We start from the raw sequence: 192,852 nt of genomic DNA, 5'->3' as shown, positions 1-192,852 counted from the left end.
TCACAGTCACAAACCACCATGATTGAACCGTCTCGGATGTCTCCGAACACCTGTCTCGGATGTCTCCCGTCTATACACCCCGGCGGGGAGAGGTCGACCGGAGCGCAGCGAGGGGCGGGAGAGGGGGCGACGCGCTCGACGAAAATGCACCATGCGAAGCGCGCAAAGCCGTGTTCTGAATGCTCAACGCCCTCTCTCCCGGCGCCATAGCATCGAGCGAACACGAGATGCGTTCGCACTCGCTATTCGCGCCGACCTCTCCCCGCCGGGGAGAGGTGAGGGTGGTTCCGGCGCGAGATCTCAAAGAGCCACGCATTCAGGCTCCCTGAAAAATGCCTGCGAAAGCTCCCTCCCTGCCCGACGGCCTCGCGCAAAAATGGCGGCCGGCGCAATTCGCGCTTGCGTCTTATATATAAGGCATACATGCTCCGGTTCCTGGGAGGGGCAGGTGGCGATGTCGCATGATGAGCCACGATGGGGCAGGGCGCCGCGCGGCCGTACGGCGGCGGAAGAGGTTTATCTGGCGCTGCGCGACGACATCGTTTCGCTCGCCCGCAAGCCCGGCTCCCAGGTCAATGAAAAGGCCATTGCGCTCGCCCATGGCGTCAGCCGCACACCGGTGCGCGAGGCCATCTTGAGGCTCGCCGGCGAAGGCCTGATCGATGTCGTCTCGAAGGCCGGCACCTATGTTTCGCGTATCAGGCTGTCGGCGCTCGCCGAGACCATCGTCGTGCGCAAGGCTCTCGAAGAGGTGACGGTGCGGGCCGCCGTGGCCAATGCCACGGCCAGCCAGATCATCGGCCTGCGCGCCATCCTGACGCGCCAGATCGAGGCCTCGGCCGCCGGCGACCAGAACGCCTTTCACAGCGCGGACGAGGCCTTTCACGAGGCCATCGCACGGGCCGGCGGTTTTCCGGGGATCTGGACGCTGGTGCAGAACGTCAAGCTGCAGGTCGATCGCTACCGCCGGCTCACCTTGCCGCAACCCGGCCGCATGGCGCTGGTCATCGACGAACATAAGGCCGTGCTCGACGCCATCGAGGCGCGTGCCGCCGATGCCGCGGCCGAGGCCATGGGCCGGCACATTGCCGGTCTCGACGTCAACCTGGCGGAGATCCGCCGGATCAACCCCGATCACTTCGAGGAGGATGCGGCGGCCATCGAACGCTTCGTCGCCTGATTCATGCCGAGCGCCCCGCAGAGGGCGCCGTGCACCGAGAGGCGGGAAAACCGCCCCAGGCCAAGAATTCAAGCCAAGAAATTCAAGCCAAGAAATTCCAGGCAGGAAACCCAAGGGAGGAACCCTCATGACCGTCACACGCCGCAACGCGCTCATCGCCGGCGCAGGCCTTGCCACTTTCGCCGCGACGCCGCTGCGCGCCCAAGCCACCAAGCTGAAATGGGCGCATGTCTACGAGACCAACGAGGCCTATCACACCGAGGCGCAGTGGGCCGCCCAGGAGATCGCCAAGCGCACCAACGGCAAATACCAGATCGACGTCTTCCCGGCGTCCCAGCTCGGCAACGAGAACCAGATCAACGAGGGCCTGAGCCTCGGCACCGTCGACATGATCTATACCGGCGTGGCCTTCGCCGGCTCGATCCACAAGCCGATCGCGATCACCAACGCGCCCTATGTTCTGCGCGACTACAATCACTGGAAGGCCTATCGCGACTCGCCGCTGTTCCGGCAGATCGCCTCCGGCTACGAGGGCCGTACCCGCCACAAGGTGACCTCGCTGACCTATTACGGCGCCCGCCACGTCACGGCCAACAAGGCGATCAACAAGCCCGAGGACATGCGCGGCATGAAGCTTCGGGTGCCGCCGGCGCCGCTGTTCCTGATGTTCACCAAATCGGTTGGCGCCAACGCCACGCCGATCGCCTTCGCCGAGGTCTATCTGGCGCTCCAGCAGGGCACGGTCGACGGCCAGGAGAACCCTTTGCCGACCATCATGGCCAAGAAGTTCTACGAGGTTCAGAGCCATATCATGCTGACCGGCCACATCACGGAATCACTGGTCTCGGTCGTCGGCAGCCATGTCTGGAGCAAGCTCAACGATGCCGAGAAGGCGACCTTCCAGGAGGTGCTGATGCAGGCCGCGGCGCGCGCCTCGGAGGCGATCCGGACGTCCGAAAGCCAGTTGGCCGAGGAGTTCAGGAAGCTCGGCAAGACGGTGATCGAGCCGGACCGCGCGGCCTTCCGGGCGGTCGCCGTGCCGCTGCACAACGACGCCGCGGCGGGCGCGGGCTGGTCGCGCGCCGAATATGACGCGTTGCAGGCGCTTGCCCCGTCGAGTTGACGCCGGCGCGTCGGAGCGGCGGTCCGCCGCCGCTCCGGTGCCGCTGCGCGCAGAGCGGCCGGCCTGTCTCGTGCCGCCGCCCTCAGCCCCTTGACGCATGCCGATCCCAGGACTGCCGCCATGACAGATGTCGCGAAAGTGACGGATCTCGCGAGAGCGCCGTCGGAGCCCACCGAGGACGTCCATCTGATCGTCGCCGAGGACGAGGAGGTGACGGTCGAATATTTCCTCGAGGATTGGCTGTCGATCGCCCTGTTCTGGGCGCTCGCCTTCATCATCTTCCTGCAGTTCTTCACCCGCTACGTGCTGAACGACAGCCTGGCCTGGACCGAGGAGATCGCGCGCTACCTGCTCATGATCCTGGTCTTCGTCGGCGGCGCCATGGTGATGCGGCGCAACACCAATATCTCGGTCGAGCTGGTGATGAACGTCATGCGCGACGGCTGGCCGCGGCGGGTGCTGATCGCGGCGGTCGAGATCACCAAGCTCTTCTTCGTCTCGCTGCTCGCCTATTTTTCCGTCCTGATCACCGAGCGCATGCACGGCCTCTACATGACCGTCATCGATTGGCCGATGTCGCTGGTTTATGGCGGCATCGCGATCGGCTGTTTCCTGATGGTGTTCCGTCAGGCCATGAACCTGCTGCGCGAGGCCCGCAACGGCTTCCGGCGTCCATCCGCCCATTCCATTCCCGACGTCGATTGAGCGCGGCACGCCATGACCATCATCATCTTCATCTTCCTGGCCGCCCTCATCGCCGGCCTGCCGGTGTTCATCGCGCTGGCCGGCTCGTCGCTGGTCTACACGCACTTCATCGCGCATATCCCCGACTTCGTGGTCCTGCACCGGATGGCCGGCGGGCTGGATTCCTTCCCGCTGCTCGCCGTGCCCTTCTTCATCCTGGCCGGCAACCTGATGAATTCGGCCGGCATCACCAACAAGATCTATGACTTCGCGGTGGCCATCGCCGGCTGGATGCGTGGCGGCCTGGCGCAGGTCAACATCATCGGCTCGGTGATCTTTTCCGGCATGTCCGGCACGGCCATCGCCGACGCCGCGGGGCTCGGCACGATCGAGATCAAGGCCATGAAGGACCATGGCTATTCGACCGAGTTTTCGGTCGGCGTGACCGCGGCCTCGGCGACGCTCGGGCCGATCATTCCGCCGTCCTTGCCCTTCGTCATCTATGGCATGATGGCCAATGTCTCGATCGGCGCGCTGTTTCTCGGCGGCATCATTCCGGGCCTGGTCATGACCGTCTTCATGATGGCCTATGTCTGGTGGTGCGCGCGCAAATACGGCATGGGCCGCGACCAGGCCTTCCGTTGGCGGGTGCTGGGCTACACTTTCATCGCGGCGGTGCCGGCCTTGATGACGCCCGTCATCATCATCGGCGGCATGACCTTCGGCTGGTTCACGCCGACGGAAGCGGCGATCGCCGCCTGTGCCTGGGCCTTGATGCTCGGCGCCTTCCTCTATCGCTCGCTCAGTTGGAAGCAGCTCTACAAGGTCACGCTCGACACCATCGAGACCACGGCCGGCGTGCTGCTCATCGTCGCCGCGGCCTCGCTGTTCGGCTGGGTGCTGACCACGACGCGGCTGACCGAGCAGGCGGCCGACGCGCTGCTCTCGATCACCACCAATCCCTATATCATCCTGGTGCTGGTCAACCTGCTGCTGCTGGTGGTCGGCTGTTTTCTCGAGACCATCGCCGCCATCAGTATCCTGGTGCCGGTGCTCATGCCGATCCTCCTGAAGGTCGGCGTCGACCCGATCCATTTCGGCGTGGTCATGACGCTCAACCTGATGGTCGGCCTGCTGCATCCCCCGCTCGGCATGGTGCTGTTCGTGCTCGCCCGCATTTCCGGGCTCTCGGTCGAGCGGACGACGGTGGCGATCCTGCCCTGGCTCATTCCGCTGATCCTGTCGCTGGTGGCCATCACCTTCATTCCGGAACTGACGCTCTGGCTGCCACGCTATATGGGCATGCTGAAATAGCGTGGAGGAAACGCGTGAGTGGAGACGCGCGACGGGTTTTGACCTATCCATGCCGGCCATGCCTCACGCGAATGCCCGACCAATGGCCGCGGCCCTGACCGACAAGGCCGGCGCCGGCCCGCACCGGCACCGCGATCTCGCCGCGCTCCTCGCAGGCGAGATCGCCGCCGCCGTCTATCCGCTCGGCGGCCGGTTTCCGACCGAGCAGGAATTGCAGGCCCGTTTCCAGGTCGGCCGCCACACCGTGCGGGAGGCCCTGAAGATCCTGACCGAGCAGGGCCTGCTCGGCCGTCGCCGCAAGACCGGCACGGTGGTGCTGTCGAGCCGGCCGGTGGCGCATTACGCCCATAGCCTGCGCGACCTGCGCGGCCTGCTCGATTTCGCCGAGAACACGCTGCTCGACATTCGCTACGAGAGCTTCGTCTCGACGGCCGAGCGCGGGCCGGAGGAATTGCAGGGGCTGCCCGACACGCGCTGGCTCAGGATCGCCGGGGTCCGCTCGACCCGCAGCAACGGCCAATTGCTGTGCTGGTCGGAAATCTACGTGCCGGACCGCTTCGCGCCGCCGCGCGACCGGCTCCGCGAGCCCGATCGCGCCATCTACGAGCGCGTGCTGGAGCAGCATGGCCTGAAGCTCGAATATGTCGAGCAGGATGTCGGCGCGGCCGTTTTGCCGGGGCCGATCGCGGAATTGCTCGGCGCCGAACCGGACAGCCCGGCGCTGATGGTGACGCGCCGCTATGTCGCCCATACCGGCGCCACTTTCGAGGTCTCGCGCAACCTCTATCCGGCCGGCCGCTATTCGCTGCGCAGCATGCTCCGCCAGCGGGCCTGATCCGCCGAGCGGCCGATTGCGGTTCCCATCACCTGCCATTAAGTTCGAACAAATAGGCGGTTTGCGCATCGGCCGATCGCGCCGGGACCATCGGGGCTGACTGATCCAATGCTCGAAAGCATTTTGTCCGGCGTAAAGGTGGTCGACTTCACGCAGAATGTCGCCGGTCCGTTCTGCACGCAGATCCTCGGCGATCTCGGTGCCGAGGTGATCAAGGTGGAGCGGCCCGGGCGCGGCGACGATACGCGCGACTGGCGACCGCCGGAGATTGGCGGACAGTCGTCGACCTTCCTGGCGCTCAACCGCAACAAGTCCAGCATTTGCGTCGATATCGACCAGCCGGACGGGCAGAAGGTGCTGCGCGACCTCGCGGCGACCGCGGATGTTTTCGTGCACTCGATGAAGCCGGGCAGCGCCGAGGCGCGCGGGCTCGGTTTCGACGACCTCAAGAGCCGCAATGCAGGCCTCGTCTATTGCGCCATCAGCGCCTTCGGGCAGGTCGGACCGCTGAAGGGGCTGCCGGGCTACGATCCGCTCATGCAGGCCTTCACCGGCATCATGAGCACGACAGGCAGCCCGGGCGACGATCCGGTGCGCGTCGGCGTGTCGCTGATCGACATGGGCACCGGCATGTGGGGCGCGCTCGGCATCATGGGGGGCCTGATGCACCGCGCCAGGTCCGGTGCGGGCATGCTGGTCGAGGCGAGCCTGATGGAAACCGGCATCAGCTGGATGACGGTTTTCGTGGCGAGCTATCTGGCCACCGGCAAATTGCCGCAGAAGCTCGGCTCGGCCATGGCGATGACCGCGCCCTACGAATTGTTCGGCTCGGCCGACGGCCATGTCTTCATCGCCGCCGGCAATGATCGCCTGTTCGACAAGGTCTGCGCTGGCCTCGACTGTCCGGACCTGGCGCGTGATCCACGCTTCAGCACCAATCCGCAGCGTGTCGCCAACAGGCAGGCCCTGAAGGCGGCGCTGGAGGCGGTCACGGCCACGCGGACCACCGCCGTCATCGTCGCCGCGCTGCGGCAGGCGGGTGCACCGTGCAGCGAGATGAACGACGTGGCCGGGATGCTCGGCCATGAACAGGTTCGGGCCGCCGGCATCATCCAGGACATGCCGATCGAAACGGCGGCGCATCATCGGGTCGTGGCTCTGCCGCTGAAGGCCAATGGCGCGCGCAGCCGCGCCGGCGCGCCGCCGCCGGCGCTCGGCGCCGACACTGGCCGGATCCTGGCGTCGCTGGGTTATGACGCGGCCGAAATCGAGCGGCTGCACGGCCGCGGAGCGGTCGGCTGATGCAACCTCGCCAAATTCTCGCCCGCCAAGTTTCGGCCCGCCAAGTCCCGGTTCACGCCATGGAGAGAGCCATGCCCGCTCAGGCCGCCGCCCGCCCGCCGCTCGGCGGCGAGGATCACGAGATGCCCCTGACCGGGCGGCTCTCGGCCTTCATCCAAGAGGCCGAGGTCGACGACGCCACGCGGCGCCGTGCGGTGGCCGCGATCCTGGACACGCTCGCGGTGACGGTCGCCGGCGGGGCCGAGCCGGCGGTCAGGCGTCTCGCGGCGACCCTGGATCCGCGCCAGGACGGCGAGGTCGCCTCGTTGTGGGCGATGGCGGCCTATCGCGCCGACGATGCGGCGCTGCTGTTCGGCATGGCGAGCCATATTCTCGACTATGACGATGTCAGCATGCTCTCGGTCTGCCATCCGACCGCGCCGGTGCTCAGCGCCGCGCTCTGCGCGCTGCCCTGGCCGGACCTGTCCGGCCGGGATCTCGTCGATGCGGTGGCCATCGGCACCGAGGTGATGATCCGGCTGGGGCAGGCCATGGGTTTTCGCCACTATGCGCTCGGCTTTCACGCAACCGCGACGCTCGGCACCATTGGCGCGGCGGCCGCTGCCGCCCGGCTGATGCGTCTCGACCCTGCCGCCACCGCTCACGCCCTGGCGATCGCGGCGAGCCTTGCCTCCGGCCTGCGCAAGAATTTCGGCTCGATGGTCAAGTCGCTGCATGTCGGCATCGCCGCGTCGAACGGCCTGAAGGCGGCGCGCTGGGCGGCCGCCGGCATCGAAGGTGCGGCCGAGGCCTTCGAGCAGGAGGGCTTCCTCAAGGCCTTTTCCGGCGGCGAGACCGAGCGCTGGCCCGGGCATCTGGTGCTGGGCTCGCCTTTCGTGCTCAGCGAGCCGGGCTTCGAGCAGAAGCGCTATCCCTGCTGCTACCTGCTGCACAAGATGATCGAGGCGACGCTCGGGCTGGTGCGCGAGGCCCATGTCGACCTTGCCGATGTCGCCTCGGCCAGGGTCGACATGCCCCCCGGCGGCACCAAGCCGTTGATCCATCCGTTCCCACAATCGGGGCTCAACGCCTTGTTCAGCGCGCCCTATGCGGTGACGGCGAGCCTTGCCGACGGCCGCATCGACCTGAAGAGCTTCACCGACGCGGCCGTCTTGCGTCCCGAGATCCAGGCGCGCCTGCGCGACGTCATGGTGGTCGAGGCCGCCGGCACCTCGCTGCAGGGCGCCGATGTCGGCGGTGCGCCGGTCACCGTGACGCTGACGCTGCGCGACGGCACCAAGCACGCCAGGACCGTCCAGGCTTCGCCCGGTTCGCTGCAGGATCCGCTGACGCCGGAACAGCTCGCGGCGAAATGGACCGACTGCCTGCAGCGGGCAGCGCCCGGCATCGACGGCGGCCTTGCCCTGCGGCTGTTTGGCCAGGGCTCGGATCTCGCCGCCTTGCCGCGGGCCGGCGATTGGCTGCTTGCTTTGAGAAGCGCTGTCTCAGCGGCCTGATCGTCTTATGCTGCGAGGCTCCACCAGACCCTTCTCGAACGACCCGATGCGGGAGCGACGGCTGCCATGACGGACCTGAAAGCGGCGGGGCTTCTCGCGGCGGATTTCGAAACCCTGCGTTTGTCGGCGCCGCGCGACCATGTCGTCGTCGTGCAATTGCACCGCCCGGACGTGTCGAACGCCCTCAACACGCAGATGGGCCGCGACCTCGTGCGCTGTTTCGAGACTATCGCGCTCGATCCCGGCGACATCAGGTGCGTCGTCCTGACCGGCGCCGGCGCCAAGGCCTTTTGCGCCGGCGGCGACCTGAAGGAGCGCCGGGGCATGACCGATGAGGCCTGGACGCGCCAGCACGTCATCTTTGAGCGCATGGCCCGCGCCATCCTGGATTGCCCGGTGCCCATCGTCGGCGCGGTCAACGGCGCGGCTTATGGCGGCGGTTGCGAGATCGCCGCGGCCTGCGATTTCCTCTATGCGGCCGAGACGGCCCGTTTCGCGCTGACCGAGGTGACGCTCGGTATCATGCCGGGCGCCGGCGGCACCCAGACCCTGGCGCGCGCGGTCGGCGAGCGGCGCGCCAAGGAGCTGATCCTGACCGGCAGGCCGTTCAGCGCAGCGGAGGCCGCCGGTTGGGGGCTGGTCAACGACGTGCTGGCCGACACCGACCTGCTGATGGAAGCGGCGCTGAACACGGCGGCGGTGATCGCGCGCAACGCGCCGATCTCGGTGCGCCAGGCCAAGCAGTCGATCCATCGCGGGCTGCAGATGTCGCTGCGCGACGGCCTGACCTTCGAGATCGAGGCCTATAACCGCATGGTGCCGACCGAGGACCGGCACGAGGGCGTGCTCGCCTTCAACGAAAAGCGCCGGCCGGTCTTCAAGGGGCGTTGACCGGCGCCTCGCCGTGGAGATTTCGTACCGAGAGTTCGACCAAGACAAAGAACGGTTCCGCGGCCGCCTCGGGCGCCGGACAGAGCCGGGGTTCAGGGAGGGACGTCATGCATCGCCGTGATCTGTTGCAGGGGCTGGCGCTCACGCCCTGGCTCGCGCCAATTCTCACTTCCGCCGCGCGCGGCGCCGGCGGCTATCCCGACCGGCCGCTGTCGATCATCAACGGCTATGCGCCGGGCGGATCGACCGATGTCTCGGCCAGGCTCCTGGCCCAGGCCCTGTCGGTCGAGCTCAACGGCGCCTCGGCGGTCGTCGAAAACCGTCCCGGCGCCAGCGGCACGCTGGCCAGCGACTGGCTGCGGCGCCAGGCCGCCGACGGCTATACCCTGATGCTGTCGGAATCCTCGTCCTTCGCGATCTGGCCGAGCATGCATGTCGACGGCACGCGCTATCGGCCGGTGGAGGATTTCACCTGGATCTCGACGGTCTGCACCTCGCCGCTGGTGCTGATCGTCAGCCCCGATTTTCCGGCCAGGACCTTGCCCGAAGCGCTCGACGTGCTGCGCTCGCCGCGTTCGGAAAGCCTGAGCTTCTCCAGTTCCGGGGCTGGTTCGATCCCGCATATCGCGGCCGAACTGCTGCGCCATACGCTCGGGCCCGGCGCGAAATCGCCGCATATTCCCTATCGCGGCGGCGCGCCCGCGGTGCTGAGCGTCGGCAAGAACGAGACGGCCTGGGGCGTCGCTTCGCTCGGCTCGGCGGCCGGCCTGATCGAGGGCAAGATGGTGCGTGCGCTGGCGGTCACGGGGCCGACCCGGTTCTCGCAATTCCCAGATGTACCGAGCTTCGTCGAGGCCGGCATGCCCGAGATGGAACTGAACATCTATTACCTCCTGCACGCGCCGGCCGGCCTGCCCGCGCCGGTGACCGCGGCCCTCAACCAGGCGGCCGCCAAGGGCATCCTGCAGGACGGGCTGAAGCAGCGTTTCGTCGGCGCCGGCATGGAAGCCTGGACCGGCCTCAACACGCCGGAGGCGGCGGTGCGGCTGGTCGAGACCGAGCTGAAACGCTTCAAGGCGATCGCCGAGCGCACCGGCATCCGGATTTCGGGTTAGTCCCACCGCCCAGCGGTTAGGACGGGTTGGCCTCGGCGCAAACAAGTTGCGGATATCAGGCGCAGACAGGGCGGGATGATATTGGACCCGATGCTGTGCCTGGCCACGGTGCCGGGCCGGCGTCCGGTCGATCCAGCACCAAACGCTCCCAGGAAAGGTCTCGTCTTGGCCGGGCTTGTCCCGGCCATCCACGACGTCATTGCCATGGCCGGTCAAATTCGTGGATGCCCGGGACAAGCCCGGGCAAGACGAGAAAGGCCGTCGAGCCAGCACGCTGGCTCCACCGTCGCATGACACGTGCCGTGGCGGAGGACGGCGTGAAACCCACACATCGTCTTGTCCGGACTTGCCCCTGATATCCACGGCTTGGCCGCACTGAAATCGGTCGATCCGTGATCGAGGTGCTCTGGCACCGAGCCGATCAGGCGGTCAGGCGCTCGCCGCGCATACCGGCGTCCGCCCGCCCGGCCGTCGCCCGGAAGTCGTCGAACATCCGGCGGATGCTTTTCGAGCCGCAGGCGACCAGCTCGAAGTGCTGGTCGAAATGCAGCCACTCCATGACGATGCCGCAGACCAGCCAGTCGAAGGTCCGGGCGGCGGTCTCGGCCGGCCAGGACGGGCTCAGCTGCCCCTTCTCGGCGGCCAGCGTGAAGGCGCTGACGAACAGGGAACGCTGCCGCTTCATCGCCTCCTGCTGGCGATCGAGGACGCGTGCCAGGTCCCCCTGATATTCGCAGCGCGTCATGATCCGGTAGATGCGCTGGCGCCGCAGGTCGCTGGCGAGCAATTGCAGGCTTTCCAGCGCGATGCTTTCCAGCAGCGCCAGCGGGTCCGGATGACCCTCGACCACGGCGCGGGCGATCACCTCCTCCTGCAGCAGCGACACGCTGTCGTGCATCGCCATGAAGAGTTCGGTCTTGTTGGCGAAATACCAGTAGATGGCGCCGCGGGTGACGCCGGCCTCGGCGGCGATCTGCTCAAGCGAGGTCACCGCCACGCCATTCGCGAAGAACAGGCGTTCGGCGGCATCGATGATGCTCTGCCGCGTCTCTCCGGCATCGGCCTTGGTCCTGCGCACGGCGCCGTCCTGTCTCCGCCAAGCGGTCTAGAGGGGCAGTTCATCTCTGCTTGCGCGCGGGCGGCCGCCTGTGGCGGCCGCCTCGGGGCAATGCTGGCCCGAACCTCAGTGGTTCGAGGTCGGCGCCGGCTGCCCGGCGCCCGTGGCCGGTTGTTCGGCTGGCGCGCGGGGAGGCTCGCCCGTGGCCGGCGCGCCGCCCTTCGCCTTGTCGCCGCCACCGAACAGGGTGGAGATGACGACGAAGAAGATCGGCACGAAGAACACCGCCAGCACGGTTGCGGTGATCATGCCGCCGAGCACGCCGGTACCGATCGCCTGCTGGCTGCCGGCGCTGGCGCCGCTGGCCAAAGCCAGCGGCAGGACGCCGAGCGCGAAGGCGAGCGAAGTCATGATGATCGGCCGGAAGCGCAGATGGGTCGCTTCGATGGTCGCATCGAACAGGCTCTTGCCTTCGGCACGCAGGTCCTTGGCGAACTCGATGATCAGGATGGCGTTCTTGGCCGAGAGGCCGATGATCGCGATCAGGCCGACCTTGAAATAGACGTCGTTCGGCATGTCGCGCATGGTCACCGCCAGCACCGAGCCGATGACGCCGAGCGGCACGACCAGCATGACGGCGATCGGGATCGACCAGCTCTCATAGAGTGCCGCCAGGCACAGGAACACCAGGATGCAGGACAGCGCGATCAGCAGCGGCGCCAGCGAGCCCGACTGGATTTCCTGCAGCGACTGGCCGGTCCACTCGTAGCCGAAGCCAACCGGCAGTTCGGCCGCGAGCCGCTGCATCTCGGTGATGGCGTCGCCCGACGAATAGCCGGGAGCCGCCTGGCCGCTGATGCGGACGGAGGGATAGCCGTTATAGCCGATGATCTGGGACGGGCCGCGCTGCCACTCGATGCGCGCGAAGGCCGACAGCGGCACCATGCCGCCATTGGTGTTGCGCACATTCAGCGTCAGCAGGTCGGCGGTCTGCATGCGGCTGGCCGCCTCGGCCTGAACCAGGACGCGCTGCTGGCGGCCGCCATTGGGGAAGTCGTTGACATAGGCCGAGCCCAGATTGGTGGTCAGGGTGGCGTTGATGTCGGCGAAGGTGACCCCGAAGGTATTGGCCTTTTCACGGTCGATGATCAGGTTGACCTGGGCGGCGTCCGGCAGGCCTTCGACGAACAGCTGGCTGAGGATCGGGCTCTTCTGGGCCGCGCCGAGCAACTGGTCGCGCGCCTCGGCCAACTGCTGCTGGCTCTGGCCGGCACGGGCCTGGAGCCGGAACGCGAAGCCGTTGGAATTGCCCAGGCCCTGGATCGGCGGCGGCGACAGGCCGAAGACGATCGCGTCACGCACCTGCGACAGCGCGATACTGCCGCGCATGGCGATGGCCGCGGCACTGTCGTTCGGACCGCGTTCGCTCCAGTCCTTCAAGGTGACGAAGGCGAGCGCCGCGTTTTGGCCGGTGCCGAAGAAGCTGAAGCCCGAGATCGCGATGATCCGCGCCACTCCCGGTTCGGCCAGGAAGTGCTTTTCCGCCGCCTTGATGGCGTCGAGCGTGCGGTTGGCGGTGGCATCCGACGGCGCCTGGAAATTGACGATCACATAGCCCTGGTCTTCATTCGGCAGGAAGGCCGTCGGCAGCCGGACGAACAGATAGCCGAGCCCGGCGAGCAGGGCGGCATAGATGATCATGTAGCGCCCGGCGCGCCGGATCAGCTTGCCGACGAAGCCGCTATAGGCATGCGAGGTCCGGTTGAACGAGCGGTTGAACCAGCCGAAGAAGCCGCGCTTCTCGTGATGGCCCGGTTTCACCGGCTTGAGGAACGAGGCGCAGAGCGCCGGCGTCAGGCTGAGCGCCAGCAGGGCCGAGAACAGGATCGACACCACCATGGTGATGCTGAACTGCTTGTAGATGACGCCGACCGCGCCGGGGAAGAAGGCCATCGGAATGAACACCGCGACCAGCACCAGGGTGATGCCGATGATGGCGCCGGTGATCTGGCCCATGGCCTTCTTGGTCGCTTCCTTCGGCGACAGGCCTTCCTCGGCCATGATGCGCTCGACGTTCTCGACCACGACGATGGCGTCGTCGACCAGGATGCCGATCGCCAGCACCATGCCGAACATGGTGAGCACGTTGATCGAGAAGCCGAAGGCGAGCATGGCCGCGCAGGTGCCGAGCAGGGCCACCGGCACCACCAGCGCCGGGATCACCGTGTAGCGGAAGTTCTGCAGGAACAGGAACATCACCAGGAAGACCAGCAGCATGGCTTCCGCAAGCGTTTCCATCACCTTCTCGATCGACACCTTGACGAAGGGCGAGGTGTCGTAGGGCACCGAGAATTCGACGCCCGGCGGGAAATAGGCCGCGAGCTCCTTCAGGCGCGCCTTGACCGCTTCCGACGTCGCCATGGCGTTGCCGGTCGGCGACAGCTGGACGCCGATGGCCGCGCTCGGCTTGCCGTTCAGGCGCGACGAGAAGCTGTAGGACAGGCCACCGACCTCGACACGCGCGACGTCGCGCAGCCGGACCGCCGAACCGTCGGGATTGGCACGCATGACGATCGCGCCGAACTCCTCCGGCGTGGTCAGCTGGCCCTTGACCAGCACGGTCGCGGAAATCTGCTGGGTGATCGGATTGGGCAGGGCGCCGATGCTGCCGGCGGCAACCTGGGCGTTCTGCGCGGTGATCGCGGCGACCACGTCGCCGGCGGTCATGTTGAGGCCGACGAGCCGGTCCGGATCGATCCAGATGCGCATCGACCGCTCGGTCGCGAACAGCTGCGCCTTGCCGACGCCGGGGACGCGACGGACCTCGCCGATGATGTTGCGCATCATGTAGTCGCCGAGACCGATATCATCGACCGAGCCGTCGGACGAGGTCAGCGAGACCACCATCAGGAAGCTCGAGCTCGCCTGTTCGACCTGGACGCCCTGCTGGGCGACCGAGCGCGGCAGGCGCGGCTCGACGCGGCGAACCCGGTTCTGCACGTCGACCGCGGCCTGGGCCGGATTGGTGCCGGGCTGGAAGGTGGCGGTGATGTCGACCGAACCCGACGTGTCCGAGGTCGATTCGAAATAGAGCAGGCCGACAATGCCGTTCAGCTCTTCCTCGATCGGCCGGGTCACGGCCTGATAGACGTTTTCAGGCGAGGCACCGGGATAGCTGGCGGAAATCGAGATCTGCGGCGGCGCGACGGTCGGATATTGCGCGATCGGCAGCAGCGGGATGGCGATCGCGCCGGCCAGCATGATCAAGAGCGCGACGACCCACGCAAAGATCGGGCGTTCGATGAAAAATTGGGGCATGAGGTGCCGACCTTACTGAACGGTGCTGTTGCTGGCCGCGGCGGACGTCTGGGCCGGGGGCACCCAGGCCGTCGCCTTGACCTTGGCGCCGGGGCGCAGGCGCTGGAAGCCGTCGACCACCACCCGCTCGCCGGCCTTCAGGCCCTCGTTGATGACCGAGCGGCCATTGACCACGCGATTGGTCGTGACGGTGCGCAGCTCGGTCGTGTCGTCTTCCTTGACGACATAGACCTGCGCCCGCCCGGCATTGTCGCGCTGCACCGCCTGCTGCGGGATGGCGATGGCGCCGCGCTGGACGCCCTGCTCGATCTGCACGCGGACATAGAGGCCCGGCAGCAGGTCACCGTTCGGATTGGGGAATTCGCCGCGCAGGGTGACCTGGCCGGTGGTCGTGTCGACGGTTGCTTCCGAGAACAGCAGGCGGCCGGGATGGGGATAGAGGCTGCCATCGTCGAGCAGCAGCCGGACCCGGGCTTCGTCCTGGCCGGTGGCGGTCAGCGCGCCGGCCTGGAGCGCCCGGCGCAGGCGCACCAGGTCGGTCGCCGACTGGGTGAAGTCGGCATAGACGGGATCGAGCTGCTGGATGATCGTCATCGGCTCGGCGCCGTTGGCGGCGACCAGCGCGCCTTCGGTCACCAGCGCCCGGCCGGTCCGGCCGCGGATCGGCGCGGTGATATTGGTATATTGCAGGTTGAGCTGGGCGGCGGCGAGGCCTGCCTTGCCGCTGGCGACATCGGCGTCGGCCTGGGCGAGGGACGCCACCGCGCTCTCATATTGCTGGGGGCTGGCGACATTGCGCGCGCGCAGCTGCTCATAGCGCTCGGCCTGCTGCTGGGCCTGGATGCGGGTCGCTTCGGCGCGCTGCAGGGTTGCCTGGGCGCGCTCCACCTCGACACGGAACGGCGCCGGATCAATCCGGTAGAGCACGTCGCCCTCGTTCACCGCCGTGCCCTGCTGGAACACGCGCTCGACCACGATGCCGGAGACGCGGGGCCTGACCTGGGCGATGCGCGTCGGCGCAATGCGGCCGGGCAGCTCGTTGGTGATCGGGATATCCTCGGGCGCCGCGGTGAACACCGCCACCGGCGCCGGCGGCATGGCATGGCCCTGGGCCTGCTGGCCATCCTTGCACCCGACCAGCACGAGGCTGAGCGAGAAGGCGATCGGCATCATGATTCGCGAGGGTTGAAAGCGCATGGTGGATCCAGGAAAGGGCGCGGGCGCGCGGTTTGACGGGCAAAAGACGAAAAAGCCGCTCGTTGCACGGGCGGCTTGAAAAGGCGGGATCGTCTCGCGGTCGTGAGAATGACAGGCGCGGGACGTGATATACAGACACGTATGTATGTATATTGCGGTGCAATAGTCAAGCTGGGCGGCTCGCCGCGCCGGGGAGCGTTACTGACGGAGGCCTGCGTTCGTGTCGTGTTCGGCGCGGCGACGGATCGTCGCGGGGGCCGGTTTGCGGCGCCGCTGCCGGTCAATTCCGCGGTGGAAGCGCGAGCCTCAGGTGCTCGCTTGTGTCGGATCGAGGCGCCGCATCAAGGGCAGGCCGGCCGTCGAGACACATCCAGACATGCGGCTGAAGTGGTGGATGGCCGGGACAAGCCCGGCCAAGACGATGTGTTGCTCGCATGGCGGGCCGGGCCACGGCGCGGCCCCCGCATGCGCTCGGTCCGGCGCTCGTCGCTCCAAGGACAATTCTCGTCTTGCCCGGGCTTGTCCCGGGCATCCACGACTTCGCTTCCGCCAAGGCCTGCCGGTGCCACACCGGCCAGGCGCGGATCAGCCGAATTTCCGCGCCGACAAAAGCTCGCGAAAAGCCCCCAGGCCTAGCCGGCGATGCCGGCGCGGCACATCATGGCCGCACCCGCAACCAGCGCTTCATCAACCGGCTCAGACGATCTCCGACACCACCTTGGCGATCAGCGCGTTCGACAGGATCACCGGCAGCCCGCTCGCCGCCGAGACCATGCGGCGATGCCGCTCGACGAAACCCATGCAGTCCATCAGCACGATATCGGCGCCGCGCGCGGCGAGATCACGCGCGGCGGTTTCCAGCGCGCCCTGATCCGCGGCATAAGGCGAGGCGGCGGCATAGATCGGCTGGCGCGGCAGGGCCGCCCATTTCACCGCTTCACTGCCGATCTGCTCGGCCAACGGCACGATGATGCCGACCTGGGCGTCCTGGATCGCCGCGGCGACGGTGGGTGGCAGGATCCGGTCCGGCTCGACCAGCCGCGCCCGCTCGCAATGCAGCGTCTCGAAGGCCCCGGTGCAGAGCATCAGGATCGTCGTGCAGCCTTCGGCCTCGAGCGTGGCGAGACGGCCCCGGGCGGCCGCCTCGGTCGCCTGCTTGTCGATGATGACGGTGCTGCCGTCGAGCATCTTGGTGATCAGCACGGGCGCGCCCGGTCGCGGCGCGAATTGTTCCGCGACCTCGCCCCGGGTCAGGCCGTCGAGTACGCCGGCGTGAATGCGCGGCAGCGCGCCGTCGACATGGGCATCGAGGATCGGCGTGATGTCGGCGCGCGGCGCCTGGCCGATGGTGAGCGTTCCGAGCTTGCGATGGGTCATGATCTCTTGCCTCAACCTTGCCGCTTCTGCAGATGCGCCAGCGAGCCGTAGAGTGCGATCAGCCGCTCATATTCGGCGGCGTCGTGGAAATGGCAGGTGCCGCGGGTGAATTCCTTGGCGACCTCGACCGCGAATTTCACCGCGAGCGCGATATCGACCTCATGGCTGGCACCGGTGCCGCAGCCGGGCACCACGCTTTCCGCCGCGATGGCGACGCCGACCACTGGCGCCGCGGTCGCGATCGACGGCTGCAGGATGCTGTTCAGGTGGTAGACGCCATTGCCATAGGGCGTGATGTCCTGGGTGGTGATCGGAAAGGTCACGGCCGGTCGGCCGGTGGTCATTTCCATGATCCGGACGAGATCCTCGGCAACCCGCAGGATGTAACCCTGCTTCACCGTCGGCGAGATGGCGATGCCCTTGTGATTGAGGATGCGATTGCCCTTGGTGGTGTCGATCGACAGCACCGCCGCCATCTCGGGCAGGATCTCCTGGGCGTTCATGTCCTCGGTCTCGATGGGCGAGTCCATGAAATCGACCGGCTGGTGCGGCCGGGTCGGGGCGTCCGGGCAGACATGGGTGGTGACGATGACGTCGCCGGGCAGCGCGTCGCCCTTGGTCTGCATGTCGGCGAGCTTCAGCGCGGTGGCGACCGCCGCGATCGCGCCGTCGCCGTCCGAGACCAGGCCGATCCGGCTCGGCCTTGCGCCGATGCCGCCGAGCCGGCCGACCACGCCGAGCGTCGGCGTCGTGCCGCCGCGGGTCAGGCCGGTCGCGCCCGGCAGCACGATCTTGACGAAGTCGGTCTTGCCCTTCGGTCCGCTGATCTCCCGCACGCTGACCTGGGCGTCCGGGTAGCGCGCGAACAGATCGATCACGGTCTGGCCCGAGGCGAAGGCGCTGTCGAAGGCGTCGAACACCTGGAGGGTTTGCGAAAGGCTCATCGTTCGTTCCTTGGCGGTTGGAAGCGTTGGGGGTCGAGGCTCAGCGCCGGAAGTTCTTGATCACCGAGTCGAAGAAGCTGAACAGGGCGTCGCCGGCGATGGTGCCGGCGGCGAACACCTCCATGTCGCCGTCGCTGTCCTTGCCGCGCAGCCGCTCCCAGACGAGCCGCGCAGCGATGCCGGCGGCAACGGCCCAGCCGGCCATCGGGAAATTGATCAGGAGGCCGGTGGCGAAGAGAACGCCGATCTGGCGCTTCGGTCCGCCGACGAATTGCAGGATGGCGCCGGGGATCGCCCAGAGGAACAGCGACCAGGCGACGCCAGGGGCGACGCCGGCCTTGATGGTCGCGACATAGACCCGGTCGACCGGCGGGATCAGTCCTTGCGCGAAATAGGTCTGGTAGCTGAAATAGACGACAAGGCCGGCGACCGCGAAGGCCAGCATGGCGGCGAACAGCTGCTGGCGGCGTCCGTCACGTTCGAAGGCCGGATCGGCGCCATTGCCGCGCAGCAGATAGCCGGCCTTCAGATCGTAGCCCATGTCGGCGAAGGCGGGGCCGGTGGCGGCCGAGAAACCGACGAGCAGCGCCAGCGCCGGCATCGGAAAGCCGATGAGCATGCCGATGATCAGGGTGATCAGCGCCACCGCGAAGGCCGGGAACCAGCCGGAATGCATGGCGGCGAGGCCGACGATCAGTTCATGCACATAGGCCGCGAAAGCGGCGTAGAGCACGAACAGGACCAGCATGCCGAACGGCATGTGGCTGGCAAGCCCGCCGGCGATCGCCAGGAACACCGCGATGGCGAGATAGCCCGCGGTGCCGAGGCCGAGCGCGCGCCGGACCTCGGTATCGGGCCGGCCCGCGGTCTCGGCCGCCGCGGCGCTGTCGCGATGCATCAGGAGCTGGCCGACCTGGATCAGGGCGACGATGCCGGCGCCGATCATGAAGCCGTGCGGGATATAGGCGGCCATCAGGTCGCCGCGCGGGATGAGCGTCGCGAACAGCGTGTTGTTGAACAGGTCGCCGGAATAGCCGCGCAGCAGCAGGCCGATGCCGAACATGCTGAGCGCCCAGATATTGCCGATGAAGGCGACGCCGAAAGCCGACATCGGGATCTTGAAGAAGGCGCCGACCACGCCGAACGCCACGCCGATGCCCATCAGGACCGCCTTGCGGCCGCCCTCGTCGCCAGCCTTGATCGCCTCGGCCGCGGCGACGCCCGGAGGCCAGGCGCCGGTGGCCGGAAACACCCGGCTGTCGAACATGCGGTAGAGCAGGTAGCCGTCGAGCAGCATGGCCAGGAACACGCCGATGAACATCGGCAGGATCAGCTCGGGCATGCCGAGCAGGAACGGCACGCCGATCGGCAGCAACAGGCTGTTGGCGGCGCCGAAGGTCGCCGAGGAAATCGCGCTCTGCGCCAGGTTCTGCACATGGATCGAGCGATAGCGCATGAACAGCCCCACCGGCACGCGGGCCAGCGCCATGGCGGCCATGGCGCCGATCAGCGAGGTATTGGCGGTGACGCCGAGCGAGACCAGCAATTGCATGCCGATGATCGCGCCGAAGATCGAGAGTATGCCGATCAGCACGAAGGTCGCCGGGTCGAACAGGCTCGGGTGGCGCTGGGAGGTTTCTCCCGGCGCCGGCTGTTGCGTCTCGTTCATCTGGAAGATCCCCTGGTCTTTGTCTTGATGGGCCGATCGCGTCTGCGCGCGACCGGCCGGTCTCATGCTGGCTGCCGATGCAATGGGACTGCCTGGCTATTCTGCGGCGACCGCGCGCCGCGGCTCGATGCCCTCGGCGCCATAGTCGCGCCGCGCCGCTTCCGGCGTGACCAGCCCGAGCGCCACGTCGTCGGCGACCGCCTCGCGCGACCGCTCGGCCGGATCGCCATAGCCGGCGCCGCCGGCCAGCATGACCTCGACGATCTCGCCGGGCTTGTTGACCTGGACCAGCTCGCCGGTACCGCAATCCTTGATCAGGCGGCCGGTGTCGTCGAGCACGCGACCGGACGCGCCGCCGCCGGCCTTGCCGCCGAACAGGCCGGGGATCGGGTTGTTGACGCCTTCCGGATAGACCGAGACCAGGGTCGGCAAGCCGTCATCGACGAGCTTGCGCAGCTTGACCGTCTGGCCGAGGCCGCCGCGATGCCGGCCGGCGCCGCCGGAATCGGCGACATAGGTCTTTTCGATCACCAGCACCGGCACCCGCGCCTCGAAGGTCTCGATCGAGGTATTGGCCGCCGAGGTCGGGTAGAGCAGGCCCGACTTGCCATCACCATGGGCCGAGCCGCCCTGGCCGCCGCCCATGAACAGCATGTCGGAGTAGGTGTCGCCGGCGCGGTCGCGGCCATAGACGTTGGCCGCGACGGGCAGGCCCGTGAAGGCCTGGACCTGGGTGGGGGCCGCCTTGGACAGCGCCCGGAAGATGTTGGGCGCGATGTACCAGCCGGTGCGGGTGCGCAGATTGACCGCCATCGGCTTGTCGCAGTTGAGGATCGAGCCTTCGGGCGCCTTCACGGTGAAGGCGCGGTAGCAGCCGGCATTGCCGCGGACATTCGGCGTCAGCATGCATTTCAGCGGATAGGTCGCATGCGCCGTGGTGTAGTTCAGCGTGCAGTTGAGGCCGCCCTGGGCAAGCTGGGCCGGTGCTCCGGCGAAGTCGAGCTCGATGGTCTCGCCTTTCACCGTCAGCGCCAGCGGATAGGTCATCGGCGTGCCCAGCGGGTTGTTGGTGACCGTGCCGTGATAGGTGCCGTCGGGCAGCGCGGCGATGGCATCGCGCATCGCCTTTTCCGAACGGTTCTGCACCACCGAGGCGAGCGCCCGCAGGTCCTGCATGCCGTAATCGGCCATGAAGGAGGCCAGCCGCTCGGCGCCGATGGCATTGGAAGCGACGAAGGAGTGCAGGTCGCCCAGCACCTGTTCGGAATTGCGGACGTTTTCGCCGAGCAGCCGGAGCAGGGTGTCGTTCGGCCGTCCCGCCTCGTAGAGCTTCATCGGCGGGATCTGGAAGCCCTCTTCGTAGATCTCGCGGGCGCGCATGCTGTCCTTGGTGCCGCCGATATCGGAGACATGGCCGACGGTCCCCATCAGGCCGACCACGCGGTCGCCCATGAACACCGGCGTCACGACGGCGATGTCGAACAGGTGGCCGGCGCAGAGCCAGGGATCATTGGTGATCAGCACGTCGCCGGGCTTCAGCGTCTCGGCCGGGTAGCGCGCCAGCAAAGCCTTCACCGCGCGCGGCAAGGTCAGGTTGAACACCGGCATGGCGCGCGGGCTGTGGGCCAGCGTCTCGCCTTCCGGATCGAGCAGCTCGCAGGCGAAATCCTGGGCTTCCGAAATGACCAGCGAGAAGGCGGTGCGGCAGACGGTCAGCCACATCTCCTCGACGACATTGACCAGCCGGCTCCACATGATCTCGAGCGCGATCGGGTCGGCCTCGATGCGGCGGGCGGCTTCCGCCACCGGCATGTCGGCCGTGATCACCGTTTCCACCGCGTCGGCCTGGCCGATGGCGATGATCAGGTCGAGCACGTGGTCGACCGTGACCGTGTCGCCCGGCGGCACGATGGTGGTGGCTTCGCGCTCCTCGATGATCGCCGGCCCGGCGAGGCTGTCGCCCGGGCGCAGCGCGTAGCGGTCATAAACGGTGGCCTCCTGCCAGCCGCCGTCGAACCAGGCGCGCCGCGTGCCTTTCACCTTGGCGCCGGCATCGCCGCCACCGGCCGCCCCCGACAGCGACAGGGTCGCGGCGGGACCGGCGCAGCGGACGCGGAAATTGATCGCCTCCAGCCGGGCGCCCTCATAGACCGAGGTATAGCGGGCCGAATAGACGGCCGAGAAAGCCTCGCGGATGGCGCCGAGGCTCGCGGCGCTGATCGGGCCGCCGGGCAGCGGCACGGCGATGTCGTGCATCTGGCCGACCAGGCGCATGTCGGCGCTGCGCTCGACCGTGATGTCGGCGGCCTTGACGCCGGCCGCGATCAGGTGGCGCCGGCCCTCGGCCTCGAGCTCGGTCAGCAGGGTGTTGACGCCGGGGGCGTCGAAACCGTCGGAGAACTCCACCGGCAGCGAGCGCACCATGTCGAAGGAGAGCGGCGCCACCAGGAAGCCGAGGGCGGAGGCCGCCCCCGAGGCCGGCGGAATGATCACTTCCTTGACGCCGAGCACGCGGGCGACGTCGGCGGCATGGGCCGGGCCGGCGCCGCCGAAACCGACCATGGCGTAGCGGCGCGGATCCTTGCCCTTCTCGACCAGATGCACGCGGGCGGCCGCGGCCATGCTTTCGACCACCACCTTGTGGATGCCCCAGGCGGCCTCTTCGACCGACAGGCCGAGCGGCTTGGCGACCGTCTTGATCGCCTCCGCGGCAGCCTTGGCGTCGAGCGCCATGCGCCCGCCGAGGAAGAAGCCGGGATCGTAATAGCCGAGCGCCAGATTGGCGTCGGTCACCGTCGGCCGCGTGCCGCCCATGCCGTAGCAGGCCGGGCCCGGATCGGAGCCGGCCGAATGCGGGCCGACCTTCAGCAGGCCGACCTCGTCGATCGCCGCGATCGAGCCGCCGCCGGCGCCGATCTCGATCATGTCGATGACCGGCGCCTTGATCGGCAGGCCCGAACCCTTGGCGAAACGGTTGACCCGGCCGGCCTCGATCATCTGCGTGACCTCGGCGCGGCCGTTCTCGATCATGCAGGCCTTGGCGGTGGTGCCGCCCATGTCGAAGGAAATCACGTCCTTGTGGCCGGCGAGCTCACCGAACAGGGCGGTGGCGAGACCGCCACCCGCCGGGCCGCTTTCCAGCAAGCGGATCGGGAAGGTGCGCGCGGTTTCGGGCGAGACCAGGCCGCCGGCCGAATGCATCAGGCGCAGCGCGCCGCCGAACGCGCGGGCCTCCAGCTCGCGCTGCAGGCGCGCCAAGTAGCTGTGCATCAAGGGCTGGACATAGGCATTGGCGCAGGTGGTGACGAAGCGCTGATATTCCCAGATCTCGGCCACCACCTCGCTCGACAGCGACACGGTCAGCTCGGGGAAGGCTTCGCGCACGATGCGCCCGGCGGCCTGTTCGTGGGCGGGGTTGCGATAGCTGTTGAGGAAGCAGATGGCGATCGCCTGGCAGCCGGCCGCGGCGAGCCGCCCGGCCTCGGCGCGCACCGCCGCCTCGTCCAGACCGGTGACGATCTGGCCGTCGCGATCGATCCGCTCGTCGACCTCCAGCCTGAGGTCGCGGGCGACGAAGGGCTCGGGAAAGGCCAGGAACAGGTCATAGATGTCGTAGCGCTGCTCGGTGCCCATTTCCAGGATGTCGCGGAAGCCGCGGGTGGTGATCAGGCCGAGCTTGGCGCCCTTGCGCTCGATCACCGCATTGGTCACCAGCGTCGTGCCGTGGACGATCTCGGAGACCTGGCCAAGCGTGATGCCGGCCATGGCGACCAGCTCCTCGAGGCCGATCAGGGCGGCTTCCGAGGGGTCGTGCGGCGTCGTGAGCCGCTTGTGCAGGCGGACCGACTTCTCGGCGTCGTCATAGAGGATGAAATCGGTGAAAGTGCCGCCGATGTCGAAGCCGATGCGCCAGCGCTGGGTCATAAGCTCTTCTCCTCAATAGGAAATCTCACGGGAATGAAACGCTTGTCGCCGATCACCGTGGCGATCTCGGCGGCCCCCTCGCCAAGCGCGGCGATGATGGCGGTCCGCTCGTGCGGCGTGACGGTCGAAGCCGGATAGGAAATGCACAGCGCCGCCTCGTCGCCGGTGACGGGATCGCCGACCGCCACCGAGATGGCGCCGACGCCGCGCACGGCCTCGTCATGGGATTCGGCAAAACCGGCCCGGCGGATCGCGCCGAGCCGGGTGATCAGGTCGTCGAGCGTCTGCGGCGCGGTGGCCGACGGCGGCACGAAGCCCTGGGCATAGAGCTTGCGCACCTCGTCGTCGGGCAGCCGGGCGAGCAGGGCGCGGCCGGTGCTGCTGGCAAAGGCCGCGATGCGGTCGCCAATGGTGGAAACGACGCGCAGGATGTTGCGTCCCGGATGGACGGTGATGCCGACCACCTCGCCGCCGCGGCGCATGCTGATATAGCCGGTATGGCCGATCTCGCCCGCGACCCGCGCCACCACAGCGTCGGTCCGGTCGATCAGCGATGTCGCGAACCGATAGATGTGGCCGGTCTGGTGCAGGAGCAGGCCCGGCCGGTAGCGCTTGGTCTCGCCCACCGTCTCCAGAAAGCCGGCATCGCGCATGGCGCGCAAGAGCCGCGACACATTGCTCTTCGGCAGGCCGAGCACCAATGACACTTCGGTCACCGTCAGCTCGTTGCGGGTGACGGAGAAACAGCGGAGCACGTCGGCGGCGCTGGAAAGGATGGACATGCGGACCACGCCCTTCTTTGTTCCATAAATTGGAACTTGAGTTGTATAATATGAAATTAATGTGGATATCACCGCGCTGTCAAACGCTGGATGCCGTCTCCGGATTTGTTCGTATGGTCGCGCGCTTGCAGCGGGATGGGCATGCAACCGGGCCCGGATGCGCCAAATGACCGCCAAAACGCGCGGTTTCGATCGCGCGGGCGTTCAGGCGATGGTGGAATGTCCGCTGCGGCGCCGCGGAGGCGCGGCTCAGCCGATGCTGAGGCGTTCGGCTTCCATGGCGGCGGTCGCGCGCGCCACCATCTCGCTGCCGCTGAGGCCGGGCGGGATCGTCGGCAGATAGGAGACGATAATGGTGCCGGCGCGCTTGGGTCCGCCGGAAATGCCCCAGAAATTGCCGGAATTGATCACGACCGGCAGCACCGGCACGTTGAGCTTGGAATAGATCATCTCGACGCCGCGCTTGAAATCGATCGGCTCGTCCGGCGCCTTGCGCGTGCCCTCGGGAAAGACCAGCACGGGGCGGCCCTCGGCGAGCGCGGTCTTGGCGCCATCGATCATCCGGCGCAGCGCCTGGGTGCCGAGCTCCCGGTCGATGGTGATCATCGGCTGGTTGCGCAGGTACCAGCCGAACACCGGCACCCTCAACAGTTCGATCTTGGCGACGACGGCGACCTCGGGGAACAGTACGTTGGCCGCGAGCGTCTCCCAGGTCGACTGGTGATTGCTGAGCACGATGCAGGGATCGGCGGGAAGGTTTTCCCGGCCGCGCTCGACATAGTCGAGGCCAACCACATGTTTCAGCAGAAACAGCGCGCCGCGCACCCAGGCCCGCGACACCGCCCGCACCAGGCGCGGCGAGCGGATAAGCATGAGGACCGGAATGAAGGTGCCGAACAGGGCCGTCCAGAGGGCGAAAAGAATGTCGAACGTCTTCGAGCGAATGGTGAGCATCTGTCCCGACCGAGCTTCGACCCGCCGGATCGGCAGAGTGCCACACGTGAAGCGCCACCCATAGGCAGGCAGACACGCTATGTCACTGGCGATTTCGGCATGGGCAAGGCGGATGGGCGAGATTCGGGGGATGGGAAGGGTTGGCACCTTCGAAGCCCCGTACCGGACCAGCGATTCCGCCTCGGCCCCGACGGAAGAACTCATGTGCGGCATTGCCGCCCCATCCGTCATGGCCGGCCTTGTGCCGGCCATCCACGAATTGCCTTGGTCGCGAAAGTCGTGGATGGCCGTGACAAGCACGGCCAGGACGAGGTGGAAAGCGGTGTGCCGGCAATGTGCCGCCGGCGGTTCCGTGAAGAGAGAGGCCTGGGTCGCGCACCCTCCATGTGGAGGTGCCCGCCTCGGAGTTCTGTCTACTGCCCCGCGTCGATGGTGATCTCGGCGAGCGCTTGGGCTTCCAGCCCGTGCTTCTTCAGGAGCGTCGCATAGGTGCCGTTGGCGATGAGCCGCGTCAGCGCCGCCGCGACCGCGTCGCGCAGGGCCGGATTGCCGCGCGGAAAGGCGAGGCCCGAGAGGTTGCGGCCGATCGGCGCACCGACCGCCACGAAGGCGCCCGGGTTCTGCTGGCGCAGATAGGTGACATATTCGGCGCCGAGCAGGGCGGCGTTGGCGCGGCCCTGCTGCAGGTCGGCGCGGCTGGCGGCGGCGCCAGCGGTGCCGATGACCTGCATGGGCGGCCGGCCGGCGGCGACGCAATTGGCCTCGCTCCAGGCCTGCGCCGTCGGGAAATAATTGGTGGTGCGCGGGGTGGCGATCGACTTGCCGCACATGTCGAGCGGATTGGCGATGCCGCCCGCCTGCTGGCTGGTGGTGAAGATCTGCGGGCCGGTCGAGATGTAGTCGACGAAGCTCAGTCTCTCGCGCCGCGCCGGCAGGTCGGTCATCGAGCTGCCGCTGAAATCGACGCGCCCGGCGGTGATGCCGGTGATCAGCTGCTCGAAGGTCATTTCCTCCCACTGGATGGCGACGTTGAGCTCCTTGGCGATGGCCGTCACCAGATCGACGTTCAGGCCGCGGCGCTCATTGGTCGCCGGGTCCTTGTAGGCCATGGGCGGATAGGTCGCCTCGATGCCGACCCGAATGGTGCCGGCGCTGCGGATGGCATCGGGCAGCGGAATCGGCGCCTGGGCCTGCGCCATGACGGGCGCGACATGGCCGAGAAGCAAGGCGGCGCCGGCAAGGGCGAGGCGCGACAGAATGCTGGTCATCAAAGGTCCCCACGGGCCTGGCCGGACCGTCCGGGCCAGGCAGCCGCCGGGAATGCTAGTCGAGGCCCGCCGCCGCGGCCAGTCTCCGGCCTGCGTCAATTTCAACCAGCCGGCACATGGCTCGCCACCGGTGCGAGTGCGCCGAGATAGGCCCGCACCGCGCCGTCGCGAACGATGTCGCCGTAGCTGGCGAACCCGCTGACCCCGCCGCCCGCCACGAACAGGAAGCGGTCGCAGATCTCCTCCAGGATCTCCAGCTGGAACGGCGCTGTCGGATGCAGGCAGAGGAACACCAGCCGCCCCTCCCGCTTCAGCCGGCGGAAGAAATCCAGCATGAAGCCGATATAGCCGTCCTGGGTGTTGAACTGCGGTTCGTCGAACAGATGGACGAGCGGATAGGGGCTATGGGCCCGCTGCATCAGGAAGCCGGGCCTGGTCCGGGCGAACCGCCGCACCTGATAGGATTGGTGATAGTGAATGGCGAGCCGGTCGCGCTCGCCATGGCGCACCTCATGAATGTCGCGGCCGGCGATCCGGACATGGCCGGCGGTCGGCGTGTTGGACCCCGCGATCATCTCGAACAGCGTGGTCTTGCCGGCGCCGTTCGGTCCCATCACGCCGATGATTTCGGGTTCGTCGAACGACATGTCGGCGCCCAGCCGGAATGCCGGTGTCCTGGCGATGAAGCCGCGGTGGTAGACCTTCTCGACGCCGTCGAGGGCGAGCAGCGGCGCGGCGCTCATTGCACGCCTCCGATCAGCGACAGCTTCAGCCGGGCGTCGGCCTTGAGCGCGGCCGCCTCTCCGCTCCAGGCCACCTGGCCGCGCCGCAGCACCACCACCCGGTCGGCGACCGACAGCGCCACGTCGGCATTCTGCTCGACCACGATCGCCGCGATGCCTTCGGCCTTGAGGCGGCCGATCACGGCCATCACGTCGTCGACGATCTTGGGCGCGAGCCCCTGGCTCGGCTCGTCGAACAGCACCAGTCCCGGACTGCCGAGCAAGGCGCGGGCGATCGCCACCATTTGCATCTCGCCGCCGGACAGGGTCTCGGCCTCGCGGCCCATCAGGTGTTTGAGCGGCGAAAAAATCTCGGTCACCTCGCCGAGCGTCCAGGGCCGGAACGCCGTGCGCTTCTGGCCGAGCGCCAGGTTCTTTTCGACGGTCAGGGTCGGGCAGAGCCGGCGGTCGTCCGGGACCCAGCCGATGCCCTGGCGGGCGATCTCATGGGTCGGGCTGGCGATGACGCTCCGGCCGCGAAACCGGATCTCGCCGCGCCGCGGCCGGGTCAGCCCGAGGATCGAGCGCAGCAGCGTCGTCTTGCCGGCACCATTGGCACCGAGCAAGGCCAGGACCTCGCCGTCGCGCAGGTTCAGCGACACGCCGAACAGCGCCTGGGTCTCGCCGTGAAAGGTGTCGATCGCCTGGACGTCGAGCATCAGTTGAGCTTTCCGAGAGCGGAGGACTTGACCCAAGGGTTGGCCATCAGGTCCGCCGGCGCGCCGCGCGCGATGACCTGGCCCCAATGAACCACCGAAATCTCGTCGGCCAGCGAGAACAGGAAATCCATGTCGTGCTCGATGATCACGATGGTGACCGAGCCTTTCAGCGAGCGGATCAGGTCGGCGAGCCGCGCCCGGCCGTCGCTGCCGAGACCAGCGGTCGGCTCGTCGAGGAACAGGAGCTTCGGCCGCGAGGCGAGTGCCACCGCGATTTCGAGCGCACGCCGGGCGCCATAGGGCAGCGCCTTCGCCGGATCGTCGGCGCGGCGCGCCAGGCCGACACGCTCCAGCACCGCCATGGCCTCGGCGACGACGGCCGGGTCGCCATAGGCCTGGCCGAGCGGATCATGGACGCGGCCGCGGCTGGCCGGCAGCGCGATCGCGACATTCTCGAACACGGTGAACTCGTCGAACAGGTTCATCAGCTGGAACGACCTGGCGATACCGAGCCGGGCGATGCGGTGCGGTTTCAGGCCGGTAATGTCCCGGCCGTCGAACAGCACCTGGCCGCGATCCGGCTTGTAGCGGCCGGTCAGCACGTTGAAGCAGGTGGTCTTGCCGGCGCCGTTGGGGCCCATGATGCCGGAAAGCGTGCCGGCCTCGAAGGCGAGCGAGATATTCTCCAGCACCACCCGGTCGCCGAAACGCAGATGCAGGTCCCTGGCTTCGAACAAGGCCATGGCTCAGGCCTCCCTGGCATCGGGTGCGGCCACCGGCGCCGGCGGCGGCTTGCGGCGCCAGCTGTCGAACAGGCCGGCGAGACCTTCGGGGCGGAACAGCACGAGGACGATGAACAGGAGGCCGAACCACAGCATCCAGCTGACCGTCAGCGCACCGATCAGGTCGCGCGCCAGGAAGAACACGACGGCGCCGATCACCGGACCCCAGAACGACACGAGTCCGCCGCCGACCAGGGTCATCATCACAATGTAGCCGGAATAGTGCAGGCTCATCACATCGGGAAAGGCCGAGCGCTGGGCCATGGCGAACAGCCCGCCGGCGAGGCCCGAGAGCGCAGCCGACAGCACGATGACCGCGAATTTGCAGGCCCAGACGTCATAGCCGATGAAGCGGGCGCGCTCCTCGTTCTGCTTGATCGCCTTCACCGCCCGGCCGAACGGCGAATGGACCAGCCGCCACAGCCCGAGCGAGACCAGTATGAAGACGGCCAGCACGCCGTAATAGAGCGCGACATTGGTCTCGAGCGGGATCGAAGCGAAACCGAGATCGACCGGCAGCCGGGCGATCTTCAGCAGGCCGTCCTCGCCGCCGGTGATCGCGTGGGCCTTCATCGCGACGAACCAGAACACCTGGCCGAAGGCGATCGTCATCAGCGAGAAATAGATGCCGCGCCGGTGCGAGATGAACAGGGCGACCAGGGCGCCGGCGAGCGCCGTCGCCAGCACGGCGGCGATCAGGCAGACCCAGAGGTTCGGCGCGACGGCGAATTGCGCGAGCCCGAAGCCATAGGCGCCGATGCCGAAAAAGGCGCCGTGGCCGAAGGAGGGCAGGCCGGCATGGCCGAGCACCAGGTTATAGGCGAGTGCATAGGTGGCGAAGATCAGGATCTCGATGCCGAGATACTGGTAGAGGCCGATGCGCTCGATCCAGAACGGCAATGTGGCGAAGATCGCCCATGCGACGAGCATGGCGGGCGTCAGCGTCGGAACGGTCCGGCGGGCGTCCATCTCAGGCCTCCAGCACGCTCTTCTTGCCGAACAGTCCGCGGGCGCGGAAGGTCACGACGAGAATGAGCAAGAGATACATCGAGAGCAGCGACCATTCGGAGGCATAGGCGCCGGCGAGGCCGACCACCATGCCGACCATGAGGCCGGCGATGACCGCGCCCCAGAAGCTGCCGACACCGCCGAGCACGATGATCAGGAAGGCCGGCACCACGGCGTCGACGCCCATATGCGGGCGGATGCCCCAGATCGGCGCGAGGATGACGCCGGCCAGCGCCGCCAGCATGGTGCCGAACACGAAGACGCCGGTGCGCAGCTTCTTCAAGTCGATGCCGAGCGCCTGGACGATCTCGCTGTCATGGGCGCCGGCCTTGACCATGGCGCCGAAGCGGGTGCGCTCGACCACCACCCAGACGATCGCGATGGCGGCGACGGCGAAGGCCGCCGCCCAGAAGCGGTAACGCGACCAGATCAGGTCGAGAAACAGGAAGCCGCCGGAAATGTCGCGCGGCACCGGCAGGACATAGTCGCGGGTGCCCCAGACGGCGCGGATCAGGTCCTCCAGCACCATGGCGATGCCGAAGGTGAGCAGGAGGCCGTAGAGCGGGTCGCGGCCATAGGTGCGCCGCATCATCCGCTCGATGATCAGGCCGAACGGCGCGACCAGGATCGGCGCGACCAGCAAGGCCGCGCCGTAACGCCAGCCGAGCGGGACGCCAGCCCAGGCCTTCAGCAGGTCCGGCGGCAAGGGCAGCCGCGGCGTCGCGATGGCGAAGGCGAAATAGGCGCCGAGCGCGAACAGCGAGCCATGGGCGAGATTGATCTGCTCCATCAGGCCGAGGATCAGCATGAAGCCGAGCGCGATCAGGGCGAACAGGAGGCCGAGCGTCAGGCCGTTGACCAGATGGGGCAGGAGATCCAGGAGACTGAAGGCCATGTCCGACCAATCGCTTGCGGAGGGGGCGGGGCGGCGGCTCGGCCGCCCCGTCGATGGCGTCCGGACAGGTCACATCTCGTAGGTCGGCACCTTGTCGAAAGGCGTCAGGCTGCATTTGCCAGGCGCCGCGTCGTCCATGGCGTTTGCCGGCTCGGTCTGGCTCAGGATCTCGAACAGGTCGGTCGGATCGGCGGGCCTGGCATTGCGGCGCGCCAGATAGATCGTCTGCTGCACCTGATGGGTCACCGGGTCGATCACCGCATCGAAATGCTGCATGCGGTCGGCTGCCGGCATCTTCAGGCCTTCCAGCTGTTTGATCACGGCGATGTTGTTGGTCGAGCCGGCCCGCTCGATGGCCCGCAGCAATTCGCGGGTCGCCGTATAGCCGTTATAGGAGACATTGCCCGGCACCGGGATCGGCGATTGCGGGTAGGCCGCCTGCCAGCGCTTCACGAAATCGGCGACCCCCGGCAATGGCAGCTTGTGATACCAGGTCGTGCCGAACACCCCGAACAGGCTTTCCGGCGCGCCCCAGATGTCGGGCCAGTCCTGCTGGTTGTTGATCCAGGCGGTGCGCTCCTCCAGCTTCAGGTCGGTGACCTGCTGGCGCAGCGCCTTGATGTCGTCGCCACCGATGGCGGTGGCCACCACGTCCGGCCGGGTCTGCTGGATCTTCAGGAGATAGGAGGTGAAGTCGCGGGTGTTCTGCGGCACCAGCAGATTGTCGATGATCTGGCCGCCAGCGGCTTCGACAAGAGCCTTGGTCGCGGCGGAGGTGGTGTGGCCCCAGACATAGTCATTGGTGAGCAGTAGCCAGCGCTTGCCGACCTTGTCGACGGCGTTGCGCACGGCGGCCTTGGAGAAATTGGTGCCGTTGCCGTCCCAGACGAATTTGATCCGCGAGCAGTTCTCGCCCGCTTCGCTCGGCGCCGAGGAATTGGTGTTGATATAGACCGTGCCATATTTGGCGGCGACCTGGGTGATCGCATTGGCGACGCCGGAATGGACGGCGCCGATCAGGAAGCCGCATTGCTCCTGGGCGATGAAGCGCTCGGCGACCCGGGTGGCGGTCGCCGGATTGGTCTCGGTATCGGTGGTGATCCATTCGATCCTGCGCCCAGCGATGCCGCCCCGGGCGTTGAACTCGTCGATGGCGAGCCGCATGCCGAGCAGGTCGTCCTGGCCGCTATTGCCATATTGGCCGCTGGCGTCGCAGGTTAGCCCCAGCTTGATCGGCTTCTTGGCGCCCTGGGCCCAGACCCGGTTGGTCTTCCACGGACCGAAAAAGCCACCCGTGCCGGCGAGCGCCGCCGCCATCAGACTGCCATGCACGACGCTGCGCCGAGACATGCGCGGCAAGATGCGCCCCTGGGTCATCGTTTCCTCCTGGTTTCATTTTTCTGTTGGATCTGATTTTTTCCCGATCCTTGATGATAGAATGAACATTCCATTTGTGCCTGTAAAGTGGAATATATGATCCATGGCGCCGACGCGGACTGCGTCGACGCGAGGCACGGCCAAGGAGGCGGCATGAACGAGGTCTGGCCGACCGGGGCGACCTATGACGAATTGCGCAGCGCGATCGCCCAGCGCCATGGCGACCTGTCGGGCCGCCTGCAGCAGATCGCCGAATTCGTCCTCGACCATCCCACCGATGTGGCGCTCGGCACGGTCGCCGAGGTGGCGGGGCGGGCGGGCGTGCAGCCCTCGGCCATCGTCCGTTTCGCCCGCGCGCTCGGCTTCGGCGGCTTCACCGAGATGCAGCAGGTGTTCCGCTCGCGGCTCGTCGCCGGCGTCGCGCCGAGCTACAAGGCGCGGCTCGCCCGCATGAAGCGCGAGGAAAAGTCGACGCTCGGCCGCAAGCCCGCGGCGGTGCTCGGCCGCTTCGTCACGGAGGCTCATTCGGCGCTCGATACGCTCAGCCAGTCGGTGCACGAACGCGATCTCGATGCCGCCATCGCCATCCTGCAGCCGGCCCGCGACATCTACCTGCTCGGTCTCGGCGGCTCCTATCCGGTCGCCGCCCATCTCGCCTATGTGCTGCGCAAGCTCGGCCGCCGCGTCGTCATGCTCGACGGCATCGGCGGCAGCATCGGCGAGCAGTCGCACGCGGCAGGCCCCGAAGATGCCCTGGTCGCCATCAGCTTCCGCAATTACTACCCCGACACCGCCCGGCTGTTTCCGCAAATCGTCGCCCAGGGCGTGCCGGCGATCGCCATCACCGACAGCCTGCTCGGCCCGATCGTCAAGGACGCCCGCGTGGTGTTCGAGATCCAGGACATGCCCGAGGCGGCGCTGCGCACGCTGGTCGCGCCGATGTGCCTGGTGCAGGCTCTCGCCATCGGCCTCGACCTGGCCGCGGATTGAGATGGGACATCAGGGAGAACGACGATGACAGCGCAGCAGGCGACGCGGCCGCTCGGCGGCAAGGTTGCCCTGGTGACGGGGGCCGGCCGCGGGCTTGGCCGGGCCTTTGCCGAGAAGCTCGCCGCCATGGGCGCTGATGTCGCGATCCATGGCATGCGCGAGAACGGTCCGGCCGAATATGGCGAGGGCACCACGCTCACCGCCGTCGCCGAGGAGGTCGGCCGTGCCCATGGCGTGCGCACCATGCGCGTGCTCGGCGATCTCACCCGCAGTGACGAGATCGCGCGGGTGGTGGCGGCGGCGACCGAGGCGCTCGGGCCGATCGACATCCTGGTTCACAATGCCGGCGGCGATATCGCGGCCAAGGGCGGCAAGCCGGATCCGAACGATGCGGTCGGCATCGCCGAGGAGGACGTGCGCGCCGTGCTCGACCGCAATCTCCTGAGCACCATCCTGACCTGCCAGGAGGTGGCGCGCGGCATGATGGCGCGGCGCAGCGGCCGCATCGTCACGCTCGGCTCGATCGCCGCCTTCAAGGGCCGCTCCAACGGCGCGATCTATGCGGTGGCCAAGGCCGGCGTGACCCACTACACGCGCTGCCTCGCCGACCAGCTGCGCGCCTATGACATCGCGGTCAATTGCATCGCGCCCGGCGACACCCGCACCGGGCGCTTTCTGGGCACCCGCGCGGTCGATCCGGCGCGCCTGGCCGAGGACGGCACGCTCGACCGCATCGCCACCGTCGACGAGGTGGCGCGTGTCGTCGAGATGTTCGCCGGCCCGCTCGGCGCCTTCGTGTCGGGCCAGGTGCTCAGGGTCGACGGCGGCGGCCAGTGCTGGCCGGGCTGACCGGTCACGACCGCCGCGACGCGGGAGGCTAGGGCCGCGGCACGCCGGGGACCGGGGTTGCCCGGTCATCCGCCGCGGCGAGGCCCGCCGGCGGCGGCTCCTTGTAGAGCAGGAAACCGACAATGCCGACCGCGGCGGCGAAGAAGACGTAATAGACCGGCGCCAGCTTGTTGCCGGTGGTGCTGACCAGCCAGGTGTTGATGAACGGGGCAAGGCCGCCGAACAGCATGACCGCCAGGTTGTAGACCAGCGACACGCCGGTCGAGCGCAGCCGGACCGGGAAGATCTCGGTCATCGCCGCCGGCGCCGGGCCGGCCAGCACGCCGAGCAGCAAGGCGCAGGCCTGGACGTAATAGAGGTTCTGGATGGTCGGATCGGCGACCAGCCGCGACAGCATCAGGTAGAACATGATGCAATAGCCGATGACCGCCGGCAGCAGCACGTTGCGCCGGCCGATCTTGTCCGACAGCGCGCCCGAAAGGACCACCACCACGGCATTCAGCGCGCTGAACACGATCAGGCCGAACTGGGCATCGGCGAGATTGAGCTTCAGCTCGGTCACCGCATAGGTGGTGATGTAGACGCCGGCGACATAGTTGATCGCGGTGCCGGCGGCGATGATGCAGAACGCCGTCACCAGCTCGCGCGGATATTGCTTGATGACGTCGCGCAGCGGCGAATTCTCGACCGTCGTGCGCGACGCCATCAGCGCCTTGAACTCCGGCGTCTCGTCGATGGCACGGCGCAGGTAGAAGCCGATCGGGCCGATCAGCACGCCGAGAATGAAGGGCACGCGCCAGCCCCAGCTGTCGAAGGCTTCCGGCGAGAGGCGCGAGGAGAGCACATAGGCAAAGCTCGCGCCCATGGCGAAGGCGAGCATCTGCGACACCATTTGCCAGGAGCCGTAGAAACCGCGGCGGCCGGGCGGCGCGAATTCGATCAGCATGGCGCTGGCGCTGCCGAACTCGCCGCCGGCCGAGAAGCCCTGGATCAGGCGGGCGATGAGCACGCAGATCGGCGCGGCGATGCCGATCGCGGCATAGGTCGGCAGCACGCCGATCATGCCGGTGCCGACCGCCATCATCATGATCATCACGATCAGCGCGCGCTTGCGGCCGAACTTGTCGGCATAGATGCCGAAGACCAGTCCGCCGATCGGCCGGGCCGCGAAGGCGATGCCGAATGTGGCGAAGGTCAGCAGCAGCGAGTTCGAGGGATCGTTCGACGGGAAGAAGTGCTTGGCGATGACGCCGGCGAACAGGCCGAACACGGTGAAGTCGAACCATTCGAGGGCATTGCCGATGGTCGAGGAAATGACCACCCGGCGACGCATCGCATCGCTCACTGGCTGAGGGCTCGAAGCGTTCATGGCGTTCTCCGCAGGGCGCATATCATGCCTAGTCTGCGGCAAAGATCGACGCTGTCACCAAACTGTCAACGCCGGGGCGGTGTTGGAGCTCCTGTTTCGACGATTTTGGCCGGACATGTCTGCAATGCGGTGGAAAACTCCGGGTCCGGCGCGCAAAGCCGCAGCCCGCTCACTCGCTGGCCAGCACCATGTTGCGAACGATCGGATAGACCTGACCGTCCCATTTGCGGCCGCTGAACACGCCGTAATGGCCGACGCCGGCCTGCATGTGATGACGTTTGCGGAACGGCTTGAGGCCGGTGCAGAGGTCGTGGGCGGCGACCGTCTGGCCGAGTGCGCAGATGTCGTCGCGCTCGCCCTCGACGGTCAGCAGCGCGGTCCTGGTGATCGCGCCGGGATCGACCCGGCGGCCGCGATAGGTCAGCTCGCCCTTGGCCAGCAGCGCGCGCTGGAACACCTTGTCGATCGTCTCGAGGTAGAATTCGGCGGTCAGGTCGAGCACCGCGAAATATTCGTCGTAAAAGCTCCTGATCGCCTCGGCCTTGTCGGTCTCGCCGGCGGCGATATGGCCGTGCAGGTCGAGATGGGCCTTCACATGGCGCTGCTGGTTCATGGTCATGAAGGCGATGAGCTGCAGGAAGCCCGGATAGACCCGGCGGCCGGCGCCGGCATTGGGCAGCGGCACGGTCGAGATCAGGGTGTTCTCGAACCATTCATAGGGGTGCTGGAAGGCGAGTTCGTTGACCTTGGTCGGGTTGATCCGGACGTCGACCGGGCCGGCCATCAGGGTCATGCTGCGCGGCTGGGCGGGGTCGCCGGCCTCGGCCATGACGGCGGCCGCGGCCAGCGCCTGGACGCAGGGCTGGCAGACCGCGACCACATGGGCGCCGGGCCCGAGCACCTGCAGGAATTCGATCAGGTGCGCGACATAGTCGTCGAAGCCGAAAGCGCCCTCGGTCCAGGGGATGTCGCGAGCGTTGTGCCAGTCGGTAATATAGACGTCGTGGTCGGCGAGCAGGGTCCTGACCGTATTGCGCAGGAGGGTCGCGAAATGTCCCGACAGCGGCGCCACCACCAGCACCCGCGGCTGGGTCACCGGCGTGTCCTTCTTGAAATGCAGCAAGGTGCCGAAGGCGGTGCTGTGCGCCGCGACCTCGGTCACCGGCACCTCCCGGTTGCCGACGGTGACATGGTCGATGCCGAAGGGCGGCCGGTGATGGGTGAAGCCGGCGCGCGCGATCAGCTCCCAGCTCGCCAGGAGTTCCCGGCCCGGCCGCTGGTCCAGGCCGTTGAGCGCCGGCCCAAAGGCGGCGATCGCCCATCGGGCCATATCCCGCACCGGAGCAAAAAGCATGCTCTGGGCTTCGAAGGCTTGATAGATCATCGGCCGACCCGCTGCGCCATGACAGCCCCCTGGAGGGCCCGTCAAAAAAAGCTAGTGCACTTTTTGCTGCACTGCGAGACTATTCTTTCTGAAGCTTTGCTGCAGGACAGCAGCGACGGCCCCCGGGAGGCACGACGATGGCGAAGGCTGAGCTGACCATCTCCAGCAAGAACTACTCGTCCTGGTCGTTGCGCGGCTGGCTGTTGTGCCGGCTGGCGGGGCTCGATTTCGACGAAGTGGCGGTATCGATGGACGATCCCGGCATGCGCGCCGAGCTTTTGCTCCTGTCGCCGTCTTTCCTGGTGCCTTGCCTGACCGATCAGGGCATCAAGATCTGGGACACCTGGTCGATTGCCGAATATCTGGCCGAGACGATGCCGGAGGCCGGGCTGCTGCCGGCGACGCCGGCGGCGCGTGTTCATTGCCGATCGGTCTCGGGCGAGATGCATTCCGGCTTCCACAACCTGCGCTCGGCTTTGCCGATGAACCTCAAGGGCCACTACCCGGGCTTCAAGATCTGGGCCGGCGCCCAGCCCGACATCGACCGCATCGGCACGATCTGGCGCGATTGCCTGACCACCTATGGCGGGCCGTTCCTGTTCGGCACCAGGCCGACGGTGGCGGACGCCATGTATGCGCCGGTCTGTACCCGCTTCGTCACCTATGATGTCGCGCTCGACGCGGCCTCCCAGGGCTATTGCCGGACCATCATGAGCTGGGCGCCGATGGCGGAGTGGGTCGCGGCGGCCAAGCGCGAGCCGGACGAAATGGACGAACTCGACGTCGAATTCTGACGGCGGCGGCTCGCGGACCCGCGCTTCGGCAACGAAAAACCCCGCCGAGGGTGTCGGCGGGGCAGGACGTGCAGGCCGCCGGCCGCCGGCTCAGTCGCGGAGCGTCTGCTGGAACTGCTTGAAGGCGCTCGCCTTGGGTTCCGCCTTGAGCTGCTCCTCGAACTTGGCGAAGTCGGCGACCTCCCAATGTTCGGCGAGCTTGCCGGCGGCGACGCGATACATCTGGAAAGCCTTGATATCGACGCGGTTTCCGGTCGCCTTCATCGCACCGAAGTCGTGCAGATGCGTGCCGGTGACGCGGTTGATCACGGCGACCCGGTCGCCCTCGGCGATGATCTGCTCGATCGTCCAGGCGAAATCGGGAAAGCCCGCCTTCAAGCCCTCGAGATAGCTCCGGATCACCGCGATGCCGCCCGACTGGCCTTCGAGCCGGTCCCCATAGTCCTGGGCGAGGACCTCGCTGAGCCGATCCAGCTCGCCGGTATTGAAGATCTCGAAATAGCGGCGGACGATGGTCTTGTTCACTTCGATTTCCGACACGGCCGTTCTCCTGTCCCTGATGCCGCGCGATCGCGCGGCGGGCGTTTCAGTGGGGTGATGAGATCTTTGGGCTTGCGCGCCGGGCTTACGCCGGTGCCGGCAGCAGGACATGCTTGGCCGATCGGTCGCCATTGGCGACCGCCTCATAGGCCGCGACGGCCTGGGCCAAGGACCATGTCCGGATCGGCGAGGGGCGCAGATCGCCCTGCGCGAAGCCCGGCCTGAGCGCGTTCATGATCGCCGCGATCTCGACACCGGTCAGTTTCGCCGTGTCGACGCCGATCAGCCGCTGGCGGTTGTGATAGAAGTCGGCCAGATCGAAACTGACGCGCCGGCTGCCGACGCTGGTGATCGCCACCTGCCGGCCATCGAGGCCAAGCGATTTCAGGGACGGTTCGAACATCGGGCCACCGACCGCGTCGAGCACGAGGTCGGCGCCCTTGCCGTCCGTCAGGGCTTTGACCATGGCGGCCAGGTCCTTGTCGCGCGTGTCGATCAGGACATCGGCGTCTGAGACGCCCTCGGAAATATCGGCGCCGATGACCTTGGCGGCCTTCCAATGGGCAATCTGGGTCGCGGCCCGCCCGACGGCGCCCAGGGCGCCGGTGATCAGCACGGTCTCGCCGGCCTGCAGCCTGCCGGCCGCGATGAGCGCCGACCAGGCCGCGAGATAGGGCACGCCGACCGCGGCGGCTTGCGCCATGGACAGATGGGCCGGCTTCTCGGAAAGCCAGTCCGTGGGCACGACGACGTAGCGCGCGTGAGCCCCGTCGCGGCTGACGCCGAATCCAGCCCCGCTGCCCCAGACCTCCAGCCCCGGCCGGCCGTCGCCGGCGACCACCACGCCGGCATAGTCCCGGCCCGGCACCCGCGGCAAGGTTGCGCCGAACAGGCCGGCGACGTTCTTCACGTCGCTGGGATTGATGGCCGAGGCATGGACCTCGATGAGCGTCTCTCCCGGTTTCGGTTCGGGGACAGGCAGCTCCCGCAACGCCAGCGAGGATGGCGGCCCGTAACTTTCGAAACGCAGCGCATTCATCCGCCGCATGGCCATGCTCTTAGCTCCTGTTGCCGCCGAAGGCACCGTCACGAGAGTTCGAAACCGCCGATCGTCATGCCGCCGTCGACCACCAGCATTTGCCCGAAGACGTAGCTGGCCTGCGCCGAGCACAGCCAGACGGCGGCGGCCGCCACTTCGTCGGGCTGGCCGCCACGCTTGGCCGGGATCGCCGAGCGCGCCAGCCGGGCGAAGTCCGGGTTCTGGGCGCTGTTGGCCACCACCATCGGCGTTTCGGTCCAGCCCGGCGCCAAAGCGTTGACACGCACCCGATGCGCCGCGTTCTCCATCGCGGCGACGCGGGTCAGGCCGTGGATGCCGTGTTTCGAGGCCGCATAGGCGCACATCCCGCCGGGCCCGGTCAGGGCCGCGACCGATGCCGTGTTGCAGATCGCGCCGCCGCCGCTGCGCTTCATCAGCGGCAGCTGGTATTTCATGCCGAGAAACACGCTGCGCAGATTGACCCGCAGGACATGGTCGAAATCGGCCGACGGATAGTCCTCGAGCCGGTGGGTGCCGCCGGTGACGCCGGCATTGTTGAAGGCGGCGTCCAGCCGGCCCGTTTCGTCGCCGATGCGGGCCAGAAGCGCCGCGACGTCACCTTCGTCGGCGACATCGACATGGGCCGTACGGGCTCGCCCGCCGGCGCGCTCGATCAGGTCCCGGGTCTCCGCCAGGCCCTGGTCGTTGATATCGGCGCCATAGACCAGCGCGCCCCGGGCCGCGAAGATGCCTGCGGCCGCCTGGCCTATGCCGGAGCCGGCGCCGGTGACCAGCACGACCTTGCCGTCGAAATCGCCGGGCATGGCCTTATCCTTCCCTGTCAATCCGGAGTGGCGCCGTCCCGGATCCGTCTCCGGACGGCTGGCACCGCCGGCCGCGGCGCGGCCGGCAGCCTTCAGGTGGTTCGCGTCGCCGCGTCAGACGCCGGCGCCCGGGCGGCCATTGAGCAACTGCAGCTCCCAGGCCAGATTGGTGGCGCTGGCGCCGCCATGCTCGAGAATGATCTCGGCAAGCTTGCCGGCGGTCTCTTCCCGCGCCCAGTCGCGCTGCAGTTCGGCTCCGAAGACGCCCCAGGTCAGCGGCATGGCGCCGGCCTGGATCATCCGCTGGATGCCCATTTCATGGGCCTCCACGCTGGTTCCACCGGACGCATCGGTGACGAAATAGACCTCGTAGCCGTCGCCAAGCGCATGGATGACCGGGAAGGCGAGGCAGATTTCGGTCCACAGCGCCGCAATGACGATCTTCTTGCGCCCGGTATTGCGCACCCACTGGACGCAGCGTTCGTCTTCCCAGGTGTTGATCGTCGTCCGGTCGATCGGGACCTGCTCGGGAAACACATCCTGCAAGGGCTTGATCAGCAGTCCGCCGCGATCCTTGACCACGGTGCTGAGCAGCGTGGGGACACCGAAGGCCTTGGCCGTCTTGGCGAGCCCGACCACGTTGTTGATCATCAGGGCGACGTCGATGTTCTTGACGCCGCTGACCTGAAACGGCTGGTGGTCGACCAGGATGAGGACGCAATTGTCGGGCGTCAGCATAGCCTCGAGGCCGACTTTGACCGGCTTGGAAGTCGTCATGATGCAATCCTTTTTTTCGCTTGTCCGAAGCGCGGCGACGGTCCTGCATGACGCCGTGGCGGCGGCCCCGACGGGCCGCGCCAGGTCATGCTTTCGGTCGGCGGCGACGACGAAATTGGCCGCGATCCGGCGACCGGAACAGCCGGATACGCTCGACGATGACGTTCGACGGGATTGGCAAGTGCGTGGTCGGGGCTACCGCCCGGTCTGGCTGGCAAACCGCGCGACGAGCCAGGAGGCGGCCGGGCCGGGCGGCTCGTCGGTCCGGTAGATCGCCTCGAAGCGATAGGAGCCGCCGACGCAGTCGGGCAGGTCGAGGCGGACGAGGCGGCCGGCTTCGATATCCTCGCGCACCATCGGTTCCGGCATATTGCCCCAGCCGATGCCTTCCTTCAGCAGCATGTGCTTGGCACCGAGATCGACGAGCCGCCAGGTCCGGGTGCCGACCACGGCGAAGTCGAGATCCCGGGTCAGGGCGGAGCGATCGGCCAGCACGAGCTGGACGTGATCGCGGGCTGCGCCCGGGTCGTTCCGGCCATGGCGCGCCAAGGGATGGTCGGGATGGGCCACCGGCATCAGTTCGACGCTGCCGACGCCGATCCGCTCGATGCCGTCGATTCCGGCATCGCCCGGAAGCGGCCCGCTGACGCCGATGCCGGCCGTCCGGTCGAGCACCATCTGCGCGACCGCTCCCAGGGCTTCCGTATAGAGCCGCAGCGAAACCGTCGGGAATTGCTCGCGGAACGCCTTCAGCGCGTCGGTGACGCGTATCGCGGGCAGCATCACGTCGAGTGCCACCCGCACCTCGGCTTCGAGCCCCTGGTGCAGGCGTTTCACCTTGGCGCGCAGGCCGTCTATGCCGCTGGCGATGGTGCGTGCCTCCGACAGCACGGTGCGCCCGGCATCGGTCAATTGGGGCTTGCGCGTCGTGTCGCGATCAAACAGCGATACGCCGAGCTGCGCCTCCAGATTGGCGATCGAATAGCTGACCACCGAGGTCGCGCGCCGAAGCCTGCGCGCCGCGGCTGCGAAACTGCCCTCGTCGACCACGGTCAGAAACACCCGCACCTGGTCGAGCGTGGGCGTGCCGGGTTCAGACATATCGATTCCCTCGAACGTTTCGGATCATCATATGCGGGTTTCGATGACCCACCAGCGAGCCTAAATGCTCCTCACCCGCAACAAGGAAAGCCGGAGGCCTCGTCGTGACCCATGCAATCATCGGTTCGGGAGCGATCGGAAGCGCGATCGCCCGCCAGTTTTCCCGGAATGGCGTCAAGGCCGGCATCGCCAACAGCCGCGGTCCCCAGTCGCTCGCCGATCTGGTCGGCGAACTCGGGCCGAACATCGCCGCGATCTCGGTGGAGGCGGCCCTGCAGGCCGACATCATCATCCTGGCGGTGCCGTTCACGGCCATTCCCGGCATCGTTCGGACCGCCCCCGGCTGGAACGGCCGGATCGTCATCGATGCCAGTAACGCCATCGACTTCCCCGCCTTCACGCCGACCGATCTCGGTGGCCGCCCGTCCAGCGAGATCGTGGCCGAGGCGGTCCCCGGCGCGCGGCTGGTAAAGGCGTTCAACACCGTGCCGGCCGCCGTTCTGGCGACCGAGCCGCGACAGCATGGCGGACGCCGTGTCCTGTTTCTCTCGGGCAATCACGCGGAGGCCAATGCGCAGGTCGCGGGCCTGATCGAAACCCTCGGTTTCGCCCCGGTCGATCTCGGCGGGCTGTCGGAAGGCGGCCGGCTCCAGCAGTTCGGCGGGGCCCTGCCGGTGCTCGATCTGATCAGGATGGGCTGAGCGCGGGCCCGCGCGAGCCCCCGGCGGCTTCAGGAGAAGCCGGCGGCGTCGCGTGGCGCTCGCCGAAAACCAGTTTGATCGGGGACGGTGGCGCGTGAAGGCTTGAAACCCGTGTCCTGCTGGGCGAGGTTCGGTCGCGCTTCGGGGGCGCGTGGAGCGGCGATGATCCGGCATTGGCATTGGCTGGGAGTGGTGGCGGCCATCGGGCTGCTGCCGCCTCCGGTATCGGCGGAACCGGTTCTGCGCCGGGACGCCTGCGAAGTCCCGGTCTATGGCGACACGCCCGCCGCCGCGCCCGCCGCCTCCGATGACGGCGACGACGGGAGTTCCGCCGAAGAGCCGGACACGACGCTCTACGCGCCGCTGCCGGGCGGCGGCTGCCTCTCGGTGAACAGCTGGGCCAGCGCCATCGTGGTCGCCACCGACCGCCGGTTCGACGATTCGCGGCTGCGGGCGATAGCGCCGAGCTATGTGGGCTCGCTCAATGCCGGCGCGGAGACCACGGTCGCCACCGGCTGGAAGACCAACGGCCTGTTCGTCGGCACCACCCTCGTCTTCGTCGCCGGCGTTCGGCTGCCGTCGAGCGGCGGCTTCGTCAAGGAAGCCTCGCTGCGCGTCGACCGGCTGCTGGTGGGCTACGCCCAGTCGACCTTCAACTATTGGAACGTCGACGATTTCGCCAATGCGGTGTTCACGCCGCAGCGACGCACGGCGCTCATCGCCTTCGATCTCGTCAAGCCGTCGCCCTGGTCGGTGACGCTGGCCTTCGAGCAGGCCGCCATACGCCCGGCAGTCACCGTGCCCACGGTGCCCTTGCTCCCGGGGCTGACGCCGCTCGACGAGACGGTGTCGAGCGCCCCCGACATCGTGTTGCGCTCGCGCTACCAGACCGACAGCCTGGCCTTCCACGCGGCCTTCGCATTGCGGCCGACCGTGCCGGGCAGCGGCGCGCATCCACGATCCGGTTTCGCCGCGACCGCCGGGGCCAAGTGGGTGACCACGATCGCCAACGTCCAGCACACCTTTTCCGGCCAGCTGTCCTATGCCCGGGACATGCCGACCTATCTCGGCACGCCCGTCGATATCGGCACGCTCGCGTCCTTCCTGCAGCCGACCGACGCGACGCGGGGCTACAGCGCGGTGCTCTCGGTCAGGCAGGATTGGACGCCGAAACTCTACTCGGCCTTCTATGTCAGCCATATGAGCTTGACCTTTCCCACCATTGCCTCGCGCCACGGCCGCGCCAGCGTCAACCGGGCGGCGGCCAACATCACCTACAAGACCTCGGCGCAGTCGAGCCTGGCGCTCGAGCTCGGTTACGGCTCGGGCTCGATCGACCTGCCGGACCGGCAGACCCCGTTCTTCGATCTGGGCGGCCGCGCCACCAGCCTGACGCTGACGGCCTCGGCCTGGTTCTGACGCCGGCGGGCGCGCGGCGAATAGCGCCTGCCCGCCGTTGGGACTGCCGCGGCCCGTCTCTTGCTGGTAGGCACGGCCGAATGCTCTCGCCGGAAAGCGCCCGCCGCCCATGACCGAAGCCCGCCTTGCCGATCTCGAAGCCCGCATCCGGAGCGATCTCGCCCGGATCGCCCATCCACATGCCGAATGGCTGACGCCGCGGACCGCGCCGGATGGTGCGAAGGCGCTCGACGTGCTGATCATCGGCGCCGGCCAGTCGGGCATTGCCGCGGCCTTCTGCCTGAAACGCAACCGGGTCGACAATGTCCTGGTCATCGACAAGGCGCCTTATGGCGAGGAGGGCCCCTGGGTCACTTATGCCCGGATGAAGACCTTGCGCAGCCCGAAGGACTTCACCGGCCCCGACCTCGACATTCCCTCGCTCACCTACCAGTCCTGGCACGAGGCCGCCTATGGCGAGGCGCATTGGCAGGCGCTCGACCTGATCACCCGGCAGGACTGGAACGACTATTTGCTGTTCGTCCGGCGGGTCACCGGGGTCGAGGTGCTCAACGACACGGCGCTCGTCGGCCTCGACGATGGTGGCGACCTTGTCCGCGCGACGATTGACGGGCCGGAGGGGCGGCGCCTGCTGTTCGCGCGCAAGGTGGTGCTCGCCACCGGCCAGGAATCGACCGGCCGCTGGTGGATGCCGGATTTCGTCGCGGCGCTGCCGAAACATGTGCGGGCGCACGCCGCCGATCCCATCGACTTCGCGGCCCTGAAGGGCAAGGTGGTCGCGGTGCTCGGCGCCGGCGCCTCGGCCTTCGACAATGCCGCGGTGGCGCTCGAGGCGGGCGCGGCCGAGGTCCACCTGTTCTGCCGGCGCGCCGAGGTGCAGGTGGTCCAGCCCTATCGCTACATCACCTTCCGCGGCTTCCTGAAACATCTCGGCGATCTCGACGATGTCTGGCGCTGGCGCTTCATGGCGCGCGTGCTTGGCCTGCGCGAGGGCTTTCCGCAGGCGACCTATGACCGCTGCGGCCGCCATGCCAATTTCACGCTGCATACCGACGCCGCCTGGACCGGCGCGCATGTCGCTTCCGGCCGGCCGGTGGTCGACACCCCGCATGGCGCCTTCGCCGCCGATTTCCTGATCTGCGGCACCGGCATCGCCATGGATTATGCGGCGCGGCCGGAGCTTTCGGCCTTTGCCGGCAATATCCTGACCTGGGCCGACCGTTACGACCCGCCGGCGGACGAGCGTGACGAGCGGCTCGCGGCCTTCCCCTATCTCTCCGCCGATTATGCCTTCATGGAGCGGCAGGAGGGGCTGACGCCCTGGATCGGCAATGTCCACCTGTTCACCATTGCCTCGACCATGAGCTTCGGCCCCTCGGGCTCGTCGATCAACGCCATGACCACGGCGATCCCGAAACTGGTCGACGGCGTCACGCGCGGCCTCTTCGCCGGCGATGTCGAGGCCCATTGGCAGGCCTTCCTCGCCTATGACGTGGCGCAGGCCAAGGTCGGCACGACCGTCACGGGGCTCGGGCAATCTCAGGGCGAAGGGAAAGTCGGCTCCGGTTAGCAAACGCACCGGCCGCGGCGCGGCTTCGCCGGACGAGACGAGCCTGTCATCGCGCGCGGATCGACCTATTGCATCAGCCTCGTGCATCGGGAGTTGGGGGCGTAGGGCAACGTGGACCAGAGGCAGGTGACTTCGGTCCGGGCCCCACGGAAGATCAACGAGAGCCGCCTCTTTCAGTGGGAGAAAGTCGTGGATGCCCGGGACAAGCCCGGGCAGGACGATGTGTTGACCTCACTGCGTGCAGGGCCACGGCGCGGGTTCTGCACTCAGTCGATCCGGTCCCTGTCGCTCCAAAGACAATTCTCGTCTTGGTCGGGCTTGTCCCGGCCATCCACGACTTCAATCCGCCTGCTCATGGGCGGTGGTCCATTCAGGCTCATTGCCGCGCAATCACACCTCGCCACGCGCCCGGCTCACGACGCCAGCGCCGCCGATCCCTTGTCCGATGGGGCGCGCCCCGCATTCGGGTCGAAATGCGGGATCGCCGCGATCAGCTCGGCCGCATAGGCCGATTGCGGCTGGGCGAACAATTCGGCGCTGCGGCCCTCCTCGACGATCCGGCCCTTCTGCAGCACGATGGTGCGCTCGCACATCATGCGCACGACATTGAGGTCGTGGCTGACGAACAGGTAGGACAGGCCGGTTTCGCGGCGCAGCCGGTCGAGCAGGTGCAGGATCACCGCCTGGACCGAGACGTCGAGCGCCGCGGTCGGTTCGTCGAGCACCAGCAGGCGCGGACCGGCGGCGATCGCGCGTGCGATGCCGACCCGCGCCTTCTGGCCGCCGGACAGCTGGTGCGGGAAGCGGTCGAGGAATTCTTCCGGCAGCCCGACGCGCGCGGCGCATTCGCTCACCTTGGCGCGCAGCTCCCCGGCATCGGCCATGCCGGCCAGCAGCTTCAAGGGATCGGCGATCGAATCGAAAGCCGAGAAGCGCGGATTGAGGCTGTCGCCATGGTCCTGGAAGACGATCTGGATATCGCGGCGAAACCGCGAGCGATGGAACTCGCGCGTCGGGATCTTGCCGATATCCTGGCCGTCGAAGCTGATGTCGCCGGCGCTATGATCGATCAGCCGGCAGATCAGCCGGGAGATCGTGCTCTTGCCCGAACCGGACTCGCCGACGAGGCCGAGGCTTTCGCCCTGGCCGAGCGTGAACGAGACGTCGTCGACCGCCTTGAAGTCGTCGCCATAGCGCTTGACCAGGTTGTCGACCCGCAGCAGCGGCCCCGCCGACCTGCGCTGGAGGACGGCGGGCGCCGGGCCCGGGCCGGCGCCGCCGTCGACGACCAGGCTTTCGACCGTCGAGGTGCGGGTCGGTGAAGCCGCGACGAGCCGCTTGGTATAGGCGTGCCCGGGCCGGCCGAACAGGATTTCCGGCGGCGCCGCCTCGACCACCAGGCCCTTTTCCATCACCGCGACGCGCCGGCAATATTGCGCGGCGAGGCCGAGATCATGGGTGATCAGGATCATCGCCATGTCGCGCCGGCGGGTGATGTCGGCGAGCAGGTCCATCACCGTCTTCTGGGTGGTGACGTCGAGGCCGGTGGTCGGCTCGTCGGCGATCAAGAGGCTCGGTTCGCAGGCGATCGCCATGGCGACCATGACGCGCTGGCACATGCCGCCGGAAAGTTCGTGCGGATAGGCGTCGAGCCGGCCGACCGGATCGCGGATCAGCACCGCCTCCAGCAATTCGACGGCGCGGTCGCGGGCCTGCGCGCGCGACAGGTCGCCATGGGCGCGCAGCACGTCGGCGATCTGCAGGCCGACGGTACGGATCGGGTTGAGGGCCGCCCGCGGGTTCTGGAAGATCATCGACATGGCCGCGCCGCGCAGCGGCTGCAGCATGGAACGCGAGGCGCGGGTGATGTCCTGGCCGCGAAAGGTGATGCGGCCATGGGTGATGCGGCCGGCGCGGTCGAGCAATTGCATGACCGAAAAGGCGGTGACCGACTTGCCCGAGCCGCTCTCGCCGACAATGCCCAGCGTCTCGCCGGCGGCGACGGCGAGCGAGATGCCCTTGATCGCCTCGACCTGGCCGTGGCGGGTCGAGAACGAGACACGCAGGTCTTCGATGGACAGCAGCGGCGGCGTCATGTCCGCATCGGTCATGTGCGCATCGGTCATGTGCGCATCCTCGGGTCGAGAATGTCGCGCAGGCCGTCGCCGAGGAGATTGAAGCAGAGCACGGCGGCCATCAGCGCCGCGCCCGGGAAGACCACCAGCCACCATTTGCCGGTCGTGATGAAACGTGCGCCCTCGGCGACCATGATGCCCCATTCCGGCGTCGGCGGCTTGACCCCGAGGCCGAGGAAGGAGAGGCCGGCGGCGTTCAGGATGGCCCAGCCGAGATTGAGCGAGATCTGCACCGCCATGGCCGGCAGCACATTGGGCAAGAGGAACAGCATGACCACGCGGGCATGGCTGTTGCCGGAGGCGCGCGCCGCCTCGACCCAGCCGGCGCCGCGCCGGACATTCACCTCGGCGCGGGCGAAGCGGATGTAGAAGGGCAAGTTGATGATGGCGGTGGCATAGATGATGTTCTCGACCCGGTTGCCGAGCGCCGCCACCATGGCCATGGCCAGCACGAACAGCGGGAAGGCCATCAGCACGTCGACGAAGCGGCCGACCCAGCGGTCGAGCGAACCGCCGGTGTAACCGCAGAAGCTGCCGATCAGCGCGCCGATGGCAAAGGACAGGGTCACGGCGGACGCGGCGATCATCAGGTCGAGGCGGGTGGCGACGATCACGCGGCTGAACACGTCGCGGCCGAGCTGGTCGGTGCCGAACCAATGGGCCGCGCTCGGCGGCTGCAGCGCGATTGGCACGTTCGAGGCGATCGGGTCATAGGGCACGATCCAGGGGCCGACGATCGCCAGCAGCACGAGCAGTGCCGCGCCGATGCTGGCGACCAGCGTCATCGGATTGCCGCGCAGGATCCAGCCGGTATGGCGGAGGGTTGCCGTTATCATTCGATCGAAATCCGGGGATCGGCGAGACCGTAGAGCACGTCGACGGTGAGGTTCACCGCGACGAAAATGGTCGCCATCAGCAGCACGAAGCCCTGCACCGGGGCATAGTCGGAGGAGAGCAGGGCGTCGAGCGCGTAGGAGGCGACGCCCGGCCAGGAAAACACCTTCTCGACCAGCACATTGGCGCCCAGCATGGTGGAGAACACGATGCCCATGATGGTCAGCACGGGCAGGAGCGCGTTGCGCAGCGCATAGACCAGCACGACGCGCCGGCGCGACAGGCCGAGCGCCTCGCCGGTACGGACGAAATCGCTGGTCAGCACCGCCAGCATCGAGGCGCGGGTCATGCGCGCGAGCGGCGCCAGCACGAACAGCGCCATGGTTGCCGCCGGCAGCACCAATTGGCTCGCGGCCGACCGCCAGGCCTCCCAGTCGCCGGCAAGAGCCGCGTCGATCAGCAGGAAGCCGGTCACGGCCGGCGGCTGGCTGGCGAAAATATCGATCCGCCCGGTCGGATCGGGGGCGATGCCGAGCAGGTAATAGAAGGCGAAGATGAACAGGAGCCCGGAGACGAAGGTCGGCACGCAGACCCCGAGCGTGCACAGGAAGCGCACGGCATTGTCGACGATCGAATTGGGTTTCAGCGCCGCCAGGATGCCGAGCGGCAGCGCCAGCGTGAGCGCCAGGATCAGCGCGACGAAGGTCAGTTCCAGCGAGGCCGGCAGCCGGTTCTTCAGGTCGGCCAGCACCGGCTGGCCCGTCGTCATCGAGCGGCCGAGATTGCCGGTGGCGATGTCGCGCAGATAGAGCGCCAGCTGTTGCGGGATCGGCTTGTCGAGCCCCATCTGCTCGCGGATCTGCTCGATCTCGGCCTGGCCGGCATTCGGGCCGGAGGCGAAGAAGATGGCCGGATCACCCGGCAGCACGCGCATCAGCAGGAAGGTGAAGATCACCACCCCGAGCAACGCGGGCAGCGACGAGACGATACGCCGTCCCGCCCGCCGCGCGATCACACCTGCAAGACCCATTTGCCCGCTCACACGCGCTTCATGTCGCGATAATCGACCTGGCGGTGATAGCCATAGACATAACCGTCAATGGTCTTGGCCATGACCGCGTCCTGGTTCGGCTGCCACAGCATGATCATCGGCACCTCCTCGGCGAGCACCGCGATCATCCGCTTGCACAGCTTCTCATAGGTCGCCGCATCCTGCTCGAAGCGCGCCTGGGCGGTCAGCGCGTTGATCTCGGCATTGTTCCAGGACGAATAGTTCCAGCGCTGGTCGCCGGTGAAGAAATTGCGGAAGAAATAGTCGGTCGAGGGCAGCCAGGCGATCGAGGTCTCGGTCAGGAAGGGCAGCTTCTTTTCGGTGACGAGCGTCGATATCTGGGCGTCCGGCAGCTTCTGGATGTCGACCCGGATGCCGATCTTGCCGAGCGATTCCTTGATCAGGGCGGCCATCGGCTCGCTGACCGCGGCCGAGCCGACATTGAACGAGAAGGTGGTGTCGAGCCCGTTGGGGAAACCGGCTTCGGTCAGCAATTGCCTGGCCTTGGCGAGATCGGTCTTCAGCGGCATCGGCTGCGGGAACACCGCCTTGTCGGGATCCCCGGTCCAGGTGCCGCCGAACAGAGCCGCGCCGCGCTCGAACAGGGCAGCCTTGAAGATGTCCTGATAGGGCATGGCGGCGGCCACCGCCTGGCGCAGCTTCACATTGTTGAACGGCGCCATCTGGGTGTTGAAGGCGACCATGGTGAAGGCGTTGAACTGCGGCGTCGACACCACCTTGATTCGCTCGCGGGTCGCCAGCGTCGGCACGTCGCTCGCCTGCAGGTCGATGGCGATATCGGCATCGCCCTTCTCGATCAGGCTGGCGCGGGTGGCGGCTTCCGGAATGGTCTGGCAGATGATCCGGCGGAAATGCGCCGGCTTGCCGTCCTCGCCGCCCTTCCAGTTGTCGTTGCGGCGCAGCACCACCTGCTCGCCCGGCTTGAAGCTCTCGACCATATAGGCGCCGGAACCGGCCGCATTGTCCTTCAGCCAGGCCTGGGCCCAGGGGTCCTGCGCGGTGAGATGCGGCTTCACCAGCTTGGTGTTGATGATGATGCAATAGAGCGTGCAGAGGTTCGGCAGCGCCAGCCGGTCCGGCTTGTCGACCTTGGCCTCGACGGTCAAGGCATCGATGATCTTGAACTGTTCGGGCCTGGTCCAGGACCCGGTCTGGATCTGGGCGGCGGCCAGCGATCTGGCCGAGACGGCGCGGTCGAGCGACCATTTCACGTCTTCCGCTGTCACCGGCGAGCCGTCATGGAACTTGGCGTCGCGGCGCAGGTGGAAGGTGAAGGTCATGCCGTCGGGGCTGGTGACGACGCGCTCGGCCAGTTCGCCGCGAATCGTGTCGGGATCGAACACCCAGCCATTGCCGAGCTTCTTCTTGCCGAAGGAGACCAGCCGGTCATAGACGTTGACGCTGACCCCGAAGGCCTCGCGGGTCGAGCCTGGCATGGTCGGATCAAGCGTATTGACCGCATTGCCGGTGACCTGGCGCAGCGTCTCGGCGCGCGTCTGGGCCGAGGCCGGCCCGCCCATCGTCGCGGCCGTGGCCAGGGCGGCCGAACCGGCGAGCACATTCCGACGCGTGATTGTCATGACACCCTCTCGATTGCTTGTTCAGCCCGCGGTTGCCCAACCTGCCGGCTGTTTCAGGTCATGGTGGCATCGAAGCAATCCACGTACCAGCATCCCCACGTAGCGAATCTTCTCCTTCTCCACGTTCAGGCGACTCATTTGTTTCAAATGCCGGTCCCGGACGGTCTGGTGCGCAGACAGGTCGTAGAACCGCCGCTTGCCGGAATTTTGTGCAGCCTGCCTCAGCCGGCGAGCCAGCCGCCATCGACCGCCAGCGTGGTGCCGGTGGTAAAGGCGGCGGCATCGCTCGCCAGGAACAGCACGGCCTCGGCGACCTCGTCCGGCAGGCCCAGCCGATTGAGCGGATGGCGCGCACGCGACGCGTCTTCCGCCGCCCGTGGATCCGGCTTGCGGTTGAAGCTGCGCCGGAGCATCGGCGTGTCGATGGCGCCCGGCACCAGCGCATTGACGCGGATGCGGTCGGCCGCGAAATCCAGCGCCATGGTCCGGGTCAGGCTGAGAATGGCGCCTTTCGCCGCGATATAGGCGCTGTTGCCGGCGCCGCCGGCAAGGGCGAGCTGGGAGGCCGTGGTGACGATCGCGCCGCCGCCCTGGCGCTGCATGAACGGCACGACGGCGCGGGCCCAGAGCCAGGTGCCGCCGACATTGGCGCGGAACACCGCGTCCCAGTCCTCCGGACGGGTGGTCAGGACCGTGCCGCCGACGGAAAAGCCGGCAGCCGTGAACAGCACGTCGATCCGACCGTAGCGTTCATGGATCACCGCGGCATCCTGATCCGCCGTGCCGACTTCGCCGACATCGGACACCCGTACCAGCGCCGCGCCGCCCGCCTCGGCGATCATCCCGGCGGTCTCGCGGACGCCGGTCTCGTCCCGGTCGACGAGCGCCAGCCGGGCGCCTTCCCGCGCGAAGACGACGGCCGTCGCCCGGCCGATGCCGGAGCCGGCTCCGGTGATGATGGCGACCTTGTCCTTCAGCCTCACCGGCGCATGTCCTTCTGCCGCAGATGCGTTCCCGCCCGGATCATGGTTCAGGACGCCACGCGGGCGAGCGCCGCAGTAATCGACGCCTTCAGCGTCTCGATCATCTGGTCGATCTCGCCGCGCGAGATGATATAGGGCGGCGCCAGGATGACGTGGTCGCCGTTATAGCCGTCGACCGTGCCCGGCGAGGGATAGCAGAGGAGCCCGCGGTTGAACGCCTCCTCCTTGACCTTGGCCTGCAGGCCGAGCGCCGAGGCGAAAGGCGCCTTGGTCTCGCGGTCCTTGACCAGTTCGAGGGCGACGAAGAAGCCGCGCCCCCTGATGTCGCCGACATGCGGGTTCTGGCCGAAGGCCTCACGCAACGCCCCCATCAGATAGTCGCCGTCGGTCCGGCATTTCTCGACCAGGCCGTCGCGGATGATCACCTTCTGCACGGCCAGCCCCGCGGCGCAGGCGGCGGTATGGCCGGAATAGGTGTGGACGCTGGCGATCGTGCCGAAGGTGTCGGCGATGGTCCGATAGACCTCCTCGGTCATCAGCGCCGCGCCGAGCGGCGCGTAGCCGCCGGCCAGGCCCTTCGCCGTGTACATCACGTCGGGCGCGACGCCGTCATGGGCGAGCGCGCGCCAGGTGCCGCAGCGGCCGACCCCGCACATCACCTCGTCGGCGATCATCAGGATGCCGTAGCGCGTGCAGATCTCGCGCATCTTGCGGGCATAGCCGTCGGGCGCCGGCACCGCGCCGCCGGCGGCCCCGACGACGGGCTCGAAGAACAGGGCGGCGATACGCTCGGCGCCGATCCGGTGGATCTCGCGCTCGAACTCGGCGGCGAGATGGTCGGCGAGCGCATGGGGCGCGACCCCGGCCGGCGGGCGATAGGCATTGGCCGGCGAAAGATGGGTCACCGGCATGAGCGCCCCGGCATAGGGCTTGCGCCGGGCCGGATGGCCCGACAGCGCCAGCGCGCCGAACGTATAGCCATGCCAGGACTGCCGCCGGGCGAAGAAATGGGTGCGGCCCGAATGGCCGCGTGCGACGTGATATTGCAGCGCGATCTTCATCGCGGTTTCGGTGGCTTCCGAGCCGCCGGAAACGAAGCTGACCCGGCTCATGCCGCCGCCGGCCTGGTCGATGATCGTCTCGGCGAGCTGGTCGATCGGATCGGAGGTGAAGTTGGACGAATAGCCGAAGGACAGCTTGTCATATTGCGCCTTGATCGCCTCGATCACCTCGCGATGACCATGGCCGAGGCAGAACAGCGCCGGCCCCGAGGACCCGTCGAGATAACGTCGGCCGGCCTCGTCGATGACATAGATGCCTTCGCCGCCGACCGCCTTGGGCAGCCTTTCGCCGACCTTGTGCTGGTTCAACCAGCGGTGACCGATATCGTCCATGATGAGCCCTCGCAGCGGCAGGCTAGGGGCCAGTGGAGCGAGCGGTCAAATGCGCAATACGCATGCCGCCGAAGGGCAGGCGCGGGGTTGCGTGACTGGGGCTTCGGTGGTTCTGTAGCGTCCCCAGCGGAGCAAGGCGGTTTTATGCAATCGGCGTGTTCAGTCGTTTGCCTGGACGTCGCTCGCCCCGCGAAATCTCGCGCCAGAACCAACCCACAAGCCCTCTCCCTCTGGGAGAGGGCTTGTTCAGGCCGCCGCGCTCAACCCGCCTTCTCGAGCCAGTCCAGATAATCCGGGATCGCGGTCGCCAGGTCGAAGCGCGGCTTGAAGCCGGTGGCCGCCTGCAGGCGGATGAAATCACTCGGCCGGCGGTCGGCGGGCAGCTGGAAGCGGATGTTGGGATCCTCTTCGTCGATCCGGTAGGTCCAGCCGGGCAGGCGCTCGGCCAGCGCCTGGCAGAAATCCAGCACCGAAAACACCTCCTGGCCGCCGAGGTCGAAAACCGCCGGCGGTTCGGTGAACTTCTTGTCGATCAGCGCCACCAGGGCGGCGGCCGCGTCGCGCGAATAGAGCCAGCCGCCGAAACCCGGCCGCGACAGGCGCACCTCTTCGCCGCGCCGCGCCAGGGCGACCACCTGGGCCTGCGCCGACAGGATCTCGCGCACACCGCTGTCGCGCTCGAACGGGCCATAGACGGCCGACAGCCGGACGATCGGCAGGCACAGGCCGTAGACGGCCGCGAGCCGGATCGCGATCTGCTCGGCGGCGAGCTTGGTCATGCCGTAGAGCGCCGCCGGCGCCGGGGCGTCGACACGCGCGTCGAACCGGCCTTCGCCGTTCTTGTCGAGCGGATAGACGCTGCCGGAGGAAGCCAGGATCACCTTCTTGACGCCGCTCTCGGCGGCCGCCCGCAGCACCGCCGCGGTGCCCGCGACATTGACCGCGACCACGCGTTCCGGCGCGCGCCGTTCCTGCTCGGGACCGGCGGTCATGGCGGCGGCGTGGATCACCGACGTCACCTTCTCGGCGGCCATGGCCGCCTTCACCTGTTCGGCATCGGTGACGTCGCCGATGATCTCGACAGCCTGGTCGGGAAGCCAGCCCGCCGGCGCCGGATGAGCCGCGAAGGCGACCGCGCGCCGCCCCATGCGCGCCAGATGATCGGCGACCGCGACGCCGACGAAGCCCGTGCCACCCGTGATCATGACCGTCATAGCGCCGCACCCGTTTCGATCGCCGTACCCCGTTGCCCGTCATTGCCGTGCCGGAGGTTGGCACCTGGGCCCGGCGAACAGAAGCGCGGGCCGGTCATCCCAGGTCTGCCGGCAGGGGTCAGGTGGCTGTCATGCGCTGGCGCATTGCCGCTCCGGCGATCGCCGGCGCCCAGGTCCTGCTATGGCCTTCGGTCGGTCGCCAGGCCCGATTTCTCCTGGACGAGCAGCGCGACCGCGATCCAGTCGCCGTCGGCACCGCCAGTGGCCACCAGTTCGGCCAGCGTTTGCCTGGCAATGCCGGTGACCGGCGCGTGAACGCCGCTTGCGGCCAGCGTCGTCGTGGCGATCCCGAGGTCCTTTTCCATCAGCGTCGCGCGGAAGCCGGGTTTCAGGTCGCCATCGAGCAGTTTCTTCACGTGGCGTTCCATTACCACGCTCTTGGCGGTGCCGCCGAGCAGGGCGGCGCGGACGCGCGCCGGATCGACGCCCATGCTGACCGCCAGCGCCAGCGCCTCGGCGGCGCCCATCATGGCGGCGGCAACGCAGATCTGGTTGCAGGCCTTGGTGATCTGGCCGGCCCCGACATCGCCGACATGGACGAGCGTCGTGGCGAAGGCGTCGAACACCGGCCGGCAGCGGGCAAGAGCCGCCTCCGAACCGCCGACCATGCAGGAGAGCGTGCCGTCGACGGCGCCCTTCTGGCCACCGCTGACCGGAGCATCGAGGAAGTCGATGGAATGGCCCGCGAGCGCCGTGGCGATATCGCGGGTGGCGGCCGCGTCGATGGTGCTGGTGTCGATGATCACGGCACCCGGCCGGAGCCGCCCGGCCAGGCCGCCGGGGCCGAGAAGCACGGTACGGACGTCGTCGGTCGCCGGCAGGCTGAGCACCACCGCCTCGAGATCGGCAGGCATGTCGGCGAGCGCGGCGGCGGGCTTTGCCCCCAGTGCGACAAGCGGCGCCATGCCGGCCGGACTGCGATTGTGGACGACGACGTCATGGCCCTTGCGAACGAGGTTCGCGGCCATTCCCGAGCCCATGACGCCGAGCCCGATGAAACCGATGCGCATGTCTTTCTTCTCCCGGTTGCGGCCCCGATGACCGGGCCGCGATTGCCTCGACGACTCGATCGCGTTCCGGCTTCAGTCGCGCCTGGCGGCCAGAACCGACTGCGACGTATCGTCCATGGCCTTCTTGAAGTCGGCGCCGTCGAGATAGGCGACCTCGACATTGGTGCGCTCGGCGAGTTCGCGCATGCGCTGGCTCTCGATCACCTGCCGGAACAGGTCGTCCAAGGCCCGGATGATCGGGTCGGGTGTCCGGGCCGAGACCATCAGGCCCTTCATGTTCTCGATATTGACGGCATAACCCAGCTCCCGCAGCGATGGCACCTCGGGCAGGATGGCGCTGCGGTTCGACGTGGTCGCCAGGATATGGACATTGCCGGCATCCGCCTGGCCTTTGGCCTCCGCCGGCGTCACCAGCGTCATGTCGAGGCGGCCGCCCAGGACATCGCCCAGCGCATGAGCGCCGCCGCGATAGGCGACATGGTTCATCTGGATGCCGGCCGCCTTTTCGAAGGCCTGGAACGTCGCATGCAGGATGCCGCCCATGCCCGACGAGCCGTAGGAGATCTTGCCCGGCTCGGCCTTGGCGGCGGCGACCAGCTTCTCCACCGTATCGAGGCCGCCGCCGCGGCGCGTCACCAGCACCATATGTTCGCGGTTGACGCGGGCGACGCCGCGAAAGTCGCCGAGGGTATAGTTGAGGCGGTTGTAGTGCGGCAGGGTCGTGCTCTCGCTGCCGCCGCCGATGAGCAGGGTATAGCCGTCGGCCTCGCCGCGCGCGACCATTTCGGCGGCGATCGCGCCGGCCGCGCCTGGCCGGTTCACCACGATGACCGGGACCGGAATGATGCCTTCCGCGGCCTGCGCCACCAGGCGCGCGGTGACATCCGTGCCGCCGCCGGCCTGGAAGCCGACGATCAGCTGGATCGGACGGTCGGGCTTCCACTGGGCGGAAGCCTCCGGCGCGCCGAAGGCAAAGGCTGCAAGGACTGCCGCCAGGCAGGTCAGGCGTTTCATCATGGGCGTCCTCCCGGGACATGCAGGCAAGGGTCGCACGGCGCTCGGGCGCCGTCGGTCTTCGATGCGGCTCAGACGGCGAGGCCCTTGGCCCGCAAGGTGGCGTCGACCCAGCTGCGGTCGACGGTTCCGTCGGCGATCGCGGCAAGGGTCGCCTCCTCGCGCCGGATCTGCTCGCGTGCCAGGGCGGCGATTGCCAGCGCGGCACCGCGCGGGACGGCAAGCACGCCATCGGCGTCGCCAACGATGACGTCGCCGCTCGCGACCACCTGGCCGCCGACGCGAACCGGCCCGTTGATCTCGCCCGGTCCGTCCTTATAGGGGCCGCGATGGGTCACGCCGCGCGCGAAGACGGGCAAGTCGCCCCGGGCGATGGCGTCCAGGTCGCGGATCGCACCATCGATCACGAAGCCGGCGATGCCGCGCTTCTGCGCCAGCGTCAGCATGATTTCGCCGATGATCGCATTGGTCAGGTCGCCGCCGGCATCGACGACGATGACATCGCCCGGGCCCGACAGATCGATCGCCTTGTGGACCATCAGGTTGTCGCCCGGCCGGGTCAGCACCGTCACGGCGAAACCGAGCAGCGGCGTGCCGCGATGCATCGGCCTGAGCGCAGGTCCGGCGGCGAACAGCCGGGACATGTTGTCGCTCAGCAAAGGTGTCGGAATGCCGCCGAGGGCTTCCAGAAGCGCGGCGTCATTGGCGGCGGGGCGGGGATGAATGGCGAAGCCGATGGTCATGGGATCATCTCACGAGGGTTTGGCGGGAAGGGCGCCGGCCGCCCGGCGATCGTGTCGTCGAGCAGGAAGGGTGCGCCGGCGGCGGACGCGATCTGCCGCAGCGCTTCGGCCAGCGCCGGCGCGATCGGAATGCCGCGGGCGAGACGGTCTTCGCGGGCCTGGCGCTCGGGTTCGCCGGGAAGCAGGACCGGCTGCTCGGGCGCGGCGGGCTTGGTCGCGTGCAGGCGGTCGACCAAACCGTCCATGTCGGCGGCGAAGTCGTCGAACGGCCGGAATACCTTGGGGTCGATGACCATGAAGAAGTGGCCGATATTGTCCGGCTCGCCCGGCTTCTGGGTCAGGTTGCGGATCGGCGAGAACGAGCCGCCGCCCAGCGTTCCCGCGAGGATCTGGGCGAATACCGCCAGGCCGTAACCCTTGTGGCCGCCGAGCGTCGTGCCGTCGCCGCCGATCGGGGTCAGGCCGCCGTCCGGCATGTCGAACAGCATGCGATAGGCCTCGGCGGAATTGGTCATGGTCCGGCCGTCGCCGTCGACGACCCAGCCGGCGGGAATATCCTTGCCGTTCAGCGCATAGACTTTCACCTTGTTGGCGGCGACCACCGAGGTGGCGATATCCAGCGTCACCGGCGGGTGCCGTCCGGCGGGCGCCGAGAAGGCGAAGGGATTGGTGCCCAGGATCGGCTCGGCGCCGAATGTCGGCACCAGCGTGCAGAGCCTCGTGGTCGAGGACACCAGGGCGATCAGCCCTTGTGCCGCCGCCAGCTCGGCATAATAGCCGGCCGCGCCGAAATGGTGCGAGTTGCGCACCGAAACGACCCCGGTTCCACCGGCCCTGGCCTTGGCGATCGCAAGCCGCATCGCCATGACCGAGGCCGGATGACCCAGCCCGGCATCGCCGTCGACCAGGGCGGTCGCGGCGTTCTCGCGCAGGATCCGTGGCGTCGCGCGCAGGTTGATCTGCCCGGCGCGCTGCATGACGTCATACATCAGCAGCATCGACACGCCGTGGGAATCGACGCCCATCAGGTCGGTCTCGATCATCACCTCCGCCGTGGTCCGCACCTTGTCCGCCTGCATGCCCCAGGCCGCCAGGATGGTTTCGATCTGCCTTCTGACGAGATCGGCCGGATGGTGGGAGGCGTCGGTTGGCATCGGCGGATCTGTCTCGATATGGCGGGCGGGTGGTGCGAGGCCGGACGAGCGGCCAGCCGGCAGGCGTAGCCATAATGTCAGTTTCTGAAGAAAAGATATATGATCTTGTCAAATCAGATATTATCATACAGAATTGACCATCATGAATATGCTGAATGAGGCAACTGGCCCCAACGAGCCGCAGGAAGTCGGTTATGTCCGGCTGCGCGACGCCATTCGCGTCGACATCATCACCGGCGTCTTCGAGTCCGGCGTGCGTTTGAAGATTCCCGAGCTCTGCCGCCGCTATGACGTCAGCGCGATCCCGGTCCGCGAGGCGCTTCAGCAATTGCAGGGCGAGGGACTGGTCGTCATCACGCCGAACCGGGGCGCGGTCGTCCGGTCGGTCGATGAGGTCTTCATTCGCGAGATCTACGAGATCCGGGAAGCCATCGAAGGCGTGCTGACCCGCCGCTTCGTCGAATATTCCACCGCCGAAGCTCTCGAGCAGCTGGACGCGATCCAGCGTGAGCTGGAGGCCTGCGAGGCGGCCGGCGACGTGCTCGGCCGCCATCAGGCCGACCGGGATTTCCACCGCATCGTGCTGGGTGGCGCGCACAATGCCCAGGCGCTCGAGATCATCGAGCGGCAAAACAACATCATCAACACGCTGCGTCTGAAATTCGGCCAATCGGATGCCCGCAAGCGCCAGGTCCGCCAGGAGCACCACGCGCTGATCGACGCCTTCGCCGATGGCGACGCCGACCGTGCCGCCCAGGTCGCCTCGCGGCACCAGCGCAATGCCCGCAACGACCTGATCGCGCAGATGCGGCGCGGCGGCCTGAAGAGCGGCGACTGAGCGCGCCGCTTCGGCCGGCGGACGCCACGGAGCCTGCCGGCTTCCGATAGACAAGGGCTATCGCATTCCGAACTGTTTGGGCTTGCGGCGGTGTCCCCGTCGTCAATGGTGGCGCCTGTGGCGCGATGGCTGCGTCCGCCGATCGGCAAGAGGCAAGGGCGGACACGCGAGCAATCCAGCACATCGGGCCAGCACATCCGGCCAAGAACCGGACGCCGGCGACCCGTGGGAGGGCGACCATGACGACACGACGGATGGCCAGTGCATTCATCGGTGCGACGCTGGCGGCGCCCATCCTGTCGCGGATCGCCGCGAGCCAGGCGACCTGGGCGCCGAGCCGGCCGGTGCGCCTCATCGTCGCCTATCCAGCCGGCGGCGCCACCGATGCCATCGCGCGCATCGTCGCCAACCATATTTCGACGCCGCTCGGCCAGAATGTCATCGTCGAGAACGTCGCCGGCGCCTCGGGCGCGCTCGGCACCCGCCAGGTCGCTCGGGCGGAACCCGACGGCCATACCATCACCTTCGGCAACAACCAGTCGCACGGCACCAACATGTTCCTGATGCGCACGCCCGGTTATGACGCGGTGAAGGACTTCGCCGCGCTCGCCGGGGCCGGCGCCTTCGAAAACGTCCTGGTGGTGCGCAACGACCTGCCGGTGACGTCGATCGCCGAATTCGTCGCCTATGCCAAGGCGCGGCCGGGCGAGCTCAATTTCGCCTCGACCGGCCCCGGTTCGGGATCGCATCTGTCGGCCGAGCTGTTCATGATCCGCACAGGCACCCGGTTGATCCATGTTCCCTATCGGGGGCTCGCCGCCATGGCGCAGGACCTGGTCGCCGGCCGGATGGATTTTGCCTGCGCCGTGCTGCCGAGCGTGGTGGCGCAGATCCAGGCCGGCCAGGTCAAGGCGCTCGCCATGCAGAGCGCTACGCGTAACCCGATGATCCCGGATGTGCCGACGCTGAGCGAACAGGGCGTGACCAATGCCGACCTGTCGTCCTGGACCGGCTTCTTCGCGCCGGCGACCGCGCCGCCGGCTTCGGTCGAGCGCATGTCGCGCGAGATCGTCGCGGCGCTCGGCGCACCGCCGGTGGTCGAGGCGATCGGCCGGCTGGGTTTCGCCATCGAGATACGCGATGCCAAGGCCTTCGCGGCCTATCAGGTGAGCACCATGGCGGTGCTCGCCGACCTCATCAAAGCCGCCAATATCAAGCCGGAAGACTGATGCCGGCGGGGATTTCGGGAGAAGGCGCAATGAGCCGCGGGGACGATTATGATGTCGTGGTGATCGGCGGCGGCTCCGCCGGCGTCGCGGCGGCCGTCGGCGCGGCCCGCGGCGGCGCGCGGACCCTGCTGGTCGAGCGCTACGGCTTTCTCGGAGGTGCTGCGACCAATGCCGCGGTGCTGTCCTATTGCGGCCTGTTCGCGCAAGGGCCCGATATCGTGCCGGTGGTCGGCGGCGTTGGCGCCGAGCTGCTCGATCGTCTCGGCGGCCTCGGCCTCGATCCGTGCCCGATCCGCAGCGCCTCGGGCAATCTGATCGTCATGCTCGACCCGGAAATCCTCAAGCTCGCACTCGACCAGCTGGTCGTCGCCAGCGGCGCCGAGCTCGCGCTGCATGCCTCGCTGGTCGGCGCGACGAGCGAGGGCGGGCGCATCACCGGCGTCACCATCCAGGACCATGCCGGCCCGCGCGCGATCCGGGCCGGGGCATTTGTCGACGCCAGCGGCGAGGGCGATCTCGCCGCGATGGCAGAGGCTCTCGTGCCGGCCGCGGCGATCGCGCCCGGGCAGCACCTGCAGCCGGCCTCCTATCCCATTCGCATCGGCGGCGTGGCACCCGACCTCGCCTTCTCCAGGACGGTGATGAGCACGGCGGTCGCCGCCTATAATGCGACCGCGCGCGATCCGATCCACCGGCTTTCCGGCGGCGTCGGCGCGCGCCTGCCGGTCTCCGGTGACCTCTGGTGGCTGGTGATCGATCTCGACACCGACGGCGTCAGCGCGGCGAGCCTCACGGCGGCCGAACTCAAGGGCCGCGACATGGCCCATGGGCTGGTCCGGGCGCTGCGCTTCACGGCGGCCGGTTTCGACAAGGCCTTCATCGTCTCCACCGGCCCGCAGGTCGGCATCCGCCAGTCCCGCCGGGTGCTGGCGCGCGAGAGCCTTGCCGGCGATGCGGCCGAAGCGGGCATCGTGCGCGCCGACGGCATCGGCCGTGGCGGCTGGCCGGTCGAGATCCATCACGGGCCGGGCCGGATCGAATTCCGCAACATTGGCGGCAAGGGCTATTTTGACGTGCCTTTCGGTGCGATCCATGCGGCGCGGCAGGACAATCTCTGGCTCGGCGGCCGGCTCGTCGGCTGCGACGATATCGCCTTCGCCTCGGTTCGCGTCATGGGCACGGCCTTCGCCACCGGCCATGCCGCGGGTCTGGCCGCGGCGCTGCAGGCCGGTGGCACCGAGGCCGTCGATGCCGAGGCGGTGCGCGCGGCGCTGCGCGGCCAGGCGGCGATCCTGTGATAGGCTCGCCCACCCGCCGCTCCGCCTGATGTCCATGACCCTGACTTTGCGCCAGATCGAAATGTTCCGGGCCGTGATGACGGCCAAGAGCTTCGTCGGCGCCGCGCGCCTGCTGCGCGTCGCCCAGCCCACCGTGACCAATGTCATTGCCCGCATCGAGGATCGCCTGGGCGTATCCCTGTTCCTGCGCCAGGGCGGCCGCATCTATCCGACGGCGGAAGCGATCAACATCCTCGCCGAAATCGACCGTGCCTTCATCCAGCTCGAACAGGCGGTGATGCGGGTCGACAAGGTGGCCAGGCGCGAGGCCGCGACGCTCAGGCTCGGGTCGGCGCCGAGCGTCGGGCGCAGGCTCATTCCCGAGGTGCTGAAGGCGCTGGTCTCGCGCCACCAGGGCCTCACTGTCCATCTCGAGATCCTGTCGGTCGCCCAGGTGCTCGACTATGTCCTGGGGGGGCCCGGCGAATGCGCGGTCTCGGTCTTCCCGATTGCCCATGGCGCGATCCGCAGCACCCGGCTTGGACAGGCCCGGCTGGTCTGCCTGGTCCCTCATGAGCTTGCCGGGCGCTTTGCTGCGCCCGTCGCACCCGCCCATCTGAAGGACGAGACCCTGATCGTCTTCGAGCCGCACACGGTGCACGGCCAGGCGATTGCGCGGTTCCTCGGCTCGGCCGATGTCAGCCTCGGCCGCACCCATCAGGCGCGTTTCGCCGAAACGGCCGTCGGTCTCGCCGAAGCCGGCCTCGGCATTGCGCTGGTCGACGAGTTCAGCGCGCTGTCGGCCGACCAGGGCCGCGTCGCGGTGAGACCGGTCGCCTTCGAGCCGGCCTTCGACATCTTCCTGCATGTCAATCACGAGCGGCCGGTCAGCCATTTCACCCAGCTGTTCCAGCGCGAGCTGAGCCGCCAGCTGACAGCCATTGCCGCCGAGGCGCCCTGCGCGACGGTCCGCTCCGCGTCGCGATAGCCCGGCACTATTGGCGAGCCCAGGATCTGCGCTTGCGATGACGCGGCCGCCATCCACTATCGCCCGGAGCCGACAGTCCTAAGCGGCGGTCGAAGGGGATGGACGCCATGCGTGAAGCGATGCCGGATCTTGATCCGATCGCGGCTGCCGACGAGCTCGGCGGCGGAACCGCCTTTCTGTTCCAGCGCTTCGACCTGGCGACCCGCCGGCTGATCCGTACGGTGGTCGGCCTGGAGGTCGAGGCCGTTGCCGGCGCGGGCGATTTCGCCGGCGCGCTCCGCGCCGGCCTGGGCCGGCCCGGCGGCAAGGTCGCGGGCCCTGGCCTGGTGCTGGTCTTTGCCGGTTTCGAAGCGCTGCTCGGCGGGCCGCCGGGCGAAACCCCGGGCCTTCCCGGCCATCTCGTCGCGTGCGTCCGGGAGGGTTTCGACATCGACCACGTCAGCGGTGGGCTCACGCTGGTCTCGGCCGACGAACAAGGGCTGTATCGGCGGCTCCTTGGCCTCACTCCACCCGAAACGCGACCAGTGGCCGCGATGCCGCGCGCGGATCTCTCGGACTGGACCGCGGATCTTGGTTTTGCCGACTATGCCGGCGGTGTCGAGACCATCAAGCGGGCCGTCGCCGCCGGCAGGGTCGAAGGCGCGGTGCTGTCGCTCGGCCTGTCCAAGGTGACCGAGGCGAACCCCTTTGCGCTCTACCGCGAATTCGTCGCGGCCAATCCATCACCTTATGGTTTCGTGCTGAGGCATGGCGGCAACGCCCTGGTCGGCAGCTCGCCGCTCGCTTATCTCACCCTCCGCGCGGGCCGGCTGCATCTGGAGACCGATGCCGGCACGCGGCCGGTCACCGGCAATGCCGTCCTGGACGATGCCGCCGAGCGCGATCTCCTGGCCGATCCCAAGGACCAGGCCGAGCACCGCGTGGTGGTCGAGGCCGAACGCGATGCCCTCACGCCGGTCGCGCGGGGCCGGACGGTCGAGACGGTGATCGACCGCCAGGTCCGCCGTTTCTCCCATGTCATGCATCTCTATTCGGCACTGGAAGCGGAGCTTGCCGAAGGCCTCGACATGGCCGATGCGATCCTTGCGCTGGCGCCGGCCGCCGCCGTGTCGGGACGCCCGAAGCGGGCCGCGGTGGCGCTCGGCCTCGCCGAGGAAGGCGGCCCGCGCGGTCCCTATGGCGGGGTGATCGGCATCGTCGACCAGGACCTTGCCGATCTCGCCGTGGTCATCCGCTCGTTGTGGCTCAGCGAGGGCCGCGCGGCGTTGCGGGTCGGCGGCAAGGTGGTCGAAACCTCCACCGCCGAGGCGGAATATCACGAGGCCTTGTCGAAGGCGCGTTTCCTGATCGACGGGGTTGCCAGGGCAGAAGCGCGCGCACGCCGAGCTCCGGCTGTTTCGGCCAAGGCGGAGCGGGCGGCGACGTCGGCCACGGCCCGCCCGTCGCGCTAGAACCGCAGGCTGAAATTCGCCTTGGCGCCGTGCTGCTGGGCGCCCGAGGCGATCTGCCCGGAATAGGACAGGCCGAAGGTCGCCGCCGGCGACAGGGCGAGGTCGAGCCCGGCCTCCACGACGGTGGCGTTTTTGGCGATCGGCACGCCGGCGACCGTGAAGGCACTGCTCCCGGCGAAGGCCAGGGTGGCCAGCGGGTTGATGTCGCCGAAGGCATGGCGCCAGCCGAGCGTTGCCCGCGCGGTGGCGCGAACGCCGGCGAGATCGAAACCGGTCGCGGCGCGCAGGCCGAGCGTGGTGAAGGTCGCCTGTGTCGTCTGGCCGGAACCGCTGAGCGCCGCCGCGCCGCCCCGCTCGGTGAAGCCGGAGCTCGCGAGGCTGACATGGGCAATGTTGGCGAAGGGCTCCAGGGCCGCGGCCGCGAGCAGCTCGACCCGGTAGCCGAGTTCGCCGAAGGCCTGGAAGGTGCCGGCGTTGTAACTGGCCTTCAGGCTGTCGTTGAAGCCGGGAATGAGGACGCTGCGACCGGTCGAGACGGCGTGCCACGTATAGGCGAGACCCGAGCGGAAGCCGAGCTGGCCCCATTGGGTGCCGGCATAGAGACCGAGATGGTAGTTGTCGCTGCCGCCCGACGACGCGCGGTCGCGCGCGGCGAAGGTGGTGCGGCTATAACCGGCGAGCAGGCCGACCCGCCAGACGTCGAAAACCGGCGCGTCGGCGCCGAGGAAAAAGCCGCCGGTGGAACGATCGAGGCGGGCGGCATTGCCGTCGCTGCGGGTGTTGCCCCAGGCGCCGAAGCCCTGGCCCCAGACGGCCAGGCGATCGGTGGCGGCGGCCACAGGGATCGGATCGCCGCCGGCATAGGCCATGACCGGGAAGGTCGCGGCGGCGACCGCGCCGAAGGCTGAACGCAGGCGGTCGGTCGCGGCCTCGCGGACGAAGCGGCTGTCCTCGATCAGCGCCGTCTTGGCCGAGGCATGGATCTCGCCGGAGAGCTGGTCGAAGCTCCGGCGCACGATGTTCGGGTCGCTCGACATCGCCACGGCCTGCCAGATCGGATTGCTATTGGGCAGGCTCTCGATGCCGCCGGCGGTGGCGATCTGGTTGCGGGTGAGGGCGACGCTCGAGAAGCTGGCATCATTGCGTGTCAGCTGCAGCGTCACGTCATTGCCGTCGCCGCCGGAATAATTCAGGCTCAGGTTCAGAAAGAGCAGGTTGTTGGTGACGGTGCCGAACGTGCCGGTCACGGCACCGGCGCTCTGCTTGTCGATCAGGGTGTAGGGGCCGTTGAGCAGGTTCCAGCTCGCCGGGGTCGCCGGCGACAGCACCAGGTTGAGTGTCGCGCCCGCTATGTCGACGCTGCCGGCGACCACGATCTTGTCGGTCCCTGCAGGGGTTCCCTCGACCACGAGCGTGCCGTGATTGACATAGTTCCCGGCGATGATCTGGGTGCCGACGGAATTGCCCGGCGCGTGCACGCCGCCGGCAGCGATGGTCACTGTGGAACCGAGGCTCCCCACCGTGCCGGTGCCGGCGAGCGTCGCGCCGGACTGCACCGTGAGCGTGCCGCCGAGGGTGCCGTTGACGGCGAGCGTGCCGGCCTCGACGGTGGTCGTGCCGGAGAAGCCGCCGCTATTGCCGGTCAGGTCGGTGAGGCCGCCGCCCATCTGACGGATCGCGCCGGCCCCGGATATCACGCCGGCAAAGGTGATGGCATCGCTGCGGTAGAAGGCGAGCGTCGCGTTGTTGACGACATTGCCGATGATCGAACCCGAGGTGGTGCCATTGCCGATCTGCAGAAGGCCCGTGCTGATGGTGGTGCCGCCGGCATAGCTGTTCGCGCCGGTAAGGGTCAGCTGGCCCGCGCCGGTCTTGGTGAGACCGCCGGCGCCATCGATAGCGTCGGACAGGACATGGTCGCCAGCCTGGATCTCGAGGGTCGCGGCGGCGCCGGTCAGCGTTACGCTGCGGGTGCTGGCAAAGCCGCTGGTGACGCGCAGCGTGCCGTTGCCGATGGTCAGGCCGCCGGCGATATTGCCCAGATTGGCCTCGGTCGCCACCTGCAGCACGCCGCCGACGATCGTCGTGCCGCCGGAATAGCTATGGGCACCAGCGAGGATCGTCGTGCCGGCGACCTGGCGCACCTGGCCGGCCCCGACGATCGTCGGGGCGAAGCTGTAGGCCGCCTCGGTATGGTTGAACACGAGGCGGCTCGCGGCGTTGAGGTCGACGGTGCCGACCTGCAGCGTGCCCGCCGCGGCCGCCGCCGATGCCTCGGCTGCGCCGATATTGATCGTGCCGCCCGCCGCGCCGCCGACGAAGCCGGCGGTGATCGTGCCGGTTCCGGTGTTGCCGACCCGGAGGATGCCCTGGTTGGCAACCGTCAGCGACCCCGCATTGGAATGGCCGACATAGAGGTTCACGCCATCGCCCAGCCATTGCGAACCGGCGCCGGTAATGACGACCTCGCTTGCGCCGCCGCTGCCGACAATGCCGACGGTGCCGCTGCCCGAGCCGCTCCTGACCGTGCCGCCGGCCTCGATCCTGAGCGTGCCCGAGCCATGTTCGCCGACCCGCATCTGGCCGTAGGTTTCCCAGGCCGAGCCGGTGCCGGTGACGATCGCGACGGCGCCGTTGCTGATATAGGCCTGGCCCGAGGTCGCCGCGCTGCCGAGCTTGCCGCCGCCTTCGATCCTGAGCGTGCCGCCATGCACCCATGTCCGGCCGAAATAATTGGCCGAACTGTCGCCGGTCAGCACCAGCGTGCCGTCGCCTTGCTTGAAGAAACTGGCGCTGCCGCCGGTGGTGATCGCGCCGGACAGGGTCAGCGTCGTGCCGAGATCGGTCTCGATGCGCCCGCCGAAAGAGGTGAAGGCCACGCCTCTGCTGCTCGAGAACGTGGCCGTCGTCCGCAAGATCGCGTCGGCGCCGGTGGCCGCGCCGCCGACGACGGTCGTATTGGCAAAGGTGATGCCGCCGCCGGCCGCGCCGAGATTGCCGTCATTGGCGACCTGTATCGTGCCGGCGACGATCCGCGTGCCGCCCGAATAGGTATTGGCTCCGGTCAGGATCGTCACCGAGGCCGCGTTGCCGTTCTGCACGACGAAACCGCTGCCGGAAATCACCGGGGCGAAGGTCTGCGTGCCGGTTGCGTTGAATTCGACGCTGGAGGTGGCGTTGCGCAGGTCGACCACCGCCGCGGCCAGCGTGCCGGCGCCCGTGGCATCGCCCATCTTGAGCGTGCCGGTGCCCCCGCCCGCCGTGCCGACATAAAGCGTCCCCGCGCCGCCGCCGACATTCACCAGGCCACCGCCGCGGATCGTCAATGTGCCCGTGCCGGCAGCGCCGATCACCGCCTGGCTGGTGACGTTCAGCGTGCTGCCGGCACCGGAGACATTCACGACGCCGCTGCTGCCCAGGGCATTGCCGACAAGCAGGCCGGCTGTGGTGGCGACGGCGCCGCCCTCGACGCGCAGCGTGGACAGCGCCGCGTTGACGGTCGTGCCGAGCAGGATGTTGGTGCCGACGCCCAGCGTGGCATTGTTGTTGAGGATGAGCTGCGCATTATCCTGCAGCTCGATGCTTTGTGCGACACCCGCGCCGCCGAGCGTTGCGGTCACGGCGCCGCCGCTGCCGTTGAGAAGAGCCCGGTCAGCGGATGTCGGCGGGCTGGCCGGCGACCATTGGGCGCCGTCGGTCCAGCTCTGGTTGCCGACACCGATCCAGGTCACGTCCGCGGCACTCACCGGCCCCGGCCCGGCCAGCGCCACCAGGCCGGCCAGCGCGAGCGACAGCGATGAGCCGACCGGCCACAGCGAAGCGCCATGGCGCTGCGACGAGGCCGCTGCGGGTACGCCATGCCGGCGAGCGCGGCGCGTCGTGACGTCGCTCTCGCCTGCCGGTACGGGCGAGCGGGCGAGCCTGGCCAGCAGCGATCCTGCCAGCGCGGTCGAGCTCAGGAAGCGATTTCGGCGGACTTTGGCAATCATCGAGGAGGCTCGCGCCATGATTGTGATGCGGGGTCGCATCGCCTGGCTTTTTGTTCGCGAGAGCCGAAACGAAGGCAAGCGCGGCGGAAAAACACGACATGCCGGTTCGGCGAATTGACAGAAATCCAGAATTTTTTCGTTGATACCGGCTTGTTCGGCCGCGGGACGTGGTTGTTTCCGGTGGCAAGGCGGTCAAACGCCGAGCCGCGACCGCAGTTCCGCCCGATAGGGACGAGACACCACCCAGAGCGTGTTGAGCGTGCGCAGGCGTAACTCCCAGCGTTCGCGTAGCCGACCGGCATGACGGTCGAGCACCTCGACATGCGGAAGGTTGACGATGGCGGCGCGATGGATGCGCACGAATGTCGCCTTCGGCAACATGCCGGCCCAGATCGACAGCGTCCGATGGTCGGTCAGCCTGGAACCGTCGACCAGCCAGACATCGGTGTAATCGCCCGCGGCGCGCAGGCCGAGGATCTCCTCGGGGACAATGCCGCGGCTGCGGCCCTGCAGTCTCAAATGGATCAAGGGCGCGAGCGGGCTCGACGCCGCCTGAACACGGGCTGTGTCGCCGGTGCTCCGGTCGGAATAGCGGGCAAGGCCGATCAACCGCGCGCAGTGGAACAGCGTGTCGATCGCCTGCCCATCCCAGCGGCGTAGCCGCGTGGTCGCATCGAAGCCGATGCAGCCGCGCAGGACGTCCCGATGGAACAGCGGGACGTTCAGGACGCTCTTGTGGTTCCGCCGAAGCATTTCCGCCTTCAGCGACCTCGCCGTCCGGGGAAGCCCCGCGACATCGTTGATCATCACCGCCTGGCCCTGAACCAGGAACTGATGCAGCCACGCGATCATCGTGACGGGCGCGTCCTGCAGATCCTCGGCGTGCTGGCTCACCCCGATGCGGTCCCATCGATGGGTGTTGCGAAACCGCAGCAGGCTTTCGTCATATTCGAACATCCAGGCGCGATCCGCCCCGGCCAGCTCGCCGAATTCCGCCAGAATGGCTGATATCGCCCGGTCGATCGGCAGGGCGAGCAGATGGACCGCGGCGCGCAACGCCCAGCCGGAACCATCCGCGGCGCCGTCCTGCCCGGTCGCGACGCTCGGCGATATCACCTCGTATGAAGGATATGGGCCGTTCAGCGGTCGGCTCCTTTTTTTCGTCCCACCAACATTCAAGAATCGGTTCGATTCGTGGCAGCATTTCAATCGGAAAAATGCATGGATACTTCAACGTGGCATCATTTTGAATTGCAATGACGGAATCGAACACGCGTTCGATAAGGGATAGAAACGATCATTGCCATATTTGCAATCGGTTCGTAAGGTTCAATTCTTATTCGCAGGCGAACGGTTGTCTCTTACGTTACGGGATAGAAAATGCGGGAGATTTGCGTGCAATGATCTGGCCATGCCGGCGGATGGCGCCGAGACCGCTCGCCGGATCATTGGCGCCGGGAGCGCCGCATTGTGCCGTCGAGCGGCGATATTCACGTGGCGGACCCGATCGGATATGTCCGGGTTGAGGGCGCTCATGCCCTTCGCGAGGGCGTCGGGCGTTTGTCGAGATTTGCGTCGAGCGCCCGTTCCACAGCGCAGTGGCGGGGGCCAGAGGAAGCCTCGTCAGGCGCCGGACGAGGGTCGCGGGCGTCGGGGACCGTCACAGAGACCGACAGGCATTCGTGGCGGCTGTGTCTGCGTCGTCTTGGCCGGGCTTGTCCCAACCATCCGCGCATGTCTGAGACGGGGGTAAGACGCCGATCTCAGCGACGAGCCCGGTCGGGGCCAGGTGCGGGGCATGCGAGGTCAGGCCAGGGCCGGATCAATCCGCTTGTGCATGCCGGTCCTGCCCGATCTGCCGCGGCACGGCGCGAAGCCTCACTCCCCCGAACGCGCCAGCCCTGGAACATGGGCCAGGATGGAGCTGGCGAAACCGCCATCGACGCGGATCGCTTCGCCGGTGACATAACGCGCGTCGCGGCTCGCCAGGAACGCCACGACATCGGCGACATCCTCGGGACGACCAACCCTTTGGAGTGGCACGATCCTGTCCCGCAGTGCGGCGATATCGGCATCTTGATAGATGGGCTCGGTCATCGGCGTGCGGATCATGCCGGGGCAAACGGCATTGACCCGGATGCCGGCCGGGCCCCATTCCTGCGCCAGTTGCCGGCACAGCATGATGAGCGCCGCCTTGGACGCGGAATAGGCGCCGTGTCCGACATGCGGTTCCAAGCCGGACATTGAGGCGATCGCCACATAGGCACCCCGGCTGCCGGCGAGCGCGGCACGGGCGGCCTGGGCGAGCAGCCAGGGCGCGCGGCTGTTGATCGCAAAGAGCCGGTCCCATTGGTCGAGCGTGAGGCCCGCAAGCGGCGCGGGCGCGGTGATGCCGGCATTGCAGACGAGCGCGTCGAGCCCGCCGCAGAAAGCCAGCGCCTCGTCGACGAGGCGCTGCGGCGTCGCGGCATCGGCAAGATCGCCGCTTACCGGCAGTACCCGGATGCCGAGCGCGGTGATCTCCGCGGCGATCGAAGCCAGTTCGGCCGATGGCCGGTTGGCCGCAACGACGATCGCGGCATCGCTCGCCCGTGCCGCGGCGTCGCGAGCAAGCCGGAGCGCGATGGCGCGGCCGATGCCGCGACTGGCGCCGGTGATCAGCGCTTTCATGCCGCCGCCCGCCGGGCCGCTGCCGCGGCAACCGTCGCTTTTGCCGCGGTGAGCGTCCGGCGCGCCCATTCCTCCGGGCCGAGCTGCGGCGCCCGGCTCTCGCTCGGCAATTCGACGCTGACGGGCAGATCCGCGGGCAAGGTCGCGAACAGGCCGACGAGATCGATGCCGCCTTCGCCCGGCAACTGGCGTTCGCAGCGCGCGACATGGATCAGGTCCTCGATCGGTGCCGTGCCCGCCGGTCCGTCGCAGATCTGGGCGTAATGCAGCCATTGGCGCGGGATCGCCGCGACATCGGCGAGCGTCGAGTTCGACCGGCCATAATGCAGCCCGTCGACCAGCACGCCGCCATTCGGCTGGTCGGCGCCGGCGACGATGCGCAAGGCGGAGGGTGCATCCGGCACCTTCGTCCAGGGCATGAATTCGAGATCGCAGGAGAGGCCGAAGGGCGCCGCGGCTTCGCAAAGCGCGGCGAAATTCGCCGTCATGCGGGCTTCATCGGTGTCGTCGCCGGCCACCAGGATTGCTTTGGCACCGAGCTTCCGGCCGACCTCGAAGAAGCGAAGGTATTGGCCTGGGTCGAAGCCTTCGCCGACCCGGATGATCTCCAGGTCGAAGACGCCGACGCCGGTATCGGCGATTACGCGCAGCGTTTCGCGCAGGGCCGCCGGGTCCTCCATCAAGGAATAGGCCACGCCGCCCGGAGAGGCCGGCAGCAGGCGGATGCCGGCGAACTGATAGCCGGTCGCGGCCGCCACCTTGACGATTTCCGGTGGCGTCAGGGCGAGCACGGTCAGATGGGCGAGCGAATAGTCCGGCGTCATGGTCTCTCTCCCTCAGGCGAGCGGCGAGATCGCGGTGGGCAGGCCGATGGTCGACTGCATGTCGCCGGTCAGCCAGTCCGGTCCGCCCTTCGGCGGCCAGACGCCCTTGGCGACGGATTCGGCGCGCACGGCGGCACGCGCGTCGAGGCTCGCATAGGGCCAGATATGGGTGAAGCGCTGCGGCCCGTCGAGCGCATACATGGCAATCGTCAGGGGCGACAGCTTGGCGCGTTCCGGCATGGCGGCCTCCCAGGCGGCACTGGTCGGGCCGACGCCGCCGAGCTTCAGGGCATAGGTGCGGATCTCGTAGACGCCGCCGAATGTGCCCGGCGCGACCGGCGGCAGAAAGGAAAACGGCGCATAGCTCTCCAGGCGCAAATGGCTGAGCGCCTCGCCGCAATGGAACGGATTGGTGGTGCCGAGCGTGCGGGTCCGTTCCGCGGCGAGCTCGGTGGCGTCGGCGAAGCCGCGCAGCACGATCAGCCGGTTGAGCTCGCCGATCTCGCTTGCCCAGCAGCCGAGCAGGCGGCCCTTGGCGGCCGGATCCTTCACATAGCTGTCGATGCCGGCAACCGCCTTGGCGGCGGTTCCAAGTCGGATGGCGAGCGTGGCGAGTTCATAGAGCATGGGTCGGCTCCGGGGTTGAAGAGGGGCGGTCAGGATCTTGCGGCAGCGGCGTGCCGCTGGCGTGATGGGCGGCGATGAAGCCGAAGGTCATGGCCGGGCCGAGCGTGATGCCGCCGCTCGGATAGTGGCCGCCCATGATGCTCGCCATGTCGTTGCCGACCGCATAGAGGCCGGTGACCGGCTGGCGGTCCGGGCCGAGCACGCGGGCATATTCGTCGGTGACGAGGCCGGAAAAGGTGCCGAGGCTGCCGGCGACGACCTTTACCGCGTAGAACGGCGCCTTGATGATCGGCGCGACGCTCGGGTTGAGCGGGTGGGCCGGCTCGCCCTGCACCCGGTTATAGGCGCTCTCGCCCCGGTGAAAGAGCGGATCGCGTCCCTCGGCCGCGTGATGATTATAGACGGCGAGGGTCTCGTCGAGGCCGCTGGGGTCGATGCCGCAGGCCGCGGCGAGCGCGTCGATGGTCGCGCCGCGCTTGAGGTAGCCGCTGGCAAGCCAGCGGCCGAGCGGGAAGGGGCGGGGGCGGGCGTGGCCGAGGCCATAGCGGCGCTGGAACCGGTGATCGCAAATGAGCCAGGCTTCCGGCGCCTCCCCCCCGGGTGTGGCGGCGAACAAGGCGCTCATCATGTCGTGGTAGGAATCCGCCTCGTTGGTGAAGCGCCGGCCGTCGCGACGCACCGCGATGAGCCCGGGCTTGGCCCGTTCGATCAGGTGCGGGAAGTGACCGAAGGAGCCATCAGGGCGTGGCACCAGCGATACCGGCGCCCAGGCGCCCGCCGTCGCGAGATCGCGGCTTACCGTACCGCCGGCGCTCTCGCCGAGCCGCAGTCCGTCGCCGGTATTGCTCGCCGGTGCCGCGGACCAATGCTCCCGGCCGCTCGGCGCATGGGGGAACAGCGCGGCCTTGCGCGCGACGTCATGGGGAAAGCCGCCAGCCGCCAGCACCACGCCGCGCCTTGCCCTGATCTCCACCATCCGCCCGTCGCTCTCGACCTTGACGCCGACCACCGCTTCGCCCTCCCGAACAAGCGCGCGCACCGGCGCCGCCGTCAGGATCCGCACCTTGAGGTCGTCGGCGGTCTTCAGCAGGGCCGCAACCAGCGCATTGCCGTTGACGAGCTGCATGCCGCGGCCGTTCAGCGCGATGTCGCGTCCATGGCGGATGAGGCGTCTCGCCACATGGCAGAACGAGGCGAAGGACGTGGTGGCATTCAGGAAATGCTTGATGTCGTCGCCCGCCGCGATGCCCATGCCGAAGGGCGAGATCTCCTGAAGCGGCGGGCGCAGGTCCTTGATCCGGGCGCCGAGCCTGCGGCCGTCGAAGGGCGCGGCGCAGACCGAGCGCCCGCCGGGGGCCGCCGCGGGGTTGTCGCTGTGGAAATCCGGGATCGTATTGCCGGCGATGAAGGCGAGCGCGCTGTGCTTCAGGAAGAAGGACACCATGCGCGGCCCCTGGTCCAGGAACATGTCGGCCAGGCGCGCGTCGTAGCGGTTGCCGAGTTCGTGGCGCAGATAGTCGCGCGGCCGCGCCGGGTCTTCGTCGATGCCCGCGGCGAGCGCCAGCGGATTGCGGGGTATCCAGAGCCAGCCGCCCGACCAGGCGCTGGTGCCGCCCAAGACCGGCTCCTTCTCGACCAGTACGACGTCGAGACCGAGAAAGGCAGCGGTCACCGCGGCCGAGAGCCCGGCGGCGCCCGATCCGACGACGACGAGGTCGCAATTGACCTCATGGCTCTCTTGCTCCGGGATGATCATGGTCGGCACGCCGTCAACTGGTTTCGCCATGGAGGGCGTGGCGGATGGCGCGATAGGCGAAGGTGATGGCGGGACCGATGGTGATGCCGGGGCCGGGATAGGTGCCGCCCATGATCGATTGCATGTCGTTGCCGCAGGCATAGAGGTGGCGGATCGGCTGGTTGTCGCGGTCGATCACCTCGGCCTGCTCGTTGGTGACGAGGCCATTGGCTGCGCCGATATCGCCGGGATAGAGCTTCACCGCATAGAAGGGCGCGGTGGCGATCGGGCCGAGCGTCGGGTTCGGCTGCTGGCCGGCATCGCCATTGACCCGGTGATAGGCGGTGGTGCCGCGGCCGAATTCGGTGTCGATCCCGGTCTTGGCGTAACCGTTCATGGCGGCGATGGTCTGGGCCAGCGCCTCGGCGCCGATGCCAAGCTGGCCGGCGAGCGCGGCAATGGATGGGGCTTCGGTCAGATAGCCGTCGGCGAGGTAGGGTTTCAATCCGCGGCCGCCCGGCCGAACCATGCCGAGCCCGTATTTCCGCAAGGCTTCGGCATCGGTGATCAGGAAGGCGGGAATGCAGGGCGCCTGAGGGTGGGTCTCGAACATGGCGCGCGAGAACAGGTGGTAGGAGACGGTTTCGTTGACGAAGCGGCGGCCGAGGCTGTTGACCGCCACCGTGCCGGGTTTGCTCCGGTCCAGAACGAAATGCGGGAACACCGCGGTCGAACCGTCCGCGCGCTTGCGTATCGAGACCGGCGCCCAGAAGGCATTGTCGAGATTGCCTTCGCCGAAGCGGGCGCCGAGGCCGAGCGCCAGGTCCTGCAGCTCGCCGGTATGGCCGGGCGCGCCCGGGCTGAACTGCGGGGTCGGCTGGTGCAGCATTTCGGCGCGCCGCGTCTTGTGGCGGTTGAAGCCGCCCGACGCCATGACCACGGCGGATCGCGCCGTGACATGCCGGGTCGTGCCCTGGCCGGCGAGCACGACGCCGGTGACCGTGTCGCCCGCGGCGGTGAGTTCGGTGACCGACGTCTCGAGCACGATATCGACCTGGCGTTTCTGCAGCGTCAGCAGCATCCGGCCGATCAGCGCATTGCCCATGACCAGGCGCGTGCCGCGCGGTCCGCTCAGCCGGTCGAGCCCATAGCGGCCGAGGATCCCGGCCGCATGGCGAAGCGAGACGGTCGAGCGGGTCAGCTTCAGCAAATGGCCGATATCGGTGCGGTCGACCATCATGCCGCCGAACAGGGTGAATTCCGGGATCGGCGGCCGCACCAGCGCCAGGGCCTCGCCGAGTTGCCGGCCGTCGAAGGGCAGGGGTTCCAGGGCGCGGCCGGTCAGCGTCGCGCCCTCCGCCTCCTGGACATAGTCCGGATGCAGCGCATAGGGCCGGAACCTGACGTCGGAACCGGCCTCGATCGCGGCGATCGCCTTGGGCGCGCTGCGCAGGAAGGCGCGGCGCATGTCGAGCCTTGAATGGTTGCCGACGACATTGGTCAGGAACCGGTCGGCCTTTTCGAAACTGTCGCCGGAACCTTTGGCGTGATGGCTGTTCGGCGCCCAGGTGGTGGCGGCCGAGAGCGCTGTCGTGCCGCCGAGATAGTCGGTCCGCTCGACCAGCAGGACGCGCTTGTCCTCGATCGCGGCGAACAGCGCCGCCGCCATGCCGGCGCCGCCCGAGCCGATGACCACCACGTCATAGGTCGCGCCGTCCTGAAGCCTGTCGAGCTTGCCGATCATCCGTGCGCACTCGCGTCCAGGCCGGATCCGGCGAGCAGGAATTCCAGCATCAGCTGCTGCTCGGCTGAATACATGTCGCCGCCGACCGAGGTCTTGCAGCCGATCGCGCGGGCGGCTTCCACCATGGGCGAGACGGCCGGCGCGGTGATCACGCAGCCGACGAACATGTCGGGCGTGAAATGCTCGACCAGAACCGGCAGGGGATCGCCGGGCCGCATGCCGGCGGGCGTCGCATTGGCGATGAGCTCGAAGCCGGCCGGATCGGGCGAGCCGACCCTGACGGGTGTCGCCGTGACCGCGGCCAGCCGCTTGATCAGCGCGTCGCGCCGCGTGCCGTCCTCGTCATGAATGGCGAGTTCGCTGACGCCGGCCTCGACCAGGGCCAGGGCAATGGCCGAGCCGGCGCCGCCGGCGCCGACCAGCAGGGCGCGTTTGCCCTTGGGCTCGCCGCCCCGCGCGCGCATGCCGCCGACGAAGCCGAGCCCGTCGAACATCTCGCCGAACCAGCCGCCATCGGCCGTGCGCCTCAAGATGTTGACTGCGCCGAGGAAGTGCGCCCGCTCGGTGGCGCTGGTGCAATGGGCATAGCAGGCGAATTTATGCGGCACGGTGACGATGATGCCGTCCATGTTCTGCGCCAGGCTCGCGCCGGCGAGCAGGTTCGGCAGATCCTTGGGCGCGACATGGATCGGCACGCAGAGCGCGTTGCGGCCATGCGCCGCGAAGGCCGCGCTCATGCCGGCCGGCGATTTCACCTGGGCGATCGGGTCGCCGACAATGATGTGGAGCCTGGTCGCTCCGTCGACTGTCACGGTCATGCTTGATGCTCCATCCCTTGTCGGGCTGTCGGGTCCGGTTTCAGTGTACGGGTTCGGGCGCCGGTTCGGCCTGGACGACGCCGAGCAGGCGCGCCTGCAGCTTGTGGTCCTGTTCGAGCAGCGCGGCGTCACCTTCGAAGGCGATGCGGCCATTGACCAGCACATAGGCCCGGTCGACCATCGGCAGCACGGTTTCGGCATGGTGCTCGACGATGACCATGGCGACCTTGCCGCGCAAACGGACCAGCGCCTCCATCACCTCCTTGACGACGGCGGGCGCCAGGCCCTCGAACGGTTCGTCGAGCAGGATCAGCTTGCTCGGCATGACCAGGGCGCGCGCGATCGCCGCCATCTGACGCTCGCCGCCGGACAGGCTTTCGGCCTTGGCGCGCTGGCGCGTCTTCAGGCGCGGGAACAGCTCGAACACGTCGTCGAAGGAGAGCCCGCCCGGCCGCGCGGCGATCTGCAGGTTCTCCATGACGGTCAGGTTGGGGAACAGGCGCCGGCCTTCCGGCACCAGGGAGATGCCGAGCCGGTTGATCTCATAGGTCCTGGCCGCCGTGATGTCGGTGCCGTCGAAACGCATCGTGCCGGAACCTATCGCCAGGCTTCCCGTCAGCGCGCGCAGCGTGGTGGTCTTGCCGACGCCGTTGCGGCCGAGCAGGGCCACCGCCTCGCCCTCGCGGACGATCAGGCTGAGATCGTCGAGCACCGAGGAGCCGCCATAGCCGACCGCGACATTCTCCACCACCAGCAGCGGCTTCGACGCGGTCGCGTCGGTGCGCGCCACGGCGGGCGCGGCGGCCACCGCCTCGCCGTCCCGGGCGGCGCCGAGATAGGCGGCGATGACTTCCGGATTGGAGCCGACCTCGGCCGGCGGGCCATCGGCGATGAGGCGGCCCTGATGCAGCACGGTGATCCGGTCGGACAGCGCCAGCACCCGGTCGATGTCATGCTCGATGAGCAGCACCGCGTGCCGGTCGGCGAGCTTGCGGATCAGCGCCGCCACCACCTGGCGGTCGGCTTCGGCAAGGCCTGCGAGCGGCTCGTCGAGCAGCAGCAGCTTGCAGTCGGTGGCGAGCGTCACGGCGATTTCCAGGAGCCGCTTGGCGCCATGCGGCAGATTGGCCGAAGCTTCGGCCGCCTGGTCGGCGAGGCCGACCGCATCGAGGATCGACCAGGTCCGGTCGTTGATGTCGGTGAGCGCATAGGCGTCGCGGATCAGTCCGCCGATGCCGTGGCGCTGCGCCTGCACCGCGACCCGGACATTCTCGAACACGGTGAGGTTCGGGAAGATCGACAGGATCTGGAACGACCGGCTGATGCCGAGGCGCGCCCGCGCATACATCGGCAAGCCCGTGATGTCCCGGTCCTGGAAGGTGATGCTGCCGCTGTTCGGCGGCAGCACGCCGGTCAGCATGTTGAAGAAGGTGGTCTTGCCGGCGCCGTTCGGCCCGATGATGCTGTGGAGGCGGAAGGGCAGGACGTCGAGGTCGATGTCTTTTGCCGTGACCAGGCTGCCGAAGCTCTTGCTCAAGGCCCGGACCGACAGGATCGGCCTGTCGGCATCGACCTCGATCGAGGCGCTTTCGTAAGGTGCGATGACGGCCGGGCGCTGCGGGATCGCCGCGCGCGTCAGCGTCCAGCGCTCGCGGCGCAGGAGCCTTTGGGCGAGGCCCTGAATGCCTTCCGGCGACAGCAGTGCGAAGGCGATGATGATGGGAGCGAAGATCAGCCACCAGTTCTCGGTCAGCGCCGAGAGCCGGTTCTCCAGCACGATGAAGGCGATGGCGCCCCAGAGCGGCCCGAGGAAATGGTGGACGCCGCCGAGCACGGTCATCAGCAGGGGATCGCCGGCATGCTGCCAGCTGAGATTATTGGCATAAACACCCTGCAGCATCAGGGTCAGAAGCCCGCCAGCATAACCGATGACGCCGGCCATCAGCGTGAACGAGCCGAGCTTGATCCAATAGGTGTTGTAGCCGAGGCTCGCGGCGCGCTGCTCGTTGTCGCGCACCGCCTGCAGAACGCGGCCGAAGGGAGCATGCACCAGCCGCCAGAGGAACCACAGGCCGGCGACCACGCTCGCCACCGTGAAGACGTGGAAGGCCATGTCGCTGCCGAAGGACGGCCGGGGAATGCCCTGGATGCCGTTCTCGCCGCCGGTGACGCTGGTCCATTTGAACGCGAGTTCAAAGGCGATTTGGGAGAACGCGAGGGTGAGCAGCGAGAAATAGAGGCCGCGGCGCCTGAGAATGATCAGGCCCATGGCGAGCGCCATGACCATGGAGAAGACGACGGACAGCGCGAGGGCGGCGAATTCATTGCCGACCACGCTGACGATGGCGAAGGCGACCGCATAGCTGGCGCAGCCGAAGAACACCGAGGCGCCGAACGGCACCAGGCCGGTATAGCCGATCAAGAGGTTCACGCCGGCGCCATAGAGCGCATAGATGGCGATCTGGGTGACCAGCGAGATCGGTGCGCCGAGCGTGGTCCACAGCACGGACAGCCCGGCCAGGACGGCGGCGGCCCAGAGGACCGGATGGGTCAGGAGCGAGCGGGCCTTCATTCGAATCTCTCCCAACGCTCGCCGAACAGGCCACGCGGCCTGACGAGCAGGATGATCGCCATCAGCACGTACATGGCCGCGCCCGAGGCTTCCGGTTTGAACTGGATGGTCATGGCCGTGACGATGCCGACCAGCAGGCCGGCGATGATCGCGCCGTTATAGGAACCGAGCCCGCCAATGGTGACGATGACGAAGGCCGGCATGATGGCGCCGGCGGCCATGGACGGATTGACCGTCCAGAGCGGCGCGGCGAGCATGCCGGCGAGCCCCGCGAGCAGGCAGCCGAGGCCGAATACGCCCGACAGCACGCGCGGCAGGTTGATGCCGAGCAGGCCGACCATTTCGCCGTCGCGCGAGCCGGCGCGCAGGATCCGGCCATAGGGGGTGTAGACCAGGAAGGCCCAGAGTCCGATCAGCGCCGTGACCGTCGTGCCGAGCACGAACAGCCGGTATTTGGTGATCAGGATCGGGCCATATTCGACGAAGCCGGAGAGGAAGCGTGGTGCGCTGAACGGCACCGGCGCGCCGCCATAGGCAAGCCGCAGCAGGGCCTCGATCAGCAGCGCCAGCGCGAAGGTCAGGATCAGGCCGAGCAGTGGCTCCTTGCCGTAGAGCCTGCGGATCAGCACGAATTCCACGACCATGCCGACGAGGCCGGTCAGAACAGGCGCCAGCCAGATGGCGGCCCAGCCGAACTGGCGCGACAGCGACAGCGCGAAATAGGCGCCGAGCGCGAAGAAGGCGCCATGGGCGAAATTGACGATGCCGAGCAGGCCGAAAATGATCGACAGGCCAATGGCGATGAGCACGTAGAGGAAGCCGAGCACGAGGCCGTTGACGGCTTGGGACAGGATCATGTCGAGCATGGGGCACCTTCCGGGGCGACGACACCGGCGGAGACGGCCGGTGTCGTGCCTGGCTCGCTATCGAGCGGTCATGGTGTCGCGAAGGGATCGGACGGGGTTGAGCGCCGTCAGAGTCCGTCCATGGTGCAGCCGATCTGCTGGGGCGTGCCGAAGATCGCGTCCATTTCGGCGGCATTGCGCGGCAGCGAGGCCTTGGCGTCGAAGAAATCCCACCGGTCGGTGATTTGCGGCTTGGTCTCGACGACCAGCGTCCGGCGCAGCATCTGGTGGTCGAAGTCGCGGAACTTCGAGGCGTGGTCGCCCTCCATGAACGACCAGCGCTCGAGGCCGCCGACGATCGCGGCGGGCTCGGTCGACTTGGCGAGCTCGATGGCGCCGAGCAGAGCCCGCATGCCGGTCCAGCCCATCCAGGCTTTGTCGGCCGCCGGCCGGTTGTGCTTCTTCTGGTAGGCCGCCGCGAAGGCCTTGTCTTCGGCCGAGTTGTCGGGGTTGTTGTAGTACCACATCTTGGTGAAGACGCCGGTCGCCGCCTCCGCGCCGACGCCCCAGATGTCGGTGTCGCCAATGGCGATCTCGGCGAAGGGGATGCGCCCCTTCATGCCCAGTTCGTTCCACTGCTTGAGGAAGGTCGTCAGGTCGCCCGCCGCGATGCCGCCGATGACGGCGTCGGGCCTGGCCTGGCGGATCTTCAGGATGAACGAGGAATAATCAGGCGTATTGACCGGCACCTCGTCCGCACCGACCACGGTGCCGCCGGCCTGTTTCAGGTAGTCGGCGAAGGCGTTCCGGATGTCCTGGCCGAAGGCATAGGAGGCGGTCAGCAGGTACCATTTCTTGCCATAGGTGAGCACATGCGGCGCCAGGATCCGCGACTGGACGTCGACCGGCGGCTGGGAGCGGAACGTATAGCGGTTGCAGGCCTTGCCGGTGAGGTCGGCGGCCGCCGCATTGGCCGCGACGAAGGGGATCTTGGAGCGCTTGGCGACCGCCGAGATCGCCAGCGCCGTCGATGACAGCGCGCCGCCGATCAGGCCGACCACCTTGTGTTCGTCGATCAGCCGCTGGGCGTTCTGCTGGGCGCCCTGCGGATTCGGCTCGTCCAGCCAGACGATTTCGGCGGGCCGGCCGAGCAGCGTGCTGTTGATCTGCTCGAGCGCCAGGACGCCGCCCTGGGCGAGATATTCCGACTGGTCGACAATGGTGCCGGTCTTGGCCCAGAGCATGCCGATCTTGATCGGCTCGGCGGCGCGCGCATCACCGATATAGGGCGCGGCGAGCCCGGTCGCGGCGAGGCCGCCGGCGCCGATCAGCAGGCTGCGCCGGCCGATCAGGCGCGGCTTGGTCAGGTCTTTCGGCATGTCACTCATGGGTGTCCTCCCGAGGCTGGTCTGTTGTTCTGCGGCATGCCTGCCGGTGACCGGCGCGTCCGTCTGTTGGCGGAGCTATAGATCAAACTGGAATCGCATTCCAGTAGAATATTTGAAACTGGAATCCGGTTCTGGTATTGCAATTCGGGCCGGATGGAGTTGAGTCCTGCTGCAGCCCGGATGGAGGGACCTCGCGCCATGTCGAAAGTCAGGATCGCAATTGTCGGGGCCGGAGCGATCGGCCGGGCTCATGCCGAGGTGATCGCCACGGGCGAGGTGGCGGCGCTGGCGGCGATCGTCGATCCCACGGAAGCGGGCAGGGCGGTCGCCGGCCGCCATGGCGTGCCGTGGTTCGCCGACCAGGACGCCCTGCTGGCGGCGGGCGGGGTGGATGCCGCCCTGGTCGCGACGCCGAACCAGACCCACCTGCCGGTTTCACTTGCCTTCATCGCGCGCGGCATTCCCGTGCTGGTCGAAAAGCCCATCGCCAGCACGCTCGCCGAAGGCCGGGCGCTGACCGAGGCCTCCGAAAAGGCCGGGGTGCCGGTCCTGGTCGGCCATCACCGCCGGCACAATCCGATCGTCAAACGGGCCCGCGAACTGGTGCGCTCGGGCGCGCTCGGCCGCCTGACCTCGGTCTCGGTGCTCTCGACCTTCCTGAAACCCGACAGCTATTTCGAACTGGAATGGCGGCGGCGCGCCGGCGGCGGTCCGGTGCTGATCAATCTCATCCACGAGATCGACCTGATCCGCTTCGTCTGCGGCGAGATCGATGCGGTGCTCGCGGTCACCTCGAACAAGGTCAGGGGCTTCGATGTCGAGGACGGCGCGGCGGTGATCCTGCGGCTGGCCGGCGGCGCCCTGGTGACGGTCAATGTCTCGGACACCGCGGCCGCCCCCTGGAGCTGGGACATGTCGTCGCGCGAAAGCCCGCTTTATCCGGCGCTGCCGGCGCCGGTGAATTCGCATTACCTGTCGGGCACGGCGGCGTCCCTGTCCCTGCCGCAGCTCGAACTCTGGCGCTATCCGGGCAAGGCCGGCTGGCACGAGCCGATCGCGCGCGAAATCGTCGAGGTCGTGCGCGCCGACCCCTATGCCGAGCAGATCCGCCATCTCTGTGCCGTCACCCGCGGCGAGGAGCAGCCGGTCATCACCGCGGCCGACGGCACACGCACGCTGGAGGCGACCCTTGCCGTGCACGAGGCCGCCAGGATAGGAGCGCCCGTTGCCCTGAGCTATGGACAATAGCTGTGCTGAACGGAGGATCGCAGATGGTCGCGGCGCAAGATGAAGGCACCGGCCCGTCCGGACTGCTGGAGAGAACGCTCGGTGTCCTCGAGATCCTGGCGCTGAACGCCCATGGCATGCAGCTCTTCGAAATCGCCGACAAGCTGCACATTCCGCGCAGCGCCACCCATCGTGTCCTGACCAGCCTGGTCGAGCATGGCTATGTCCGCCAGGAGCGCTATCACGGCGCCTATCTGCTGACCGCCAAGATCGCCTCGCTCGCCTTCACCTTCCTGTCCGAGAGCGGCATCACCGATCTCGCCCAGCCGATCCTCGATCGCCTGGCGCGCGAGACCGGCGAACTCATCCGCCTCGCTCTGGTCGACGACCAGCGGCTGATCTGGGTCGCCAAGTCGCAGGGCGCCCAGTTCGGCCTGCGCTACGACCCGGACATGGGCCGCGAGGGCAGGCTGTCCTGTTCGTCGAGCGGGCATGCCTGGCTCTCCACCATGAAGGAGGAAGACGCGCTCGCCATGGTCGCCAGGCAGGGCTACGGCTCGCGCGAGGAATATGGCCCGCGTGCACCGCAGACCCCGCAGGCGCTGCTCAAGCATCTGAGGGCCGCGCGCAAGCGTGGTTATGCCTTCGTCGTCCAGGCCTTCACGCCCTGGATGAACGCCATGGCGGCGATCATCCGCTCGCCGGTGACCGGCGAGGTGACCGGCACGGTCAGCATTGCCGGCCCGCATGTCCGCCTCACCGAGGCACGCATGCAGGAGCTCGCGCCGCTGCTGCTGGCCGCGGCCAAGGAATTGTCGCTGGCGAGCGCCGCCTCGCCGACCCTGTCCGGCCGCGCCGGCGGCGAGCCGCGCGAAGGCCTGGTGCCGCTGATCTGAACCGCATCGGCCCGCCCGGTGCCCGAACAAGAACTGCCCGGGAGGCATTCGACATGCGTGTACTCGTCACCGGCGGCAAGGGGTTCCTCGGCGCCTGGATCGTCCGCCGCCTGCTGCGGCGGGGCTGCGCCGTCAGGGTCTTCGACGTCGCCGAGGACCGGCGCCTGGTCGAGGCGATCGGCGGCGCCAGGGCGGCCGAAGTGGCATGGCGGATCGGCGATATCGTCGACGGCGGCGCGGTCTCGGCGGCGGCCGCCGGCTGCGACGCGATCGTCCACCTCGCCGGCATCCTGACGCCCGCCTGCCAGGCCGACCCGGTTCGTGGCGCCGGGATCAACCTGATCGGCACGCTGAACGTTTTCGAGGCCGCGCTCGCCCACGGCATCAGCCGGGTGGTCTATACCAGCAGCGCCGGCGTCTATGGTCCCGACGACGGCATGACGCCGCGTCCGACGACCCATTACGGCACATTCAAGCTCGCCTGCGAGGGCAGTGCCCGGGCCTATCTCGCCGATCGGGGCCTCGCCAGCATCGGCTTCCGGCCCTTCATCGTTTACGGCCCCGGGCGCGAGACCGGCCTGACCGCCGGGCCGAGCCTCGCCTGCAGGGCCGCGGCGCTCGGCCAAAGCTATCGCATCCCCTATGGCGGCAGCGCCGGCCTGGTCTTTGTCGACGATGTCGCGGCCGCCTATGAAAGCGCCATCCTGCGCGATCCCGCCGGCGCTCATGTCTTCAACCTGGTCGGCACCACTGTTTCCAATGACGATGTCATCGCCGCCATTCACGCGGCGATCCCGGATGCCGCCATCACCGCCGGCGGCCCGGCCTTGCCTGTTGCCGCCGATGTCGATCCGGGCGGGGTCGACGACATCCTGCCGGGCTTGCCGCGGACCAGTCTCGCCGAGGGCATAGCCCGCACCGTCGCCTTCTACCGGCAGGGGGAGCGGCTCCCATGACCTTGCCGCGGCTTGGCGCCCATACTTTCGGCTTCGCCTGGGATCGCGATGCCGAGGCCACCTTCGAGGCTCTCCTGGCCGCGGGCTTTTCGACCTTGCAACTGATGGCCGCGCCGCCGCATTACGACCCCTGGGTCAACGACCCCGCCTTGCAGCACCGGCTCCGCGCGCTCATCGACCAGGCCGGCGTCGAACTGCTGGCGCTCGATCTCGCGAGCAGCGACGTCAATCTCGCCAGCCCGTCGCGCGCCGTGGTGGATTTCGCCGTCGATGCCTATGGTCGGGCGATCGATCGCGGCGCCGAGCTCGGCGCGCGCGGCATCTGCGTCGCCTCCGGCCGCCGCCATGCCCTGGCGCCACAGGCGAGCGACCGGCTGCTCGATATCTATCGCGACGCCTTCGAGCGTATCCTGTTGCGCGCTGAGGAGGCCGGCCTCGGGGTGGTCCTGGAGAACCATCCGAGCGGCCTGCTGGCCGAAGCCGCAGCGATCGAGCGCTTCCTGGCCGAAGGCGGCTATGACGGCGTTTCGGTCGCCTATGATGTCGCCAATGCCGCGGCCATCGGCGAAGACCCCACGGCCGGCCTGAAGCGGCTCCTGCCGCGGCTCGGCATCGTCCATCTCTCGGACGCGCCGCGCGGCCAGTGGCGGCATGACCCGGTCGGATCGGGCGACATCGATTTCGCCGCGATCGGCGAAACGATAGGCCAGCTCGGCTTCGCCGGCCCGGTCGTGCTCGAGATCATTTCGGGCCAGCCGCTCGACGATGTCGTCGCCGGCCGTGAAAGGCTGCTGCTCGCCGGCTGGCGTTTCGCCGGTCCAGGCCCGGTCAGCGCTTCAGGTTGACCAGCACCACGCCGCCGAGCGCCAGCGCACCGCCGGCGAGGCCCAGGGGGCTCGGCACCTCGGCGAGCCAGAGGAAGCCGATCAGGGTCGCCACCGGCGGGATGCAATAGAGGAAATTGGCGGCGCGTGCCGCCGGCAGGCGCGACAGGGCGGTGGCCCAGGCGGCATAGGCGATGAGCCCGGGCACGATGGCGAGATAGACGACCGCGAACAAGGCGGCCGGGCTCGCCTGCAATGCCTGGGCAAGACCGTGGGGCAGGCCCGGCGACAGGCAGAGCGCGCCCAGGATCATGTTGCTGGCGGCGACCGTCAGCGGCTTATGGCGGGCGAAGAGCGGCTTCTGGACGATGGTCGAGACCGCCGTGCAGACCGCCGCGCCGAGGATCATCAGGGCGCCCATGCCGAAATTCAGGCCGTCGCCCTCGCCGAGCGCGATCAGCCCGACCCCGGCAAAGGAAATGGCCGTACCGAGCCAGGCCAGCGGCGAGAAACGCTCGCCGAGCAGCAGTGTCGCCATCGCGGCGGTCATGACCGGACTGACATTGATGATGAAGCTTGCCGCGCCCGACGGCACCGTCTGCTCGCCGGCATTGAGCAGCAGCGTATAGAGCGCGACGAAGACGAGGCCGCCGAAGCCGAAACGCCAGGCCTCGCCGAGCGTCGGCCAAGCCGGCCGCATCACCGCCAGGAACAGCGCCGCCGGAACGGCGGCCATGGCGAAGCGGACGGCACCGAGTTCGAGCGGCCCGAAACCGGCAAGGCCGGCACGGATCGCCGGAAACGACGAGGCCCAGCCGATCACCGTGATGGCCACCGCCGCCATGCTGATGCCGTCGACCTGCGGTCGCAAGGAGGTGCTGGGGGTCATGCTGCTCATTGGTCGGCCCATGGTGATCGAACCCTGGGCTTGTCGGGCGGCCGGGCCCGATTGACAATCGAATAGAGCGGGGCTCAGCTGTGAGTATGGATCACAGCTTGAGCCCGCTTCCGCCACTCGACACCTTGCGCGCCTTCGAGGCGGCGGCGCGCGCCGGCAGCTTTTCGGCGGCCGCCGAGGCCTTGAATCTCACCCATGGCGCGATCAGCCGGCAGATCGCCCGGCTGGAACATTGGCTCGGCCAGCGGCTGTTCGAGCGGGAGGCGCGTGGCGTGTCGCTGACGCCCGAGGGCGAGCGGCTGTTCGACAGCACGACCGAAGCCTTCGCCCTGATCGCCGAGACCTCGGACCGCTGGAGCGAGCCGCGCGGCGGCGCCACGGTGCGGCTGAATTCTCTGCCGTCGATCTGCGGGCTCTGGCTGATGCCGCGCCTGGCGCGGCTGGAAGCGGGCGATCCGCCGGCGCGCATCTCGTTCCGGATCGACCAGCGGCAGACCGAGCTCGGCGAGGGCAGCGATCTGGCGCTGCGCTGCGGCCGCGCCGGCGTGCCCGGGCGGGTCTCGGTCCAGCTGTTCGAGGAATGGTGCTTTCCCATCGCTTCGCCCGAGCTCGCCGGCAAGCTCGGCGGCACTGGGCCCGGGCGCATTCTGGCGGCGCCGCTGATCCATGATTCCTGCGCCTCGGCCTGGCGCGCCTGGCTCGGCAGCCAGGGCCTCGACTACCGGCCGCGCCCGCAGGACCGCCGTTTCGAGGATTACAGCCTGGTGCTCGACGCCGCCGCCCATGGCCTCGGCGTGGCGCTCGCCCGGCCGCCGCTCGCGCAGGCGCTCATTGATAGCGGCCGCGTGGTGGTGGTCGACCGTCAAACCGCACTCAACCCGTTCTCCTACTGGCTCGACCGAGCCCCCGGCGATGTCCGGCCCGCGGCCGCCGCCGTCGCCCGCCGGATCGGCGAAGAGGCGGGTGTTGCACCCGCGGCGATGGAGCGGTTCTTGAGGAGTGAGGGGCGGGGAGCTAACCCTCTCCCATAGGGAGAGGGTGGCGCCGTCAGGCGCCGGGTGAGGGGGCGTCCATTTCCGGATGGGGCGATATGCTCGACGCGCGTCGGCATCAGTTCTGAGGGCTTACGCCCCTCACCCGGCAGCTGACGCTGCCACCCTCTCCCTTTGGGAGAGGGTTTGTTTCGCTGCCTCGATCACGCCGGCGCGGTCACCCGTTCCTGGACCTCCGCCGGCGACGGCTTCGCCGCCTGCGCTTCCCTGGCATCGCCGTCGGCCGACGTGCTGCGCGCGAGCTGCGCGATGGCGGCCGCGACGCCGCCGGCGCCGTGCGGGATATTCAGGGCGTTCAGGGCCATTTCGATGGCGCTCAGGGTTCCCATCACCATGGGCGCGTTGACATGGCCCATATGGGCGATGCGGAACGCCTTGCCGGTCAGTTCGCCAATGCCGGAACCGAGCGTAACGCCGCAGACGGATTGGGTATATTTGGCGATCTTTTCCGGCTCGACGCCCTGGACCAGCACGGGCGTGACCGACGCGGCGCGCTGCGACGGCTCGATCACGTTGCAGGCGAGCACCTGGCCCTCGGCCCATTTGGAAACCGCGGCGTGGGTGGCTTCGGCGAGCAGCGCATGGCGGTGCCAGACGGCTTCCAGCCCTTCCTCCAGGATCATGTCGAGCGCCGCGCGCAGCGCGAACAGGAGATGCTCCGGCGGGGTGCCGCAATATTTCATGTAGTGCGGCGGCTGCTGGCGCGCGGTCCAGTCCCAGTAGAGCGTCTTCATCGTCGCGTGCTCATGCGCGCGATGGGCCTTGTCATTGGCCGCGACGAAGGCGAGGCCGGGCGGCGTCATCAAGCCCTTCTGCGCGGCGGTCATGGCGACATCGACGCCCCAGGCGTCCATCTCGAACCGCATGCAGCCGACCGAGGCGACGCCGTCGACCATGTAGAGCGCCGGATGGCCGGCGGCATCGATCGCCTTGCGCACCGCCCCGACGTCGTTGACGACGCCGGAGGCGGTGTCGATCTGGACCATCAGGACGGCCTTGATCTCGTGGTTCTTGTCGCGCCGGAGGCGCTCCTCGACCGCGGCGGGATCGACCGAAGCACGCCACGAGCCTTCGAGCACCTCGACGTCGGCGCCAATGAACTTGGCCATTTCGCCCCAGCCGATGGCGAACCGGCCGCTCGACAGCACCAGCACCTTGTCGCCGCGCGACAGCACATTGGTCAGCGCCGCCTCCCAGCCGCCATGGCCGTTGGCGGCGTAGATGTAGGTCCGGGACTTGGTGCGGAACACCTTGCGCAGATCGCCCAGCAGGCCGTCGGTCAGGTCGACCATGGCGCCGGTATAGATTTCCTCGGCCGGCCGGATCATCGCCTGCAGGACGCGATCCGGAATATTGGTCGGGCCGGGAATTGCGAGCAGGGCCCGGCCATTGGCGACACTCATGAACGACTCCCTTTGCCTGATGGCAGGCGCCTGTGGCGCCATCGGACCTCTGGACGGCCCGGCCGCGACTTCGATCGAGGCACCCCTTCTACCTGCGGCGAGGGGCGGCCGCTAGCCGAGCGCCGGCGGACCCGGCGCGCGTCCCGCTCATGGGAGAGGCCGCTATCCGAGCGCCATGCTGATGCGCCGCAGCGTCCGGATGAACTCGGCCTTCTGCTCCGGGCCGACGATGCGGTCGAGCTCGGCATCGTGTTCGGCGGCACGCGCGGTCAGTTCGGCGAGCAGGGCTTCGCCGGCCTCGGTCAGGTGCAAGGTATAGCTGCGCCGATCGTTGACCGCCCGGTCGCGCCTCACCAGGCCGCGCTTGACGAGGTCGTCGAGCGCCGGCGTGAGCGTCGACTTGTCCCGGCCGCTGGCGCGGCCGAGCGCCGTCTGGGTCAGGCCCGGATTCTCGCTGATCAGGGTCAGGATGGCGAAACGCCTGGGTTTCAGGTTGGCGTCGCCGACCCGCGCGGCGAAGGCTCGAAACGAGGCCTCCTGGGCGATGCGCAGGTGAAAACCGACGAGATTGCTCAAGGGGCCGAGCCGCACCGCGTCGTCGGACGGACCTTCGGCCTTGGCGATCGGCTCGGCCGGACGTTTGGCCATGGCAACCTCGACTGCGATTTCGCCCGGGGCGACAGGCCCCGGCGCGCGCCTTTCGGCGCAATCCCGGTTCATGAATCGCACGCGACATTCCACCGCGCAAGACGATCTTGACATGAACTGTCGGATATCAAACTATCCCGACAACCCGCTGGTGATCAAGTCATGTACACCGCCTCGACGGCCTTTCTCGAAGCCCTGGACGCCGCCGGCGTCTCCTATCTCTTCGCCAATCTCGGCAGCGATCATCCCGCCCTGGTCGAGGCCATGGCGGAGGCGCGCGCCCATGGCCGGCGCATGCCCACCATGGTCACCTGTCCGAACGAGATGGTGGCGCTCACCGCCGCCCAGGGCCACGCCCAGGTCTCGGGCCAGGCCCAGGCGGTCATCGTCCATGTCGAATGCGGCACCCAGTCGCTCGCCGGCGCCGTGCACAATGTCGCCAAGGCGCGGGTTCCGGTGCTGATCTTCGCCGGCGCCTCGCCGTTCACCCAGCATGGCGAGATGACCGGCAGCCGCAACGAGTTCATCCAGTGGATCCAGGATGTCCACGACCAGCGCGGGCTGGTGCGCGGCTACATGAAATATGACAACGAGTTCCGCACCGGCCGCAACATCAAGCAAGTGACCTGGCGGGCCCTGCAATTCGCTCATTCCGACCCCAAGGGGCCGGTCTATCTGATGGGCGCCCGCGAGGTGATGGAAGAGGTGGTGCCGCAGGTCGATGCCGATCCCGCCGACTGGGCGCCGATCTCGCCGGCGGCGCTGCCGCAGGGCGCCGTGCATGACCTCCTGACCGATCTCGCCGGCGCGCGCCGGCCGCTGATCGTCACCTCTTATCTCGGCCGCAACGTCAAGGCGGTGGCCGAGCTGCAGCGCCTGGTCGGGCCGCTCGCCATCGCCGTGCTGGAATCGGTGCCGAACGCGGTGAACCTGCCGCATGACGACCCGATGTATCAGGGCTGCCAATGGAACGAGCCGGTGCAGAACCCGCTGCTCGCCGAGGCCGACCTGGTGCTGGTGCTCGATTCCGACGTGCCCTGGATCCCGACCGTGTCGAAACCGCGTGCCGATGCCCGCATCTGGCATATCGACCTCGACCCGCTGAAGGAGCAGATGCCGCTCTGGTCGATCCCGGCACGCCGGGTGTTCCGCGCCCATGTCGAGACGGCGCTGGCGCAGCTCAACGAGGGCCTCGGCCGGATCCGGCTGGATGAAGCCAGAATCGCCGAGCGCCGCGCGCATTACACGGCATTGCACGAAGCGCGCTGGGCCAGGCTGAAGCGCCTGGAGGCCCGGCCGGCCAATGGCGCGATCACGGCCGAATATGTCACGGCCTGCGTCCGTGCCCATGTCGACGACCAGACCCTGGTGCTCAACGAGGGCATCACCAACTATCCCGTCGTGGTCAATCATATCGCGCCGCGGCGCGCCGGCCAGATGCTCAATTCCGGCGGCGGCAATCTCGGCTGGGCCGGCGGCGCCGCGATCGGCGCCAAGCTCGCCGATCCTGCCAAGACCGTCATCGCGCTCACCGGCGACGGCTCCTACATGTTCTCGCAGCCCTCCACCGTCCATTGGATGGCGCGGCAATACAAGACGCCGTTCCTGCAGGTGGTGTTCAACAACCGGGGCTGGCGCGCGCCGCGCTATTCGACGCTGGCCGTGCACCCTGAAGGTTATGCCAGCCGCTCCGACGATCTCGGCGTCGCCTTCGATCCGCCGCCTGACTATTCGGCGATCGCGGCCGCCGCCGGCGGCGCCTTCGCGCGCAAGGTCCAGTCGGTCGACGAGGTCGAGGAGGCGATTGCCGCCGGGCTGCATGCGGTCAGGACCGAAGGGCGCGCCGCCGTGCTCGACGTCTGGCTGCCGCATCTGATGGAAGGCTGATTTTCGGGGAAGCAGAGGCTCGATCCGCGACATCGAACGATTGCGGACGAAGGGTCAACAGGGAGGACGGGATGGCTATGAACAGAACACCTGCGCGCGCCGGCATCGGCCGCAGGCAACTCTTGGGGTCCGGGCTCGGCCTGACCATGGCGCTGGCGGCACCCGGCCTCGTCCGGGCGCAGGCCTGGCCTTCGCGCAATATCCGCATCGTCGTGGCCTTTCCGGCGGGCGGTGCCGCCGACATCGTGGCGCGGCAATTGACCGACCGGCTGACGGCCGAATGGGGCCAGGCGATCGTTGTCGAGAACCGCGCCGGCGCCGGCGGCAATCTGGCGGGCGCCGAGGTCGCGCGCAGCGACCCGGACGGCCACACGCTGCTGATCACCTCGAGTTCGGCGGCGATCAATCACCTGCTCTATGCGCGCATGCCCTTGGACAATTTCAAGGACCTCGCGCCGGTCACCATGGCGATCACCGTGCCCAATGTGCTGGTGGTGCCGGCCAATGCGCCGGACCGCTCGATCCAGGACGTGCTGGCGCGCGCCCGCGCCAATCCAGGCAAGCTGACCTATGGCTCGGCCGGCATCGGCACCTCGATCCACATGGCTGGCGAGCTGTTCAAATATCTCGCCAAGGTCGACATGGTGCACGCGCCTTATCGGGGCGCCGGGCCGGCCATGACCGACCTGATCGGCGGTCGCCTCGACATGATGTTCGACACGCTCACCGTCTCGGCGCCGCAAATTCGCGGCGGCCAGGTCCGGGCGCTCGGCGTCACCACCCGGGAGCCGCTGGCGTCCCTTGCCGGCGTGCCGCCGATCGCCAGTGTCTTGGCCGGTTACGAGATGCACTCCTGGTTCGGTTTCTTCGCCGCCGGCCAGACCCCGCCTGCCATCATCGACAGGCTTGCATCCGGGCTCAACCGGGCGTTGCTTAATCCCGACGTCGTCGCGCGCCTCGCCGACATGGCCTCGACCCCGGTCGGGACCGGTCCGAAACCGCTCGCCGACGCCATGCAGGCGGAGGTCAAGCTGTGGGAGCCGGTGATCAAGGCCGCCAATATCCGCATTTCCGAATAGCATTCGGTGCCGGGAAGGACGGGCCGGGGCGCGCGGCGCCCGGCCCGGAACCACAGAGAACAACGGCCAAAAGGCTCAAACCCCGAGGGAGGGACACCATGTCGGACATTCTGAAGCCAGACCGCCGCAGCCTGATCGGCGGCATCGCCGCCGCGACCGTGATCGGCGCGACCGGCGCCCGTGCGCAAGCTGCCGCGCCGGTCAAGATCGGCTTTTCGATCTCCAAGACCGGGCCGAATGCCGGCGGCGCCAGCGTCACGACGGCGCCGAACTACCAGCTCTGGGCCAAGACGGTGAACGATGCCGGCGGCCTCAATCTCGGCAGCGCGCGCCGGCCGGTCGAGCTGATCGAATATGACGACCGCTCGCAGTCGGAAGAGGCGGTGCGCAATGTCGAGCGGCTGATCAACCAGGACAAGGTCGATATCGTATTGCCGCCCTGGAGCACCGGGCTCAACCTCGCCGTCGGTCCCATCCTCAACCGTGCCGGCTATCCGCATCTGGCGGTCACCTCGGTGACCGAGCGCATTCCGGAACTGGCGCAGCGCTGGCCGAATGCCTTCTTTTTCCTCGGCCGTTCGTCGGCCGCCGCCGAGGCCCTGGTCACCAAGCTCCAGGCGCTACGCCAGTCCAACGGCCTCGGCGACACCGTGGCGCTCGTCTCGGTGCAGGATCAGTTCGGCATCGAGCTCGTCAACGTGGCGCGCCCGGCCCTGCTGAAGGCCGGTTTCAAGATCGTCATGGACCGCCAATATCCGCTCGGCAGCCAGGACCTGGCGCCGCTTGCGACTGAAGCCGCCAGGCTCAATCCGGAGATCTTCGTCGCCTTCTCCTATCCGCCCGACACGCTGGCGCTGACCGAACAGGCGCGTATCGCCAAGCTCAGCCCGAAAGTGTTCTACACCGCCGTCGGCACCGCCTTCCCGCTGTTCAAGCAGCGCTTCGGCGCCAATGCCGAGGGCATCATGGGCATTGGCGGGGTCGACACCGCCAGCCCGAAAATCCGCGACTATGTCGCTCGCCACATCCAGGTGGTCGGCCGGCCGCCGGATGGCTGGGCCTCGCCCGTCACCTATGCCTCGCTCGAGGTGCTGCAGCAGGCGATCGAACGCACCCGCGGCGTCGACCGGGCGGCCCTGATCAAGGAGATCGCCACGGGGTCGTTCGAGACCATTGTCGGCACCATCAAGATGCAGAACAACCAGCGTATCGAACAGGCCTGGGTCGGCCAGTGGCAAGGCGACCAGTTCGTCGCCGTCGGCCCGCCGGGCGTGGCCGGCGTGCAGCCGTCGAAATATCCGAAGCCCGCCTGGCAGGGGTGAATTTGGAGCGCGCGGGAAGGGGCGGCCCTTCCCGCGTTCTTCCGTAAACCGAGGTCACTGCGGATCGTTTCAGTTCACGGCGTCATCCCCGGCCGAGCGAGCCCGCCAGGGCGAGTGAGGGGAAGGGGATCCAGGAGTCGACACACCGCCCTGCAGCCCCTGGATCCCCTTCCCTTCCTTCGCTTCGCTCAGTCAGCCGGGGATGACGTATTGTGCTGTCGAACGGTCGCGAATGATCTCGCAGCAAAGATCACGGTGGCCCCTCACCAGCCTCCCCTGAAAGTGCAGTCCATGTCGCCTTGTCCTTCGCCTTCGCCGGGAAGCGGTTCCCATGTATCTCGTTGACGTCGTCCTTTCCGGTCTGGTGCTCGGCGGCATCTATGCGCTGATCGCCATGGGCCTGTCGCTGCAATATGGCGTCGCCCGGATCATGAACCTCGCCTATGGCGAGTTCACCATTGCCGCCGCCTTCGGCGCCTATGTGCTGTTCTCGCTCGCCGGCATCAATCCGATCCTGGCGCTGGCGGTGGTCATGCCGCTGTCCTTTGCGCTGAACTGGCTGATCTACCGCGTGCTGATGACGCCGCTGGTGCGTCGCGCGCCCAATGCCGGGGCGCTCGAGGTCGACACCATCCTGGCCACGTTCGGGCTCCTGTTCGTGGTCCAGGGCGTGCTGCTGGTGATCTTCGGCGGCACCTATTTCAGCTATTCCTATCTCGCCATTCCGGTCGAGGTGATCGGTTCGACCATTGCCGCCAACCGGCTCATGGCCGCCCTGATCGCGGTCGCGCTGGGGCTCGGCCTCTACCTGGTGCTGACCCGCACCCGCATCGGCACGGCCGTGCGCGCGGTCGCGGTCAATCCCGCCTCGGCGAGCCTGGTCGGCATCGACACCGCGGCCTATGCCGCCTTTGCCTTCGCGCTCGGCGGCGCCCTGGTCGCCGCCTCCGGCGTGCTGGTCTCGATGTTCCTGACCTTCAACGCCTCCATGGGGGTGGTCTTCACCATGAAGGCGCTGATCGTGGTCATCATGGGCGGCGTCGGCAATATTCTCGGCTGCCTGGCGGCCGGCCTGCTGCTCGGCCTCGCCGAGGCGCTGGGCGGCGCCTTCATCGATACCGGCCTGACGCTCGCCATCAATTTCGCCCTGTTCCTCACCGTGCTCCTGATCAAGCCGACCGGCCTGTTCGGAAAGGCCGCGCGATGACCGCCGCCAGGCTCACGGCACCGCTTCTCGTCCTGGCCGTCGCGGCACCGCTGGCGCCCTTGCCGCTGGTCATCGATGCCTATTGGCAGTCGCTCGCCATCAACATCCTGATGTATGGGGCGCTCGCCACCGCCTGGGCGCTGTTCTCCGGTCCGACCCGTTACGTCTCGCTGGCGACCGTCGCCTTTTTCGGCCTCGGCGCCTATACGATGGCCTTTCTCGGCGAGACCTTGCCCTGGCAGGCGGTGCTCGCGGTGGCGGCGGTGATCGGCGCGCTGGTCGCATCCATCGTCGGCCTGTCGACGCTGCGCCTGTCGGGCGTCTATTTCGTCATCTTCACCTTCGGGCTCGCCGAACTCGTGCGCCAGCTGGTCACCTGGGGCGAAGCGAAATTCGGCGGCACGGTCGGCCGCTTCATCTTCGTCGACATCACCCAGCGCGACATCTACTGGCTGCTGCTCGGGCTTTGCGTGGTGATCTTCCTGACCGGCATCGGGATCGGCCGCTCCCGGCTCGGCTGGGCGCTGCGCGCCATTGGCGAGGACGAGACGGTCGCCCGCCATTCCGGTGTCGACGCGACCCGCGCCAAGGTCCTGGTCTTCGTCGTCAGCGCCACCTTCATGACCGTCGTCGGGGCGATCATGGCGCCACGCTGGACCTATATCGACCCGACCATCGCGTTTAATCCGATCGTCTCGTTCCAGGTGCTGATCATGGCCTTGCTCGGCGGCGCGGGGCGGCTCTACGGCCCGCTGCTCGGGGTCATCCCGCTGGTGCTGCTGTTCGAGCTCCTGTCGGCCAATTTCCCGAATTATTTCTCGATCCTGCTCGGCCTCACCTTCCTCGGCGTCGTCTATTTCGTGCCCGACGGCGTCGCCGGCCTCATCGGCAGGCGCGGCCGGACCACCGGCAATGCGACCAAGAGCGCGGCCCGCCGCGCCCATCCGGCGGAGTGAGGTCATGGCCGCCCTCATCGAAATCTCCGGACTGTCCAAGGCCTTTGGCGGCCTGCGTGCGGTCGACGGCTTCAGCGCCAGTGTCGGCCGCGGCGAGGTGGTCGGCCTGGTCGGGCCGAACGGTTCGGGCAAGACCACCGCGCTCAACCTGATCACCGGCAATCTCCCGGCCGATGACGGCATCATCCGCTTCGACGGCCGTCGGATCGAGGCGGCCCCAGCCCACCGCATCACCAGAGCCGGCATCGCCCGCACCTTCCAATTGGTCCGGGTCATGCCGTCGATGACCATTGCCGAAAATGTCGCCGTCGGCGCGATCTTCGGCGCCGCCCCGTGCCGCCCGGCCGAGGCCATGGCCCGGGCCGTGCCGCTGCTTGCCCGCGTCGGCCTCGGCGCCAGGGCCGGCGAGCCCGCGGCGAGCCTCACCTATATCGACCAGAAGCGGCTGGAGCTGGCACGCGCGCTCGCCGGCCAGCCGTCGCTGCTGCTGCTCGACGAATGGCTCGCCGGCCTCAATCCGACCGAGCTCACGGAGGGCATCGCGCTGATCCGCGCGATCGCCGGCGACGGCATTTCCATCATCATGGTCGAACATGTGATGGATGCGATCCGGGCCCTCTGCGACCGCTGCATCGTCATGAATGCCGGCCGCAAGATCGCCGAGGGCACGCCCGCCGAGGCGCTGGCCGAGCCGGCCGTGGTCAAGGCCTATCTCGGAGACGACGATGCTTGAGGTCTCCAGACTGTCGGCGGCCTATGGCCCGCATGTCGCCATCGACGATATCACGATCGTGGTGGGGGCCGGCGAGACGGTCGCCATTCTCGGCTCCAACGGCGCCGGCAAGTCGACCTTGCTCAAGGCCATTGCCGGACTGGTGCCGGCTGCCGAGACGACGGCGATCCGGCTGAACGGGCTGGCTTTGCACCGGGCCTCGCCCCACGCCATCGTCGAGGCCGGTATCGCCCTGGTCCCGGAAGGGCGCGGCATTTTCGCCGACCTGACGGTGCGCGAGAACCTGAGCCTGGGCGCCTTCCCGAAGCGCGCCCGCGCCGGCGAGGCGCGCGCCCTCGACCAGGTGCTGGCGCTGTTTCCCAGGTTGAAGGAGCGGCTCGGCCAGCAGGTTCGCACCATGTCGGGCGGCGAGCAGCAAATGGTCGCCATCGGCCGCGCGCTGATGTCGAAGCCGGATCTCCTGATGCTCGACGAGCCCTCGCTCGGCCTGTCGCCCCTGATGACCAGCGAATTGTTCAAGGCGCTGGACCAGGTCAAGCAGGCCGGCATGGCCATCCTGCTGGTCGAGCAGAACGCCAGGAAGAGCCTGAAGCTCGCCGACCGCGCCTATCTCATCGCCAATGGCCGGATCGTCGGCGAAGGGCCGGCCGGTCAGCTCGCCGAGGATCCGAAGGTCGTTTCCGCCTATCTCGGCGGCGCGCCGCGGCCGGCGCTTTCGCCTCCACCGTCGCCGCTGTTTCAAGCCTCATTGCCGAAAACCCGATATGACGCGCCGAAGCCGGCGCAAAGCTCCAAGGAGACCGTCATGAAACACGTCAATCTGATGATCGATGCCCACGAGGTCGGCGCCGCCGACGGCCGCACCTTCGACCGGCTCGATCCCTTGACCGGTTCGGTGGCGACCCGCGCGGCGGCCGCCACCGTTTCCGACGCGATCTCCGCCGTCGACGCCGCCGCGGCCGCCTTCGTCACCTGGTCGCAGACCGGGCCGAACGAGCGCCGCGCCAAGCTTTTCGCCGCCGCCGACCTGATGCAGGCGCGCGCCGAGGAGTTCGTCCAGTCGATGATGACGGAGACCGGCGCGACCCGTGGCTGGGCCATGTTCAATGTCATGCTCGCCGCCGGCATGTTGCGCGAGGCCGGCGCCATGACCACCCAGATCACCGGCGACGTCATTCCCACCGACAAGCCGGACAATCTGGCGCTGGCCGTCCGTCAGCCGGTCGGCGTCATCCTCGGCATCGCGCCCTGGAACGCCCCGGTCATCCTGGGTGTGCGGGCGCTCGCCATGCCGCTGGCCTGCGGCAATACGGTGGTGTTCAAGGCCTCGGAGATCTGCCCGGCGACCCACCAGCTGATCGGCACCGTGCTGCGTGATGCCGGCTTGCCGGCGGGCACCGTCAATATCGTCACCAACGCGCCCGCCGACGCCGCCAAGGTGGTCGAGACGCTGATCGCCCATCGGGCGGTGAAACGCATCAATTTCACCGGCTCGACCCATGTCGGCCGGATCATCGCCGAGACCGCCGCGCGCTATCTCAAACCCGTCCTGCTCGAGCTCGGCGGCAAGGCGCCGCTGGTCGTTCTCGACGATGCCGACCTCGACGAGGCGGTCAAGGCCGCGGCCTTCGGCGCCTTCATGAACCAGGGCCAGATCTGCATGTCGACCGAGCGGATCGTCGTCGACGCCAAGGTCGCCGACGCCTTTGTCGAGAAATTCGCGGCAAAAGCGAAGTCATTGCCTTATGGCGATCCGCGCTCCGGCAATGTCGTGCTCGGTTCGCTGGTTTCGGCCGATGCAGCCCAGCGCGTCAAGGACCTGGTCGACGAGGCCGCGGCCAAGGGCGCGACGCTCGCGAGCGGCGGCACGCTCGACGGCACGGTGATGCCGGCGACCATTGTCGACCACGTCACGCCGTCCATGCGCATTTATGGCGAGGAGAGCTTCGGCCCCGTCGTGACCGTGGTCCGCGTCTCCGGCGACGAGGAGGCGATCCGCGTCGCCAACGACACCGAATATGGCCTGTCGTCGGCGGTGTTCTCGCGCGACATCGCCCGCGCGCTCGGCGTCGCCAAGCGCATCGAAGCCGGCATCTGCCACATCAATGCGCCGACCGTTCACGACGAGGCGCAGATGCCCTTCGGCGGCATGAAATCCTCCGGCTATGGCCGCTTCGGCGGCAAGGCCGGCATCGACGCCTTCACCGAACTGCGCTGGATCACCATCCAGACCGGGCCACGGCATTATCCGTTCTGAGGGGACGCGGAATCGAGAGCTGAGCTCGAAGCGAAAGGCCCAACGCGACCGACCCTCTCCCTCTGGGAGAGGGTTGATTCATCTGCGCTTTTTCTTTCCTTGGCGATGCCGGTGGCTCCGCCGCCAGCCTCATCCCCCTCACGCCCGCCGGGTCCTCGTCTCTCCCACCCCGATCCGCGCGAGATAATCCATCTTGCTGAACCGCATATGGTCGACGCAGAGCTGCGCCAGCGCCCAGCTGTCGCTGCCCTTCAGCAGCGCGATCATGATGTCGTGCTGCTGGCGCGAGATCCGCAGGCCTTCCGTGTCGGCGAGGTTCTTGGCCCGCATCGGCAAGGTCAGGCCCATATAGTCCTGGATCGAGCGGACGAGATAGGGATTGCCGCAGGCCGCAAACAGCGCGATGTGGAAGGCGTCATTGGTCTCGTGCATCCGGCGAAGGTCGCCGCTGTCGCCATGGCGGCAATAGGCCTCCTGCAGCACGGTCAGCCGGTCGATCAGGTCGGGCGGCGCCGGTAGCGGGATCATCAGCGCCGCCTGGCGCGTCAGCATCTCGCGCACCTCGTAGATCTGGTTCACCTCCTCGGCCGAATAGGACGAGACGGTGGCGCCGACATTCTTTTCGCGCCGGACCACGCCGGTGCGTTCCAACTGGGCCAGGGCCTGGCGAATGAAGTGCCGGCTCGCGCCGTAGCGCGCCATCAGCACGTCCTCGACCAGGCGCAACCCCGGCGCCAGCCGCCCGAAGATGATGTCGTCCTCGAGCTGCCTCAGCACCTCCGCCTGCCCGTCGCGGCGGGCGCCGAGACCATCCTGATCCGTGTCGGTTTCCATCAGACCGCGCTCATGAGTCCCGGTCCCTGTCCGTGGCCCTGTCGACCAGCCGGGTCTGCCTCCGTCGCAGCGGACCTTATGGCCGGACATCCGCATGAGGCATCGAGATTGTCAATAATCATGGCGATTTTTGCGCGACGATACCGGTGCGATCCGCGTCATGGCCTCATATCATTGACAATACCACCCCCTTGGCCAAGGGTGCGGCCGACACGCCATGATCGCGGCGAGGGAGGCCGGAATGACCAAGGGACTGCGCAAGGGGCTGACGAGTTATGGCGATGCGGGGTTCTCGCTGTTCCTGCGCAAGGCCTTCATCAAGGCCGCCGGCTATTCCGATGATGCGCTGGACCGGCCGATCGTCGGCATCACCAATACCCACAGCGACTACAATCCCTGCCATGGCAACGTGCCGCAGCTGATCGAGGCGGTGAAGCGCGGGGTCATGCTGGCCGGCGGCATGCCCATGGTGTTCCCGACTATTTCGATCGCCGAGAGCTTCGCCCATCCGACCTCGATGTTCCTGCGCAACCTGATGGCCATGGACACCGAGGAAATGGTCCGCGCCCAGCCGATGGATTCGGTGGTGGTGATCGGCGGCTGCGACAAGACCCTGCCGGCCCAGATCATGGCGGCGGCGAGCGTCGACCTGCCGACCATCGTGGTGCCGGTCGGGCCCATGGTGGTCGGCCATCACAAGGGCGAGGTGCTCGGCGCCTGCACCGACTGTCGCAGGCTCTGGGGCCAGCACCGGGCCGGCGAGATCGACGAAGACGAGATCGAGATCGTCAACGGCCGGCTGGCGCCGTCGGTCGGCACCTGCATGGTCATGGGCACGGCCTCGACCATGGCCTGCGTCACCGAGGCGCTCGGCCTGTCCTTGCCGATGAGCGCGTCGATCCCCGCGCCCCATGCCGAGCGCATCCGCTCGGCGGAAGCGAGCGGCCGGCGCGCCGCCGAGATGGCGGTAAGCGGGGGGCCGCGCCCGAGCGAGCTGCTGACGCCAGCCGCTTTCCGCAACGCCGCCGTCGTCATGCAGGCCATTGGCGGCTCGACCAATGGCGTCATCCATCTCTCGGCCATCGCCAACCGCACCGCGCACAAGCTCGACCTCGACATTTTCGACACGCTCGGCCGCAAGGTGCCCGTGCTGGTCGACCTGAAGCCGTCGGGCGCCCACTACATGGAACATTTCCACCATGCCGGTGGCGTGCCGAAACTGTTGAAGCAGCTCGGCGATCTCATCGACCTCGACGCCATGACGGTGTCTGGCCAGACGCTGCGCGAGATCGCGGCCGGAGCCGAGGACGTGCCCGGCCAGGACGTCATCCGGCCGCGCGACAATCCGATCAAGCCCGAGGGGGCGATGGCGGTCCTGAGCGGCAACCTGGCGCCGCGCGGCGCCATCATCAAGCACGCCGCGGCAACCCCGCGGCTGTTGCAGCATACCGGCCGTGCCGTGGTGTTCGAATCGGTCGAGGACATGACCAACCGGGTCGACGACCCCGATCTCGACGTGACGGCCGACGACGTGCTGGTGCTGCGCAATGCCGGGCCGAAGGGCGCGCCGGGCATGCCCGAAGCCGGCTATCTGCCGATCCCCAGGAAACTCGGCCGCCAGGGCGTGAAGGACATGGTGCGCATTTCCGACGCCCGCATGAGCGGCACGGCCTTCGGCACCATCGTGCTGCACATGACGCCGGAATCGGCGGTCGGCGGCCCGCTGGCGCTGGTTCGCTCCGGCGACATGATCCGGCTCGACGTCGAGGGCCGGCGCATCGACCTTTTGGTCGACGAGGCCGAGTTGGCCAAGCGCCAGGCGGCATTGCCGGTGACGCCGACACCGGCCTGGGCCAGGCGCGGCTACGCCAAGCTGTTCCACGAAACCGTGCTGCAAGCCGACGAAGGCTGCGATTTCGACTTCATGGTCGAGCGCGGGGAGGGGTAGGGCAGGGCGTTCCGGATTTATGCAGGACCGTCCCCCGAAGTGAAAGGCTCGACGCGACCGACCCTCTCCCGAAGGGAGAGGGTGGCGCCGTCAGGCGCCGGGTGAGGGGTCGTCCATTTCCGAATGGGGCGGCACGCCGCGTGAGCGTCGGCAACAGTTCTGAGAGTCTACGCCCCTCACCCGCCCGCTGACGCGGGCACCCTCTCCCTTTGGGAGAGGGTTTGCGCGCGCTCGGCCCTTACTGTTCTAGCCGTCACCCTTTGCCAGCCTGCCACCCATCTGTCCTCGCCGGCCTTCCGCCCAAACCCACCCCATCCCCCCAAATTGCCGCTTGACGAAATCCGCTCTCGCTGCTGCTATTGACTAACTGGTTAGTTTACGAGGGCCCGATGGCAGCCGATCACCGAACTCAGCGCGTCCGGGTCGCGGTCGATATTGGCGGGACCTTTACCGATATCGCGCTGTCGACCGAGGACGGGCTGGTCCATGAGAGCAAGATCTCGTCGACGCCGGACGATCCGAGCCGCGCGGTGGTCGAGGGCCTCGCCCAGCTCCTGGCCGAACTCTCGATCGCGCCGTCCGCGGTCGCCGAGATCCTCCACGGCACGACGGTCGGCTCCAACACCATCCTGCAGCGCTCGGGTGCGAAGACCGGCCTGATCACCACCCGCGGCTTTCGCGACGTGCTGGAAATCGGCCGTATCCGCATGCCCGACATGTTCGATCTGACCTGGGAAAAACCAAAGCCGCTGGTGCCGCGCCGGCACCGCATGGAGGTGACGGAACGGCTCGCCGGCGACGGCTCGGTGGTCGAGCCGCTCTCCGAGGCCGATGTGATCGCCGCCGGCCGGGCGCTGGTCGACGAGGGCATCGAGGCGGTCGGCATCGCCTTCATCAACAGCTATCGCAACGCCGCGCACGAAAAGCAGGCGGAAGCCATCCTGCAGCGGCATTTCCCGCAATTGCTCACCACCACCTCCTGCGCCGTCCTGCCGGAGATGAAGGAATATGAGCGCACCAGCACGACGGTGGTGAACGCCTATTTGCTTTCCGCCATGCGCGCCTATCTGCAGAGGCTGGAAAGCGGCCTGCGCGACATCGGCATCGCCGCGCCGATCCTGGTGATGACCTCCAATGGCGGCATGCTGGCCGCCGCCGCCACCTGCGAGAAGCCTGTGCTGGTCGTCGCCTCCGGCCCCGCCGGCGGGGTGATCGGCGCTGCCCGTCTCGGCCTTGCCCGCAACGAGCGCGACATCATCGTCTTCGACATGGGCGGCACCACCGCCAAGGCTGTCATCATCGAGGACGGCCGGCCGACCATGACCTCGGAATATGAGTTTCGCGACGGCATGTCGGCCTCCAGCCGCTTCATCAAGGCCGGCGGCTACATGCTGAAAGTGCCGGCCATCGATATTGCCGAGGTCGGCGCCGGCGGCGGTTCCATGGCCGGCATCGACAAGGGCGGCCTCCTGGTGGTCGGCCCGCAATCGGCCGGCGCCGTGCCGGGCCCGGCCTGCTACGGCCTCGGCAATGACCGCCCGACGGTGACCGACGCCAATGTGGTGCTCGGTTTCGTCAATGCCGAACAATTGGCCGGCGGCCGGCTCGCCATCGACCGGCGGCTGTCGGAAAAGGCGGTGGATGCCCATGTCGGCACGCCGCTCGGCCTCGACACGGCGGAAGCCGCCCACGGCATCCGCGCGGTCGCCAATGCCGCCATGGCGCGCGCCATTCGCGCGGTCACCGTCGAGCGCGGCCGCGATCCGCGCGACCTCACCTTGATGGCCTTTGGCGGCAATGGCGGTGTCCATGCCCCCGATCTCGCCCGCCAGCTCGGCATTCCCCGGGTGGTCGTGCCGCCCTTGTCGGGCATTTTCTGCGCGGTCGGCATGCTCGCCTCCGATATCGAACATACCGGGCTCGCCACCGTCACCCGGCCGCTCGCCGCCATGACGCCGGCCGAGCTGAAGGGGCTGAAAGACGTGCTTCAGGCCGATGTGGGGGCAAGGCTGACCCAGGACGGTTATCCCACCGAGCGCAGCGAATTCCTCTGGGAGGCCGACCTTCGCCACGAGGGCCAGGCGACCGAGCTGACCGTGCCCTTTGCCGGCGAGGATCTCGACATGATCCGCGAGCGCTTCGTCGCCGAATACTTCAAGACCTATGGCTACCGCGACACCACCCCGATCGAGCTGATGAAGCTGCGCGTCATCGGCCGGGGCCTGCGCGAAAGCCGGCTGGACTTCGCCGACATGAAGATCGCCCACCGGCCGGGCGCGGCCAAGACCCGCACCCGCGAGGTCGCCTTCGCCCGCGGCGACAGGCCGGTGGCTGTCGATATCGTCACCCGTGCCGCGATCGGCGCCGAACCACGGCAGGGTCCCGTGATCATCGAGGAATATGACGCCACCATTGTCGTGCCGCCGGATGCCCGTGTGCATCGCGACGCCATCGGCTGCATCGTGCTGGAATTCGGAGCCTGACGATGAAAGTCGATCCCATCACCTTCGCGGTCATCAAGAGCGGCCTCGATTCCATCGCCGACGAAATGGCCTATACCGTGGTGCGCATCGCGCGCTCCGAGATCGTCAAGGACGTCATGGATTTCTCGGCGGCGATCTGCGCCGGCGACGGCCAGATGGTGGCCCAGGCCAAGACCATCGCCCAGCATCTCGGCGCCATTCCCGAGGCGATGCAGTCTGTGCTGTCGACCTTCGGCGACGACCTGCATGACGGCGACGTGGTGATCATGAACGATCCCTATCACGGCGGCATGCACCTGCCCGACATCTTCATGTTCGTGCCGATCTTCCATGGCGGCAAGCGCCGCGCCTTCGCGGTGGTGATCTGTCATCACACCGATGTCGGCGGCCGGGTGCCCGGCTCGAACGCCTCGGACTCGACCGAGATCTATCAGGAAGGCCTGCGCATTCCGCCCTTGAAGCTCTACGATCGCGGTGTGCTCAACACCACGCTCGAGACCATGATCAAGATCAATGTCCGCGTGCCGGACCGGGTCTGGGGCGATCTCTCCGCGCAATTCGCCGCCGCCCAGGTCGGCAAGCGTGGGCTCGACAAGCTGATGCAGCGCTACGGTGCCGACGATGTCGACACCTATATGCAGGAACTGCTCGATTACGCGGAACGGCTGACCCGCCAGGAGATCAAGACCTGGCCGCGCGGCACCTATCGTTTCACCGACTATATCGACGACGACGGCTTCTCCGACAGGCCGATCCCGATCAACGTGGCGATCACCGTGCGCGACGACGGCACGCTGTTCGTCGACTACACGGGCTCGTCGCCACAGGTGAAGGGCGCGCTCAATTCGACGCTCAGCTTCACCCATTCGCTGACCTATCTCAGCGTGCGCTGCGTGCTGGCGCGCGACATCCCCAACAATGTCGGCATGTTCCGCTGCGTCGAGGTCAAGGCGCCCGAGGCTTCCGTCTTGAACCCGGTCATGCCGGGCCCCTGCGCGGCGCGCGCGCTGACCGGCTACCGGGTGTTCGACACGATGCTCGGGGCGCTCTCCAAGATCGTCCCGGACAAGGTGCCGGCGGCCGGCGAGGGCGGCAACAGCGTCATCTGCATCAGTGGGCTGAGGCCCAACCGCCAGCCCTTCATCATTGTCGACATGATCTGCGGCGCCTGGGGCGGCCGGCCCGACAAGGACGGGCTGGAAGCCGTGACCAATGCCTCGCAGAACCTCTCCAACATGCCGGTCGAGGTGATGGAAGCCGAGCATCCCGTACGCATCGAGGATTACGGCTTCGTCACCGACAGCTGTGGCGCCGGGCACTGGCGCGGCGGCGTCGGCATCCGCCGCTCCTATCGCATCCTGGCGCCCGAGGCGCTGCTGCAGATGCGCACCGACCGGGTCAAGTTCCGGCCCTATGGCCTGGCCGGTGGCGAGCCCGGCGGGCCTTCGCGCAATGCCATGGAGGTCGGCGGCGTCTGGCAGGACCTGCCGGGCAAGATCACCACGACGGTCAACCAGGGCACGCTCATCGTCCACGAGCAGGCCGGCGCCGGCGGTTTCGGCGATCCCCTGACGCGTGATCCCGACCTGGTCCGCGAGGACCTGATCGACGGCAAGATCACCGCGGCCTTCGCCGCGCGCCACTACGCCGTGCTGTTCGCCGACGGCCAGGCGGTCGACCTTGCCGGCACCGAGCGCCTGCGTGCCGATCGCGCCTCGGCGCGGGGGGCCTGACATGGCGGATGCGGCGATCCGGACCGGCACCAAGGCGGCGGGCGTCAAGGCGACCCGCAATCCCGAGGCGAGCCGCGCCCGGATCCTGGAAGCCGCGCGCATCGAATTCGTCACGCAAGGGCTGAACGGTGCCCGGGTCGACCGCATCGCCGAGCAGTCGGGCGTCAACAAGAACCTGATCTACCACTATTTCGGCTCCAAGGACGCGCTCTACCTCGAGGTGCTCGAGCGGATCTATTCGGGCCTGCGCAAAAGCCAAGAGGATGACGACGTGCGCGGCCTGGCGCCGCTCGACGGCATGCGCCGGCTGGTCGGCAACACGTTCGACCATTTCGTCGCGACCCCCGATCTCATCCGCCTGATGAGTATCGAGAATATTCACTACGCCCAGCACCTGAAGAGCTCGACCACGATCAAGCCGCTCTATGGCGGCCTCTTGGACACGCTCAGGACGCTGCTCCGGCGCGGCCAGGCCGAGGGTGTGTTCCGTGGCGAGGTCGACGAGGTCGATCTCTATCTGTCGATCTCCGGCCTCGCCTATTTCTTCCTGTCCAACCAGCACACCCTGTCCTGGCTTCTCGATCGCGACTTCGTCGCGGCGAAGCGCGTGGCCGGGCGTCGACGCCATGTCGTCGAGATGGTGCTGAGCTATTTGACGCACATTCCGCCGGACGAAGCGGGGGGCGTCGAACCAGAGGTGATCACGTCGGAGGACGGACAATGAAGAGAGTGTTATCGGCGGTCGCGGCCCTGTCGGCCGTGGCCTTGACGGCTTTTGCGACTACGCCGGCCCGGGCGCAGCCGGCGGCGGCGCCGGACAAGCTGTCGGTCAGGCTCGATTTCTCGCCCTGGGGTGTCCAGGCGGCGATGCACCTGGCCAAGAATCGCGGCTGGTTCCGCGAGGCCAATCTCGACGTCGACATCCAGGACGGCCGCGGCTCGGGCAACACCATCCAGCTGGTCAATGCCGGCCAGGCCGATGTCGGCCAGGTGCAGGTTGGCCTCGTCGGTTCGGCGCGCGCCCAGGGCGCCAATATCCGGGCGATCGCGACCTTCCAGCGCCGCACCGACCTCTGCATCCTGGTCGACCGCGACGCCCCGATCAATCGCGCCGCCGACCTGCGCGGCAAGACGGTGGTGGTCTTCGCCGCCAGCCCCTGGGCGCCGTTCATCGATCTCTACCTCCGCGCCGGGGGGCTCACCCGCAACGACCTGAAGGTCGATTTCGTCGATCCGGCCGCGCTCTGGGGCACCTATACCGCCAAGCGCGCCGACGGCCTGATGTCGACGGTCGGCTCGGCCCTGCCGATCGCCGACCGCGCGCGTCCCTCCAAATGCCTGCTCGCGGCGGACGAGGGCATCGCCTTCCCGAGCTATGGGCTGGTCGCCCGCGAGGACACCATCCGCGCGAAGGGCGCGGCGCTGCGCCGGCTGATCCAGGTGCAGCAGCGGGCCTGGGAGCACCTGCGAACCAATCCCGATGACGGCGTCCGCGCCATGATCGCCGAGCGGCCGGATGCCCGGCTCGACCCGGAGGTCCTGCGCGGCCAGATCAAGCTGACCATCGACTATTTCGATACCCCGGCCTCGCAAGGTCGGCCGATCGGCTGGCAGGCCCGCGAGGACTGGGAGGCCGCGTTGAAATCGATGGAGGCGGCTGGCGTCGTGCGCGCCGGCTGGACCGTCTCCGACTATTTCACCAATCAGCTGGTCGAGTGACCATGACCTTCCAGACGCCAGCACCGGCCGTGACGGCGGCTTATGTCGCCGTCCGCGGCGTCGGCAAGACCTATATGTCGCCGCGCGGACCGGTGCCGGCCCTGCTCGGCATCGATCTCGACATCCGGCCCGGCGAGTTCGTCAGCGTGGTAGGTCCGTCGGGCTGCGGCAAGAGCACGCTCTTGAAATGCGTCGCCGGCCTGGAAGAGGTCTCGACCGGCGAGATCCGGGTCGGCGGGGCGCCGCTCGACGGCCCGCCGGAGAAGCTCGGCGTGGTGTTCCAGCGCGACGTGCTGCTCGACTGGCGCACCGTGCTCGACAATGTCCTTTTGTCGATCGAATTTCTCGGCCTGCCGCGCCCACGCTATCGCGATCGGGCGCTGGCGCTGCTCAACCGCTTCGGGCTCGCGGGTTTCGAACATCGCTACCCCTGGGAGCTGTCGGGCGGCATGCGCCAGCGCGCCTCGATCTGCCGGGCCCTGCTGGCCGATCCCGAACTGCTGCTGATGGACGAGCCCTTCGGCGCGCTCGACGCCATGACCCGCGACGACCTGAATATCGAGCTGGCGCGGATCTGGCAGGACACGCGCAAGACCCTGCTGTTCATCACCCATTCGATCGCCGAAGCGGTGTTCCTGTCCGACCGGGTGGTGATGATGGGCAAGGCGCCGGGCAAGATTCTCGACATCATCGACATCGACCTGCCGCGGCCGCGCTCGCTGGCGATCCGCGAGAGCGCCGGCTTTGCCGCCTATACCCAACGCATCCGTCACCATTTCGCCGAGCTGGGGATCGTCAAGGAATGATGCGCGCGCTGAAACGCCTGTTCGCCGCCGACAACGAGGTGCGCGACGTCGTCCTGGTCCTGGCAGCTTCCCTCGTGCTCTGGGAGATCGGGGTGGCCGTGTTCCATCCCTCGCCCTTGATCCTGCCGGCGCCCTCGGCCGTCTTCTCCGCCTTCATGGAGACGCCCGGCCTGTTCATGCGCCATCTCGGCTTCACGCTGGCCATGACCTGCGTCGGTTTCGTTCTTGCCGTGGCGCTGGGCATCGCGCTGTCGGTCGGCATCGTCTATTCGCCGTTCCTGGAGCGCACGGTCTATACCTTGCTGGTCGCGCTCAACTCGATCCCGAAAGTGGCGCTGGCGCCGCTCTTCGTCATCTGGCTCGGCACCGGCACCGAGCCCAAGATCGCCATTGCCCTGATGCTGGCGATCTTTCCCATCGTCATCGACATGGTGCTGGGCCTGCGTTCGGTCGATCCCGACATGCTGCATCTGGCCCGCGTCTCCAGGGCCTCGCCTTGGGCCGTGCTGTTCAAGATCCGCTTTCCCTGCGCGCTGCCGAGCCTGTTCGCCGGCATGAAGGTGGCGGTGTCCTTCGCGCTGGTCGGCGCCATCGTCGGCGAATTCGTCGCCGGCAGCCAGGGCCTCGGTTTCCAGATCCTGGTGGCGCAGGGCCAGTTCGACACCACGCGGGTCTTCGTCTCGCTGCTGCTGCTCGGTATCGTCGGCACGATCCTGTTCTTCCTGGTCGACTTCGTCGAGCGGCTGCTATTGCCCTGGCACGTGTCGCAGCGCGCCCGCCAGGGCCAGTCCAGGCACGTATGAGCGACCGGGACGCATCGCAGCCGCGGGTCTTGCTGGGCATCGCGGCGCTCGTCGCCACCGGCGCGCTCTGGGGCAGCAATCACGTCGTCTCGCGAGCGGTGCGCGATGTCGTGCCGCTGCCATCGATGGTGTTCTGGCGCTGGGCCATCGGCGCGACCATCCTGACGCTGATCGCGCTGCCGGCGCTGCGCCCGGCCTGGCCGGCGATCCGCGCGCGCCTCGGCGAACTGATCGTCGGCGGCGTGGTCGGGGTCGGCATCTTCTCCTATCTCCTGATCGGCGGCGCCTATCGCAGCATCGCCATCGAGGTCGGTTTCATCAATGCGACGACGCCGATATGGGTGGCGCTGCTGGGCCTGAGGATGGGCGAGGGCCGCGTGCCGGCCGCCACCTGGGCGGCGCTCGCCATCGCCTTTGCCGGCACGCTCCTGATCATCACCAAGGGCGATCCCGCCGTCATCGCGGAGCTCGACTTCAACCTCGGCAATCTCCTGTCGCTTCTGGCCGCCATCACCTTCGCCTGGTTCTCGCTTCGCCTGCGCGACTGGACCCGCACCATCGATGCGCTGCCGCTGTCGGTGGTCACCGCCTGGTCGGCCTTGCTGCTGGTGTTCCTGCCGGTCTATCTCATCTGGCTCGCCGGCGGCGGCCCCTGGCTCGTCTGGCCGGGAGAGAGCCGCGAGGTGGCGCTCGGCGCCATCGCCTATGTCGCGCTCGGCCCGACCATGCTCGGCAACCTGTTCTACCTCTACGGCGTGGCCACCAACGGCCCGCAGCGCGCCGCCGTCTTTCTCTATCTCAGCCCGGTCTTCTCGGCCGGCTTCGCCATGATCTGGCTCGGCGAACAGCTCGCCTGGTTCCATGTCGCGGGTTTCGTCGCGATCGTGGCGGGGCTGGTGCTGCTCAACAGGGGCGGGAGGGTGCGGGTGAAGCCGGCGTGAGCCTTGCGCCAGTCGCAAGCAATCCGCCAGAGCTCGCGCTGGAACCCCTACGTCACCCCCGGCGAGCCAGAGCAGAAGCCCTTGCTTCTGCGGAGGCGAGGGAAGGGGGTGACGTTAAGGCTTCACGTGCGAACTTGAGAACCGCTAGCCGATGCGCAATGCCGCCTCGTCCCCACCTCACTCCCCGAAGCCAGCGCGCTTCAGCCGGGTGATCGCGAGGTCGAGCGCCGACAGGAAGGCCGAGCGGTCGCGCGGCGAAAACGGTTTCGGCCCGCGCGTCATCTCGCCGGCCGATCGCAACCCGTCCATGAGGTTGCGGGTGGCGAGCGACATGCCGATCGAGGTTTCGTCGAACAGTTTGCCAGTCGGGGCGAGCACCACGGCGCCGGCCTTGACGCCGCGCGCCGCCAGCGGAATGTCGGCGGTGACCACCACATCGCCGCGCGTCGCGCGCTCGGCGATCCAGTCGTCGGCGATGTCCGGCCCTTCGCTGACCACCACGCGGTGGATCCACGGTTCACGCGGCACCGCGATCGGGCTGTTGGCGACGACATGGACCTCCAGTCCATAACGCCCGGCGACGCGATAGACCTCGTCCTTCACCGGGCAGGCATCGGCATCGACGAAGACGGTGATGCGCTTCGGCGCGGCCGCGCCCGACGGTTCCGTCATCGCGCCGGCCTCACCGGCCCTTGCGGTGCTTGAAGCCGCCGCGCTCGGCCTTGCCGGTCGGGCGCTGTGGCGGACGCTTGCCCGAAGGCCTGCCGTCGTCCGAGCCGAAGGGCTTGCCTTCGGCCTTGAACGGCTTGCCCTCGCGGGCGGGCTTGGCGTCCTTGAAGGGGCGGCCTTCCTTGAACGGTTTGGCGTCCTTGAACGGCCGGCCTTCGCCCTTACCATACGGCTTGCCCGCCGGCTTGCCGGCGAATTTCCGGGCCGGCCCCGCGGGGCCGCGCTGGCCCGGGGCCTCGGTCATCGGCTCGATATAGATGTCGTCGGCATTGGCGCGCCGGACGCTGATGGCGAATTCCTCGGCCACGGCTTCCGACACTTCGAATTCGGTGACGTCGTCGAAGATCCTGATCGCGCCGATGTCCTGGCGGGTCACCTTGCCGCGCCGGCACAGCATCGGCAGGATCCATTTCGGGTCGGCATTGTTGTCCCGCCCGGCATCGAGCCGGAACCAGGCCATGCCGGCCGACGAACGGGCCGGCCGGTCGTCGTCGCGGTCCCGTCCGGTGTCGCGCTCGCGTGCGCCGCGCGGCTCGCGGCCCATGCTCGGCATGGTCACCTCTTCCGGCTCCGGCAGGCGGCTGCGCAGGACGCGTGCGAAGGCGGCGGCGATGTCTTCGGGCGATTTGTGCGCGAGCAGCGTCGTCGCCATCTCGCGGTCTTCCTCGCTCGGCTCGTCGGTGAGCATCGGATCCAGCAGCAGCCGTTCGCCGTCGAGCTTGCGGATCTCGTCGGCGGTCGGCGGACCCGACCATTGCGCCCGGATGCCGGCATTGGCGAGCAGCGTTTCGGCCCGGCGGTTGCGCGCCGGCGGCACGATCAGCACGCTGATGCCCTTGCGGCCGGCCCGGCCGGTGCGGCCACTGCGATGCTGCAGGATCTCGGCGTCGTTCGGCAGTTCGGCATGGATCACCAGGCCGAGATTGGGCAGGTCGATGCCGCGCGCGGCGACGTCGGTGGCGACGCAGATGCGGGCGCGGCCGTCGCGCAGCGCCTGCAGCGCCATGTTGCGCTCGTGCTGGCCGAGTTCGCCCGACAGGAACACCGCCGAGAAGCCGCGCTCGACCAGGATGGACTGGAGGTGGCGCACCGCGTTGCGGGTGTTGCAGAACACGATCGCGCTCGGCGATTCCACCTGCCGGAGCACGTTGACCACCGCATGCTCGACCTCGTTGGGCACGACGCGGATGGCGCGATATTCGATGTCGATATGGCCGCCGCGCTCGCCGCGCGAGGCCTCGATCCGGAAGGCGTTGCGCTGAAAGCGCTTGGCCAGCGTCACGATGCCGGCCGGCAGGGTGGCCGAGAACAGCAGGGTCCGGCGGTTTTCCGGCGTGGTGTTGAGGATGAATTCCAGGTCGTCGCGGAAGCCGAGATCGAGCATCTCGTCGGCCTCGTCGAGCACCACGGCCTTCAGGCTGTAGGGGTTCAGCGCGTTGCGTTCGATATGGTCGCGCAGGCGGCCGGGGGTGCCGACCACGATATGGGCGCCCTCGTCGAGCATGCGCCGCTCGCGCCGGGGATCCATGCCGCCGACGCAGGCGACCACGCGGGCACCGGTCTGGGCATAAAGCCAGGCGAGCTCGCGCTGCACCTGCAGCGCCAGTTCGCGCGTCGGCGCGATGATCAGCGCCATCGGGTCGCCGGCCGGCGCGATCCGCTCCTCGTCGCCGAGCAGCGTGTTGGCGAGGCCGAGGCCATAGGCCACCGTCTTGCCGGAGCCGGTCTGAGCCGAGACCAGGAGGTCGCGGTCGAGCGCCTCCGGGCCCAGAACCCCGCTCTGCACCGGGGTGAGGTCGGTATAGTCACGTTCGGCCAGCGCACGCGCCAGCGGGGGGGAAATCGGAAGTTCCGTCACGAGGATCGATGCCTTCTTGGGAGGAGTGTGGGTCGAGGTCGACCCCAAATGCTCACCGCCGCGGACCGAGCCATTGTCGGTCCAAGATCAAACTGTATCGTGGCTCCTAAGCCAATTCGGCCGAAAATGCCATGGCTTGTTTGTGCGCTGCGAAACGTGGCGGGGCGAGCATGAGGCCTTTGCGCCGCGCCGACGGCGTTTCGCGGGCCATGCCCTCAGGCTATAGGGCTGCGATATCTTCGGCGTTGAACGCCGGGGTGCGGCGACGCACCTTCATGCCAACCGAAAGAATGGGAGGACGTCATGGTCGAGGGTCGGGCCGCGCTGACACGGCGGGGGTTTGGCGCAATGGCGCTGGCCGGCATCGCCGGTCCGGGTTTCGCGCAGGGCTTCCCCAGCCGGCCGATCTCGGTGATCGTGCCCTTTGCCGCCGGCGGCGGCGTCGACGTCACCATGCGCGTGGCGGCGGAGGCCGCGGGTGACCTGATCGGCCAGCGTTTCGTCATCGAGAACCGCGGCGGTGGCGCCACCATCACCGCGACCAACGCCGTGGTGCGCTCGGCGCCCGACGGCTACACCGTGCTGACCGCGCCGACCACCATGGTGATCAACGCCGCCTCGCGCGAAAACCTGCCGTTCAACTGGAAGACCGACCTCGTGCCGGTCTGCATGATCGCCAAATTGCCGCTGGTCGTGGTGGTGCGCCCGGATGCGCCCTATTCGACCATGAAGGAGTTCGAGGCCGCCGCCCGGACCGCGCGCGACCCGATCACCTTCTCGTCCGGGGGCACCGGCACGGTCGCCCATCTCGCCGGCGAGCTCTATGCGCTGCGCACCGGCGTCAAGCTGCAGCACGTGCCCTATCGTGGCGAGGGACCGGCTTTGTCCGACCTGCTGGGCGGTTCGCTGAAAGTGTCGTTCGCGACGCTCGCCTCGGTCTCCGGCCAGATCGAAGGCGGGACCGTCAAGGCGCTGGGCGTCACCACCAAGGCGCGCACCAGCATGCTGCCCAATGTGCCGACACTGGCCGAACAGGGTTATGCCGACTACGACGTCTCCGCCTGGCTCGCGGTTGTCGCCCCGCGCGGCACGCCGCAAGAGGCGGTCGATGCCATGCAGAAGGCCTTCTCAACCGTGCTGGCGACACCGGCCATGCGCGAGCGGATGAAGGTTCTGGGCGCCGATCCGATCCCTGGCACGGCCGCCGAACTCGCCGCCTTCATGGACAAGGAGGCTGCCCAATGGGCCGAGGTCGTGCGCGCCATCGGCCTGAAGCCGGAATAGGCGGGAAGGCCGACCGATGCTCGCGCTGCGCAAATCCGAGGCTGCTCCCGGCGTGATCCTGGCCGATGTGCCGTTGCCCCGTCCGGCCGGGGCCGAGGTGATCGTCGCGGTCGAGGCGGTGGGCATTTGCGGCACCGACCTGCATATTGCCGACTGGACCGGCGGCTACGAAGCCATGGCCAGCGCCATGCCGGTGACGCTCGGCCATGAATTCGCCGGCCGCGTCGTCGACGGCGCGGCGAGCGCGCCGGGCCGGCGTGTCGTCGTGCGTCCCTCGGTCGTCTGCGGCGCCTGTCCGTCCTGCCTCGCTGGCCGCTCCGAACGCTGCACCGGCCGTACCGGCATCGGCATTCGCCGAGACGGCGGTTTCGCCGCGCATGTGGTCGTGCCGGCGATCAACTGCATTGCCGTTCCCGATGGCCTCGATGCCGAGATCGCCGCCCTGACCGAACCGATGACCGTGGCCGCCGAGGCCGCCGACCGTGCCATGATCCGGCCCGGCGCGCGCGTCCTGATCCTCGGCCCCGGACCGATCGGGCTCGGCGTGGCGCTGTTCGTCGAGGCGGCCGGCGCGACCGACATCGTGCTGGCCGGCCGCGACGACGCGGCCCGTTTCGCCTGCGCCCATGCGCTCGGCTTTTCGACGACGGTCGATGTCGGCGACCGCCCGCTGATCGGGGCGCTGCGCGACTGCGGCCAGGACCAGCCCTTCGACGTGGTCATCGAGGCGACCGGCGTGGCCGCGCTCATCCCCGAAGCGCTCGGCGTGCTCGACCAGGACGGCACCCTCGTGGTGGTCGGCATTCACTCCAGGCCGGCCTCGCTCGATCTGACCAGGCTGGTGCGTGCCGGCCAGACCCTTCGCGGCTCCTACCGCGCGCCGATCGCCACCTGGTCGCGCGTCATCGAACGGCTCGCCGCCGAACCGGAGCGTTTCCGCATGTTGATCACCCATCGATTGCCGCTGGCGGCAGCCCTGGATGGTTTCGCGGCCATGCGCGACCGGTCCGGTGTCAAGGTGATGATCGACCCTCGAACCGATGGCATCCGTTCATGAATCTCTCCGGCACGGCCTTCCTGGCGCTCTGGAACGGGGTGGCGCCGGGCCATCTCGACGCCTATCAGGCATGGCACGGCATCGAGCACGTGCCGGAGCGCCTGACCGTGCCGGGCATCCTCGCCGCCTGGCGCTACCAGGCCGACGATGGCGACGAGCCGGGCTTCTTCACCCTCTACGACCTTGCTTCGGTCGATGTGCTGCAGACCGCGGCCTACCAGCGGCTGATCAACCAGCCGAGCCCCGGGAGCACGCGGATGCGGCCGCATCTGACCCATTTCACCCGTATCGTCTGCCGCGTCGCGGCCGCCCGGCCGTCGCCCGCTGCCGCCTTCGTGGTGCCGCTGGTGACCGCGCGGAGCGACATGCCTGTCGGAGCCGTCTGCGCGCTGCAGCACGGCATCATTGCCGCCGATGCGCCGGGCCATCCGCTGGCGCGTCCGATGCCGAGCACCGGCTCGGTCCTGCTCGCCGATGCCGATGACCCGGCCCTGCTGCAGGCCGACATTGCCCGCCTGGACCTGCCGGACGCGGCCTCGACCCGCAGCTTCCGCCTGATCGGAACCTTTCTGCCGACGGCCTGACGGCGTGCCCCTGGACAGCCGCCGCCGATTCATGATGGTGCAGGCCCGACCAAGGCGTGGGAGCATGACATGAACCAGGACATCATCGAGCGGCTGGCCATCCGCGACCTCGTGCAGAACTGGGCGCTGTGGCGCGACGCCGGCGACTGGGACCGGTTCGCCACCTGCTGGCATCCGGACGCCCGCATGGCCGCGACCTGGTACCAGGGGCTGGCCAGCGACTTCATCAAGATGAGCCGCGAAGGCTGGGCCAAGGGCGTCAGCATCCTGCATTTCCTCGGCGGCACCGCGATCGACCTTCAGGACCACCGCGCGATCGCCCAGACCAAGATGACCATTTCCCAGCGCGGCATGGTGCATGGCGTCCTGTGCGACGTCGTCTGCACCGGCCGGTTTCACGATTTCATCGAGAAGCGCGACGGCGAATGGCGCGTGCTGTTCCGCCAGCCGATCTACGAAAAGGACCGGCTCGATCCGGTCCTGCCGGATGCCCGGCTGGCGCTCGATGCCGAATTGCTCGGCCAGTTCCCGGAAGGCTACCGCCACCTCGCCTATATCCAGACCCAGATCGGCTACACCGTGAAGCGCGACATGCCGGGCCTGCGCGGGCCCGAGGTCGAAGCGCTCTACCGGCGTGGCCGCGAATGGCTCGACGGGCGCCTGGCGGAGCCGTGGTGAGACAGTTTCGGATGGGCGCACGACGTCACCCCCGGCGAGCCAGAGCAGAAGCCCTTGCTTCTGCGGAGGCGAGGGAAGGGCGTCCAGGAGCCGCTTCACAGCGCCCGCAGTGCATATGTTCGGGTGATTTCGCAGCGTTGAAGTCGGCTCTCTGCAACTCCTGGACCCCCTTCCCTCGCCTCCGCAGAAGCAAGGGCTTCTGCTCTGGCTCGCCGGGGGTGACGTAGAGAATGCCGACGACCGCGTGGCTCACTTCGGCTGCGCCTGCTGGCGTCGCGTGACTTGTGTGCTCCGGTAGCCCTCCCGGGGGCGAGGTGAGGGCAGTGGTTCTATTGCGAGCCTCGAAGGACGACTGACCGACCTGGGGTGCTATTCGAGAACCTCCACCAGACCTACCTTGCTTTAGGCCCGAAACCCCGAGCACGAAGGACGAGACCATGACGATGACCTTGCCGCCGGAGGGTGGGCTGACCTTCCTCGATGCGCCCTCGGCGCCCGATCTCCAGGCCCTGTCGGCCCGTTTCGCCATCCTCGGCGCGCCCTGGGGCGTGCCCTATGGCATGCGCGGCATCGCCGGCGGCAACAGCGACGCGCCGCGCGCCGTGCGGGCGCGGTCGCATCGTCACGGCGGCTTCGCCGGTCATCATGACTTCGACCTCGACGCGCCGCTGTTTTCGGCGGTGGGCGCCGGCCTGGTCGATTGCGGCGATGTTGCCGGCGATCATCGCGACATCGCCGCCAATGGCCGCCGGGTGACCGAGGCGGTGCGCCTGATCGCCGGCCGCAACGCCCTGCCGATCGTCATCGGCGGCGACGACTCGGTGCCGGCGCTGGTGGCGGCCGGGCTCGATGGCCGCGGCCCGCTGCATGTCGTCCAGGTCGACGCCCACCTGGACTTTCGCGACGAGGTCAACGGCGAGCGGCATGGCTATTCGAGCCCGATGCGGCGCGTCTCCGAAATGGCCTGGGTCGAACGGATCATCCATGTCGGCCAGCGCGGCATCGGCAGCGCGCGGCCCCGCGACGTCGCCGACAGCCTGGCCGCGGGCAACCGGATCGTCACGGCGCGGCAGGTCGCGCGCGACGGCATCGCCTCGGCGCTCGCCCATGTGCCCGACGGCGCCAAGGTCTTCATCGCCTTCGATTGCGACGGGCTCGACCCCTCGGTCATGCCGGGCACGGGCTCGCCTTTGCCCGGCGGGCTCGGCTTCTACGACGCGGCCGACCTGTTCACCGGTCTTGCCCGGCGTTGCGACATTGCCGGCGTCGCCTTCGCCGAGCACAACCCCTCGCTCGACGTCAACGCCATCACCAGCCTCGGCATCGTCAGGCTGATCGTCAACCTGATCGGCACGGTCCTGCGCCGCGACTGAGCGCTTCAGACCGGGTGGACCGTGCGGTTCGGTTTCAGCTCGATGCGGGCGGTCAGGCCGCGCGGCGCATGGTCGGCGAGCACCAGCCGGCCGCCATGGCCTTCGGCGATGGCGCGCGCGATCGTCAGGCCGAGGCCGAAACCCGTGTCGTTGCTGAGCGTACGGGCGGCGTCGCCGCGGGCAAAGGGCTCAAGCATCTGATCGCATTCGCCCGCTGGAATGCCCGGGCCGTCGTCCTCGACCTCGATGGTGGCGAGGCCGTCCGGCTCGACCCGGAGGCGCATGCGGGCGGCGCCGGCATATTTCAGCGCGTTCTCCACCAGATTGGTCACCGCGCGCTGGATCTCGCTCGGCCTGATGTCGATGCGCAGCCGCTCCGGGCCGTCATAGGGCACGTCGACCCCCATGTCGGAATATTGGTCGCGGATCGCCATCAGGATGCTCGGCAATTCGGTCGGTGTCAGCGCTTCGCCGCTGCGGCCATCGCGCAGATAGCTGAGCGTGCCGCGCACCAGGGTCTCCATCTGGTCGAGGTCGGCGAGCATGCCGGCCTTCTGGCTCTGGTCGTCCATGAATTCGGCGCGCAGCCTTAAGCGCGTGATCGGCGTGCGCAGGTCGTGGCTGACGGCCGCCAGCATGCGCGTGCGCTCGGCGACGAATTTCGAGATGCGCGCCTGCATCTGGTTCATCGCATGCGCCAGCTGCCGCACCTCCTGCGGTCCCCGTTCGGGCAGGGCGACGGTGATGTCGTCGGCGGAATAGCGTCGTGCCGCTTCGGCGATCTCGTTCAGCGGGCGGGTCAGCGCCTTGGCGGCCCAGAGGCTCAGCAGCACCAGGCTGATGCCGAGAAAGACCAGGGTCGACAGGCCCGGACCGAACAGCGCCGCGCGCGAGGAGCGCGGCAAGGTCACCCGGAACGTGTCGCCGTCGCGCAGGCGCACCAGCAATTCCTCGGCGGCGTCGGGGCGCGGCTCGGCCATCGGACCGAGCGGCCAGACCGTCGCGCCGGGCAGGGCGCGCAGCCGGCGGAAGCCGCGTTGCAGGGGTTCCGGCTCGCCTGGTGGGGTCGTCGCCATGTCGCGGACGATCGTCACGTCGGTTCGGGCGCCGGCGAGATTGCCGAGCAGGCGGTCGCGCTCGGCCATCGGCGTCGCGTCGATCAGCGCCAGCAAAGCCGAGGCGCGGCCGGCAAGCTCGGCCGGATGGCGCGGCTTGAGGTCGCTGTTCGACAGGGCGAAGACGATGGTGGCGATGAGATGGAAGATCGCCACCGCGCCGATCACCAGCGCGGCGATCTGCACGGTGATCCGTTTTGGCCGGAGGTCGAAGCCGAGGCGCATCAGGCGACATCCACCTGCGGGGTGAACTGATAGCCGGACGAACGCACCGTCACGATGATGCTCGGTTCGTCGGCGCCGAGCCGGATCTTGCTGCGCAGGCGGCTGACCAGGATGTCGACGCTGCGCTCATAGGGCCCGACCGCGCGGCCCTGGGTCAAATCGACGATCTGCTCGCGGCTGAGGGTCCGGCCCGGCCTTTCGCAGAAGACGTTCAGCAGGTCGAATTCGGCGCTGGTAATGGCGATCCGCGTGCCCGTCGCATCCGTCAGGGTGCGCTGCACCGTGTCGATGGTCCAGCCGAGAAAGCGATAGTTGCGCGGGCCTTGCGGGCGCGCCGCGACCGAGCCCTCGGTGGTGCGGCGAAGCACCGCCCGGATGCGGGCCAGCAGCTCGCGCGGATTGAACGGCTTGGCGACATAGTCGTCGGCGCCGATCTCCAGCCCGACGATGCGGTCGAGATCCTCGCTGCGGGCCGACAGCATGATGATCGGGATGGCGCTGGCCGACCGCGCCCTGCGGCACAGGCTGAGCCCGTCCTCGCCGGGCAGCATGATGTCGAGGATCAGGAGGTCGAAACGATTGTCGGCGAGCAATCGATCGAAATCACGCCCGTCCGGTGCGACAGTCACCCGGAAGTTGTTGGTGCGCAGGTAGCGCGTCAGAAGCTTGCTGATCTCGCTGTCGTCTTCGACGATCAGAATGTGCGGCTGAGTGGACATGACCGTCTTATCGCGCAGCGAATTGATCCCTGGGACAAATTTATTGTTTCCGGTTGTTTCCATTCGAGACAGGGAGAAAACCGGAAACATATGCGGAAATTATGGTTAGCATTGCTTAACGCGTCGAACCCTTCCCTCTGACTGCTTGTAGCTGCGTATCGGTTCAGGGGAATTGGAGGGTCACATGACCTCGGTATCATCCGCATCATCATCACTACAGCATTTGCGTACATCACCGCGCGAGCGGCTGCAAAACGAACTGGCGTCCGAGGTGTCCTCGGGCCAGGTCGGCGCGGGCGATCAGGACGCCTTGTCGAGCGCGCTCGATTCCATCGACCAGGCACTGACGTCCGAACGGGCGTCCGATACGCCGGGCCAGCGCCTGTCGCCGCAGGACATGAAGAAGAAGATCGACGGCCTGATCGACCAGCAGACGACGTCGGGGGCGCTCACCGCGGACCAGGCGAACGAGCTGAAACAGGTCTTCCAGAATAGCTTCGGCAAGGGCCATCACGGCGGCCATGGTGGCGTCGGCGGTCCGCCGCCCGGCCCTCCGCCGGGCGACCCGTCGAGCCAGGACGGCTCCAGCACGAGCGACACGACGGCATCGTCGACGGATGCGGCCTCCTCGTCATCGGACGTGTCGAGCCTCATCCAGGATTTCCTGAAACAGCTGCAGGAGAACCTGTCGAAACAGACGAGCTATGGCGCGGACGGCTCCAAGCCGTCGTCGACGACCATTGCCCTGCTGATCAACCAGAGCGCCTGACCGGCGCCGGCTCCCGGGTGCGCATCCGGGAGCCGGAACTGCGAACACGCCAGGCCGGCATCACCGATTCGTGAGGACGCGGGGGTAACGGCTTGCGGCGGGGCGCCGTATGGCATCACATCTGAACGATGTGGAGCCCCAGCATGCTGCCGTGGAACGATCGGGCCGGACGGTTGTCCGTTCTCAAACTGGTCTTTTTCCTCGGCATTCTGGCGCCGGGCGCCTGGCTCATCCTGCAGGCGCTGACCGGCACGCTCGGCTCCAAGCCGGTGACCGAGGCGATCCACCAGTCCGGCGACTGGACGGTGCGGCTCCTGCTGGTGTCGCTGGCCGTCACCCCGTTCCGTTATGCGCTCGACTGGCCGAAACTGATCGCCATCCGCCGCATGGTCGGGGTCGCGGCGCTCGCCTATGTGGTCATTCACCTCGGGCTCTATGTCGTCGACCAGGCTTATGACCTGGCCAAGGTGACGAGCGAGATCGTCAGGCGTTTTTACCTCACCATCGGCTTCGTGGCGTTGGTCGGGCTGGCGGTCCTGGCGGCGACCTCGACCGATGCCATGATCAAGCGGCTGGGCACGGTCAGGTGGAACCGGCTGCACCGGCTCGTTTATGGCCTGACGGTGCTGGCGCTGCTGCACTTCTTCCTGCAGAGCAAGATCGACGTCACCGAGCCGAGCCTGATGGCGGGCCTGTTCCTCTGGCTCATGGGCTTTCGCCTGATGCGGCGTTTCGAGGTCGGCATCGCGCCTCTGCAGCTCGTCGGCCTGGCCGTCGCCGCCGCCGTCGCCACGGCGCTGCTGGAAACCTTGTGGTATGCGACCATGACCGGGGTCATGGCCTCGCGCGTCTTCATGGCCAATTTTTCCATCGATATCGGGCTGAGGCCGGCCGCATGGGTGCTGGTCGCCGGCCTCGCCGTCGCCTGCGTCAATCTCCTGCGCCGGCTGACCGGCGAACCGGACCGCGGTCGTGGCCGTAGCCGCCGGGTGCGGGAGCCTGTCGCCAGCGCCGCCGAATGACCATATGACTGTCCGAAACGGAGACCCGCGATGACCCGCACCGCCGAACCTGCCGCCCGCACCTTCCCTGTGAGCCATACCGACGAGGAGTGGCGCCGCCTGCTGACGCCCGAGCAATATGCGGTGCTGCGGGGCCACGGCACCGAGCGCCCCGGCAGCTGCGCGTTGAACTACGAGAAGCGCGCCGGCACGTTTTCCTGCGTCGGCTGCGGCCAGGACCTGTTCGTTTCGGGCAAGAAGTTCGAAAGCGGCACGGGCTGGCCGAGTTTCGACCGGCCGGTCGAGGGTTCGGTCGAGGAGACGGTCGATCGCAGCTACGGCATGGTGCGCACCGAAGTTCATTGCAGCAATTGCGGCGGCCACCTCGGCCATGTCTTCCCGGACGGCCCGCCGCCGACCGGCCTGCGCTACTGCATCAATGGCGTGGCGATGAACTTCAAGCCGGCCTGACCGGCAGTCGTGGATATCAGGGCCAGGCCCGGGCAAGACGATGTGTCGAGCGCACGACACACTGGTTTCACGTCGCGCGCTCCGAGCCTGGCGATCTGGCGCGCATTGCGCCCAAGAATTGCGCCCAAGAGAAGTCTCGTCGTGGCCGGGCTGGTCCCGGCCGGTCACGAATTCAGCCGCGTGACCGACCACCGCGTGGATAGGTTCGCGATCGCAGCCGATCGTGGGACGGCCGATCAAACCGCGTAATAACCCGGCTGGTCGATATCGGTGATGAGGTCCGGGCCGGTCGGCCGCCAGCCGAGCAGCGCCCGGGTGCGCTGGCTCGACGCAGCCATGTCGGCGCCGGCGAACGCGGCGAACCAGCCGAAATGCTCGCGGCCACGCGGCTCGACCGGCAGGCCGAGCCGGCGGCCGATCACCGCGGCGATATCCTTGAACGCCACGCCCTCGTCGGCGATCGCATGATAGGCCGCTTCGGTGGCGCCCTGTTCGAGTGCCTGCCGGTAGAGGCGCGCCGCGTCCAGCCGGTGCACGCCGGGCCAGCGGTTCAGGCCTTCGCCGATATAGGCCGACACGCCCTTGTCGCGCGCCATTCGGATCAGGATCGGGATGAAGCCATGGTCGCCGGCGCCGTGGACCGAGGGGGCGAGCCGGACAGACGCGGCACGCACGCCACGCTCCGCCAGCGCGCGCGCCGCCGCTTCGGACCTGCGCGGATAGGATGGATCGGGCACCGGCAGGTCCGTCTCGGTCGCCACCCGGCCCGGTGCGAGCTGCGCGACACCCGAGGTGACGAGGAGGGGGCGGTCGGATCCCTCCAACGCGCCGCCCAGTGTTTCGATGGCGCGCCGGTCCTGCTGGGCGTTCTCGGCGAACCTGGAGAAGTCGTGATTGAACGCGGTGTGGATTACCGCGTCCGCCGCCGCCGCGGCGCCGCGCAAGGCATCGAGGTCGTCGAGCGTGCCGCGCAGCACGTCCACGCCGGTCGCGGCGAGCGCGGCCGCCTTGTCTTCGGAACGGGCCAGGCCCGTCACCTGATGGCCGGCCCGGACCAGCTCCTCGACCACCGCCGAGCCGACCCAGCCGGTGGCCCCGGTTACGAATACGCGCATGTGCTTGATCTCCAAGATAGGATCCCAGCATTGTCGTCGCGCTGCCTATCCGGTTAAAGTAGTCACATTATCCCAGTATAATCACTAACAGGATGCGGGTCATGGCCGATGGCAATTCGCTCGGCGCCTATCTCAGGAACCGGCGCACCAAGCTGGATCCCGCCTCGTTCGGCTTCGCCGGCGGTCGGCGCCGGACGGCGGGCCTGCGCCGCGAGGAGGTGGCCCAGCGCGCCAATATCAGCGCGACCTGGTACACGTGGCTGGAACAGGGGCGCGGCGGCAGCCCCTCGGCCGATGTGCTCGACCGGATCGCCCGGGCGCTGACGCTGACCGAGGTCGAGCGTGAGCATCTGTTCCTGGTCGGTCTGGGCCGGCCGCCCGAGGTCCGCTATAGGGGGCGCGACGCGATCACGCCGCGACTGCAGCGCTTGCTCGATGTTCTCACCTGCAGCCCGGCGATCGTGCGGACCGCGACCTGGGATGTCGTCGCCTGGAACGCCGCCGCGACGGCCGTGCTCACCGACTACGGCGCGCTGCCGCCCGACCGGCGCAATATCCTGCGCTTGATCTTCTGCGACCCCCGCGTCCGCGCCGCGCAGTTCGATTGGCAAAGCGTCGCCCGTTTCGTGGTCGGCGCCTTCCGGATCGATGCCGCCCGCGCGGGCGCCGACGCCGAGGTGGCGCCGCTGGTCGAGGAACTCTGCCGGTCGAGCCCGGAATTCGCGTCGATGTGGCGCGACAGCAATGTGCAGACCCATGGCGACGGAACGAAGCACCTGCGCCATCCCCGGCTCGGACCGATCGCATTGGAATATTCCGCCTTCGCGGTGGATGGCCGGCCGGACCTCAGCCTGATCGTCTACAATCCGGCGACGCCGGCCGACCGCAAGCTCATCGAAACGCTGGTGACGGGACGTCCGGCAAGCGACTAGGCGGCGTCTTGGCCGATTGGCCGATAATGCCGCCTGGGACGACGCAGCCACCCTCGGGAAGGCCGCCCTCGCGGCGGAATGGATAAGATGGACCGCTCAGCCGATATTCTTGCCCGCCGCCTTTACGAGGCCGGCTGCCGAACCGCCTTCGGCATGCCGGGCGGCGAGGTCCTGACTGTGGTCGACGCACTTGCCGCGGCCGGCATCCGCTTCGTTCTCTGCAAGCACGAGAACGCCGCCGGCTTCATGGCCGAAGGCACCTGTCACAGGACCGGCGCGCCTGGAATTCTGGTCGCGACCGTCGGGCCCGGCGCCGCCAACGGCGCGAACGTGGTGGCGAATGCCCAGCAGGATCGCGTGCCCCTGATCGTGCTGACCGGCTGCGTCGATCCCGACGAGGCTTTGACCTATACCCACCAGGTGCTTGATCACCGCGCGCTGTTTCAGCCGATCACCAAGGCGACCTTCGCGCTCACCGCCGACGGCGCCGACGTCATCGCCGACAAGGCGATTGCGATCGCCACGGGCGACCGGCCCGGGCCGGTCCTGATCGACATCCCCATTTCAGTCGCCGATGCCGTACCGGCGCACCCGATGCGGTCACGCCATATCCCGGCGGCGGCGGTCGCACCGGCGGAAGCCGCGCCGCTCGCGCAAGCCCGGGCCTGGCTTGCCGAGGCGCGCAAGCCGGTGATCATCGCCGGTCTCGACGTCATGGGCCACGGCGCCGTCCAGGAGCTCAGGCACTTTGCCGAGACGTTCCAGATCCCGGTTGTCACGACCTACAAGGCCAAGGGGGTCGTGCCGGAGGATCATCCGCTGGCCGTCGGCGGCGCCGGCCTTTCGCCGCTCGCGGACAAGATCCTGCTGCCGCTGTTCGAGGCGGCCGATTTCGTCCTGGCCGTCGGCTACGATCCGATCGAGATGCGGACCGGCTGGCGCGATGCCTGGGATCCCGTCGAGCAGCGGGTGGTGGAGTTCGCCGCGGAGGCCAACCGTCACTACATGCACCATTCCTCGATCAGCTTCGTCTGCGATGTCGGCGAAGGCCTGAGGGCATTGGGCCGTGGCGTCGCACCCTGCCGGACCTGGGCCGCTGACGTCGCCACCGGGGCGCGGCAGGCCCACAAGGACGCCTTTGCGTCCAGGGGCCGCTGGGGACCGGCGGCCATTGTCGAGACCGTCAGGAACGTGTTTCCGCGGAACACTGTGGCGACGGTGGATTCCGGCGCGCACCGCATCCTCCTGAGCCAGCTCTGGGAGGCCTACGAGCCCGGCGGCCTGCTTCAGTCCACCGGCCTGTGCACGATGGGGTGCGCGCTGCCGCTGGCGATGGGCGTGGCGGTCGCCGATCCGCACACGCCGGTGGTCGCCTTCTCCGGCGATGCCGGCTTGCTCATGGTGCTCGGCGAGCTCTCGACGCTCGCGGAGCTGGAGCTGCCGGTGACCATCGTGGTCTTTGTCGACGCCTCGCTGACCCTGATCGAAATGAAGCAGCGGTCGCGGCAGATGCGCAATGGCGGCGTCGATTTCGGGCGGCATGATTTCGGCGCGATAGGGCGCGCCTTCGGGGGCGCGGGCGAAACGGTTGCGGATATCGGCGCGCTCGAGCAGGCCCTCCGGCGGGCCCGCGAGCGGACGGACCAGTTCACGCTGATCGGCGCGGTCATCGACCGGCAGGCCTATGATGGCCGGATCTGAGAGACGGCGGCTGGTCGGCCCTTCAGCAAAACCGCTTCCGCCCGATCGATTCGCGTGAGATGTCAGGACAGCAGTTGACGTTTCGCGAGGCATCGACATGTCCTTGGAAGAACCGGCCGGTCCCGCCGAGGTGTTCAACCGCGATCTCGCCCTGATCGACGTCGCGCGTGTCATCGTTTCCGCGGCGCTCACCATTGGCTCGGTGCTGCTGACCGCTTTCGGTTTCGTCGAGCGCGTGGTCGGCATCGACAAGATCGCCACCGACAAGCGCTATGCGCTGCTGGCATTGATGCCCGGCGCGGCCGCGCTGGCTTTCCTCGCCAGCGCCCTTTCGCTCGGAGCCATCTACGACGTGACCGTGCCGGCGCGCCAGGTCTCGACGCTGAAAAGGATGCTGCTGCGGGCCGGCGATCTCTCCGGCGCCTATGGCCTTTTCGCGCTGGTCATTTCGACACTGGTCGGCGTGGCGACCGTCATCGCGGTTGCGCTCTATGTCGATCTGAAGCTGATCGCCGCCTCGGTCATTGCCGGCGTGGCGGCTTTTCTCGTTGCCATGTTCGGCCTGCTGACGCGCACCTCGCGCAGCCGCCGCCTGCCCAATATCACGCTGGCCGTGGCGATCATCATGGTGATGCTGCTCGACCTCGTCACGCCCTGAACGGGCAGGGGCGCCGCCCCTGCCACATCGCCTCGCGGCGATCGCCTAAAGCACCAGGCCGCTTGCCCCGTCGATCAGGTGCATGTGGTTGAGATCGGCGGCGAGCCGCATCGCCTCGCCGTCGCGCGCGCCGGCATTCGGGTCGACCCGGCCGCAGAGCTGGGTGCCTTCGATGGCGAAATAGACCAGGGTCTCGTTGCCCATCGGCTCGATGACGTCGAGCTTGACCTGGAACGGTTCCTTGCCCGCCGCCATATGCGGGTCCGTCTCGGTGATATGTTCGGGCCTGAGCCCGAGCAGCAGCCCGTCCTTGCCGGCATGGGGCCGGTAGCGCGCGGTCTTGGCTTCGGGGATGGCCAGCGCGATCGTGTCGGTCAGGCGCACCCGCAGGCCGCCGCCCGTCTCTTCGATTCGGGCGGGGATGAAGTTCATCGCCGGCGAGCCGATGAAGCCGGCGACGAAGCGCGTCTTCGGCGCATGATAGAGCTCGTTGGGCGGGCCGATCTGCTCGATCCGGCCGTGATTCATCACCACCACCCGGTCGGCGAGCGTCATGGCCTCGACCTGGTCGTGGGTGACGTAGACGGTGGTGGTGCGCACCTTCAGATGCACCTTCTTGATCTCGGTGCGCATCTGAACCCTGAGCTTGGCATCGAGGTTCGACAAGGGTTCGTCGAACAGGAAGACCTTGGGGTGGCGCACGATGGCGCGGCCCATGGCGACGCGCTGGCGCTGGCCGCCCGACAGGGCCTTGGGCTTGCGGTTCAACAGTTCGGTGATGTCGAGGATACGCGCCGCCTCGTCGACCCGCTCCTTGATCTCGGCCTTGGGAAAGCGTTTCAGCCTGAGGCCGAACGACATGTTCTCGGCCACCGTCATATGCGGATAGAGCGCGTAGTTCTGGAACACCATGGCGATGTCCCGGTCCTTCGGCGGCACGTCGTTGACCACGTCGCCGTCAATGGCGATCTCGCCGTCGGAAATGTCCTCGAGCCCGGCGATCATCCTCAGGGTGGTCGACTTGCCGCAGCCGGACGGCCCGACCAGCACGACGAATTCATGGTCGGCGATGTCGAGGTTGATGCCGCGCACGGCCTCCACGTCGTCGTAGCGCTTGACGATATTGCTCAGGGTGACGCCTGCCATTGTTTCCTCTTCAACCCTTGGTCGCGCCGGCGGTGAGGCCCGCGATGTAATAGTCCATCAGGAAGGCGTAGATGATCAGCGGCGGGGCGGCGCCGAGCAGCGCGCCGGTCATGATCTGCCCCCAGTTGAACACGTCGCCCTTGATCAGCGTGGTGATGATGCCGACCGGCAGCACCAGCTGGTCGACCGATGTGGTGAAGGCGAGCGGATAGAGGAACTGGGCCCAGCTCACCGTGAAGGCGAAGATCGTCGCCGCGATGATGCCGGGCAGCGCGACCGGAATGAAGATGCGGGTGAGCGTCTGCAGCCAGCTCGCCCCGTCGATGATCGCCGCCTCGTCCAGTTCTTTCGGGATCGAGGCGAAATAGCCGATCATGATCCAGGTGCAGAACGGCACGGTCAGCGTCGGATAGACCACCAGCAGCACCCACCAGCGGTTCAGGAGCTGAATGCCGGTCCATTCGTGGAACACGGCGAACATCTTGAACAGCGGGATGAACAGCAGCGTGTCCGGCACCAGGTAGGTCAGGAACACGCCGGTCGCCAGCGTCGCCGATCCCCAGAACCGCATGCGCGACAGGGCGAAGGCGGCGGGAATCGAGATCAGCATGGTGATCGCCACCACGAAGGTCGAGACCACGGCCGAATTGCGGGCGAAGGTCAGGAACTGGGTCGAGGACAGGAGGTTGACGTAGTTGTCGAGGGTGGGGTTGAAGACCCACCAGGGATTGGTCGCCGCCGAAATCTCCGCGCTGCCCTTCAGCGAAGTGATGAACATGTAGACCGGCGGCACCAGGAAGAAGATGACGAACAGGGTCAGGAAGAAATAGGACCATTTCAGCGCCCAGGCGCGGTCCTTGCTCATGCTGCCATAGCCCGTCTTGCGGGTCGGCGCGCCCTTGTCGAGAACGGCTGCGGTCATCAGGCCTCGTTCCCCCGTTTGGTAATGTCGCGCAGGATGAAGATGGCGGCCACCGCCAGGATCGGCACCATGAACAGCGACACCGAGGCGCCGAGCGGAATGTCGCTGCCCTCGATGCCGATGCGGAACGCCCAGGTGGCGAACAGATGCGTCTGGTCCAGCGGCCCGCCGGCGGTGAGGATGCGGACGATGTCGAAATTGGCGAAGGTGACGATCAGCGAGAACAGTGTGGTGATCGCGATGATGTTGCGCATCATCGGCAGCGTCACGTACCAGATCCGCTGCCACCAGTTGGCGCCGTCGATGGCCGCCGCCTCGTAGAGCTGGTCCGGCACCGATTTCAGCGCCGCCAGATACATGATCATGAAGAACGGCGCGCCGTACCAGATATTGACCAGGATCACCGAGAAGCGTGCCCAGTTGGCATTGCCGGTCCAGGGGATCGGCCCGGCGCCGAAAAACGACAGGGTATAGTTGAAGGCGCTGTAGGAGGGGTCGAACAGCCAGAGCCAGGCGAGCGTGCTCATGGCCGGCGGGATCACCCAGGGGATCAGCAGCATGCCGCGCCATTTGCGCTGGCCCTTGGCCGGGATGTTGTGGACGAAATGGGCGACGATGAAGCCGATCAGCGCCTTGAAGATCACCGCGCTGACGGCGAACAGGCAGGATTGCCAGACCACCATCCAGAAGGTTTCGCGGGTGAACAGGAATTGGATATTGCCGAACGGGATATAGCCGCAAATGGCTTCGGGCAGCCATTTGCAGTTGCGCATCCAGGCCACGCTGGTCATGGATTTTCTCAACGTCGACAGGTAGATCGCATAGAAGGCCGGATAGACCACCAGCAGCAGGATCAGCACGATCAGCGGCAGTGCCATGAAGAAGGCGATGGTCGACTTGCGCTGCAGGAATTTGCGGAAGCCCGAGGGCCTGGCCTTCGCCCGCGGGCGCGCTGACGTAGGGGGTGAAGAAGACAGGGCCGCGTCAACCATGGGCCGCCTCTCGCTCTGACAAGTGAAGGTCACGCTTCCGCCGCCGGGCGGCGGGGCCCGGCGGGAAGGTGGTCGAAGAACGCCCTTCGCGGCGCCCCGAAGAGCCGGCCTCGAAAGGCTGGCTCGCAAGCCGGCTGGTCTTGGTTCAGCCGCGCAGGAACCCTTCGACTTCGCTGTCGGCCCAGGCGAGCGTCTTCTCCATGGCCTCGCCCTGCATATGGCGCACGATCATCTTGGTGAGCGTCGCCTGAGCATAGATCTGCTGCGCGATCTTGGGCGGCGCCGGCGACGCCGCGATCGACAGGATCTGATGATTGAACGGGTTGGGATAATGGTAGAGCGTGCCCTTCGGCGGCTCGGCGTCGGCCCAGGTCTTGAAGGTCAGGAATTTCTCGAAGGCCGGGATGTCGTAACCGCCCGAGGCCTCGACGAATTTCTCGGCCGCCGCGGCCGTCGACATGTGCACGAGGACGCTTTTCGCGGCGGACTTGTTCTGCGAGAAGCTCCAGATGTTCCAGAAATAGGGCAGGAACGGCGCGTAGCGGCCTTTCGGGCCCGACGGGAAGCCGTGATGCCACATCTGGTTGGCGACTTGAGGCGCGTCGCGCTTGGCCACGGCCCAGGCACTCGGCGGGTTCATCACCATGGCGCCACGGCCGGAGACGATCCACTTGTTGTTGGAGGCATCGTCCCAGGCGGGGGCGTCCGGCGGATAGAATTTCGCCACCCGGGCGCAATAGTCGAGCGCTTGCCGGACCGCGTCGGTCTTCACCGTCAGCTCGCCCTTGGCATCGACCAGCGAGGCGCCGAAAGCCTGGAAGAAAGCGCCTGCCGTGTCGACGGAATCGGTGGTCTCGCCGAGCCCCACGCCGAAGGCGAAGCCGGCCTTGCTGCAGGCTTCGGCCGCCTTGGCATAGGTCTCCATGTTCCAGCCGTCGGCCTTGGGTGCGGCGCCGGCCGGATACATCGCCTGGATGTCGATGCCGGCATGCTGCTTCAGGAGGTCGATGCGCGACACCGGGCCCTTGATCTGCGAGCCGATGGTGGCGGGCACGCCGAGCCATTTGTCGCCGAGCTTGCCGAGATATTGCACCGTGCCGTTGACCTGGCCGTTCTGGGCGATCAGCTGCGGCATGATGTCGTTGCAGGATTCCAGCTGCTCGGCATGGGCATGGGGCCACCAGGTCGGCATGGCCAGAATGTCGTGGCCGGATCGCGCCTGGGCTTCCGCGGCGATGGTCAGGAGGTTCTTGTTGCCCTGCGAGGGAATGAAGTCGATGCTGACCTCGACCTTCTCCTTGGCGGCCCATTCGTTGACGACGGCGCTGGCCGCCGCATTGGCGCCGGGAACCCAATGGTCCCACAGGCCGAGCGAAAGCTTGCCGGCGGCATGGGCGCCGCGCACATAGGGAGAAGCGAGCGCGCCCGTGGTCAGGGCGGTCGAGGTCGCCAGGAAGCGACGCCGGGTGACAGCGTTTTCGTACATCGGGTAGTCCTCCCTCTCTGCACGTACGGGAAGAGCCCGCGCGTGGTTTGCGTCCGGCTGTTCATTTTGCGGGTATCGGGGCGGCATCTCGGTTCAAGCGAGTGCGACCACGACCCCTCAGCTCAGACGACGCTTCCAGTAAACGCTAATTTTCGCAATCGTCCTAGATGCGAATCCGGCCGTCGGCAAAGAATTATACGCTTCGCAATCGCACAATAAGGGGCCGCTTGCTGGGCGGAATCTTCCTTGCGTTGCGGCAACAACAAAGGCTGTCGCGGCCGCCGTGCATGCGGGCCGCCATGCGCCGGCCACGGCGGATGCGAGATGGAGCAGTTTTCATGCTGCAACGCACGCGAAGCGATGGTCGCGCCGCGAGCAGTGAGCAAGGATTCGTCATATCAAGACAGCAGTGCTGTCGCATTCGTCCGGCGACATCTATTTGAACAAAAGATCGTGTCGGGTCATCGACATGTGCCGCATTTCTGTTCAGACTGGTTCTAACGTGTCGAGTCAGGAGAACATTGGCCGCCGCGTTGTCGGACGCCGTCCCGCCGCATGACAGCCGGGGCAGGGACAGGCGGATGGCTCAGGAGGAATGAGTGACGCATACGAATATCGTGGATCCCGATTACTTTCATAAAGTCGTCGATTGCCAATGGGCTTGCCCCGCACATACTCCGGTCCCCGAATACATCCGGCGGATCTCGGCGGGGGACTATACCGGGGCCTATCTGATCAACTGGAAGTCCAACGTTTTTCCAGGGATCCTCGGGCGTACCTGTGACCGGCCCTGCGAGCCGGCCTGCCGGCGCGGCCGGGTCGAGGAGGAGCCGGTCGCGATCTGCCGCCTGAAGCGGGTGGCCGCCGATTACAAGAGCGACATCTCGGCTTTTCTGCCCAAGCCGGCCACGAGCCGCAACGGCCGGCGCATCGCCTGTATCGGCGCGGGCCCGGCCTCCTTGACGGTGGCCCGCGATCTGGCGCCGCTCGGCTACGAGGTCGTGGTGTTCGACCAGGATGCCAAGGCGGGCGGCATGATGCGCTCGCAGATCCCGAAATTCCGCCTGCCGGACAGCGTCATCGACGAGGAGGTCGGCTATGTCATGGCGACCGGCGTCGAGTTCCGCGGCGGCCGGCGCATCGACAGCCTGAAGCGCGTGCTGGCCGAGAATTTCGATGCCGTCTTCGTCGGCACCGGCGCCCCGCGCGGCCGCGATCTCGACCTGCCCGGCCGGCGCGAGGCCGCCGCCAACATCCATATCGGCATCGACTGGCTCTCGTCTGTGTCGTTCGGCCATGTCGAGGCCATCGGCAAGCGCGTCATCGTGCTCGGCGGCGGCAATACCGCCATGGACTGCTGCCGCTCGTCGCGCCGTCTCGGCGGCGCCGACGTCAAGGTCATCGTCCGCTCGGGCTTCGACGAGATGAAGGCCTCGCCCTGGGAGAAGGAGGATGCCATTCACGAGGGCATCCCGATCCTCAATTTCATGGTCCCGAAGAGCTTCACCCACGAGAACGGCAAGCTCACCGGCATGTGGTTCGAGAAGGTTCGGGCCGAGCGCGACGACAAGGGCCGGCGCACCCTGGTGGCCTCGGGCGAGCCCGACGAGCATATCGCCTGCGACGACGTGCTGATCGCGGTCGGCCAGGAAAATACCTTTCCGTGGATCGAACGCGATATCGGCGTGGCCTTCGATCGCTGGGGCATGCCGGTGGTCGATCCGAAGACCTTCCAGTCGAGCCTGCCGCGGGTCTTTTTCGGCGGCGACGCGGCCCTCGGCCCGAAAAACATCATCTGGGCGGTCGCCCATGGCCACGACGCCGCGATCTCGATCGACGCGTTCTGCCGAGATGCCGACGTGGCGATCCGGCCGCCGCCCATGGTGACGCTGATCAGCCAGAAGATGGGCATTCACGAATGGTCTTATGACAACGCCATCGCCAACGACCTGCGCTTCAAGGTGCCGACGCTGGACAGCGCCGTCGCGCTCAAGGACATCCGCACCGAGGTCGAGCTCGGCTTCAATCCGAAGCTCGGTTATGCCGAGGCCCAGCGCTGCCTGAATTGCGACGTGCAGACGGTGTTCGAGCCCAAGCTCTGCATCGAATGCGATGCCTGCGTCGACATTTGCCCGATGGATTGCATCACCTTCACCGGCGACGGCGAAGAGCCGGACCTGCGCCTGCGGCTGAACGCGCCGGCCGAGAACCTCGAGCAGGCGATCTATGTCGCCGACGGGCTGAAGACCGGCCGTGTCATGGCCAAGGACGAAGACGTCTGCCTGCATTGCGGCCTGTGCGCCGAACGCTGTCCGACTGGTGCCTGGGACATGCAGAAATCGATCATTGAAATGGCACACGCGGGGCACGCATGCCAATCGAGAGCGTGAACGACTTCGTCATTCGCTTCGCCAATGTGAACGGATCGGGTTCGGCCAGCGCCAACCAGCTGTTTGCCCGCGCGATCATGCGCATGGGCGTGCCGATCGCACCGCGCAACATCTTCCCCTCCAACATCCAGGGGCTGCCGACCTGGTACGAGGTCAGGGTCACCGAAGCCGACCATCTCGGCGCGCGCGGCGGCACCGACATGATGGTCGCGATGAACCCGCAGACCTGGGACAAGGATGTCGCCTCGATCGAGGTCGACGGCTATCTGTTCTACGATTCCTCGCGGCCGATCCCGGCCTCCAAGCTGCGCACCGACATCACTATTATCGGCATGCCGCTGACCGACATCGTCAACCGCGAATATTCCGATCCGCGCCAAAGGCAGCTGTTCAAGAACATCATCTATGTCGGCGCGCTCGCCGCGCTCCTCGACATCGAGATCGGCGTGGTCGAGACGCTGATCGGCGAGCAGTTCAAGGGCAAGGACAAGCTGATCGCGCCGAACCACAAGGCGCTGCATATCGGCTTCGACTATGCCCGGGCGAATTTCTCCTGTCCGATCGGCCTGCGCGTGCGGCGTGCCGACAAGATCGGCGACCGCATCTTCGTCGAGGGCAATGCCGCCGCCGGCCTCGGCGCCGTCTATGGCGGCGCCACCGTCTGCGCCTGGTATCCGATCACGCCCTCGACCTCGCTCGCCGAGGCCTTCGAGCGCTATTGCGTGCGGCTGCGCACCGATCCGGCGACGGGCAAGAAGCGTTATGCCATCGTCCAGGCCGAGGATGAACTCGCCTCCATCGGCATGGTGGTGGGAGCGGCCTGGAACGGCGCGCGCGCCTTCACCGCGACCTCCGGTCCCGGCATCTCCCTTATGCAGGAATTCTTGGGCCTCGCCTATTTCGCCGAGATCCCGGCGGTGCTGTTCGACGTGCAGCGCGGCGGGCCCTCGACCGGCATGCCGACCCGCACCCAGCAATCCGACATTCTCATTTGCGCTTATGCCGCCCATGGCGACACCAAGCACGTCCTGCTGTTCCCGCGCGACCCGCACGAGGCCTTCACTCTTGGTGCCGAGGCTTTCGATCTGGCCGACCGGCTGCAGACCCCGGTCTTCGTCATGCTCGATCTCGACATCGGCATGAACCAGCATCTCTGTCCGCCCTTCGCATGGGACGACGCGAGGCTGCTCGACCGCGGCAAGGTGATGACCCATGACGAACTGGAGGCCGGCCGCGATTTCGGCCGCTATCTCGATGTCGACGGCGACGGCATCCCCTATCGGACCTATCCGGGCACCCATCCCTCGCGCGGCTCGTTCTTCACCCGCGGCAGCACGCGTGACCGTTACGCGCGCTATACCGAGGAGGGCGCGCCCTATGTCGACAACATGGAGCGGCTGCTGCGCAAGTTCGAGACCGCCAAGGCCCTGGTGCCGGCGCCGATCCTGAGCAAGGCCCAGCAGCCGACGCGCATCGGCGTCATCCACTACGGCTCCACCGGGCCGGCCATGGACGAGGCGGTCAAACTGCTTGGCGCCGACGGCGTGCATGTCGACGCGCTGCGTGTCCGCGGCTTTCCGTTCAGCCACGAGGTGACCGATTTCATCGCCGATCACGAGCAGGTCTTCGTGGTCGAGCAGAACCGCGACGGGCAGCTGCGCACGCTGCTGCTGGCCGAATGCGGCATCGACCCGGCGCAGCTCGTTGCCGTGCTGCATTACGACGGCACGCCGATCACCGCCCGCTTCATCCGCCGTGAGATCGCCGCCAAGGCGTCCGTCGTCCGGGCGCCGGCGCGGCGCGAGGTGCTGTCATGACCTATCTGGCCAAGCCGAAATTCCACCACCCGGCGATCGAGCTCAACGATCTCGGCTTCACCCATCGCGATTATGAGGGCGCCATCTCGACGCTCTGCGCCGGCTGCGGCCACGATTCGATTTCGTCGGCCATCATGCGCGCCTGTTTCGAGCTGAGCCTGCCGCCGCACCGCATCGCCAAACTGTCCGGCATCGGCTGCTCGTCGAAGACCCCGACCTATTTCCTCGGCCAGTCGCATGGGTTCAACTCGGTGCACGGGCGCATGCCCTCGGTGCTGACAGGCGCCAATCTGGCCAATCGCGACCTGATCTATCTCGGCGTCTCCGGCGACGGCGACAGCGCCTCGATCGGTTTCGGCCAGTTCGCCCATGCCATCCGCCGCGCGGTCAACATGGTCTATATCGTCGAAAACAACGGCGTCTACGGCTTGACCAAGGGCCAGTTCTCGGCCACCTCCGATCGCGGCTCGAAGAGCAAGAAAGGCGTGATGAACGCCGACTCGCCGATCGACCTCGTCACCATCGCGCTGCAGCTCGGCGCGACCTTCGTGGCGCGTTCGTTTTCCGGCGACAAGGACCAGCTGGTGCCGCTGATCAAGGCCGCGCTGGAGCATAAGGGCGCCGCCTTCATCGACTGCATCTCGCCCTGCGTCGCCTTCAACAATCACGACGGCTCGACCAAGAGCTTCGACTATGTGCGCGCCCACAATGCCGCGCTGAATTCGCTCGATTTCATGACCGGGCGGGCGCCGATCACGGCCGACTATGCCGAGGGCACGACCCAGGACATCGCGCTGCATGACGGCTCGACGATCCGCCTGCGCAAGCTCGCTTCCGACTATGACATCGGCGATCGCGGCGCGGCGCTCAACCATCTCTATCGGGTCCATGCCTCGGGCGAGATCGCCACCGGCCTGATCTTTCTCGAGGACGATTCGAGCGACCTGCACGAGCGGCTGAACACCGACGACCGGCCGCTGAACACGCTGGCCGAGCAGGACCTGGTGCCCGGCGCGGCGGCGCTCGCCAAGATCAATGCCGGCTTGCGCTGACCGGTAAGGGCGGCCGGCGCAGGGCTGCCATCACGGCCGGCTCCGCGCTTTTGCCGGCGGCATGGCTTTCGCAAGCCCCGAGACTTTTGCAAGATCGCCGGCAAGGCCGGGCCGGGACTGGTCGGGCTATCGACGGGGCATCGGCTGCATGGCACGAGACCATGGGCCGGCGAGGGGACACCATGCTTGATTTCATGTATCGCGCGCTGGTCATCGGCGTCGCCGCCACGGCTTTGCTCGACGTCTGGGCGCTGTTTCTCAAAGCCGCCTTCGGCATTCCCTCGGCCAATTGGGCGCTGGTCGGCCGCTGGTTCGGCCATCTGACGCGCGGTACCGTCGCGCATGAGGACATCGGCAAGGCCGAACCCTACCCGAACGAACTGACGGTCGGCTGGATCGGCCATTATGCCGTGGGCGTGCTGTTCGCCGCCGCGCTTCTGCTGCTGGCCGGGCCCGCCTGGCGGCTCAACCCGACACCGCTCTGGCCGCTGATCGTCGGCTTGGTCACGGTGGGCTGCGGCTGGTTCATCCTGCAGCCGGGCATGGGCGCCGGCATCGCCGCTTCCAAGCGCGCCAATGCCGGCCAGATCCGCATGCTCAACATTGCCGGCCATATCGTCTTCGGCCTCGGCATGTTCGCGGCGGCCTGGCTCATCCGCTGAGCCGGCTTATTCGGCGGCGAGCGCGGCTGGCCGGTCGGCCGCCATCTCCTCGGTGATCCAGCCGAGAAAGGCCTCGATCTGCGGCCGTGTCCGATCTTCCCGGCGATAGACCACGCGATGCGCGACCGAGCGCACGCCCATGGCTCCGAACGGCATGACCAGGCGGCCCGCGCGCAGCATGTCGGAGGCCTGGAGTTCGGATTCGAGCGCCAGGCCATGGCCGTCGGCGGCTGCCATCAGGGCCAGGAAGGCGCGGTCGAACTGCATGCCGCGCGGGTTCAGCATGACGCCGGGTGCATGCCGCGCGATCCATTCGTCCCATTGCACCACGCAACGCACCGAGTGGATGACCGGCACCCGCGCGATGTCGTCGGGACCGGTCAGTCCCTGTTCGGCGACGAAGGCCGGGCTCGCCAGCGGCACGACCCGCTCCTCGGCCAGCACGATGCTGTCGCAGGCATCCGGCACCGGCCGGGCATACTGGATGTCGACCATGAAGCCGTCGCCGCCGAGCTTGGCCGGCTCATGGCCGGCAAACAGCGTCAGGTCGATTTCCGGATGCTTGCGCCTGAACGAGCCCAGCCGCGGCACCAGCCAGAGCGTCGCCAGACTCGGCGCCGAATGCAGCATCAGCCGGAACACGCCGCCGGACGCCGCGAAGCGGCTGGTCGCGATGGCGATGCGGGTGAAGCTCTCGCCCAGTGCGGCGGCATAAGCGAGCGCGTCCTCGGTCGGCAGGACCGTGCGTTTGGCCCGCACGAACAAGGGCTTGCCGAGAATGTCCTCGAGTGCGCGAATCTGATGGCTGACCGCCGAGGGCGTGACGTTCAACTGGTTGGCCGCGCGCGCGAAACTGCCCGTCTCCATCACGGCGGAAAAGGTCAGCAGGCATTTCAGTGGCGGCATTCCCTTGATCATTGATGAGCCCAGCTCTCCGATTTGGCCAGTTTATTTCAATTTCACGGATTCTGGTTTGTTGTTAGCGTTTCTTCAAGACAGATCGACGGCCGGGAAAAACCGGGCTGCGGGGAGAGATGCCATCGAGGTTTCCCGGGCGTTCCGACGAGGAGCCCGGCGAGGCGCCGTGCCACCATCCCGGGCCATTTTTGCCTCTTCCGTCCTTTTGTCGGTGCGCCCGCGCCTGGGTGGATCGGTTCGAGCCGTTCGGTCGAAAGACGCGAATGACGGCGATCCACCGAGGCCTGGAAGCGCGGCAGCCCCGGAGCCGCCGACGTGGCGGCTTTTCGGCCACGGACAAGAGGATAGACGCATGAACCTGCATCGAATGCTTCTCGAACGCCAGGTGGCCGGCCGGCCGGTCACCGTCGGCCTGATTGGCGCCGGCAAGTTCGGCACCATGTTCGCAAGCCAGGTTCGTCTGACCGATGGCATGCATCTGGTCGCGGTGGCCGACCTGAACACCGCGCGGGCCCGCTCACAGCTCGCCACCGGCTCCTGGCCGGCCGAGCAATATGCCGCGAAATCGATCGACGACGCGCTCAAGACCGGTGCGACCACGGTCATCGACAATGCCGACCTGATGATCGGTCATCCCGCGATCGAGGTGATCATCGAGGCCACCGGCGACCCCGGAGCCGGCATCCGCTTCGCGCTGAAGGCGATCGAGAACGGCAAGCATATCGTCATGGTCAATGTCGAGGCCGACGCGGTCGCCGGTCCGATCCTGGCGCGCAAGGCGCGCGAGGCCGGCGTCGTCTATTCGCTCGCCTGGGGCGACCAGCCGGCTTTGATCGCCGACCATGTCGATTGGGCGAGAGCCGCCGGTTTCAAGGTGGTCGCGGCCGGCAAGGGCACGCGTTATCACCCGACCTACCATCAGTCGACGCCCGACACGGTCTGGGACATCCTCGACAAATATATGAAGATCAAGGATCGGAACTCGATCAATCCGAAGATGTTCAACTCCTTCGTCGACGGCACCAAGTCGGGCATCGAGATGACCGCGGTGTGCAATGCCACCGGCCTGCACTCCCAGGCGGAGGGCCTGTCCTTCCCGCCGGCGACCCGCTTCGAACATGCCGAGATCTGCAAGCCGAAAGCGGCGGGCGGCGTCCTGGAACGGGCTGGCGTCACCGAGGTGACCTCGTCGGTCTATCGCGACGGCACCGATGTGCCGCACAGCCTGGTCATGGGCACCTATGTCGTTTTCGAAAGCGAAAGCGCCTATTCGCAGGAGTGCTTCCGCGAATACAGCATGCTGCAGGACTCAAGCGGCAAATATGCCGCGCTCTATCGCCCCATCCACATGATCGGGCTGGAGCTCGGCATTTCCGTCGCTTCGGCGGCGCTCCGCCATGAGCCGACCGGCGCGCCGGTCATGTTCAATTCCGACGTGATCGCCACCGCCAAGCGGTCGCTCAAGGCCGGCGAGATGCTCGATGGCGAGGGCGGCTTCTGCGTGTGGGGCAAGCAGACCCCGGCCGACACCTCGCTCGACCAGGGCTACCTGCCGCTCGGCCTTGCCCATGGCGTCAGGCTGAAGACCGATATCGCGCTCGGCCAGCGGCTCAAATGGAGCGATGTCGATTATGATCCGAACAATATCGCGGTTCGGGTCCGCCGCGAGATGGAGGCGGCCTTCGCCCGCCCCAATAGCGGCAATGCCTGACAGCCGCCGGTCGCGCCGGTATCGGCCGGCGCGATCGGCTTTCCATTCAGAACCCGGCAAACGGGCGATCATGGCAACACGAGGAGGAACCAGCATGGGACATCAAGGGACATCGACATTTTCCCGCCGCGCCGTCCTCGGCGCGCTCGCCACGGGCGCGGCATTGCTGGCCGCGCCGGCGACCCTGAGGGCGCAGCGCCTGCAATGGATCGGCGCCAGCGCGTCGCCGGCCGCCGATTTCATCGGGGTTTCGCTCGACTTCTTCGCCCGGCGCGTGGCCGAGCTGACCAAGGACCAGATCGTCATATCCTCGCATCACGGCGGATCGCTCGGTGGTGAACGCGAGCATATCGAGGCGCTGCTGCAGGGCGCCGTCCAGGTCGCGACCCCGGGCCAGGGCGTGCTCGCCGGCTGGTACCGGCCGGCCGAGGTCTGGACCCACCCCTATCTGTTCAAGGACGTCGCCCACAAGGACCGCGTCTGGGACACCATGCGCACCGAATATCAGGCCGATACCGCCAAGGAGGCCAAGCTCCGGCCGCTCGCCGCCATTCCGCGCATGCCCCGGCAATTGTCCTGCAACCGCGTCGTCCGCTCGCCGGCCGACATGAAGGGCCTGAAGATCCGTGTGCCCGAGACCGCGCTGTGGCGGCGCACCTTCGAGATGTTCGGGGCCTCGCCCACGCCGCTGCCCTTTCCGGAGGTGTTCCAGGCGCTGAAGTCCGGCGTCATCGACGGCCAGGAGAATCCGATCGCGCTGACCTTCAATTCCGGCATCTTCGACGCCAATACCCATCTGTCGCTGACCGAGCACATGATGCAGGACAATTGCATGCTGGTCGGCGAGGTCGCCTATCAGCGCCTGACGCCGGAACTGCGCGCGGCGCTCGACCGCGCGGCGCGCGATATGGAGGCGGAGATCCGGCCCAAGGTGAGCGCCGACGACGCCGCGGTCATGCAGCAGGTGAGGGCCAAGAAGATCGTCGTCAGCGAGGTCGACAAGGCGGCCTTCAGCGCCACCGTCAAGACGCTGGTGAACGAGTTTCCGGCCGGAAAGAAATGGGTCGAGCGCATCGCGCAGATCGCCTGAGGCCTCGCACCGGGCGGCGGCCGGCCGCCCGGCTTTTCTGATTTCTGGCGTGGGACCGGGCATGAAAACTGTCATCGGCGGGCTTTGCAATGCGATCACCGAGGTCGCGAAACTGGTTCTCGGCGGTTGCGTCGCGGCCATCGTGCTGATCACGCTCGCCGCCGTCTGGTGGCGCTACGTGCTCAACGCGCCGATCGCCTGGATCGAGCAGGTGTCGAACATCCTGTTCATCTGGATCACCTTCGTCGGCGCGGCGGTGCTCTATCGCCAGAAGCTGCATATTGGTGTCGACATGTTCATCGACATGCTCAAAGGCCGTCCCAAGACGATCATGTTCTGGGTGATCGAGCTCGGCAATCTCGGCTTCATCGTCGTCCTGTTCATCTATTCGATGAAGCTGAGCATCGACGTCCTGGACGTCACGTATGGGGCGCTCGATATTTCGCCGGCTTATTTCTATTTCTCGGCGCCGGTCGCCTGCGTGATGATGATGTTCTACTTCGTCGAGAAGATCGTCGACCCGTCGAAACGGGTGCCCGAAGGCTCGGTTGGGGATTTCTGACATGAGCACGGTGCTGATCGGCGGTTTCTTCCTGCTCCTCGCGCTTTCCTTCCCCATCGGTTTCGCCATGGGCATCGCCACCATGGGGGCGATCTGGACCCATGGCGGCCTGCCCATGTCGCTGCTCGCCCAGCGCACGCTGGTCGGAGCCGACAGCTACGCGCTGCTGGCCATTCCCTTTTTCATCCTCGCCGGCAACCTGATGAATGGCGGTGGCATTACCAGCCAGATCATCAACCTGGCCAATGCCATGGTCGGCCGCTTCCGCGGCGGCCTGGCGCTGACCTCGGTGATGGCGGCGATGATCTTTTCCGGCCTCTCGGGCTCGGCCGCGGCCGATGCCTCGGCGCTCGGCAAGGTGCTGATCCCGGCCATGAAGAAGCAGGGCTATGGCGGCGGCTTCGCGGCCGCGCTGATGGCCTCGGCCTGCGTCAACGGGCCGATCATCCCGCCGTCGATCCCGCTGGTCATCTATGGCCTGTCGGCGGGCAAGGGCGTCTCGATCATCGCGCTGTTTCTCGGCGGCATCGTGCCGGGCGTGCTGCTCGGCGTGTCGCTGATGATCGCCGCCTATTGGATCTCGGTCCGGCGCAACTATCCGACCACCGAGGCCGTGCCGTTCCGCGAGATCCCGCGCATGGTGGTGCCGGCGCTCTGGGCGCTGATGATGCCGGTGATCATCCTGCTCGGCGTCACCGGCGGCATCGTGACCGTCACCGAGAGCGCCACCATCGCGGTGGTCTATGCCGCCCTTGTCGGCTTCTTCGTCTATCGCGAGCTGAACATCCGGACGATCTGGCCGATCCTGGTGCAGACGGCGCTCGATACCGCGCTGGTCATGTTCATCATCGCGCTGTCGAGCGGCTTCGGCTGGCTGCTGGCGGTCTCCGGCATGCCCAGGGCGATCGCCGCCGGCATCGCCTCGGTCTCCAGCGACCCCCTCGTCATCCTGATGATGATCAATGTCTTCCTCCTGATCATCGGCATCTTCATGGAGCCGCTGCCGGCGCTGTTCATCCTGATCCCGGTGCTGGTGCCGGTGGTCAGCGCGGTCGGCATCGACCTCGTCCATTTCGGCCTGGTCATGGTGTTCAACCTCTGCCTCGGGCTGATCACGCCGCCGGTCGGCATCCTCCTCTACATCTGCGCCAATTTCGCCGGGGTGAAGCTGGAGGAGGAGAGCCGTGAACTCGGTCCCTTCCTCGGCGCGGGCCTGGTGGTGCTGGTGCTGATCACCGTGTTCCCGGCGACCGTGCTCTGGCTGCCGAAAGTGCTGTTGAACTGACGGATGAGACCATGACCGTGAACAGGCTGGACAATCGCGTCGCCCTGGTGTTCGGCGCCGGATCGGTCGGTCCCGGCTGGGGCAATGGCAAGGCCTCGGCGGTTGCCTATGCCCGCGCCGGCGCCCGGGTCGTCTGCGTCGACATCAACACGACGGCGGCAGAAGAGACCGCCGGCATCATCACGGGCGAGGGCGGCCGGGCCGAGGCGCTCGCCTGCGACGTGACCCGCTCGGCCGAGGTCGACGATGTCGTCAGCCGCGCGATCGCGGCCTTCGGCGCCGTCGACATCCTGCACAACAATGTCGGCCATGCCTTCATGGGCGGGCCGCCCGATCTCTCCGAGACCGACTGGCGCCGCGAAATGGATTTGAACGTGACCGGCATGTTCCTCGCCTGCAAGGCGGTCATCCCGGGCATGCTGGAGCGCGGCAAGGGCGTCATCACCAACATATCCTCGGTCGCCGCCATACGTTTCACCGGCTATCGCTACGCGAGCTATTACGCGGCCAAGGGGGCGGTGAACCAGTTCACCATCGGCATAGCCCTGCAATATGCCCGGCAGGGCTTGCGCGCCAATGCCATCATGCCCGGGCTGATGGACACCCCGCTGATCTACCAGCAGATCACCTCGGCCTATGCCTCGCCCGACGCCATGGTGAAGGAACGTCACGAGGCTTCGCCCACCGGCCGCATGGGCACCGGCTGGGACATCGCCCATGCCGCGGTGTTCCTGGCCAGCGACGAGGCCTCTTATATCAATGCCGTATGCCTGCCGGTGGATGGCGGCCTGAGCGCCAGCTGCGCCTGAGGCGCGTGCCGATTATGGCTCGCCGCCACTTCGTCATGCCCGGGCTTGTCCCGGGCATCCACGAATTCGCCCTCCGGACAATCAAGTCGTGGGTGGCCGGGACAAGCCCGGCCAGGACGGAGAGAGCCGGGTGACGGCCGCCCGGCACGACGCCCCCTTGCCGGCATCACCTCGTCTTGCCCGGGCCTGTCCCGGGCATCCACGAATGGGTTGCGCCAAGATCAACCGGTCATGATCGCGGTGCGGTGGTCCTGATCCGCATCAGAGGCCTGGTTCGTCACCCGTCGGCACGACATTCCGCTGCGCCAGCTTCTGGAGCTGTTCGTAGAGGTCGGGGCTGTCGGCGCTGCACACGCAGATGGCCCGGGCCGGCCCGTCGCCGGCATTCAGATAGGCATGGGCCATGGTGCTGTCGATATAGATGCCGTCGCCGGGCTCCAGCAGCTCGGCGGCATAGAACTCGGTATGGACGGCGACCTTGCCTTCGAGCACCAGCAGATATTCCTCGCCGGAATGGCGCATCAGCGGCCCGAATTCGGCCAGCGTCCGCGCCGTGAGCTCGGCGATGATCGGGATCATCCGTTTCCCGAGCAATTCCGTGTTCTGGTAGAAATAGCCATAGGCATGGGTCCGCACGAACTGGCCCTCGCCCTTGCGGCTGATGCTGCGGCGCGCGGTCGGGAGCACGGCGGCGGGATCGCTGGTGCCGGCCGGATGAAACAGCTCCGCCACTTCCATGCCGAGACCGGCGCTGAGCTGCAGCAGCTTGTCATAGGTCAGCGACATCTGATGATTCTCGACCTTGGACAGCGTCGAGAGCGCCATGCCGGTAGCCTCCGAGACCTCCTTCAATGTCAGGCCGCGCGTCCGCCGCGCCGCTTTCAGGCAATCACCGAGCAGGGGACGGACAGGAGGCTGGGCAGAAACGGTCATGAACGGTCCACTAGCAGAGGCCATCCGAAATAGCGATATTGCCGCACATTTTAGTGTGTACGCTAAAAAAGTATATCGATAGGAAAATTGACGCTTGCCATTCGCCACAAACGCGGCCGACAATGACTCGCCCGGAAAATGCGGCGTCAGGCGCCGCCCGGAGCGCCGGAGTTGAGGGCATGAAGATTTTCATGGCGACGCTCGCCACGGAGACCAACACCTTTTCCCCCATCCCGACGGGCCGATCAGCCTTCACCGGCGATCGGGAATGGTTTCGCAATGACGGCAGCCGGCATGCCGCCGTCACCGCCAACATCCCCTTGATCGCCTGGCGCAGGATGGCCGAAGCGGACGGCCATCAGCTCGCCGAAAGCATCTGCACCTTCGCCCAGCCCGCCGGCACCACCTTGCGCGCGATCTACGAGGAGCTGCGCGATACCTTGCTGGCCGATCTGAAGGCGGCCATGCCGGTCGACGTGGTGCTGCTGTTCATGCATGGGGCCATGGTCGCGGAAGGTTATGACGATTGCGAAGGCGACACGCTGGCGCGGGTCCGCGCTGTGGTCGGCCCCGATGCCAAGATCGGCATCGAGCTCGACCTGCACTGCCATCTGACCGAGCTGATGCGGACCTCGGCGACGGCGATCGTCACCTTCAAGGAATATCCGCATACCGATATCGGCGCGCGCGCGCCGGAACTCTATCGCCTGTGCCTCGATGCGGCGGCGGGCAAGACCCGGCCGGTCACCGCCTATCACGATTGCCGGATGATCGGCACCTTCCGGCCGACGCAGGAGCCGCTGCGCGGCTTCGTCGACCGGATGATCGCGATGGAGGGCAAGGACGGCATTCTCGCGGTGTCCTTCGGCCACGGCTTTCCCTGGGCGGATGTGGCCGATGTCGGCGCCAAGGTGGTGGTCATCGCCGATGGCGATGAGGCCAAGGCGGCGGCGCTCGCGGCGCGGCTCGGCCGCGAATTGTGGGACCTGCGCGAGGCGATCACCGCCCGCATGGACACGATCGACCAGGGCATCGACGCCGCTCTCGATGGCGGCAAGGGCGTGGTGGTGATTGCCGATGCCGCCGACAATCCAGGCGGCGGCGCGCCGGCCGACAGCACCTATCTGCTGCGGCGCCTCATCGAACGCGGCGTCAAGGGCGCCGTGCTCGGCTGTTTCTGGGATCCCCAGGCGGTCCAGCTCTGCATCGAGGCGGGCGAGGGCTCGCGCTTCCTCTTGCGTGTCGGCGGCAAATGTGGTCCGGCCTCGGGTGATCCGGCCGACCTCTTCGTCACGGTCCGCCGCGTCGCGCTCGACCATTCGCAGGCGGGCTTAAGCGGTGGCCGCTCGAATTTTGGCCCGAGCGTCTGGGTTTCGGCCGACGGCATCGATCTCGTGCTGGTCACCCGCCGCCTGCAGACCTTCGCGCCGGATGCCTTTACCGGCCTCGGCATAACCCTCGACGACAAGCTGCTGGTGGCGGTCAAGTCCTCGCAGCATTTCCAGGCGGCCTTCGCGCCGATCGCCCGCCAGGTTCGCTACGTCTCCAGTCCTGGCGCGCTGCAGTTCGACTATGCCGAGATCGGCTATACCAAGCTCCAGACGCCGTTCTGGCCGCGCGTGGCCGACCCCTATGCCGGCCGTTGAGGGGTAAGTCATGACCACGATCACGCGCCGCTCCACGCTGCGGGCCCTTGCCGGCGCCGCTCTCGCCCCCGCCTCTCTTGGGTCCTTGGCCCGGCCGGCCATCGCCCAGGCCGCGGCCAATACGCTGCATTTCGTGCCCTCCAGCGATCTCGCCGCGCTCGATCCGATCTGGACCACCGGTTATGTCGTGCGCAATCACGGCTACATGGTCTTCGACACGCTGTTCGCCATGGATACCGGGTTCCGCGTGCGGCCGCAGATGGCCGAGAGCCATGAGGTCAGCGACGACGGCAAGACCAGCACCATCCGCCTGCGCCCGGGCCTGAAGTTCCACGACGGCACGCCGGTCCGGGCGGTCGACTGCGTCGCCAGCATCCGCCGCTGGGCGGCGCGGGACGGCTTCGGCCAGACCTTGCTGGCCCAGACCGACGAACTGGCGGCGGTCGACGACCGCACCATCCGCTTCCGGCTCAAGGCGCCGTTCCCGCTGCTGCCCGAGGCGCTCGGCAAATTGTCCAGCCCGGTGCCGTTCATGATGCCCGAGCGGCTGGCCTCGACCGATCCCAACACCCAGATCAAGGAAGCGATCGGCTCCGGACCCTTCCGTTTCCTGGCCGACGAATGGCGCCAGGGCGCCAGCGCGTCCTATGTCCGCTTCGACGGTTATGTGCCGCGTGACGAAAAGCCCGACGGCATGGCCGGCGGCAAGATGGTCAATGTCGCGCGCGTCCAATGGCACACCATGGCCGACGGATCGACCGCCATGTCGGCGCTCCGGACCGGGCAGATGGACTGGCTGGAGGCGCCCTCGGCCGATCTGCTGCCGGTGATCGCGCGCCAGCGCAATGTCACCGTCTCGACGCTCGACCCGATCGGCACCTATGTGCTGCTGCGCTTCAACAGCCTGGTGCCGCCCTTCGACGATGTCGTGCTCCGGCGGGCCGTGATGCGGGCCCTCAACCAGACCGATTATCTCCAGGCGATGGTGGGCGATTCCAGCCTCTATCGCGAGTGCAAGGCGTTTTTCCCGTGCGGAACGCCGCTGTCGACCGGCACCGGATCGGCCGCCATGGACGGCAAGCTGGACGAGGCCCGGGCCATGGTGAAGGCGAGCAGCTATGACGGCCGCAAGGTGGTCATCCTGTCCTCCGCCGACCTGCCCATGCTGGCGCCGCTCGGCGAGGTCACCGCCGATCTGTTGCGGCGGATCGGCATGCAGGTCGATCTGATCACCACCGACTGGGGCAGCCTGCTGGCCAGGCGCGCATCGCAAAAACCGGTGGAGGAAGGTGGCTGGAACATCTTCCACACCACCGCCGTGGCGCAGGAATTCATGAGCCCGGCGTCGCACCTGGCCTTGCGCGGCTCCGGCCGAACCGCCTGGGCCGGCTGGCCGACCGACCCGAAAATGGAGGCGCTGCGCACCGAATGGTTCGCCGCGCCCGACCAGGCGGCCCAGCTCAAGCTCGCCGCGGCGATGGAACAGCAGGCCTTCGACCGGGTGCCCTACGTGCCGATCGGCCAGTTTCGCCAGCCGACCGTGTTCCGCAACGTGGTCAGCGACATCGTGCCCGCCAGCGCGCCGCTGTTCTGGAACCTGCGCAAGACCTGAGGGGCAGACCGGCGCCACGGTCTGTTGTGGCCGCCGCCGTGGTCATCTAGATAGATAGGCTACCTATCTATTGAGATGAAATGCGAACGGCATGATGTCCGCCCCCCGAAACCCCGGCGACCTCGACGACGCGCAGGTCCTTGCCGAGGACCTGCGGCCGGTGCTGCGCCGCCTGCTGCGGAGCCTGCGGCGTGAGAGCCGTGATCACGGCGTCTCGCCGCTGCAGAGCCTCCTGCTCGTGGCGATCGTCGAGCAGCCCGGCATTGGCGTCGGCGAACTGGCGCGCCAGGAAAATCTGCGCGGGCCCACCATCAGCGGCCACATCAAGGCGATGCAGGCGGCCGGGCTGGTGGGGCGCACACCGCCCGATCCGGACGACCGGCGGCGGGTCGGTCTGGTCGCCACGCCGGCCGGCCACGCGGTCATCGCGGCGATGCGCCGCCGGCGCACCGACTGGCTGGCGCAGCGGCTCGCCGGATTGTCGGCCGAGGCGCGCCGGGCGATCCGCACCGCGCTCGAACCCTTGAACGAGATCGGCCGATGACCGGGCAGGCGGAGCAGGCTTCCATCGATGCCAAGGCGGCGCCCAAGGTGACGACCGCGGCGACGGACGAGCCGACCGAGCGTGAGATCCGCTCCGTCTTCATTGGCCTGATGATCGTGCTCGGGCTCGCGGCCATCGATCAGAGCATCGTCGCAACCGCGCTGCCGCGCATCGTCAGCGACCTCGGCGGCGTCACCCATCTCTCATGGGTCGTGACCGCCTATGTGCTCGCGTCCACCAGCACCATGCCGCTCTATGGCAAGCTCAGCGACCAATATGGCCGCAAGCCGCTGATCTACGCCGCCATGGCGATCTTCCTCGCCGGCTCGGTGCTCTGCGGGCTGGCGCAGAACCTGACGCAGCTCATCGTCTTCCGGGCCATTCAGGGGATCGGCGCCGGCGGGCTATTGCCGCTCAGCCAGATCATCATCGGCGATCTCGTGCCGCCGGCCAAACGCGGCCGCAAGCAAGGCGCGATCGTCTCGGTCTTCGCCGTCTGCAGCGTCGTCGGACCGGTGCTCGGCGGGGTGATCACCGATCTCCTGTCCTGGCACTGGATCTTTTTCGTCAACCTGCCGATCGGCGCGGTCGCCTTTGTCGCCATCGCCAAGGCGCTGCGCCGGCCGCACCGGAGCCAGGCACGGCGCATCGACTATCTCGGCGCCATGCTCCTGACCGCCAGCACGACGGCCTTCCTGCTGGTCCTGGCGCTGGGCGGTTCGGAATGGCCCTGGGATTCCCGCGAGATCGCCGGCTTCTCGGTGGCGGCCGTCGTCCTTGCCGGCCTGTTCATCCACCATGTGCGCCGCGTCGCCGAGCCGGTCCTGCCGCTCGAGCTGTTCGACGACCGCCTTTTCGTGATCGCCTGCACCGTTCTCGCCCTGACCTTCATGGGATTGCTCGGTGCGAGCCTGTTCTTTCCGCTGTTCTTCCAGGTCGTCATGGGCATCAGTCCATCGCATTCCGGCTTTCTCACCGGGCCCTTGATGATCGGCATGGTCGTCTCCTCGATCTTCAACGGCCGGGTGCTGTTGCGGGCGGGGCGCTACAAGCCCGCCCAGATCGGTGGCCTTTCGCTCGCGGTCACCGCCTTCGTCGTCCTGGCCTGGGCCATCGCCACGGCTCAGGGCTTCGCGGTGCTCGAGCCGGCGATCTTCGCGCTCGGGCTTGGCCTCGGCCTGGTCACGCCGAACATGACGATCGCGGTACAGAACGCATTGCCCGATGTCCATCGCGGCGTCGGCACCGGCACTTTGGCTTTCTTTCGGTCATTGGGCGGCCTGATCGGCGTCACCGGCGCGGGCGCCATCCTTGCCCGCCAGCTGCACGGCGCAGCGGGCGCGGCGCCCGGAGGCGTTTCCCATGGGCTGGTCGAGGGCGGCCTCGCGCAGATCACGGCTCTGTCGCCCGAGGCCCAGGCCGCGGTCATCGCGCTCTACCGTCATGCCATCGCGACCACCTTCGCCACCGGTGCCTGTATCGTCGCGGTGGCGCTGATCGTCATCCTGTTCCTTCCCGAACTGCCGCTGCGCACGCATCACGTGCTGGGCGAGCGCCCGGCCAGCCCAGACTAGCTCCCGCCGCGGCCGCGCTGGCGCAGATAGACCCGGGCGGCATTGCCGCCGCCGACCGCGGCACGCTCATCCGGCGACAGCCCCGCGAGCAGACTGCCGGTCGCGGCGATCCAGTCGTCATAGCTGGCCGCGAGCGTCGCCACCGGCCAGTCCGAACCCCAGATGATGCGCCGGGGGCCGAACAGGGCGAGGGCATGGGCGACAAAGGGCTGGAGCCGTGCCGCCGTCCAATCGGGGCCGGCCTCGGTGACGATGCCGGAGAGCTTGCAGCAGACATTGGGCAGAGCGGCCAGGGCGGCCATGTCGGCACGCCAGGGATCGAGCCGGCCTTCGGCGATCGGCGGTTTCGCCATGTGATCGATCACGATGCTCAGGTCCGGATGGCGTTGTGCCACGGTGTACAGGCGGGAGAGGTGGCGTGGCAGCACCAGCGCGTCGAAGACCAGGCGGTGGCCGATGAGCGCCGCGAAGGCCGGCGCAAGCGATGGTCGCAGCAGCCAGTCGTCGTCGGCGATGTCCTGCACCATCGGCCTGAGGCCGACCAGCAGCGGGCTGGCCGCGAGCCGGCCGATCGCCGCCGGCGCATCCGTCGCGGCGAAATCGGTCCAGCCGACCACGCCGGCCACCATGGCTTCGGCCCGGGCGATGGTCAGCAGGAATTCGGTTTCGGCCTCGGTCGGCGCGGCCTGCACCAGGATGGTCCTCGCGATGCCATGGCGCGCGAGCAGAGGGGCGAGGTCCGCGGGCCCGAAATCGCGATGGATGGCCCCGAGCGCCGGCGTCAGCCAGCCATAGTCGCCGCGCGCGAGCGACCAGAAATGCTGATGGGCGTCGATCATCATGGGCCATGGGGTCCTTGGCGGAATCACCTTGGCCAAGGTGACGGCCAAGTGGCTCGCCGCCAAGGGGCCGGGACGATGAGCCGCCAGGTCTTGCGGATCCCACGCGGGCCGGCCTGGCCGTGCGTGGCCGTGGCCGGCATCGCCCCTCGGCCGACGGCGCTCGATTCCGACGCGAAGGCTGGTTCGATCCCGCGGGTGGTGGCATCATGGCAGGCATGTTGACCTTTTTCGCCTTTGCCGGCGCCGCGCTGGCCGAAATTGCCGGATGTTTTGCCTTCTGGGCCTGACTCCGCCTCGGCAAGTCGGCGTGGTGGCTCATGCCGGGCCTGCTGGCCCTGGCCCTGTTCGCCTATCTCCTGACACTGGTGGAAAGCGAAGCGGCGGGGCGCACCTATGCCGCCTATGGCGGCGTCTACATTGTCGCGTCGGTCTTGTGGCTCTGGCTGGTCGAAAGTCATCGTCCCGACCGCTGGGATCTCAGCGGGGCCGTCATTTGCCTCGCCGGCGCATCGGTCATTCTCTTTGGACCACGGTCGTAGCCCGCGTGGGAAATCCGGGCTAGACAACCAGGCGCAGATCGGCTCGGGAGGGGGCATGAAAATCGCCAAGGTCGTGCTGGTCACCGGCGCTTCGTCGGGCATCGGGCGCGCCGCCGCCGCGATGCTCCATGACAAGGGCCACATCGTCTACGGCACCAGCCGCGATCCCGGGCGCCATCAGCTGCCCTGGCGCATGATCGCGCTCGACGTGACCGACGACGAATCGGCGGCCGCGGCCATGCAGGCGGTGCTCGCCGAACAGGGCCGGATCGACGCGCTGGTCAACAATGCCGGCCTGGTGCTGGCCGGGGCGGTCGAGGACACCTCGCTCGACGAGGCGCGCCGGGTGTTCGAGACCAACCTGTTCGGCGTGCTCCGGATGGCGAGGGCCGCCTTGCCGGCGATGCGGGCCCAGCGCGGCGGTGTCATCGTCAATGTCGGATCGCTCGCCGGCCGGGTCGGCCTGCCGTTCCAGGGCCTCTACAGCGCCAGCAAATTCGCCCTCGAAGGCCTGAGCGAAAGCCTGCGCCTGGAGGTGGCCGGCTTCGGCGTCCAGGTGGTGCTCGTGGCCCCCGGCGACACCGCCACCAGCGTCGTCGACAATCGCCTGCGCACCGAGGCCTCCGGCCAGGCGGCGTCAGCCTATGCGGGCGAGTTCCAGCGGGTGCTGGCACGGTTCGAAGCCGAGGAGCGCGCCGGCTCGCCGGCCGACGGCGTCGCAGCGCGCATTCTCGACATTGTCGAGGGGCGGGCCGGCGGGCCGCGCCATGTCGTCGGCCCGCTGGCGCAGCGGGTGCTGGTCGCCGCCCGCGCCGTCATCCCCATGCGCCTGTTCCAATGGGGGCTCGGCCTTTATTACGGATTGCGGCGCTGACCGGCGCCGCCGCGCGGGCTATGCGAAAAATGGCCCCGTTGCTGCGTCTGCACGGTCGGGCCGGTTCATTCCTGGACTGGCCCGAAGCTTGCTCCGCGCGTCCAAGGTGACTATAGCGTCACTGTCGTGACACATAGTCACCGGTTTGTCAGTCGGTCGAAGGTAGCTTGCTCGCCCATGTCGGATAGTCCTGCGCAGCATAACACCCGGGCCGAAGCTGCGGCGGCCACCACGCAATTGTCCGGTATCCTGCGCCGGGTCGGCATGATCGGCGACATGATCGACCGCTCGGTCGGCAATGCCGACCATCCGCTCCGGATCCAGATCGAGCGTTTCGACGGTCCGGTCCAGGCGGTCATCGACGGCCGCCCGACCACGCTGTTCGGCACCAACAGCTATCTCGGCCTGAATTTCGATCCGCGCTGCATCGCGGCCGCCGAGCAGGCGCTGCGCCAATGGGGCACCGGCTCGACCGCCTCGCGCGTCGCCTCCGGCAACCAGGACGGCCATGTCGCGCTGGAGCGCGCCATCGCCAAATTCTACGACCGGCCCGACGCCATCGTCTTCTCGACCGGCTTCATGGCCAATATGGGCACCATTTGCGGCCTGGCCAGCGACGGCGACCTGATCCTCTATGACAGCCATTGCCATGCCAGCATCATCGATGCCTGCCGGGCGAGCGGCGCGACCTTCAAGCCGTTCAAGCACAACGATCCCGTTGATCTCGAGCGGGTCCTGGCGGAAGCCACCGTTCCCGCCTCGCGCATCCTGGTGGTGCTGGAAGGGCTCTATTCCGTCTGGGGCGATGTCGGCGACGTCAAGGGCCTGGCGACGGTGGCCAAGCGGCACGGCGCCCTGGTCTTCGTCGATGAGGCCCATGGCCTCGGTCTTTACGGCGACAACGGCCGCGGCGTCACCGAAGCGCAGGACGCCGAACATCTGGTCGATGCCATTGTAGGCACCTTCTCGAAGAGCGTCGGGGTCATCGGCGGCTATTGCGTCACCAGCCATCCCGCGCTCAAATCGCTGCGTTTCCTGGCCCGGGCCTATCTCTATACCGCCTCGCTGCCGCCGGCAGTCGTCGCCTCGGCCCGCACCGCCATCGAGATCATCGGCTCCGAGCCGGCTTTGCGCGCGGATATGTGGCGCAAGGCCGAACGATTCTGCCTCGGCGTCGAGGCGCTCGGCTACAGCCTCTGCGCGGCGCCCGGCCCGGTCGGGTCGATCCGCATGCGCGGCCTGGTGCAGGGCATGGATTTCTGGCGCGACCTGCTGGCGCGCGGCATCTATGTCAACCTGCTGATCCCGCCGGCGACGCCGGGCGGCGAGGTGTTGCTGCGCTTCTCCGTCTCGGCCGCCCATAGCGACGCGGATATCGACAAATTCCTCGATATCATGCGGGAAATGGCCCCCCGCGCGATCTCGGCCTGAGGCCGCGCTGTTTTGAGGGGATGCCTTCTGGTGGGGAGGCCAGAGGGACGGTAACGCCATTCAGACGTTGCGGCTGAACCACGCGGACCGCCGCACGGCGGTCATGGGTGGATTCTTGTGCAAACAAGTCGTGGATATCAGGGACAAGCCCGGGCAGGACGATGTGTTGGCGTCACGGTCTGCTGGCGATCAGGCGGGTCTTGCGCCGGTCGATCCGGCTCCCGATGCCCCAAGGATAGTTCTCGTCTTGGCCGGGAGGGCCACGGTGCAGCGGCACACGGCCCTTCACGCCTGCTTGTTGCGCCGCAATTCCTTGGCACGCGCCTGGTGCGCCAGAAGCCGGGCCAGCACTTCGACGGCGCCGGTGCTCGAGGTCTGGTGATAGGCATTGTCCGAGGGCAGGGCCGAGACCATCCTGCGATGTGCCTCGCCGAGGTTGTGATAGGGCAGGCCGGGCAGGAAGTGATGCAGCCCGTGGTAGCGCAGCCCGACCGGTGCCCACAGCATGGGCAGCATGGCCGGCGGCGGCACGTTGACGGTATCGAGCAATTGCTCGACCGCATCCATTTCCTCGCCCTCGTTTTCCCAGTGATGGGCGAGCAGCGTGCGGAACTGGTTGGTCAGGGCGATGCCGGACGCGATGGCCAGCACGATCGCGACCGAGGTCCAGGAGATGACACCCGACAGCACCAGGCCGGCAAGGCTCCAGGCATAGAGGCTGGTGACGGCTTCGAGCACGAGCCAGCGCCGGGCGAGGCCCGGTGTCAGCGGCGGCCGGCGGAACTCCGGATTGATGACCAGGGCCGACAGGCGCTCGACCATCAGGCGGCGCAACGGCGGGATCACCGCGGCCAGCGGTACCAGGATGAGCGAGCGGAGAATCAGCAGGATCGGGAAAAACAGCGCCGCGAAGGTGAACAGGATGAGTTCCACCGGCCGGTTGTGGCCGAGCGGCAGATATTCCGGGTCGCGGATCGTTCCGTAATGGGTCTTGGCATGATGCAGCGTATGCACGCCCTCATAAAAGAACGAGGGTGTCAGCAAGGGAATGCCGACCAGCACGTTCCAGCCGGTCCAGAAGCCGGGCAGCGTCGACAGCCGGACATGCGTCAGTTCGTGAATGAACAGGATCGCGCGGTAGAGCGCCAGCACGGCGACGATGCCGGCTGCGACCCGCGCCGGCACGGGCAGGGCCGGCGACACCGCGGCCGCCAGCGCCCCATAGCCGAGGCCCGTGCTGACGATCAAATCGACCCAATAGAGCACCGGATTGGGTTGCATCAGGTCGGCGGTCAGGCGATGGGCGGCCTTCAGAAGAACAGCACTGTCGCTTTTTTCGCTGCGCTTCGCCTCGATCGGCTCAGGGCTCATGACGGACACGATGCAGACTCCGCAAAATGGCTCGGGCGTTCGGGACGCGTGGCAATCGGCGGGTCACGGCAGTGACGCGCGAGACGCGCCAAGGACGGGACATGCCCGGATGCCGGGCGGCAGGTTCGGCCAGATGAGATGGGCAGGCCAGGATGGCGGCGGCGGCCCCGGCCTGCGGGTCGTCCGCCCCTTTTAGCCGGTCAGGATCGCTTCGGCCAGTGCCACCACCTTGTCGGCGCCGTCGCGCACGAAGATCCTGAGGGTGACCCGCGGCCGGCCCTCGGGGCTGTCGGCGCGCACCACGCGGGCGGCGACCGTCACCGGCGAGCCGACTGCGACCGGCAATGCGAAGCGCGTCGAGAGCTTGTCGCAGCGCGCCTGAGGCAGCCAGGCGGCGAGCGCGCTGTCGACCAGGCCCATCAGCAGCATGCCCTGGACGATCGGGCCGTCGAGGCCGATCGCCCGGGCGGCCGCGGCATCGACATGGATCGGATTGTCGTCACCGGAGGCTCGCGCGTAACGTTCGACGGCCGCGGCATCGACCGCACCGAAACGATGGTCGGGCAAATGGGCACCGACGGACAGTTCCCCGACGGTCATGCGAACAGCCTCAGCACACTGTGGAGCCGTACCAGCATGTCGCCCGCCGCGCCGGTGACGGCAGCGTCCAGCGTCACGTGCTGATCGTCCGTGCGGATGGCGCTGACCTCGACCGACAACGGCATGCCGATCGGCAGCGGCGCGGCGTTCTCCACCGTCTGCAGCTCGTGCACCGGCAGCGCCGCGGGCTTGTCGGCAGCGAGCTCCTTGACCAGCGCAACGACCTCGTGGCGGGTCAGCCAGCGGATCGGATAGGTGGTCGGCAGCCGTGCCGCGGCCGGGTCGGCGCCGATGCTCGCCGCGAAAGCCGCGAGATCCGCGGTTTCGACGACGACGTCGAAGCGCACCGAGGCCCGTTGGCCGGCAAGGCTCACGCCCCGCGCCCGATCACCAGCGCGGCATTGATGCCGCCGAAGGCGAAGGAATTGCTCATGGCGACCGAGATCGGCTTGCTGCGGCCGATATTGGGCACGCAATCGATCGGGCAGTGCGGGTCGGCGGCGGCGAAATTGATGGTCGGCGGGATCCGGCCTTCTTCCAGCGCCCGCACCGTGATCACCACTTCGACGGCGCCAGCGGCGCCGAGCGTGTGGCCATGCACGGGCTTGGTCGAGCTGACCGGCAGGTCGGCGAGGTGGTCGCCGAAAATGCGCGCCAGGGCTTCGCTTTCGGTGGTGTCGTTCAGCACCGTGCCGGTGCCGTGCGCATTGACATAACCGACCGCGGCGGGCGCGATCCCGGCATCGTCGAGGGCCGCGGCCATCGCGTCGGAGGCGCCGTCCAGATCCGGCCGGAGAATATCCTTGGCATCGCTGGTCGTGCCGTAGCCGAGCAGGCGGGCGCGGACGCGGGCGCCGCGGGCCCGGGCGATCTCCTCGGCCTCGACGATCAGCGCCGCCCCGGCTTCACCCAGCAGCAGGCCGTTGCGGCCTTTCGAGAAGGGGCGGCAGAGATCCGGCGACAGCACGCGCATCGCCTCCCAGATTTTCATGCCGCCCGGCGTGACCACGGCCTCCGTGCCGGCGACGATCACCCGATCGGCGGCGCCGGAGCGCACCAGCATCATCGCCATGCCCAGCGCCTGCGACGACGACGCACAGGCACTGGAGATGACGAAGGTCGTGCCGGTGCAGCCATAGGCCATGCTGATATGCGAAGCCGAGGCGCTGGTCATCGAGCGCGGCACGGTCAACGGGTCCGGACGCTTGCCGGCATAGAGATTGAGGGTGGCATCCTCGATCGAGCCGGCGCTGCCGATGCCGGTGCCGACGATCACCGAGGTGCGCTTGCCGAACGGTTGCGTCCCCGAAAGGCCGGCATCGGCCACGGCTTCGGCGGCTGCGATCAGGGCAAAGGCGGTCGCCCGGTCGTAGAAGCCGGTCTTCTTGTCGGGAAACAGCCGGGCGAGGTCGAGCTCGGGGATTTGCGCCGCGACCTTGACGGCATTGCCGACCTCACGCGACAGAACGACCGGAAGCGCGCCGGAAATCCCGTCGGCCGCGGCCTTCCACAACGCCTCCACGCCATGTCCGGCGACGGAAATGGCGCCGATACCGGTAATGACGACCTGCCTGTGGTTCACGTCACGACTTCTTCTCTGCGAGGATGCGGTCCCTGAGGATCGCCAGCAGTCCGCCGACATCCTTTACCTGGGCCAGGCTCTCGTCCATCGGCACGTAGACGGCGAATTTCTCTTCGACGGCGGCGAGGATCATCATGTAGTCGACGCTGGCGATGTTGAGCGACTCGAGCGTGGTCTCCGGCCCGACGCCGGCGAGGTCGACCATGCCCTCTTTCGCGATGACGTCAACGAGGTCCAGAGTGAGTTCATCATCTCCAAATCGGGTTGCAATGTCGCTCATTCATTAGCCTTTTTTGGATTTTGGTTACTGCGCCGCAAGCTATGCGCTTGGCATGCGGAAGCCAAGTGCAAAGCCGCGGAGGGGCCTCAACCTGCTGTTCCTATACGGTTCGGAGCGCCCTATCTACGCCGTGATTGCCTGTTGCACAGGATAGACCGCAATGTCTATGCGATATTGCCCCACCTATCACGGATCCAGCGCGATATCATGTTCACCCGCCGTTCCCTGTTTTTGGCCGCCGGCGCAATGGCATATGGGGCGGCGAGCCCGCCGGCGCGGGCCCAGGACGATCGCCTGCCGCCGATCGCGGTGCGTCGCTCGGAGATCACGGTCTCGCGCGCGCTGATCATCGCCCGGCCCGACCTGCCGGTCGCGACCGACCCCGGGCTGTTGTTTTACGTCCAGCATTCGATCAACAAGAGCCTGATCGTCTATGCCGCGCGCCTGCGGCCGGACGGCAAGCTCGATCCGAATCAGCCGGCGGAAGCGTTCTGGCGCCGCTTCGACGAGCAAGGTCAGCGGCGATCGCTGAATTTCTTCGAGCGTATCTTCGCTTTCGGGCTCAGCACGCGGGCTTTGCCTGACGGCCGCTACGGCGCGCGGATCGCCGGTTACCGGGCGCGCGAGGCCATCATCGATCTCGACGACAAGGGGGTGCCGCGCGCGCTGCTGCCGGTCGGGTCGCGTTTGGTCCGCGTCGTCTACGCCTATGCCCAGGCCGACGATGTCGGCTTCATTCCCAAGATCCACTATGTCGACGTCCACGGCTTCGATATCGCCACCGGCGAAGCTGTTCGTGAAAGAATTCGTCTCGATATGTGATCGGGGGGAGACGGCTCAGTCCCAGCCGAAATCGTGCCAGAGACCGGCGGGATAGGGGTTGGGCAGGCGGTTGCGTTCGATGAACTTGCGCGTGACCGGCTGCCGCACGGCGGGGGCCTTTTTCCAGGTCCCGGCGAAATGGTGGCGGAAATGGATGCGCCGCGCGAGCCAGGGAATGCCGGCATAGAAATCGGGCGGCACCCAATAGACCTGCCGCAGCACGCCGACGTCGCGCGGCTTGAGCGCATAGAATAGCCGCGTCAGCGCCCTTGGTCCGGTGGCGTCCTCGACCTGGCTGCGGTCGGTCAGGGGCGCCGCCGCGAGGCGGCTGACGACCGCGCCGATCATGGTCCGCAGGAACGGATGCCGCGGCGGCGCGCCGAACATGCAATTGGCGAGCTGGAACGGCTGCTCGTAACCGAGCTCGCGCCGGCGTTGCGGCATGACCTCGGCTTCGACCGAAAACACCGCCCGCTCGGTGTTCCGGAAGATGTCGATGGGTTTCAGGCATTCGACGTCGAGATCGGCATAGAAACCGCCCTCGGCGAACACCGCGACCAGGCGAAACAGGTCGGCCTTGGCGACGCCGAACGGCAGGCCGTCATAGGCCGCCAGGGCCTCGGGCGCATGGGTTTCGATAAGGGCCCGGCGCGCGGCGGCGTCATAGAGACGCATGTCCAGGCCGGGATTGTGCTGCCTGATCGTCTGCCGGAACGCCGCGAGGTGCTCCGGCAGCTCCATGGTCTCCCAGGTTTGGTGCAGGATCGCCGGGATCATGACGGCCTTCGCTGGCCCATCCGGTCGAGCCGGACCAGCAGGGCGAAGGCCACTGCGATCATCGCCAGAGGCATGCCCCAGGTGGCGACGACAGGCGCAAACCGGCCGTATTCGCCGAGCCAGACGAAAATATTGGTGGCGATATGCAGGAAATAGCCGGTCAGGCCGATCGTCATCAGGTTCCGGAACACCAGGCGGTGGGCGATCAGCGTCATGGCCATGGCGGAAGCCAGCATCATCATCCCGAACGGCAGAAAGGCCTGGGCGATGCGCGCGTGCCACCAGGTGGCGTAACCCGAGGCATCCGGGATGGCGTCGCCACGGCTCACCAGCGCGGCCAGCGTCGATTGCGGCAAATAGCGTGCGTCGATGCCGTAATTCTCCAGCCAGAGCGGGTCGAGCGGCAGGGCGATGGTTTCCTGGTCGAACCACCAGGCGTCGCCTGGCCCGGTCGCGGGACTGGGCTCGCCCTCCTTCGGCGCCACCCAGCGGCTGCCCTGGGTGAAGGTCCACCGGCCGGGCTCGGCCGCCGCCAGCGCCGCATGGGCGGTGGTCCGCGAGACCAGGCGGCCGTCGTTCGAGACTTCGTAGACTTCGACGTCGACCAGCCGGCGCTGCCGGTAGTCGAGCCGCGCCTTGATCATGTGATTGTCGAGTGTGATCCAGCGCGGGACGTCCTGCAGACGGCGGTCGAAGCGCTCGCCATAATCGCCGAGGCCATGGGCTATCTGATAGGCCACCGCCGCCGGCCTCAGGACGCCGATCGAGGCGACCTGGATGGTGCCGCAGACGGCGCCGACGATGGCGAGCGGAACCAGGGCCTGTAGCGGCGAGCGGCCGCCGTTCCAGATCACCACGCGCTCGCGGGTCTGCGTCAGCGTCACCTCCGACCAGAACAGCCCGAGAAACGTGCCGAGCGGCATCAACGATCCCGTCAGGTCGGCCAGCCGGAGGGCGAGATACCAGCAGAGATGTCCGGCCAGCCCAAGCGCGCTTCGGTCGGCCGACTGGGCCAGGATCCGGTCGGTGCGCGGCGCGATATCGAGCGTCAGTGCTACGATCAGCAGGGCCGCCACCACGGTCGCGACGTGGCGCGCATGGGCGAGCGTCACCGTGCGCGTGAAGGTGCCGAGCGGAACCAGGCGGAAGATCCGGCCGGCAGGGGTCGAGGCGAGGCGGGCGATGGCGCTGGTCACGAGCGGCTCAGTCCCGGGCGCGCCACGGCCGAACTGCGGGTGACGACCAGCGCCGCCATGGCAAGCGTCAGCACGGTCGCCATCACCACCAGGAAGGCCAGCATCGGCGCGACGCCGATCCAGGACAGGCTGGCGAGGGCGGCCGTGCCGATGATCTCGGTCGCCATCAATCCGGCGCAGGCGATCGGCAGCACGAATGCCTGATTGAGCCGGGTGGTGAACGACAGGGCCAGGATCGCGATCAGGGGCGCCAGCAGGCACAGGAAGCTGCGGCCGATCCGCTTGCCGAGCTGGAGGCGATGTTGCGGATCCTCGCCCGCCGACATGAACAGTTCGGCCGTCGTCAGCTCCGCCACGTTGCGGCTGCGCGGGTCGAATGGCACGACGTCGTCGATGACCATGCTCTGCGATGTCGAGCTGCCGCGCAGCGACGAGATCGGCGCGGTCGGCGGCCTGCCGGTGCGCGGTGCGTCCGGGGGGACGATCGCGAAGTCGTCGATAGAGAAATCGAACAGGTGCAGCGACACGCGCCCGGTCTCGCCCGGGCCGACGAGCCGCGCGCCGTTGGCCACGATGATCTTTTCGCGGCCGGGCTCGTCGTCCTGGCGCACGAACAGCCGCGGATTGCCGTCGCCGCCGGCGCGCGGCGTGACCGAGACCGTGCCGACACGCGTCTCGATCAGCCGGCTCGCGGCCACCGTATTGCCGGTCAGGGCGTTGTATTGCGCGGAGAACATGACGAGCCGGAAGGCGTAGCGCGACAGCGGGTCGACGAAGCCGCCGACCGCCAGCGCGCTGATCTGCGCCCCGAGGCCGATCGCCAGCACCAGGCGAATCAGGCCGTGGGGTGGAATGCCGAGGCTCGACAGCATCAGGAACTCGCGGTCCTCGCGCATGGCCAGCGCCACCCGGTAGACGGCGATCAGCAAGGCCGTCGGCAGCGCCAGTTCGAAGACCTCGGGCAGCAGGGCGACCATCATCATCAGGGTCTTGGACAGCGGCGCGCGGATCTTCAGGACCTCTTCCAGCAGGCCGGAAATCAGTTTTTCGGAGACGAACACGCATTCGATCAGCAGCAGCACCAGCGCGACCTGGATCACCACGTCGCGGATCACGCGCTTGGCCTGCTGATGGGGGAAACGGCGCGGACGCTGATCCAGCCCCTGCCGGGCGCGGTCGCGCCATGCCGGGCGGGCCCCGCCGATCGCATCGCGAGCCGTGCCGTCCCGGGCGATGTCTTGCCGCGCCTGCATTCCCGAGGCTTCGCTCCATGCTGCCGATGAGTTGATCATCGTGATGATGGCTTGCTGGCCGGTGACGTTATAGACAGCATGCCGACAGGCGCCGGCGACCAGGATCACGCCCTGCTGCCAGAGGGAGGAGCAACCGGGTGCGGATCGACGAAGTCACAACGCGCGGCGATCTTAAACGCTTCGTCCGCATCCCGCGAGAGCTCTATTCAGGCCTGCCCGGTTTCGAGCCGCCGCTCGATTTCGAGCGGATGCAATTGATCGATCCGAAGCGGGCGCCGTTTTTCGGCCATGGCGAGGCGGCGTTCTGGATCGCCTCCGACGGCAGCGGCCGGCCGCTCGGCCGCATCTCCGCGCAATTCGACCGGCTGACCCCGCCGGACCAGCGCCACGTCGGTCATTTCGGTTGCCTGGAGGCTGTGGACGACGCGGCTGTCGTGGCCGCCCTTCTGGCCACGGCCCGCGACTGGCACGCCCGCCGCGGCCGCCCGCTCCTGCAGGGCCCCTATACCTTCTCGATCAATGAGGAGGCCGGCCTGCAGGTCGAGGGCCAGGAGCGTGGCGCCATGATCCTGATGCCCTGGCATCCGGCCTATCTCGGCGCCCATGTCGAGGCCGCCGGCCTGGTCCAGGTCAAGGACCTGCTGGCCTATGTCATCGATCTCGACCAGGCGGCCAAGTGGCGCGGGCTCAAGACCGGCAAGCCCTCCGATCAGAGCCAGATGACCACCCGCATGCTCGATCTCTCCAATCTCGATGGCGAGGCCGAGATCATGACCGAGCTGTTCAACGCCTCCTGGAACGACAATTGGGGCTTCATCCCGCTCGCCGCGCCGGAGCTGGCGACCTTGCTGAAGGTGGCGCGCCCGATCCTCAAGCCCAATCACGCGACATTCCTGCAAATCGACGGACGTGTTTCCGCCTTCGCCTTCGGCCTGCCCAATGCCTATGAGCTGTTCCGCGGCTTCGAGGGGCGTCTTCTGCCGTTCAACTGGGCGCGGGCGGCCTGGCGGGTCCTGACCCACCGGTTCGCCAGCTATCGCTTCACCTTGCTCGGCGTCCGCTCCGACCTGCGCGACACGCCCTTCGGCGCACGCCTGCCGGTGGCCGCCATTGCCCAGCTGTTCGCCCAGAACCGCTATCCCGGCGAGCTCGAAATGAGCTGGATCCTGGATGACAACACGCGCATGCGCCGCATCATCGAGCGCGTCGGCGGCACCGTGTACAAGCGCTACCGCATCTATGGCGACGCGACCGGGAGCGTCACGCCGTGACGCCCGAGAAAACCGGCGGCGCACCGCTCGATGCCAGCTTTCTGCTGGCCGCTCCGGCTCATCTGATCGCCCTGTCGGGCGGCGTCGGGCTCATTCCGCTGGCGCCCGGCACATTCGGCGCGCTGGTCGGCCTGCCGCTCGGCCTGGCGCTCGCCGCCGCCGGCCCGGTCGCGGCCGCCGTGCTGGTGACCCTCACCGGCCTGGTCGGCATCTGGGCCTGCGGCGCGACCGCACGCGCCGCAGGCGTCCATGATCACCAGTCGATCGTGTTCGATGAAACCTGGGCGATGGCGGCGGTGATCGCCTTCGCGCCCTCAGGGGTCGTCGCGCTGGTCGTCGGTTTCGTCGCGTTTCGCCTCTTCGACATCGCCAAGCCCTGGCCGATCCGCTGGATCGACCGCCAGGTCGAGGGCGGCTTCGGGATCATGCTCGATGACGCGCTGGCAGCGGTCTATGCGCTGGCCGTCGTGCTGCTGCTGGCGCGCTGGTTCTAGGGCTGCGGGGCAGGCCGGCCCATGGCGGCAATGCCGCTGCCGCAACGGCTATGGTCGGCGAGCAAGGACTGGATGCCAGCGCGGACGGGGCGCGCAGGAGATGGCGCGGCCAGAGCTCGGCGACCGTCCAGCCTTTCCGCGCGACGCGTTCACCGCACTGGCGTAACCGGTTCTTGATGGAAACGTTACGCTGTTTCTCGGGAGAACAACGGGCAGGGGCGCCGCGTGGGGCGTTGAACGAGCCGTCGGCCGCGCGCTCCTTCTTGCTCATTGTCGGCAATGTTCTCAGTGCCTTCCGAAGGCTGGGCCGGTTGTCATTGGCGGCGTGAAGCCGCTCGGAACCCTCGTGTGCCATACGGCAGCAGATGATGGCCGCCGGTTCGGCCTGCATCGCGCCGATTACGCTGCGTTCTTCAACGGGCGTGCGCGTTCGATTCGTTCGCGTTCCTTCGGCGTGTTCAGCACTTCCCATAGATCGTTGCGCCGCTGAACGTTGAGCCAGAAGTCGGGACTGTTACCGAAGACGCGCGCAAGGATCAGCGCCGTCGCGGCAGTCACGTTCCTGCGGTTGCCGCACAATTCATTGACGTGCTTGCGCTGCACGCCCATCGCCTCGGCCAGCGCGCCTTGCGTCAGGCCCATTGGTTGCATGAATTCCTCGGTCAAAATCTCGCCGACAGTCGCCGGCTTGCGCTTGGTGGCCAGCATGTTTGCCTCGCTTTCATCGGTAGCAGATAGATCGCGTGGGCCTCGCCACGTTCGCTATCCCAGCGGAAGATCAGCCGCCATTGCTGGTTGACGCGAATGGAATGGAGCTCCGCGAGATTGCCGCGCAGTTTCTCGAAATGATTGCTGGGCGGCACCCGCAAGTCCTGATCGGTTGTGGCGTCGTCGATCATCTGGAGCTTGCGGAACAACCGGGCTTCAAGGTCGGACGGGATGTTGCGGGAATGCGCGTCATCCATGAAGAAAGCCCGCAACCAGTCATCCCGAAAGCCAGCGATCATTCCACCACTCCAGCCCAGAGTGAATGTACCACCCTATGGCTCTTGTGACAAAGACAATTCCTGCTCGCAATCGCAGCGCCAGGCCGTTCCTTGCCCTGCCGCCATGTCTCAAATGGATCTGGAGCCAGGCCCCGACCGGCGCCCCGAGGCCCGGCGAGCTCCGCGGCCCGGCGAGCTCCGCGGCCCGGTCCGATCAGTCGGGCTTGTAGACGGCGAAAAATTTCCTGGTCGGCTTGAGCGTTTCCCAGACGCCCTTGAACCCCCTCGGAATGACGAAGGTATCGCCTGCCTGGAACAGTTCGACCGTGCCGTCCTCGCCGGTGATGCGGACTTCGCCCTCGAGAAGCACGCACATCTCGTTCTTCAGATAATTCATGTCCGAGCGGCCGGGCTTGCTCGACCAGAATCCGGAACGGAAGAGCCCCGTCGTGTCCTGGAAGAAATCCTTGGTCGTCGTCTGCGTATCCGGATCGGATGCCGTCGCCTTGTCAAATCGGATAGCGCGCATTGTTACGGTCCTTTTGGTTGATCGGTAGGCCAGGCGTGCCGCTCAGGGCCGTGCCAGGCGGGCTGGATCGGCGAGGCCCGCGGCCCGAGCGGCGATCTGAATGGCGTGTCCCCGACGCGGCAAGGCTGGCCGGCCCGAGTGCCGCGTCATCGGCCGGATGGCGTCAGCTGAAGACGTATCCCTGCGCGCGGTCGAATGCGCTGTCCTCGGCCGAGCGCGATGAGGGGTTGCCGTAGCCCCCGCCTCCGCCCGACGAGAGGACGACCAGGTCGCCCCGCTGCAGCGGCATGTCGTCCTTCGTCTTGACGGTGATCACGTCATTGCCGCGGTGGACGAAACAGCCGCCGGTCGCACCGGGCTCACCCCCCGCGAAACCCGCCGCGGGAAACCTGAAGCGGTCGGCATAGATCGACAGGCGCACGCCGTCCTCCAGGATGCGGTAGGACCTGGTCGAGCCCATGCCGCCGCGGAAGCGTCCGCGACCGCCGCTGTCGGGTCGCAGGGTGTAGCTCTCGATACGGAAGAAGTCGTAATCCGCGTCGATCTGTTCGACCGGGGTGTTCGTGCAGTTGGACAGCGGGCCGGCGACCGCGTCGCATCCATCGCCTTTGGCCGAGCCGCCATAGCCGCCGTCTCGCAACTCGATGAAGACCCGGAAGCGTCCGTCCTTCAGATGGCTCAGGCAGAACCCGGTGGTGCAATCATAGCCGGGTGCCACGGCGCGCTCCGGCATGGCCGAACCGATCGCCTTGAGCACGGCATCGTAGGAACGGTACGCCGCTTCCATTCTGGCCCGGACCGGCGCCGGAGGATTGGGATTGAGCAGGGATCCCCGAGGAGCGGAGACCGTGACCGCCCGCGTCGCGCCCTCGTTGAACGGCACGTCGTCGCCGGTCAGAACCGACTTGATACAGGCGAGCGTCGCCGACAGGGTCGAGGCGAAAGGCGAATTGAGGTTCGACTTCACCTGCGGGCAGGTCCCGTTAAAGTCCACCGCGAGCTGATCGCCCGCGACGGTGACGGCCACCTTGATCTTCAGCGGCGCGTCGGTGAGACCGTCGTCATCGACGAAGTCCTCGCCGTGATAGGTGCCGTCGGGAATGGCGCGGACGGCGGCGCGGACCCGTCGCTCCACATAAGCGATCATCTCCGACATCGCCTCCTTGATCGTGGCGGCGCCGAATTTGGCCACGAGCTCCTTGACCCGGTCGGCACCCACCGCACAGGCCGCGAATTGCGAGTCGATGTCGCCGATCGTCATGTCGGGGACGCGGAAATTGGCTGCGAGGAAGCGCTGAAGCGGGCCTTCATTGAGCCAATCGGCCTCGAGGTTGTATTTGCTCGGAGGTATGATCAGGCCCTCCTGGTAGTAGTCGGTCGCGGAGGTATTCATCCCCGGCGCGCCGCCGCCGACATCGAGGTGGTGGGCCACCGCCGCGCTGAAGCCGATCAGGTCGCCCGCGACAAAGATCGGGACGAAGATGAGGATGTCCTGGAGGTGATGGGCCCCGTGATAGGGGTGATTGCAGATGTAGAAATCACCCTCGCGCAGGGTCGCGACGGGATAGCGCGCGGCGCAGGCCTTGAAGGTGAGGGACAGGGATCCGACCAGCATCGGGATGAGTTCGTCGCTCTGGGCGACGGCCTGGCCGGTCGCATCGAGAATGCCGGTCGAAGCGTCCTTTCCGTCACGGACGACGGATGAATAAGCCGAACGGTAGAGCTTGATACCCATCTCCCGTGCGATCGAGAGAAGGGCCTGGCTGATGATGGCCTGGTCCACGGGGTTCATGACGCTTTCCTCAGGATCAGGTTTCCGGCCGGGTCTGATTGCGCCTCCCAGCCAGCAGGCACGTAGACGGTCGCCGTCAGGTCTTCGAGAGCCACCGGCCCGGCCACGCCATCGCGGATGGATCCGCGGCCCCTGCGGGACGCGTCATGCCAAACGCCCATGTCATAGATGCGCGCCGCTTCCTCGGGGACCTGGACGTGCGCTTCGGCGACGTCGGCGAGACTTGGCACCGTCTCCGGCGGAACATGCAGGCCGACGTGGAAGGATACGATTTCCACCTTCTTGTCGGCTCCCAGGCCGCCATGACGGTAGACGTTCTCGTGCTCGCCAATGAACGCCGCGTAAAGTTCCGCCGCGGTCAGCGACGCCAGCGAAACGTGGTCCACGCCGACGCCGAGATCGTAGGCCTGGCCGACGAACCGCATGTCGAGGGTCAGATCGAACCTTCGGTCTTTTCCAAGCTCCAGCGCGTCCGCGCGCGCTTTCACGGCGGCGAGCAGCTCGGCAACAGTCGCGCGGACCGCCGGCATGGCCGCCTCGTCGACGGCCGTCCGTCGGGTAACCCCGTCATAGATCGAAAAGTCCGCGGCCAGCAGGCCGTAGGCCGAGAGGACGCCGGCATTGGGAGGTACCAGCACTTTTTCAATCGCCAGTGCTTCGGCAACCGCGGCCGCGTGCAACGGCCCGGCGCCGCCATAGGGAACCAGGACGTAGTCCCGGGGATCGCGACCGCGGCTCGTGCTGATCAGGCGGATGGCCGAGACGATGGACTCGGCCGCGATCCGGATGGCGCTGTTCGCGACGTCCTCGATCGAGATGTTCAGCAACTGCGCGAGCGGCGCGAAGGCCTGGCGCGCAAGCCCCAGGTCGATCGACAGGGTTCCCGCGAGCCTGGCGTGCGGATGGATGCGACCGCACACCACATGCGCGTCGGTTAGCGTCGGCTGTGTACCGCCGCGGCCGTAGCAGGCCGGCCCCGGACTCGCACCGGCACTGCGGGGGCCGACCCTGAGGAGACCGCCGTCGTCGATCCACACCAGTGAGCCGCCGCCGGCGCCGATCGTCGCAATGTCCACCATGGGCGTGAGCACCGGGAGCGTATCGACGCGCGCCTCGCGGGTCAGATCGGGCCGTCCCTTCCTGATCAGGCAGACGTCGGCGCTGGTTCCGCCAATGTCGAGGGTAATGATGTCGTGGACACCGGAGCGTGCGCTCTGGCGGATGGCGCCGGTAACACCGGCGGCCGGGCCGGAGAGGAGGGCGCTGGCGCCGTTCTCGCGGATCGCGGCGGCCGGGACCCGCCCGCCATTGGATTGCATCATGGAGAAGCGCCCGGCGAAGCCCGAGGCCTCCAGCCGCCTTTCAATGCGGCCGAGATAGGCGTCCAGGACCGGCTGGACGTAGGCGGCCAGCGTCGTGGTGCTGGCGCGTTCATATTCCCGGAAGGCTCTGGTTACGTCGACCGAGCAGGTCACGGGCAGTGTCGGGACGATGCGCCGCACGAGGTCCGCGACATGGCGCTCATGCTCGGGATGGGCGAAGCTATTGAGCAGGCAAATGGCGACCGCGTCGTATTGACCGGCGCGGAGAAACGCCTCGAGCGCCGGCGCCCATGCCTCGGCGTCGAGTGCCCGAATGACCTGTCCACGGCTGTCGACCCGCTCCGGGACCTCCAGCGTGTCGCGCCGGCTCACCAGGGGAGCCGGCTTGCGATAAAAGATGTCGAACAGAACCTCGCGATCCTGCCGCCGCAGCAGCAACAGGTCTCGGAAGCCCTCGGTGACGAGCAGCCCGAGACGCGCGCCCTTGCGTTCAAGCACCGCATTGGTTGCAACCGTCGAGCCGTGGGCGAATTCGCCGAGCCGCGCGATGTCGAGGCCGGCGGCCTCCAACGCATGGAAGAGTCCTTCGTCAGGCGCGGACGGCGTGCTTGGGACCTTGACGATGCGGACCCCGCTCCGATCGACCTGGACCAGGTCGGTGAAGGTTCCGCCGATTTCAACTCCGACACGCGTCACGGCCTCGACTCCATTGCGCGGCGAGAGAATTCCCGGCCCGTTCGCGGGGTGCGGACAGCAAGGCTGCCGATTGGCGCCGCGTCTCGCTTTGCCTCGCCGCCACGATGCGATTTCCGTATCGATTTCATCGAGTTAAGCCCTCACGCCGGCGTCGCCGACGGCGTCTTTCCACGTTTCTGGGCCAGCCGCCTGAAGCAGCTGGGATCGCAAAATGCATCGGCCTTCCGGGCGTGGGTTCGGCCGATCCCGTCGCCAGCCTGCGGGAGGCCGTCGCCGGATCGGGCATCGGGTGCCGGACGACGGAACTCTGGCCGCCGGGTGTTCGGCGGCACCCGCCTGGACTAGCGCGCTTCGTCCGCGACCCTTTCGACGAGGCGCATGCGTGCCTCCAGTTCACCGGCGACGGCATACCAGTCGGGCGCCCAGTTGCGGCTGCGCACCTGATCGATCGTCATGCCGTAGTCCCGCGACAGATCCTCCGGCAGGGTCACGTTGGTCGACAGCGGCAGGTAGGCGTTGCGCGCCGCGTCGATCTGCTTCTGTGGCGCGATCGAGTCGTTGAGGAAGCGCACGGCCGCCTCGCGATTGGCCGAGCCCTTCGGGATCGCCAGGATGTAGGACAGCACAAGGCCGCCCTCGCCCGGGATCGTGATATCGACATTGGTTTCGCCGGAGCGGCGCAGCAATTGCACCTGGCTGGAATAGAAGGGCGCGGCGAGAACCTCGCCCTGGGCCAGCTGCTGCTGAAGCTGCGCCATGGAGGTATAGGCCGACGTGGCGTTGCGCGCGATGTCGCGGAGCAGCGGAATGCCGGGCTGAATGTCGACTTCGCTGCCGCCCATGACCTTGCTGCAGATGGTCAGGTCATAAGGTGCGAGAAAGACCGGCCGGGTAATCGAAAGCTGCCCCTTCCACCGGCGGTCGGCGAGCGACTTCCAGGACTCGAAGTCGGACGGCTTGCAGCGCGTGGTGCTGTAGGCGACGCCGTAATAGATGAAGTAGACGGGCATGCCGAGAATTTTGCCCGCGGTATTCTTGATCCAGTATTGCTCGGGAACCTGCTTCAGATTGGGCAGCTCATCCTGGTCGAACTCTTCGATGAGCCCCCGCCGGGCAAGGCTCGCGCCCTGGAAAGATGCGGCAATGATGACATTGTGCTGCGGGCGCCCCTGCGCGGCCGCAACCGCCGCGGCGGGATCGGCGACTTCCGCCACGGTGACCGGAATCCTGGTCGCGGCGGTGAACGGCTTGCCGAAGACATCGCGCCACATGCGGGCGGTGCCACCGCCCCAGCAGGCCATGACGATGCGATCATTGTTCGCCCGGGCAGGGAGAATCATTGGCGCCGACGCCAGGGCAACCGAGCCGGCCAGGAAATCACGTCGCTTCATGGTTCTTCTCTCACGGGTTGGAGGTCAGGCGTTGCCGCGCGCGTCTTCTTCGATGTCGACGAAGATGCCGAGGCCGACCACCCGATCGACCAGAATGATCAGGCCTCCGGTGATCGCGATGAGAATGGTGGAGATGGCGGCCACGACCGGGTCCGCGCTGTCGGCGAGATGACCGTAGATCTTGACCGGCAGTGTCGAGAAGTCCGGTCCGGTGAGGAACATCGTGACCGTCACTTCATCGAAGCTGATGATGAAGCTGAACAGCAAGGCCGCACTCAGTCCCGGCCGCAGCATGGGGATGAGGATCTTGGTGATGGTCTGGAACGGGCTCGCCCCCAGGATGAGCGAGGCTTCCGACACCGACTTGTCGATCTGGTGCAGGGACACGGCGATCGGGCGATAGGCGAAGGGCGCGCAAAGCACGACATGGGAAACCAGGACGCCGATCATGGTGCCGTTCGCCTGCAGCGCGACCAGCCAGCTCAGGAAGGCTATCCCTAATGCGGCGTGGGGAAACAGCAGCGGCGCCAGGATCAAGGTCTCGGCCGCGCCGCGCACGCGGGCACTCGAACGCTCGAGGGCAAGGGCGGCGCCCAAAGCTGCGATCGTCGTCAAAACGGCCGCTACCAGGGCAATGCCGGCGCTGGCGACGAAAGCCATGATCCACTCGTGATCGGCGAGCACCGCCTGATACCAGCGCAGCGACAGACCGGGCGGCGGAAATGCGAGGACCGCCCGGGGAGAGAACGACGCGCCGATGACGATGATGAGCGGGGCCGGCAGGAAGACCAGAACCAGCGCCGCGAGGACCCGGATCGTCATGCTCGTTCTCATGACGCTGCTCCCAGCCGGCGTCGAAGCCGGCTTTCGAAGATGCGCAGCGGTGTCACCAAAGCCAGCGCCACGACGAGAAGGATGATCGCCAGGGCGGAGGCGCGCTGGAAATTGAAGACCTGGAAAACCTCCGTGTAGATCTGGGTGCCCAGCATCCTGTCCCTGAGCCCGCCCAGCAGCAGAGGCGTGACGATTGCGCCCGTCGCCATCAGCAGGACCAGCGAGCAGCCGCCGACGAGACCGGGAATGGAGAGCGGCAGCGTCACATTGCGGAACGTCTGCCACTGCGTTGCGCCGAGGATCCGGCTGGCTTCTTCGAGGCGCCGATCCAGTTGCAGCAGGGATGACAGGATCGCGATCACCATGAAGGGCAGGAAGACGTGTGTGAGACCGATGACCACCGCCGTCTGCGTAAAGAGAATCCGGATGGGCTGCTCGATGACGCCGATCGCCTGGAGCGTCGTGTTGATCATTCCGCGCGAGCCGAGCAGAACCATCCAGCCGAAGGTTCGGACGACGATGCTGACCAGCCAGGGCGAAATGACGAGAATGATCCAGAGGTTGCGATTGCGGCTGCGCGCCAGGAAAAGCGCCAGGGGATAGCCGAGAACGATGCAGGCAAGGGTCGTGATGCATGACAGGATGACGGTCCGGACAAGCACGGTCTGGATGCCCTCGTCCCGCAGCAGCTCGAGATAGAGCGCAAATCCGCCAGCCCCCATCGACGACTGCAGGAGACCGACGACGGTTCCGAGAAAGACCGCCATCAGCAGACCCATGGGCGCGAAAAGAAGCACCCGCCAGACGAGGCTCGTCATGCCTTGACCCTCGCGCTGTGGCTGGGGTCGAAGCCGAACCGGGTGCGTGCGCCGACATGAAGTTGGTTCGCCGCGGCACCGGGACAAAGCGCGAGCCACGGCTCGTCGATGCCGTCGACCTTCAGACGCAGCCTGGCGTTCGGCCCGATGAATTCCTTCATCTCGACGACGGCTTCTCCTTGCTTCGGCAGCCCGGCCGCGGCATCACCGATCGCGCATTGCTCCGGCCTTATGACCAGCAGTTCGTCTGTCGGCAGATCCACCCCGAACGGCAGAAGCTGCCGAGCGGTGCGGAGATTGGCGTCGCCGACGAACTCGGCCACGAACCGGCTGTGCGGCTTGCCGTAGAGCGTCTCGGGATCGCCGAACTGCTCGATATTGCCACGGTTGAAGACCGCGACGCGGTCGGCCATCGAAAGCGCTTCTTCCTGATCGTGCGTGACGAAGATGAACGTCGTCGCCATGTCCCGCTGCAGCGACTTCAGATCGACCTGCAATTGACGGCGAAGCTTTGCGTCCAGCGCAGAAAGCGGCTCATCCAGAAGCAGCACGGAAGGGCGGAGCACGAGGGCCCGCGCAAGCGCAACGCGTTGCTTCTGGCCACCCGACAGCTGCGGAATGCGGCGGTCGGCCAGCGTCGTCAGATCGACGAGGCTGAGCATCTCGGCGACCTTCCTGTTGATCTCCTCATCCGGCCGCCCGCGCATGCGCAGGCCATAGGCGACATTCTCGGCCACGGAGAAATGGGGAAAAAGCGCCAGATTCTGGAAGACGAGGCCGACATCGCGCCGATTGGGGGGGAGCGGCGCGAGGTCCTTGCCGTCGACGCGGAGCTCGCCGGAATCAGCTTGCTCAAACCCTGCGATGATCCGGAGCAGGGTCGTTTTTCCACAGCCGCTCGGCCCAAGGAAAGCGATGAATTCGCCAGCGTCGATATCGAGATCGACATCGTCCACCGCGATCAACCCACCGAATGTCTTACGGACCGAACGCAGCTGGACGCTGCCGAGCTTCTGAGGTGCTGACATGCGTCATCCATTGCAACAATCAAAAAAATTTTCAAGACAAATTCCGCGCTGTGAAAAATTCTGTGCTAGATGTTTCACTCAACGCAGCAATGGCCTCTCCTGACGCCCCCGATTGCGCTGGGCCAGCATAGATCGTACCAAGATGTTCACTTTCGTCGCACGATGGCTCCAAGAGCCGCCAACCCCTGAGTTTCGCGCATGACCGATTCAGCCGTCTCAGCGCCGGATGAGCTCATGGACGCCGGCGACCTACATGGCGTCGGCGGCGAGGCTGATGAGAGGTTGGGTCTGCGGATCCGTCACCTCCGCAAGGCCCGCAACCTCGCCCTGAAGGACGTTGCCGAAAAGTCCGGCTTCTCGATCAGCTTCCTAAGCCAGATCGAGCGCGGCAAGTCGTCTGCCTCCGTGCGCGTGCTCGTTCGCATCGCGAGCGCGCTCAATGTGGGCATGGGCAATCTGTTTGAAGAACCCAGCGAGCCCGTCGAGTCGACGGTGCAGCGCCGCGAAGGGCGGCGGCGCATCTCGTTTCGCAATTCATCGGTGTCGAAGGAGCTGGTGACGCCGCCGAGGCCGGATTCCGCGCTCGACGTCTACCTCGTGACGATCGAGCCCGGCGGTTCGACCGGCGGCGATCCCTACGCGCATGCCGGGGCCGAGGCAGGCGTTGTCCTGAAGGGCATTCTGGAGCTCGAAGTCGAGGCCGAAAGGTTCGTGCTCCGGGAGGGCGACGGCTTCTCGTTCGACAGCCGCCGACCGCACCAGTTCAGCAATCCCGGTACCAGCCTCACGCAGGTCATCTGGGTCAATGCCCGTACCGCCGGGGAATGATGGCCATGGCAGCACCGTCGACCTCGCTTCCCGCGAGCCTCTATCGCGACACCGCGCGCTCGGCCGTCGCGACGCCTCGGCTGGATGGCAATCGCCGATGCGATGTCGCAATTGTCGGTGGCGGCTATACCGGCCTCTCGGCCGCCCTCCATCTGGCGCAAAAGGGCGTGGACGTGGTCGTGCTGGAAACGCACGAGCCGGGATGGGGCGCATCCGGCCGCAACGGTGGCCAGGTCAATCCGGGCCTGAAGTGGGAGCCCGACGACATCGAGAAACAGTTCGGCCGCGATCTGGGCGAACGCATGATCGCGATGTCGGGTGGAGCGCCCGACCTGGTTTTCAAACTGGTCCGCGATCTCGGCATCGATTGTGCCGCCCGGCAGAGCGGCACCCTGCGCGCGGCCTTCGCGCCGCGAGACGCGGAAACGGTCTTGCGCACGGCCGAGGCTTGGGCGGCACGATCCATGCCGACCGACTATCTCGATCAAGGCGGAATGCGAGCGGCGACGGGCACGGATCGCTACCTCAACGGGGTCATCGACCGGCGCGGCGGAATGCTCAATCCGCTGAGCTATGCGCGCGGCCTTGCCGAGGCCGCGATCAAGGCCGGCGCGGCGATCCATGCCGACACGCCGGTCTTGTCGGCCACCCGGAATGGCGCGCATTGGGAACTGCTGACCAGGAGCGGTGTCGTGACCGCCGATCATCTGGTCCTGGCCACCAACGGCTATACCGACAATCTCTGGCCTGACCTCCGCAAGACCGTCGTGCCGGTGTTCAGCGGCATCGTCGCCAGCGCGCCGTTGAGCCCGGCGCTGGTCGAAGAGATCCTGCCCAGCCGCGCGTCGGTCTACGAGATCGGCTCGGTGACGACCTATTATCGGATCGACGAAACCGGGCGCGTGCTGATGGGCGGCAGGAGCGTGATGACCTCCCAGAGCGGGCCGGAAAAATTCCAGGCCCTGTCCCACTATGCGTCTCGCTTGTGGCCGGCCCTTGCCGGGCAGACGTGGACACATGGCTGGAATGGCCGGGTCGCCGTCACGACCGACCACCTGCCGCATTTCCACGAGCCGGCACCCAACGTTATCGCCGCCCTTGGCTACAATGGCCGCGGCGTGGCCATGGCCACCGCCATGGGAGGCGAAATCGCCCGTCGCATCACCGGTTCCCCGGCCTCCGAGCTTGGCCTGCCGGTGACCGATGTCCGGACGATCCCGTTCCACCTGTTTTGGCCCGCGGGCGCGGCGATCAGGATCGCCTATGGGCGCATCAGGGACGCTTTGAAGCTCTGATCGGGCTGCGTGATTGAAAGCGGTGGTGCTGCCCGCGATTTCTCCCTGGCGCTCGCCGGCTTCCTGTTGCCGACGGTCTGGAACATGCCGTCCTGGATCGAGGGGACGCTCCTGGCCGGCGCCGGCATCGTGTCGCGCCTCGCCCGGGGACTGGCGGCAATCGCCGGCCTGATCGACAGGATGGCGACAGCGCAGCCGGGCCGGTTCGCTCGAACGCGACAGCGCCCCCGGGCGCAGCGCGGCCGGGGGCGTCTATCGGCTGTCGCCTTTACCTCGCTTCGGCGGCCTGCGCGATGAGCCGGGCGACCACCTCGGGCTTGGAGACATAGACGGCGTGGCTGCCGGCGGTCTCGACAATCGTCGCGCCGGCGCGCTCCGCCATCATGCGCTGAGCCGGCGGGGGGATCATGCGATCGTCCGCGGCAACCAGATAGTAGCTCGGCTTGGTCTTCCAGGCCGGGACGGTGACGGCGCCGGTCAGCGCTTCGACACCCCATGGCACCTGGGAGTCGGCCATGAAGGCCGCGGTCTTGGGCTCGACATCGGCCGCGAAGGAGGCCGCGAACTGCGTCTTGTCGAGAAAGAGGAAGCCGTCGACCGGGGGCAGGATCGGCGGCACGGGGGCGCCGGCGGGAGGATTGGCGATCAGGCTGGAGACCGACTCGCCCTGGTCCGGCGCGAAAGCCGCAATATAGACGGCGGCCTTCACCTTTTCGTCGGTCCCGGCTTCGGAGATGACGACGCCACCATAGGAGTGGCCGACAAGGACGACCGGTCCATCCTGCTGCGCGATGGCACGCCTGGTGACGGCCACGTCGTCGGCAAGCGAGGTGGTCGGGTTCTGGACGATGGTGACGTTGTAGCCGTCCTTCTTGAGCATCTCGTAGACGCCTTGCCAGCCCGAACCGTCGACGAAGCCGCCATGAACGAGCACGACGTTGCGGGCGATGGTGGCGGAGGTGTTGAGGGTGGTGGTCATTTCGGATCTCCTCTGGGTTCTCACTCGCGATAATCATTATCGCAATAAGCATTCTATACGAGCATCCGATTTCCTTGTAAAGCTCTTTTTTATCGCGATATCATTTTTTGTGATGCCGAGCCGGCAGCGCCCCTGGAGACCCCGATGCCCGACGCCCCCACCTTGCCGCTGGACAGCCAGCTCTGCTTCTCGATCTATTCGGCTTCGATCGCCATCAACCGCGCCTACAAGCCGATGCTCGATGCCCTGGGGGTCACTTACACCCAATATCTGGTGTTGAGCACATTGTGGGAGAAGGACGGCCTGACCATCTCCGCCATCGCCGATCGGCTGGGCCTCGAGCCCAGCACGATCACGCCGGCGGTGAAGCGGCTGGAAGTGGCGGGCTTTCTCGGCCGGCAGCGCAGCGTCGTGGACGAGCGGCAGGTGCAGGTGCACTTGACCACGAAGGGCCGTGATCTTCATGTGAAAACCGGCTGCCTGACCGATGCTCTGCTGAAGCATTCGGGTTTCACGGTGCCGGACATGATCGACCTGAACCAGAAGATCCAGAAGCTGCGGGATGGCATGCGGGACGCAACCGCATGACAAATCGCCTGGCGCCGTCGCCTTCGGCCCGTTCGGGATCGCATGGGGCGCCGGCGAAATCGGCGGCGGATATCGACGTCCGCCCGACCTGTTCGCCGGTCTGCCTGCCAATCGTCACGGCGCGCTCCGACGCGCCGGAATAGTCCCTGCCGAGACCCGCGAGGCTATTGTCCCGTGTCGCGGCTCGGGCCGCATTTCGCGGGACAATCGGCGCCGCCGCGATCCGATCGCGATGCGCAGTGGTCCCCGCGGCTCGACGCCGGCACGATGCTGCGGTCGCTTCCGCACCGAAATGCCGACAGGGCCAGCGTGCAGTGGCCGGCCACGATGGCGTCCCTGCGGCTCACGCTCATATGGCTCTCGGCACGGGCCGGGCGACGCATGTCCCGGCCGCCGGCTGTAGGTTGTTTGCCTCTATTGGCGCGATGGCCGATCAGCGGCGCTCGCTCGCCATTCCGTAGCGCACCCGTCCGCGGTGCCCAATTCTGGCCGCGGTCCGGCCTGACAGTCGTTCATCCAGGCGATCCGCGCGCGTGTATAGGTGATCACCGCGTCGAGCTCTTTGCGCTTCTGTTCAAGCATGGCGAGTTGGCCCACCAGGATCTTGCGCCCACGCTGGGGCGTCATGTCCCCTTGGTAATATTCGTCGGCGAGTTCGCCGATCTCCTTCAGAGAAAAGCCCAGGCCCTGCATCATCCGGATGGCACGTGCGGTCTGAACCTGTTCGGCATCGAAGATCTGATAGGGGTTGGAGCCACCCTTCATCCCGGTCTTCGGCCGCAAGAGTCCCTGCCGGACATAGAAGCGCACCGTGTCGACGCTCATGCCCGCCGCGCGTGCGAACTCTGAAATCAGCATGGCTGAATCAAATCCCTTGACCATGGACCTTACTCCACCCTTATGGACTATGGCTCCCGCGATGTGGAGTCGATTGGAATATGGTCAAGACAGCTCTTGTTACCGGCGCTTCCTCCGGAATTGGCGAGGCGACCGTTCGCCGGTTGCTTTCGGATGGCTATACGGTCTTTGCGGGCGCACGGCGGCTCGACAGGCTGAGGCCTCTGGAGGCGTTGGGCGCCAAGGTCGTCAGCCTCGACCTGACCGATGATGCTTCGATCCTCGCCGCGATGGCGGAGGTGGAGCGCGCAACCGGCGGACGCCTCGATGTCGTCGTCAACAATGCCGGCTATGGCAGCTTCGGTGCGCTTGAGGATGTTCGCATGGAGGAGGCACGGCGACAGGTCGAGGTGAACCTTTTCGGCCTTGCGCGTCTGTGCCAGCTCGCGACGCCGCTGATGCGGGCGCGAAAATCGGGAACGATCGTCAATGTCAGCTCGGCGGGAGGCAAGTTCGGCGAACCGTTCGGGAGTTGGTATCACGCAACCAAATACGCCGTCGAAGGCCTGAGCGATTGCCTGAGGCCCGAGCTCAAACCCTTTGGCATCCGCGTCGTCATCATCGAACCGGGCACGATCCGTACCGAATGGAACGGCATCGCGCGCGACAGCCTGATCGCGATGTCGGGACACACGGCCTACGCCCCCGTCGCCCGGCGCTATGCGGCGATGCTGGAAAAGGTCGGCTCATCGCGTCTTCCTTCGTCACCCGACGTCGTCGCGCAGGTGATCGGCAAGGCGGTCGCGGCCCGCAATCCCCGGCCAAGATACGCCGTCGGGGGTGGCGCCAAGCCAATCCTGCTGCTCCGCTGGCTTCTGTCCGACCGGCTGTTCGATCGGCTGATGTGGGGGACGCTGCAAAAGGCTCCGCCCGCTTGATATCCATGTCATCCGCGAGGCAGCTACGGTTACGCGTATCGATTTTCCTGTCGCCCATTCACCCGGCCGGGGAGCGGCGGCGTCGGTGCGTCGGGGCTATCGGCGCATCTCGGATAAAGCTGAACGACGGGTCCGTCTTCAGACCTTCACCTGGCGCCCCGTGGCATCGCGCGAAGGCGGAATGGGTGCGCGTCTCGTCATGGGCTGCCACCCTGGCGGATCGGTATGAACCGCTGTGCGGCGACGCGATTAGGAGAGGCCTTTTCTTAGGACCGTCAGCCGAGACCCGAGAGCACGCGCATGGCCAGCAGGCCGCAGGCCAGCGTCACGGCGAGGGTAATTCCGTCAAGCAGTTGCATGGTGGAAACCCCGGAAAAGACAGGCGAACTACAGCAAAGTTTGATTAAGAAACTGTGTTGCGACCAAGGCGCTTTGATTGCGCCATCGTGTCAGAGCACGAATCCGGCGCCCAGATAGGCGTCCTGGACGCGCGGGTCGCGGACCACCCGGTCGACCGGGCCGGCGGCCAGGATGCGGCCGCCGTCGATGATATAGGCGCGGTCGACCAGGCTCAGGGTCTCGCGCACATTGTGGTCGGTGACCAGCACGCCGATGCCGCGGGCGGTCAGCCGCCGGACCACCAGGCGCATGTCGGTGACCGCGATCGGGTCGACGCCGGCGAAAGGCTCATCGAGCAGAATGAAGGCGGGATTGCTGGCCAGTGTGCGGGCGATCTCGAGCCTTCGCCGCTCGCCGCCGGACAGGGAGCCGGCGCGGGCACGCCTGACCTCGATGAGGCCGAATTCCCCGAGCAGCGCATCGAGCCGTTGCTGCCGGGCAGCCCGGTCGGCGACGAGCGATTCCAGCACGATCAGGATATTGTCGTCGACGCTGCTGCCACGGAAGATCGACGGCTCCTGCGGTAGGTAGCCGAGCCCCAGCCGCGCGCGGGTGAACAGCGGGAAACGGGTCATGTCGACGCCATCAAGCGTGACGATGCCGGCGTCGGGAACCACCAGCCCTGCGATCATGCCGAAGGTCGTGGTCTTGCCGGCGCCGTTCGGGCCGAGCAGTCCGACCACTTCCCCGCGCCGGAGCGCCAGATCGACTCCCAGGACGACCGGCCGGCCGTCATGGGCCTTGGCGATCCTGCGTGCGACGAGCATGCCGTTACCGTCCGATGTGGCGGGCCGCGGCCAGGCCGCGTCCCGGGCCCCTGTCGAGCGAACCGGAAACCCGCCTGGCGATCAGGTCCCCGCGATGAAGGAGACCGTCCGCTCCCGCGCTTCCGGATCGGTGAACTGCTGTGGTGGCGATTTCATGAAATAGCTCGACGGTCCGATGATCGGGCCACCCAGCTTGCGGTCGAGTGCGATCTTGGCGCAGCGCACCGCGTCGATGACGACGCCGGCCGAATTCGGCGAATCCCAGACCTCCAGCTTGACCTCGGCATTCAGCGGCACGCCGCCGAAGCCGGTGCCCTCGAGCCGGATATAGGCGATCTTCCGGTCGTCGAGGAACGGCACGAAGTCGCTCGGCCCGATATGGATGCGGTCGGCCGGCAGCGGCACGTCGATCTGGCTGTTGACGGCCTGGGTCTTGGAAATCTTCTTCGACTTCAGCCGGTCCCGCTCCAGCATGTTGAGGAAGTCGGTATTGCCGCCGAAATTCAACTGGTAGGTGCGTTCGATCTTGACGCCGCGGTCTTCGTAGAGCCGCGCCAGCACGCGATGCAGGATGGTCGCGCCGACCTGGCTCTTGATGTCGTCGCCGACGATCGGCAGGCCCTTTTCGGTGAAGCGCTTGCTCCAGACCGGGTCGGAAGCGATGAACACGGGCACGCAGTTGATCAGGCCGCAACCGGCGGCAAGGGCCTGCTCGGCATAATATTCGCTGGCCTTCTGCGACCCGACCGGCAGGTAGGAAATGATCACCTCGGCGCCGGCGGCCTTCAGCGCGGCGGCGACGTCGACCGGCGGCTGGGAGGATTCGTGAACGACCTCGACCAGATGCTTGCCGATGCCGTCGAGCGTCGGTCCGCGCTGGACGACGACGCCGGTCTCAGGCACCCGGGCGAATTTATAGGTGTTGTTCGGCTCAGCGGCGATGGCGTCGCTCAGGTCCTGTCCCACCTTGCGTGCGTCGATATCGAAAGCCGCCACGACCTCGATGTCGCGGATGTGGTAGGGGCCCACTTCGACGTTCATCAATCCAGGGATCGATTCGCCAAGTTTGGCGTCCTTGTAAAAGCTGAGGCCTTGAACGAAGGATGAAGCGCAATTGCCGACGCCAACGATGGCAACCCGAATGACGGCTCGTGACACGAAAAATCTCCAGGCGCTCTGGCCGAAAACCACCGACCGCGCGGCCTCCTTATACTTCATTGTCCTGTCATTAAAAGAGTTAGCGTGCTGATCGTCACCGGTGCCACCGGCCTTCTGGGCAACAGTTTGGTGCGCCGGGCGCTGGGGTGTGGCCTGGAAGCCACAGCCTTGCTGCGTGACAGCAGCGCGACAAGACCGCTCGAGGGGCTCGCGCTCCGCACAATTCGCGCCAATCTGGCGGTCGATGCGCTGGAGCCGCTGGTGGCCGGAACCGACTGTGTCATCCATGCCGCGGCGCGCGTCGCCATTGGCCGGCGCGACGTGGAAGCATTTCGTGTGGACAATGTCGTGCCGACCGCCCGGCTTGCCGCCGCCTGCCGCCGCGCGGGCGTGCGCCTGGTCTTCGTTTCGACGGTCGACACGCTCGCCTGGGGCAGCCGCGAGGCGCCGGGTGACGAGACCCGTTCCAAGGGCGGCGAACCGGCCACCGCCTATGCGATTTCCAAACGCGAAGCCGAAGATGCGGTGCTGGCGGAAGCGTCGCGCGGGCTCGACGCGGTGATCGTTCATCCCGGTTTTCTTCTCGGCCCCTGGGACTGGAAACCCTCGTCAGGGCAGCTGGTCCTGGCGGTCGCCCGTGCGCCCGTCGCGTTTGCACCGCCCGGGAGCAATGATTTCTGCCACGCGGAAGACGTCGCGGACGGCGTGCTGGCGGCCGCGAGGCAGGCGCCGCCCGGCAGCCGCTATGTGCTCGGCGGCGAGCCCTTGAGTTATGCCGAGGCGTTTCGGCTCATTCGCCGCACCGCCGGCCGCCCGCCTCGTGTCGTTCCTGCGCCGGGCTGGCTGCTGCGGGGCGCGGGGCTGATCGGCGATCTCGCCGGGACGATCATTGGGCGCGAACCGCCGCTGAATTCGGCGAGCGCTGCGATCGCCGCCCTGCCGCATCATTTTTCCAGCGCGCGCGCGATCCGGGAACTCGGCTATCGGCCGCGGCCGGCCGAACTCGCCATACGCGACGCCTGGGCCTGGTTCGTCGGACATGGCTACGCATGACTGAGCAATTCCCATCCGGCAGGCCGATGAAGATCGCCCTGGTCGGCGACTGGTTCCTGCCGCGCCTGGGCGGCATCGAGCTGCAGATGCGCGACCTGGCGCTGGAACTGATCGCCGAAGGCCATGCGGTCGAGATCGTCACCGGAGTGCCCGGCGCTGACCTGGTCGACGGGATCAAGATCATTCGACTGCCGGGTCCGCGCCTGATCGGCGCGGGCATCGCCGTCACGCCGGGCGTGTTCAGGGCGCTGCACCGCCAGCTTCGCGATGGCCGCTATGACGTGATCCACGCCCATTTCGGCATTATCACACCGATCGCCCATGACGCGCTGCGTTTCGCGGCCGCCGCCGGCATCCCGGCGGTCGCGACATTCCATTCGGTGCTGCGCTATTACGACCTGCCTCTGAAGCTGCTCGACCGGACGCTCGGCTATTCGCACTGGCCGGTGCGTTATGCGGGGGTCTCCTCGGTGACCGCCGACGCCATGCGGCCGCTGGTCGGAAACCGCGACGTCGCCGTCATCGCCAACGGCATCGACCTGGCCTGGTGGCAGCGGCCGGCCGATGCGGCGCCCGAGCGGGGGACAGGGCCGGTCGAATTCGTCACGGTCATGCGGCTGGAAAAGCGCAAGCGTGCGCGCGCGCTCATCGGTGCCTTCGCCGACGCCACCGCGAGCCTTCCGGCAGGCTCGGCCCGCCTCACCGTCATCGGCGACGGCGGCGAGCGTCCGGCGCTGGAACGCCTCGTCGCGTCACGCGGGCTCGGCGCGGCGGTTCAGTTCGCCGGCAGCCGGACACGCTCCGAGATCCGGGACGTGCTGCACCGTTCCGATGTTTTCGCACTGGCCTCGCGGCTGGAGGCCTTTGGCATCGCGGCGCTCGAGGCGCGCGCGGCGGGCCTGCCGGTTGTCACGCTGAGGGCGTCCGGTGCCCGGGACTTCCTGCGCGACGGCAAGGATGCGCTGCTGGCCGACGACGATGCCGCGTTGAGCCGCGACATTCGCAGCCTGATCGTCGATCCGGCTTTGCGCGCCCGCCTCACCCGGGGCGCCCAGGTGGTGCCCGAAGGTGTCGACTGGACCAGCATCGGTCCGCGCTACCTGGCCGAATATCGTATGGCCATCGCTGACGCCGTCGCCGCGCGGACACCGGCCGCCGGTTGATTCACGAGGTCGTCGACGTTCCGGCCGCGGCATCGTCGCGCGGCAAGGTGATCGCGAGATAGCCGATGCCGACGAAGGACGAGGCGAAGAACACGGCGTGCTGCAGCACGGCGGCTGCCACCGCCAGCGGCAAGGGGACGCCGAGATACTGGTAGCAGAAGATGACGGCGGCTTCGTAGACGCCGAGATTGCCGGGTGAAACCGGTGCGAGTGTCGCAAGCCCCAGGGCGGCGACCACCAGGATGGCCGCCGAAAAGGACGGCTCGATGCCGACCGCGACCTGGATGGCCACCACCGCCAGGATTTCCACAGCTTTCTTGGCGACGGCGAGGGTCATCACGGCAAGGCCGAGCAGCGGATGCCGCAGCGGCTCCAGATGGTCGACGAAATCGGCGGCGAGCTTGGCGATCGCGGCGGCCCGCGTGCCGAACGTCCGGCTGACTGTCCGGACCAGATTGCCGCTGCGGGCGGCGACCAGCATGACCAGGACGAAGACGGCGATGACGCCGGCGAGCGTCAGCATGGCCGTGCGCATCCAGTCCGGCAGCGGCAGCAGGGCGGCGGCGAGCGCCAGCGTGCCGACCTTGACGATGCCGGTGAGCAGCTGGTCGACCGCGTAAAGCGACATGGCGGCGGTCGCGGGCAGGCCGCCGCGCACCATCAGAAAGCCGACGGCGGCGACCACGCCGGCGATCGGCAGGGAATTGTTGGCTGTGCCGGTCAGCGCGGTGACCTGGGCCATGCGTGGCAGGCTCGGCCGGTGGGCGGCAGGCGCCAGCAGCCACCATTCGACGATCCAGAGCGGCCAGCCGGCGACGATGATGACGAAAGTGATCAGCGCCCATTCCCAGCGCGCGCCCCTCAGCGCCGCGATCACGTCGCCCCAGGGCAGCGTCATGGCGGCGACCACCAGGAAGCCTGCGAGCACCAGCCAGCCCAGGATCCACCACAGGCGGGGCGAGGCCAGCGGATGGCGCGATCGGGACGCGTCCGGACTGGTCATCGCGCCGCGCCCGTCATGGCGGCTGCGGCCTGCGGCGCGGCGAGCCTGGCGGCACCGAGGTCGCGCATGGTGGTGAATGTCGCGCCGCGGGCCTTGAAGAAGCCGATCACCGACTCGAGCGCATCGAGCGCCGGCTGGCCGGTCCGGAAGCGGCAGTCGTAGCGCAGGTCGGTCTGGGTGAAATCGACGAATTCCCAGGGGTGCACGAACAGCACCACCGGATCGGCCAGCCGGCCGAGGAAGAACTCACGAATGACCTTGGGGATGCGCAGGGCGCTCGACGTGATCGAGGCCGGCAGCCGCACCAGGTTCTTGGCGTTCTCCTGGCCGGGAACATCGCGCTTATATTTGGCCTGGGAGGAATCGAGGGCGAAGCCCTCGGCCTCCAGCAGATCGAGATAATGGCCGGGGAAGCGCAGATAGGGCGCGCGGAACGAGGTGACCGGTGCGAAATCGCGCAGCCGCCGGGTCGATTCGCCGATTTCATGGGCCGCGCTCTCGCGCGACATCCAGTCGAAGCGCTGGTGACTGATGCCATGGCAGCCGAGTTCGTGGCCGGCGGCGACCAGCGCCTCTACCGATTGCGGATGGAGCCTGGCCGTATCGCCGGTCGTGAACCAGGTGACCGGGATGGCCTGCCGCGCGAACAGATCGAGCAGCTTGGGTGCGCCCTCGGTGACGCCCCGCCATGTCCACAGGAAAGGCGGGCAATCGGGTTCCATGTCGACGGTGATCGCGACACGCAGCGGAGGGGGGGCGGAGCTCGACATCGGGCGGGCTCTTAGCACGGCCGGCGGCGGCCGGCCACCTCGGCCCGGGCGCGTGCTTTCACCACCATTTGGCGAAGACATCGATGGCCGTGCGATCGTTGCGCCCCGAGCTGTTCGGGCCGTCGGTCAGCGCGGCGAGGCCGGAGGCGCGCGTTTCGATCGGCAGGCCTTTGGCCGGGATCACCAGGCGTTCGACGCCGCGCCTGGCGAGATGGCCGGAAAACCAGACGTCGTCGACGAAACGAACCTCGGGCGGATGGCCCTCGAAGCTGTGGACGGTCGCGTCGAAGGCTCCCGGCGGCACCAGGTAGCCCCAGGTGCCGAGCAGGATGTCGACCGGGGTCGGCGTTGCGACACCGGTCGCGAAGACATGGGGGAAACGCTTGGCGTGAACGCCGTCGACGATCCGCCAGCCGCGCCAGCCGATCGCCGCGCGGGGATGCGCCCGGTGCCCGGCGAGCAATTGTTCGAGGAAGTCGACGGGATAGATGACGTCGTCGTCGACCACCACGATCATGGCCTGGGGTTCGGCGATCAGTGCCGGCAAAAGCTTGGTCGCAGGTCCCTCGTCGGTCGTCGGCAGGACCTCGACCCCGTCCGGCAGCGGACCCGGGTCGGGATAGGCCAGGCCGGAGCGCCGCGACGTCGCCGGCCGCCAGACGATGATGCGGTCGGCGGCAACGGTCTGATCGATCAGGCTTCGCAGCACCGGCGTGAGCTGATCCATGCGCTCGGGAACCGTGGTCAGCGAGACGACGATGCGCTCCGCGCGCGGCGTCGCCAGGGGTCTCCGCGGCGCCTCGCGCATCAGCCGGCGGGCCCGCGCGATGTCGCGCGCCAGCCGGAGCGGCGACATCCGGCGGAACCGCATGAACGTGTTGGCGAGCATCATGGCCTGGCGGCTCGTCTGCTATTCGCGTCGTCGCGCATCTTCACCTGGGCTCGTTTTTCGGGCAGGGAGACGGTAGATAGCACCTGGCCGACGCAACGGGGAGGCAAGTTCATGATGCGCAATTGGGCTGCGCGCCTGCTCGACAGCCTCGAACGGGGCGTTTCCGTGCAGGACATCGGTCGCAGCGCCCCCTTTACCGCGGGCCTGGCCCGGATCGCCGGCTCGCTGTCGCGCACCGGGCTGACGCCGAACACGCTGACGCTGATGTCGCTCGTGCCGGCGATCGCCTCCGGCATCGCCGCGGCCTATGGCGCGCTCGGCTGGTCGGCCGGCCTGCTGCTGCTGAGTGGCGCCTTCGACATCCTGGACGGCCCGCTGGCGCGCGCCACCGGCACTGCCTCGCGTTTCGGCGCCCTGCTGGATTCGACCGTCGACCGGGTCACCGACGCGGCGCCGCTGCTCGGCCTGACCATTCTCTATTCGACCAGCGGCTGGCCGGCGGTGCTGCCGGCCGTGGCGCTGCTCGCCGCCTATACCGTGTCCTATGTGCGCGCGCGCTGCGAAGGTCTGAAGGTCGTGCTGCCGCCTTTGTGGATGCGCCGCGGCGACCGCATGATCCTGCTGGTGCTGTCGCTCCTGCTGGGCAGCCTGGTCCCCTCGCTGGCGCTCGTCGGCGTCGGCTTGATCGCGGTGCTGAGCGCACTGGCGGCGGCCGATGCGCTGCGGGTGGCGCGCCATGTCATCGATGCCAAGACCGCCGGCGACAAGGCCGCCGGCGATGCCGCGGCGGTCACGGAGATCGCCAATTCGACCTCGGGCGGCGGCCGGATCTGATGGCATTGGTGTGGCGGCACATTCACGGCCTGTGGGGCCGGTTCTGGTTCGTGCCGCTGATTCCGGCCTTCCATGCCGCCTTCATGGCCTCGATCGGCGCGCTGCGGCCCGAACATGTCCTGGCGGCCCTCGCCGTTGCCGCGCTGGGATTTGCCAGCGAGAAGACCAAGCTCTTGATCGCCGCGGCCTTTCCGGGCCTGCTCGTGGCGCTCGCCTATGACTTGATGCGCTTCATCACCCCGATCTTCGTGCGCCCGGGCCGGGTCTGGGGCTGCGAGATGCGGGCGCTGGAGCTGAAGCTGTTCGGCGTCGGCCCCGATACGACGCTGCCGGACTTCTTCAACGCCCACCACGCGCCGTTCTTCGACGTCCTGTTCGCGCTGCCCTACGCATTGTTCATCTATATCGCGGCGATCTACTCGCTCTTCCTGTTCGTGAGAGATCGCGAGCGCATGCACCTCTATCTCTGGGCTTTCGCCATTGCCCATATCATCGGCTTCACCATCTGGATGGCGGTGCCGGCGGCGCCGCCCTGGTATATCCGGGCGCATGGCTGCGTCATCGACCCCTCGGCCGCGCCCAGCGCCGCGGCGCTGCTGCGCGTCGACCAACTGCTCGGCATCCATTATTTCGAGGGCTTCTACAGCCGCAACCCCAACTCCTTCGGCGCCATGCCCTCGCTGCACTGCGTCTTCCCGGCGCTCGGCCTCTTCACGGCCTGGCGCTCGGCCACCTGGTTCACCCGGCCGATCCACGTGGTCTATCTCGTGATGATGGTGATCGCGAGCGTCTATCTCGACCACCACTGGCTGATCGACGGAACCGTCGGCATCATCGTGGCGGCCATTGCCGTGTTCATCGCGGGGCGGCTGCGCGGAAGGCGGTGGTCGTAGGGCCCGATCCGCCATTCATTCCATTTGTCCTACCGATCCGCGGCGGCCGGCGTCCTCGGCCGCGGCCTTTAAAGCGCCCGCCCCGCAAGCTGCGCCCATACCATTTCAGCAGCGTCGGTAGAAGGCCCAGTAGCGTCCCATGTGGAACTGGCAAAAGACCTTCCGCCGGGCATTATAGCCCTTGAACATGTCGTTCAGGATCGGCCGCATGTCGGCGTCCTCGGTGACGTGAGGGATTAGCACGACGTCGGCCTGATCAAAGGCGGTATCGAGAAGGTTGAGATTGGCGCCGTTGAACGTCGTGCCGTCGTGAAGCCAGAGCAGCGACCTCTTCAGCGGAGGCCGGTTCAGCAGCATGGGATAGGGGTTCGTGAATTCGAGCGGCAGAACGTATCTGTCGGTCGGGCGCCCGAGGCTCCTGAGCACCTGCAATCCCTCGTCGATCATCCGGACATAGGTTGCATTGTCGAAAGCGAAGATCCGGTCACGCGATTCGGACAGCGTGGCGAGAATGCTGTCACGGTCGGGCGACTGGTCGAGCATCTCGGCAAATCCGCGGTAACCCACAGCTTCGACATTGCGGCTGAACTGGATATCGACCGCCTTTCCGGCTCCGCCATCCTGTCGCCATGCGACCGTCTCGCTGCGCGACGCGGGATAGCCGACCAATCGGTAGGCCCCCACGAGGGCCACCGCGTAGATCTCGATGATTGTGAAGGCGACGAGGCCGAGGATCGCAACCGCGGACAATGGCAGGTAGGCGCGTGGATCCGCCAGAATCTTTGGCTTGAGCTGCGGGTAGAGGTCGATGACGCGCCAGCCGAGAAGGACGAGGAAAAACTCGATGGGCTTGCCGAAATCGCCAGTGATGCCCAGGATCAGCGACAATGCGATGGCGCTCGCCAGGACCTGGCGCCGCGCGAAGAGGCCGTCGTCCCGGTTCAGCAGCAGATCGATCAGAACGTTGCCCGCCACGAACAGCGCGCCGAGCAGAAGATCTTCCCACCGGATGAAACGCGTTGCCGCCACGCTTTTGCGCGCTTCGCCGGCCTGGATGATATCCATGCCGTAGGCGCGCAGATCAACGCCGGCGAGATGCGCGCCCGCCAATGCCGCGATGACGATGGCGGCCGGGATGAGCCAGGATCGCCAGTCGCGGACGGCGCCGCTGGCCAGCATCCAGCCGAAATAGACAACACCGACGGCAACGAAGAAATTCAGCTTGATCAGCAAGGTGAATGCGAGCAGCAGGCCGCTCAGAATGCCAATCCATGTCCTGTCGCTCTGCGTGGGCACCAACAGGCGCTGATTTTTGCTGAACAGGACCAGCACAAGAAGCAGCAAAGCCATCCAGCAGAAGCGATTGTAGTTTCCGTACCAGGTTATGTACATCTTGACTTCGCCGAGCTGGCGGCCCGACATCGAGAGGACAAACAGGAACAGAAGTATCTCCGGGATGAACTCCGCGCGAAGATAGCGGCGAAATGCCATGACAATCGCGGAGAACAGAAGCCAGATGCCAAATCCGAGAATGAACGGTATATCGGTTGCAGCCTTGGAGACGAGCCAGGCCGCATAGACAGCGTAGAGGTAAAGCGGGCCGAGCGGCGAGCCGAAGTCGACGTGCGGCTGCAGGCCCGATGCTATGAAGTAGCCTGCATTGATCCAGATGAAGGCGTCGTGAATGTTGCCGTGGAGCGGCAGCGCCGTACCCCAGACGACGCTGACCGCAGTGAAAAGGACGAGAGCGCCATAGGCGAAGAGCCGCGCTCTCCACAGCCTCAGGAGCAACGGCTGCCACGCGCCGTCACGCGCGAGATTCTGGGTGCGGGTTCGGAGCAATGAAATAAACGTCATGAAATCCGATCCCTGTCATGCCCCCGCATGCCCTGTCACGTCAGGCGACAATCAAAGAGTGGCGGTAGATACGCCAGCGGCACGAGCCGAGCAACAGTCGCGACGGCCCACGCGCCCAGGCCGTGAGCCCGATCGCCCCAGGCGGGGCGGCGACGGTAGGTCAGGTGAGCGGTTTGCGGGCAAAGGCCCCAGCCTCCCTCACAACCTGGCGATGAGGTCGAGCAACTGGTCGAACGTCGCGAAGGATGCATCGCTCTGCAGTTGCTTTCCGGCGGGATTGATTTTCTGAATCAGCACTACCGGCCGATCCAGATTGGCGGCCGCCATGTCGCCGACGTCGTCGCCGATGACCCAGATGCGTGCCTGACGGTCGAGCGCCAGCTTTTCGATGGCCAGTTCGAAGGGCTTCAGGCCGATCTTGTCGCAACCGGCCTCTTCCGAGGTCACGACGCTGTCGACATAGCGGTCGAGCCGGAGATGAACGATCTTGCGGAACTGAATCTGGGCGGTCAGATCGGTCACGATGACGATCTTGACGTTCCGTGAATGCAGCGTGGTCAGAACCTCCTCGACATGCGGATGCAGGCAGCAGCGCGACAGGAAGGTTCGCCAGTAGGTCTGTTCGAGGTCGAGGAACAGCAGCACCTGATTGCGCAAGCCGAGGCTCTCCAGCATGCGCTGGATATAGAGGAGCCGGCTATGGCTGCTGGCGGTGGCGCCAAGCTGCTTCTTCACCGCGTCACGGGCCCGACCATAGGCGTCGTGCAATTGTCGGCTGGAGATCTTGAGCAAGCCACGCACCTTGTCGTCGACGGCCGCCATCGCGGCCTCGTGCGCTATCGGGTATTCATAGAGCGTGTCGTCGAGATCGAAGAATACGGCGTCGGGAAGCCGATCAAACAGGTTTGGGCGATCGATTTTCACCGAAAGCTCCTGGGTTGGATGTGCTTGGATCAGGATGAGGGCCGATCAAGGCGGGTGGTACGCTTCTGGGCCAATTCCAGCAGGACGACAAGCTGCATGACCCCGGCGGTCCCGGCCTGCCAGACCGGGCGCATTGTGAGGAGTTCGTCCAGTTCGGGCACCAACTGCGACGCCAGGAATGCAATGTCGTCGACCCCGATATCGGCGCCGTCGATGACCAGCGTCGTGGGATTGTCGCGGTCGGCGGGGATGACGTCGACATTTGCCCCGCAATAGACGATCAGCGCGCGCGCCAGGGGATCGTAGTCGATCGCATGGCGCAGCAGCACCTTGAGCTTGAGCGGCGGCGCCGCCTTCCAGGCGGGGTTGCCCTGCCAATCCGGTGAGACCGGCAGGATGACGAAGACGACATCGGCATGGTCGCGCTGCGGCAGGAGAAAGCGATCGTAGTCGGCGCGCCGCCGGGCGATCGATTCCTTGACGTCGACCAGGGAGCGTCCGCGCTCGACGGTGTCGCGCCTGATCTTCAGGTGGCTGCGCAAGGCCTCATCCATCTCGATGAAGATCTTGACGTCGATCCGGTCCCGGAGTGGGGGTGGGAGCAGGCTGTGCAGTCCGACCAGCAGCAGGAAGTCGCGCGGAGCCATGCGCCGCGGGGCGGTGAACTGACCCGTTGTATGGTCGTAGTGCCGGGCCAGGATGGGCTTGCGGGCGAGCAGCGAGAAGGCGTCGTCACTCATGGCCCCCAGATTGTTCACGCGCGGATCGAGATGGGTCAGGTATCGCCAGAGCGGCTCCTTGCGGTCGTAGTGGTGATAGTCGTCGCCGGAGATCACCGCCGTGCTCTTGGGGCCGAAAAGACCGGCCAGCGCCTCGCCGAGAGTGCTCTTGCCGGTCCCGCTGTCCCCGGCAATGCCGATCGCCAGCGGCCGCCGCGACAGCTGGTAGAAATCGTTGTCGCGCAGTGCGCTGGTCAGCATGAGATAGGCGGTGATCAGTCCGGCGGCGACCAGGATCGTGTGCCCGAGCGATGCGAAGACCATGCTGTCGAGGGCAAGGCCCGAGAGCACCGGCTCCAGGGACAAGTTCAGGTCGATCCCCAGCGGGCGCAGCAGGGGGCCCGGGGCCAGCGGCAAGGAGACGATGACGAACGTCACCCAATAGCCCCAGAGGATCAGCTGGAGCCGCCAATTGCCATTGGCGCCGCACAGCGCCAGGAACGGAATGGCCCACAGATGCCAGCCGATCGGAGCATCGCTGAGCAGCACGATCGACAGGAAGGCGACGGCCAGGAAAGCGAAAAGCAGATCGAGCGTCATACGCCCCATTTGCCAAGCAAAGGCGATGAGGAGGGTATAGACCAGCGGGAAGATGTAGAGCACCAGCTTGTCGCTGAACGGAATGGCGGCGTCGAGCAGCCGCCAGACCAGCGGAGTGCCAAGGATCATGGCTCTTGCGCCCGGCGACAGGAAGCAGACGGCCTGTACGACCGCGACCGTGATGGCGAGGGCCGCGATGAAGCCGAACCGGCTCGCCGGGTAGCGGTTGTTCCGATAGAGGAAGATGACGAGAAACGGGACGACCAGGATCATGCTCAGCTTGGCCGAGATGCTGAGCGCCAGCGCGATCCCTCCCCAGACGAGATCGCCGGACCGGATGAACCACAGGGAGACGACGAACAGCAGGACCGGGATGATGTCGAGCTGGCCGTGCCAATAGGTGATGAACAGGGCGGCCGGCGACAACCAATAAAGCGTCGTCAGCTTGTCCTTGTCGCCTTTGAACAATGCGCGCAGAACCAGCAGCAGCAAGGCCTCGGCGACGAGCAGGGACGCCCGGAAGCCGAGCCCGGCAAACAGCGCGCCGGTTCCTGCCAGCCGGTCGATCAATGCGCCGAGCCCGGTGATCGGCACGAGCGCCAGATACATGGCCGGGCCATAGGGGAAGGCAAGCGGGTCGCCGCCGGCCGCCAGATGAACCGTCCAGGGGTCGAGCGAGGGCCGCATGAGCGTGTTCGCGACGAAGGCGACGAACCACTTCTGCTGCACTTCGGGAACCAAGAAGGCGACCGCCGCGACGCGGATCAGGAGACCATAGGCAATGCTCGGCTGAAGTCGGATCCCCCGAATGTTCAACGCCATTGCTCGGGTACCTTGGTACACACGGCTTCGGCGACAATGCCCTTGGCGGCGAGTTCAGCGCGCAATGCCGGAACGGCCTCAGGCTCGGTCCTCCCCTGCAACTCGGGGGATACCACGCACAGCTTGAAGCCGGCCGCACTCAGTCGCCGCGCATCATCGGTCTCGAGCGGAAAACGGGTGAAGCAGTCAACCCAGACCCAGTCGATCGAGCCGGCAAGCGTCAGGGCCGTGTCTATCGTTTCGTATTCGGACACCCGCACGGCGCAGCGGCGCTCGCCGCGGCGCGAGGTCCGGACGAGGAACGGGAACGACTGGTCGAGGAAGAAGAAGTCGGAAATTCCGGCGGCTTGCATGCGCGCGATCAGCGCGTCCTCCAGGCCTTCCTCCTTGACGTTAAGGATCAAGGTTCCGTGCCGGTAGCCCTTGAGCCAGTCGTCGAAACGCTCGCCGGCGACAAAGGGGTCGTGGTGGATGATCAGGTCGGAGCCGGCGCTGCGGATATCGACTTCGATACCGAGGTCGGTCGGGGTCGCCACGAGCTCTTCAAGGGTGTTGCGGCGGTGGCGGATGATGATCACGGTCGTCTTCTCCCGAACTGATTCCGTGCGAGGACACTGTCAGCGGTTGAAGCGCAACTTCAAGCTGTAATCGAAGGTGCGCTTCACGAATTTTGCCTTGGCACGCCAGTTGACGTTCCAGTGCGAATGACCATGGGCGCGCTCGCCGAATCGAACCGGGATGCGCTCCACCCGATAGCCCTGCTGGAGCGCCTGGTGATAGGCGAACAGGTCCAGCGAGAAATCCGACGGCGCATCCACCCAGCTGTCGAACAGGGCGCGGGGGAACATGGTCGCCTGGGCGTTGATATCCCACAGACGGCGACCGAACAAAATGCTCTCGAACAGGGACATGCCGACTGTGAAGGCCACGTCGCCGAGCGGGCGGCCGGTACGGCGGCCTTTGACGAACAGCTTCTGCGCCGGATCCTCGCCGAACAGCGCCAGGCCGGCCAGCGCATCGGCCGGATCGGTTTGCATGTCGGCATGGGTCCAGGCCAGGATCCGGCCCTTGGCCTGGCCAAGGCCGGAGAGAATGCCGAAGCCGTAGCCCTGGTTGCGCTCGACCCGAACCGATCGGATGATCGTCTGCCCCGCCAGCAGATCGCGCAGCACCTCCGGCGACCGGTCGGTCGAGCCGTTGTCGACGAGGATGACCTCATGGGCCGGGTCGGTGAAGGCTTCCGCACAACGTGCGACCAGAAGTGGCAGATTGGCCGCTTCATTGTAGCAGGGGAT

General features: G+C 67.5%; 165 protein-coding genes and 3 pseudogenes (1 of these 168 running past the window's edge). 79 read left to right on the top strand and 89 right to left on the bottom strand.

Translation table 11 applies throughout. The annotated features are described in order from the left end of the window. The first annotated feature begins 454 nt into the window (after window positions 1-454). From AC07WJ_RS32900 to AC07WJ_RS32860, 9 genes are all read left to right on the top strand, one after another. Entirely contained in the window at window positions 455-1,180 is a 726-nt protein-coding gene (locus AC07WJ_RS32900) for a GntR family transcriptional regulator (RefSeq protein WP_494938950.1), read from the top strand. Between the two features lie 127 nt (window positions 1,181-1,307). After that, a complete protein-coding gene (locus tag AC07WJ_RS32895; RefSeq protein ID WP_494938945.1) occupies window positions 1,308-2,303 on the top strand; it encodes a sialic acid TRAP transporter substrate-binding protein SiaP in 996 nt (331 codons plus the stop codon). Between the two features lie 120 nt (window positions 2,304-2,423). Continuing rightward, window positions 2,424-3,008: a TRAP transporter small permease gene (locus tag AC07WJ_RS32890; protein WP_494938944.1), complete on the top strand. Its 585-nt coding sequence runs from the start codon at window positions 2,424-2,426 to the stop codon at window positions 3,006-3,008. A 12-nt stretch (window positions 3,009-3,020) separates the two neighbouring features. After that, window positions 3,021-4,301, top strand: coding sequence for a TRAP transporter large permease (locus tag AC07WJ_RS32885; protein ID WP_494938943.1), 1,281 nt, complete (start codon window positions 3,021-3,023; stop codon window positions 4,299-4,301). 82 nt (window positions 4,302-4,383) lie between these two features. Continuing rightward, the gene (locus tag AC07WJ_RS32880) at window positions 4,384-5,136 is read left to right on the top strand and encodes a GntR family transcriptional regulator (protein WP_494938942.1); all 753 of its coding nucleotides are present in this window, start codon (window positions 4,384-4,386) and stop codon (window positions 5,134-5,136) included. Window positions 5,137-5,244: 108 nt separating this feature from the next. Continuing rightward, window positions 5,245-6,438, top strand: coding sequence for a CaiB/BaiF CoA transferase family protein (locus AC07WJ_RS32875; protein WP_494938941.1), 1,194 nt, complete (start codon window positions 5,245-5,247; stop codon window positions 6,436-6,438). Between the two features lie 71 nt (window positions 6,439-6,509). Then, window positions 6,510-7,934: an MmgE/PrpD family protein gene (locus AC07WJ_RS32870; protein WP_494938940.1), complete on the top strand. Its 1,425-nt coding sequence runs from the start codon at window positions 6,510-6,512 to the stop codon at window positions 7,932-7,934. Window positions 7,935-8,000: 66 nt separating this feature from the next. Further along, on the top strand, window positions 8,001-8,825 hold the full coding sequence (locus AC07WJ_RS32865) for an enoyl-CoA hydratase/isomerase family protein (RefSeq protein WP_494938939.1): 825 nt from the start codon (window positions 8,001-8,003) through the stop codon (window positions 8,823-8,825). Window positions 8,826-8,932: 107 nt separating this feature from the next. Beyond that, entirely contained in the window at window positions 8,933-9,940 is a 1,008-nt protein-coding gene (locus AC07WJ_RS32860) for a Bug family tripartite tricarboxylate transporter substrate binding protein (RefSeq protein ID WP_494938938.1), read from the top strand. A 421-nt stretch (window positions 9,941-10,361) separates the two neighbouring features. Here AC07WJ_RS32860 and AC07WJ_RS32855 read toward each other — a convergent pair whose 3' ends face one another. The 16 genes from AC07WJ_RS32855 to AC07WJ_RS32780 form a co-directional block, all read right to left on the bottom strand. Then, the gene (locus tag AC07WJ_RS32855) at window positions 10,362-11,018 is read right to left on the bottom strand and encodes a TetR family transcriptional regulator (RefSeq protein ID WP_494938937.1); all 657 of its coding nucleotides are present in this window, start codon (window positions 11,016-11,018) and stop codon (window positions 10,362-10,364) included. Window positions 11,019-11,123: 105 nt separating this feature from the next. Next, window positions 11,124-14,315, bottom strand: coding sequence for a multidrug efflux RND transporter permease subunit (locus AC07WJ_RS32850; RefSeq protein ID WP_494938936.1), 3,192 nt, complete (start codon window positions 14,313-14,315; stop codon window positions 11,124-11,126). Between the two features lie 12 nt (window positions 14,316-14,327). Next, window positions 14,328-15,512 (bottom strand): efflux RND transporter periplasmic adaptor subunit, encoded by a 1,185-nt coding sequence (locus AC07WJ_RS32845; protein ID WP_494938935.1) that lies wholly within the window; start codon window positions 15,510-15,512, stop codon window positions 14,328-14,330. Between the two features lie 696 nt (window positions 15,513-16,208). Beyond that, window positions 16,209-16,889 carry an AroM family protein gene (locus AC07WJ_RS32840; RefSeq protein WP_494938934.1) on the bottom strand — a complete coding sequence of 227 codons (681 nt, stop codon included), beginning with the start codon at window positions 16,887-16,889 and terminating at the stop codon, window positions 16,209-16,211. An 11-nt stretch (window positions 16,890-16,900) separates the two neighbouring features. Beyond that, complete coding sequence (locus tag AC07WJ_RS32835) at window positions 16,901-17,833, bottom strand: DUF1177 domain-containing protein (RefSeq protein WP_494938933.1); 933 nt, start codon at window positions 17,831-17,833, stop codon at window positions 16,901-16,903. Window positions 17,834-17,873: 40 nt separating this feature from the next. Next, window positions 17,874-19,502, bottom strand: coding sequence for an OPT/YSL family transporter (locus AC07WJ_RS32830; RefSeq protein WP_494938932.1), 1,629 nt, complete (start codon window positions 19,500-19,502; stop codon window positions 17,874-17,876). Window positions 19,503-19,598: 96 nt separating this feature from the next. Then, on the bottom strand, window positions 19,599-23,426 hold the full coding sequence (locus AC07WJ_RS32825) for a hydantoinase B/oxoprolinase family protein (RefSeq protein ID WP_494938931.1): 3,828 nt from the start codon (window positions 23,424-23,426) through the stop codon (window positions 19,599-19,601). After that, a complete protein-coding gene (locus tag AC07WJ_RS32820; RefSeq protein ID WP_494938930.1) occupies window positions 23,423-24,208 on the bottom strand; it encodes an IclR family transcriptional regulator in 786 nt (261 codons plus the stop codon). The genes AC07WJ_RS32825 and AC07WJ_RS32820 overlap by 4 nt, the downstream gene beginning before the upstream one ends. A gap of 249 nt (window positions 24,209-24,457) precedes the next feature. Continuing rightward, a complete protein-coding gene (locus AC07WJ_RS32815) occupies window positions 24,458-25,162 on the bottom strand; it encodes a lysophospholipid acyltransferase family protein (RefSeq protein ID WP_494938929.1) in 705 nt (234 codons plus the stop codon). Window positions 25,163-25,575: 413 nt separating this feature from the next. Further along, window positions 25,576-26,430: an ABC transporter substrate-binding protein gene (locus AC07WJ_RS32810; protein WP_494938928.1), complete on the bottom strand. Its 855-nt coding sequence runs from the start codon at window positions 26,428-26,430 to the stop codon at window positions 25,576-25,578. Window positions 26,431-26,531: 101 nt separating this feature from the next. After that, a complete protein-coding gene (locus tag AC07WJ_RS32805) occupies window positions 26,532-27,173 on the bottom strand; it encodes an ATP-binding cassette domain-containing protein (RefSeq protein ID WP_494938927.1) in 642 nt (213 codons plus the stop codon). Then, on the bottom strand, window positions 27,170-27,871 hold the full coding sequence (locus AC07WJ_RS32800; protein ID WP_494938926.1) for an ABC transporter ATP-binding protein: 702 nt from the start codon (window positions 27,869-27,871) through the stop codon (window positions 27,170-27,172). Before AC07WJ_RS32800 ends, AC07WJ_RS32805 begins: the two co-directional genes overlap by 4 nt. After that, window positions 27,871-28,614, bottom strand: a complete 744-nt coding sequence (locus AC07WJ_RS32795) for an ABC transporter ATP-binding protein (protein ID WP_494938925.1) — start codon at window positions 28,612-28,614, stop codon at window positions 27,871-27,873. Before AC07WJ_RS32795 ends, AC07WJ_RS32800 begins: the two co-directional genes overlap by 1 nt. Before the next feature lie 3 nt (window positions 28,615-28,617). Then, the gene (locus AC07WJ_RS32790; protein ID WP_494938924.1) at window positions 28,618-29,622 is read right to left on the bottom strand and encodes a branched-chain amino acid ABC transporter permease; all 1,005 of its coding nucleotides are present in this window, start codon (window positions 29,620-29,622) and stop codon (window positions 28,618-28,620) included. Between the two features lies 1 nt (window position 29,623). Further along, the gene (locus tag AC07WJ_RS32785) at window positions 29,624-30,556 is read right to left on the bottom strand and encodes a branched-chain amino acid ABC transporter permease (protein ID WP_494938923.1); all 933 of its coding nucleotides are present in this window, start codon (window positions 30,554-30,556) and stop codon (window positions 29,624-29,626) included. 69 nt (window positions 30,557-30,625) lie between these two features. Beyond that, the gene (locus AC07WJ_RS32780) at window positions 30,626-31,933 is read right to left on the bottom strand and encodes an ABC transporter substrate-binding protein (RefSeq protein ID WP_494938922.1); all 1,308 of its coding nucleotides are present in this window, start codon (window positions 31,931-31,933) and stop codon (window positions 30,626-30,628) included. A 153-nt stretch (window positions 31,934-32,086) separates the two neighbouring features. Between AC07WJ_RS32780 and AC07WJ_RS32775 the strand changes: the two genes are divergently transcribed. Both AC07WJ_RS32775 and AC07WJ_RS32770 read left to right on the top strand, forming a co-directional pair. Further along, window positions 32,087-32,923, top strand: a complete 837-nt coding sequence (locus AC07WJ_RS32775; protein ID WP_494938921.1) for a MurR/RpiR family transcriptional regulator — start codon at window positions 32,087-32,089, stop codon at window positions 32,921-32,923. A 24-nt stretch (window positions 32,924-32,947) separates the two neighbouring features. Then, window positions 32,948-33,772 carry an SDR family NAD(P)-dependent oxidoreductase gene (locus AC07WJ_RS32770; protein WP_494938920.1) on the top strand — a complete coding sequence of 275 codons (825 nt, stop codon included), beginning with the start codon at window positions 32,948-32,950 and terminating at the stop codon, window positions 33,770-33,772. A gap of 28 nt (window positions 33,773-33,800) precedes the next feature. Here AC07WJ_RS32770 and AC07WJ_RS32765 read toward each other — a convergent pair whose 3' ends face one another. Together AC07WJ_RS32765 and AC07WJ_RS32760 are read right to left on the bottom strand one after the other, a co-directional pair. Continuing rightward, window positions 33,801-35,141 (bottom strand): MFS transporter, encoded by a 1,341-nt coding sequence (locus AC07WJ_RS32765; RefSeq protein WP_494938919.1) that lies wholly within the window; start codon window positions 35,139-35,141, stop codon window positions 33,801-33,803. Window positions 35,142-35,310: 169 nt separating this feature from the next. Beyond that, entirely contained in the window at window positions 35,311-36,525 is a 1,215-nt protein-coding gene (locus AC07WJ_RS32760) for a polyhydroxyalkanoate depolymerase (RefSeq protein WP_494938918.1), read from the bottom strand. A gap of 137 nt (window positions 36,526-36,662) precedes the next feature. Between AC07WJ_RS32760 and AC07WJ_RS32755 the strand changes: the two genes are divergently transcribed. Continuing rightward, a complete protein-coding gene (locus tag AC07WJ_RS32755; RefSeq protein WP_494938917.1) occupies window positions 36,663-37,319 on the top strand; it encodes a glutathione S-transferase family protein in 657 nt (218 codons plus the stop codon). Window positions 37,320-37,409: 90 nt separating this feature from the next. Here AC07WJ_RS32755 and AC07WJ_RS32750 read toward each other — a convergent pair whose 3' ends face one another. The 5 genes from AC07WJ_RS32750 to AC07WJ_RS32730 all read right to left on the bottom strand — a co-directional run bounded on the left by AC07WJ_RS32750 (window position 37,410) and on the right by AC07WJ_RS32730 (window position 41,600). Next, window positions 37,410-37,859 (bottom strand): ester cyclase, encoded by a 450-nt coding sequence (locus AC07WJ_RS32750; protein ID WP_494938916.1) that lies wholly within the window; start codon window positions 37,857-37,859, stop codon window positions 37,410-37,412. A gap of 85 nt (window positions 37,860-37,944) precedes the next feature. Beyond that, a complete protein-coding gene (locus AC07WJ_RS32745) occupies window positions 37,945-38,913 on the bottom strand; it encodes a quinone oxidoreductase family protein (RefSeq protein ID WP_494938915.1) in 969 nt (322 codons plus the stop codon). Between the two features lie 32 nt (window positions 38,914-38,945). Next, window positions 38,946-39,722, bottom strand: a complete 777-nt coding sequence (locus tag AC07WJ_RS32740; protein ID WP_494938914.1) for an SDR family NAD(P)-dependent oxidoreductase — start codon at window positions 39,720-39,722, stop codon at window positions 38,946-38,948. A 114-nt stretch (window positions 39,723-39,836) separates the two neighbouring features. Then, on the bottom strand, window positions 39,837-40,499 hold the full coding sequence (locus AC07WJ_RS32735) for a hydrolase (protein ID WP_494938913.1): 663 nt from the start codon (window positions 40,497-40,499) through the stop codon (window positions 39,837-39,839). 195 nt (window positions 40,500-40,694) lie between these two features. After that, complete coding sequence (locus AC07WJ_RS32730; protein ID WP_494938912.1) at window positions 40,695-41,600, bottom strand: LysR family transcriptional regulator; 906 nt, start codon at window positions 41,598-41,600, stop codon at window positions 40,695-40,697. 104 nt (window positions 41,601-41,704) lie between these two features. Between AC07WJ_RS32730 and AC07WJ_RS32725 the strand changes: the two genes are divergently transcribed. From AC07WJ_RS32725 to AC07WJ_RS32715, 3 genes are all read left to right on the top strand, one after another. After that, window positions 41,705-42,301, top strand: a complete 597-nt coding sequence (locus AC07WJ_RS32725) for an NADPH-dependent F420 reductase (RefSeq protein WP_494938911.1) — start codon at window positions 41,705-41,707, stop codon at window positions 42,299-42,301. Between the two features lie 162 nt (window positions 42,302-42,463). Further along, complete coding sequence (locus AC07WJ_RS32720) at window positions 42,464-43,720, top strand: hypothetical protein (RefSeq protein ID WP_494938910.1); 1,257 nt, start codon at window positions 42,464-42,466, stop codon at window positions 43,718-43,720. A 109-nt stretch (window positions 43,721-43,829) separates the two neighbouring features. Next, complete coding sequence (locus AC07WJ_RS32715; RefSeq protein ID WP_494938909.1) at window positions 43,830-45,290, top strand: NAD(P)-binding domain-containing protein; 1,461 nt, start codon at window positions 43,830-43,832, stop codon at window positions 45,288-45,290. 413 nt (window positions 45,291-45,703) lie between these two features. Here AC07WJ_RS32715 and AC07WJ_RS32710 read toward each other — a convergent pair whose 3' ends face one another. The 11 genes from AC07WJ_RS32710 to AC07WJ_RS32660 form a co-directional block, all read right to left on the bottom strand. Beyond that, window positions 45,704-47,416 (bottom strand): dipeptide ABC transporter ATP-binding protein, encoded by a 1,713-nt coding sequence (locus AC07WJ_RS32710; protein ID WP_494938908.1) that lies wholly within the window; start codon window positions 47,414-47,416, stop codon window positions 45,704-45,706. Continuing rightward, window positions 47,413-48,261 carry an ABC transporter permease gene (locus tag AC07WJ_RS32705; RefSeq protein WP_494938907.1) on the bottom strand — a complete coding sequence of 283 codons (849 nt, stop codon included), beginning with the start codon at window positions 48,259-48,261 and terminating at the stop codon, window positions 47,413-47,415. Before AC07WJ_RS32705 ends, AC07WJ_RS32710 begins: the two co-directional genes overlap by 4 nt. Further along, window positions 48,258-49,289 carry an ABC transporter permease gene (locus AC07WJ_RS32700; RefSeq protein WP_494938906.1) on the bottom strand — a complete coding sequence of 344 codons (1,032 nt, stop codon included), beginning with the start codon at window positions 49,287-49,289 and terminating at the stop codon, window positions 48,258-48,260. The genes AC07WJ_RS32705 and AC07WJ_RS32700 overlap by 4 nt, the downstream gene beginning before the upstream one ends. Before the next feature lie 8 nt (window positions 49,290-49,297). Beyond that, the gene (locus AC07WJ_RS32695; RefSeq protein WP_494938905.1) at window positions 49,298-50,911 is read right to left on the bottom strand and encodes an ABC transporter substrate-binding protein; all 1,614 of its coding nucleotides are present in this window, start codon (window positions 50,909-50,911) and stop codon (window positions 49,298-49,300) included. A gap of 221 nt (window positions 50,912-51,132) precedes the next feature. Continuing rightward, entirely contained in the window at window positions 51,133-51,894 is a 762-nt protein-coding gene (locus tag AC07WJ_RS32690) for an SDR family oxidoreductase (RefSeq protein WP_494938904.1), read from the bottom strand. Between the two features lie 47 nt (window positions 51,895-51,941). Further along, entirely contained in the window at window positions 51,942-53,288 is a 1,347-nt protein-coding gene (locus tag AC07WJ_RS32685) for an aspartate aminotransferase family protein (protein WP_494938903.1), read from the bottom strand. Window positions 53,289-53,548: 260 nt separating this feature from the next. Further along, window positions 53,549-54,502, bottom strand: a complete 954-nt coding sequence (locus AC07WJ_RS32680; RefSeq protein ID WP_494938902.1) for an NAD-dependent epimerase/dehydratase family protein — start codon at window positions 54,500-54,502, stop codon at window positions 53,549-53,551. 179 nt (window positions 54,503-54,681) lie between these two features. After that, a complete protein-coding gene (locus AC07WJ_RS32675) occupies window positions 54,682-55,632 on the bottom strand; it encodes an NAD(P)-dependent oxidoreductase (protein WP_494938949.1) in 951 nt (316 codons plus the stop codon). Between the two features lie 12 nt (window positions 55,633-55,644). Beyond that, window positions 55,645-56,589, bottom strand: coding sequence for a tripartite tricarboxylate transporter substrate binding protein (locus AC07WJ_RS32670; protein ID WP_494938901.1), 945 nt, complete (start codon window positions 56,587-56,589; stop codon window positions 55,645-55,647). A 68-nt stretch (window positions 56,590-56,657) separates the two neighbouring features. Then, the gene (locus tag AC07WJ_RS32665; protein WP_494938900.1) at window positions 56,658-57,329 is read right to left on the bottom strand and encodes an RraA family protein; all 672 of its coding nucleotides are present in this window, start codon (window positions 57,327-57,329) and stop codon (window positions 56,658-56,660) included. Further along, window positions 57,326-58,483, bottom strand: a complete 1,158-nt coding sequence (locus AC07WJ_RS32660; protein ID WP_494938899.1) for an Ldh family oxidoreductase — start codon at window positions 58,481-58,483, stop codon at window positions 57,326-57,328. The genes AC07WJ_RS32665 and AC07WJ_RS32660 overlap by 4 nt, the downstream gene beginning before the upstream one ends. Before the next feature lie 142 nt (window positions 58,484-58,625). Here AC07WJ_RS32660 and AC07WJ_RS32655 point away from each other — a divergent pair, with 142 nt between their 5' ends. The 5 genes from AC07WJ_RS32655 (at window position 58,626) to AC07WJ_RS32635 (ending at window position 64,266) form a co-directional block, all read left to right on the top strand. Continuing rightward, window positions 58,626-59,321, top strand: coding sequence for a GntR family transcriptional regulator (locus AC07WJ_RS32655; RefSeq protein ID WP_494938898.1), 696 nt, complete (start codon window positions 58,626-58,628; stop codon window positions 59,319-59,321). Window positions 59,322-59,560: 239 nt separating this feature from the next. Further along, window positions 59,561-60,550, top strand: coding sequence for a Bug family tripartite tricarboxylate transporter substrate binding protein (locus AC07WJ_RS32650; RefSeq protein ID WP_494938897.1), 990 nt, complete (start codon window positions 59,561-59,563; stop codon window positions 60,548-60,550). A gap of 29 nt (window positions 60,551-60,579) precedes the next feature. Then, complete coding sequence (locus AC07WJ_RS32645) at window positions 60,580-61,848, top strand: FAD-dependent oxidoreductase (RefSeq protein ID WP_494938896.1); 1,269 nt, start codon at window positions 60,580-60,582, stop codon at window positions 61,846-61,848. Between the two features lie 28 nt (window positions 61,849-61,876). Continuing rightward, window positions 61,877-62,815 carry a LysR family transcriptional regulator gene (locus tag AC07WJ_RS32640; RefSeq protein WP_494938895.1) on the top strand — a complete coding sequence of 313 codons (939 nt, stop codon included), beginning with the start codon at window positions 61,877-61,879 and terminating at the stop codon, window positions 62,813-62,815. 107 nt (window positions 62,816-62,922) lie between these two features. Next, on the top strand, window positions 62,923-64,266 hold the full coding sequence (locus tag AC07WJ_RS32635; RefSeq protein WP_494938894.1) for a chorismate-binding protein: 1,344 nt from the start codon (window positions 62,923-62,925) through the stop codon (window positions 64,264-64,266). Here AC07WJ_RS32635 and AC07WJ_RS32630 read toward each other — a convergent pair. From AC07WJ_RS32630 to AC07WJ_RS32580, 11 genes are all read right to left on the bottom strand, one after another. After that, entirely contained in the window at window positions 64,263-68,255 is a 3,993-nt protein-coding gene (locus tag AC07WJ_RS32630; protein WP_494938893.1) for an autotransporter domain-containing protein, read from the bottom strand. The two genes, AC07WJ_RS32635 and AC07WJ_RS32630, sit on opposite strands and share 4 nt — an antisense overlap. Before the next feature lie 192 nt (window positions 68,256-68,447). Further along, on the bottom strand, window positions 68,448-69,371 hold the full coding sequence (locus AC07WJ_RS32625; RefSeq protein ID WP_494938892.1) for a LytTR family transcriptional regulator DNA-binding domain-containing protein: 924 nt from the start codon (window positions 69,369-69,371) through the stop codon (window positions 68,448-68,450). A 762-nt stretch (window positions 69,372-70,133) separates the two neighbouring features. After that, complete coding sequence (locus tag AC07WJ_RS32620; RefSeq protein ID WP_494938891.1) at window positions 70,134-70,925, bottom strand: SDR family NAD(P)-dependent oxidoreductase; 792 nt, start codon at window positions 70,923-70,925, stop codon at window positions 70,134-70,136. Further along, window positions 70,922-71,749, bottom strand: coding sequence for a sugar phosphate isomerase/epimerase family protein (locus AC07WJ_RS32615; protein ID WP_494938890.1), 828 nt, complete (start codon window positions 71,747-71,749; stop codon window positions 70,922-70,924). Before AC07WJ_RS32615 ends, AC07WJ_RS32620 begins: the two co-directional genes overlap by 4 nt. Window positions 71,750-71,761: 12 nt before the next feature. Then, window positions 71,762-72,376, bottom strand: a complete 615-nt coding sequence (locus AC07WJ_RS32610; protein WP_494938889.1) for an NIPSNAP family protein — start codon at window positions 72,374-72,376, stop codon at window positions 71,762-71,764. After that, window positions 72,366-74,132: an FAD-dependent oxidoreductase gene (locus AC07WJ_RS32605; RefSeq protein WP_494938948.1), complete on the bottom strand. Its 1,767-nt coding sequence runs from the start codon at window positions 74,130-74,132 to the stop codon at window positions 72,366-72,368. The genes AC07WJ_RS32610 and AC07WJ_RS32605 overlap by 11 nt, the downstream gene beginning before the upstream one ends. Window positions 74,133-74,145: 13 nt before the next feature. Further along, window positions 74,146-75,855, bottom strand: a complete 1,710-nt coding sequence (locus AC07WJ_RS32600; RefSeq protein ID WP_494938888.1) for an FAD-dependent oxidoreductase — start codon at window positions 75,853-75,855, stop codon at window positions 74,146-74,148. Continuing rightward, window positions 75,852-76,673 carry a shikimate dehydrogenase family protein gene (locus AC07WJ_RS32595; protein WP_494938887.1) on the bottom strand — a complete coding sequence of 274 codons (822 nt, stop codon included), beginning with the start codon at window positions 76,671-76,673 and terminating at the stop codon, window positions 75,852-75,854. The genes AC07WJ_RS32600 and AC07WJ_RS32595 overlap by 4 nt, the downstream gene beginning before the upstream one ends. Before the next feature lie 40 nt (window positions 76,674-76,713). Continuing rightward, the gene (locus tag AC07WJ_RS32590) at window positions 76,714-79,245 is read right to left on the bottom strand and encodes a branched-chain amino acid ABC transporter ATP-binding protein/permease (protein WP_494938886.1); all 2,532 of its coding nucleotides are present in this window, start codon (window positions 79,243-79,245) and stop codon (window positions 76,714-76,716) included. Next, window positions 79,242-80,111, bottom strand: coding sequence for a branched-chain amino acid ABC transporter permease (locus AC07WJ_RS32585; RefSeq protein WP_494938885.1), 870 nt, complete (start codon window positions 80,109-80,111; stop codon window positions 79,242-79,244). Before AC07WJ_RS32585 ends, AC07WJ_RS32590 begins: the two co-directional genes overlap by 4 nt. Window positions 80,112-80,218: 107 nt before the next feature. Then, on the bottom strand, window positions 80,219-81,478 hold the full coding sequence (locus tag AC07WJ_RS32580; RefSeq protein ID WP_494938884.1) for an ABC transporter substrate-binding protein: 1,260 nt from the start codon (window positions 81,476-81,478) through the stop codon (window positions 80,219-80,221). 198 nt (window positions 81,479-81,676) lie between these two features. Here AC07WJ_RS32580 and AC07WJ_RS32575 point away from each other — a divergent pair, with 198 nt between their 5' ends. From AC07WJ_RS32575 to AC07WJ_RS32560, 4 genes are read left to right on the top strand one after another with little or no spacing between them, the layout of a single operon-like run. Continuing rightward, window positions 81,677-82,726 (top strand): Gfo/Idh/MocA family protein, encoded by a 1,050-nt coding sequence (locus tag AC07WJ_RS32575; protein WP_494938883.1) that lies wholly within the window; start codon window positions 81,677-81,679, stop codon window positions 82,724-82,726. Between the two features lie 23 nt (window positions 82,727-82,749). Continuing rightward, window positions 82,750-83,601, top strand: a complete 852-nt coding sequence (locus AC07WJ_RS32570; protein ID WP_494938882.1) for an IclR family transcriptional regulator — start codon at window positions 82,750-82,752, stop codon at window positions 83,599-83,601. 53 nt (window positions 83,602-83,654) lie between these two features. Further along, window positions 83,655-84,557 carry an NAD-dependent epimerase/dehydratase family protein gene (locus AC07WJ_RS32565; protein ID WP_494938881.1) on the top strand — a complete coding sequence of 301 codons (903 nt, stop codon included), beginning with the start codon at window positions 83,655-83,657 and terminating at the stop codon, window positions 84,555-84,557. Continuing rightward, a complete protein-coding gene (locus AC07WJ_RS32560; RefSeq protein ID WP_494938880.1) occupies window positions 84,554-85,402 on the top strand; it encodes a sugar phosphate isomerase/epimerase family protein in 849 nt (282 codons plus the stop codon). Before AC07WJ_RS32565 ends, AC07WJ_RS32560 begins: the two co-directional genes overlap by 4 nt. Here AC07WJ_RS32560 and AC07WJ_RS32555 read toward each other — a convergent pair. Next, window positions 85,386-86,279: a DMT family transporter gene (locus AC07WJ_RS32555; RefSeq protein ID WP_494938879.1), complete on the bottom strand. Its 894-nt coding sequence runs from the start codon at window positions 86,277-86,279 to the stop codon at window positions 85,386-85,388. The genes AC07WJ_RS32560 and AC07WJ_RS32555 overlap by 17 nt on opposite strands. 86 nt (window positions 86,280-86,365) lie before the next feature. Here AC07WJ_RS32555 and AC07WJ_RS32550 point away from each other — a divergent pair, with 86 nt between their 5' ends. After that, window positions 86,366-87,310: a LysR family transcriptional regulator gene (locus tag AC07WJ_RS32550; protein ID WP_494938878.1), complete on the top strand. Its 945-nt coding sequence runs from the start codon at window positions 86,366-86,368 to the stop codon at window positions 87,308-87,310. A 164-nt stretch (window positions 87,311-87,474) separates the two neighbouring features. Here the strand turns inward: AC07WJ_RS32550 and AC07WJ_RS32545 are convergent, their stop codons facing one another. Both AC07WJ_RS32545 and AC07WJ_RS32540 read right to left on the bottom strand, forming a co-directional pair. Next, entirely contained in the window at window positions 87,475-88,734 is a 1,260-nt protein-coding gene (locus AC07WJ_RS32545) for a pyridoxal-phosphate-dependent aminotransferase family protein (RefSeq protein ID WP_494938877.1), read from the bottom strand. 162 nt (window positions 88,735-88,896) lie between these two features. Further along, a complete protein-coding gene (locus AC07WJ_RS32540) occupies window positions 88,897-89,382 on the bottom strand; it encodes a MarR family winged helix-turn-helix transcriptional regulator (protein ID WP_494938876.1) in 486 nt (161 codons plus the stop codon). A 162-nt stretch (window positions 89,383-89,544) separates the two neighbouring features. On the opposite strand from AC07WJ_RS32540, the gene AC07WJ_RS32535 reads away from it, so the two are divergent. From AC07WJ_RS32535 to AC07WJ_RS32500, 8 genes and pseudogenes are all read left to right on the top strand, one after another. Then, window positions 89,545-91,269, top strand: a complete 1,725-nt coding sequence (locus AC07WJ_RS32535; protein WP_494938875.1) for a thiamine pyrophosphate-requiring protein — start codon at window positions 89,545-89,547, stop codon at window positions 91,267-91,269. A 77-nt stretch (window positions 91,270-91,346) separates the two neighbouring features. Beyond that, window positions 91,347-92,348 (top strand): Bug family tripartite tricarboxylate transporter substrate binding protein, encoded by a 1,002-nt coding sequence (locus AC07WJ_RS32530; RefSeq protein ID WP_494938874.1) that lies wholly within the window; start codon window positions 91,347-91,349, stop codon window positions 92,346-92,348. Between the two features lie 98 nt (window positions 92,349-92,446). Continuing rightward, window positions 92,447-93,670 carry an amino acid ABC transporter substrate-binding protein gene (locus AC07WJ_RS32525; protein WP_494938873.1) on the top strand — a complete coding sequence of 408 codons (1,224 nt, stop codon included), beginning with the start codon at window positions 92,447-92,449 and terminating at the stop codon, window positions 93,668-93,670. Window positions 93,671-94,001: 331 nt separating this feature from the next. Further along, on the top strand, window positions 94,002-94,877 hold the full coding sequence (locus AC07WJ_RS32520) for a branched-chain amino acid ABC transporter permease (protein ID WP_494938872.1): 876 nt from the start codon (window positions 94,002-94,004) through the stop codon (window positions 94,875-94,877). After that, window positions 94,874-95,833: a branched-chain amino acid ABC transporter permease gene (locus AC07WJ_RS32515; protein ID WP_494938871.1), complete on the top strand. Its 960-nt coding sequence runs from the start codon at window positions 94,874-94,876 to the stop codon at window positions 95,831-95,833. The genes AC07WJ_RS32520 and AC07WJ_RS32515 overlap by 4 nt, the downstream gene beginning before the upstream one ends. Window positions 95,834-95,837: 4 nt before the next feature. Further along, window positions 95,838-96,566, top strand: a complete 729-nt coding sequence (locus tag AC07WJ_RS32510) for an ABC transporter ATP-binding protein (protein WP_494938870.1) — start codon at window positions 95,838-95,840, stop codon at window positions 96,564-96,566. Beyond that, a pseudogene (locus AC07WJ_RS32505) lies at window positions 96,475-97,035 on the top strand (ABC transporter ATP-binding protein); the annotation flags it as partial. The gene AC07WJ_RS32510 and the pseudogene AC07WJ_RS32505, both read left to right, overlap by 92 nt. Window positions 97,036-97,371: 336 nt before the next feature. Further along, window positions 97,372-98,823, top strand: a complete 1,452-nt coding sequence (locus AC07WJ_RS32500; protein WP_494938947.1) for an aldehyde dehydrogenase — start codon at window positions 97,372-97,374, stop codon at window positions 98,821-98,823. 138 nt (window positions 98,824-98,961) lie between these two features. Here the strand turns inward: AC07WJ_RS32500 and AC07WJ_RS32495 are convergent, their stop codons facing one another. Then, entirely contained in the window at window positions 98,962-99,657 is a 696-nt protein-coding gene (locus AC07WJ_RS32495) for a GntR family transcriptional regulator (RefSeq protein ID WP_494938869.1), read from the bottom strand. A gap of 241 nt (window positions 99,658-99,898) precedes the next feature. Here AC07WJ_RS32495 and AC07WJ_RS32490 point away from each other — a divergent pair, with 241 nt between their 5' ends. From AC07WJ_RS32490 to AC07WJ_RS32455, 8 genes are all read left to right on the top strand, one after another. After that, complete coding sequence (locus AC07WJ_RS32490; RefSeq protein WP_494938868.1) at window positions 99,899-101,605, top strand: IlvD/Edd family dehydratase; 1,707 nt, start codon at window positions 99,899-99,901, stop codon at window positions 101,603-101,605. 389 nt (window positions 101,606-101,994) lie between these two features. Further along, window positions 101,995-104,088 (top strand): hydantoinase/oxoprolinase family protein, encoded by a 2,094-nt coding sequence (locus tag AC07WJ_RS32485; protein ID WP_494938867.1) that lies wholly within the window; start codon window positions 101,995-101,997, stop codon window positions 104,086-104,088. Window positions 104,089-104,090: 2 nt separating this feature from the next. After that, the gene (locus AC07WJ_RS32480) at window positions 104,091-105,821 is read left to right on the top strand and encodes a hydantoinase B/oxoprolinase family protein (protein ID WP_494938866.1); all 1,731 of its coding nucleotides are present in this window, start codon (window positions 104,091-104,093) and stop codon (window positions 105,819-105,821) included. A gap of 1 nt (window position 105,822) precedes the next feature. Then, the gene (locus AC07WJ_RS32475; RefSeq protein WP_494938865.1) at window positions 105,823-106,545 is read left to right on the top strand and encodes a TetR/AcrR family transcriptional regulator; all 723 of its coding nucleotides are present in this window, start codon (window positions 105,823-105,825) and stop codon (window positions 106,543-106,545) included. Next, window positions 106,542-107,540: an ABC transporter substrate-binding protein gene (locus tag AC07WJ_RS32470; protein WP_494938864.1), complete on the top strand. Its 999-nt coding sequence runs from the start codon at window positions 106,542-106,544 to the stop codon at window positions 107,538-107,540. The genes AC07WJ_RS32475 and AC07WJ_RS32470 overlap by 4 nt, the downstream gene beginning before the upstream one ends. Before the next feature lie 2 nt (window positions 107,541-107,542). Then, window positions 107,543-108,346: an ABC transporter ATP-binding protein gene (locus AC07WJ_RS32465; RefSeq protein ID WP_494938863.1), complete on the top strand. Its 804-nt coding sequence runs from the start codon at window positions 107,543-107,545 to the stop codon at window positions 108,344-108,346. Next, the gene (locus tag AC07WJ_RS32460; protein WP_494938862.1) at window positions 108,343-109,149 is read left to right on the top strand and encodes an ABC transporter permease; all 807 of its coding nucleotides are present in this window, start codon (window positions 108,343-108,345) and stop codon (window positions 109,147-109,149) included. The genes AC07WJ_RS32465 and AC07WJ_RS32460 overlap by 4 nt, the downstream gene beginning before the upstream one ends. Further along, window positions 109,146-110,090, top strand: coding sequence for a DMT family transporter (locus AC07WJ_RS32455; protein ID WP_494938861.1), 945 nt, complete (start codon window positions 109,146-109,148; stop codon window positions 110,088-110,090). The genes AC07WJ_RS32460 and AC07WJ_RS32455 overlap by 4 nt, the downstream gene beginning before the upstream one ends. Before the next feature lie 177 nt (window positions 110,091-110,267). On the opposite strand, the gene AC07WJ_RS32450 is transcribed toward AC07WJ_RS32455, so the two are convergent. Both AC07WJ_RS32450 and AC07WJ_RS32445 read right to left on the bottom strand, forming a co-directional pair. Then, a complete protein-coding gene (locus tag AC07WJ_RS32450) occupies window positions 110,268-110,762 on the bottom strand; it encodes a YaiI/YqxD family protein (RefSeq protein ID WP_494938860.1) in 495 nt (164 codons plus the stop codon). 10 nt (window positions 110,763-110,772) lie between these two features. Continuing rightward, on the bottom strand, window positions 110,773-112,677 hold the full coding sequence (locus AC07WJ_RS32445; protein WP_494938859.1) for a DEAD/DEAH box helicase: 1,905 nt from the start codon (window positions 112,675-112,677) through the stop codon (window positions 110,773-110,775). Between the two features lie 303 nt (window positions 112,678-112,980). On the opposite strand from AC07WJ_RS32445, the gene AC07WJ_RS32440 reads away from it, so the two are divergent. The 5 genes from AC07WJ_RS32440 (at window position 112,981) to AC07WJ_RS32420 (ending at window position 117,653) form a co-directional block, all read left to right on the top strand. Next, window positions 112,981-113,961, top strand: coding sequence for a Bug family tripartite tricarboxylate transporter substrate binding protein (locus tag AC07WJ_RS32440; RefSeq protein WP_494938858.1), 981 nt, complete (start codon window positions 112,981-112,983; stop codon window positions 113,959-113,961). A 16-nt stretch (window positions 113,962-113,977) separates the two neighbouring features. Continuing rightward, window positions 113,978-115,018, top strand: coding sequence for a zinc-dependent alcohol dehydrogenase (locus AC07WJ_RS32435; protein ID WP_494938857.1), 1,041 nt, complete (start codon window positions 113,978-113,980; stop codon window positions 115,016-115,018). Continuing rightward, complete coding sequence (locus tag AC07WJ_RS32430; protein ID WP_494938856.1) at window positions 115,015-115,602, top strand: hypothetical protein; 588 nt, start codon at window positions 115,015-115,017, stop codon at window positions 115,600-115,602. The genes AC07WJ_RS32435 and AC07WJ_RS32430 overlap by 4 nt, the downstream gene beginning before the upstream one ends. Window positions 115,603-115,671: 69 nt before the next feature. After that, entirely contained in the window at window positions 115,672-116,280 is a 609-nt protein-coding gene (locus tag AC07WJ_RS32425) for a nuclear transport factor 2 family protein (RefSeq protein WP_494938855.1), read from the top strand. A gap of 437 nt (window positions 116,281-116,717) precedes the next feature. Continuing rightward, on the top strand, window positions 116,718-117,653 hold the full coding sequence (locus AC07WJ_RS32420; protein ID WP_494938854.1) for an arginase family protein: 936 nt from the start codon (window positions 116,718-116,720) through the stop codon (window positions 117,651-117,653). A 5-nt stretch (window positions 117,654-117,658) separates the two neighbouring features. Here the strand turns inward: AC07WJ_RS32420 and AC07WJ_RS32415 are convergent, their stop codons facing one another. Together AC07WJ_RS32415 and AC07WJ_RS32410 are read right to left on the bottom strand one after the other, a co-directional pair. Next, window positions 117,659-118,993, bottom strand: coding sequence for an ATP-binding protein (locus AC07WJ_RS32415; protein WP_494938853.1), 1,335 nt, complete (start codon window positions 118,991-118,993; stop codon window positions 117,659-117,661). Beyond that, on the bottom strand, window positions 118,993-119,712 hold the full coding sequence (locus tag AC07WJ_RS32410; protein WP_494938852.1) for a response regulator: 720 nt from the start codon (window positions 119,710-119,712) through the stop codon (window positions 118,993-118,995). The genes AC07WJ_RS32415 and AC07WJ_RS32410 overlap by 1 nt, the downstream gene beginning before the upstream one ends. A gap of 184 nt (window positions 119,713-119,896) precedes the next feature. Here AC07WJ_RS32410 and AC07WJ_RS32405 point away from each other — a divergent pair, with 184 nt between their 5' ends. The 3 genes from AC07WJ_RS32405 to msrB all read left to right on the top strand — a co-directional run bounded on the left by AC07WJ_RS32405 (window position 119,897) and on the right by msrB (window position 121,953). Next, the gene (locus tag AC07WJ_RS32405; protein ID WP_494938851.1) at window positions 119,897-120,481 is read left to right on the top strand and encodes a hypothetical protein; all 585 of its coding nucleotides are present in this window, start codon (window positions 119,897-119,899) and stop codon (window positions 120,479-120,481) included. A 143-nt stretch (window positions 120,482-120,624) separates the two neighbouring features. Continuing rightward, entirely contained in the window at window positions 120,625-121,503 is an 879-nt protein-coding gene (gene msrQ / locus AC07WJ_RS32400) for a protein-methionine-sulfoxide reductase heme-binding subunit MsrQ (RefSeq protein ID WP_494938850.1), read from the top strand. 30 nt (window positions 121,504-121,533) lie between these two features. Beyond that, on the top strand, window positions 121,534-121,953 hold the full coding sequence (gene msrB, locus AC07WJ_RS32395) for a peptide-methionine (R)-S-oxide reductase MsrB (RefSeq protein ID WP_494938849.1): 420 nt from the start codon (window positions 121,534-121,536) through the stop codon (window positions 121,951-121,953). Between the two features lie 236 nt (window positions 121,954-122,189). On the opposite strand, the gene AC07WJ_RS32390 is transcribed toward msrB, so the two are convergent. Beyond that, window positions 122,190-123,068, bottom strand: coding sequence for an SDR family oxidoreductase (locus AC07WJ_RS32390; RefSeq protein WP_494938848.1), 879 nt, complete (start codon window positions 123,066-123,068; stop codon window positions 122,190-122,192). Between the two features lie 101 nt (window positions 123,069-123,169). On the opposite strand from AC07WJ_RS32390, the gene AC07WJ_RS32385 reads away from it, so the two are divergent. The 3 genes from AC07WJ_RS32385 to AC07WJ_RS32375 all read left to right on the top strand — a co-directional run bounded on the left by AC07WJ_RS32385 (window position 123,170) and on the right by AC07WJ_RS32375 (window position 126,359). Continuing rightward, window positions 123,170-124,000 carry a helix-turn-helix transcriptional regulator gene (locus tag AC07WJ_RS32385; RefSeq protein WP_494938847.1) on the top strand — a complete coding sequence of 277 codons (831 nt, stop codon included), beginning with the start codon at window positions 123,170-123,172 and terminating at the stop codon, window positions 123,998-124,000. 87 nt (window positions 124,001-124,087) lie between these two features. After that, on the top strand, window positions 124,088-125,701 hold the full coding sequence (locus tag AC07WJ_RS32380) for a thiamine pyrophosphate-binding protein (protein ID WP_494938846.1): 1,614 nt from the start codon (window positions 124,088-124,090) through the stop codon (window positions 125,699-125,701). Window positions 125,702-125,798: 97 nt separating this feature from the next. Further along, window positions 125,799-126,359, top strand: a complete 561-nt coding sequence (locus AC07WJ_RS32375; protein WP_494938845.1) for a hypothetical protein — start codon at window positions 125,799-125,801, stop codon at window positions 126,357-126,359. Between the two features lie 45 nt (window positions 126,360-126,404). Here AC07WJ_RS32375 and AC07WJ_RS32370 read toward each other — a convergent pair whose 3' ends face one another. The 4 genes from AC07WJ_RS32370 to AC07WJ_RS32355 form a co-directional block, all read right to left on the bottom strand. Beyond that, window positions 126,405-127,505, bottom strand: a complete 1,101-nt coding sequence (locus AC07WJ_RS32370; RefSeq protein ID WP_494938844.1) for an ABC transporter ATP-binding protein — start codon at window positions 127,503-127,505, stop codon at window positions 126,405-126,407. A gap of 10 nt (window positions 127,506-127,515) precedes the next feature. After that, window positions 127,516-128,427, bottom strand: coding sequence for a carbohydrate ABC transporter permease (locus AC07WJ_RS32365; RefSeq protein WP_494938843.1), 912 nt, complete (start codon window positions 128,425-128,427; stop codon window positions 127,516-127,518). Continuing rightward, entirely contained in the window at window positions 128,427-129,419 is a 993-nt protein-coding gene (locus AC07WJ_RS32360; protein ID WP_494938842.1) for a carbohydrate ABC transporter permease, read from the bottom strand. Before AC07WJ_RS32360 ends, AC07WJ_RS32365 begins: the two co-directional genes overlap by 1 nt. 145 nt (window positions 129,420-129,564) lie before the next feature. Continuing rightward, window positions 129,565-130,905, bottom strand: coding sequence for an ABC transporter substrate-binding protein (locus AC07WJ_RS32355; RefSeq protein ID WP_494938841.1), 1,341 nt, complete (start codon window positions 130,903-130,905; stop codon window positions 129,565-129,567). A 599-nt stretch (window positions 130,906-131,504) separates the two neighbouring features. Between AC07WJ_RS32355 and AC07WJ_RS32350 the strand changes: the two genes are divergently transcribed. The 4 genes from AC07WJ_RS32350 (at window position 131,505) to AC07WJ_RS32335 (ending at window position 136,826) form a co-directional block, all read left to right on the top strand. Next, entirely contained in the window at window positions 131,505-133,295 is a 1,791-nt protein-coding gene (locus AC07WJ_RS32350) for an FAD-dependent oxidoreductase (RefSeq protein ID WP_494938840.1), read from the top strand. Continuing rightward, window positions 133,277-135,112 carry a 2-oxoacid:acceptor oxidoreductase subunit alpha gene (locus AC07WJ_RS32345; protein WP_494938839.1) on the top strand — a complete coding sequence of 612 codons (1,836 nt, stop codon included), beginning with the start codon at window positions 133,277-133,279 and terminating at the stop codon, window positions 135,110-135,112. The genes AC07WJ_RS32350 and AC07WJ_RS32345 overlap by 19 nt, the downstream gene beginning before the upstream one ends. Beyond that, window positions 135,109-136,164, top strand: coding sequence for a 2-oxoacid:ferredoxin oxidoreductase subunit beta (locus AC07WJ_RS32340; protein WP_494938838.1), 1,056 nt, complete (start codon window positions 135,109-135,111; stop codon window positions 136,162-136,164). Before AC07WJ_RS32345 ends, AC07WJ_RS32340 begins: the two co-directional genes overlap by 4 nt. Window positions 136,165-136,346: 182 nt before the next feature. Further along, on the top strand, window positions 136,347-136,826 hold the full coding sequence (locus AC07WJ_RS32335) for a DUF2938 domain-containing protein (RefSeq protein ID WP_494938837.1): 480 nt from the start codon (window positions 136,347-136,349) through the stop codon (window positions 136,824-136,826). Between the two features lie 6 nt (window positions 136,827-136,832). Here AC07WJ_RS32335 and AC07WJ_RS32330 read toward each other — a convergent pair whose 3' ends face one another. After that, entirely contained in the window at window positions 136,833-137,732 is a 900-nt protein-coding gene (locus AC07WJ_RS32330) for a LysR substrate-binding domain-containing protein (RefSeq protein WP_494938836.1), read from the bottom strand. Between the two features lie 364 nt (window positions 137,733-138,096). Here AC07WJ_RS32330 and AC07WJ_RS32325 point away from each other — a divergent pair, with 364 nt between their 5' ends. The 5 genes from AC07WJ_RS32325 to AC07WJ_RS32305 all read left to right on the top strand — a co-directional run bounded on the left by AC07WJ_RS32325 (window position 138,097) and on the right by AC07WJ_RS32305 (window position 143,201). Further along, window positions 138,097-139,455 carry an NAD(P)H-dependent oxidoreductase gene (locus tag AC07WJ_RS32325; RefSeq protein WP_494938835.1) on the top strand — a complete coding sequence of 453 codons (1,359 nt, stop codon included), beginning with the start codon at window positions 138,097-138,099 and terminating at the stop codon, window positions 139,453-139,455. 94 nt (window positions 139,456-139,549) lie between these two features. Then, a complete protein-coding gene (locus AC07WJ_RS32320; protein ID WP_494938834.1) occupies window positions 139,550-140,545 on the top strand; it encodes a TRAP transporter substrate-binding protein in 996 nt (331 codons plus the stop codon). 61 nt (window positions 140,546-140,606) lie between these two features. Beyond that, window positions 140,607-141,107, top strand: coding sequence for a TRAP transporter small permease (locus AC07WJ_RS32315; protein WP_494938833.1), 501 nt, complete (start codon window positions 140,607-140,609; stop codon window positions 141,105-141,107). 1 nt (window position 141,108) lies between these two features. Further along, complete coding sequence (locus tag AC07WJ_RS32310; RefSeq protein WP_494938832.1) at window positions 141,109-142,392, top strand: TRAP transporter large permease; 1,284 nt, start codon at window positions 141,109-141,111, stop codon at window positions 142,390-142,392. A gap of 11 nt (window positions 142,393-142,403) precedes the next feature. Then, window positions 142,404-143,201: an SDR family NAD(P)-dependent oxidoreductase gene (locus AC07WJ_RS32305; protein ID WP_494938831.1), complete on the top strand. Its 798-nt coding sequence runs from the start codon at window positions 142,404-142,406 to the stop codon at window positions 143,199-143,201. A 261-nt stretch (window positions 143,202-143,462) separates the two neighbouring features. On the opposite strand, the gene AC07WJ_RS32300 is transcribed toward AC07WJ_RS32305, so the two are convergent. After that, the gene (locus AC07WJ_RS32300; RefSeq protein ID WP_494938830.1) at window positions 143,463-144,134 is read right to left on the bottom strand and encodes a helix-turn-helix domain-containing protein; all 672 of its coding nucleotides are present in this window, start codon (window positions 144,132-144,134) and stop codon (window positions 143,463-143,465) included. Between the two features lie 179 nt (window positions 144,135-144,313). Between AC07WJ_RS32300 and AC07WJ_RS32295 the strand changes: the two genes are divergently transcribed. The 4 genes from AC07WJ_RS32295 (at window position 144,314) to AC07WJ_RS32280 (ending at window position 149,510) form a co-directional block, all read left to right on the top strand. Next, window positions 144,314-145,780, top strand: coding sequence for a M81 family metallopeptidase (locus tag AC07WJ_RS32295; RefSeq protein ID WP_494938829.1), 1,467 nt, complete (start codon window positions 144,314-144,316; stop codon window positions 145,778-145,780). A 10-nt stretch (window positions 145,781-145,790) separates the two neighbouring features. Then, entirely contained in the window at window positions 145,791-147,392 is a 1,602-nt protein-coding gene (locus tag AC07WJ_RS32290) for an ABC transporter substrate-binding protein (RefSeq protein ID WP_494938828.1), read from the top strand. A 94-nt stretch (window positions 147,393-147,486) separates the two neighbouring features. Beyond that, window positions 147,487-147,936, top strand: coding sequence for a MarR family winged helix-turn-helix transcriptional regulator (locus AC07WJ_RS32285; protein ID WP_494938827.1), 450 nt, complete (start codon window positions 147,487-147,489; stop codon window positions 147,934-147,936). Then, window positions 147,933-149,510, top strand: coding sequence for an MDR family MFS transporter (locus AC07WJ_RS32280; protein WP_494938826.1), 1,578 nt, complete (start codon window positions 147,933-147,935; stop codon window positions 149,508-149,510). The genes AC07WJ_RS32285 and AC07WJ_RS32280 overlap by 4 nt, the downstream gene beginning before the upstream one ends. Here the strand turns inward: AC07WJ_RS32280 and AC07WJ_RS32275 are convergent. Beyond that, window positions 149,507-150,352: an amidohydrolase family protein gene (locus AC07WJ_RS32275; RefSeq protein ID WP_494938825.1), complete on the bottom strand. Its 846-nt coding sequence runs from the start codon at window positions 150,350-150,352 to the stop codon at window positions 149,507-149,509. The genes AC07WJ_RS32280 and AC07WJ_RS32275 overlap by 4 nt on opposite strands. A gap of 215 nt (window positions 150,353-150,567) precedes the next feature. Between AC07WJ_RS32275 and AC07WJ_RS32270 the strand changes: the two are divergent. The 3 genes and pseudogenes from AC07WJ_RS32270 to AC07WJ_RS32260 all read left to right on the top strand — a co-directional run bounded on the left by AC07WJ_RS32270 (window position 150,568) and on the right by AC07WJ_RS32260 (window position 153,196). Then, window positions 150,568-150,891: pseudogene (locus AC07WJ_RS32270) on the top strand (YnfA family protein). A 55-nt stretch (window positions 150,892-150,946) separates the two neighbouring features. Then, window positions 150,947-151,765 carry an SDR family oxidoreductase gene (locus AC07WJ_RS32265; protein ID WP_494938824.1) on the top strand — a complete coding sequence of 273 codons (819 nt, stop codon included), beginning with the start codon at window positions 150,947-150,949 and terminating at the stop codon, window positions 151,763-151,765. 177 nt (window positions 151,766-151,942) lie between these two features. Next, window positions 151,943-153,196, top strand: coding sequence for an aminotransferase class I/II-fold pyridoxal phosphate-dependent enzyme (locus AC07WJ_RS32260; protein WP_494938823.1), 1,254 nt, complete (start codon window positions 151,943-151,945; stop codon window positions 153,194-153,196). A gap of 285 nt (window positions 153,197-153,481) precedes the next feature. Here the strand turns inward: AC07WJ_RS32260 and AC07WJ_RS32255 are convergent, their stop codons facing one another. The 4 genes from AC07WJ_RS32255 to AC07WJ_RS32240 form a co-directional block, all read right to left on the bottom strand. Then, entirely contained in the window at window positions 153,482-154,567 is a 1,086-nt protein-coding gene (locus tag AC07WJ_RS32255; RefSeq protein WP_494938946.1) for a fatty acid desaturase family protein, read from the bottom strand. Window positions 154,568-154,759: 192 nt separating this feature from the next. Further along, complete coding sequence (locus AC07WJ_RS32250; protein WP_494938822.1) at window positions 154,760-155,167, bottom strand: MaoC family dehydratase; 408 nt, start codon at window positions 155,165-155,167, stop codon at window positions 154,760-154,762. After that, window positions 155,164-155,541: a hypothetical protein gene (locus tag AC07WJ_RS32245; protein ID WP_494938821.1), complete on the bottom strand. Its 378-nt coding sequence runs from the start codon at window positions 155,539-155,541 to the stop codon at window positions 155,164-155,166. Before AC07WJ_RS32245 ends, AC07WJ_RS32250 begins: the two co-directional genes overlap by 4 nt. Beyond that, a complete protein-coding gene (locus AC07WJ_RS32240; RefSeq protein ID WP_494938820.1) occupies window positions 155,538-156,749 on the bottom strand; it encodes a beta-ketoacyl-[acyl-carrier-protein] synthase family protein in 1,212 nt (403 codons plus the stop codon). The genes AC07WJ_RS32245 and AC07WJ_RS32240 overlap by 4 nt, the downstream gene beginning before the upstream one ends. Here AC07WJ_RS32240 and AC07WJ_RS32235 point away from each other — a divergent pair. Further along, a complete protein-coding gene (locus AC07WJ_RS32235) occupies window positions 156,727-157,851 on the top strand; it encodes a DUF4833 domain-containing protein (RefSeq protein WP_494938819.1) in 1,125 nt (374 codons plus the stop codon). The genes AC07WJ_RS32240 and AC07WJ_RS32235 overlap by 23 nt on opposite strands. 15 nt (window positions 157,852-157,866) lie before the next feature. On the opposite strand, the gene AC07WJ_RS32230 is transcribed toward AC07WJ_RS32235, so the two are convergent. Genes AC07WJ_RS32230 through AC07WJ_RS32220 form a run of 3 tightly spaced genes read right to left on the bottom strand, consistent with a single transcriptional unit; the run spans window position 157,867 to window position 161,185 of the window. Further along, the gene (locus AC07WJ_RS32230; RefSeq protein WP_494938818.1) at window positions 157,867-158,628 is read right to left on the bottom strand and encodes a glycosyltransferase family 32 protein; all 762 of its coding nucleotides are present in this window, start codon (window positions 158,626-158,628) and stop codon (window positions 157,867-157,869) included. After that, window positions 158,625-159,824 (bottom strand): LptF/LptG family permease, encoded by a 1,200-nt coding sequence (locus tag AC07WJ_RS32225; protein ID WP_494938817.1) that lies wholly within the window; start codon window positions 159,822-159,824, stop codon window positions 158,625-158,627. Before AC07WJ_RS32225 ends, AC07WJ_RS32230 begins: the two co-directional genes overlap by 4 nt. Next, a complete protein-coding gene (locus AC07WJ_RS32220; RefSeq protein ID WP_494938816.1) occupies window positions 159,821-161,185 on the bottom strand; it encodes an LptF/LptG family permease in 1,365 nt (454 codons plus the stop codon). Before AC07WJ_RS32220 ends, AC07WJ_RS32225 begins: the two co-directional genes overlap by 4 nt. Window positions 161,186-161,214: 29 nt before the next feature. On the opposite strand from AC07WJ_RS32220, the gene AC07WJ_RS32215 reads away from it, so the two are divergent. Then, window positions 161,215-162,348, top strand: coding sequence for a hypothetical protein (locus AC07WJ_RS32215; RefSeq protein WP_494938815.1), 1,134 nt, complete (start codon window positions 161,215-161,217; stop codon window positions 162,346-162,348). Next, window positions 162,345-162,842, top strand: coding sequence for a phosphatidylglycerophosphatase A family protein (locus AC07WJ_RS32210; protein WP_494938814.1), 498 nt, complete (start codon window positions 162,345-162,347; stop codon window positions 162,840-162,842). The genes AC07WJ_RS32215 and AC07WJ_RS32210 overlap by 4 nt, the downstream gene beginning before the upstream one ends. 399 nt (window positions 162,843-163,241) lie before the next feature. Here AC07WJ_RS32210 and AC07WJ_RS32205 read toward each other — a convergent pair whose 3' ends face one another. From AC07WJ_RS32205 to AC07WJ_RS32165, 9 genes are all read right to left on the bottom strand, one after another. Next, window positions 163,242-163,550: a HigA family addiction module antitoxin gene (locus AC07WJ_RS32205; RefSeq protein ID WP_494938813.1), complete on the bottom strand. Its 309-nt coding sequence runs from the start codon at window positions 163,548-163,550 to the stop codon at window positions 163,242-163,244. After that, window positions 163,505-163,849, bottom strand: a complete 345-nt coding sequence (locus AC07WJ_RS32200; RefSeq protein WP_494938812.1) for a type II toxin-antitoxin system RelE/ParE family toxin — start codon at window positions 163,847-163,849, stop codon at window positions 163,505-163,507. Before AC07WJ_RS32200 ends, AC07WJ_RS32205 begins: the two co-directional genes overlap by 46 nt. A gap of 193 nt (window positions 163,850-164,042) precedes the next feature. Next, a complete protein-coding gene (locus AC07WJ_RS32195; RefSeq protein ID WP_494938811.1) occupies window positions 164,043-164,357 on the bottom strand; it encodes a cupin domain-containing protein in 315 nt (104 codons plus the stop codon). A gap of 163 nt (window positions 164,358-164,520) precedes the next feature. Further along, entirely contained in the window at window positions 164,521-166,149 is a 1,629-nt protein-coding gene (locus AC07WJ_RS32190) for a hydantoinase B/oxoprolinase family protein (RefSeq protein WP_494938810.1), read from the bottom strand. Next, window positions 166,146-168,167, bottom strand: coding sequence for a hydantoinase/oxoprolinase family protein (locus tag AC07WJ_RS32185; RefSeq protein ID WP_494938809.1), 2,022 nt, complete (start codon window positions 168,165-168,167; stop codon window positions 166,146-166,148). The genes AC07WJ_RS32190 and AC07WJ_RS32185 overlap by 4 nt, the downstream gene beginning before the upstream one ends. Window positions 168,168-168,508: 341 nt before the next feature. Then, window positions 168,509-169,558 carry an ABC transporter substrate-binding protein gene (locus AC07WJ_RS32180; RefSeq protein ID WP_494938808.1) on the bottom strand — a complete coding sequence of 350 codons (1,050 nt, stop codon included), beginning with the start codon at window positions 169,556-169,558 and terminating at the stop codon, window positions 168,509-168,511. A 24-nt stretch (window positions 169,559-169,582) separates the two neighbouring features. Next, window positions 169,583-170,380, bottom strand: coding sequence for an ABC transporter permease (locus AC07WJ_RS32175; RefSeq protein ID WP_494938807.1), 798 nt, complete (start codon window positions 170,378-170,380; stop codon window positions 169,583-169,585). 8 nt (window positions 170,381-170,388) lie between these two features. After that, window positions 170,389-171,210, bottom strand: a complete 822-nt coding sequence (locus AC07WJ_RS32170; protein WP_494938806.1) for an ABC transporter permease — start codon at window positions 171,208-171,210, stop codon at window positions 170,389-170,391. Next, the gene (locus AC07WJ_RS32165) at window positions 171,207-172,238 is read right to left on the bottom strand and encodes an ABC transporter ATP-binding protein (RefSeq protein ID WP_494938805.1); all 1,032 of its coding nucleotides are present in this window, start codon (window positions 172,236-172,238) and stop codon (window positions 171,207-171,209) included. Before AC07WJ_RS32165 ends, AC07WJ_RS32170 begins: the two co-directional genes overlap by 4 nt. A gap of 234 nt (window positions 172,239-172,472) precedes the next feature. Here AC07WJ_RS32165 and AC07WJ_RS32160 point away from each other — a divergent pair, with 234 nt between their 5' ends. Both AC07WJ_RS32160 and AC07WJ_RS32155 read left to right on the top strand, forming a co-directional pair. After that, window positions 172,473-173,066: a helix-turn-helix domain-containing protein gene (locus tag AC07WJ_RS32160; RefSeq protein WP_494938804.1), complete on the top strand. Its 594-nt coding sequence runs from the start codon at window positions 172,473-172,475 to the stop codon at window positions 173,064-173,066. A 5-nt stretch (window positions 173,067-173,071) separates the two neighbouring features. Then, the gene (locus tag AC07WJ_RS32155) at window positions 173,072-174,361 is read left to right on the top strand and encodes an NAD(P)/FAD-dependent oxidoreductase (RefSeq protein ID WP_494938803.1); all 1,290 of its coding nucleotides are present in this window, start codon (window positions 173,072-173,074) and stop codon (window positions 174,359-174,361) included. A 268-nt stretch (window positions 174,362-174,629) separates the two neighbouring features. Here the strand turns inward: AC07WJ_RS32155 and AC07WJ_RS32150 are convergent, their stop codons facing one another. Next, the gene (locus tag AC07WJ_RS32150) at window positions 174,630-175,340 is read right to left on the bottom strand and encodes an alpha/beta fold hydrolase (RefSeq protein ID WP_494938802.1); all 711 of its coding nucleotides are present in this window, start codon (window positions 175,338-175,340) and stop codon (window positions 174,630-174,632) included. A 144-nt stretch (window positions 175,341-175,484) separates the two neighbouring features. Between AC07WJ_RS32150 and AC07WJ_RS32145 the strand changes: the two genes are divergently transcribed. After that, entirely contained in the window at window positions 175,485-175,928 is a 444-nt protein-coding gene (locus AC07WJ_RS32145) for a MarR family winged helix-turn-helix transcriptional regulator (RefSeq protein ID WP_494938801.1), read from the top strand. A 414-nt stretch (window positions 175,929-176,342) separates the two neighbouring features. Here AC07WJ_RS32145 and AC07WJ_RS32140 read toward each other — a convergent pair whose 3' ends face one another. Continuing rightward, window positions 176,343-176,810, bottom strand: a complete 468-nt coding sequence (locus AC07WJ_RS32140) for a helix-turn-helix domain-containing protein (protein ID WP_494938800.1) — start codon at window positions 176,808-176,810, stop codon at window positions 176,343-176,345. 56 nt (window positions 176,811-176,866) lie between these two features. Here AC07WJ_RS32140 and AC07WJ_RS32135 point away from each other — a divergent pair, with 56 nt between their 5' ends. After that, window positions 176,867-177,703: an oxidoreductase gene (locus AC07WJ_RS32135; RefSeq protein WP_494938799.1), complete on the top strand. Its 837-nt coding sequence runs from the start codon at window positions 176,867-176,869 to the stop codon at window positions 177,701-177,703. A gap of 449 nt (window positions 177,704-178,152) precedes the next feature. Here AC07WJ_RS32135 and lptB read toward each other — a convergent pair. Beyond that, a pseudogene (gene lptB, locus AC07WJ_RS32130) lies at window positions 178,153-178,872 on the bottom strand (LPS export ABC transporter ATP-binding protein); the annotation flags it as partial. A gap of 78 nt (window positions 178,873-178,950) precedes the next feature. Next, window positions 178,951-180,027, bottom strand: coding sequence for an inositol-3-phosphate synthase (locus AC07WJ_RS32125; protein WP_494938798.1), 1,077 nt, complete (start codon window positions 180,025-180,027; stop codon window positions 178,951-178,953). Between the two features lie 84 nt (window positions 180,028-180,111). Here AC07WJ_RS32125 and AC07WJ_RS32120 point away from each other — a divergent pair, with 84 nt between their 5' ends. Together AC07WJ_RS32120 and AC07WJ_RS32115 are read left to right on the top strand one after the other, a co-directional pair. Further along, a complete protein-coding gene (locus AC07WJ_RS32120) occupies window positions 180,112-181,080 on the top strand; it encodes an NAD-dependent epimerase/dehydratase family protein (protein WP_494938797.1) in 969 nt (322 codons plus the stop codon). Then, window positions 181,077-182,243 carry a glycosyltransferase family 4 protein gene (locus tag AC07WJ_RS32115; RefSeq protein ID WP_494938796.1) on the top strand — a complete coding sequence of 389 codons (1,167 nt, stop codon included), beginning with the start codon at window positions 181,077-181,079 and terminating at the stop codon, window positions 182,241-182,243. The genes AC07WJ_RS32120 and AC07WJ_RS32115 overlap by 4 nt, the downstream gene beginning before the upstream one ends. A gap of 1 nt (window position 182,244) precedes the next feature. Here the strand turns inward: AC07WJ_RS32115 and AC07WJ_RS32110 are convergent, their stop codons facing one another. Genes AC07WJ_RS32110 through AC07WJ_RS32100 form a run of 3 tightly spaced genes read right to left on the bottom strand, consistent with a single transcriptional unit; the run spans window position 182,245 to window position 184,908 of the window. After that, window positions 182,245-183,246 carry a lysylphosphatidylglycerol synthase transmembrane domain-containing protein gene (locus AC07WJ_RS32110; protein ID WP_494938795.1) on the bottom strand — a complete coding sequence of 334 codons (1,002 nt, stop codon included), beginning with the start codon at window positions 183,244-183,246 and terminating at the stop codon, window positions 182,245-182,247. Beyond that, window positions 183,243-184,016 carry a polysaccharide deacetylase family protein gene (locus tag AC07WJ_RS32105; protein WP_494938794.1) on the bottom strand — a complete coding sequence of 258 codons (774 nt, stop codon included), beginning with the start codon at window positions 184,014-184,016 and terminating at the stop codon, window positions 183,243-183,245. Before AC07WJ_RS32105 ends, AC07WJ_RS32110 begins: the two co-directional genes overlap by 4 nt. 58 nt (window positions 184,017-184,074) lie before the next feature. After that, window positions 184,075-184,908 carry a hypothetical protein gene (locus AC07WJ_RS32100; RefSeq protein ID WP_494938793.1) on the bottom strand — a complete coding sequence of 278 codons (834 nt, stop codon included), beginning with the start codon at window positions 184,906-184,908 and terminating at the stop codon, window positions 184,075-184,077. Window positions 184,909-185,019: 111 nt separating this feature from the next. Between AC07WJ_RS32100 and AC07WJ_RS32095 the strand changes: the two genes are divergently transcribed. Together AC07WJ_RS32095 and AC07WJ_RS32090 are read left to right on the top strand one after the other, a co-directional pair. Then, entirely contained in the window at window positions 185,020-185,742 is a 723-nt protein-coding gene (locus AC07WJ_RS32095) for a CDP-alcohol phosphatidyltransferase family protein (RefSeq protein ID WP_494938792.1), read from the top strand. Further along, complete coding sequence (locus AC07WJ_RS32090) at window positions 185,742-186,635, top strand: phosphatase PAP2 family protein (protein WP_494938791.1); 894 nt, start codon at window positions 185,742-185,744, stop codon at window positions 186,633-186,635. The genes AC07WJ_RS32095 and AC07WJ_RS32090 overlap by 1 nt, the downstream gene beginning before the upstream one ends. A 105-nt stretch (window positions 186,636-186,740) precedes the next feature. Here AC07WJ_RS32090 and AC07WJ_RS32085 read toward each other — a convergent pair whose 3' ends face one another. The 5 genes from AC07WJ_RS32085 to AC07WJ_RS32065 form a co-directional block, all read right to left on the bottom strand. After that, on the bottom strand, window positions 186,741-188,492 hold the full coding sequence (locus AC07WJ_RS32085) for a hypothetical protein (protein ID WP_494938790.1): 1,752 nt from the start codon (window positions 188,490-188,492) through the stop codon (window positions 186,741-186,743). Between the two features lie 198 nt (window positions 188,493-188,690). Continuing rightward, window positions 188,691-189,416, bottom strand: coding sequence for an HAD family hydrolase (locus AC07WJ_RS32080; protein WP_494938789.1), 726 nt, complete (start codon window positions 189,414-189,416; stop codon window positions 188,691-188,693). Between the two features lie 29 nt (window positions 189,417-189,445). Then, window positions 189,446-191,557, bottom strand: a complete 2,112-nt coding sequence (locus AC07WJ_RS32075; RefSeq protein ID WP_494938788.1) for a hypothetical protein — start codon at window positions 191,555-191,557, stop codon at window positions 189,446-189,448. Then, entirely contained in the window at window positions 191,548-192,135 is a 588-nt protein-coding gene (locus tag AC07WJ_RS32070) for a phosphatidylinositol-specific phospholipase C/glycerophosphodiester phosphodiesterase family protein (RefSeq protein WP_494938787.1), read from the bottom strand. Before AC07WJ_RS32070 ends, AC07WJ_RS32075 begins: the two co-directional genes overlap by 10 nt. 39 nt (window positions 192,136-192,174) lie before the next feature. Next, window positions 192,175-192,852, bottom strand: the 3' portion of a protein-coding gene (locus AC07WJ_RS32065) for a glycosyltransferase family 2 protein (protein WP_494938786.1). Its footprint extends 21 nt past the window's final position; 678 of the gene's 699 nt are visible here — the last part of the coding sequence; the start codon falls outside the window, past its right edge; the stop codon is at window positions 192,175-192,177.

The sequence above is a fragment of the Phreatobacter sp. GW821-FHT04C01 genome (assembly GCF_059420385.1).
This window is presented reverse-complemented; position numbering and strand designations above follow the sequence as displayed.

What these genes read in the sequence shown, in the direction of transcription:
- AC07WJ_RS32900 (WP_494938950.1), top strand. Translation starts at nt 455, where the DNA reads ATGTCGCATGATGAGCCACGATGGGGCAGGGCGCCGCGCGGCCGTACG.
- AC07WJ_RS32895 (WP_494938945.1), top strand. Translation starts at nt 1,308, where the DNA reads ATGACCGTCACACGCCGCAACGCGCTCATCGCCGGCGCAGGCCTTGCC.
- AC07WJ_RS32890 (WP_494938944.1), top strand. Translation starts at nt 2,424, where the DNA reads ATGACAGATGTCGCGAAAGTGACGGATCTCGCGAGAGCGCCGTCGGAG.
- AC07WJ_RS32885 (WP_494938943.1), top strand. Translation starts at nt 3,021, where the DNA reads ATGACCATCATCATCTTCATCTTCCTGGCCGCCCTCATCGCCGGCCTG.
- AC07WJ_RS32880 (WP_494938942.1), top strand. Translation starts at nt 4,384, where the DNA reads ATGGCCGCGGCCCTGACCGACAAGGCCGGCGCCGGCCCGCACCGGCAC.
- AC07WJ_RS32875 (WP_494938941.1), top strand. Translation starts at nt 5,245, where the DNA reads ATGCTCGAAAGCATTTTGTCCGGCGTAAAGGTGGTCGACTTCACGCAG.
- AC07WJ_RS32870 (WP_494938940.1), top strand. Translation starts at nt 6,510, where the DNA reads ATGCCCGCTCAGGCCGCCGCCCGCCCGCCGCTCGGCGGCGAGGATCAC.
- AC07WJ_RS32865 (WP_494938939.1), top strand. Translation starts at nt 8,001, where the DNA reads ATGACGGACCTGAAAGCGGCGGGGCTTCTCGCGGCGGATTTCGAAACC.
- AC07WJ_RS32860 (WP_494938938.1), top strand. Translation starts at nt 8,933, where the DNA reads ATGCATCGCCGTGATCTGTTGCAGGGGCTGGCGCTCACGCCCTGGCTC.
- AC07WJ_RS32850 (WP_494938936.1), bottom strand. Translation starts at nt 14,315, where the DNA reads ATGCCCCAATTTTTCATCGAACGCCCGATCTTTGCGTGGGTCGTCGCG.
- AC07WJ_RS32845 (WP_494938935.1), bottom strand. Translation starts at nt 15,512, where the DNA reads ATGCGCTTTCAACCCTCGCGAATCATGATGCCGATCGCCTTCTCGCTC.
- AC07WJ_RS32840 (WP_494938934.1), bottom strand. Translation starts at nt 16,889, where the DNA reads ATGACCCATCGCAAGCTCGGAACGCTCACCATCGGCCAGGCGCCGCGC.
- AC07WJ_RS32835 (WP_494938933.1), bottom strand. Translation starts at nt 17,833, where the DNA reads ATGAGCCTTTCGCAAACCCTCCAGGTGTTCGACGCCTTCGACAGCGCC.
- AC07WJ_RS32830 (WP_494938932.1), bottom strand. Translation starts at nt 19,502, where the DNA reads ATGAACGAGACGCAACAGCCGGCGCCGGGAGAAACCTCCCAGCGCCAC.
- AC07WJ_RS32825 (WP_494938931.1), bottom strand. Translation starts at nt 23,426, where the DNA reads ATGACCCAGCGCTGGCGCATCGGCTTCGACATCGGCGGCACTTTCACC.
- AC07WJ_RS32820 (WP_494938930.1), bottom strand. Translation starts at nt 24,208, where the DNA reads ATGTCCATCCTTTCCAGCGCCGCCGACGTGCTCCGCTGTTTCTCCGTC.
- AC07WJ_RS32815 (WP_494938929.1), bottom strand. Translation starts at nt 25,162, where the DNA reads ATGCTCACCATTCGCTCGAAGACGTTCGACATTCTTTTCGCCCTCTGG.
- AC07WJ_RS32810 (WP_494938928.1), bottom strand. Translation starts at nt 26,430, where the DNA reads ATGACCAGCATTCTGTCGCGCCTCGCCCTTGCCGGCGCCGCCTTGCTT.
- AC07WJ_RS32805 (WP_494938927.1), bottom strand. Translation starts at nt 27,173, where the DNA reads ATGAGCGCCGCGCCGCTGCTCGCCCTCGACGGCGTCGAGAAGGTCTAC.
- AC07WJ_RS32800 (WP_494938926.1), bottom strand. Translation starts at nt 27,871, where the DNA reads ATGCTCGACGTCCAGGCGATCGACACCTTTCACGGCGAGACCCAGGCG.
- AC07WJ_RS32795 (WP_494938925.1), bottom strand. Translation starts at nt 28,614, where the DNA reads ATGGCCTTGTTCGAAGCCAGGGACCTGCATCTGCGTTTCGGCGACCGG.
- AC07WJ_RS32790 (WP_494938924.1), bottom strand. Translation starts at nt 29,622, where the DNA reads ATGGACGCCCGCCGGACCGTTCCGACGCTGACGCCCGCCATGCTCGTC.
- AC07WJ_RS32785 (WP_494938923.1), bottom strand. Translation starts at nt 30,556, where the DNA reads ATGGCCTTCAGTCTCCTGGATCTCCTGCCCCATCTGGTCAACGGCCTG.
- AC07WJ_RS32780 (WP_494938922.1), bottom strand. Translation starts at nt 31,933, where the DNA reads ATGACCCAGGGGCGCATCTTGCCGCGCATGTCTCGGCGCAGCGTCGTG.
- AC07WJ_RS32775 (WP_494938921.1), top strand. Translation starts at nt 32,087, where the DNA reads ATGAACGAGGTCTGGCCGACCGGGGCGACCTATGACGAATTGCGCAGC.
- AC07WJ_RS32770 (WP_494938920.1), top strand. Translation starts at nt 32,948, where the DNA reads ATGACAGCGCAGCAGGCGACGCGGCCGCTCGGCGGCAAGGTTGCCCTG.
- AC07WJ_RS32765 (WP_494938919.1), bottom strand. Translation starts at nt 35,141, where the DNA reads ATGAACGCTTCGAGCCCTCAGCCAGTGAGCGATGCGATGCGTCGCCGG.
- AC07WJ_RS32760 (WP_494938918.1), bottom strand. Translation starts at nt 36,525, where the DNA reads ATGATCTATCAAGCCTTCGAAGCCCAGAGCATGCTTTTTGCTCCGGTG.
- AC07WJ_RS32755 (WP_494938917.1), top strand. Translation starts at nt 36,663, where the DNA reads ATGGCGAAGGCTGAGCTGACCATCTCCAGCAAGAACTACTCGTCCTGG.
- AC07WJ_RS32745 (WP_494938915.1), bottom strand. Translation starts at nt 38,913, where the DNA reads ATGGCCATGCGGCGGATGAATGCGCTGCGTTTCGAAAGTTACGGGCCG.
- AC07WJ_RS32740 (WP_494938914.1), bottom strand. Translation starts at nt 39,722, where the DNA reads ATGCCCGGCGATTTCGACGGCAAGGTCGTGCTGGTCACCGGCGCCGGC.
- AC07WJ_RS32735 (WP_494938913.1), bottom strand. Translation starts at nt 40,499, where the DNA reads ATGACGACTTCCAAGCCGGTCAAAGTCGGCCTCGAGGCTATGCTGACG.
- AC07WJ_RS32730 (WP_494938912.1), bottom strand. Translation starts at nt 41,600, where the DNA reads ATGTCTGAACCCGGCACGCCCACGCTCGACCAGGTGCGGGTGTTTCTG.
- AC07WJ_RS32720 (WP_494938910.1), top strand. Translation starts at nt 42,464, where the DNA reads ATGATCCGGCATTGGCATTGGCTGGGAGTGGTGGCGGCCATCGGGCTG.
- AC07WJ_RS32715 (WP_494938909.1), top strand. Translation starts at nt 43,830, where the DNA reads ATGACCGAAGCCCGCCTTGCCGATCTCGAAGCCCGCATCCGGAGCGAT.
- AC07WJ_RS32710 (WP_494938908.1), bottom strand. Translation starts at nt 47,416, where the DNA reads ATGACCGATGCGCACATGACCGATGCGGACATGACGCCGCCGCTGCTG.
- AC07WJ_RS32705 (WP_494938907.1), bottom strand. Translation starts at nt 48,261, where the DNA reads ATGATAACGGCAACCCTCCGCCATACCGGCTGGATCCTGCGCGGCAAT.
- AC07WJ_RS32700 (WP_494938906.1), bottom strand. Translation starts at nt 49,289, where the DNA reads ATGGGTCTTGCAGGTGTGATCGCGCGGCGGGCGGGACGGCGTATCGTC.
- AC07WJ_RS32695 (WP_494938905.1), bottom strand. Translation starts at nt 50,911, where the DNA reads ATGACAATCACGCGTCGGAATGTGCTCGCCGGTTCGGCCGCCCTGGCC.
- AC07WJ_RS32685 (WP_494938903.1), bottom strand. Translation starts at nt 53,288, where the DNA reads ATGGACGATATCGGTCACCGCTGGTTGAACCAGCACAAGGTCGGCGAA.
- AC07WJ_RS32680 (WP_494938902.1), bottom strand. Translation starts at nt 54,502, where the DNA reads ATGACGGTCATGATCACGGGTGGCACGGGCTTCGTCGGCGTCGCGGTC.
- AC07WJ_RS32670 (WP_494938901.1), bottom strand. Translation starts at nt 56,589, where the DNA reads ATGATGAAACGCCTGACCTGCCTGGCGGCAGTCCTTGCAGCCTTTGCC.
- AC07WJ_RS32665 (WP_494938900.1), bottom strand. Translation starts at nt 57,329, where the DNA reads ATGACCATCGGCTTCGCCATTCATCCCCGCCCCGCCGCCAATGACGCC.
- AC07WJ_RS32660 (WP_494938899.1), bottom strand. Translation starts at nt 58,483, where the DNA reads ATGCCAACCGACGCCTCCCACCATCCGGCCGATCTCGTCAGAAGGCAG.
- AC07WJ_RS32655 (WP_494938898.1), top strand. Translation starts at nt 58,626, where the DNA reads ATGAATATGCTGAATGAGGCAACTGGCCCCAACGAGCCGCAGGAAGTC.
- AC07WJ_RS32650 (WP_494938897.1), top strand. Translation starts at nt 59,561, where the DNA reads ATGACGACACGACGGATGGCCAGTGCATTCATCGGTGCGACGCTGGCG.
- AC07WJ_RS32645 (WP_494938896.1), top strand. Translation starts at nt 60,580, where the DNA reads ATGAGCCGCGGGGACGATTATGATGTCGTGGTGATCGGCGGCGGCTCC.
- AC07WJ_RS32640 (WP_494938895.1), top strand. Translation starts at nt 61,877, where the DNA reads ATGTCCATGACCCTGACTTTGCGCCAGATCGAAATGTTCCGGGCCGTG.
- AC07WJ_RS32635 (WP_494938894.1), top strand. Translation starts at nt 62,923, where the DNA reads ATGCGTGAAGCGATGCCGGATCTTGATCCGATCGCGGCTGCCGACGAG.
- AC07WJ_RS32630 (WP_494938893.1), bottom strand. Translation starts at nt 68,255, where the DNA reads ATGATTGCCAAAGTCCGCCGAAATCGCTTCCTGAGCTCGACCGCGCTG.
- AC07WJ_RS32620 (WP_494938891.1), bottom strand. Translation starts at nt 70,925, where the DNA reads ATGAAAGCGCTGATCACCGGCGCCAGTCGCGGCATCGGCCGCGCCATC.
- AC07WJ_RS32615 (WP_494938890.1), bottom strand. Translation starts at nt 71,749, where the DNA reads ATGACGCCGGACTATTCGCTCGCCCATCTGACCGTGCTCGCCCTGACG.
- AC07WJ_RS32610 (WP_494938889.1), bottom strand. Translation starts at nt 72,376, where the DNA reads ATGCTCTATGAACTCGCCACGCTCGCCATCCGACTTGGAACCGCCGCC.
- AC07WJ_RS32605 (WP_494938948.1), bottom strand. Translation starts at nt 74,132, where the DNA reads ATGATCATCCCGGAGCAAGAGAGCCATGAGGTCAATTGCGACCTCGTC.
- AC07WJ_RS32600 (WP_494938888.1), bottom strand. Translation starts at nt 75,855, where the DNA reads ATGATCGGCAAGCTCGACAGGCTTCAGGACGGCGCGACCTATGACGTG.
- AC07WJ_RS32595 (WP_494938887.1), bottom strand. Translation starts at nt 76,673, where the DNA reads ATGACCGTGACAGTCGACGGAGCGACCAGGCTCCACATCATTGTCGGC.
- AC07WJ_RS32590 (WP_494938886.1), bottom strand. Translation starts at nt 79,245, where the DNA reads ATGAAGGCCCGCTCGCTCCTGACCCATCCGGTCCTCTGGGCCGCCGCC.
- AC07WJ_RS32585 (WP_494938885.1), bottom strand. Translation starts at nt 80,111, where the DNA reads ATGCTCGACATGATCCTGTCCCAAGCCGTCAACGGCCTCGTGCTCGGC.
- AC07WJ_RS32580 (WP_494938884.1), bottom strand. Translation starts at nt 81,478, where the DNA reads ATGAGTGACATGCCGAAAGACCTGACCAAGCCGCGCCTGATCGGCCGG.
- AC07WJ_RS32575 (WP_494938883.1), top strand. Translation starts at nt 81,677, where the DNA reads ATGTCGAAAGTCAGGATCGCAATTGTCGGGGCCGGAGCGATCGGCCGG.
- AC07WJ_RS32570 (WP_494938882.1), top strand. Translation starts at nt 82,750, where the DNA reads ATGGTCGCGGCGCAAGATGAAGGCACCGGCCCGTCCGGACTGCTGGAG.
- AC07WJ_RS32565 (WP_494938881.1), top strand. Translation starts at nt 83,655, where the DNA reads ATGCGTGTACTCGTCACCGGCGGCAAGGGGTTCCTCGGCGCCTGGATC.
- AC07WJ_RS32560 (WP_494938880.1), top strand. Translation starts at nt 84,554, where the DNA reads ATGACCTTGCCGCGGCTTGGCGCCCATACTTTCGGCTTCGCCTGGGAT.
- AC07WJ_RS32555 (WP_494938879.1), bottom strand. Translation starts at nt 86,279, where the DNA reads ATGAGCAGCATGACCCCCAGCACCTCCTTGCGACCGCAGGTCGACGGC.
- AC07WJ_RS32550 (WP_494938878.1), top strand. Translation starts at nt 86,366, where the DNA reads ATGGATCACAGCTTGAGCCCGCTTCCGCCACTCGACACCTTGCGCGCC.
- AC07WJ_RS32545 (WP_494938877.1), bottom strand. Translation starts at nt 88,734, where the DNA reads ATGAGTGTCGCCAATGGCCGGGCCCTGCTCGCAATTCCCGGCCCGACC.
- AC07WJ_RS32540 (WP_494938876.1), bottom strand. Translation starts at nt 89,382, where the DNA reads ATGGCCAAACGTCCGGCCGAGCCGATCGCCAAGGCCGAAGGTCCGTCC.
- AC07WJ_RS32535 (WP_494938875.1), top strand. Translation starts at nt 89,545, where the DNA reads ATGTACACCGCCTCGACGGCCTTTCTCGAAGCCCTGGACGCCGCCGGC.
- AC07WJ_RS32530 (WP_494938874.1), top strand. Translation starts at nt 91,347, where the DNA reads ATGAACAGAACACCTGCGCGCGCCGGCATCGGCCGCAGGCAACTCTTG.
- AC07WJ_RS32525 (WP_494938873.1), top strand. Translation starts at nt 92,447, where the DNA reads ATGTCGGACATTCTGAAGCCAGACCGCCGCAGCCTGATCGGCGGCATC.
- AC07WJ_RS32520 (WP_494938872.1), top strand. Translation starts at nt 94,002, where the DNA reads ATGTATCTCGTTGACGTCGTCCTTTCCGGTCTGGTGCTCGGCGGCATC.
- AC07WJ_RS32515 (WP_494938871.1), top strand. Translation starts at nt 94,874, where the DNA reads ATGACCGCCGCCAGGCTCACGGCACCGCTTCTCGTCCTGGCCGTCGCG.
- AC07WJ_RS32510 (WP_494938870.1), top strand. Translation starts at nt 95,838, where the DNA reads ATGGCCGCCCTCATCGAAATCTCCGGACTGTCCAAGGCCTTTGGCGGC.
- AC07WJ_RS32500 (WP_494938947.1), top strand. Translation starts at nt 97,372, where the DNA reads ATGAAACACGTCAATCTGATGATCGATGCCCACGAGGTCGGCGCCGCC.
- AC07WJ_RS32495 (WP_494938869.1), bottom strand. Translation starts at nt 99,657, where the DNA reads ATGGAAACCGACACGGATCAGGATGGTCTCGGCGCCCGCCGCGACGGG.
- AC07WJ_RS32490 (WP_494938868.1), top strand. Translation starts at nt 99,899, where the DNA reads ATGACCAAGGGACTGCGCAAGGGGCTGACGAGTTATGGCGATGCGGGG.
- AC07WJ_RS32485 (WP_494938867.1), top strand. Translation starts at nt 101,995, where the DNA reads ATGGCAGCCGATCACCGAACTCAGCGCGTCCGGGTCGCGGTCGATATT.
- AC07WJ_RS32480 (WP_494938866.1), top strand. Translation starts at nt 104,091, where the DNA reads ATGAAAGTCGATCCCATCACCTTCGCGGTCATCAAGAGCGGCCTCGAT.
- AC07WJ_RS32475 (WP_494938865.1), top strand. Translation starts at nt 105,823, where the DNA reads ATGGCGGATGCGGCGATCCGGACCGGCACCAAGGCGGCGGGCGTCAAG.
- AC07WJ_RS32470 (WP_494938864.1), top strand. Translation starts at nt 106,542, where the DNA reads ATGAAGAGAGTGTTATCGGCGGTCGCGGCCCTGTCGGCCGTGGCCTTG.
- AC07WJ_RS32465 (WP_494938863.1), top strand. Translation starts at nt 107,543, where the DNA reads ATGACCTTCCAGACGCCAGCACCGGCCGTGACGGCGGCTTATGTCGCC.
- AC07WJ_RS32460 (WP_494938862.1), top strand. Translation starts at nt 108,343, where the DNA reads ATGATGCGCGCGCTGAAACGCCTGTTCGCCGCCGACAACGAGGTGCGC.
- AC07WJ_RS32455 (WP_494938861.1), top strand. Translation starts at nt 109,146, where the DNA reads ATGAGCGACCGGGACGCATCGCAGCCGCGGGTCTTGCTGGGCATCGCG.
- AC07WJ_RS32450 (WP_494938860.1), bottom strand. Translation starts at nt 110,762, where the DNA reads ATGACGGAACCGTCGGGCGCGGCCGCGCCGAAGCGCATCACCGTCTTC.
- AC07WJ_RS32440 (WP_494938858.1), top strand. Translation starts at nt 112,981, where the DNA reads ATGGTCGAGGGTCGGGCCGCGCTGACACGGCGGGGGTTTGGCGCAATG.
- AC07WJ_RS32435 (WP_494938857.1), top strand. Translation starts at nt 113,978, where the DNA reads ATGCTCGCGCTGCGCAAATCCGAGGCTGCTCCCGGCGTGATCCTGGCC.
- AC07WJ_RS32430 (WP_494938856.1), top strand. Translation starts at nt 115,015, where the DNA reads ATGAATCTCTCCGGCACGGCCTTCCTGGCGCTCTGGAACGGGGTGGCG.
- AC07WJ_RS32425 (WP_494938855.1), top strand. Translation starts at nt 115,672, where the DNA reads ATGAACCAGGACATCATCGAGCGGCTGGCCATCCGCGACCTCGTGCAG.
- AC07WJ_RS32420 (WP_494938854.1), top strand. Translation starts at nt 116,718, where the DNA reads ATGACGATGACCTTGCCGCCGGAGGGTGGGCTGACCTTCCTCGATGCG.
- AC07WJ_RS32415 (WP_494938853.1), bottom strand. Translation starts at nt 118,993, where the DNA reads ATGCGCCTCGGCTTCGACCTCCGGCCAAAACGGATCACCGTGCAGATC.
- AC07WJ_RS32410 (WP_494938852.1), bottom strand. Translation starts at nt 119,712, where the DNA reads ATGTCCACTCAGCCGCACATTCTGATCGTCGAAGACGACAGCGAGATC.
- AC07WJ_RS32405 (WP_494938851.1), top strand. Translation starts at nt 119,897, where the DNA reads ATGACCTCGGTATCATCCGCATCATCATCACTACAGCATTTGCGTACA.
- msrQ (WP_494938850.1), top strand. Translation starts at nt 120,625, where the DNA reads ATGCTGCCGTGGAACGATCGGGCCGGACGGTTGTCCGTTCTCAAACTG.
- msrB (WP_494938849.1), top strand. Translation starts at nt 121,534, where the DNA reads ATGACCCGCACCGCCGAACCTGCCGCCCGCACCTTCCCTGTGAGCCAT.
- AC07WJ_RS32390 (WP_494938848.1), bottom strand. Translation starts at nt 123,068, where the DNA reads ATGCGCGTATTCGTAACCGGGGCCACCGGCTGGGTCGGCTCGGCGGTG.
- AC07WJ_RS32385 (WP_494938847.1), top strand. Translation starts at nt 123,170, where the DNA reads ATGGCCGATGGCAATTCGCTCGGCGCCTATCTCAGGAACCGGCGCACC.
- AC07WJ_RS32380 (WP_494938846.1), top strand. Translation starts at nt 124,088, where the DNA reads ATGGACCGCTCAGCCGATATTCTTGCCCGCCGCCTTTACGAGGCCGGC.
- AC07WJ_RS32375 (WP_494938845.1), top strand. Translation starts at nt 125,799, where the DNA reads ATGTCCTTGGAAGAACCGGCCGGTCCCGCCGAGGTGTTCAACCGCGAT.
- AC07WJ_RS32370 (WP_494938844.1), bottom strand. Translation starts at nt 127,505, where the DNA reads ATGGCAGGCGTCACCCTGAGCAATATCGTCAAGCGCTACGACGACGTG.
- AC07WJ_RS32365 (WP_494938843.1), bottom strand. Translation starts at nt 128,427, where the DNA reads ATGACCGCAGCCGTTCTCGACAAGGGCGCGCCGACCCGCAAGACGGGC.
- AC07WJ_RS32360 (WP_494938842.1), bottom strand. Translation starts at nt 129,419, where the DNA reads ATGGTTGACGCGGCCCTGTCTTCTTCACCCCCTACGTCAGCGCGCCCG.
- AC07WJ_RS32355 (WP_494938841.1), bottom strand. Translation starts at nt 130,905, where the DNA reads ATGTACGAAAACGCTGTCACCCGGCGTCGCTTCCTGGCGACCTCGACC.
- AC07WJ_RS32345 (WP_494938839.1), top strand. Translation starts at nt 133,277, where the DNA reads ATGCCAATCGAGAGCGTGAACGACTTCGTCATTCGCTTCGCCAATGTG.
- AC07WJ_RS32340 (WP_494938838.1), top strand. Translation starts at nt 135,109, where the DNA reads ATGACCTATCTGGCCAAGCCGAAATTCCACCACCCGGCGATCGAGCTC.
- AC07WJ_RS32335 (WP_494938837.1), top strand. Translation starts at nt 136,347, where the DNA reads ATGCTTGATTTCATGTATCGCGCGCTGGTCATCGGCGTCGCCGCCACG.
- AC07WJ_RS32330 (WP_494938836.1), bottom strand. Translation starts at nt 137,732, where the DNA reads ATGCCGCCACTGAAATGCCTGCTGACCTTTTCCGCCGTGATGGAGACG.
- AC07WJ_RS32325 (WP_494938835.1), top strand. Translation starts at nt 138,097, where the DNA reads ATGAACCTGCATCGAATGCTTCTCGAACGCCAGGTGGCCGGCCGGCCG.
- AC07WJ_RS32320 (WP_494938834.1), top strand. Translation starts at nt 139,550, where the DNA reads ATGGGACATCAAGGGACATCGACATTTTCCCGCCGCGCCGTCCTCGGC.
- AC07WJ_RS32315 (WP_494938833.1), top strand. Translation starts at nt 140,607, where the DNA reads ATGAAAACTGTCATCGGCGGGCTTTGCAATGCGATCACCGAGGTCGCG.
- AC07WJ_RS32310 (WP_494938832.1), top strand. Translation starts at nt 141,109, where the DNA reads ATGAGCACGGTGCTGATCGGCGGTTTCTTCCTGCTCCTCGCGCTTTCC.
- AC07WJ_RS32305 (WP_494938831.1), top strand. Translation starts at nt 142,404, where the DNA reads ATGACCGTGAACAGGCTGGACAATCGCGTCGCCCTGGTGTTCGGCGCC.
- AC07WJ_RS32300 (WP_494938830.1), bottom strand. Translation starts at nt 144,134, where the DNA reads ATGACCGTTTCTGCCCAGCCTCCTGTCCGTCCCCTGCTCGGTGATTGC.
- AC07WJ_RS32295 (WP_494938829.1), top strand. Translation starts at nt 144,314, where the DNA reads ATGAAGATTTTCATGGCGACGCTCGCCACGGAGACCAACACCTTTTCC.
- AC07WJ_RS32290 (WP_494938828.1), top strand. Translation starts at nt 145,791, where the DNA reads ATGACCACGATCACGCGCCGCTCCACGCTGCGGGCCCTTGCCGGCGCC.
- AC07WJ_RS32285 (WP_494938827.1), top strand. Translation starts at nt 147,487, where the DNA reads ATGTCCGCCCCCCGAAACCCCGGCGACCTCGACGACGCGCAGGTCCTT.
- AC07WJ_RS32280 (WP_494938826.1), top strand. Translation starts at nt 147,933, where the DNA reads ATGACCGGGCAGGCGGAGCAGGCTTCCATCGATGCCAAGGCGGCGCCC.
- AC07WJ_RS32275 (WP_494938825.1), bottom strand. Translation starts at nt 150,352, where the DNA reads ATGATGATCGACGCCCATCAGCATTTCTGGTCGCTCGCGCGCGGCGAC.
- AC07WJ_RS32265 (WP_494938824.1), top strand. Translation starts at nt 150,947, where the DNA reads ATGAAAATCGCCAAGGTCGTGCTGGTCACCGGCGCTTCGTCGGGCATC.
- AC07WJ_RS32260 (WP_494938823.1), top strand. Translation starts at nt 151,943, where the DNA reads ATGTCGGATAGTCCTGCGCAGCATAACACCCGGGCCGAAGCTGCGGCG.
- AC07WJ_RS32255 (WP_494938946.1), bottom strand. Translation starts at nt 154,567, where the DNA reads ATGAGCCCTGAGCCGATCGAGGCGAAGCGCAGCGAAAAAAGCGACAGT.
- AC07WJ_RS32250 (WP_494938822.1), bottom strand. Translation starts at nt 155,167, where the DNA reads ATGACCGTCGGGGAACTGTCCGTCGGTGCCCATTTGCCCGACCATCGT.
- AC07WJ_RS32235 (WP_494938819.1), top strand. Translation starts at nt 156,727, where the DNA reads ATGACGACCTGCCTGTGGTTCACGTCACGACTTCTTCTCTGCGAGGAT.
- AC07WJ_RS32230 (WP_494938818.1), bottom strand. Translation starts at nt 158,628, where the DNA reads ATGATCCCGGCGATCCTGCACCAAACCTGGGAGACCATGGAGCTGCCG.
- AC07WJ_RS32205 (WP_494938813.1), bottom strand. Translation starts at nt 163,550, where the DNA reads ATGCTGGCCACCAAGCGCAAGCCGGCGACTGTCGGCGAGATTTTGACC.
- AC07WJ_RS32200 (WP_494938812.1), bottom strand. Translation starts at nt 163,849, where the DNA reads ATGATCGCTGGCTTTCGGGATGACTGGTTGCGGGCTTTCTTCATGGAT.
- AC07WJ_RS32195 (WP_494938811.1), bottom strand. Translation starts at nt 164,357, where the DNA reads ATGCGCGCTATCCGATTTGACAAGGCGACGGCATCCGATCCGGATACG.
- AC07WJ_RS32190 (WP_494938810.1), bottom strand. Translation starts at nt 166,149, where the DNA reads ATGAACCCCGTGGACCAGGCCATCATCAGCCAGGCCCTTCTCTCGATC.
- AC07WJ_RS32180 (WP_494938808.1), bottom strand. Translation starts at nt 169,558, where the DNA reads ATGAAGCGACGTGATTTCCTGGCCGGCTCGGTTGCCCTGGCGTCGGCG.
- AC07WJ_RS32175 (WP_494938807.1), bottom strand. Translation starts at nt 170,380, where the DNA reads ATGACGATCCGGGTCCTCGCGGCGCTGGTTCTGGTCTTCCTGCCGGCC.
- AC07WJ_RS32170 (WP_494938806.1), bottom strand. Translation starts at nt 171,210, where the DNA reads ATGACGAGCCTCGTCTGGCGGGTGCTTCTTTTCGCGCCCATGGGTCTG.
- AC07WJ_RS32165 (WP_494938805.1), bottom strand. Translation starts at nt 172,238, where the DNA reads ATGTCAGCACCTCAGAAGCTCGGCAGCGTCCAGCTGCGTTCGGTCCGT.
- AC07WJ_RS32160 (WP_494938804.1), top strand. Translation starts at nt 172,473, where the DNA reads ATGGACGCCGGCGACCTACATGGCGTCGGCGGCGAGGCTGATGAGAGG.
- AC07WJ_RS32155 (WP_494938803.1), top strand. Translation starts at nt 173,072, where the DNA reads ATGGCAGCACCGTCGACCTCGCTTCCCGCGAGCCTCTATCGCGACACC.
- AC07WJ_RS32150 (WP_494938802.1), bottom strand. Translation starts at nt 175,340, where the DNA reads ATGACCACCACCCTCAACACCTCCGCCACCATCGCCCGCAACGTCGTG.
- AC07WJ_RS32145 (WP_494938801.1), top strand. Translation starts at nt 175,485, where the DNA reads ATGCCCGACGCCCCCACCTTGCCGCTGGACAGCCAGCTCTGCTTCTCG.
- AC07WJ_RS32140 (WP_494938800.1), bottom strand. Translation starts at nt 176,810, where the DNA reads ATGGTCAAGGGATTTGATTCAGCCATGCTGATTTCAGAGTTCGCACGC.
- AC07WJ_RS32135 (WP_494938799.1), top strand. Translation starts at nt 176,867, where the DNA reads ATGGTCAAGACAGCTCTTGTTACCGGCGCTTCCTCCGGAATTGGCGAG.
- AC07WJ_RS32115 (WP_494938796.1), top strand. Translation starts at nt 181,077, where the DNA reads ATGACTGAGCAATTCCCATCCGGCAGGCCGATGAAGATCGCCCTGGTC.
- AC07WJ_RS32110 (WP_494938795.1), bottom strand. Translation starts at nt 183,246, where the DNA reads ATGACCAGTCCGGACGCGTCCCGATCGCGCCATCCGCTGGCCTCGCCC.
- AC07WJ_RS32105 (WP_494938794.1), bottom strand. Translation starts at nt 184,016, where the DNA reads ATGTCGAGCTCCGCCCCCCCTCCGCTGCGTGTCGCGATCACCGTCGAC.
- AC07WJ_RS32100 (WP_494938793.1), bottom strand. Translation starts at nt 184,908, where the DNA reads ATGATGCTCGCCAACACGTTCATGCGGTTCCGCCGGATGTCGCCGCTC.
- AC07WJ_RS32095 (WP_494938792.1), top strand. Translation starts at nt 185,020, where the DNA reads ATGATGCGCAATTGGGCTGCGCGCCTGCTCGACAGCCTCGAACGGGGC.
- AC07WJ_RS32090 (WP_494938791.1), top strand. Translation starts at nt 185,742, where the DNA reads ATGGCATTGGTGTGGCGGCACATTCACGGCCTGTGGGGCCGGTTCTGG.
- AC07WJ_RS32085 (WP_494938790.1), bottom strand. Translation starts at nt 188,492, where the DNA reads ATGACGTTTATTTCATTGCTCCGAACCCGCACCCAGAATCTCGCGCGT.
- AC07WJ_RS32075 (WP_494938788.1), bottom strand. Translation starts at nt 191,557, where the DNA reads ATGGCGTTGAACATTCGGGGGATCCGACTTCAGCCGAGCATTGCCTAT.